The organism is Klebsiella sp. A-Nf5 (assembly GCF_002810545.1).
Lineage (GTDB): Bacteria > Pseudomonadota > Gammaproteobacteria > Enterobacterales > Enterobacteriaceae > Klebsiella > Klebsiella variicola.
This window is the reverse complement of the sequence record NZ_PIOG01000138.1, coordinates 1-227047: the sequence shown is the minus strand read 5'-3', so window position 1 is coordinate 227047 and position 227047 is coordinate 1. Positions and strand designations below refer to the sequence as shown.

Genomic DNA, 227047 nt, shown 5'->3' with positions numbered 1-227047 from the left:
AGTTTGCCCACAACATCGAGAACATTTGGGGGTATAACGAAGTCCTGCTCGCCGGGCCGAAGGACTACGTCAAATACACCGATCAATATCAAACCCGTAGCCACATCAACTTTGATGCCGGGACGATCACCGTCGAGACCATCGCGGGCACCGATCCGCGTGGGCGACTGCGTCAGGCGATCATCAAAACGCTGCTGATGGGCGATGACCCCAACTCCATTGACCTCTACTCCGACGTCGATGATATTCAGATCTCCAAAGAGCCGTTCCTCTATGGTCAGGTAGTCGATAACACCGGTGAATCCATCCGCTGGGAGTGGCGCGCCGCGCGCTATGCCGATTATCTACTGCAAACCCGTCTGAAGAGCCGCAGCAACGGCCTGCGCGTGATCTACAGCATCACCATCAATCTGGTACCGAACCACCTCGACAAACGTGCGCATAAGTATCTCGGCATGGTACGTCAGGCCTCGCGTAAATACGGTGTTGATGAGTCGCTGATCCTCGCAATTATGCAAACAGAATCATCGTTTAACCCGTATGCGGTGAGCCACGCCGATGCCATGGGGCTGATGCAGGTTGTCCAGCACAGCGCCGGGAAAGACGTTTTCCGTTCGCAGGGTAAATCGGGTCTGCCGAGCCGCAGCTATCTGTTCGACCCGGCAAATAACATTGATACCGGTACCGCCTATCTGGCGATGCTGAACAACGTTTATCTCGCTGGCATCGATAACCCCACCTCGCGTCGCTACGCGGTGATCACCGCCTATAACGGCGGCGCCGGCAGCGTGCTCCGCGTCTTCTCCAGCGATAAAGTGCAGGCGGCTAACATTATTAACAGTATGGCGCCGGGGGATGTCTATCAGACGCTGACCACCCGTCACCCGTCGGGCGAATCACGCCGCTATCTGTATAAAGTTAACACTGCGCAGAAAAGCTATCGCCGCAAATAACGCCCCTCTCTTACAGGCCCGGACATCGCACTGGGCCTCTCTTTTTTATAGGACATACTTCGTCATATCTTTTCGATTTTCTGCGGCAGTTAACAGAAGCTTCTCACCCCTGAATGATAGAATCGCATCAAAATAACGGTGGTTATGTTATTTAATAAACATAACAAGCCCACATTCGTGAGGATAAATACATGAATCTTAAGCTGCAGCTAAAAATACTGTCGTTCCTGCAGTTCTGCCTTTGGGGGAGCTGGCTGACCACGCTTGGCTCATACATGTTTGTCACGCTGAAGTTTGACGGCGCGGCAATCGGCGCAGTGTATAGCTCGCTCGGTATCGCCGCGGTGCTGATGCCGACGCTGCTCGGCATCGTCGCCGATAAGTGGATCAGCGCTAAATGGGTTTACGCCGTTTGCCACCTGGTGGGCGCGCTGACGCTGTACCTCGCGGCGCAGGTCACCACGCCGGGTGAGATGTTCCTCGTGATCCTCCTCAACTCGCTGGCCTATATGCCGACGCTGGGGCTGATTAACACTATCTCCTACTACCGCCTGCAGTCGGCAGGACTGGATATCGTCACCGATTTCCCGCCGATTCGTATCTGGGGCACCATCGGCTTTATCTTCGCCATGTGGGGCGTGAGCTTCTCGGGCTTTGAGCTGAGCCATATGCAGCTCTATATCGGCGCGATCCTGTCGGTGGTCCTGGCGCTGTTCACCCTGACGCTGCCGCATATTCCGGTCGCTAACGCCCAACGCAATCAGAGCTGGACCGAGATGCTCGGCCTGAACGCCTTTGCGCTGTTTAAAAACAAGCGTATGGCAATCTTCTTTATCTTCTCGATGATGCTGGGCGCCGAACTGCAAATCACCAATATGTTCGGCAACACCTTCCTGCATAGCTTCGATAAAGATCCGCTGTTTGCCGGCAGCTTTATCGTCGAGCACGCATCAGTGCTGATGTCGATTTCGCAGATCTCCGAAACGCTGTTTATCCTGACCATCCCGTTCTTCCTCAGCCGCTACGGCATTAAGAACGTGATGCTGATTAGTATTGTGGCGTGGATGCTACGCTTCGGCCTGTTCGCCTTTGGCGACCCGACACCGTTCGGCACTGTACTACTGGTGCTGTCGATGATCGTCTACGGCTGCGCCTTCGACTTCTTCAACATCTCCGGTTCGGTGTTCGTTGAGAAAGAGGTTCGTCCGGAAATCCGCGCCAGCGCCCAGGGGATGTTCCTGATGATGACCAACGGCTTCGGCTGTATTCTTGGCGGGATGGTGAGCGGCAAAGTGGTTGAGCACTTTACCGTCGAGGGGATCACTGACTGGCAAAGCGTGTGGCTGATTTTCGCCGGTTATTCGCTGGTGCTGGCCTTTGCCTTCGTGGCGCTGTTCAAGTATCAACACGTCAGACAGCCTGCCGCCGCGCGCCAGAGCGCCTGATCGTCATTGCCCGGTGGCGGCTGGCGCCTTACCGGGCCTACAGAATTTGTAGGCCGGATAAGGCGCCAGCCGCCATCCGGCAAAAATACGCGCACAATACCTGGTCGCGGTTTACGCTTTCAACACATACCCGTACAACCGCTTAATGCCATCTGGATCCGTTTCGCTATAGACCCCCTGCAGCTCCGGCGAGAATCCCGGCAGCATATTGACGCCCTCCTCCAGCGCGAGGAAATAGCGTAGTACCGCCCCGCCCCAGATCTCACCGGGCACCACGCATAATACCCCTGGCGGATAGGGCAGCGCCCCCTCTGCCGCAACGCGGCCTTCCGCCTCGCTCAGACGCACCAGCTCCACGTTGCCGCGGATAAATTCGCGGTTAGCATCCTGCGGATTCATCACCACGCGCGGGAAGCTCCGTTTACGGAACATCTCCTTTTGCAGGCTCTTCACATCAAAGCTGACGTACAGATCGTGCATCTCCTGGCACAGCTCGCGGAGGGTGTAATCGCGATAGCGCACCGGATATTTGTTGTAGATGGTCGGCAGCACGTCGGCCAGCGGCGTATCCGATTCAATATGCTGTTCGAACTGTCCCAGCATCGCCACCAGCTGCGCCATTTTTTCGGCGCTCTCCGCTGGCGTCAGCAGGAATAAAATCGAGTTGAGATCGCACTTCTCCGGCACGATGCCGTTTTCACGCAGATAATGCGCCAGAATGGTCGCCGGGATGCCGAACTCACTGTACTCCCCACTCTCAGCGTCAATGCCCGGGGTGGTCAGCAACAGCTTGCACGGGTCGACAAAATACTGGTCGTCCGCATAGCCCTCAAAACCATGCCAGCGCGCGTCCGGTTCAAAGCTGAAGAAGCGGCGCTCCCGGGCGATCGCCTCGGTCGGGTGATCCTGCCATGGCCGCCCCGCCACCACCGGCGGAATAAAGGGCTGGATCATCTTGCAGTTAGCGATGATCGCTTTCCGCGCCTCGATGCCCAGCGCCACGCACTCGGCCCACAAGCGGCGGCCGCTCTCGCCTTCATGAATTTTGGCGTTGACGTCCAGCGCGGCAAACAGCGGATAGAACGGGCTGGTGGAGGCATGCAGCATAAAGGCGTTATTCAGCCGCTTGTGCGGACAGAAGCGCGCCTGGCCGCGCAGATGGTTATCCTTTTTATGGATCTGCGACGTCTGCGAGAAGCCGGCCTGCTGCTTGTGCACGGACTGGGTGACAAAAATACCCGGATCGTCCGGGGTCAGCTCCAGCAGCAGCGGCGAGCAGTCGGCCATCATCGGGATAAACTGCTCATAGCCCACCCAGGCCGAGTCGAACAGGATGTAATCGCAGAGGTGGCCGATTTTATCCACTACCTGGCGGGCGTTATAGACCGTGCCGTCGTAGGTCCCGAGCTGGATCACCGCCAGACGAAATGGGCGGGAGGCATTGGCTTTCTCTGGCGCCGCTTCTCGGATGAGATCCCGCAGGTAACGCTCATCAAAGCAGCGCTCGTCAATGCCGCCAATAAAGCCGAACGGATTGCGCGCGGCTTCAAGATAGACGGGCGTCGCTCCCGCCTGAATCAGCGCCCCGTGATGGTTTGACTTGTGGTTGTTACGATCGAACAGCACCAGATCGCCGCGGGTCAACAGCGCGTTGGTCACGACTTTGTTGGCCGCCGAGGTGCCGTTGAGGACGAAGTAGGTTTTATCCGCATTGAACACCTTCGCAGCGAACTTTTGCGCGTGCTTGGCCGAGCCTTCGTGGATCAGCAGATCGCCTAATTTCACGTCGGCGTTGCACATATCGGCGCGAAAGACATTTTCGCCAAAAAAGTCATAGAACTGACGGCCCGCAGGGTGCTTTTTGAAAAACGCCCCGTGCTGATGCCCCGGACAGGCAAAGGTGCTGTTATCCATCTCGACGTACTGGGTCAGAGTATTGAAAAACGGCGGCAGCAGACGCGCTTCATAATCACAGGCCGCCGCCTCCAGCTCCAGCCACTCCTGATCTTTACCGGCGATCACCGCCTGTACACCCTCTGGCTTCTCGACCGCCGTCTCACTCAGCAGGTAGACCGGCAGATTAAATCCGCTGCGTCTGAGGAGGGCAAGGATGCCGCTGCGACTGTCAGCCGCAGTGATGACGACGGCCGCCACATCGGTAAAATCGGTACTGTCCAGCGCCACAACGCGACGATGGGTGGACAAGCGGGTGACCAGCTCGCAGCTGGCGGCAATGTGCATGGATTTCATAAGCGCAAATGCCCGTATCGGGAGTGTAAAAATCTCAGACAAGGAAACCTTGCCCAACGATGTGTCCGGGTCTGACGGATTTCAGCTCCGACCGCCGGACATCAGTAAAAGCAGACGCGTCCGATCTTACTGTTGCCCTACAGTGAGCATACGTGTCCTTCACCTCATGGTGAACAGAGGGGTAAGCGTAGCAAGATGAGGCAGCCCGCGCATCTGTGCGCGACGTCGCTGGCGAGATAATGGCAGTGTCGTCATCGGCGGCCTCATATCAGGGAGGAGAAAATTCGCGCAATCATGGCACCTTTCCCGAACAGGCGCAAGATGAAAACCGTATGCACTTATATCACGGATACACAAGCTTTCACGGCGGGTTAACGTCATAATAATGCGGTTATCAGGGATATTTAACAGGAGTCAGCGTGGTTACAGGACCTTTTATTAACGCCAGCGCGGTGCTGGTCGGCGGCGTGCTGGGCGCCTTGCTCAGTCAACGGTTGCCGGAGCGGATCCGCACATCAATGACCTCAATTTTTGGCCTGGCGTCATTAGGCATCGGCATTTTACTGGTCATTAAGTGCGACAATCTGCCAGTGATGGTGCTGTCGACCCTGGTGGGGACGCTGCTCGGCGAAATATGCAATATGGAAAAAGGCATCAATACGCTGGTCAGTAAGCTCCAGCAGTTGATGTCAGCGAAAGGCAAGAAAAAGGCCTCGGCTCATGACTCTTATATTCAGAGCTATGTGGCGATTATCGTCCTGTTCTGCGCCAGCGGCACCGGCGTCTTCGGCGCCATGCGCGAAGGGATGACTGGCGACGCCAGCATTCTGATTGCCAAAGCGTTTCTCGACTTTTTCACCGCCACCATTTTCGCCTGCACCCTGGGCATTGCCGTCGCCGCCATCAGCGTGCCGATGCTGCTCATCCAGCTGACTCTTGCAGCCTGCGCGGCGATTATTATGCCGCTCACCACGCCGATGATGCTGGCGGATTTCAGCGCCGTCGGCGGTATGCTGCTGGTGGCCACCGGGCTGCGCATCTGCGGGATAAAAATGTTTGCCGTGGTGAATATGCTGCCTGCGCTGGTGCTGGCGATGCCAATTTCAGCGGCCTGGACGCTGTTTTTTGCCTGAAGACGCGTGCTTTTAGCGCAATGTGGTGATAGATTGTTCAGTCTGCTGCAAAACAGATAAATTTCGTTGACGAGGCGCGGCGATTACGGTTTAATGCGCCCCGTTGCCCGGATAGCTCAGTCGGTAGAGCAGGGGATTGAAAATCCCCGTGTCCTTGGTTCGATTCCGAGTCCGGGCACCACTTATTCAGAGAACCCAGCCTATGGCTGGGTTTTTGCTTTTCTGCGACCGGACTCTCCATCGAACTCCGTTCGATTATTCGCCGCACAGCGGCTCACCCCTTCGGGGCCAACGCGACAAGCGCGCTGTTCAACGCCTGCGGCGTTAGTCCGAGTCCGGGCACCACTATTTAAAGAACCCGCCCAAAAGGCGGGTTTTTGCTTTTCTGCGCCCTCTATCCGTGGGTTTCTACCACGCCGTATCCTCTGTGCCATTAAGGCCTGTTCCCCATAGAATCTTTTCGAAAATACATTTTCAGATATCAGATAACACGCTGATTCAAATCGCCATTTTATCGCTAAAAGCGGCTAAAAACGCCCTTTTCTGGAAATCGATCCGCCCAGGTGGCTACCCTGCTTTCCCTCCAGATGGCCAAATAGCATCTTATATTCCATTTGACGCTAAAAGACAGAGAAATGTTCTTTAAATTACCGTTTTCACAGCTCTACCATGCAAAAATATCTTAAACGAGTGGGTAAATGGTTATGTCACTGTTTCATTCCGTGAGCGACCTGATCGGTCATACTCCCCTGCTCCAGTTGCACAAACTGGATACCGGCCCCTGCAGTCTGTTTTTAAAACTGGAAAATCAGAACCCGGGTGGATCAATTAAAGACCGGGTTGCGCTGTCGATGATTAATGAAGCCGAGCGCCAGGGAAAACTGGCGCCCGGAGGAACGATAATCGAAGCCACCGCCGGCAACACCGGCCTCGGGCTGGCGCTGATCGCGGCGCAGAAAAATTACCGGCTGATCCTGGTGGTGCCGGACAAAATGAGCCGCGAGAAAATCTTTCACCTGCGGGCGCTGGGCGCGACGGTGCTGCTCACCCGTTCCGACGTCAATAAAGGCCACCCGGCCTATTATCAGGATTATGCCCGCCGCCTTGCCGATGAAACGCCGGGCGCCTTTTATATCGACCAGTTTAATAACGACGCCAATCCGCTGGCCCATGCCACCTCCACTGCGCCGGAGCTTTATCAGCAGCTGGAGGGCGACATTGACGTCGTCGTTGTCGGCGTCGGCTCCGGCGGCACGCTGGGCGGGCTTCAGGCCTGGTTTGCTAAACACTCGCCAAAAACGGAATTTATTCTCGCCGATCCGGCGGGTTCGATCCTTGCCGATCAGGTTGATACCGGTCGCTATGGCGAAACGGGATCCTGGCTGGTCGAAGGGATCGGCGAAGATTTTATCCCGCCGCTGGCCAGGCTGGAGGGGGTGCATACCGCGTATCGCGTCAGCGACCGCGAAGCGTTCCAGACTGCGCGTCAGCTGCTGCAGGTCGAGGGCGTGCTGGCCGGCTCCTCCACCGGCACCTTGCTCAGTGCCGCGCTGCGCTACTGCCGGGCACAAAGCCGTCCGAAACGGGTGGTGACCTTCGCCTGCGATAGCGGCAATAAATACCTGTCAAAAATGTTCAACGACGACTGGATGCGCCAGCAAGGACTGATCGCCCGGCCCGAACAGGGCGATCTCAGTGATTTTATCGCCCTGCGTCATGATGAAGGCGCCACCGTCACCGCCGCGCCGGACGACACCCTGGCCGCGGTCTTTGCCCGCATGCGGTTGTATGACATCTCCCAACTGCCGGTGCTGCAGGATGGTCGCGTCGTTGGCATCGTCGATGAGTGGGATTTGATCCGCCACGTACAGGGCGATCGCCAACGCTTCTCCCTGCCGGTCAGCGAAGCGATGAGCCGCCATGTTGAAACCCTCGATAAGCAGGCGCCCGAGAGCGCGCTGCAGGCCATTTTCGATCGCGGCCTGGTAGCGGTGATCACAGATAACGCACGTTTTCTTGGTCTGGTCACCCGTAGCGATGTACTGACCGCCTGGCGTAACCGACTTGCACAATAAGGAATTTTTTATGTCATCTATCCACACCCTGAGCGTACATAGCGGAACCTTCACCGACAGCCACGGCGCAGTGATGCCGCCGATTTATGCTACCTCCACTTTTGCTCAGCCGGCGCCGGGGCAGCATACCGGCTATGAATATTCCCGCAGTGGGAACCCTACCCGCCACGCGCTGGAGACGGCGATCGCCGACCTGGAAAACGGCACGCGCGGCTACGCGTTCGCCTCCGGGCTGGCCGCCATCTCCACCGTGCTGGAGCTGCTGGATAAGGACAGTCACCTGGTGGCGGTCGATGATGTGTATGGCGGCACTTACCGCCTGCTGGAAAACGTTCGCCGCCGTAGCGCTGGTCTGCAGGTGAGCTGGGTGAAACCCGACGACCTGAAGGGGATTGAGGCGGCGATCCGCCCCGATACGCGCATGATCTGGGTGGAAACGCCCACCAACCCGCTGCTGAAGCTGGCGGATCTCAGCGCCATCGCCGCCATCGCGCGACGCCATAACCTGATCAGCGTCGCCGATAACACCTTCGCCTCGCCGGCGATCCATCGCCCGCTGGAGCATGGATTTGATATTGTGGTGCACTCCGCGACCAAGTACCTCAACGGCCATTCCGATGTCGTCGCCGGCCTGGCGGTGGTTGGCGATAACTCCGAGCTCGCGGAAAAGCTTGGCTATCTGCAGAATGCGGTAGGCGGTGTACTCGACCCGTTCAGCAGCTTCCTGACGCTACGTGGTATCCGTACCCTGGCGCTGCGGATGGAGCGCCACAGCGCGAACGCGCTGCAGCTCGCCGAATGGCTGGAACAGCAGCCGGAAGTGGAGCGAGTCTGGTTCCCCTGGCTGACCTCGCACCCGCATCATCAGTTGGCGCGCCAGCAAATGGCGCTGCCCGGCGGCATGATTTCGGTGGTGGTGAAGGGCGATGATGGTTACGCCGAGCGCATCATCAGCAAGCTGCGCTGGTTTACGCTTGCGGAGAGCCTGGGCGGCGTGGAGAGTCTGGTGAGCCAGCCCTTCAGCATGACCCATGCCTCGATCCCGCTGGAGAAACGTCTGGCGAACGGCATCACGCCGCAGTTGATCCGCCTGTCGGTGGGGATCGAAGATCCCAACGATCTGATTGCCGACTGGCAGCAGGCGCTGCGGGAAGAGTGATTATTCCGACGCGCGGCTCGGGGTCAGCGCGTCGGCCATTCCCTGCTGAAGGTGGGCGATAAACTGCGTCAGCTTCGGCAGGGGCCGACGATCCTGGCGCCAGAGCAGATGCACGGGTCTCGGCTGCGGGGTCCAGGCCTCCAGCACCCGCACCAGGCTGCCGCTGGCCAGCGCATCGGCCAGCAGCACCTCCGGCTGCATCAGCAGCCCGGCCCCGGCGATTGCCGCCTGGCGCAGCGCGTAACCATCATTGCAGCGTAAAATCGCATCGCGTTTCCAGCGCACTTCCCCCTCCATGCCCGGCAGCCGCCACTCGTTGCGGGCGGTCCAGACCGTATGGGACAGGCAGAGATGATCGGCGAGATCCTCTGGCGTCCCGGGGGTCCCGTAACGCGCCAGATAAGCCGGCGCGGCGCAGATCACCATCCGATACGGCGCCAGATAGCGGGCCACCAGATCCTCCTGATGGATCTCGCCAATGCGGATCGCCAGATCGACCCCCTCATCCACCAGATCGACCATCCGGTTAGTCAGATCCAGTTCCACCCGGACCGCAGGCCAGGCCTGCAGGAAGGTGGCGGTCAGGGGCGCGATCACGCTGGCGCCAAACGAGGTGGGGGCGCTCACCCGCAGAGTGCCGGCGGGCGCCAGCCGCAGCCGCTCGACCGCGCTTTCGGCGATGGAGACCTGCTCCATCACCCGTTTCGCTTCGTCAAAATAGACCCGCCCGGCGTCGGTGAGGCTCTGGCGTCGGGTGTTACGCTCCAGCAGACGCGTCGCCAGCTGGCTTTCCAGCTGGGCGATATATTTCCCGACCATCACCGCCGACAGCCCCAGGCGCGACGCTGCCCCGGTAAAGCTGCCGCACTCCACCACGGCAATAAACGTCTCCATCCCTCGCAGCTTATCCATATTGCTAACCTCTGGTTAGTAATGTTCTAACTTTTAGCCAGTTTATCCGATATTCGTTTTATTAAAGAATAGCCTCTCACCTCATCAGGAGACAGCCATGAAAATTATCGTTATCGGTGCCAGCGGCACCATCGGTCGCGCGGTCAGCGAAGAGTTGAGCCAGAGACATGACGTTATCCGCGTCGGCCGCACCCGGGGAGATTATCAGGTGGATATCACCTCGCAGGAGAGCGTCGAGGCGCTATTTGCCCAAACGGGTGAAGTAGATGCGATTGTCTCCACCACCGGCAATCTGCACTTTGGGCCGTTAAGCACCATGACCGACAGCCAGTTCAACCTCGGGCTGCAGGACAAACTGTTGGGGCAAATTCGCCTGGCGCTGATCGGGCAGCATTTCCTGCGTGACGGCGGGTCGATTACCCTGGTCAGCGGTATTGTCGCCCAGGAGCCCATTGCTCAGGGGGTCAATGCCACGACGGTCAACGCCGGTCTGGAAGGCTTTGTGCGCGCCGCCGCCTGCGAACTGCCGCGCGGGATCCGCATCAATCTCATTAGCCCCACCGTGCTCAGCGAGTCGCTGGCGGCCTACGGCGACTTTTTCCCGGGCTTTGCCAGCGTCCCCGCCGCCGCCGTGGCGCATGTCTATCGTCGCAGCATTGAAGGCGTTCAGACCGGCCGCATCTACCCGGTCGGCTACTAGCCTGTGCCGGCCCGCCGGGGCCGGCGCTTACATCAGGCCGTCATTGCAGGTACACTGACGGCTGATTGTCTCCGGCCGAAAAACTGATGTTGAAAAAATTACCTTTTATTATCCCGCTTTTGGCGCTTATCGCGCTGCTGGTCTGGTGGTTCACCCCGCATTACACCGCAGATGAAGAAGCCTACTACCGGGCAGTCTTTTGCATGATCGATCATGACGACAGCCGCCAGTTCCTCCACGATATGCAAAATATCGTCGAAGGGGGAAATTCTGACTATGCGTTGCATAAAACCCATTACCTGCCGGCGCTGGGGCAGCGGATGCTGGACACCTGGCACCAGCTCAGCGCGCAGGAGCAGCAAATATTGGGCGAAGATCGGCAGCGCTGTGGCGAGATATTGCGCGAAAAACAGCAGGGAAAATCATCCTGACGGGGGGCGAAATCGCAGTATATCTTCAGCGTCAAATGAGATTGTGCTGTTGATGACCAGATGACTGCCACAAAACACCCCGCCCTTGCGGGGCCGCGATATGACGTTTTTTTCTGCAGCGACATACTATAAAAAGTAGTTGATCTGGTACGAACTAACTCTTATTTTGCTTCTCAGTTTTCAAAATGAGATAAAACTGATGCCAGTCATTATTGCCAGTAGTATTAAAGAAGCCAAAGCGTTGATTAACGGTGGGAAATACAGAGAAATTATTCTCAACTTCGATATTGATGCCGATGACTTTTTCTCTCTCGCCAGCCATTCTGCTGGGACAAAAATCTCCATCTCCGACCGAAACGATCGCTCTCCGGTAAACTCAGAAAAATAATTAACCCGCGAGGGACGTTTATGTGGTTGTTTATTGGCACCTTTGCGGTTGCTTTTCTCGCATCGCTGATGCTGGTCTGGCTGGATGACCGGATCGCCGAAACAGATTGACCCTGGCGCTGGACGCTAACGTCAGTTCCTCCCGCTCTCGCCGCGAAGGGCTGTGCGCCGTCGTTAAGCGGCGCACAGCAGAGTCATTACAGGGAGGCCGCCAGCCGCTCAACGGCCGTCAGCAACCCGGCCTCAGACACCGTGGAGTAGGAGAGACGCAGAGTACGGGTATCCGGCTTATCGTGATAGAACGCTTCGCCAGGAACGTAGACTACGCCGTTTTCCAGCGTTTTCTTCATCCATTCCATGGTATCGAACGGATAGCGGAAACGCGCCCACAGGAACATGCCACCCTGCGGGCGGCTGAATTCCAGGTGCTCGCCAAGGCGGCTTTCCAGCGCGTCGGCCAGCGCCACACACTTCTTGCGGTAGTCTTCGCGAATCAACGCGATCTGGTTCTCCAGCCGGTTCATGCCGAGGTACTCCGCGGTAATCACCTGCGACAGCATATTGGTATGCAGATCCGCCGCCTGCTTGACGATCACCGTCTGCTGCGCCAGCCAGTCCGGCATCACGACCCAGCCGATGCGCATCCCCGGCGCGAGGATCTTCGAAAAGGTCGAGGTGTAGACCACCTGATCTTCACAGCCCAGCTCAACCGCGTGCTGATAGAGCGGGCGTCGAACGGCGTCAGTGAAGCTAATTTCGCCATAGGGATCGTCTTCCAGAATGACGAAGTCATATTTTTTCGCCAGCTCAACCAGGCGACGACGACGCGTCTCGCTCAGCGTTTTGCCGCCGGGGTTGCCGAACGTCGGCACCAGATAAACGGCTTTGACGCGGGTGGTCTCCAGCAGGTCGGCCAGTTGCTCCACCAGCATCCCGTCATCATCGGTGTCGACACTGAGAATATTGGCCTGCGCCAGCTGAAACACCTGCAGCGCCGCCAGATAGGTGGGACGTTCAACGACGATAGTGTCACCTGGATCGAGCAGCGTACGAGCAACGATATCCAGCGATTGCTGCGAGCCGGAGGTGATATAGACCTGAGCGGGAGAACAGGTCACGCCACGGGAGTGACAGATTTCACTCACCACCTGACGTAGCGGCGGGTAGCCCTCCGTCAGACCATACTGGAATGCGTCATGAAAACGTTCGCTCATCACCTTCTGCACCGCCAGCTCCAGGCCTTCGGTATCAAACAGTTCCGGGGCCGGAATGCCGCCGCCAAGCGAGATCACGCCGGGCAGTTTACTGTGCTTGAGAAGTTCGCGGACGGCGGAGGGCTTGAGTTCACCCGCGCGGGCGGCGAGACGCCGATCGTGCATACTATTTTCCTTTTCTGTCTTGTTGTTGTGTTAATTATCTTCGCTTCGTTGCAGGTGTTCCCCGGCGGCGCGTACCATGCCGGGGCTATCCTTTTCTGTACGTTGTCACCCGGACAGGGGTAAGCCGCTATCCGGGTTGCGTACATCACGCTTTGTCTTTCAATACGACGAGCGGCTCGATATCGCTCTCTTTTTTCACCACCAGCGACGTATCGCCGCGCAGGCAGGTACCGCCGTAGTTACCGCCGACAGTAAATGTGCACACCTGAATGTACTTACCGTCGACTTTCGGCAAGCACCACAGCTGCTGGTAGATATTCTTGCGATCGACAAACTGGCCGCTGGTCTTATCCAGAACCTCATCCTGAGGACCGATCAAATCGATATTGTTCCCGCAACGTCCGGAAATGGGCTTAACCGCGTAGCCGGTTTTCGCCAGTTCATCATTCACCACAAAATCGGTATCCAGCAGATAGCGATGATGCGGGAACAGCGACCACAGCACCGGCAGAATCGCTTTGTTGCCCGGGATCACCGTCCACAGGGGTTCGAATACCAATACTTCAGGACGCAGCAGGACGTCAATCAGCCGCACCTCATTCTGCGGATGTCCGGTACGAATCGGCACCGCCGCGTACTCATCGGCGCTGACTTCGCGCACCTGCTCAATGGCGGTTTCCCATGCCCAGGTTTTCCAGACGCAGTTGACCAGCCGTCCGTCAGCGTCAATCAGCTGGCCGGCAGCATCCCAGCGCAGCTCATCAAGGCCAAAGAGAATTTTGCTCTCAAAACCGGCCTGGGTCAGCGAACGCTGGATAAATTTCGCGTGGTAATTCTCTTCCAGATCCTTGTCCTGCATGATGTGCACGAAAGGCCGCGCCCGGCTGTGTTTCCACGCCCCCGCCAGCTCATCGAGCAGACCTTCCGCCGGATTGTGGCCGGTGCCGTAGTAGCCCTGCTTCAGCCATTGCTCAAGGATCAGCCCGCCTTCGGTATGGCAGGAGGCGGAGTCGGCATTGTACTCGTACACCTTCAGCCCGCGCTCGTCCATGCAGAAATCCATGCGCCCGGTGATCATATGATGACGACGGCGCTGCCAGGAGAGACGCAGACGCGGCCAGAGGATTTTCGGGATATCAAACAGCGCCAGCAGGTTATCATCCTTCATCACCTTATCGGTGGCGTGCAGATACATCAGGTGCAGCTCGTTAGTCGCTTTGATCAGCTCCTGTTCGGCGCTTTCGCTGATGGTGAAATACTGGTAGGGATCCTGGTTGATGAAATGGCCGTTGGCCGCCACGTAGGCTTTTTGCAGCGGATCTTTCTCGTTCAGCCATTTGCCGCGGAACTGGCCGTTGTTCGGCAGCCGCGCGCCTTTGATCGCCATCGCCTCGCCAGGCAGCACCGGCTGCGGCAGGCTGTGTTCGGTATCGGCGGTCTGGATCATCCAGCCTAAAATTTCGGTATCGGTAAAGGTATCTTTGATGGTGTACCGGCCAGCGTTGACCTCGAGGGTCAGCTCGCGGGTCCACTGCTGGCCCTGCGGCAGCGGCGAGTGAATGACGTTCTGTTCGGCGATACGCACTTTATTGCCGACAAGCTGGGTGATCACCGCGACGTGGCCGGTGTGCTTAAACTCGCCTCCCTTCTGCCAGATCAGTAACGAACCGGCGATGGGTGGACGGCGGGAACCGTTGGCGAAGGCCTGCAGCGGCAGAATGTTGTCATTGACCACTTCACGCAGGAAACGCAGGGAGAAGATTTCATACGCCATCCCCACATCGGTAAAGACAAACCCGTAGGTCAGGAACAGAAAGCGGCGTGCAAACTCGACGCACTGCCATTTATGTCCCATATACTCATTATCGATGTAGCTGCGAAACGTTGCGTCATCCGGATAGTCTTGCGGATTTAAGCTACTGTAATTCGATGAATAAATCGCCACGCCGCCGGGCGCGTAGCCTAACAATGTCCCAAACGGGGCGTCACTGCTTGTCGATCCTTTGCTCATTTAGCCTGACCTCAAATTAATGCAGCCCGGGCAGTTGGCGAAACAAAACTCCCTCTTCTTATCCTGCCGCAGGCACTTACCAGACAGAGGTGTAACGATGATACCACTCATTCGTTTCGCTAATCGTGCCGTTAAGGAAAATAACCCTGCAGCCGGAAGCAAAAGTGATATCGTTATCGGTGATATAACAAAAAAACAACGCAACATCAGGAGTCGACAATGAGCACACCCTCGCATCTGAATGCCCAACCGCTGGTCTGGGGACACGGCCCGCGGACGTTTGAGGTGTTCCTTGAGCCCACCTGCCCCTACTCTGTCCGCGCGTTTAATAAACTCGACGACCTGCTTGATGAGGTCGGCGCCGATAACGTCACCATCAAGATACGCCTGCAGTCGCAGCCGTGGCATCTGTTCTCCGGGGTTATCGTCCGCTGTATCCTCGCCGCGTCCACCCTGCCGCACGGTAGAGAGCAGGCGCATAAGGTGATGCAGGCCGTGGCCGACCATCGGGAAGAGTTTGAGTTTACCGATCACTGCAGCGGGCCGAACATGAACGCCACGCCGCAGCAAATCATTGAACGCATTGAACGTTACAGTCACGTGCTGCTGGGGGCCGCCTTTGCCCGCCCGGAGCTGCAGGACGTGATCAAGTGGCACAGTAAATACGCCCGTCAGAACGGCATCCACGTCTCGCCGACCTTTATGGTCAATGGCCTGGTGCAGCCGGATCTGGGCAGCGGCGATGATGTCAGCGTGTGGGCTGCGCGCATTATGGCCTGAGGTCACCTGCTACACTTTTTGTACATCCACGAAAAAGGCAAACCAGCATGTCAGAGCAAAACTACCAGCCACCAAAAGTGTGGGAATGGAAGCAAAACAGCGGCGGCGCGTTCGCCAATATCAACCGCCCCGTTTCCGGCGCGACCCATGAACGCGTCCTGCCGGTCGGTACCCATCCGCTCCAGCTATACTCACTCGGTACACCCAACGGCCAGAAGGTGACCATCATGCTGGAAGAGCTGCTGGCGCTGGGCGTCAGCGGCGCGGAATACGACGCCTGGCTGATACGCATCGGCGAAGGCGATCAGTTTTCCAGCGGCTTTGTCGACATCAACCCGAACTCGAAAATCCCAGCCCTCAGCGACCACTCCACCACGCCGCCGACCCGGGTATTTGAGTCCGGCAACATTCTTCTCTATCTGGCGGAAAAATTTGGCTTCTTCCTGCCGAAAGATCCTGCCGGTCGCACCGAAACCCTCAACTGGCTGTTCTGGCTGCAGGGCGCGGCGCCGTTCCTCGGCGGCGGCTTCGGCCACTTCTATAACTATGCGCCGGTGAAGATCGAGTACGCGATCGACCGCTTTACGATGGAAGCCAAACGCCAGCTCGACGTGCTGGACAAACAGCTCGCCCGTGGTCGCTATGTGGCTGGAGAGGAGTACACCATCGCCGATATGGCTATCTGGCCGTGGTATGGCAACGTGGTGCTGGGCAATGTCTATAACGCGGCGGAGTTCCTCGACGCCGGGAGCTATAAAAACGTGCTGCGCTGGGCGCAGGATGTCGGCAACCGTCCGGCCGTCAAGCGCGGACGCATCGTCAACCGCACCAACGGCCCGCTCAATGAGCAGTTGCATGAGCGCCACGACGCCCGCGACTTTGACACCCAAACGGAAGATAAGCGCCAGGCGTAAGGTCTTTACCCTTTCCCGCTGACGGGAAAGGGCACACACCACAGGACGGCTCCGCCTGCGAAGCCGTCCTGTTTAGCTTTCCAGCCGATATCCCGCCAGAAAATAGCGCATCGCCATACCCGAATCCCCTTCTTTGAAGAAATCCATCACCATATCTCTGTCAAGGCCATAGCGACGGGTCAGGATCCCCGCCTCCCACGCGCTGAGCTGGCGGTCGCCGGTTTTTTCAAACATGCGGTGCGAATAGCCGAGCACAAACCCGCGTTTATAGTCGGCGCAAAAATTCGCCGCATGCGCGGCGGTGTCAGCATAGGATGCCTGTAGCCCCGCCATTAAGCCTTTTCCAAAATGATTTTCCATCGCGCCCCCTAATCGTTATATAATAAATTATATAGCGTTTTTTTGAGCGAGCGGTAGCGCTATTTATGTCGTTTGCGCTAGTGTAAATACTTCTCAAACCATGCCAGCGTGCGTTGCCAGGCCAGATCAGCCGCAGCCCGATCGTAGCGCGGCGTGGAATCATTATGAAAGCCGTGATTCACGCCCTGATAGAGATAGGCCTCGTAGATTTTATGGTGTTCCTTCAACGCCTGTTCATAGGCGGGCCAGCCTTCATTAATGCCGCTATCGAGGCCGGCATAGTGCAGCAGCAGCGGCGCTTTAATTTTATCGACCTCCTTCAGCGGCGGCTGGCGGCCGTAAAACGGCACCGCGCAGGCTAGCTCCGGGATCGCCACCGCCGCCGCGTTGCTGACGCCGCCGCCGTAACAAAAACCGGTGATACCGACCTTCCCCGTCGCCTGTGGATGCTTCGCCATAAACGAGACCGCCGCAAAAAAATCATTCATCAGCTTCACGGGATCGACTTTCTGCTGTAGCAAGCGGCCTTCATCATCATTCCCCGGATAGCCGCCGACGGAGCTCAGGCCATCAGGCGCCAGCGCGATATATCCCGCTTTCGCTACCCGCCGGGCTACGTCTTCAATGTAGGGATTCAGGCCTCGGTTCTCATGTACCACCACAACGGCGGGCGCTTTGTCGGCTATTTTCGTCGGCGTCACCAGGTAAGCCCGCACTTCGCCGTGGCCGTCAGGAGAGGGATAATGAATATACTCCGGACGGATATCCGGATCGGTGAACAGTACCTGCTCTGCCAGGGCATAGTCGGGCTTCAGCAGATTAAACAGCGCCAGCGCGGTCATCCCGCCGACAGTATATTTCCCCGCCAGCTGGAGAAACTCGCGTTTGCTGATTTTGCCGTGGGCATAGTAGTCATAATACTCGAGCAGCTGCTGCGGGAAATCTTTGGCCGTTAATCGCGTCATCACCCTGCCTCCGTTGTTAAGCGCCCTTTAAGCAAAGCAGAAGCCCGGACATACGCCAGCGCAGAGAAGCAGAAACGGGTGAGAAAAAAGCCCAGCGGCTAACACCGCCGGGAGAGAAGAGATCAGTGTTTCACTTTGTTCAGACGATCGAGATAGCCCATCACAAAGGCCGAAAGGACGAAGGTCAGGTGGATAATCACGTACCACATCAGCTTGTTGTCCGGCACGTTTTTCGCATCCATAAACACCCGCAGCAGGTGGATAGATGAGATCGCCACAATTGACGCCGCGACTTTATTCTTCAGGGAGGTGGCATCCATTTTACCGAGCCAGCTCAGCTTCTCTTTCCCTTCATTGATATCCAGCTGCGACACGAAATTTTCATAGCCCGAGAACATCACCATCACCAGCAGGCCACCCACCAGGGTCATGTCCACCAGCGACAGCAGCGTCAGGATCAATTCCGACTCGCTGACGCTGAAGATATGCGGCAGAACGTGGACGATCTCCTGAAAAAATTTGATGGTCAGCGCAACCAGCCCCAGCGAAAGGCCAAAATAAACCGGCGCCAGCAGCCAGCGCGAAGTGTACATAGCGTTTTCCAGAAAGCGTTCCATATAATCCTGTTAGTTAACAAAAAGAAGCGACATTATATCTCAGACAGATAACGTGATGGCAACGCCAGGCCAACACGTCGCCGACAAACGGCCATAAAAAAGGCCGGCGCGTGGCCAGCCTTTTCAGGAAAAGAATCGGGTTATTTGGCTTTGACGGTCTCTTCGCCCACCAGCCCGATCTTGAGATAGCCCGCCTGATGCAGGGTATCCATCACTTTCATCATCGTCTCGTAATCGACGGTTTTATCCGCGCGGAAGAAGACGGTGGTATCTTTTTTGCCGGCGGTCAGACTATCCAGAGCGTTAATCATATTCGCTTCGGTCACCGGGTCGTTGCCGAGGAACATGCTCTTATCCGCCTTCACCGACAGGTAGATAGGTTTTTCCGGTCGCGGTTGCGGCTGGCTGGAAGAGGCCGGCAGATTCACCTTTACGTCAACCGTCGCCAGCGGCGCAGCCACCATAAAGATAATCAGCAGAACCAGCATGACGTCGATAAACGGCGTCACGTTGATCTCATGCATTTCGCCGTTATCGTCCAGATTTTCATTAAGACGCATCGCCATAGCCGATCAACCTACCCGTAATTTCTGCGCGCTGCGCACCGGCTTCACGCCGCTGGCGCTGAGGTCCAGGTCGCGACTTTGCAGCAGCAGCACCTGAGCGGCGATGTCGCCGAGCGAGGCCTTATAGCTGCCGATCATGCGGGCGAAGATGTTATAGATGACTACCGCCGGGATGGCGGCGAACAGGCCGATGGCCGTCGCCAGCAGCGCTTCCGCGATGCCCGGGGCTACCACCGCAAGGTTGGTGGTCTGCGTCTGGGCGATACCGATAAAGCTGTTCATGATGCCCCAGACGGTACCAAACAGCCCCACGAACGGCGAAATGGCGCCGATGGTGGCCAGATAACCGTTGCCGCGCCCCATATGGCGACCGACGGCCGCGACGCGACGCTCAAGGCGGAAACCGGTTCGTTCCTTGATGCCTTCGTTGTCTTCTGCACCGGCGGAGAGTTCAAGTTCGTTCTGCGCTTCATTGATAAGCTGGGTGGTCAGGCTTTTCGCTTCAAAGGCGCTGGCGATATCGCTGGCCTGATCGAGAGAGCGGGCTTCTGCCAGCTGCTGCTGTTCACGTTTGAGGCGGCGCTTGCTGGCGAGGATTTCCGCCCCCTTGCCGAAAAAGATGGCCCAGGTGACGACCGACGCCAGAATCAGGCCAATCATCACCACCTTAACGACAATATCGGCATGATGATACATACCCCAAACGGAGAGATCCGCCTGCATCAAATTATTACCCACGCTCTATCTCCACGACGATAATCACAAAATCTGCCCACAATAATATCAAAACGACATCGAATTGATAGTGGTTCTCATTAGTATTTACACTGTGCAGCAAATCACGTTTATTTTCCTTGCGCTCACGCAGTAAAAAAGCGGCTTACCGCGGGCCTGGTAAAATTTTCGCCTGTATCGGCGCCGCGCTGGTACAGAAAAGAAGATTCATGCTAGTTTAGACGTCCAGACGTATAAAAACAGGTTCATCAACATGGCTGATAAACATCTTGATACCGCGCTGGTCAACGCCGGGCGGAGCAAAAAATATACTCAGGGCTCAGTGAACAGCGTGATCCAGCGCGCTTCATCGCTGGTTTTCGACACCGTAGAAGCCAAAAAACACGCCACCCGCAACCGGGCCAACGGCGAGCTGTTCTACGGACGCCGCGGCACCCTGACTCACTTCTCGCTGCAGGAAGCGATGTGCGAGCTGGAAGGCGGTGCCGGCTGCGCCCTCTTCCCCTGCGGCGCGGCCGCGGTGGCCAACACCATCCTGGCGTTTGTCGAGCAGGGCGACCATGTGCTGATGACCAATACCGCCTATGAGCCAAGCCAGGATTTTTGTACCAAAATTCTCGCTAAACTCGGTGTCACCACCAGCTGGTTCGATCCCCTCATCGGCGCCGATATTGCCCATCTTATTCGGCCGGAGACCCGCGTGGTGTTCCTTGAATCGCCCGGCTCCATCACCATGGAAGTGCATGATGTGCCTGCGATTGTCGCCGCCGTGCGTAAAGTCGCCCCGGAAGCGATTATCATGATCGATAACACCTGGGCGGCGGGGATCCTGTTTAAAGCGCTGGATTTTGGCATCGACATTTCCATTCAGGCGGCCACCAAATACCTGATCGGCCACTCAGACGGCATGGTCGGCACCGCGGTGGCGAATGCGCGCTGCTGGGCGCAGCTGCGTGAGAATGCCTACCTGATGGGGCAAATGCTGGACGCCGATACCGCCTATATGACCAGCCGCGGTCTGCGCACCCTGGGCGTGCGCCTGCGTCAGCACCATGAAAGCAGCCTGCGCATCGCCGAGTGGCTGGCGCAACATCCGCAGGTGGCGCGGGTAAACCACCCCGCCCTGCCCGGCAGTAAAGGCCATGAATTCTGGAAGCGCGACTTCACCGGCAGCAGCGGTCTGTTCTCGTTTGTGCTCAACAAACGTCTTAGCGACGCCGAGCTGGCAGAATACCTCGACAATTTCAGCCTGTTCAGCATGGCCTACTCGTGGGGCGGCTTTGAATCGCTCATTCTGGCCAATCAGCCGGAGCAAATCGCCCATATTCGGCCGGAGGCTGAAGTGGATTTCAGCGGCACGCTGATCCGCCTGCACATTGGTCTCGAAAATGTTGACGATCTGCAGGCGGATTTAGCAGCGGGCTTCGCGCGTATCGTGTAAAGTGACAGTCAGTGGCAACAATGGCGGACGTTTTTTATCGAAGCGGCCGCTTTTGTTGCGCCCGGGATCAAGGTGCTCGGGTCTCTTCAGGAGTACACTAGTCAACAATACGGTACCACTTAGGAAAGTCCATGGTTGTCATTCAAGAGATTGTCGCCGCGCTGTGGCAACATGATTTTGCCGCATTGGCGAACCCTCACGTTGTGGGCGTTGTATATCTGGTTATGTTCGCCACCCTGTTTCTGGAAAACGGGCTGCTGCCCGCGTCCTTTTTACCGGGAGACAGCCTGCTGCTGCTCGCCGGCGCGCTGATTGCTAAAGGCGTCATGGACTTTGTGCCTACTATCGCCATTCTGACCGCCGCCGCCAGCCTCGGCTGCTGGCTGAGCTATGTGCAGGGGCGCTGGCTGGGCAATACGCAAACGGTGAAAGGCTGGCTGGCGCATCTGCCGCATAAGTACCATCAGCGCGCCACCTGTATGTTTGATCGCCACGGTCTGCTGGCGCTGCTCGCTGGCCGCTTTCTGGCGTTTGTCCGCACTCTGCTGCCAACCATGGCGGGGATTTCCGGCCTGCCGAACCGCCGCTTTCAGTTCTTCAACTGGCTGAGCGCCCTGCTGTGGGTTGGCGTGGTCACCGGTCTTGGCTATGCGCTGAGCATGATCCCGTTTGTGAAGCGCCATGAAGATCAGGTGATGACCTGCCTGATGATCCTGCCGATTGTCCTGCTGCTCGCGGGCCTGCTCGGCACGCTGTTCGTGGTTATCAAAAAGAAATACTGCAGCGCCTGACGGCCATCTGCCGGGGGGCCTGCGCCCGCCCGGCCTGCCCTCCCGATATTACACGCCCTGCATCGTGCGAATACGTGCAGCATCTTCTCCGGGCGTCATACCGAAGTAGCGCTTAAACTCACGGCTGAACTGCGAAGGGCTTTCATACCCCACCCGCATCGCCGCCGCACTGGCCTTCATGCCGTCATGGATCATCAGCATGCGCGCCTTGTGCAAACGGTAGGTTTTCAGATACTGCAGCGGTGAGGTACTGGTCACTGATTTAAAATTATGGTGAAACGCTGACACGCTCATATTCGCTTCCGCCGCCAGCTGATCGACGCTCAGGTTTTCAGTGTACTGGCTCTCAATATGTTTCAGCACGCGGCTTATCAAACTGAAGTGGGTCTGCCGGCTGACCAGCGCCAGCAGTGCGCCGCCGCAGGGGCCCGTCAGCACATAGTAGAGGATTTCACGGATAATCTGCTTGCCAAGAATGCGCGCGTCCAGCGGACGATCCATGACGTCGAGCAGCCGTTCGGCAGCGCATAAAATATCTTCGGAAAGCACTGCCGAATTTATTCCGCTGGAGGCGACGGCGGGCTGAAACAGCGGATCCTCGCCAATATCCATCAGCAGCTCCTGCAGCTGCAGGATATCGACGTTCAGACGCATCCCGGCGAGGGGCACCTCAGGGGTCGCAAAGGTTTCGCACTCGAAGGGCAGCGGCACGGTCAGCAGCAAATATTCATTTGTGTCGTAGCGAAATGTCCGTTCATTGATATAACCAATTTTATGGCCGGAAAAGAGAAAAACGATCCCCGGCAGGTACATCACCGGCGTCCGGGTACCCGGCTGCGTCCCATACAGCAGGCGGACGTCAGGCAGCAGCGAACTTAACAGTTCGTGCTTATCTTTCAGATGGTTAACCTTCTCCGTCAATATCTGGCATATCTCTGCATGTTGCATTGCCACCGTCTCTCCCGATGTTTCTTCACCCGTACATTGTGCGCAGGCTGGCGAGAATTCTCCAGCTACATGGAGAAATAGGCAAGACATCGGCAGAAATGTGCATTGAGGGTCAACGGCGCCAGGACCACAATAACCGTCATCTGGCAGCGGTATCGTCCCTGTCGGCGGTTTTACTCTTTTGAGGACACTAGCAATGAATAATTTTGACCTGCATACCCCAACCCGCATTCTGTTTGGCAAAGGCGCGATTGAAAAGCTGCGTGAACAGATCCCGGCGGAGGCTCGCGTACTGATCACCTACGGCGGCGGCAGCGTGAAAAAAACGGGCGTCCTGGATCAGGTACTCACCGCCCTGAATGGCCTGGATGTCCTTGAATTTGGCGGCATCGAGCCGAACCCGTCTTACGAAACCCTGATGAACGCCGTGAAGCTCGCCCGTGAAGAGAAGGTCACTTTCCTGCTGGCGGTCGGCGGCGGTTCAGTCCTGGATGGCACCAAGTTCATCGCCGCGGCGGCCCATTACGACGTCGCTATCGATCCGTGGGAAATTCTGGAAACTTATGGCAGTAAGATCGCCAGCGCCATTCCAATGGGTTCGGTTCTGACTCTTCCGGCGACCGGTTCTGAATCAAACAAAGGGGCGGTCATTTCGCGGAAAACCACCGGCGACAAACGCGCGTTTATGTCTTCGCACGTTCAGCCGCAGTTCGCAATCCTCGATCCGGTTTACACTTATACTCTGCCGCCGCGCCAGGTCGCCAACGGCGTGGTTGACGCCTTCGTCCATACCGTTGAACAGTACGTCACCTACCCGGTTGACGGCAAAATTCAGGACCGTTTCGCCGAAGGCATTCTGCTGACGCTGGTGGAAGATGGCCCGAAAGCGCTGCAGGAGCCAGAGAACTACGATGTGCGCGCCAATATTATGTGGGCGGCGACGCAGGCGCTGAACGGTCTTATCGGCGCAGGCGTGCCGCAGGACTGGGCGACGCATATGCTCGGCCACGAACTGACGGCGATGCACGGCCTGGATCACGCCCAGACGCTGGCTATCGTTCTGCCGGCGCTGTGGAATGAGAAGCGCGACAGCAAACGTGCGAAACTGCTGCAGTATGCCGAGCGCGTGTGGAATATCACAGAGGGTTCCGACGACCAACGTATTGATGCCGCCATCGCCGCGACGCGCCAGTTCTTCGAGCAGATGGGTGTGCCGACCCGTCTCTCCGATTACGGTCTCGACGGTAGCTCCATCCCGGCGCTGCTGGCGAAACTGGAAGAGCACGGCATGACCAAACTGGGCGAACATCAGGATATCACGCTGGACGTCAGCCGCCGTATTTACGAGGCAGCCCGCTAATTTATCCCCGCCTGATTCACCTCTCCTTACGTTAAACAAACGTCGGGGAGAGGTGTTTTTACTACCGTTTTTAGCTATTTCGTCCAGACTTAATGCTACCCCTCGGCGGATTCTGCCTCGCCGAGTTCATTAACAGGAGGAAGGCATGACACATCCAACCGTTATAAAACTACACGACGGCAACCTGATGCCGCAGCTGGGTCTCGGCGTGTGGAAAGCTGGCAACGAGGAAGTCGTCTCTGCCATTCATAAGGCGCTGGAAGTCGGTTATCGCTCTTTTGACACCGCCGCCGCGTACCAAAATGAGGCTGGCGTCGGCAACGCGCTGCACAGCGCAGGCGTCAATCGCGATGAGCTCTTTATCACCACCAAACTGTGGAACGACGATCAAAAACGGCCGCACGAGGCGCTGAAAGAGAGTCTCAGCAAGCTGAAGCTGGACTATGTGGATCTCTATTTAATCCACTGGCCTGTGCCGGCGATCGGCCATTACGTCGAGGCCTGGCAGGCGCTGATCGAACTGCAACAGCAGGGGCTGGCAAAAAGTATCGGCGTGTGTAATTTCCAGGTCCCGCATCTGCAGAAGCTGATTGATGAAACTGGCGTCGCCCCGGCGATCAACCAGATTGAGCTCCATCCGCTGCTGCAGCAGCGTCAGCTGCACGCCTGGAACGCCACCCACAAGATCCAGACCGAATCCTGGAGCCCGCTGGCCCAGGGCGGTAAAGGGGTTTTCGATCAGAAAGTCATCCACCAGCTCGCCGATAAATACGGCAAAACGCCGGCGCAGATCGTCATCCGCTGGCATCTTGATAGCGGTCTGGTGGTGATCCCGAAATCAGTGACGCCGTCGCGTATCGCCGAGAACTTTAACGTCTGGGATTTCCGTCTCGACAAAGACGAACTCAGCGAAATCGCCAAGCTGGACCAGGGCAAGCGTTTAGGGCCCGATCCGGATCAGTTTGGCGGCTAACCTATAAAAAAGCCGGATAGCGCTGACGCCTGTCCGGCTCTCCAACCGGCCCGGTCAGCAAAACGCTACCGGGCACAACGTCAGGCTTAACGCCCGGCGACTTTACCGCGTTTGACGGGCTTTTTCGCCGTCGCTTCACCGTTAGAACGCTGATGCACAATCGGCGTGTGCTTGGTCAGTGCCGGGCGGGTATGGCGGTTCTGGCGACGCGCTTCGCGCATCTCATCCAGCGTCGGGGCTGGCACCAGGCAGTCGCGACGTGAGCCAATCAGGTGCTTCTTGCCCATCGACTCCAGCGCCTGACGGATCAGCGGCCAGTTTGCCGGATCGTGATAGCGCAGCAGCGCTTTATGCAGACGGCGCTGTTTCTCGCCCTTCGGCACCACCACCTCTTCGCTCTTATAGCCAATCTTGCCCAGCGGGTTCTTGCCGGTGTAATACATGGTGGTCGAGTTCGCCAGCGGCGACGGATAGAAGTTCTGCACCTGGTCGAGACGGAAGCGATGTTTCTTCAGCCACAGCGCCAGGTTCACCATATCTTCATCGCGGGTTCCCGGATGGGCGGAGATAAAGTACGGGATCAGATACTGTTCTTTACCCGCCTGCTTCGAATAGGTATCAAACAATTCTTTAAAGCGGTCGTAGCTGCCCATCCCCGGCTTCATCATCTTCGACAGCGGCCCCTCTTCGGTATGCTCCGGGGCGATCTTCAGATAGCCGCCGACGTGGTGGGTCGCCAGCTCTTTGATATAGCGCGGATCTTCTACCGCGATGTCATAGCGTACGCCAGAGGCGATAAGGATCTTCTTGATGCCCTTCAGCTCACGGGCGCGACGGTAAAGATTGATCGTCGGCTCGTGGTTGGTATCCATGTGCGGGCAGATATCCGGGTAGACGCAGGAGAGACGGCGGCAGGTCTGCTCAGCGCGTGGCGATTTACAGCGCAGCATATACATGTTGGCCGTTGGGCCGCCGAGATCGGAGATCACCCCGGTAAAGCCGGGCACCGTGTCGCGAATGGCTTCGATTTCATTAATGATCGAGTCTTCTGAACGGCTCTGGATAATGCGCCCTTCGTGCTCGGTGATTGAGCAGAACGAACAGCCGCCGAAGCAGCCGCGCATGATGTTGATCGAGAAACGGATCATCTCGTACGCCGGGATACGCGCGTCGCCGTAAGCAGGATGCGGCACACGCTTGTAAGGCAGCGCGAAGACGCTGTCCATCTCTTCAGTCGAGAGCGGGATTGCCGGCGGGTTGATCCAGATATAGCGTTCGCCATGCTTTTGCATCAGCGCCCGGGCGCAGCCGGGGTTAGTTTCGTGGTGCAGAATACGCGAAGCGTGAGCGTACAGGACTTTATCGCCTTTCACCTTCTCGAAGGAAGGCAGCAGCACGTAGGTCTTTTCCCACGGTTTGGGCCGCGGCGGCTGCACGGTGATGCTTTTGGCTTCCTGCTTTTTCGGCGCAACCGGCTTGTTATCGGCGCACGGCAGATCCTCACCATACGGATGCGGGATCGGGTCGATTTTCCCCGGAGTATCCAGGCGGGTGGAATCGACGCCGCTCCAGCCCGGCAGCGCCTCTTTCACCATGATGGCGGTATTGCGCACATCGCGGATCTGGTCGATGGATTCACCCATCGCCAGGCGATGCGCGACTTCCACCAGCGGGCGCTCGCCGTTACCGAACATCAGCATATCGGCCTTGGAGTCCACCAGCACCGAGCGGCGCACGGTATCGGACCAGTAATCATAATGCGCGGTACGGCGCAGGCTGGCCTCGATGCCGCCGAGGATCACCGGCACGTCTTTCCACGCCTCTTTACAGCGCTGGGTGTAGACCAGGGTGGCGCGATCCGGACGCTTGCCCGCCACGTTGCCAGCGGTGTAAGCATCATCATGGCGCAGCTTACGGTCGGCGGTGTAGCGGTTGATCATCGAGTCCATATTGCCCGCCGTCACGCCGAAGAACAGATTCGGCTTACCCAGGCGCATAAAGTCTTCTTTGCTGTTCCAGTCCGGCTGGGAAATGATCCCTACCCGGAAACCCTGCGCTTCCAGCATACGGCCGCAGATGGCCATCCCGAAGCTCGGGTGGTCGACGTAGGCGTCGCCGGTCACCAGAATAATGTCGCAGCTATCCCAGCCAAGTTGGTCCATCTCTTCACGCGACATCGGTAAAAATGGCGCAGGGCCAAAACAGGCAGCCCAGTATTGCGGCCAGGAAAAAAGGTCACGATCCGGTTGGATCAGGGATATTGCGCTCATATTGCTTCCGGGGGAAATGATAAAAAAATAACCAAAAGGGCGTGGATTATAAGCCGGAATGATAGTGGAAATGAAGGAGGATTTTCTCAAACCCTGACCGTGTTCCGGCCAGGGTTGCGAAGATTACGGCGCCGGATTCACCAGCATCTGGCCAATCGAGCCGCGGTCGGCAAGCTCCAGCGTCTGGCTCAGATACTGGAACGGGAAGTGCGACCACGACGGCTGGGCGTAGTAGACCAGCAGTTCAACCTGCCCGTCGACCCACACGGTGTCCTTCCAGCCACGGTCTTCCGGGAAGGGCGTCGAGCCATTGACGTTACGGATCTGGAACATCACCCCTTCAATATGGAACGACTGCGGGCGGTCGGCACGCACCGTCCAGCGCTCCCAGGTCCCCTGTTGCGCCGTGATATCGATACGCTGCGGATCCCACAGCTGGCCGTTGATACCCGGATCGTCGCCGAGGGTGATATCCCGGCTGCGGATCGGCGTGCCGGAGAGCAGTTCGGTCGGCAGCAGGCGCACCGGCAGGCTGTCGGTGACCAGCGGCAGCAGCCCGGTCGGCCGCAAGGTCAGCACCAGCGTGGAGACCAGGATACTTGACGGTTCAAAAAAGCCGCGGATGCGGTCGACAATGCTGGCCGCTTCACCGCAGGTAATGGACACTTCATCGCCGTTGGTCATATCGATCAGAATTTCACGCCGTTCCCCTGGCCCCAGCGACAGCTGTTTGAGCGAGACTGGCGCCGGCAGGAACCCCTGGTCGCCGGAAATCACATGCAGCAGTCGGCCATCGCTCATCTGCAGCTGATAGCGCCGGGAGTTGGAGGCGTTCAGCAGGCGCAGGCGCACCCAGCCGCGCGACACTTCGACATACGGGCTCTGCACGCCGTTAACCAGCAGCGTATCGCCAACGAAGCCGCCGCTCCCCGGTTCGCTATATTCCGGCGTGCCGAAGTTATCCAGCCGCTTGTCCTGAATAATCACCGGGAAGTCATCAACGCCGTAGTGGTTAGGGATTGGCAGGTTCTTGCTGACCTCATCTTCCACCAGCCACATGCCGGCCAGGCCGTTGTACACCTGCTTCGCCATCCGGTTCGGCGTGTTGGCCTGATACCACAAGGTAGCAGCGCTCTGGCGGATAGGCAGCACCGGCGCCCAGTCGGCGTTCGGCGACATCATGCGCGCCGCACCGCCGATCAGCGGGCCAGGCACCTGCAGGCCGCGGATGGTCATCGCGACATTCTCTGTCAGACGGTTGCTGTAGATAAGCTTGACGTCGTCCCCGCTCCAGACGCGGATCGTCGGCCCCATGTAGCGGCCATTGATCCCCCAGACGGGGGCGCGAGTGCCTGGCGTAAACGACCAGTGCGAACGCTGCAGCGTCAGAAACAGCGGCTGACCGCGACGCGATTCCAGCAGCGGCGGAACCGGCAGCGCGAGCTGCTGGCCGGCGGCATGGGCTTTCAGCGGCGCGGCGCCAGCGCACAGCGCTACGCCGGAAGCCTTAATAAACTGACGCCGACTGAGTGACATATTAACTCCATGACATACTGACAAATGAAAAAGGGAATTCGTTTCCCGCCAGCAATACGCGCGCGTTGGCGGCGTTTCCTGTCTTATGACTTTTTAGCCGCTTCGCGCTCGGCCACTTCGTTGTCCAGCTCAGCAATTTTGGCGGCCATCAGCTCGCGGCAATGCGTCGCCAGCGCGCGCACGTTGTCTTTACCGAACTGACTGGTATCCACCGGCGGCAGCATCTCAACAATCACCAGACCGTTGTTCCAGCGATTGAGCTTAATTTTGTTCGATGTGTTGGACACGCACACCGGAATAATCGGCACTCCGGCGGCAATCGCTGCGTGGAAGGCACCGGTTTTAAAAGGCAGCAGGCCGCGGCCGCGGCTACGGGTTCCTTCCGGGAACATCCAGAACGAAATTTTACGCTTTTTAAACGCATTCACCACTTCAGCAATGGTGCCATGCGCTTTAGTTCGGTTATTACGGTCAATCAGCAGGTTGCCCGTCAGCCAGTAGAGCAGGCCAAAGAACGGGATCCACAGCAGGCTTTTTTTACCCACGGTGACCGTCGGCGGCTGCACGATGTTCGACGCCGTCACCATATCATAGTTGTTCTGGTGGTTAGCGATGTAGATCGCGTTGCCATAGCTTTCCGCATCGGCAGGTTTACGCAGTTCTACCTTCAGGCCAAATACCGGAGATAAGCGGCCAAACAGATGGCCGAAAGTGGCGACATGTTTTGGATTACGCGGGCTGAACAAGCAGTACAAACAGCCAAGTATGCACACTACGATGCAATAAATGACCACAAAAATTACTCGAAAAATTAATAGCATAGCTACCTCTAAAACCCAAATCGCTTAGAATTATTCGCTGCTGACAGAAGGCAGGCTCATCAGTTCTGCGCAGGCCGGGACCGTTCTTCCTGGGTCCCTGGTGATGGACATTGTTAATCGCAACGTCTGAATAAACAACGATTTTGCGGCATTTTTTCGCCTCCTCCCGTCAACGACGGGAGGAGAGGCGTTTACTCTTCGCTATCGCCTGCCGCGGCGCGGCGCGGCGAGTCGATTTCGACACGGTCAATCTTCTGCAGTCCGCGCATCAGCGAACCGCGGCGGCCACGCTCGCCGGTGACTTTTTGCAGCTCTTCCGGACGCAGTTTGATCTTCCGTTTGCCAACATGGATGGTGAGCGTGCTCTGCGGAGCCAGGATAAACAGATGCGCCAGGCCATCCTGCCCGGCTGCGGCTTCCGCCGCCGGAATACTGATAATTTTGTTGCCCTTGCCTTTCGACAGCTGCGGTAGATCGCTCACCGGGAACATCAGCATCCGCCCGGCGGCGGTGATGGCCAGCAGCATATCGGACTCGTCCTCAATCACCAGCGGCGGCATCACGTGCGCATTGTCAGGCAGGGTGATCAGCGCTTTACCGGCACGGTTGCGCGCCACCAGATCGTTGAAGGTGCAGACAAAACCGTAGCCAGCGTCGGAAGCCATCAGCAGCTTGCGATCGTCGCTTTCCATCAGCATATGTTCCACGGTCGCGCCCGGCGGCAGAGTCAACTTACCGGTAAGCGGCTCACCCTGGCCACGCGCGGAAGGCAGGGTAATCGGATCGATGGCATAGCTGCGTCCGGTGGTATCGATAAACACCACCGGCTGGTTGCTCTTGCCTTTCGCCGAGGCCTTCCAGCTGTCGCCCGCTTTATAGCTCAAGCCCTGGGCGTCAATGTCGTGCCCTTTGGCGCTCCGCACCCAGCCCATCTGCGACAGGACGATAGTCACTGGCTCAGACGGCTGCATATCATGCTCGCTCATCGCTTTCGCTTCTTCACGTTCGTGAAGCGGCGAGCGGCGATCGTCGCCGAAAGCATCGGCATCAGCCTGCAGCTCTTTTTTCAGCAGGTTGTTCATCTTACGTTCAGAAGCCAGAATCGCCTGCAGCTGGTCGCGCTCTTTTTCCAGCTCGTCCTGCTCGCCGCGGATCTTCATCTCTTCCAGTTTGGCGAGGTGGCGCAGTTTTAATTCCAGAATCGCTTCCGCCTGGGTTTCGCTGATGCCAAAGCGCGACATCAGGGCTGGCTTCGGTTCATCTTCGGTGCGGATGATCTCGATCACTTCATCGATATTGAGAAACGCCACCAGCAAACCTTCGAGGATATGCAGGCGCTTAAGCACTTTCTCTAACCGATGGTTCAGACGGCGACGCACGGTATCGCGACGGAACACCAGCCATTCGCTGAGGATCTCCAGCAGGTTTTTCACCGCCGGGCGTCCGTCGAGGCCGATCATATTGAGGTTGATGCGGTAGCTTTTTTCCAGATCGGTAGTGGCAAACAGGTGGTTCATCACCTGTTCCATATCCACCCGGTTGGAGCGCGGGACAATCACCAGACGAGTCGGATTTTCGTGGTCCGATTCGTCGCGCAGGTCGTCGACCATCGGCAGCTTTTTATTGCGCATCTGCGCCGCAATCTGCTCCAGCACTTTGGCGCCGGAGACCTGGTGCGGCAGCGCGCTAATCACCACCGCGCCGTCCTCTTTGCTCCACACTGCGCGCATGCGCACTGAGCCGCGTCCGTTCTGGTAGATTTTGCGAATTTCCGCCCGCGGGGTGATGATCTCCGCCTCGGTCGGGAAATCCGGCCCCTGCACGATATCCAGCAGTTCGTCGAGGGTCGTTTTCGGCTGCTCAATCAGCGTAATGGCCGCTTTGGCGACTTCACGCAGGTTGTGCGGCGGAATATCAGTGGCCATGCCCACCGCGATGCCGGTGGTGCCATTAAGCAGGATGTTCGGCAGACGCGCAGGCAGCATTTTCGGCTCCTGCATCGTACCGTCAAAGTTCGGTACCCAATCAACGGTGCCCTGCCCCAGTTCGCTGAGCAGCAATTCGGCGTATTTCGACAGGCGGGACTCGGTGTAACGCATCGCCGCGAAGGATTTCGGATCGTCCGGCGCCCCCCAGTTCCCCTGCCCGTCTACCAGCGGGTAGCGGTAAGAGAACGGCTGCGCCATCAGCACCATCGCTTCATAGCAGGCGCTGTCGCCGTGCGGGTGATATTTACCCAACACGTCGCCGACGGTGCGGGCGGACTTTTTGAATTTCGCGCTGGCGTTCAGCCCCAGCTCGGACATCGCATAGACGATGCGACGCTGGACCGGTTTTAAGCCATCGCCAATAAACGGTAATGCCCTGTCCATAATCACGTACATGGAGTAGTTCAGGTAAGCATTTTCCGTAAATTCATGCAGCGCAAGGCGCTCTGCCATATCGCTCATTAATCGTGGATCCTCAATCTGGGTACCGACCGTTCGGACGGCAAAACTACCCGCGATAATACCCGATCTCACGCCCTGAGTCACAGGGCGTGAGATCGGCTGAGGATTCCGTCACGCTTAATCAGGCCAGCGGCAGATAAATATCGGTTTGCAGTTCATGCTCAGCCACCTCATGGACAAAATTGAGGTAACGGAAGTACACCGGATAATCCCGTAACGTCTCGCCTGACGCGGGTAACCAGTCGCGATAGAGAAACCAAACGCTGTTCGCCAGCGTGTCCAGCGAGCCGTGATGGCACACGACGGCGCAGCGTCCGCCGGGGATTTCGCCGTTAATCACGCCAAAGGCGTTTTCACCGACCGGCCGTTCGACCGTGCCGCAGATATCAAACCGAAATGCCTCCTGCGGGGTGGTCTGCGGATCGTCCCAGGCGATCCCCCAGGTATCGCTGGTGGCGACGGGCGATAATCCGCTCGTCTTACGCCAGGCGATAAAACGCGCGGCGGTCGCGTTGACAAGGTCCGGGCTACCGCGATGTTGCAGTACGGCTACCCGGGTGGTGGGGAACGAAATAATATTGACGTCCATCGACGTTTGCTCCTGTAGCGTATGTTTCGGTACGCGTCGATGCCACTCGGCCCAGTCCGGTTGCTGACGGAATTGGGTCGGGCTTTGGTCAAACGCGGTACGGAAGGCACGACTGAACGACTCCGCATTCTGAAATCCGGCATCAAGGGCAATATCGATGACTTTATCGCGTGGGTTGAACGCCAGGCGCCAACAGGCGCGTCGCAGACGCAACCACTGAATATACCGGTACAATGGAATGCCGGTATAAGCGCTAAATTGCCGGTGAAAATGGTAAGGCGAACTGTGCGCTATCGCGCTCAGCGCCTCCAGCGACAGCGGCTCATCAAGATGGCGCGCAATGTACCTACAGACACGCTGGAAGCGCCCGGCATACGCCGGGCTGGCCTTAATATCGTTCATCGTCTCCTCCTCGCGACATACTCTGACAGAGCGAGGATAGCGATTCCTGACCGATCTTGCGCTTATCTGACGAAGACTTATGGCGCGATTTTACGGATCTGTTTAACGTCGATTTCTACCGAGTTCCAGTCCTTATCGACTTCCCCCTGAATTTCTACCGTGTCCTGCGGGCCGACGGTCACGCCGTTCCAGCGCTTGTGATCGATATCGACATTGATCACCCCGGAAGCATCCTGAAACTTATACAGATCGTCAGAAATGCGCTCGGTTATCTTGCCGCGCAGGGTCACCCAGGTATCGTCCCGCAGCGATTTGGCATTGGCGACAGTGGTCACCGCGCCGCTCGGGCCGGTGAATCCGCCAGCCTGCGCGGTCGAACTGACCTGCGTGGTCGAAGAAGGACCGGTAAACCCGCCCTGTTCGGCAGCCAGCACCGGCATGGAAACCAGGGCAACGATCGCGGTCATCGCAGCAATTTTCTTCATGATGTGTTCTCCCTTCGTGTTGATATGGCTCCTATTACGCCTGACAAAACTTAACGACTTCTTAAGCGGAAAAAAGAAATTTTAATGCTGTACATCGCCGGCTTCAACGCGGTTTACTGCGCTAAGAAACAGGATCGTCGGAGGGAAACATGCGCATATTATTGGTGGAAGATGACAAGCTGATCGGTGACGGCATCAAAGCCGGCCTAAGCAAAATGGGCTTCAGCATCGACTGGTTTACCGCCGGACTGGAGGGCAAGAATGCCTTATACAGCGCCCCCTACGACGCCGCAATCCTGGATCTCACCCTCCCCGGCATCGATGGCCTCGATATTCTGCGCGAATGGCGGGACAAGGGCCGCCATGAGCCGGTGCTGATCCTCACCGCCCGCGATGCGCTCAGCCAGCGAGTGGAGGGGCTACGGCTCGGCGCCGATGACTACCTGTGCAAACCTTTCGCCCTGATTGAAGTGGCGGCACGTCTTGAAGCGTTGATCCGTCGCGCGCACGGCCAGAGCAGCAGCGAGCTGCGCCACGGCAAGGTGAGCCTCGACCCGAACCGCTTAACCGCCAGCCTCGACGGCGAGAGCCTGGTACTAAAGCCGAAAGAGTTCGCCCTGCTGGAACTGCTGCTGCGTAACGCCGGTCGCGTGTTGCCGCGCAAGCTTATCGAAGAAAAGCTCTACACCTGGGACGACGAGGTCTCCAGCAACGCCGTGGAAGTTCACGTCCATCATCTACGCCGCAAACTCGGCAGCGGGTTTATCCGCACCGTCCACGGCATCGGCTATACCCTGGGTGACGCATGAAACGACTTGCCCGCCTGAGCCTGCGCGTCCGTCTGACGCTGCTGTTTGCTGTGCTGACCGCGGCCGCCTGGGGCATCGCCAGCGTGATCGCCTGGCAGCAAACCAGCAAAAAGCTGGATAAGCTGTTCGATACCCAGCAGTTGCTGTTCGCCCGCCGCCTGAGCGCCATGCATTTCGATGAACTCCACGCCCCGCCCGCATCGCTCGGTGAAAAGAAAAAGGTGCGGCATGGACACATCGACGACGACGCGCTGGCGTTCGCCATCTTCACCCGCGACGGCACCATGGTGCTCAACGACGGTGAGAACGGGGAGGATATCCAGTGGAACTCGCAGCGCGAGGGGTTCAGTGATGGCTACCTGCGCGGCGATGATGACGAATGGCGCTTCCTGTGGCTAACCACCGCCGACGGTCGCCATCGCATCGCCGTCGGCCAGGAGTGGGATTATCGGCGTGAAATGGCGATGGATATCGTGACCTCGCAGCTCACCCCGTGGATGATCGCCCTGCCGCTGATGTTCGTGCTGCTTATCGTGCTGTTAAGCCGCGAACTGGCGCCGTTGAAAAAGCTGGCGCGCACGCTGCGCCTGCGCGCGCCGGATTCAGCGGAATCGCTCAGCGTGGAGAAGATCCCCTCCGAAGTCCGCCCGCTGGTCGAGGCCCTGAATCAGCTGTTCCAGCGCACCCACGACGCCATGCTGCGCGAACGTCGGTTTACCTCTGATGCCGCCCATGAGCTGCGCAGCCCGCTGGCGGCACTGAAGGTGCAGACCGAAGTCGCCCAGCTCTCTATGGACGATGCAGAAGGACGTGAGAAAGCGCTGGCCCAGCTCCACCAGGGGATCGATCGCGCCACCCGGCTGGTCGATCAGCTGCTGACGCTGTCGCGGCTGGACTCACTCGCCCAACTGGATGACGTGCAACCGGTCGCCATCGACGACCTGCTACAGTCGGCGGTGATGGAGATGTATCACCACGCGCAGCAGTCCGGGATTGAGCTGCGCCTGCATCTTAATGCCGCCGGCATCGCCCGCACCGGCCAGCCGCTGCTGCTCAGCCTGCTGGTACGCAACCTGCTGGATAACGCTGTGCGCTACAGCCCGCGCGGCAGCCAGGTTGATATCACGCTCAACGCCCGCGAGTTTCGGGTGCGTGATAACGGCCCAGGCATTAGCCCGCAGGCACTGGCGCGCATCGGCGAGCGTTTTTATCGCCCGCCGGGGCAGGACGCGCCGGGCAGCGGCCTGGGCCTGTCGATCGTCCGGCGCATCGCCTCGCTGCATGGCATGCAGGTTGATTTCGCCAACGCGCGCGACGGCGGCTTCGAAGCCCGCGTGTACTGGTAGCGAGATTATTGCTCATTTGGCAAAAGACTTTGCACATTTTGCTCATTTTACTGCCCCGCTTCGCGGGGTAAGATCGTCGGCAAATTTTCAAGATTGAGGACAAATGATGAGCAACATCCTGATTATCAATGGCGCAAAAAAGTTCGCACACTCGAATGGCCAGCTGAACGACACCCTGACCGAGGTCGCGGAGAGTTATCTGCGCGACGCCGGGCACGATGTTAAAAGCGTTCGCGCCGAAAGCGAGTACGACGTAAAAGCAGAAGTGCAGAATTTCCTGTGGGCCGATGTGGTGATCTGGCAGATGCCTGGCTGGTGGATGGGCGCGCCGTGGACGGTGAAGAAATATATGGATGATGTCTTTACCGAAGGCCACGGCTCGCTGTACGCCAGCGACGGTCGTACCCGCTCCGACGCCAGCAAAAAATATGGCTCCGGCGGCCTGGTGCAGGGGAAAAAATATATGCTCTCCCTGACCTGGAACGCGCCGATGGAAGCCTTCACCGACGAAGACCAGTTCTTCCACGGCGTTGGCGTTGACGGCGTTTACCTGCCGTTCCATAAAGCCAACCAGTTCCTGGGATTGGAGGCGCTGCCGACCTTTATCGCCAACGACGTGATTAAAATGCCTGATGTCCCACGGTATATCGCAGAATATCGCAAGCATCTGGCGGAAATTTTTGGTTAACTACAGGTCTACGCTCTACATATTTCGAGTTATTCGAACCTGGAGTATGACGAGATACACACAGAAGGAGTTGAGTTAACCATGTTAACAGTGATTGCAGAAATCCGTACCCGCCCGGGCCAGCACCACCGTCAGGCGGTTCTCGATCAGTTCGCGAAAATCATTCCGACCGTTTTGCAGGAGGCCGGCTGCCACGGCTACGCGCCGATGGTAGATCATGCCGCTGGCGTCAGCTTCCAGACCACGGCCCCCGACTCTATCGTCATGGTGGAGCAGTGGGAAAGCGTCGCGCATCTTGAAGCGCACCTGCAGACGCCGCACATGAAAGCCTGGTCGGAAGCGGTCAAAGGCGATGTGCTGGAAACCACCATCCGTATCCTGCAGCCTGGCGTCTAAGCCCGCCGACGCAGTCGTGAAATGAAAAAGGGAGCCTGAGGCTCCCTTTTACGTCTGGTGAAACGTGCAGACTCAGGCTTCCAGGTCCGCCATATCGCCCTTCTCCTGCAGCCAGTTGCGACGGTCTTCGGAACGCTTCTTGGCCAACAGCATATCCATCATCGCCGTGGTCTGCTGTTCATCCTCATCGCTGATCACCAGTTGCACCAGGCGGCGGGTGTTCGGATCAAGCGTGGTTTCCCGCAACTGCATTGGGTTCATCTCACCCAGACCTTTAAAACGCTGGACGTTTGGTTTGCCCTTCTTGCGCTTCAGTTGCTCCAGCACGCCGGTTTTTTCTTCTTCCGTCAGCGCGTAGTAGACCTCTTTACCAAGGTCGATACGGTACAGCGGCGGCAGCGCGACGTAGACGTGCCCCTCTTTCACCAGAGTACGAAAATGTCTCACAAACAGCGCGCACAGCAGGGTAGCGATGTGCAGACCATCGGAGTCCGCATCCGCCAGAATACAAACTTTGCCGTAGCGCAGCTGGCTTAAATCATCGCTATCCGGGTCAATACCAATCGCCACCGAAATGTCGTGAACTTCTTGCGAAGCTAACACTTCATCGGAAGAGACTTCCCAGGTATTCAGGATCTTGCCTTTCAGCGGCATGATCGCCTGATATTCGCGATCGCGCGCCTGCTTGGCTGAACCGCCCGCCGAGTCCCCTTCGACGAGGAACAGCTCGGTGCGGTTCAGGTCCTGCGCGGTACAGTCCGCCAGCTTACCCGGCAACGCCGGACCGCTGGTCAGCTTTTTACGCACCACTTTCTTGGCAGCGCGCAGACGACGCTGGGCGCTGGAGATAGCCATCTCCGCCAGCAGTTCAGCAGCCTGCACGTTCTGGTTCAGCCACAGGCTGAAGGCATCTTTCACCACGCCAGAGACGAACGCCGCGCACTGGCGCGACGACAGACGCTCTTTGGTTTGCCCGGCGAACTGCGGATCCTGCATTTTCACCGACAGCACGTAGGCGCAGCGATCCCAGATATCTTCCGCTGACAGCTTCACGCCGCGCGGCAGGATATTACGGTATTCGCAGAACTCCCGCATCGCATCCAGCAGCCCCTGACGCAGACCGTTAACGTGCGTCCCACCCTGCATGGTCGGGATCAGGTTGACGTAGCTTTCGGTCAGCAGTTCGCCGCCTTCCGGCAGCCACAGCAGCGCCCAGTCCACGGCTTCCGTCTCGCCGGAGAAGGTGCCGACGAACGGTTTTTCCGGCAACAGCGGCAAGCCGTTTACGGCTTCGCACAGGTAGTCGTTAAGGCCATCGGCATAGCACCAGCGCTGCTCGCTGTCGTTGACCTGATCGCGAAAGACGATTTCCACGCCGGGGCACAGCACCGCTTTCGCTTTTAGCAGGTGGGTCAAACGCGAAACGGAGAAACGCGGGCTGTCGAAGAAGCTTTCGTCCGGCCAGAAATGGACACTGGTCCCGGTATTGCGTTTGCCACAGGTACCGGTGACATGCAGATCTTCTACTTTTTCACCGTTTTCAAAGGCGATGCTGTAGACCTGACCGTCGCGACGAACATTCACCTCTACGCGTTTTGACAGGGCGTTGACCACCGAGATCCCGACCCCGTGCAGGCCGCCGGAAAACTGGTAGTTTTTGTTGGAAAACTTCCCGCCCGCGTGCAGTCGGCAGAGGATCAGCTCGACCGCCGGCACCCCTTCTTCCGGGTGGATGTCGACCGGCATGCCGCGCCCGTCGTCAATGACTTCCAGGGACTGGTCGGCATGAAGGATAACTTCCACGCGTTTGGCGTGGCCTGCCAGCGCTTCATCCACACTGTTATCAATAACTTCCTGACCAAGATGGTTAGGACGGGTGGTGTCGGTATACATGCCCGGACGGCGGCGCACCGGCTCTAGCCCGGTGAGTACCTCAATGGCATCAGCGTTATATGAAGATTGCGTCATGGTGTGTATTCGTAGGTCGTTCAGGGCCGTTTAGCACAGGCCGAGAAATTCGATAATCTGAGTGAAATGATCGTCAAAGCCGACAAATGCGTGATTACCGCCCTCCTCCACCGTTTGCCGGCAGGAGGCGTAGTAATGAACGGCCTGGCGGTAATCAAGCACTTCATCCCCGGTCTGCTGCAGCAACCAGAGTAAATCCGGCGCTTCAAGCGGGTCGATTTGCATGACTTTGAGATCGTAAATATGGCGAGACTCTAGCACATATTGCTGCCCGGTGTATGGATTCTCATTGTGGCCGAGAAAATTGTTCAGCAGTTCAAACGGGCGCACCGCCGGGTTGACGACCACTGCCGGCACCATAAAGCACTGCGACAGCCAGGTCGCGTAGTAGCCGCCCAGCGACGACCCCACAACCCCGAGTGGCTCGCCGCCATGCTCCAGCACAATGGATTCCAGCAGCTCTGCCGTTTCAGCCGGATAAGGCGGCAGCTCCGGCACCACCATGGTGATGTCGGGGTGCTGCTGCGACAGCCAGGTGTTTAACGCCATCGCCTTCGCCGAGCGCGGGGAACTGTTAAAGCCGTGCAGATAAAGAAGCGTCGCCATCAGTAGCCTTCTGAAGCTATATCCGGGTGAAACTCGGCGCCTTCCAGGCGGCACACTTCGGTGGTCAACGTCCCATCAGGATGCAGCTCCAGCCAGCGCCAGCCGGGTGAGACGGTATCCAGAGTGAAATTGGCGCAGTGCGGTTTGAACTGAACGCAGGTCGACGGCGTCGCCATCATGCGCCGGCCATTCCAGTCCAGATCCAGCTCCTGATGAATATGGCCGCACAGCAGATGCCTCACCCGCGGCCAGGCGCTCAGCGCGCGGTCCAGCGCGCCAGCGTTGCGCAGGCTGTGCTGATCCAGCCAGCTGCAACCAGCAGGCAGCGGATGGTGGTGCAGCAGGAGTAAGGTATAACGCTCCGGCGCTTCCGCCAGCTTGTGTTCGAGCCACTCCAGCTGGAAGTCGCTCAGCTCGCCATGGGGAACGCCAAACACCTGGCTGTCCAGCAGCAGGATCTGCCAGTGGTCGCCGAGAAACACACGTTTGGCGGGTGAAATGCCTGACTCCTGCAGCGTACTGTACATCGCCGGCTGGAAATCATGGTTACCCGGTAGCCAGACGCAGGGTGCAGCAAAACTCGCGATACCCTCAGCAAAATGCTGATAGGCCGCGGAGGAGTGGTCCTGCGCCAGATCGCCTGTTGCGACAATCAGATCACATGGACGCTGTGAGGCATGAATAGCCGACAGTACGGCCTGATAACTTTCCCAGGTATTAATGCCTAACAACGTTTCATGTTTTTCAGCAAACAGGTGAGTATCAGTAATTTGTAAGATCCTGACTCTGGCCTCACCAGCCAGAGGTAGGTTTAACAGGCTTTCCAAATGGTGTCCTTAGGTTTAACGACGCTAACAAACCGGAATCGCCATCGCTCCATGTGCTAAACAGTAACGCAGCCAGTCGGCCAGAAACTGGTTAATTTGATGCTTTTCGTCGCGTTGATGCAACTTTTTATTAGGATAATCATACCGCGCTTTGAAGCGAAAGATCTGCTGACTCGAACACACTTCGGCCACCATGGCATCATGGTAGAGGCGAACGGTCATGGATGGCAGGCTCCAGTAGCTCACCGCAGGCAGAGTCTGTTCTATCGCCACCAGAGTAGTGTAGCGGGTCGATTCAACTATCGTTAACCGATACTGCGCGCTTCCCACCTGATAGCTTACCTTCTCACCCGCTGCATCCGTTCGCGGCAACAGGCGGCGCAACTGCGCGAAGTTGGTCTCGCACAGGCGCATCATCTCAGGGAAGTCAGGTGTATAACGCTTCATTTTGTCCACTCGTTTCGTAAATTGTGATAATGCAATTGCAGCCATTGCAAGGCGATGACAGAGGCTGCGTTATCGATTTTCCCCTCTTCTACCCACTGGTAAGCCTGTTCCCGGCTCACCACATGCACCCGAATATCCTCGTTTTCCTCGGCCAGGCCGTGAATGCCTTTTGCCGTGGATGCATCAACTTCTCCCACCAGGATCGATAACCGTTCGCTGGTGCCGCCAGGGCTGGCCAGATAGCTTAATATTGGTTTCGTCCGCCCGACTTCAAGTCCGGCCTCCTCCAGCGCTTCACGACGGGCAACGTCTTCCACCGTTTCCCCCTCTTCGATCATGCCGGCGACCATTTCGAGCAGCCACGGGCTCTCGCTGGTATCATAGGCGGCGATACGGATTTGTTCGACGAGCACCACTTCGTCCCGCACCGGGTCAAAGGGTAGCAAGACGGCGGCATGCCCGCGCTCAAAAATTTCACGGGTGACTTCGCCGCTCATGCCGCCGTTAAACAGGCGGTGGCGAAAACGGTATAAATCGAGCGAAAAAAAACCACGATACAGCGTTTCGCGTGCAATAATTTCTACATCATTTTTGAAGAAGGTAATTCCCTGCTGAATGGGTTTGCTCATTGTCATGTCCTGCGAATCCGAAATTAGGGATTTCCAGACCGTTTGGCTACCGTTTTACGGTCCGTATGTTAGATTGGTGCAAATTACCGCCGGATGGCACGTAACGCCAACTTTTTACGGCGGCAGAATCGATACAATCAGCGGAATTTTTCTTAGAATTAGACCAGCGCTAAATGCTTCACAACAAGGAATGCAAATGAAGAAATTGCTCCCCATTCTTATCGGCCTGAGCCTGACCGGGTTCAGCGCCATGAGCCAGGCGGAAAACCTGCTTCAGGTTTACCAGCAGGCGCGCATCAGCAACCCCGATCTGCGTAAATCGGCAGCCGATCGTGACGCCGCGTTCGAAAAGATCAATGAAGCGCGCAGTCCATTACTGCCTCAGCTTGGGCTGGGAGCGGATTATACCTATAACAATGGCTATCGCGACAACAACGGCGTCAACTCTAACGTCACCAGCGGCTCGCTGCAGTTAACGCAGGTTCTGTTTGATATGTCGAAATGGCGCGCCCTGACGCTGCAGGAAAAAACGGCAGGGATTCAGGATGTCACGTATCAGACCGATCAGCAAACGCTGATTCTGAATACCGCGACGGCCTATTTTAAAGTGCTGGCCGCCATCGACACGCTCTCCTATACCGAAGCGCAGAAACAGGCTATTTACCGCCAGTTGGATCAAACCACGCAGCGCTTTAACGTAGGCCTGGTGGCGATCACCGACGTGCAGAACGCCCGTTCACAATACGACGCCGTGCTGGCGAACGAAGTCACCGCGCGTAACGATCTCGACAACGCCGTCGAAGAACTGCGCCAGGTCACCGGCAACTACTACCCGGAGCTGGCCTCGCTGAACGTGAATGGCTTCAAAACCAACAAGCCGCAGGCGGTCAACGCCCTGCTGAAGGAAGCGGAGAACCGCAACCTGTCGCTGCTGCAGGCGCGTCTGAGCCAGGACCTGGCTCGCGAGCAGATTCGCCAGGCGCAGGACGGTCATTTGCCGACCCTGAACCTTTCCGCCTCTACCGGCGTCTCGAATACGCGTTACAACGGTTCAAAAACCAATACCCCACTCGCCTACAACGACAGTGACGTTGGGCAGAACCAAATCGGCCTGAACTTCTCTCTGCCACTGTATCAGGGCGGCGCGGTGACCTCGCAGGTCAAACAGGCGCAATACAACTTCGTTGGCGCCAGCGAGCAGCTGGAAAGCGCCCACCGCAGCGTCGTGCAGACTGTGCGTTCGTCGTTTAACAACGTGAACGCCTCCATCAGCAGCATCAACGCCTACAAACAGGCGGTGGTCTCTGCGCAAAGCTCCCTGGATGCGATGGAAGCAGGCTACTCGGTGGGTACGCGTACCATCGTTGACGTCCTCGACGCCACCACCACGCTGTATAACGCCAAGCAGCAGCTCTCTAATGCGCGCTATAACTACCTGATCAACGAGCTGAATATCAAGTCGGCGTTAGGTACCCTGAACGAGCAGGATCTGGTGGCGCTGAACAACACGCTGGGCAAACCGATCCCCACCTCCGCGGACAGCGTCGCGCCGGAAAATCCACAGCAGGATGCCACCGCCGATGGCTATGGCAACACCACCGCAGCGGTGAAACCGGCGTCCACGCGGACGACGCAGACCAGCAGCAGCAATCCGTTCCGTCAGTAATTCGCATTACTGTGACGCGCATCGCCTGTCCGTCGGACAGGCGATGCGTTAAACGTAAGGCAACGTAAAGATCCCCCGCTTATCGCCCCTCTTCGCTTCATTTTCCACCACTCATCCTCTATCCTGAGCGTTAACACACGCCATACCACTGGGTCCTGGAAGACAAATATGAAACGGACAAAAAAAATTAATCACTCGTCATTCCGCAAAAGCTGGAGCGCACGTCATCTGACGCCGGTCGCGCTGGCCGTCACCGCGGTTTTTATGCTTGCCGGTTGTGAAAAAAGCGACGAAACGGTATCGCTGTACCAGAACGCTGATGACTGCTCCGCCGCTAATCCGGGCAAAGCAGCTGAGTGCACCACGGCCTACACCAACGCGGTAAAAGAAGCCGAACGCACCGCACCGAAATATGCCACCCGTGAAGACTGCGTCGCCGAGTTTGGCGAAGGCCAGTGCCAGCAGACGCCAGCCCAGGCGGGCGTCGCCCCGGAAAATCAGGCGCAGGCGCAAAGCAGCGGCAGCTTCTGGATGCCGCTGATGGCCGGCTATATGATGGGCCGCCTGATGGGCGGCGGCATGGCGCAACAGCAACCGCTGTTCAGCTCGAAAAATCCGGCCAGCCCGGCTTATGGTCAGTACACCGACGCCAGCGGCAAGAACTATGGCGCCGCCCAGCCAGGGCGCACCATGAACGTGCCGAAAACCGCGATGGCGCCGAAGCCGGCCACCACCACCACCGTGACCCGCGGAGGTTTCGGCGAGTCGGTGGCGAAGCAGTCGACCATGCAGCGTAGCGCCGCAGGCTCAACGTCCTCTTCTCGCTCGATGGGCGGCTAACTCACATGGAAAGAGTCAGTATTACTGAGCGCCCGGACTGGCGCGAGAAAGCGACCGAGTACGGCTTCAACTTTCACACCATGTACGGCGAGCCCTACTGGAGCGAAGAGGCTTATTACAAGCTGACCCTCGCGCAGGTGGAAAAGCTGGAGGAAGTCACCGCCGAGCTGCATCAAATGTGCCTCCAGGTGGTGGAGAAAGTGATCGCCAGCGATGAGCTGATGGCCAAATTCCGCATCCCTAAACACACCTGGGGCTTTGTGCGCCAGTCGTGGAAAACCCACCAGCCGTCGCTCTACTCGCGTCTCGACCTGGCCTGGGATGGTGTTGGCGAACCGAAGTTGCTGGAGAACAATGCCGACACCCCGACCTCGCTGTATGAAGCGGCCTTCTTCCAGTGGATCTGGCTGGAAGACCAGCTCAACGCTGGCAAGCTACCAGCGGGCAGTGACCAGTTCAACAGCTTGCAGGAAAAGCTCATCGAGCGCTTCGGCGAGCTGCGCGAGCAGTTTGGCTTCCAGCTGCTGCATATGGCCTGCTGCCGCGATACCGTTGAAGATCGCGGCACCGTGCAATACCTGCAGGACTGCGCCGCCGAAGCTGGCCTGGCGACGGAATTCCTCTACATCGAAGATATTGGCCTTGGCGAAAAAGGCCAGTTTACCGATCTGCAGGATCAGGTGATTGGTAACCTGTTCAAGCTCTATCCGTGGGAGTTTATGCTGCGGGAGATGTTCTCCACCAAGCTGGAAGACGCCGGCGTCCGCTGGCTGGAGCCGGCGTGGAAGAGCATTATCTCCAACAAAGCGTTGCTGCCGATGCTATGGGAAATGTTCCCCAATCACCCGAATCTGCTGGCGGCCTACTTCAGCGAAGATGCCCACCCGGAGATGGAGAAGTACGTCATTAAGCCGATCTTCTCCCGTGAAGGGGCCAACGTCTCCATTGTTGAGCAGGGCAAGGTCGTGGAGTCGGTGGAAGGTCCGTACGGGGAAGAAGGGACCATCGTGCAGGAGTTTTACCCCCTGCCGAAGTTTGGTGATAGCTACACGCTGATTGGCAGCTGGCTCATCAACGATCAGCCCGCCGGGATCGGCATTCGCGAAGATCGGGCGCTGATCACCCAGGATCTGTCGCGCTTCTATCCGCACATTTTCGTCGAATAACATCGTGCTCCGGCGACGATATCGCCGCCGGAGCACAATCTCTTATCAGGCGCCAACCACTACCGACAGCATGCTCAGCGAGCCCATCTCGATGCCATCGACCGGGATCGTCATCGCTTCAACACCATCCCACGCTCCCAGGACATACAGCAGCGGCAGAAAATGCTCCGCCGTTGGGTTGGAGAGCGAGCCCCCCTCATGCGCCAGGTAGTTAACCAGCGGGTGCTGCTCGTCCGGCCCCTGCCATTGCAGATTCGCCTTCACGTAGTTATTGAAGGACTCTGCCCATGGGTACGGCGTGTTCTCGCCATGCCAGCGGGCGGTGCGCAGGTTATGCACCACGTTGCCGCTGGCCACCAGCATAATGCCTTCATCACGCAGCGAGGCCAGTTTCCGCCCCATTTCGAGATGCCAGGCCGGCGGTTTGGTGCTGTCGATGCTCAACTGAACCATCGGGATATCCGCCTGCGGATACATTTTAATCAACACGCCCCACGAGCCATGGTCAAATCCCCAGGCTTCTTTATCGAGGGTGACCGGCACAGGCGAGAGCAGCTCCACCAGTCGTTGCGCCAGCGCCGGAGAGCCCGGTGCCGGATAATGGGTGTCATACAACGCCTGCGGGAAACCGCCGAAGTCGTGAATGGTCTTCGGGGCCTCCATCGCCGTCACGCCCGTACCGCGCGTAAACCAGTGCGCAGAGACCACCACAATCGCCTTCGGACGCGGCAGGGTTTCGCCCAGATGAGCCCAGGCGCGAGTATAAATGTTGTCTTCCAGCACGTTCATTGGGCTGCCATGGCCGAGAAACAACGCGGGCATTCGGGTACGGGACATGATGATATCCTTAGGGTGTCAATGTGATGTGCTCACATTACGCGCTTTTGCGCCAGGATAAACTCAGATAACCATGATGATGATCGTCAGAAAATTTGAATGTAATTCGCGGTAAAGGGACGTGTCCCGTACGCGCATCCTCAGGCAATATACTCATATGCACTTATTTTCACAGGGAGAGTAGCGATGTCATCACCCTTAATATTGACGCTGTTAGCCGGTAGCGCAACCTTTATTGGCGCCATATTTGGCGTGATTAGTCAGAAACCCTCTAACCGTCTGCTTGGCTTCTCCCTCGGCTTTGCCGCCGGGATCATGCTATTGATTTCGTTGATGGAAATGCTGCCTGCCGCGCTGGCCGCCGAAGGTATGTCGCCGCTGCTCGGTTACGGGATGTTTGTCATCGGCCTGCTGGGCTATTTCGGCCTTGACCGCCTGCTGCCGCACGCCCACCCGCAGGATCTGATGACCCCCGCCGCGCCGCGCCCGCGTAATTTACGTCGCACCGCTATTCTGCTGACGCTGGGTATCAGCCTGCATAACTTCCCGGAAGGGATCGCCACCTATGTCACGGCCAGCAACAACCTGGAACTCGGCATGGGCGTGGCCCTCGCCGTTGCCCTGCACAATATTCCTGAAGGACTGGCCGTTGCCGGGCCAGTGTATGCCGCCACCGGATCGCGCAGCAAGGCGGTGCTCTGGGCCGGGCTTTCCGGCATGGCGGAAATTTTGGGCGGCGTGCTGGCGTGGTTGATTCTGGGCAGCCTGGTCTCACCGCTGGTGATGGGAGCGATCATGGCTGCCGTCGCCGGGATTATGGTGGCACTGTCAGTCGATGAACTGATGCCGCTGGCGAAAGAGATCGATCCGCAGAGCAACCCAAGCTATGGCGTCCTGTGCGGGATGTCGGTGATGGGGCTGAGCCTGGTGGTACTCCAGACGATGGGCATCGGTTAAGGCGCAGAAACAACACAGCCCACTAAAAAGTGGGCTGTGCTCAGGCGTAGCGAACCACTATTTAGCTGGCTTTACGCTCATGTTCGCGACGATAGGCCACCAGATCTTCAATCGTGACCACCGCCATATTATGCTGCTGAGCGAACTTGATGCACTCCGGCGCGCGCGCCATGGTGCCATCGTCATTGGTCAGCTCGCACAGCACGCCTGCCGGTTTAAAGCCAGCCAGGGTCACGAGATCGATAGTGGCTTCGGTGTGGCCGCCGCGGGTCAGTACGCCACCCGGCTGCGCACGCAGCGGGAAGACGTGGCCAGGACGGTTGAGATCGGAAGGTTTCGCGCCGTCGGCGATGGCCGCGCGGACGGTGGTCACGCGGTCGGCAGCGGAGACGCCGGTGGTCACACCTTCGGCCGCTTCGATGGTCACGGTAAAGCCGGTGCCGTAGGCGCTGGTGTTGTTCTCCACCATCATCGGCAGATCCAGCTGTTTGCGGCGATCGTCGGTCAGGCACAGGCACACAATGCCGCTGCCGTGACGAATGGTCAGCGCCATCTGCTCAACGGTCATGGTTTCGGCGGCGAAGATCATATCGCCTTCGTTTTCACGGTCTTCATCATCAAGTACCATCACGCCGCGACCTTCGCGCAGGGCGTCCAAAGCGTGTTCCACACGTTCAAAAGCGGTACCAAAAGAAGAAAGGAGCGTCTGATTCATGGTAAAAAAACCTCATTAAAATTATGGTTACCAGAATCAGGGCAGTCTTAGGAGCGCCGGTTTAGCGGCAAAAGTCAACGCGAGCGGGCCTGGGCCCGACTGTGCCGTTACTCTCTCCCATCCGGACTTTAACCGTCGGCCCCGGAATTACACCGGATCTGCTGACCTTCCCGTAGTCACGGGAAGCGCTCGCGGGCTTTCAACGCAATGGTTGATTTACCGCCGGTGGGGAATTTCGCCCCGCCCTGAGAATAAGCGAGATAACTATAACGCTATTGACTATCCTCGGCAATGCATAAGCTTCAAACATTTCTGGTTTATAGGCGGCCTGGTTCGCACTACAATGATCAATCATCCGACCCGAGCAGGAAACCACCATGATTGACCCGAAAAAAATTGAACAAATCGCCCGCCAGGTCCATGAGTCGATGCCAAAAGGACTTCGCGATCTGGGTGAGGATGTTGAGAAGAAAATCCGCCAGGCGCTGCAGTCGCAGCTGACCCGCCTGGATCTGGTCAGCCGCGAAGAGTTTGACGTACAGACTCAGGTTTTGCTGCGGACCCGCGAAAAACTGGCGCTGCTGGAGCAGCGTCTGAATGACCTCGAAAACCGCCCGGCAGCGACGCCTGGCAGCGAAGAGCAGCCGTAAAAAACGGGCCCCTTGGGGCCCGTTTTGCGTTTGGCTTAGTGTGCGGCTTCCGCCGGGCTGTTCACCTGACGACAGTAAAGTTCATAACGCTGGCAAAACCATTCACGATGCTCTTCATCCATATTGCCGACAATGGCCTGAAGATCAACTGGCTGGCCTTGCGCGTGCATTCTGGCGAAACTCCGCGCCAAAAAATCAAAATTCTTCATTGAATACATATCGTTATGGTTCATGCGCATACTCCTTCAGCGGTGGATGTTCTGATCAGTCATATGCCTTTTACTTACTTCAGTATTTACGCTTACCTTAACGCGATTTGTACGAAAAATGCGCTTAACATGATTATTTATTGCGCTAAATCATTTTCCACATGATTAAATAAAAACGGCCCGCGATATCTCCATCGTGGGCCGTGATGCTTCACCGTACAAGCCGGTGAATAGCGGAAAGCTTATTTGTCGCTATCTTTTTGTATTTTCTTAATAATATTGGTGGTCGAGCAGCCATCTTCAAAGTTGAGCACCAGCACTTCACCGCCGTTAGCCCAGACCTCTTCACTGCCGGCGATCTGTTCCGGCTTATAATCGCCGCCTTTGACCAGCAGGTCCGGCAGGATGCCGGCAATCAGTCGCTGCGGGGTGTCTTCTTCGAAGGAGACCACCCAGTCGACGGCCTCCAGCGCCCCCAGCACGATCATCCGCTGCTCCAGCGGGTTCACCGGGCGGGTTTCGCCTTTCAGACGTTTGGTTGAGGCATCGCTGTTAACCGCCACGATCAGACGGTCGCCCAGCTTGCGCGCATTCGCCAGATAGGAGACATGGCCGGCATGCAGAATGTCGAAGACCCCGTTGGTCATCACCACTTTCTCGCCGCGCTTGCGCGCCGCCGCAACCGCCTGTTTGAGTTCCTCTTCGCTCATCACGCCAAAGCCGGTCTCAGCCCGGCCGCGGACCGCGTTTTCCAGCTCGACAGGGGAAACGGTGGAGGTCCCCAGCTTGCCGACCACCACGCCCGCCGCGGCGTTAGCGAAATAGCAGGCCTCTTCCAGGGTGTTGCCGGACGCCAGGGTCGCCGCCAGCACGCCAATCACCGTGTCGCCAGCGCCGGTCACGTCGTACACTTCCTGTGCCTGGGTCGGCATATGCAGCGGCGGACGCCCCGGCTGCAGCAGCGTCATCCCCTGCTCAGAACGCGTCACCAGCAGCGCCGACAGTTCAAATTCAGCGATGAGCTTCATGCCGCGTTCAACGATCTCCGCTTCATCCTGACACTTGCCCACCACCGCTTCAAACTCAGAGAGGTTCGGGGTGAGCAGCGTCGCGCCGCGGTAGCGTTCGAAATCAGTGCCTTTCGGATCGATCAGCACCGGCACACCCGCTTCACGTGCGAGCGCGATCATGGTCTGGACGCTGGTCAGCGCCCCTTTGGCGTAGTCCGAGAGGACCAGCGCGCCAATGGATCCCAGCGCCTGCTGAATGCGCTCGTGCATCGGCTGCGGATCCACGCCGGAGAAGCCCTCTTCAAAGTCGAGGCGGATCAGTTGCTGATTGCGCGACAGCACCCTCAGCTTGGTGATGGTCGGGTGAGTCGGAACGGAGACGAAGTCGCACTTCACATTCACATTGGCCAGCGCCTGGCTCAGCGCGCGGGCAGCATCGTCAATCCCGGTCAATCCCACCAGGCGCGACGTTGCCCCCAGGGAGGCGATGTTCATCGCTACGTTTGCCGCGCCGCCAGGACGTTCTTCGATATTTTCCACCTTCACCACCGGCACCGGGGCTTCCGGGGAAATACGACTGGTGGGGCCGTACCAGTAGCGGTCCAGCATCACATCACCCACCACCAACACTCCTGCACGTTCAAACTCCGGCAGCGTTACTTTCATGACTCTCTCCTGCGAGACGCAAACTTTGCGCGCGATAATAGCACACCCGATTTTATAGTTAAGCCATCAGCCACTTCTGCCAGCTGGCGCTGACCTGCTCACGCTCCCGGCTGAAGGCCTCTGGCGCCACGTGTCCCGGCAGCTCCTGCAGGGCCAGATGATGGAGCGCATCACGCAAGGTGGTGTACGCATGCGTTAAGGCGCGCGCCTCCTCCTCGTCCATGATGTCGTTCTGCGCCAGCAGCTCGAGAATACGCACGTTATCAGACCAGCGGGTCAGCTTCGGCTTGTCGCTGGCATAGCGTAGGACCAGATACTGGGTAATAAATTCAATATCCGTGATCCCACCGGCATCGGCTTTGATATCAAAACGATCGGGATGCTTGTTGCCAAGGTGGGCACGCATCTTCTCGCGCATCTCGCGAACCTCGGTCTGCAGGGTGGCGCCCTCCCGCGGGGTGGTCAGAATATCGCGACGAATGGCGTCAAAGCGCGCCTGCAGCGCCGGGTCGCCATAGACCACGCGGGCGCGCACCAGCGCCTGATGTTCCCACGTCCAGGCTTCGTTCTGCTGATAGTCAGCAAACGCGTCGGCGGTGGTGACCAGCATCCCGGCCGCGCCAGAAGGGCGCAGCCTGGCATCCACTTCGTAGAGAATACCGGACGAGGTACGGGTGCTAAACAGATGCATGATCCGCTGGGCCAGCCGCAGGTAGAACTGACGGCCGTCAATCTCCCGCTCGCCGTCGGTCATCACCTCCGCCGGGCAGTCATGGAGGAACACCAGATCGAGATCGGAGCTGTAGCCCAGCTCCCAACCGCCGAGCTTACCGTAGCCGACGACGGCAAAGCCGCGCCCCTGGCGATCGTGCAGGTGGGTCGGCTGGCCATAGCGAGCCACCATCTGCCCCCATGCCTGCTGCACCACCGCATCGAGGATCGCTTCGGCAAGCCAGGTTAAGTGATCGCTGACCTTCATCACCGGCAGGGTGCCAGCGATATCCGCCGCCGCGATATGCAGCTGCTGCGCCTGCTTAAACTGGCGCAACGCCTCCAGCTGCTGCTCTTCATCCTCTTCCGGCACACGCAGCAGGTACTGGCGCAGCTCGTCGCGATAGGCATCGGTCGCCGTCGGCTGATAGAGGGTGTTGGGATCCAGCAGCTCATCCAGCAGCAGCGGGTGGCGCGCCAACTGGCTGGCGACCATCGGCGACGCCGCGCAGAGCGTGATCAGGTGTTTCAGCGCGCCGGGGTATTCGCTCAGCAGTTCAAGATAAGTGGTGCGGGTGACGATGCCGGTCAACAGCGGCGTGATCCGCGCCAGAGGCAGCGGCGCATCGGCACGCGAGCAGATTTCGCTCAGCAGATGCGGCATCAGTTGATCCAGCACCTGGCGGCCGCGCGGGCCGATGGTGCGCCGATCCAGCTCTTTGCGGAAATCGGCAATCAGCGCCAGCACGCTGCGGCGGTCGGTATCGTTTAAATGCGCCAGCGCCGGGCTGGCGTCATCTTCTTCCAGCGCATCCTGCCACAGCTCGCGCCAGTACTCGGCCAGCTGCTCATCCGGGGACTGATCCTCATCATCGCCGATCAGTTCATTAAACACTCGCCGCACGTTGGCCATCTGGCTCGCCAGCTGCGCGCTCAGCGTCTCCCAGTCTTCGGTATGCATCCCCCACGCCAGCCTGGCGCGGTTAAGGTCATCCTGCGGCAGAGTCTGGGTCTGCTCATCGTTGATGCTTTGCAACAGGTTTTCCAGCCGGCGCAGGAACAGATAGGCCTCACGCAGCAGCGCCGCGTCGCCTTCCGGCAGCAGATGTAGCTCATCAATCGCCGCCAGCGTCGGCAGCAGGGCGCGCTGTTGCAGCGCAGGTTCGCGACCACCGCGGATCAGCTGAAAGACCTGAACGATAAACTCAATTTCGCGGATCCCGCCGGCGCCGAGCTTGATGTTATCTTTCAGCCCGCGGCGCCGCACTTCGCGGGCGATCATGCCTTTCATGTTACGCAGCGACTGGATCACGCTGAAGTCGATATAGCGGCGGAAGACGAAGGGACGGAGCATCGCGCGCAGCTCGCTGGCGTACACGCCGTCGTTATCTCCCATGATCCGCGCTTTCACCATCGCATAGCGTTCCCAGTCCCGACCCTGCTCCTGGTAATAATCTTCCAGCGCCGCAAAGCTGAGCACCAGCGGTCCACTGTCGCCAAACGGCCGCAGGCGCATGTCAACCCGATAGACAAAGCCGTCCTGCGTTGGCTGGTCAAGGGCCTTGATCAGCCGCTGCCCCAGACGGGTAAAGAACTGGGCGTTATCCAGCTCGCGGCGGCCGCCGCGGGTGGCGCCATGCTCAGGCCAGGCAAAGATCAGATCGATATCGGAAGAGAAGTTCAGCTCGCCGCCGCCCAGCTTTCCCATCCCGAGGATCAGCAGCGGCTGCGGCTGGCCCTCGGCATTGCATGGCGTTCCCCACTCCTTACAGCAGGCGGCGTACAGCCAGTCGCGGGCGGCGACAATCAGCGTCTCCGCCAGCGCGCTCAGCTGCTGCAGAGTCTCTTCTTCGCTCACCAGCGACAACGCCTGCGCCCAGGCGATGCGGACCATCATCTGACGGCGGAAGAGACGCAGCCCTCGCATCAACCCCGCTTCGTCAGTGACGGCCTGCAGGCGATCCTGCAGCCAGGCCTCGTAATGCCGCCACTCTTCCGCCTCCGGCGAGGAGTCCGCAAGCTCATTCAGCCAGCCCGGCTGGGCGATCACACTCTGTTCGACAAAATCGCTGAACGCCATTACCGACCTGGCCTGTGGGCTCAGTTCGGCAACGGGAAAATCCGCTGGCAGACGGTCAGCGACCGTCTGCCAGTGCTGCTGTAATTGCGGAGAAAGCGGCATCATAAGGGCTCCCTGGCCTGAAATTATCGTTTTCCACTATGCAGCCAGAACGGCTCGGCAGCCAGCGCCTGGCGACGGAAATATTCAAAGACGCTGCGATCGTCATGTTCTATTGCACGGTGAAGCTCCTGCCAGTTCTCCAGCCACGGCGCGACGGCGTCGCCATAGGCGCCCGCCAGCAGCTGGACGTTGTCGATGTCACGGGACAGTTTCGGCAACTGGTCGGCGGCATCTTCGACCGCCAGATGTTGCACGGCGCTGCGCAGCTCGGCCGCCACCCGCGAGAGGTTAATATCGGCAAAGCGTTTGAAAGATCCGGCTATTTTTTTCTCTCCCGCCTCGTTGAGGAACGGACGCCAGCCGCGCTGGACCAGCCATTCGGTCAGAGCCAGTTTGGCGCCGACGACCTCGGTGCGGAATAACGCCTCGTCGGCGGTGTCCGCGGCCAGCAGAACGGCTTCGGCATCGTTCAGCAAGGCGCGAAGCTGGGTGGTCGCCTTACGCGGCACGATGCCGCCGAACAGCACGAGGGCATGGCGCACGCGGGCTAACGCCAGCAGGATTTCCGCTTTGGCTTTCGCATTGCCGCGCAGCCATACTTCGTCGTGATACAGCCAGTGCGCCAGGGCGCTCTCCAGCGCCGCCTCCAGCCCCTGCTCCACGCTGGCCTTCGCCGGCACCGTTAGCAACGTCAGCGAGGTGACGGGACGCTCGCCATTGCCTTGCGCCAGATGATACCCGCGTGCAGCCTTGCTCAGGCTCCCCTGGCGCAGTACGCCGCTCTCCAGCAGACGGTGCGCAAGGCGCAGCAGATCGGCGGTCTCCCCGGCAAGCAGCTCCAGCTCCAGCTCGCAGATCGGCTCCTGATGTTCGCCAGCCTTCACTTCGCCGCGATCGAGGGCGATCTCAATCTCACTATTCCCTTCCTGTATCACCCAGCGTTCACGGGCAAAATCAGTGCTGAACAGCGGCTGGACATGCTCCGCCAGCGCGGCCGGAAGCTCGCCTTGCGGCCAGACCTCCGCCGGCAGACGCTCAAGCGCCAGCTCCGGTTTATCCAGTGGAATGTTGTATTCCGGACGCTGGTGCAGTCCCCCCACCACCCGACCGGCGATTTTCAGCGTCATTTCATAACGCCCCTGGTCGCCGCGGATGCGCAGCCCCATATCGTGACGACGCAGCCAGTTATCGGCGGTTTCGTAATAAATGTTCAGTAACTGGCCCGCAGGCGTATGTTTCGCCTCGAGCGCATTGAGCTGCTCGCGCAGCGTCTCTACCCCATTCTGAGCGACGATAAACTTGAGTTCGATTTCTTGAGCCATGACTGAATTCTTCCGCTTCTGTGCTGCGCCGACAAATTGCGGCGAACTTACGACGATATTTTTTGTCAGTAGATAGTATTTTGCGGCGAATCGCCATGCAACGCGCTTTTTGCCGGGCCACCTCCTGGATGATTCCGATTGTGGTGGAAAACTTTGCGTCGCTCTGGCGATGCCTCTACTATCGTTCCACTTTTTATGACCAAACGATGACCTGATGCCAAAATTACGCCTGATTACTTTTACTTTGCTCGCGCTTAGCGCCGCTACGGCGGTTCACGCAGAAGAAAAGCGCTACGTTTCCGATGAGCTGAACACCTGGGTTCGCAGCGGCCCGGGCGATAATTATCGTCTGGTCGGCACCATCAACGCCGGGGAAGAAGTGTCTGTGCTGCAGACAAACGACAGCACCAGTTACGCGCAGGTCCGCGACAGCAATGGCCGTACCGCCTGGATCCCGTTGAAAGAACTGAGCAATGAGCCCAGCCTGCGCACCCGCGTCCCGGATCTGGAAAACCAGGTCAAAACGCTGACTGATAAACTGAACAACATCGACGCCACCTGGAACCAGCGCACGGCGGATATGCAGAAGAAAGTCGCCGGCAGCGACAGCGCGATTAACGCGCTGAAGGACGAGAACCAGAAGTTGAAAAACGAGCTGGTGGTCGCGCAGAAGAAGGTGAATGCGGCGAATCTGCAGCTTGATGACAAACAGCGCACCATTATCATGCAGTGGTTCATGTACGGCGGCGGCGTGCTCGGCGTCGGTCTGCTGCTGGGTCTGGTGCTGCCGCATCTGGTGCCAAGCCGCAAACGTAAAGACCGGTGGATGAACTAATTCGTCTTCTCTGCCAGACTTACGTATCATCTTGCGAAAAACAGATACGGGAGAATCGGGCGTGAAGAGCTATCTGGTCGGCGGTGCAGTGCGCGATGCGCTATTAGGACTGCCGGTCAAAGACCGAGACTGGGTGGTGGTGGGCGCCACCCCGCAACAGATGCTTGACGCGGGCTACCAACAGGTAGGCCGCGACTTTCCCGTGTTCCTCCATCCGCAAAGCCGGGAGGAGTATGCCCTGGCCCGCACCGAACGCAAATCCGGCGCGGGCTATACCGGTTTTACCTGCTATGCCGCCCCGGACGTCACCCTTGAAGCCGATCTGCTGCGCCGCGACCTGACGGTCAACGCCCTCGCCCAGGATGCCGATGGCACGATCATCGACCCCTACGGCGGGCAAAACGATCTCCGCCTGCGCCTGCTGCGCCATGTCTCTCCCGCCTTTAGCGAAGATCCGCTGCGCGTGCTGCGTGTGGCGCGCTTTGCTGCCCGCTATGCGCATCTGGGCTTTCGCATTGCCGAAGAAACCCAGGCCCTGATGCATGCAATGGTTGAGGCCGGTGAGCTGGCGCATTTAACGCCGGAGCGGGTGTGGAAAGAGACGGAAAGCGCGTTAACCACCCGCAATCCGCAGGTCTTTTTCCAGACGCTGCGCGACTGCCAGGCTCTTAAGGTGCTGTTTCCGGAAATTGACGCGCTGTACGGCGTGCCGGCCCCGGCGAAGTGGCACCCGGAAATCGACACCGGCCTGCACACCCTGATGACCGTCACGATGGCCGCGATGCTGTCGCCGGATGTCGACGTGCGTTTCGCCACCCTGTGTCATGACCTCGGTAAAGGGCTGACGCCGAAAGCGCTCTGGCCGCGTCACCACGGCCATGGCCCGGCGGGCGTCAAGCTGGTAGAACAGCTCTGCGCGCGTCTGCGGGTGCCAAACGATATCCGCGATCTCGCGAAACTGGTGGCGGAGTACCATGACTTGATCCACACCCTGCCGATCCTGCAGCCGAAAACCCTCGTCAAACTCTTCGACAGCATTGACGCCTGGCGCAAACCGCAGCGCGTACAGCAGATAGCCCTGACCAGCGAAGCCGACGTCCGCGGACGCACCGGTTTCGAGGCCAGCGATTACCCGCAGGGGCGTCTGCTGCTGGAGGCATGGGAAGTGGCACTGTCGGTCTCCACCAAAGAGGTGGTGGCGGCGGGATTTAAAGGGGTGGAAATTCGCGAAGAGCTGACGCGGCGGAGAATTGCGGCGGTGGCGCAGTGGAAGGAACAACGTTGCCCCCAGCCGCAAGGCTGAGGGCACCAGGCCTTAGAAGAAGACCACGTAAACGGCTGCCGCCACGATAAAGCGGTAGATAGCGAACGGGATAAACGAGATCCGTTTGATCAGCTGCAGGAAAGTTTTAATCGCAATCAGCGCCACGATAAACGCCATCACGAAGCCGACGGCAAACATCGGGATATCGCCCGCGTTCAGGAAGCCGATGCTCTTGTAAACGTCCAGCACGGTGGCGCCCATCATCATCGGTACCGCCAGCAGGAAAGAGAACTCCGACGCCGCATAACGACTGACGCCCATCAGCATGCCACCGGAAATAGTTGCCCCGGAGCGCGAGAAACCCGGCCACAGCGCCAGGCACTGAAAGCAGCCGATGACAAACGCCTGACGATAGGTCATATCGTCAATGCCGACCGCGCGCGGCTGTTTCGGCTTGAGTACTTCCGCCGCAATCAGCAATACGCCGCCGACAATCAGGGCGTACATCACGTTTACCGGGTTAAATAAGGATTTAATGGTGTCGTGGAAAATCAGCCCCAGCACCACCGCGGGGATCATACCGAGGAGGATATGGATAAGCGACAAGCGACCGCTGCCTTTGCCTTCATGCTCCGGCGGCCTGCCGAAATGGATGCCGATCAAACCGAACAGACGACGCCAGAACATCACCACCACGGCGAGTATCGAGCCTAGCTGAATAACCACTTCAAAGGTATTTGCCGTATCACCTTCAAACCCCAGCAGGTGACCAACAATAATCATATGACCGGTACTGGAAACAGGTAAAAACTCTGTCAACCCCTCAACCACACCCAATATTGCCGCCACCAGCAGCGAGTGTATATCGCTCATTCAATTAAACCCTTTAAAAAGTAAAATGAAAAAAACCAGGAACACGCTATCGTTCAACAGACACAACCCGGCAGCCAGACCGCACAAGCCCCCCTCAGCGTACACGGAGTACACGAGGATTCGCTCACCGTCCTGAAAGAACATCGCCAGTTAAATTGCCTGATGACCGGATGCTATGACCGGTATAAACGCAATTTGTTTAACAAGTATGACTTGAAAAGTTTTGTTTCAGATTAAGGCCACGTTCAATAATCACACCGACATTTGCCGCGCGGGCCACGGCGCCAGGTTTGCTGACTTTAATACGCACCCATGGCGACTGGAATGTTTCCAGCAGCAGGTCGGCCACTTCTTCCGCCACCCGCTCCACTAACGCGAATTTCCCCCCCTCCACATGCGCGATCACTCGCTCGCTAATATCAGCATAGCTGAGGCAGTCGCTGACATCATCGCTGGCAGCAGCCTTGCGGTTATCCCATGCAATTTCGATATCGAACACCAGCTTCTGCTCAATGGTTTGTTCCCAGTCATAAACACCAATGGTGGTGATTACCGAAAGTTGCTCTATAAATACAATATCCATCACGCCCTGCCTGCTTTTTAGCTAAACCGGATACCACTTCCGGCGAATTATGCGTATTATCCACAGATGCAGAGAATACAACGACATTTTCAAAACGGAACAGCGTTATGAGTGCAATCGCGCCTGGACTGGTACTCCTCGCCTACCTCTGCGGCTCCATTTCCAGCGCCATTCTGGTATGTCGCCTTGCTGGCCTGCCCGACCCACGCGACAGCGGCTCAGGCAACCCCGGGGCCACTAACGTACTACGAATTGGCGGAAAAGGGGCGGCCGTAGCGGTACTTATTTTTGATGTGCTGAAGGGCATGCTCCCGGTGTGGGGCGCCTGGGCGCTGGGCCTTACGCCGTTCTGGCTGGGGTTAGTGGCGATTGCCGCCTGCGTAGGCCATATCTGGCCCATCTTCTTTCATTTTCGCGGTGGCAAAGGCGTCGCCACGGCCTTCGGTGCTATCGCGCCCATCGGTCTCGATCTGACCGGGGTGATGGCCGGGACCTGGCTGCTGACCATCCTGCTCAGCGGCTACTCGTCCCTTGGCGCTATCGTCAGCGCGCTTATCGCCCCTTTCTACGTCTGGTGGTTTAAACCGCAGTACACCTTTCCGGTGTCGATGCTCTCCTGCCTGATCCTCCTGCGCCATCATGACAACATTCAGCGTCTGTGGCGTCGCCAGGAGAGCAAAATCTGGCCCCGGGTGAAGAAGAAAAAAACGCCAGAGCAGAAGTAATCTCCCCTCCCGGCCCCCCATGCCGGGGGGATCCTCGGTCCGGTTTACCCATCTCACCCGCACTTTTGCTCCACGTCGTCATGATACGCGGTAATCGCCGCATCCCCCTTTTGTAACAACGCGTTAGCCGTGACTAAAAGCAAAAGTTCCGCCGCCTGCTGGCATCGCGGACGGGTCCGTCCTCCCGCCTTATCCGCCGCGGCCAGTCGGCAGATAAGGATATTGACGGCAAAGATTATCCGGGTGAATAATTCAGAGCGGTTATGCCGCTTTCCCCTCGCGCCCGTCGCGACGCGCCGGGTAACGGATGACATAAGCGTTTCATATGACCGGGATAATCACCCACCGATCAATACTCATTGCTGCTGTTTTATCTTGATTTTGCAGGGGCGCAACATTGCACGGCACCGTGTTACCACCACTCAAAAAAGGCTGGCAGGCTACGCTGGATCTCCGCTTTCAGCAGGCCGGAGGCAAGACCGTTCTCGCCCGCGCCCAACACGTCGGCCCGCTGACCGTCCAGCGCCCGTTTTACCCGGAAGAAGAGACCTGTCACCTCTATCTGCTTCACCCGCCCGGCGGCATCGTCGGCGGTGATGAGCTGACAATTAGCGTCCACGTTGACCCCGGCTGCCATACGCTGATAACCATGCCTGGCGCCAGCAAGTTTTACCGCAGCAGCGGCGCGCAAGCGCTATTGCGCCAGCAGTTGACGCTCGCCCCGCAGGCGACCCTGGAGTGGCTCCCGCAGGATGCCATCTTCTTTCCCGGGGCGAATGCCCGGCTGTCCACCACCTTTCATCTTTGCGCCTCCAGCACGCTGCTGGCCTGGGATCTGCTCTGCCTTGGCCGCCCGGTGATTGGCGAAACCTTCAGCCACGGCACCCTCAGCAACCGGCTGGAAGTGTGGGTGGATGACATACCGCTGCTGGTTGAGCGCCTGCACCTGCAGGAGGGAGAGCTGTCCAGCGTCGCCGAACGTCCCTGGGTTGGCACTTTGCTGTGCTATCCGGCTACCGATGCCCTGCTCGACGGGGTGCGCGATGCGCTGGCACCGCTCGGTCTCTACGCTGGCGCCAGCCTGACCGACCGCCTGCTGACGGTGCGTTTCCTCAGTGACGATAATCTGATTTGCCAGCAGGTGATGCGCGACGTCTGGCAGTTTCTGCGCCCTCATCTCACCGGCAAGTCTCCCGTACTTCCCCGAATCTGGCTGACTTAAGAGAACGTTATGGAACTGACCCCCCGAGAAAAAGACAAGCTGTTGCTGTTTACCGCCGCGCTGGTGGCGGAACGCCGCCTGGCCCGCGGCCTGAAGCTCAACTATCCGGAGTCCGTGGCCCTGATCAGCGCTTTTATTATGGAAGGCGCCCGCGACGGCAAAAGCGTGGCCTCACTGATGGAGGAAGGCCGTCACGTCCTGACCCGCGAGCAGGTGATGGAGGGCGTCCCGGAAATGATCCCGGATATCCAGGTCGAAGCCACCTTTCCGGACGGCTCGAAGCTGGTCACCGTTCACAACCCGATTATCTGAGGTAGCGCCATGATCCCCGGTGAATATCACGTTAAGCCCGGTCAGATAGCCCTGAATACCGGCCGGGCGACCTGTCGCGTGGTCGTTGAAAACCACGGCGATCGACCGATTCAGGTCGGTTCGCACTACCATTTCGCCGAGGTCAACCCGGCGCTGAAGTTCGACCGTCAGCAGGCCACTGGCTATCGCCTGAATATCCCGGCCGGCACGGCGGTACGTTTTGAACCCGGCCAGAAACGCGAGGTCGAGCTGGTGGCCTTCGCCGGTCACCGCGCCGTCTTCGGCTTCCGCGGCGAGGTCATGGGCCCTCTGGAGGCAACTGATGAGTAATATTTCACGCCAGGCCTATGCCGATATGTTCGGCCCCACCGTCGGCGACAAGGTGCGCCTGGCGGATACCGAGTTGTGGATCGAGGTGGAAGATGATTTGACCACCTACGGAGAAGAGGTCAAATTCGGCGGCGGCAAAGTGATCCGCGACGGGATGGGCCAGGGACAAATGCTGGCCGCCGACTGTGTCGACCTGGTGCTCACCAACGCGCTGATCGTCGATCACTGGGGGATCGTCAAGGCCGATATCGGCGTGAAGGACGGGCGAATCTTCGCCATTGGCAAAGCCGGCAATCCCGATATCCAGCCCAACGTCACCATCCCCATCGGCGCCGCGACGGAAGTGATTGCGGCCGAAGGCAAGATCGTCACCGCCGGCGGGATCGATACCCATATTCACTGGATCTGTCCGCAACAGGCGGAAGAGGCGCTGGTCTCCGGCGTGACCACCATGGTCGGCGGCGGCACCGGCCCGGCCGCGGGCACCCACGCCACCACCTGTACCCCGGGCCCGTGGTATATCTCACGCATGCTGCAGGCGGCCGACAGCCTGCCGGTCAATATCGGCCTGCTGGGCAAGGGCAACGTTTCTCAGCCGGATGCCCTGCGCGAGCAGGTGGCGGCGGGCATCATTGGCCTGAAAATCCACGAGGACTGGGGCGCCACGCCGGCGGCGATCGACTGTGCGTTAACCGTCGCCGATGAAATGGATATTCAGGTCGCCCTGCACAGCGACACCCTCAATGAGTCCGGTTTTGTGGAAGACACCCTCGCCGCCATCGGCGGGCGCACCATACACACCTTCCATACCGAAGGGGCCGGCGGCGGCCATGCGCCGGACATCATCACCGCCTGCGCCCATCCGAACATTTTGCCGTCGTCCACCAACCCAACGCTGCCCTACACCCTCAACACCATCGATGAACATCTCGATATGCTGATGGTCTGCCACCATCTGGACCCGGACATTGCCGAGGACGTGGCCTTTGCCGAGTCGCGCATTCGCCGGGAAACCATCGCCGCGGAAGACGTGCTGCACGACCTCGGCGCCTTCTCGCTCACCTCCTCCGATTCGCAGGCCATGGGTCGCGTCGGGGAAGTGGTCCTCCGCACCTGGCAGGTGGCGCACCGCATGAAGGTACAGCGCGGAGCGCTGGCGGAAGAGACTGGGGATAACGACAACTTCCGCGTGAAGCGCTATATCGCCAAATACACGATCAACCCGGCGCTGACCCACGGCATCGCGCACGAAGTCGGATCCATTGAGGTGGGTAAGCTGGCGGACCTCGTGGTCTGGTCACCAGCCTTCTTTGGTGTGAAACCCGCTACCGTGATCAAAGGCGGCATGATCGCCATCGCGCCGATGGGCGATATCAATGCCTCGATTCCGACCCCGCAGCCGGTGCATTACCGTCCGATGTTTGGCGCCCTGGGCAGCGCTCGTCATCACTGCCGCCTTACCTTCCTGTCGCAGGCGGCGGCGGACAACGGCGTTGCCGAGCGGCTGAACCTGCACAGTGCGATCGCCGTAGTGAAAGGCTGCCGTACGGTGCAGAAAGCCGACATGGTGCACAACAGCCTGCAACCTAACATTACCGTCGACGCGCAAACCTATGAGGTGCGGGTGGATGGGGAACTCATCACCAGCGAGCCGGCAGACGTTCTGCCGATGGCGCAACGGTATTTTCTGTTTTAAGGAGAGCGGATGCTTTATTTAACTCAACGTCTGGAGATCCCCAGCGCCGCGACCGCCAGCGTTACGCTGCCGATTGATGTTCGCGTCAAAAGCCGGGTTAAGGTCACCCTCAACGATGGCCGGGAAGCCGGCCTGCTGCTGCCCCGCGGCCTGCTGCTGCGCGGCGGCGATGTGCTCAGCAACGAAGAAGGCACCGAGTTTGTGCAGGTGATTGCCGCTGATGAAGGGGTGTCGGTGGTGCGCTGCGACGATCCGTTTATGCTGGCGAAGGCCTGCTACCACCTCGGCAACCGTCACGTGCCGCTGCAGATCATGCCGGGCGAGCTGCGCTACCATCACGATCACGTGCTGGACGATATGCTGCGCCAGTTCGGCCTGACGGTGACCTTTGGCCAGCTGCCGTTCGAGCCGGAAGCCGGCGCTTACGCCAGCGAAAGCCACGGTCATCATCATGCTCATCATGCCCACCACGCTCACAGCCACTAGCATGTCGACAGCGGAACAACGCCTGCGGCTGATGCAGCTGGCCAGCAGCAACCTGCCGGTAGGTGGTTACAGCTGGTCCCAGGGGCTGGAGTGGGCTGTGGAAGCCGGCTGGGTACCGGATGTCGCGGCTTTCGAGCGCTGGCAGCGGCGGCAGATGACGGCGGGCTTTTTTACCGTTGACCTGCCGCTGTTCGCCCGCCTGTACCGCGCCTGCGAACAAGGCGATATCGCTGCGGCCCAGCGCTGGACCGCCTATCTGCTGGCCTGCCGGGAAACCCGTGAGCTGCGGGACGAAGAGCGCAACCGCGGCGCGGCGTTTGCCCGTCTGCTGAGCGACTGGCAGCCGGACTGTCCGCCGCCGTGGCGCACGCTGTGCCAGCAAAGCCAGCTCGCCGGGATGGCCTGGCTCGGCGTTCGCTGGCGCATCGCGCTGCCCGAGATGGCCCTCAGCCTGGGCTACAGCTGGATTGAGAGCGCCGTGATGGCTGGCGTCAAGCTGGTGCCCTTCGGCCAGCAGGCCGCCCAGCAGCTGATTTTACGTCTTTGCGACCACTACGCGGCCGAGATGCCCCGCGCGCTGGCCACGCCGGACGGCGATATCGGATCGGCCACCCCGCTCGCCGCCATCGCCTCTGCCCGGCATGAAACCCAATACTCCCGATTATTCCGTTCCTAGGAGAAGCCATGAATTCTTATAAACACCCACTGCGCGTCGGCGTCGGCGGCCCGGTCGGCTCCGGTAAAACCGCTCTGCTGGAAGCGCTGTGCAAAGCGATGCGCGATACCTGGCAGCTGGCGGTGGTCACTAACGACATCTATACCAAAGAAGATCAGCGTATCCTTACCGAAGCGGGCGCGCTGGCGCCTGAACGCATTGTCGGTGTGGAAACCGGCGGCTGCCCGCATACGGCGATCCGCGAAGATGCCTCGATGAACCTCGCTGCCGTGGAAGCACTGAGCGAAAAATTCGGTAACCTCGACCTTATCTTCGTGGAAAGCGGCGGCGACAACCTGAGCGCCACCTTCAGCCCGGAGCTGGCGGATCTGACCATCTACGTCATCGATGTGGCTGAAGGGGAGAAGATCCCGCGCAAAGGCGGGCCGGGGATCACCAAATCCGATTTCCTGGTGATCAATAAAACCGACCTTGCCCCCTATGTGGGCGCGTCGCTGGAAGTGATGGCGAGCGATACCCAGCGTATGCGCGGCGATCGCCCATGGACCTTCACCAACCTGAAGCAGGGCGACGGCCTGAGCACCATTATCGCCTTCCTTGAAGACAAAGGCATGCTCGGCAAATAGACCTTTTGCACCAGCCGGGCGCAGGCGCGTCCGGATGGTGCAGCCCCTGCTCTCTCTTCTATCACCCTGCACCACCCTCCCCGCCACGCCTGCCCTGCAATATGGCATAAGGTTTGCTAATTCAAGTCATGCCTAACCATTAAGGAATGACTATGTCATCACTGGATCTCAACCCTGAATTACCTGCGACAACGCGGACTTCCGGCTCCCGGGAAACCTTAGAAGATTACACCTTGCGTTATGCCCCGCTGAGCTTCCGCCGCTGGGGACCTGGCGTCGTCGCGGTCACGGCGCTGGGCGGCATCGCCTACCTGGCCGACTTTTCCATCGGCGCCAGCATCGGTATGGCCTGGGGTACCAGCAACGCCATCTATTCGATCCTGGTGGCGGCGCTGGTGATCTTCCTCACCGGCATTCCGCTGGCGATCACCGCCGCGCGCTACAACATTGACCTTGACCTGATCACCCGCAGCGCCGGCTTCGGCTATTTCGGCTCGGTGATCACCAGCATTATTTTTGCCGGCTTCACCTTTATCTTCTTCGCCCTTGAAGGCTCGATCATGGCCCAGGGGCTGCTGGTGGGCCTCGGGATCCCCCTGTGGATGGGGTATCTGATCGCCACCCTGATGGTGCTCCCGCTGGTGGTCTATGGCATGAAAGCCCTGACCCGCCTGCAGGTGTGGACCACTCCGCTATGGCTGGTGCTGATGGTGGTGCCGGTGGTGTGGCTGATTGTCAAAGATCCGCAGCTGGTGGACGGCTTCCTGCATTTCGCCGGTAAAAACAGCGCGTCGACGGTGGATATCACCGCCATCATGCTCGGCGCCGGGGTATGCCTGTCGCTGATCATGCAGATTGGCGAGCAAATTGATTACCTGCGCTTTATGCCGCCTAAGACCGCGGAGAACCGTAAAAGCTGGTGGCTGGCGGTCTTTTCCGCCGGCCCGGGCTGGGTGGTGTTAGGCGCGATCAAACAGATCATCGGCGCCTTCCTCGGCTTCTATCTATTGACCCGTTTCCCGGCGGTGCACAATACCGAACCAGTGCAGCAGTTCGTCAGCGTCTTCGATAACCTGGTGCCCGGCTGGCTGGCCCTGACGCTGGCGGTGGTGCTGGTGGTGATCTCGCAGATCAAAATTAACGTCACCAATGCCTACTCCGGCTCGCTGGCGTGGACCAGCGCCTGGACCCGCACCACCAAACGCTATCCGGGACGGATTATTTTTGTGGTGGTCAACCTGGCGATTGCCCTGGCGCTGATGGAAGGCGATATGTTCAGCGCCCTGTCGTGGATCCTCGGCTTTTACTCCAACTTCGCCATCGCCTGGGTCGTGGTGGTGGCAACCGACATCACCTTTAATAAAGGCCTGCTCAAGCTGGCGCCGGCGCAGCCGGAGTATCGTCGCGGCATGATCTACAACGTTAACCCGGTGGGCGTGGTCTCCTTTGGCCTGGCCGCCGGGCTATCGATCTGCGCCTTCTTCGGCCTGCTGGGCGCGACGCTGGCACCGTTCTCGCCGCTGATTGCGCTGGTCGTCGCCTTTGTCATGACCCCGCTGATGGGGATCCTTACCCGCGGGCGCTACTATATTAAGCAGGTGGATGACGGTATCGCCGAACCGCGCTATGACGTGGCGGGGAACGCCTCCACCACCGTGTATCAATGCGTTAGCTGTGAGGAAGAGTATGAGCGCCCGGACGTGATGCACTCGCACAAGCATCAGGGAGCGATCTGTTCGCTGTGTAAAAGTATGGAGTAGTCAGGAAGGCAGGCCGACGTGACGTCGGCCTGTTTCAGGAGGCGTTAGGCGGCAGGCAGCTCGGCCAGCGGCCAGCGCGGGCGAACCGTCACGCCGAGCTCGGCTTTGGCGCCGGTTTGCAGACGCACCATGCCAGCGTAGGCAATCATCGCGCCGTTGTCAGTACAGAACTCAGGGCGGGCGTAGAACACCTCGCCGCCGCGTTTTTGCATCATCTCCGCCAGCTTCGCCCGCAGGGTACGGTTGGCGCTCACGCCTCCCGCCATCACCAGACGCTTAAAGCCGGTTTGCTCCAGCGCGCGGCGACATTTAATCATCAGCGTATCGACGACCGCATCCTCAAACGCGCGGGCGATGTCGGCGCGGGTTTGCTCATCGTCGCCATTATTACGAATGGTGTTGGCGGCGAAGGTTTTCAGGCCCGAGAAGCTGAAATCGAGCCCCGGACGGTCGGTCATCGGCCGCGGGAAGACGAAGCGGCCTTCGGTGCCCTGAGCGGCCATTTTCGACAGCATCGGTCCGCCGGGATAATCCAGCCCCAGCAGTTTCGCCGTCTTATCAAAGGCTTCGCCCGCCGCATCGTCAATCGACTCGCCCAGCAGTTCATACTGACCAATACCGGTGACGCTAATCAACTGGGTGTGGCCGCCGGAAACCAGCAGCGCCACGAACGGGAACGCCGGCGGGTTATCTTCCAGCATCGGCGCCAGCAGATGCCCTTCCATATGGTGTACCGGGATCGCCGGCACGTTCCAGGCGAAGGCCAGCGACCGGCCAACGGTCGCCCCGACCAGCAGCGCCCCAACCAGGCCAGGGCCCGCCGTATAGGCCACGGCGTCAATATCTTTCGCCGTCAGACCGGCTTCTTTCAGCGCCGCCTGGATCAGCGGCACCGTTTTGCGCACATGGTCGCGCGATGCCAGCTCCGGCACCACGCCGCCGTAATCCGCATGCAGTTTCACCTGACTATACAATTGGTTGGCTAACAGACCTTGCTGGTCGTCATAAATCGCGATGCCGGTTTCATCGCAGGATGTTTCAATGCCCAGTACACGCATGAGTTGTTTTACCTCGCTTCAATACCGCGCAGTGTAGGTCCAATGACCGGCGATGTAAAACTTTGCTCACCCCTGGTGCTCTGTTCGTGTATACTCCTCACCCTTATAAAAGTCCCTTTCAAAAAAGGCGCCGGTGCTTTACAAAGCAGCAGTAGTTGCAGTAAAATTCCGCACCATTTTGAAATAAGCTGGCATTGCGGCCAGCGGCAAACCGAATTAATCAAAGGTGAGAGGCACATGCCGGTAATTAAAGTACGTGAAAACGAGCCGTTCGACGTAGCTCTGCGTCGCTTCAAGCGTTCCTGCGAAAAAGCAGGTGTTCTGGCGGAAGTTCGTCGTCGTGAGTTCTATGAAAAACCGACTACCGAACGTAAGCGCGCTAAAGCTTCTGCAGTGAAACGTCACGCGAAGAAACTGGCTCGCGAAAACGCACGCCGTACTCGTCTGTACTAATCTGTTGAGAGCGACGCTCTCAATTCAGACCGAGTTGTAGTTGTAAGGCCGTGCTTCCGAAAGGAATGCGCGGCTTATTTTCGTTTATAGTCATCAGAAATAACGGGGCTTATGGCTGGACGAATTCCACGTGTATTTATTAGCGATCTGCTTGCCAGAACCGACATCGTCGATTTGATCGATGCGCGGGTAAAGCTGAAAAAGCAGGGCAAAAATTTTCACGCGTGCTGTCCGTTCCATAACGAAAAAACCCCCTCTTTCACCGTCAATGGTGAAAAACAGTTTTACCACTGCTTCGGCTGCGGGGCGCACGGCAATGCTATCGACTTCCTGATGAACTACGACAAGCTCGAGTTCGTGGAAACGGTCGAAGAGCTGGCCGCCATGCACAACCTCGAAGTGCCTTATGAAGCAGGCAACGGACCCAGCCAGATAGAGCGCCATCAACGGCAAAATCTCTACCAGTTACTGGATGGTCTGAATGCGTTTTACCAACAGTCTCTGATGCAGCCCGCCGCCGACCCTGCGCGCCAGTACCTGGCAAAACGGGGGTTAAGCAGCGAGGTGATTACGCGCTTTGCCATCGGCTATGCTCCCCCCGGGTGGGATAACGTTTTAAAACGTTTTGGCGGCAATCAAGAAAACCGCCAGTCGCTTATTGATGCCGGCATGCTGGTCACCAACGATCAGGGACGCAGTTATGACCGCTTCCGCGAACGGGTGATGTTCCCCATCCGCGATAAGCGAGGCCGTGTGATTGGGTTTGGCGGACGAGTGCTGGGCGATGCCCTGCCGAAGTATCTGAACTCCCCGGAAACCGACATATTCCATAAAGGCCGCCAGCTGTATGGCCTGTATGAAGCACAGCAGGACAACCCCGAACCACCGCGTTTGCTGGTTGTCGAAGGGTATATGGACGTCGTAGCGCTGGCGCAATACGACATCAACTATGCCGTGGCCTCGCTGGGTACCTCGACCACGGCCGACCATATCCAGTTGCTGTTTCGGGTGACCAATAACGTCATCTGCTGCTACGACGGCGATCGGGCTGGCCGCGATGCCGCCTGGCGCGCGCTGGAGACGGCGCTACCGTACATGACCGATGGTCGCCAGCTGCGTTTTATGTTTCTGCCTGACGGCGAAGACCCGGATACGCTGGTGCGTAAAGAGGGCAAAGCGGCGTTTGAGGCGCGGATGGAGCAGGCTCAGCCGCTCTCCACGTTCTTGTTTAACAGCCTGCTGCCGCAGGTCGATCTGAGTACCCCGGACGGGCGCGCGCAGCTGAGCACGCTGGCGCTGCCGCTGATCACTCAGGTACCCGGCGAAACGCTGCGCATCTATTTGCGTCAGGAACTGGGCAACAAGCTGGGCATTTTAGATGACGCACAGCTTGAACGTTTAATGCCAAAACAGTCTGAAAATGGCGCGCCGCGTCCCGTACCACAGCTAAAACGCACGACCATGCGTATACTGATAGGACTGCTGGTGCAAAACCCGGATCTGGCGCCGTTAGTCCCACCGCTGGAGGGACTGGACTCGCGCAAAATGCCAGGGCTTAGCCTGTTCAGCGAACTGGTGAAAAGCTGTCTGGCGCAGCCTGGTCTGACAACCGGGCAACTTTTAGAGCAATATCGCGGCACAAAAGAGGCCGCAACCCTTGAAAAACTGTCGATGTGGGACGATATAGCAGATAAAGATATCGCTGAACAGACCTTCACCGACTCGCTCAATCATATGTTTGATTCACTGCTGGAACTGCGACAAGAAGAGTTGATAGCTCGCGATCGCACACACGGTTTAAGCAGTGAAGAACGCCGGGAACTCTGGACTATCAGCCAGGAGCTGGCGAAAAAATAAATGACAGACAATATCATTCACGTTGTATCAAGGCAGCAAGAAAACGCAGAACAACGTGAAGGATCAGAATTTAACGGCTTAAGTGCCGAGTATCGATCGGGAAGCCCCCGACAGCCGCGCAGAGGCGCAGCGGCAATAATATAAGTACGCCCTCGCTTTAAATGTCGACAGCCCGCTGCCGACACCAATCAAACGAATTAAGTGTGGATACCGTCTTATGGAGCAAAACCCGCAGTCACAGCTGAAGCTTCTTGTCCAACGTGGTAAGGAGCAAGGCTATCTGACCTATGCCGAGGTCAATGACCATCTGCCGGAAGATATCGTCGATTCCGATCAGATCGAAGACATCATCCAAATGATCAACGACATGGGCATTCAGGTGATGGAAGAAGCACCGGATGCCGATGATCTGATGCTTGCCGAAAACACCGCGGATGAAGATGCTGCCGAAGCTGCCGCGCAGGTGCTCTCCAGCGTAGAATCCGAAATCGGGCGGACAACCGACCCGGTGCGCATGTACATGCGTGAAATGGGTACCGTAGAGCTGCTGACCCGTGAAGGCGAAATCGACATCGCCAAACGTATTGAAGATGGGATCAACCAGGTTCAGTGCTCCGTTGCCGAATACCCGGAAGCGATCACCTACCTGCTTGAGCAGTACGACCGCGTCGAAGCGGAAGAAGCCCGTCTGTCCGATCTGATCACCGGTTTCGTCGATCCGAACGCCGAAGAAGATATGGCGCCGACCGCCACCCACGTTGGTTCCGAACTGTCTCAGGAAGAGATGGATGACGACGAAGACGAAGACGAAGAAGACGCCGACGACGACAGCAGCGATGACGACAACAGCATCGATCCTGAGCTGGCCCGCGAGAAGTTCGCCGAGCTGCGTACCCAGTACGAGCTGACGCGCGACACCATCAAAGCCAAAGGTCGTAGCCATGCCGCCGCGCAGGAAGAGATCCTGAAGCTGTCTGAAGTCTTCAAGCAGTTCCGCCTGGTGCCGAAGCAGTTCGATTACCTGGTCAACAGCATGCGCAGCATGATGGATCGCGTTCGTACTCAGGAACGTATCATCATGAAGCTGTGCGTTGAGCAGTGCAAAATGCCGAAGAAAAACTTCATCACCCTGTTCACCGGCAACGAAACCAGCGAAACCTGGTTCAACGCTGCGGTAGCGATGAACAAGCCGTGGTCCGAGAAGCTGCTGGAAGTGAAAGAAGACGTGCAGCGCGGTCTGCAGAAGCTGCACCAGATCGAAGAAGAGACCGGCCTGACCATCGAGCAGGTGAAGGACATCAACCGTCGTATGTCCATCGGTGAAGCGAAAGCCCGCCGTGCGAAGAAAGAGATGGTGGAAGCGAACTTGCGTCTGGTTATCTCTATCGCCAAGAAATACACCAACCGTGGCCTGCAGTTCCTCGATCTGATTCAGGAAGGCAACATCGGTCTGATGAAAGCGGTCGATAAGTTCGAATACCGTCGTGGTTACAAGTTCTCTACCTACGCGACCTGGTGGATCCGTCAGGCAATCACCCGCTCCATCGCGGATCAGGCGCGCACCATCCGTATTCCGGTGCATATGATTGAGACTATCAACAAGCTCAACCGTATCTCCCGTCAGATGCTGCAGGAAATGGGACGTGAACCGACGCCGGAAGAGCTGGCTGAGCGCATGCTGATGCCAGAAGACAAAATCCGTAAGGTGCTGAAGATCGCCAAAGAGCCTATCTCCATGGAAACGCCGATCGGCGACGATGAAGATTCGCATCTGGGGGATTTCATCGAGGATACCACCCTCGAGCTGCCGCTGGATTCTGCGACCACCGAGAGCCTGCGTGCGGCAACGCACGACGTGCTGGCCGGCCTCACCGCGCGTGAAGCGAAAGTCCTGCGTATGCGTTTCGGTATCGATATGAACACCGACCACACGCTGGAAGAAGTGGGTAAACAGTTCGACGTTACCCGCGAACGTATCCGTCAGATCGAAGCGAAGGCGCTGCGTAAACTGCGTCACCCAAGCCGTTCTGAAGTGCTGCGTAGCTTCCTCGACGATTAATCGTCTCGGGGCATCGTCCACAGCCTGTTAAAAAGCTCCCTGCGGGGAGCTTTTTTTATGGCGTTCTGGTGGCCATCCGAGGAAAGTGGCATATCTCCGCTACTGGCCGCGCGTCGCCAGGGCATCATCCAGTTCGCGATAGGCCGCCACCAGCTTATCAAGCGTCGCCCGGTTTAAGCCGCTGGGATTGGGCAGCACCCACACCTGAGTCATGCCGATAGTCATGGCCTGTTTGCCCCACTTCGCGCCGCGCTGGTTAAAGGCCTGCTCGAAGGCCTGCTTGCCGAGAACCGCCAGCGCCCGCGGCTGATACTCCTCTATTTTCCGAACCAGCTCACGACTGCCGCTGCGCAGCTCCTGCAGGGCGACCTCGCTGGCCTGCACCGTCGGACGCTCAACCAGCATGGTGATGCCGCAGCGCGTATCCAGCAGCTGCAGCTCCTCTTCCGGCCTCAGCAGCCGATCGGTAAACCCGGCCTGATGGATGACCTTCCAGAAGCGATTGCCAGGATGGGCAAAATGAAAGCCGGTATGGGCGGAAGACTTCCCCGGGTTGATACCACAAAAGACCACGCGCAGGCCCGGCGCAAGGATATCGCTAATCATGTTTTCTCCGGCTGTATGGCTAAAACATGATTATAAAGGATTGAAAATGCATTGTTTATAAAAACAGCAGCTGCGCGCTTTACGCTGGATTGCAACCGTCAGTTACTTTATAATCCCTCGCCACGGCCCCTTAGCTCAGTGGTTAGAGCAGGCGACTCATAATCGCTTGGTCGTTGGTTCAAACCCAACAGGGGCCACCAAAAATCAAGGGTCTGCGAGCAATCGCAGGCCCTTTGTCTTTTCCAGGATAACAACACGATATCGCGCAGAAGTATGATCAGATAAACCACTGCAGCCTCTGCATGGCCATAGTCAAAACAACAACCACTCGCATAGTCTTTATTTCAGAAATAATTTTATCGCTCAGCCTCCCCGGATCCTTAATACTCTTATCTCTCTTCACGGCCAGGTCTGCCAGCTCTTTTGCGCTTTTCGGGGACCAGCCCTAATTGAACTGAGCAATACGATATGCATCAGGCAGAACCGCTTTCATTTCGAATGATGGGTGCAGGTATTCCTTTTTCTGTATAGGTCAGTCTGTTATGGGTGTGACGCTTTTGCGATAGCGAATCCAGATTCTGATTGTCATTTCTGACTGTTCAGCCAGGGCGGCAACAAGCCCCTGCCTGCTAACGCTGTCTATCTCTCCTCAAACGGTGACAACATTGCGCCACTCACCGTGACGTCAGTGACAGAAACTGAATCAACCGGACAACATGGTAGCCAGGATACTTTACCTCCGGCAGTTGATACTATAACGGTCGGTCATACTGCGGGTCGAAAACAGACAGTAGCAGGCCAATCAGATAACCCTTATGAAGTAACCAAAAATAGAGGAGCTAATCTGGTAACTGCCTTTTCAAAATAATACATGTTAATAAATAAGAATTTTCCCCTTTAAGGGGTCGGCAACATTCTCATTTATCAAAATGTCGTTTTGGAAAATAAATGAGTTTTAACATTTTTAATACATATAATTCACCACAAGCACCACAACCAACCAATAACACCATAAAAAAATGCCCGGACAATTAAAAACACAAGACTAATAAATTAAAACAAAATAAAAAACCAGAATAATGCAAACCTCAAGTGATTAATAAACACACCAGCATATCTCCCTCCCTGATAAAACACCCTGCGTCACAAATCATAACAACATAATTTTAAATAATATTTTTTAACACCCTCTCAATGTGTTACTAAATTGTGTTTACTAAGATTTGAGAACGAGCCCACGTCAATAGGAAATGAAAATCAATACATCAATTTTGATTGCTTTAAACTATTGTAAATGGGCATCTATATACGTTAAAAATTAAACATGCAGCTGAACCCTGGCTGTATAAAAATAAAAAACAGCCAATAGATAGGTGCCAAAATCTCATGTTTACCATGGAGGCATAATTTACAAACATGTAATTTTATCTATTTGGCCCCCATCAACCACCAGAAAATTTAAAACGGAGCGATAACACACAGAGTCATACCAATCTAAAATGTGCCACCAGGGATTTCATACAAATACTGAAATAATTGCAAGAGCATCGTTGTCATTCATTAACAAGCACTTCCAATTGCTAATGAAAAATGATGCTATCGACGTTCTATGCTAATAAAACATGAGTTATTTATTAAAAATAACCTCGATAGCATTGTTATGTTTCTGATTATACCAATACAAATAAAGGAATTAAAATTATGCGTAACTCTAAACACACTCTTTCAGCGCTGATGCTGATCCTCTCTTCTGCAGCAGCAACTTCAGCAATTGCAGCTGACGGCACCATCACTATTAACGGCAAGATTACCGACACAACGTGTACTATTTCCGTTAATGGCGGAACGAATAGTGCAACCATAACCTTACCAACGGTTTCAGCTTCTACGCTGGCCGCTGCGGGCGCAACTGCCGGTGCAACGCCGTTCAATATCTCTTTGGGCGGCTGCTCCGGTACCGCTCTTGCTACGGCCAGCACCTATTTTGAACCAGGCGCCTATGTTGATAGCCAGAGCGGCCGTCTGAATATTGATTCTGGTGTAGCGGATGCGGCAAGCAATGTACAGGTTCAGCTGCTGAACTCTGCGCGTAACCCGATCGTCGCCGGCGCTTCCGTGGCCAATGGTCAAAACGATGTTCCGGTTGATATTTCTGGCGGTAGCGGCACCTTAAACTACTTCGCTCAGTACTACGCAACCGGCGCAGCAAATGCCGGTACCGTGACGACCCAGGTCGATTACACCATGGTTTACGAGTAACAAATCAGGGAGCAGGATTGCCTGCTCCCAATAATAATGAGGTTTTTTGATGTTTAAATATTTACTCTCCGGTTGCATCCTCATAGCCTCGAGTATTATTCCCTCAAGCGCTGTAGCGGACGTAGCAATTAACGGAACACGCATCATCTTTAATTCAAAAGATAAAGAAGCTGTTGTCCAGTTAAAAAACAATGGTAAGAATCCGTATTTGTTACAACTGTGGATTGATGATGGGAATCCTAAAGCTAAACCCGGTGAAGTAAAGGTTCCTTTTATTATTAATCCTCCAGTGGTACGCATCGACCCCACAAAAGGTCAGGCGGTGAGGATCATGTTCACTAATGCCGCCCTGCCCCAGGACCGGGAGACGCTGTACTGGTTCAATATGCTCGAGGTTCCGCCAAAACCCACTAGTTTAGTGGAGAGTGGCACTAACCTTTTACAGCTTGCCTTTCGAACGCGAATTAAATTGTTCTACCGTCCAACCAACCTTCAGCAAACTCCTCTGGAGGCTTATAAGAACCTTAAATTTACGTTGCACGGCAATACGTTAAATGTAAAAAATAAATCCCCCTATTTTGTTACATTCAGCAGCATCGAGATCCGTAAATCAAAACATGCTGCGGTTGTCGCCACCGTTGATAATTTTCCGCGACGCATGCTGGCACCTCAGGGTGAAATGAGTCTCCCGCTGACAGCAAAAAGAGCTGAAAGCCTGAAAGGCCTCACACTTTTCTACAGTGTAATTAATGATTACGGAGGGGAAACCAAAAATGAGCAGGAATTGCCAAAATAATAACAAGAAAACTTCTTCAGTTCGTTTATCACGTATTGCACAACTGGTTATATTATCCATTGCCTTATCTCAAGCGGCATCAGCAAAAGAAAATGAAGAAGTTGTTTTTAATAGTGCATTTATGCGTTCAGCTATTGACGTTGGCGCATATTCCCAAGGTAATCCCATAGCCAGCGGGACTCATACGGTTGATATTTATGTTAATGATAAATGGAAAGGCCGTACGGACGTTAATTTTACCTATGACGAAGAGAACCCAATCGTTGCTAAGCCGTGTTTTAATATTAATTTGGTTTCCATGCTGGGTATGAACATTGATAAGTTAACCAGCGAAATATTACAAAAGCTACAATCGGCTAACGCTTGCCTCCGCGCTAAAGATATCGTCCCCGATCTGAGCGCCGAATATGATATTGGTACTCAGCGAATTAACATTCAGGCGCCACAGATTTATCTACTTCGCCATGCCCGGGGCTACGTCAGCCCTGAGCTATGGGATCACGGTATTCCCGCCGCGACGCTGCAGTATGATTATAACGCCTACCATTCCAGCATGTCCGGCGGCGACTCGCTGGAAACACAGTACCTGGGGCTACGCGGCGGCATCAACTGGGACGCCTGGCGTCTGCGCTACCGTGGCTCGTTTAACTGGAACAAAGGCCAGGGCTGGCAGTACGACAATACCAATACTTACCTTGAGCGTGCGATTATTCCACTGCGTAGCAGGCTGGTGATCGGCGAATCCTCCACCGACGGGAATGTGTTTGATAGCGTGGGCTTTCGCGGCGTGATGCTGTCGTCAGACGATCGGATGTATATGGATTCTCAGCGCGGATTTGCGCCGGTGGTCAACGGTATTGCCAACACCAATGCGCTGATCCAGGTGAGCCAGCGGGGCACACGTATCTATGAAACAACCGTGCCGCCGGGGCCATTTACGCTGGACGACCTGTATCCGACAGGGGTCGGGGGGGACCTGCTGGTAACGATTAAAGAAGCGGACGGCAGCGAGCGTCGCTTTACCGTTACCTACGCCTCTATTGCAGAACTTTTGCGCCCAGGCACCACCCGCTATACCTTAATGGGTGGACGCTACCATAATGCCTCCGTGGATGAAAAACCGGACATCATGCAGGGCACGCTGCGCCACGGCTTCAGCAACCTGATTACCGGCTACACCGGCATCCTGGGCGGCGAGAACTATCAATCGGTCGCAGGTGGCGTTGCCCTGAATACCTCTGCTGGCGCAATTTCGACGGATATCACCCACGCCCGCAGCACGTTGCGCGACGATATCAAGCGTGAAGGGCAAAGCTTACGCTTCTCTTTTGCCAAAATACTGCCGGTGGTGAATACCAACGTAACTCTCGCCAGCTACCGCTATTCTAGTTCGGGCTATTACGGTATTGACGACGCCATGAGGCTGCGCGCCGGGCAGTTACGCGACAGCAGCTGGTTCAACGATACCGCTAACCGCAAAAACCGCGTTCAGTTGAGTGCCACGCAAGATATCGACGATTCGTGGGGCAGCTTTAATATCAGCATCAGTAGCCAGGACTACTGGAACCGCAGTGGCCGCGATACGGAATACCAGTTCGGCTACACCAATGTATTCAAGCGTTTTAACCTCAACATTAACGGTAGCCGTACCTGGGACCTGATGAAGGACAAGTGGGATAATAAGATTGCGATCGGCATTTCGCTGCCGCTCGGCGACAGCGGCCGTTCGGCCTATCTCAACTCCACCTACATTCAGGAACGCGATCATCGGGGCATACAGAACTCGCTTGCAGGAACCGCTGGCGACAACCGCCAGTACAGCTATAGCGCCTTTGGTAGCGTAGACCGTTACAAGGATGTTGGGACCCGAACAACCGGCGGTCTGAGCGGCAACTGGACCTCGCCGTGGAGCAACATTGGCGGCAGCATGTCCGCAGGAAAGGGCTATCAGCAGTACGGGGTGAGTCTATCCGGCGGCGGTGTGGCATGGCAGAGCGGCGTGGCGCTGACGCCGGTGATGGGCGACACCATGGCCGTAATTGAAGCAGATCACGCTGCAGGAGCCAAAATTACCAATAACAACAGCCTGCGGCTAAACAGCTCGGGTAAGGCGGCTGTGCCGTATTTAACGCCGTACCGACAAAATACCATTGGGCTCGATCCGAAAGGCTTATCAAACGATATTTCACTGGAAGTTACCAGCCTGAATAGCGTCCCCACGGCGGGAGCGGTGGTCTTAATGAAGTATAAAACCGATGTCGGCCACTCTGCGCTTCTGACACTCAGACACCCGTCTACTGAACTGCCGTTTGGTGCATCCGTTCTTGATGAAGCTAACAATACCGTCGGATATGTCACCCAGGGAGGGCAGGCGTTTGTACGGGTGAAAAATGAGAACGGACAGCTTCACGTACGTTGGGGGAGTGGAGGAAACCAACGCTGCTCATTTAGCTACCGCCTGCCGAGCGGAAAATCAACGCCTGCCGGTGAGCTGCCGCAGCTTAACGCAGTTTGCCAGTAACAGGAGATGTGAATAATGAAAAGCATTTTGCGTATTATAGCCCCGTACCTGCTCGCTTTCAGCGGCTTATGTGGTTTCGCCCGGGCAGACGGAAGCTGGGTCGATTGCACCAGAACCAACGGCTATTATCAGTACTTTGACTCCGCTACTGTTCAGGTGGGCAAAGATGCGGAGGTGGGCGATTTACTCGGCAGTTGGTTCACCTCGTCGAATCCCACGGCGTGGACCTGCAACCATCGCACCGCCTATCAAGACTCGGATATCCCTGTTGCGGTACAGGCATATCCGCCCTATACCATCTGGAGTACTGCCCAGATCGATGGCCAGACCTACACGATTTACAACACTGCGGTAAAGGCCGGCCTGGGTTACGTCGCACGATGGCGTTATACGGTAAAGGGCCAGGTCAGCGACTGGTACCCGTTGACCGCCAAAAACGGCATTTACCAGACGCCCGCGCAGCTATTCAATGCCAGCGACAGCGGCAGTTCATGGAATGTTGGCGTCGATGTTCAGGTACGTTTTGTCAAGACCTCAACGTCGTTAACGGCGGGAAGTCTCAACATTTTTGACCCAGTTTATATGCGTCATTACCAAAGCTATCAGGGCAATACCTCCTTCGGTAGCGGCACCTATATGATCGCCCAGTTCCGCTCCGGCGGGCTGGTAATTTCAACCACCGGTGGAACCTGCACTACCCCCAATGTTACCGTCGATCTCCCCCCTGCGAGCCGGGCTGGCTTTACCGGCATCGGCTATACCACTTCGCGGACCGACTTTAACCTGGACTTTAAAAAGTGTCCTGCCGGCTTAGCCAGCATCAGCTATTTGTTTACCCCAAATTCGTCGATTATTGATAATACGCAGGGGGTCTTTGCCCTGAGCAGCGCCTCTACCGCCAGCGGGGTGGGCATTCAGTTGCTGAACGACCAGGATATACCCCTGTCGTTCAATACTGAGTATCTCCTGGACGATTATGATACCACCAAAAGTAATGCCAACTACTCGGTACCGCTGCGCGCGGGCCTTTACCAGACGGAAAATAACGTTACATCAGGCAGTATCAACGGGGCGGTAGTCTTTACCGTTCGCTACAGATAAATATCGCCACCGGGAGCGTACGTCATGGCCTTCATTACAAAATTGGCTTCACTTTTTCTGGTAATTTTTTTAACCGCCCCGGTAACGGCTGAAACCTATATTAACTTCACCCGCCTGGTGGTCAGCGAGCAGGATCGCGAGGTAACGTTTAGCATTATGAATGAGGGGAACAGTGCGGTCCTTATGCAGTTGTGGACCGACCGGGACAACTATCTGGATCGTCCGGAAATCATCAGAATGCCATTTCTTATCCAGCCGCCGGTTTTCCGCCTCAACGGACATGATTCCCGCATCGTGCGCCTACAGCTGGCTGGCGATCGCAGCACGTTGCCGACCGATCGCGAATCGTTATTCTGGCTTAACGCGCTGGAAATCCCGCCTGAGGCCGCTGGGGCCGGAAAAGGGGAAAAAATTCTGCTGCAGATGGCTTTCCGCACGCGCATCAAACTTTTTTACCGCCCCGCGGCACTGGCAAACATAACCCCCGAAAAGAACGTTAAGAAGATCGTCTCAACAACAACACGCTGCGATGGAAAAATATGCCTTAAGATGAGTAACCTCTCACCACTGCACTATACCCTGCTAAAAATTGTCCTCGATAACGGGGATGAGATCGGCAACCTGCCGGCCGACGGACTGCTCCAGCCATTTTCGTCGCTGAGTATTATGCTCCCGCAGTCGGCAACCCTCAGGACACAGCTGAAATCATTTACCTGGATTGACGATTATGGCATGGAGCGCAATCACTTAGGGCAGTAAAAGAAATCAGAAGCCACGAGATAAACACCATGCTGAGGGCTGTCCTTTGGAACTTGACTCATGTGCGACTCAGGAGGGCGGTATAGGTGAAGTCTTTTTGGCACTCCCTTTGATAGAAAACGGACAAAAACCAATAATCAGGAGGAAGGAATGGAACGAATGGAAGGATTCAGGATAGATGTGTCAGAAAATATTGCCCTGGAGGACCTGATATCAATTGAAAACGGTTTGAAAAATTTCACCGATCAAATTACCAATATTAGTGACAGAAAGCCTCTATCTGTGGTTATCCGCGAGACAAATAGTGGGAAGGTTCTTGGGGGAATACTCGGACGTTCTTCCCTGGGCTTACTGTTCATAGATTTTGTTTATCTACCACCAGAACTCAGATCAATGGGGATTGGGAAAGGGTTATTACAACGATTCGAAGATGAAGGCCGAAAACGAGGGTGTGTTGCCGGATTTCTGTACACCATGAATATCCACGCTCCAGGTTTCTACAAGAAAAGCGGCTGGGAGGAATTTGGAAAAATTGACTGTTTACCTGATGGCGCTTGCCGTATATTTATGAAAAAAAAGCTCCAGGCATGCTGGGATGAAGATTTTTTCATGGTGCCATACCATACCGATAATTAGCGTTTGATGCTGCTGCCATTACAATAAAAAAAAGGTGCATTGACAAAGCTCATAATAAAGTCACTTTTGTTCTCTCGTTTAATCCGAAAGGTTAAAGAGTTACCATTTTCGACAAAGAATGAGGGATAATGCTTCATGAGCAAGAAATCTGGAACATTGTCCAGCGGATTTTTGTGGATGATATCATTTATCAAAAAATAATCAGTGGCGCTTTTTTTATTATAAGTAAAACGGACCTCTCGGCTGATGATATATGCAGCCTTGTCATTATTAACCTTTCCATTTATTAATATCACCCCAGTTCCTTTAGATAGGATAAACCGGTAGAATGCCTTAATCACAAGATCATCGTGATACAAACTATGATTAACTTCACAAGTGACATCATCATTAGCATAGACACCCGATGGAAGAAACATCAGGAGCATGCATATAGCAGAAAAAACAGATCTAGTCATTTTTATCCACAATGTAGGTTACAGAATCACATTTGAGGGTAGCTTGAGGACCACAGATAAAAATAGTCAACCGTGGTGAAGTCGAAAAATAGGAAACAAAATATTTTTTCCCGGCACTGCAATTGTATCCGTGACGTTGTAAAAAACCAACAACAAAATCATTATTATCGTTTCGGTCGTTAAAATAAACACAGGATGGCTCCTTGGCAAAATTACGATAGCCATCGATGGTAAACTCGTTCTCTTTATTGATAATCGTCCATATAAAGAAAGCAATAGATAGCAGGCCACCAAGTAACAGTAGCAGATAGACTATACGTTGAGAAAATATTTTTTTTACCACAACCGGTTCGCTAGCGGTCTCCGGTTGCGCCTCTCGAGCGGGCAGAAATGCAGCCTCTGAGGTCAGAAAAGCCGGGGAAAGTTCTGCACGGCGTAAATTATGCTTAACCGGTTGTTCTGGTTTGGAAATATCCTGTTGACGAAGTGGCGAAATGGTAGCCCCATCCTCAACAACTTTTTTTATTCTAACATACTTATTGACACGAATTCCCTTCCCTCTGACCGTGGTGAGTATTTCCTTCTGATAACCTAATTCCCTGAAAACCTTACGCAAATTAACAAAACATTGATAGTAAGCTGCATTGGATACGGTACGCATAGCATTCGTCCCCCAACCCGCCACCATGAGTTCAGGCTGGGTTACCACCTCGCCATGTTTCTCAAGTAAAAGTGTCAAACAACTGGAGCTGGCGCTATGCATAGTAAATGTTGATGAATTCTTTAAAGATAACAGCTGTTTCTCCTGAGGGGAGAAAACAATCTCATTATCAATAATATATTTATCCATACGCCCCTCAACAAAATGAAAGTACTTTTAATACAAAACATATCAATACATTAGCATAACTCCGGATGTTTTAAACGAGCTGCGTTAACGTAATTAACGCTTTATTTTAAAAAAATACTTCCCAATAGTTCGCAGTCTGACTAACACACAACTTTCTGAGTATAAGCAAAACCTTAGTTTTACTTATCATCATAACCAGTTGTTAAATAACAAGTTTTACTTATGTTTTAACAAAAAAAATTCACCATTTAGGAAAATGACCTTACTCTGCATCTCATAAGCCAGTGTGATGAGACATCAAACCCTCCCAGCATGGCGCTATGTCATTACCAGATTTTATTTTCGTGCACCGAAAGAAATTTTAATCATCAGCTAATTGAGCGATTGTGAATCCAGATGCATAAAGGCATACAAATTAAACCTCTATTTGATGCTTACATTATTAATAAAGCATTTAATTTGAATGTAAAACAAACGCGAACAGCTTCCAACAAATAAACAAAGGGGTTTTAATGATCTATCATATCATTTCAGATGACATTTTTTTCTTATTAGGAGCTAGCGCAGCGTTGAAAGCAGTAATCAAAGAAGGGTTTATCATAAGTAATAACATTAATGTAAATAGCTGGAAACACACTCGAGATGAAATATTAAAGACCCCGCTACAAAAAATAATAATATATATACACTGTTTCCGAAAACGCCGTAGAGTATTAAGACTGGCAGCTTCACACGATCTTAGCGTGATAATATTGACACCATTAAAGCTCAACGAAAATGATACAAATAACAATTCAATGCTTATTTCACCACAATGCTCAACTCTTGATTTTTTGTTTTCATCACTTAACTCAACCTCAAACTACAGCTATAAAAACGGTTGGAAAAAATCGTACAAAATAATAAAAATGCTATCTTCAGGAGTCAGTACGCATGAGCTTTCAACGAAATTAGGCATAAGTAAAAAGATGGTCTACACTATCAAAAATGATACTATCCGCAAACTAGGTCTTACTACGGCTAAAATAGATGGATTGCTTCTCTGTCGAGATATACTTGAAATGAATCTTATCAACCTACGCTGTAATAATATTAGGAAAAGTCGATAAGATAACAGAAAAATACCCGACACAGTATAACCATCACGGATAATCCCGACATTTTCGGACCAGTGATGATATTGGTTTTCATATTCTGCTGGTGATATCTGAGCGCGCGAACCATGCCGGTGCTTACTCTTATAAAACATTTTGAAGTCATCAAAAACATCACTGAGAGCGACTTACCGCGTTTCTGTAGCGGGAAAAAACTGTCTGTAACTGCTTTATCGTGACAGTTACCACGACGACTCATACTGCCTTCCTGGCAGTTTGATGATAGCGGATAAAATCCAGACGATCTTTCTACCTTGCGAGCTGATTACAAACCTTTAAATTTTAACTACATGATTTTTTTATAAATTTCATCTTTCACACCAAGGCTGAATCAGTTCAACCAAATGCTGTCAATGATTCAGTAATAACAAATAGAAATAAGATATATCAATATTAGCAATGCTACTGGATACGACGTTTCTCAAGTCAGGTCAGCGATGTGGGCAATTGCGCATTTCCATCCCTGCGGCCCTCAGGATCGTTGATGTCGGACGGGCCGACTTGACGGTCGCGTTCATTCGGTCGACCACGAGGGCGTGGCGCAATGCCGGTATACTCATAGACTGGTTAAGTTGTCAGGGATGAAAGACAGCGATTGCCCTGCCACCGTCTTCATTGACATGATAATTGCGGCGCCTGTATTAATAGCTAACTCAAGCAAGAAGCGGGCTTTGCGAATTTTTTAGCGATGCGCATTCTTTTTCCTGCAGGTGGCTAGTCAGCATTAACCTGCAAGCCAAATGTTGGTGAATTGCTTATCCGCAATGAATGTGGCATAACACCGGTCCATAATAGAAAGAGTTTCCTTTTCATATTGTTGGCGCAACATCGAGGATTTGCTGATGCAATTAACGGTTCTGGTTGATAATAATACATTAATTGACAGGTATCTTGTCGGTGAGCCTGGTGTATCCTATCTGATTGAGCATGATGGTCAAAAAATCCTTTTCGATACCGGATATTCGGATGTTTTTTTGCAGAATGCGCAAACGTTGAAAATTGATTTAACCACTATCGATAGTATCGTTTTATCTCATGGGCATAACGATCATACCTGGGGCCTCAATCATTTAACCCAACATTATGATCGCCTAAATTTCACGCCTGAGAAAAAGATAAACTTGGTTTGCCATCCAGATGCATTAAACCCAAAGTATTTTGATGCAAAATCTATAGGGTTCAACTATAGATTCGATCAAAATGATCTCTTCTTCGACAAAATTTGCAGCAAAAAACCTTATCCACTCACTGAAAACATCATCTTCCTTGGTCAAATACCAAGGAACAATAAATTCGAGATGCTGACACCGGTAGGCCAAACGGTAGATGATAAAGGCGAAATCACTGATGATTACGTTATGGATGATTCTGCGTTGGCAATAAAGACAGAAGATGGACTGGTGGTAGTCACAGGCTGTTCTCACGCGGGAATAGCTAACATTATCGAATATGCAAAACAGGTTACCGGAGAAAATCACATTGTTTCGGTCATTGGTGGGTTCCATCTGCAAAATGCCGATGAAGATCGCCTCACGAAGACAGGGGATTACCTTAAAGCATTGTCCCCAGATTCCCTCTATCCATGCCATTGTACCGATCTTGCGGCTAAGGTTAGCCTGGCGCGTTTTATCAAAATTAATGAGGTCGGCGTTGGGCTAAAACTACATTTTTCTGCCGCCGGAAATGAATGCAAAAGAGGGTAGCCGGCACGCAGGAGAGCAAACGGCAGCGGCCGCAGCGACCAGGTTCGTTAAATTTCAGGTCAATATCTGAAAAATAACCATAGCCTGCGCCAGCTGATCAAAATCAATACTCCCCTCTCGCCCCTCTTATATATAACCCGTTGACTCACAAAAAGGATGAAATGATGAAAATACGGGATATATCAGTCAGTACTTGTCTGGCACTGTTATTAATGGGTTGCGTAGCTAAACCGCCAATGGCGACGGAAAGTGAAATGAAAGAGGCGGCCGCCTTTGCTTTTAATGTCGATGCTTCGCAGGTGACAATTTCCGATGCGAAGCAGCAGGATGTGAAAACCAACTTTGTGGCCACTATCGGCAAAACCAGCCATCGTTGCTATGTGACGAAAGCCGCCGAGCCGAAACTTTACGGGCTGATCCCACTGGGCGGCGGCAGCACTGTCTCGGATGCTATCTGCGCCGGCAGCAACCCGACGCCAGCGAGCAAAACCTGCGACGCCCTGTCGAAAAAAGCGGGCCGCTGCTGAGTCTTTGCGCAGGAGAAGGCCGCTGACTGCACACTTAGTCACTTTTTCTGCCGCTTTACCGCGGTCGCTTAATTCAGCGACCGCACCTGCTGGTAAGAGTTGAGCCGTTCACGCAGCGAAGTCAGCCACGCATCTGGTTCCTGGCGGCAGATTTCGGTGAGGATCGGCGTCAACACCAGTTCAGCTTCATGAAAGTCGGTCCACTCCGGCGGCTGCAGTGAAAAAGGATCGTTCATCAACCAGATCACCATCGGCGTCCAGGTGCGCGGGTCCTGCTGCAGATAATCCTGACAGCGCATCATATCGCGGGTCTGCACCACATCGGGCGCTACCTCCTTTCCCACCGCCGCGCTACTCATTGCCAATACGATGATTCCTGCCATCAGTCGTTTCCAAACCCATTTTCGCCAGAGTGTGTGCTTTTCTTTTGCCATTGTTATTATTTTACCTGCCAGCTGTCACCGGAGAGAATTCCCGGCAACTCACCTTAAAAAGAGCAGATTAATCGTTTGCATTTTTTTTAACAGCAGACAGCGCTGAAGTCAGTGAACGCCTGTTCCTACAACTGTCATCCAGATATGCAAATATATTCAACAAGCACTCATTCACAATATTTTCCCGGCCGAAAACGATTTGTGTTACAATTGCGCCTTATTCCGGCACCTATAAAAAATAATCCCCGCCGCACCTGCACCAGGCATCGCTATTCTTTTTTATATCAGGATTTACGCCCCCATGAATGCGATAATCATTGACGATCATCCATTGGCACGTATTGCCATTCGCAACCTTCTCGACACCAACGGCATTACCGTCGCGGCAGAACTCGACAGCGGCGCCCATGCGGTGCAGACCGCAGAAAGCATGCAGCCTGACCTGCTGATCGTCGACGTCGATATTCCCGAGCTCAGTGGCATCGACGTTCTGGAGCAGCTGCGCAAACGCCGCTACCAGGGAAAAATCATCGTCATTTCCGCAAAGAATGAACGATTCTACGGCAAACGCAGCGCCGACTGCGGGGCCAATGGTTTTGTGAGTAAAAAAGAGGGAATGAATAATATCCTCGCCGCGATCGACGCGGCCAATAATGGCTACAGCTATTTCCCTTTTTCACTGGAGCGCTTCTGCACACACGGCATCACCGATCAGGACCGGCTGGATACGCTGTCAACGCAGGAGATGAAGGTCTTCCGCTATATCCTCTGTGGCGTCGACTACACCACCATCGGCAGCAAAATGAATATCAGCAATAAAACGGTAAGTACCTATAAGGTCCGTCTGATGGATAAATTAGGCTGCAGCTCCCTGCTTGAGCTTTATGACTTTGCGCAACGCAATAAAATAGGGTGATGGCATGGTGGTTCGTCTTATTTTATCCGTCGTTGTCGGGCTGACGCTGAGCCTCTCTCCTGCCGCGTATGCCATGAAACAGCTGGAGCTGAAGAGCCATTCTCATATCGCGGCGATCGATATCCCGCTTAGCGTTAAGGAGAAAGCCTGGCTTGCCGGACAACCGACGTTAACCATCGGCACCTGGCTTCCCGAGATGACGCCCATCGTCTATGACGGCGATGAGGAAAGCTATCAGGGGATTAACGCCGACTATCTGGCGCTGATGAAGCGCAGCCTCGGACTGAAGGTGATTATCCGCCAGTATGACACCGAGCAGCAGGCGCTGGCCGCCCTGGACGATCGGCAGGTCGATACCTTGCTCACTCAGGTGGCGCACCGGGATGCGCTCACCGCGGGCCTGGAGCGAACCGCGCCGCTGATTAAAACCTGGCCGGCGCTGGTTACCTCGCTGAAATCCCCCCTGCCGCCGCTGACCACTGACCGCCGCGTTACGCTGGCCTGCACCCGCGAATGCGCCTTTTTCGATATTATTCAGCAGGCGTTTCCCAACGCCAAAATCACCCTTTACGATAGCGACTACCAGGCGCTTGCCTCGGTGGTCAGCGGTGAAAATCAGTATTTCATTGGCAACAACATCACTACTGGCCACTGTATCTCGAAGTATTTCTCGCAATCGTTGGTCATTGCGCACTATTTTCGTCAGCAGGAACAACACAACCGCTTCGTCACCCGCGACGATCGGCCGGAGTTACACCAGATCCTCGATCGTTTCATTCATGCCATCGACAGCGATACCGCGATGCGGATCATGCAAAACTGGCTCAACCGCGGCGATCTGTCGTTTCTCAATACCCCCCTCCCCTTTAGCGCCGAGGAGCAGCGCTGGCTGCAGAAGCATCGTCGCGTCCGCCTGCTGGTCAACCCCTACTTTCCGCCCTTTACCCTGGTGGATGACGAAGATGAGCTACGCGGCATCATGGCCGATATGCTGAATATTTTCTCACTGCAGACCGGACTACAGTTTGAACCCATCCTGGTGCGCAATCGCCACGATCTGGCAAAGCGCATGGAAAAAGAGGACTGGGCGATCATGCCCGCCGCCACCCTCAATTCGCAGCCGCAGGACTATGTCACCCTCAGCGATCCGCTCATTAACGTGGCTTTTGTGCTGGTCGCTCGCGGCAGCGCGCCTGACCAGCATCTGCTGACGCGAGCGGCGCGGATCGCCCTGCCAGTGGGGCCGCTTGCCGCCCACGACCTGAAAGCGCGCTTTCCACAGGTCAACTGGGTGGAGACAGATAACATTGGTATCGCCATGAAGATGGTGGAAGAGGGCGAAGTGGATGCCGCAGTGGCCTCGGAACTCTCCGCCCGCTATATGATCGATCATTACTATCCACAGGGTCTGCACTACACCCGCATCGACGGACTCCCGGTCGCCGCCATTCGGTTGGCCATCCCGCGCGATGAACCGGTGCTGGCCGCCATTCTTGGCAAAGCGCTGCAGGCGATTCCGCCACGGGATATTCTGCAGATGACCGAGAAGTGGTCGAAAATATCCAGCCAGCAAATTGAGAACTGGAGCCAGTACAGCCGACAGTTTTACCAGTTGATCGCCTTTGCGCTGGTGCTGATCGCCATCAGCCTCGGCTGGGGACTCTCCCTGTGCCGGGAAGTGCGCAAACGCAAAGACTCCCAACAGCGGCTGGAAGAAGAACTGGCGCAGAAGGAGGCGCTCTCCCGGGCGCTGGAGCACGAGAAAGATAAAGCGATTCAGGCGACAAAAGCGAAGAGCCGCTTTCTGGCCAGCATGAGCCACGAGCTGCGCACGCCGGTGAGCGCCATTGTCGGCTTTCTGGAACTGCTGGCGAACCCGGAGCTGAACATCGGCCAGCGTAAAGAAGCGATCGAGCTGGCGGGGTCAACGGCGCAAACCCTGCTGGGGCTTATCGGCAATATTCTTGATATCGACAAGATTGAATCGGGAAAATACCAGGTCACCCCGCAGTGGAGCGATGTCGCACAGTTAGTGTCGCAGCAGTGCCACACCTTCGGCGCGCTGGCGCAGCAAAAGGGCATCGTTCTGCACCACCATAACGCGCTGCAGGAAGGGACCATGCTGTGGCTCGACCCGCAGGCGCTACGGCAAATCCTCAATAATCTCATCGGCAATGCGCTGAAGTTCACCGCCGAGGGCGCGATTCAGGTCAGCTGCCGGCTGGTGCAAGCGGATGAGACGCAGGGGGAGCTGACCCTCACCGTCAGCGACAGCGGCTGCGGGATCAGTGAAGCAGAGCAGGCTACCCTCTTCCACCGCTATGCTCAGGCACGCCAGGGGCGCCAGCAGACCGGCTCCGGACTGGGGTTGGTCATTTGCAAAGAGCTGGTTGCGCTGATGCAGGGTCGGCTGGAGATGGTCAGTCACCCGGGTGTAGGAACAACTTTCACCCTCACTCTGCCGGTCAAGGCGAGTCGCTGCGCGATTCATGCGCCGCAGGCATTGCCCGCCAGGCCGCAGGCCCTGCCCGGGCTGGCGATTTTGATAGCGGACGACCATCCCACCAACCGGTTGCTGCTTAAACGCCAGCTCAGCACCATCGGCTATAGCGTCGATGAAGCCTGCGACGGTGAAGAGGCGGAGAATAAGCTCGCCAGCAAACATTACGATCTGCTGATAACGGACCTCAATATGCCGAAGAAAGATGGTCTGGCGCTGGCGGCCTCGTTACGCCGTCGCTATCCGGGCCTGGTCATTTGGGGCGTGACCGCCAGCGCACTCCCGCAGTCGCGTGAGGCATGTCTGACCAGCGGGATGAATATGTGTCTGTTTAAGCCGGTGTCGGTTCAGACGCTGAGCCATGAGCTCAGCCGTTTAGCGGAGGGCCGCGCATCTCCTAACGTCACCCGGCACCTGAAGCTCAGCGTGCTGACCGAAAATACCGGGGGAGACCAGGCGCTGATGACTGAAATGCTGGAGACGTTCCGCGATGCGTCGGCCACAGATTTGCAGGCCGCCGGACAGGCTATCGTCCGGCATGAACCGCAGATCTTTCTGCGGGCGCTGCACCGTCTGCACGGTTCAGCACAAATTCTGGGGATTACTGCGCTACAACAACTGTGCGCCCCTTTTGAGGCTAAGCGACCTGATTCGCTGACGCCGGCAAGCTGTCTGGAGGTGGTACAGCACATCACCGGCGTCATGCGCGAGATCGACGGCGAAATCAACGCCCTGATCGGCCGCTAGCCGTTCCGCTCGGGCAGTCCGCTGCCCGAGCGTTAAGGGGACATCCTTGTCAGTTTCTTCCTCTGCGCTCTCTCAGGGTGGAACGAGGATCAGTTACCTGCCACCAGCATCTCGCTATCCACCACAATGCCCTCTTCAGCGCCTTTCAGCACCAGATTCGCTTCGTAATACTTCCCGGCTTTCAGCAGTTTTTGCGCCTGCGCCACCGCTTTGCGGGTCTGGTTGAGCGGCATCAGATACTGGTTCTCGATCACGCCAATGCCGGCCAGGCGCAGGGTATCGATAGCCCCTTTCTGGTCACCTTTCGCCAGCTTTTCGTTGGCAGATTTAATGGCACTCTCTTTTTCCGGCGTGGCCACGTAGTCTTCAGACAGGGCGACGGTCGCGTTGATCACCACATAGCGATCGGCGATCATTTTTGCTGTGGCGTCAGTTTTCACGAACTTTGCCCAGCTGGCGTCATCGGCGGCCAGCAGCGCGGCGGCGTCGTCTGTCAGTTTTTTGGCGCTATCCGGCTGGCCGTGGAACAGCGCCAGACGGGCAAACTGGACGTCGCGCATTGCGTTCGCGCCCTGCACCGCCACCTGCAGCACATCGGCAGCTTCTTTCTGAACCTGTGCCGTGGCCGCCGTGGCTGGCGCTGCCGTCGCGCTGTCTGCCGCCCACACCGGAGAGGTACTCATCATGGTTGCCAGCAGGCTCGCCAGAATAACTTTTTTCATTGTTGACTCCTGATTAAAATCGGTAAGCATCACCAAACGCAGCCAGCTTAAAAAATATCGTGGTTATTGAGAATCAGAGCCCGGAAGCGATATTGCGGGCCTTGTCTGACAGCTGTCAGACAAGGCGTATAAAGTGACCTCGGCGCTCTTATTTACGCCAGGCGATAGCGCGGCCTACTATTTTCATTAGACATTTATTTTGGCCCGCTGAATAAACCATACATTTATTTCAGCGCCAGGCCGCCAACTGGGATCTGCGGAGCAATTATGTTTATGTTTAGCCATTACACCTTAAATGCGTTTAGCCCACGCGTCTTCTTACGATATAAACGGCATGCCGGCATGATGGCCGCCCTGCTGTTTATCTGCGGGGCTTGTTGCCTGGCCTGGCCGTTGGTCGCTGGTTGGTATCTCGCCGTCGTCACCGGCATGTTGTTGATGATCTGTGGTTTCTATTCGCTGTACAGCTTAATTGTCTTCCGTCAGCAGCACTGGAAATCGCGCCTGGTGGCGCTGATCTTCGCCATTGCCTGGATCGTGCTCGGCCTGAGCTTTGTCGTCAATCCCCTCAATGGCATGAGCAGTCTGGCCTTCTTATTCGGCTTTTTATTTGTTCTCGGCGGTATTTCCCGCATCGTCAGCGGATGTAAAACCCGAAAACAAAGCGGCGCTGGCTGGAATATTTTTATCGGTTTGCTGGATTTAATTATCGCCTGCCTGTGGCTGGCAATGAACCCGCAGCAAAGCTGGTTATTTATCACCGCTTTTATCGGCGTTGAAATGATATTTAGCGCCATCGGCTTTCTGGTCCTGCGCAATAAGATGAAGCATGCTCAGGCTTAAGCCGTATTTTATCACTGGAGAAGAAAATGAATTTACCTAAAGCACTCGTGTTGACCGCGGCGGCCACCACATTCTGTCTGATGACCAGCCCGGCGTTTGCGGTTCAGGAAACCACACCGCAGAATATGACCTGTCAGGAATTTATGGATATGAACCCGAAAAGCATGACCCCCGTGGCCTTCTGGGTCGTGAATCGCAACACCGACTTCAGCGGCGGCGACTATGTCGACTGGCATGAAGTCGAGACCGTCTCGGTGCCAAAAATGTTGCAGCAGTGCCACAAGAACCCCGCCGCTAAACTCGGCGACCTCAGCGCGGCCATCAAAAAATAATCCTGCTCCCCGGCGTCCCGCCGGGGAAAGTTAACCTCGTTACCCGCCGTGACGCGGCAGGCCCCGTCTCACTTATCGATACCGCATTCGCACGGCAGATGGTGGCCGATAAGCTTGCGGTATAAAAACGCCCCCATAATCGCCCCCACCACCGGCGCCAGCAGCGGCACCAGAAAGTAGGGGATCGCCAGCCCGCCGGTAAAGGCGATCGAGCCCCACCCGGCCAGACCGGTAAACAGTTTAGGGCCGAAATCGCGCGCCGGATTCAGCGCAAAGCCGGTTAGCGGTCCCATCGACGCGCCGATCACAGCGATCAGTAAGCCAATCAGCAACGGCGCCAGCGGCCCGCGCGGAATTCCGTTGCCGTCGTCGGTCAGGGCCATGATCATCGCCATCAGGATAGCCGTAATGGTGGTCTCCACGACAAACGCCTGTGTAAAGGTGATATGCGCATGCGGGTACGTGGAAAAGACCCCGGCCAGGTTAAGGCTGGCGGCAGTGCCGCGAACGATATGCTGACTCTGTTCAAGATCGAGAAACAGCTGACGATAGAGCCCATACACCAGCGCGGCGGCGCAGAAAGCCCCGGCCGTCTGCGCGACAATAAACGGCAGTACCTTGCGGCGTTCAAAACAGGCGAACAGCCACAGGGCAATGGTCACCGCCGGATTAAGGTGCGCGCCAGAGACGCCGGCCGTCAGGTAGATGGCCATGGCGACGCCAAGGCCCCAGATAATACTGATCTCCCACTGACCAAAGCTGGCCCCGGCGACCCGCAGCGCAGCGACACAGCCCGCGCCGAAGAAGATGAGCAGTCCGGTGCCAAGAAACTCGGCCACGCACTGCCCGGTTAAGGTAGAAGTCTGGTTCATTATCGGCATCCTGAAATAGCACGTTAAAGAGAGAGGCTGGCGCGAGCGCCCGTTTAATTCGCCTGACCGGCCAGTACCAGCCCGGTGGCGACCGCATTGCGCGGCCCTTCTGTTCCCCGAATATTGCCCTGCCCGGCGACCACGCCATAATGCGACAGGGCTTCCGTGATAAGCTGCGGGATCTCAAAGTCCAGCGATGAGCCGCCCACCAGCACCACAAAGGCGATATCGCGGATGGAACCGCCGGGTGAAACCTGGCGCAGCGCGCGCAGGCAGTTGGTGACAAAGACTTTCTCTTTCGCCTGGCGGCGCACGAGACGAATTTTTTCCAGCGGACTGGCGTTATCGATCGGCACCAGTTCGCCCTCCTTGATGTACACCACTTTGGCGAACACCGCCGGGCTAAGGGCTTGCCGAAAGAACTCCACCGCGCCATTCTCGTGGCGGATACTGAACAGACTTTCCACTTTGGCCAGCGGGTATTTTTTTATCGCTTCCGCCAGCGAAAGATCCTCGAGGCCCAGCTCGGTTTTAATCAGCAGGCTGACCATATTCCCCGCCCCGGCGAGATGCACCGCCGTTATCTGCCCCTCCGCGTTGACGATCGCCGCATCCGTCGAACCGGCGCCAAGGTCGAGGATCGCCAGCGGCGCCGCACAGCCAGGAGTGGTTAACGCCCCGGCGATGGCCATGTTGGCCTCCACGCCACCCACGACCACCTCCGTCTGCAGTCGGGCGCTCAGTTCGCGGGCGATAACCTGCATCTGCAGACGATCCGATTTCACCATCGCCGCCATCCCGACGGCATTCTCCATGGCGAACTCGCCAGCCATCCCGCCCTGCACCTTGCGCGGAATAAACGTATCCACCGCCAGCAGATCCTGGATATATATCGCGCTCATCTCATGGCCGGTCAGGGACGCCATCACTTTGCGCACCCGCTCGAGCATACCGCCGGCATGGGTACCCGGTTCGCCGCGGATGTCGCGTACCGGAGCGCAGGCGCTCATCGCCTGCATGATCGCTTCCGCGCCCTCGGCGACATCGGCCTCTCCGCGGCGCTTTTCGCCGCTAATGTAGAGGTTGCCCGCCGGGATCACCCGCGACTGCACATCGCCCTGCGGGGTCTTGAGCACCACCGCTGAACGGTTGCCAATCAGGGCGCGGGCGATGGGGACGATGGCCTGGGTCTCTTCCGGACTTAGCCCGAAGAAGGTGGCGATCCCGTAGGGATTCGACAGGATCCGCACCACCTGGCCCGGCGCAGCCACTTCCACCGCCGCCATCACCCCCTCGGGGACCTGCTCCAGCAGCGTCACTTCATCCACCACTGGCAGGGTTTTACGCAGGCGGTTGTTCACCAGCACGCCGTCGTCCTTTTTGAGGATCGCCGCCACGACGTTGATCCCCCGGTCGAGTGCCTCATTGAGCAACCACACGGCGTCTAGAAAATCGACGGCGTCGTCAATCAGTACGATCCACCCCTCGGCATACTGCGCCGCCGACAGCGTCGCCAGCCGCCCGAGGGCGATGGTCGTCCCCACGCCAACGCCCACCCCGCCCGGGGTTTGCGGGTTATGACCGATCATGGTCGACTCGGTGATAATGGTCTCGGTGATGGTCTCCATGGCCACATCGCCAATCACCGGCGCGGCTTCATTAAGGTAAATGCGAGCCACATCGGCCATTGACCACCGCGTCTTCGCCAGGGCCTGCTCCAGCGCGGCGAGGGTCCCGGCGATATTGTCCCGCGTCCCTTTCATGCCCGTCGTCGCGACGATGCCGCTGGCAACAAACGTCCTCGCCTGCGGGTCGTCGGACGCCAGCGCCACTTCGGTGGTGGCGTTGCCGATATCAATCCCGGCTATTAACGGCATGCTGACCTCCGCTTAGCTTCCTTTACGCAGCTTATGTCGCTGCTGATACACTTCCGCCGCCTCCCGGACAAAGGCGGCATTCACCGTCGCATGCCAGGTGTGCTCCAGCTCGTCGGCGATCGCCAGCAGCTCCGCCTGCGAGGAGCGGAACGGGCGCAGCGCGTTATAGATAGCCAGAATGCGCTCGTCAGGAATGGCAATAAGCTCCGCCGCGCGGCGGAAATTGCGCGCCACCGCATGGCGCTGCATCTGCTCGGCAATCTGCGCCTGGTACTCAAGGGTCTGGCGGGAGATCCGCACATCCTGCGGGCCCACCTCGCCAGAGAGCACTTTCTCGAGGGTGATGTCGGTCAATGGTTTGCCGGTAGGCGTCAGGATATGCTCCGGGCAGCGGGTCGCTAACGGATAATCCTGCACGCGCATGGTTTTCTCGCTCATGGTCACTCCCTTACTAAGTCGACGTGCAGGGTGACGGGCTCGGCGTCCTGCACCACATGTTTGGTCTCTTTGATATGAAACAGGGCGGCTTTGGCCATAAATTTCGGCCGCACCATCTGGTCGTTCACCACCGGCACCGGCGAAGGTGACTCTTTGCGCGCATAGCGCGCGGCGTTTTTGCCAATCTGCCGGTAGGTCTCCAGCGTCAGCAGCGGCGCCTGGGAGAACAGCTCCAGGTTGCTGAGCGGCAGCAGATCGCGCTGATGGATGACCGTGGTCCCCTTCGACTGGATACCAATGCCGATCCCCGAGCCGCTCAGGTTCGCCGCATCCCAGGCCATAAAGGAGACGTCGGACGTGCGCAGAATGCGCACCACCCGGGCGTGAAGCCCCTCTTCTTCCACACCGGCAATCAGCTCTTTGAGGATCGCGCCATGGGGCATATCGATCAGGGTGTGATGCTGGTGTTTATCGAAGGCAGGGCCGACACCAATCACCACTTCATCGGCGCGCTCATCGGCAGAAGCCGCCTCGCCCTCGCGGGTCTTCAGGGTAAAAGAGGGCTGATTTTGGGTTGTCTGTTGCACAGGAATACCGCCTTATTCAATGGTGTCGGGCTGAATCACGCCCGGAATATTTTTGATCTCCGCCCAGCGTTCGGCGGAGATACGATAGCCGGTGCCCGGCCCCTGATAGTCATTGATGTCGTTGACCGCGCTCACCACCTCGAACTGCCGATCGAGAATGGCCGAGGTCTGCAGGTAATCGCCGGTGACCCGCTGGCGCAGCATATTGAGAATATTGCTGGCGATATCCTCAAAACCGCTGCGGCTCAACGCGCCGACAATATCGAGGCCGGTGATGTTGCGCTTCATCATCTCTTCCACCGCGCTCAGATCCTCCACCACGTTACGCGGCGGCATCTCGTTGCTGCCGTGCGCGTAGGTGGCGGCCTCCACCTCCTCGTCGGCGATCGGCGGCAGCCCCAGCTCGCGGAAAACCGCCTGGATCGCCCGCGCCGCTTTCTGACGAATGGCGATGGTTTCCGCCTCGGTCACCGGACGCAGACCGCCATCGACCATCAGGTCACGCTGCAGGATGTTGTAATCATCAAAATCTTCCGCATCGAAGTTCGAGCCGGCGAACATGTTGTCGTAGTTCGGCACCGCGCTGTAGCCGGAGAAAATAAAGTCGGTGCCCGGCAGCATCTGCATCAGGGTGCGCGCGGTGCGGCGGATATCCGAGTGGGAGAAGGTCTGGTCGTTGGCCGATGCCACCTCGAGATCGAGCATGGAGGCGATCAGGTTTTCCGCCAGCACCGCCCGAATGCCCGACGGCACGGCGCCGGTCATGCCGATGCAGCTCACCGCCCCGTTCTGCAGCCCCTGCACCCCAGCGCCTTTGGTAATGAAGATGCAGCGCGATTCGAGGTAGAGCATCGACTTGCTCTCCGAATAGCCCATCAGCGCTTCGGAGCCGGTGCCGGAGGTGTAGCGCATTTTCAACCCGCGGGAGGCGTAGGCCGAGGCGAGGAACGCCTTTGACCACGGCGTATCATCGCCGTCGGTAAATACCGCCTCGGTACCGTAGACCGATACCGTCTCGGCATAGCTGGTTAAGCCACGCATGCCCAGCTCCAGCTCGGTGGCCTCTTCCACCGAGCATTGCGTCAACACACCGGGGCGGCCGCACTGCGAACCGACCAACAGCGCCAGGGCGTTAAACGGCGCGTAGCGCGCGATACCGACCGTGGTCTCCTGCTCGGAGAAGCCGCGGATCCCGGCCTCGGCGGCGTCGGCGGCAATCTGCACCGGATTATCCTTCAGATTGGTGACGTGGCATTGGTTGGAGGGGGTCCGACGGGCGCGCATCTTCTGCAGCGCCATCATCATCTCCACCACGTTCATCTGCGCCATCACTTCAACCGCTTTGGCCGGCGTGATGGCGGTGGTGATGGCAATGATCTCCTCCCGGCTGACGTGAATATCCACCAGCATGCGGGCTATCTCCAGCGCCTCCAGGCGCATCGCCTGCTCCGTGCGCTCAACGTTGATCGCGTAATCGGCGATAAACCGGTCGATCATGTCAAACTGGTCCCGGCGCTTGCCGTCCAGCTCGACGATCAGACCGTTTTCCACTTTTACCGACGAGACCGGGTCAAAGGGGCTTTCCATCGCGATCAGCCCCTCTTCAGGCCACTCGCCAATCAATCCGTCCTGATTAACAGGGCGCTGGGCCAGTACTGCAAATCGTTTTGATCTTTTCATTGTTCATGGGCTCAAAAGGTGAAATCCGCAGGCGGTAGCGAACACGCCGGGCCAGCGTCACCGCCCACCCGGCCATTACCGGCAATAGCGGAACTTTAAATGAGCCAGTGCTGAAAAAAATAAAATTAATTTCGTTTCAATTTGGCACGTTAAATCGGCAAACAGTTTCACTGTGAAACTCCATCCCCACGGCAAAAATAAAAAATGTGATCATCAGCAATGATATAAATCAATTAATGAAAAAAGCCTCCCCTCGCGTTTTCCCGAAGCCGTTTTAGACCTATTGACTAAATCATGGCGGGCGACAAAATAACGCTAACAAAAATAAAGCAAGCCAACCGTCTGGTGATAGTTTTTTACTATCGCCCCCTACTGACTATACGCGACAGCATTATCCTGGCGCGGGAGAGAATGATGGAAAAGAGCCAACAAGTTCAGACAATCACCCTGGCCGCCGCCCAGAAAATGGCGGCAGCGGTGCAACAAAAAGCCACTGAGATCAACGTACCTGTGGTATTTTCCGTGGTCGACCGCGGAGGTAATACGCTGCTTATCCAGCGGATGGACGAGGCCTTCGTCTCCAGCTGCGATATTTCCCTGAATAAAGCCTGGAGCGCCTGCAGCCTCAAACAAGGTACCCATGAAATTACGCCAGCGGTCCAGCCCGGACAATCTCTGTATGGTCTTCAGCTAACCAACCAACAGCGAATTATTATTTTTGGCGGTGGCCTGCCCGTTATTTTTAATGAGCAGGTGATTGGCGCCGTCGGCGTTAGCGGCGGTACGGTTGAGCAGGATCAATTATTAGCCCAGTGCGCCCTGGATTGTTTTTCCGCATTATAACCTGAAGCGAGAAGGTATATTATGAGCTATCGTATGTTTGATTATCTGGTGCCAAACGTTAATTTTTTCGGCCCCAACGCTATTTCCGTGGTCGGCGAACGCTGCCAGCTGCTGGGGGGGAAAAAAGCCCTGCTGGTCACCGACAAAGGCCTGCGGGCAATTAAAGATGGCGCGGTGGATAAAACCCTGCATTATCTGCGGGAGGCCGGTATAGAGGTGGCGATCTTTGACGGCGTCGAGCCCAACCCAAAAGACACCAACGTGCGTGACGGCCTCGCCGTATTTCGCCGCGAACAGTGCGACATCATCGTTACTGTGGGCGGCGGCAGCCCGCACGACTGCGGCAAAGGCATCGGCATCGCCGCCACCCATGAGGGCGATCTGTACCAGTATGCCGGAATCGAGACCCTGACCAACCCGCTGCCGCCCATCGTCGCGGTCAACACCACCGCCGGCACCGCCAGCGAGGTCACCCGCCACTGCGTCCTGACCAACACCCAAACCAAAGTGAAGTTTGTGATCGTCAGCTGGCGCAACCTGCCGTCGGTCTCCATCAACGATCCGCTGCTAATGATCGGCAAACCGGCCGCCCTGACCGCGGCGACCGGGATGGATGCCCTGACCCACGCCGTAGAGGCCTATATCTCCAAAGACGCCAACCCGGTCACTGACGCCGCCGCCATGCAGGCGATCCGCCTCATCGCCCGCAATCTGCGCCAGGCCGTGGCCCTCGGCAGCAACCTTCAGGCACGGGAAAATATGGCCTACGCCTCTCTGCTGGCCGGGATGGCCTTCAATAACGCCAACCTCGGCTACGTGCACGCCATGGCGCACCAGCTGGGCGGGCTGTACGACATGCCGCACGGCGTGGCCAACGCCGTCCTGCTGCCGCACGTGGCGCGCTATAACCTGATCGCCAACCCGGAAAAATTCGCTGATATCGCTGAACTGATGGGCGAAAACATAGCCGGACTGTCCACCCTCGACGCGGCGGAAAAAGCGATCGCCGCTATCACGCGTCTGTCGATGGATATCGGTATTCCGCAGCATCTGCGCGATCTGGGGGTAAAAGAGGCCGACTTCCCGTACATGGCGGAGATGGCCCTGAAAGACGGCAACGCGTTCTCGAACCCGCGTAAAGGCAACGAGCAGGAGATTGCCGCGATTTTCCGCCAGGCCTTCTAAGGGTTAACGAGGGGACCGTCATGACGCTTTCACCGCCAGGTGTACGCCTGTTTTACGATCCGCGCGGGCACCATGCCGGCGCCATCAATGAGCTGTGCTGGGGGCTGGAGGAGCAGGGGGTCCCCTGCCAGACCATAACCTATGACGGAGGCGGTGACGCCGGTACGCTGAGCGCGCTGGCGGCCAGAAGCTCGCCCCTGCGGGTAGGCATCGGGCTCAGCGCGTCCGGCGAGATAGCCCTAACCCATGCCCAATTGCCCGCGGACGCGCCGCTGGCCACCGGGCACATCACCGATAGCGGCGATCATCTGCGTACGCTCGGCGCCAACGCCGGGCAGCTGGTAAAAGTTCTACCGTTAAGTGAGAGAAACTGAATGTACCGTATCTATACCCGCACCGGGGATAAAGGCACCACCGCCCTGTACGGCGGCAGCCGCATCGAGAAAAACCATATTCGCGTCGAAGCTTACGGTACCGTCGATGAACTGATATCCCAGCTGGGCGTCTGCTACGCCACGACCCGCGACGCCGGGCTGCGGGAAAGCCTGCATCAGATTCAGGAGACGCTGTTCGTGCTGGGGGCTGAACTGGCCAGCGATGAGCGGGGCCTGGCCCGCCTGAGCCAGACGATCGGCGAAGAGGAGATCACCGCCCTGGAGCGGCTTATCGACCGCAATATGGCCGAGAGCGGCCCGTTAAAACAGTTTGTGATCCCGGGGAAGAATCTCGCCTCCGCCCAGCTGCACGTGGCGCGCACGGTGGCCCGTCGGCTCGAACGCTTGCTGATGGCCATGGACCGCTCGCATCCGCTGCGCGACGCGCTCAAACGCTACAGCAATCGTCTGTCGGATGCCCTGTTCTCTATGGCGCGTATCGAGGAGACTAGGCCTGATGCTTGCGCTTGAACTGGCTGGCGTCAATATCGTACTGCTTCATTTTGCGCCACAGGGTAGTGCGGCCGATATTGAGCAGCTGCGACATCTCCTGCACCCGCCCGCTGGTCACCCGGGCGGCGTGAATGATGGCTTCCTTTTCGATGGCGCTAAAGGTCAGGCTGGCCGGCAGCAGCGATGACGCGCTATCCCCGCCCGGCCGCTCGGAAAAGAGATATTCCGGCAGATTACTCAGGCGAATGTGGCCGTTATCGCTGCTGATGGCGATGTTTTCAATGACGCTGTTGAGTTCAAAATCATTCCCCGGCCACGAGTAGGCCACCAGCTGCGCCAGCGCGTCATCGTCTACTTTCAGCCGCGAAGAGAAACGCTTCTCCAGGCTTTTCAGCCGGTTATGCACCAGCGACGGGATACTGTTGCGCCGGGCGCGCAGCGGCGGGATGACTATCTCGAACGAGTGCAGCGCATAGTACAGCTGGCGGCTAAAGCGGTTCTGTTCCACCAGGTTGGCCAGATCGACGGTGGTGGTGGCAATCACCTTCACATCCACCGGGATCAGGCGCCGGGCGTCGAGGCGAGTGAGCACCCCCTGCTTAATCACCTGCAGCAGGGCCGACTGCAGCTCCGGCGCCAGATACTCAATCTTTTCCAGAAACAGGGTGCCGCCGTTGGCCAGCTCAAGCCGGCTCAGGCGGCCATTCTCATCGTCAGTGGGGGCGCTGCCCATAAAGTCCTGGCCCAGCACGCTGTCGGCATACAGCTGGCAGTTGACGGCGATATAAGGGCCGCCCGCCCGTTCGCTTTCATTGTGGATGGCCTGGCTCAGCAGCTCTTTCCCAACCCCCTCTTCGCCGCATAGCAGCACCGGGAAGCCGCCGCGCGCCGCCTGACGGCCAAAGTGGATCAGGCGCCGGGTTTCCGGATCGTCGGCTGACATCTGCTCAAAGGTGTGGCTGACTTTACCCAGCTGGCTGGTCATCAGCTGTCGCATCTGCTCCACCGGGTGCAGGAGCAGGATAAAGCTGTTGCCTTGTGCTTCGACAATCGGTTTTAAGGTGATCACCGCGTCGACAAACTGATGCTGGCTTTCGAAAGTGACTTCAACGTGATTCAGGCCGCGGGCGTGCTTGATGGCGCGGCGCAACAGCGCCGGGAGGGTCACCAGATCGGCGATATTTTTTCCCTGGCTGGCCTGGGTATCAAGATGCAGCAGTCTTGCCGCCTGAACATTGAGAAACTGCAGGACGCCCTGCTCGTTCCACGCCATCACGCCATCGTCCATGCTCTCCAGCAGGCCATACATCTGATTGAGGTGGCGGTTGGACTCCGCCAGCAGGCTGTCGGTGAGCAGGGAATTCCCCACTTCGCGGGCGATGGCCAGCGTCAGGGAGAGGTCGGCGCTGGACTGCTGCTCCACCAGGCAGCCGAGGGAGATGGAGCCGAACAACCGCCCGTGGTTATCAAACACCGGCGTCGAACAGAAACTCCACGGCTGCAGCGCCTGCTTAAAATGCTGATCGCCGGCGGTGTTAATCGGCTGCCCCTGCATCGCGGCCAGTGACAGCGCGCAGCTGCCGATAATGCTCTCCGCGCAGTAGCTGCCGTCGCGAAATCCCAGTTCAGCCAGCTGCGCCAGGGTTTGCGGTTCACCGCAGCGACTCAGGATGCAGGCGGACTCATCAAGAATAAACAGCGCGCAGGGACGGCCGTCCATAAACTCCCAGGCGTCCTCCAGCGCCGCCTGACCAATGGTCAGCAGCGCAGTTTTACGCCGACAGATCGAGTCGAAGGTCAGGCCCTGGGCCTGGTGCGGCGTTTGCCAGGTTTCGCGCTGCATAAACTTGCTGCAGCGATGCCATGACTGGGCGATGACGGAAGAGACCGCCTTCCCGGTATCCTGAGTCTGAACAGTCATATCCTTTTCCGCGTTTTACCATAGAGAACCCCTCCGGCAGCAACTGCCAGAGGGGAGAAAGAAAAACCGCTGACCTGCGCCAGCGGTTTAGTCACAGCGAATTAACGCGCCAGCCACTGCTGGCCTAACAGATCGGCGGTGAGGATAGCGGCGTGAACGCTCTCCGGGGTCACTGCAAACGGCATATTGTGAATGGTTTCCCCTTCCGCGCAGGTGGCTTTCGCCACCGCGGCGATTTTCGCGTCGATCCCCTCTTTGACACCCATCTGCGCGAGCGTCACCGGCAGACCAACGCGCTGACAGAAGCCCAGCACGGTTTCAATCTCGTCCAGCGGGCTGTTCTGCAGCACCAGCTGCGCCAGGGTACCGAAGGCCACTTTCTCACCGTGATACAGGTGATGGCACTCTTCGAGGATAGTGAAGCCATTGTGGATCGCATGGGCGGCGGCGAGGCCGCTGCTTTCAAAACCAATGCCGCTGAGGTAGGTGTTCGCCTCGATGATGCGCTCCAGCGCTTCGGTCACCACCCCGGCCTGTGCCGCCAGACGCGCCTTTTCGCCCTCTGCCAGCAGCGTATCATAGCACAGGAGGGCGAGGCTCAGCGCCGCCTCGGTGGACTGCCCCCCGGCCATGCTGGTGGCGCGCGCATCGTAGCAGGCCTTGGCCTCAAACCAGGTGGAGAGCGCATCGCCCATGCCGGAGACCAGCAGACGCACCGGCGCTTTGGCAATAATCGCCGTGTCCATCACCACCATATCCGGGTTTTTCGGATAGATCAGATATTCTTCAAACTCGCCCGCTTCGGTGTAGATCACTGACAGCGCGCTGGTCGGCGCATCGGTTGAGGCGATGGTCGGGATCACCACCACCGGCAGCTTCTGGTAATAACCGATCGCCTTCGCGGTATCGAGGGTTTTACCGCCGCCGATGCCGACCACGCCGCGGCAGCCCTGTTTTTGCAAAATCGCCATCAGCCGGTTAATTTCCGCATGGCTGCATTCGCCGTTAAACCGTTCCGCATGGCAGCGAATATCGTGACTCTGCAGGCCATTCACCACTTTCTCCCCCGCCAGCTTCATCACGAAGTCGTCGGCGATGACGAAGAAGCTCTCCGCCAGGTTTTTGGCATATTGACCGAACAGGACAGCAGCATCAGGACCCTGAAGATATTTGGCTGGAGATTGAATAACTTTTAGCATTCCTTTCACCCTCAAATAAGTGCGCATGTAGACATGATGAGCCCTGGCGTTATCCGCGCCGGCCGGTAAAACGCGGCCTGAATGGAACGGTACCGGAGCAGTGCGATCACTGTAGGGCCGGCAGGGAACAAAAAAATCTTTCACCTTTTTGTTCTGATATGAAACACAGCTTAAATTTTTACGTTTCATATTGGAACAAAAAACCCTACTCTCCGTCAGGATTGCGATCGCGATCCGCTCCTCTGCCGCATAATGCCCTTACCATCCCCCTTTTTCGGCCGTCTTTTCTCCCACTGTCGGATGAAAATCAGCAAAAAATTTTTTCCCACCCACTTCGTCAGCCCCCCTGACCGGCGCCTATGGCAGGAGAAAAAAAGCGCGCCAGCTCGCATTTTCATCGTTTCCTCAGCAAAAACGTTCCATAAAGAAACAAAACCAGGAAGCAATGTTTCGTAATGGAACCTAATCGCAGGGGCATTCTTTTTTTCGCCCGCTCAGCCAGAATCATCATATCGCCAGGCACGCTGCACCGTCAGACGATACCCCTACACGATGACCGCCTCCGTCAGCAGAGAGGCTGCATCGAACCTTCTCCAACGGAGCACTGAATAATGAAAAAGCTGATTAACCGTGTTGAAGATGTACTGAATGAACAATTACAGGGGCTGGCTAAAGCCCATCTGCAATTGACCCTGCATCAGGACCCGCTGTATGTCACCCGCGCCGACGCGCCGGTGGCCGGCAAGGTTGCCCTGCTCTCCGGCGGCGGCAGCGGCCATGAGCCGATGCACTGCGGCTACATCGGCCAGGGGATGCTCTCTGGCGCCTGCCCGGGGGAAATCTTCACCTCGCCGACGCCGGACAAAATGTTCGAATGCGCGATGCAAATTGACGGCGGCGAAGGCGTTCTGCTGATTATCAAAAACTACACCGGCGACATCCTGAACTTCGAAACCGCCACCGAGCTGCTGCATGAGAGCGGCATTAAAGTCACCACCGTAGTGGTCGACGACGACGTGGCGGTGAAAGATAGCCTCTATACCGCCGGTCGCCGCGGCGTCGCCAATACCGTGTTGATCGAAAAACTGGTCGGCGCCGCCGCCGAGCGCGGCGACTCGCTGGAAGCCTGTGCTGAACTGGGCCGCCGCCTGAACAATCTTGGCCACTCGATTGGTATCGCCCTCGGCGCCTGCACTGTACCCGCCGCCGGGCAGCCCTCCTTTACGCTGGAAGATGACGAGATGGAGTTTGGCGTCGGCATTCACGGCGAGCCGGGCATCGACCGCCGCCGCTTCAGCTCGCTGGACCAAACCGTCGATGAGATGTTCGATACCCTACTGGAAAACGGCGCCTACAGCCGCACGCTGCGCCAGTGGGATACCGTTAAGGGCGCGTGGCAGGAAGTGAAGCAGAGCAAAACCGCGCTGCAAAACGGCGACCGGGTTATCGCGCTGGTCAATAACCTCGGCGCCACCCCGCTTTCTGAACTGTATGGCGTGTATAACCACCTCGCCCAGCGCTGCGAAGCGTCCGGCATCATCATCGAACGCAACCTCATCGGCAGCTACTGTACCTCGCTGGATATGTCGGGCTTCTCCATCACTCTGCTGAAAGTGGATGATGAGACGCTGGCGCTATGGGACGCCCCGGTTCATACCCCGGCGCTGAACTGGGGAAACTAAGGAGCACACCATGTCACTGAACAGAACGCAAATCGTCGACTGGCTGTACCGCTGCGGCGATATCTTCACCAAACAGAGCGATTTTCTCACCGGCCTCGATAAAGAGATCGGCGATGCCGACCACGGCCTCAATATGCACCGCGGCTTCAGCAAGGTGGTGGAAAAGCTGCCGTCGATCGCCGATAAAGACATCGGCTTTATTCTCAAAAATACCGGTATGACGCTGCTCTCCAACGTTGGCGGCGCCAGCGGCCCGCTGTTCGGCACCTTCTTTATTCGCGCCGCGCAGGTCACCCAGGCCCACCAAAGCCTGACCCTCGACGAACTGTACCTGATGATCCGCGAAGGCGCGGACGGGGTGGTCAACCGCGGCAAAGCGGAGCCAGGGGATAAAACCATGTGCGACGTCTGGCTACCGGTGGCGGACTCCCTGCGCCAGTCCAGCGAGCAGCACCTGTCGATCGCCGCCGCGCTGGATGCCGCCTGCGAAGTGGCCGAGCGCGCCGCCCACGCCACCATCACTATGCAGGCACGTAAAGGCCGCGCCAGCTATCTCGGCGAGCGCAGCATCGGACATCAGGATCCCGGCGCAACCTCGGTGCTGTTTATGGTTCAGATGCTGGCCGCCGCCGCCAAAGAGTAAGGAAATCGCGATGGTAAACCTGGTTATTGTTTCTCATAGCGCCCGGCTGGGCGAAGGTGTCGGAGAACTGGCCCGGCAGATGTTAATGAACGATGGCTGCAAGCTGGCGATCGCCGCCGGGATCGACGACCCCGACAGCCCGATCGGCACCGATCCAATAAAAGTCATGGAAGCGATTGAATCCGTCGCCGATACCGATCACGTGCTGGTGATGATGGATATCGGCAGCGCGTTGCTCAGCGCCGAAACCGCCCTCGATCTGCTCGATCCGGCGATTGCCGCGAAGGTGCGGCTGTGCGCCGCGCCGCTGGTGGAAGGGACGCTGGCGGCCACCGTCAGCGCCGCCTCCGGCGCCGGGATCGACAAGGTGATCGCCGATGCCATGAGCGCTCTGGAAGCCAAGCGGATCCAACTGGGTTTACCTTCGCCAACCCCTGACGCCGCGCCAACGCCGACGCTTGCCGACGACGGCGACCGCAAATCGCTTGCGGTGATCATTCAGAACCACAACGGCCTGCACGTGCGACCGGCGTCGAAGCTGGTCGCCGCGCTGGCGGGTTTTAATGCCGATCTGCTGCTGGAGAAAAACGGGAAGTGCGTCAAACCGGACAGCCTCAACCAAATCGCGCTATTGCAGGTACGCCGCAACGATAAACTGCGGCTGCTGGCCCGCGGTCCGGATGCCGACGCGGCGCTGGCGGCGTTTCAGGCGCTGGCCGCCGATAACTTCGGTGAATCACCTGCGGGGCAACCGGCAGCGGCTCCGGCAACGCCCGAGCGCGTCGAAGGCGTTGCGCTGCGCTATCCGCTGGCCCTGATCCAGCCAGTCAGCCCGGCTGCCGCCGATGTCGCCCGCGAACAGCAGCGCCTGCGCCGGGCCATTGACCAGACGCTGGCGGATCTCACCGCCCTGACCGAGCTGGCAGAAAATAAATTGAACGCCGACATCGCGGCGATCTTCGCCGGGCACCACACTCTGCTCGATGATGACGATCTGTTTGATGCCGCCAACGATCGTCTGCTCACCGAACAATGCTCGGCGGAATGGGCGTGGCATCAGGTGCTGATGGAGATCAGCCACCAGTACCGCCAGCTGGAAGACCCCTATCTGCAGGCGCGCTACATCGATATCGAAGATATTCTGCAGCGCACCCTGCGCCATCTGCAGGGTATTCAGGAGACGCTGCCGACGCCCGGCGAGCCGACGATTATTATTGCCGACAACATTTATCCATCGACCGTCTTACAGCTGGATGCCAGCCTCGTCAAAGGCCTGTGCCTGCGCGACGGCAGCGAACAGGCCCACGGCGCGATTATCGCCCGCGCCGCGGGGATCGCCTGGCTGTGCCTGCAGGGCGAGGCGCTGAATGATATTCAGCCTGGCGAAGCCATCGCGCTCGATATGCGTAACCAACGCCTTATCCGTGACTAAAATTCACGTTGACCGTTACCGCTCCGGAGGCCTGCCTCCGGAGGGTGAGTTTTCGCTTATTCTTCAGGAACCACTATGTCTCAATTCTTTTTTAACCAGCGCGCCAGCCTCGTCAACGATGTGATTGAGGGAACCATTATCGCCAGCCCGTGGAATAACCTCGCCCGGCTGGAGAGCGACCCGGCGATCCGGGTAGTGGTCCGTCGCGACCTGAATAAAAACAACGTAGCGGTGATCTCCGGCGGCGGCGCCGGCCATGAACCGGCGCACGTCGGCTTTATCGGTAAAGGCATGCTGACCGCTGCAGTCTGCGGCGATCTGTTCGCCTCACCGAGCGTCGACGCGGTGCTTACCGCCATTCAGGCGGTGACCGGTGAGGCAGGTTGCCTGCTGATCGTCAAAAACTACACCGGCGACCGGCTTAACTTCGGTCTGGCGGCGGAGAAAGCGCGCCGACTCGGCTATAACGTTGAAATGCTGATCGTTGGCGACGACATTTCGCTGCCGGATAACAAACAGCCGCGCGGCATCGCCGGGACCATTCTGGTACATAAAGTGGCGGGCTATTTCGCCGAGCGCGGCTTCAACCTCGCCACCGTTCTGCGTGAAGCGCAATATGCCGCCAACCATACCGCCAGTATCGGGGTGGCGCTGGCCAGCTGTCATCTGCCGCAGGAAGCGGAAAGCGCGCCGCGCCATCAGGCCGGTCACGCCGAGCTGGGAATGGGCATCCACGGTGAGCCCGGGGCCTCAACCATCGCCACGCATAACAGCGCGGAAATCGTCAACCTGATGGTGGAAAAACTGACTGACGCCCTGCCGGAAACCGGCCGCCTGGCGGTGATGCTTAATAACCTCGGCGGCGTGTCGGTGGCTGAGATGGCGATCCTCACCCGCGAGCTGGCCAACACCCCGCTGCAGGCGCGCGTTGACTGGCTGATAGGCCCGGCCTCGCTGGTGACAGCGCTGGATATGAAAGGCTTCTCGCTGACCACCATCGTGCTGGAAGAGAGTATTGAGAAAGCCCTGCTGTCGGATGTGGAAACCGCCAGCTGGCAGAAGCCGGTGCAGCCGCGGGCAGTTAACATCATGCCGTCCACTCTCGCCAGCGCGCGCGTCGACTTTACGCCCTCAACCAACCCGCAGGTGGGCGATTACGTCGCGCAGGTGACCAGCACCCTCTCCGGCCTTGAAGCCCATCTCAACGCGCTGGACGCCAAAGTGGGCGACGGCGATACCGGCTCCACCTTCGCCGCCGGGGCGCGTGAGATTGCCGACCTGCTGCAGCGCCAGCAGTTGCCGCTAAACGATCTGCCAACGCTGTTCGCGCTGATCGGCGAACGCCTGACGGTGGTGATGGGCGGCTCCAGCGGGGTATTGATGTCGATCTTCTTCACCGCTGCCGGGCAGAAGCTGGGGCAAGGCGCCAGCGTGGCCGAGGCGCTGAACGCCGGCCTGGAGCAGATGAAGTTTTACGGCGGAGCCGATGAGGGAGACCGGACGATGATCGACGCTCTGCAGCCGGCGCTGGCGGCGCTGCTCGCCGAACCGGATAATCTGCAGGCCGCTTTTGCCGCGGCGCAGGCCGGCGCGGATCGCACCTGCCAGTCGGGCAAAGCTGGCGCCGGACGAGCGTCCTATCTCAATAGCGATAGCCTGCTCGGCAATATGGACCCCGGCGCCCACGCGGTGGCGATGGTGTTTAAGGCGCTCGCGGAACGATAAGTCTCCCCCGGTGGCGCTGCGCTTACCGGGGCGACGTCACACCGCCGCATGATAGGTCGGGAAAGGCGTTAGCCGCCACCCGACAAAAAAACGGCACCGCCGGTAGCCCGGATAAGGCGCAAGCCGCTATCCGGGTTTTACCACGATGGCTGTTTACTTGCTGTGCCAGTACGCCTGGGAACGCACCAGTTGCTGATCGATACTCTCGTCTTCAAAGCGTGCCAGCAGCGATTTCACCACCGCGCCTTCGCCGGTCAGCCAGATGAAATAATCCTCCGCCGGCACCTTAACCTGCGCCAGACGCTCGGCAACGAACGCCGGATTGTGGCCCACCACCCACTCGATGTTAAAGCCGTCGAGATCCGCCAGATAATCTTTATATGACGCATCGGCGATTGTGACGATGGCTGTCACCTGCGGCGTCACCGGCAGCTGGCGTAATCCCAGCAGACGACGACGCAGCGCCGGCATGCCGGACTCATCGCAGACATACAGTTGCCAGGCATAATCTTCCGGCACCACCAGCGAGCCGCGCGGCCCGCCGATCACCAGCTTATCGCCCACTTTTGCTTCCAGCGCCCAGCGGCTGGCAATACCGCCATCGTGGATATAGAAATCGTAAGCCAGCTCGTGACGTTCGGCATCGTACAGCGGCGTATAGTCGCGGGTGGCTGGCCGCACGCCCTCGCCCCAGTCAATCCCCTCCTCGGTCACCTGCGGCGGGGCAAATGCCGCGCCCGGCTCCGGGAAGAAAAGCTTGGTATGATCGTCAAAGCCGCGGGAAGCGAAGCCTTCCAGCGCCTCGCCTCCCAGCACGATGCGCTGGAACGCCACGCCAACGCGCTCTACGCGCAGCACCGTCAGCTCACGGAAACGCAGCTCATTGCGGACACGCTGCGGGTACTTGTCTGCTTTTGTTTTTGTCATCATCGTTCGCCTTCGTGACAGGAAATAGATATATCTAAATTTGATGCAAATGATAATGATTGCCAACTAAAAACAATGCAAGTCTTTTTTTGATATAGTCAAAACAAACCGCATCAAAATCCACAACTCAAAAATAAAAACATAAATATCAATACATTAAAAAATAAATGACAACCAGCATTGCTAACATTCATTTTTTAGATATAAATTAGATATATCAAAACACAACAGGAGGTAACCATGCGACATCATCATGAAGAGGGGCGTGGGCCACGCGGGCGCCACGGTGACCCCAGCGAACACGGCGACCATGGCCGCCGCGGCGGCGGACGTCGCCAGCGTTTCTTTGGCCACGGCGAGCTACGGTTGATCATTCTGGACATCCTCAGCCGCAGCGCCAGCCACGGCTATGAGCTGATCAAAGAGATCGAAACGCTTACCCAGGGGAACTACAGCCCCAGCCCGGGGGTGATCTACCCGACGCTGGATCTGCTCCAGGACCAGGGCCTTATCAGCGTGGAAGACGACAACGGACGCAAAAAAATCGTCATCAGCGAGGAGGGAAAACAGCTGCACGCGGAGAACCAGGAGCATCTGGCCCATATCCAGGAGCGCCTGCAGGCCCGGATGGTCGGCTGTGAGTTGCGAAGAGATCCGCAGATGAAGCGCGCGCTGGAAAACTTCAAAGCGGTCCTCGACCTGAAAGTGAACCAGCAGGCCAGCAGTGCCGCCCAGCTCAAGCAGATCATCGGCATTATCGACCGGGCGGCGATGGAGATCTCTCAGCTCGACTAAGCCTCTTTTTTCACCACCGGCTGCCCCGTGCCAGGGCAGCCCGCACCACGGCGGATCGCCCCGCTCACCGCAGCAAGGCAGAAAATCTCGTCGGCTCAGGAATAAAACGTGCCAATAGTGGCGCAATGAGATTAAATTTTACACATTTCGTCTTTTACCTTGCATTTATCCCGATTTTTACCGCTTCTGCCGAACTGGCGTAATCCCTGCAATACTTAATCCAGTATCGTGTGATACGTCCGCCCCAGGAGCACATTTTGAACAGGTTACCTTCCAGCGCATCGGCTCTGGCCTGCAGCGCACACGCACTGAATCTCATTGAAAAGCGCACGCTTGATCATGAGGAAATGAAAGCACTTAACCAGGAGGTCAGGGAATACTTTAAAGAGCATGTGAATCCGGGGTTTTTAGAGTATCGAAAATCGGTCACAGCCGGCGGGGATTACGGAGCCGTAGAGTGGCAAGCGGGAGGGTTAAATACGCTTGTCGACACCCAGGGACAGGAATTTATCGACTGCCTTGGTGGGTTTGGCATCTTCAATGTAGGGCACCGTAATCCAGTTGTGGTATCCGCCGTCGAGAATCAACTCGCGAAACAACCGCTTCACAGTCAGGAACTGCTGGATCCGCTACGCGCGATGCTGGCGAAAACCCTGGCGGCCTTAACGCCCGGCAAACTAAAGTACAGTTTCTTCTGCAACAGCGGTACCGAATCGGTAGAGGCGGCCATCAAGCTGGCGAAAGCCTATCAGTCGCCGCGCGGTAAATTTACCTTCATCGCCACCAGCGGCGCCTTCCACGGTAAATCGCTGGGCGCGCTGTCTGCCACCGCGAAATCGACCTTCCGCAAACCGTTTATGCCGTTGCTGCCGGGTTTCCGCCACGTGCCGTTCGGTGATATCAACGCCATGCGCTCCATTCTTAGCGAGTGCAAGAAAACCGGTGATGATGTCGCGGCGGTGATCCTCGAGCCGATTCAGGGCGAAGGGGGCGTGATCCTCCCACCGCAGGGGTATTTGCCGGCGGTGCGTAAGCTGTGCGACGAGTTTGGCGCCCTGCTGATCCTCGACGAAGTGCAGACCGGCATGGGCCGCACCGGCAAGATGTTCGCCTGCGAGCATGAGAACGTCCAGCCCGACATTCTGTGTCTGGCGAAAGCGCTCGGCGGCGGCGTGATGCCGATCGGCGCAACGGTGGCGACGGAAGAGGTCTTCTCGGTGCTGTTCGACAACCCGTTCCTGCACACCACCACCTTCGGCGGTAACCCGCTGGCCTGTGCGGCGGCGCTGGCGACCATCAACGTGCTGTTGACGCAAAACCTGCCGGCGCAGGCGGCGCAGAAAGGCGATATGCTGCTGGACGGGTTCCGCCTGCTGGCGCAGGAGTATCCGGACCTGGTGAATGAAGTGCGCGGGAAAGGCATGTTGATGGCCATCGAGTTTGTCGATAACGAGATTGGCTACGACTTTGCCAGCGAGATGTTCAGACAGCGGGTGCTGGTCGCCGGGACGTTAAACAACGCCAAGACGATCCGCGTTGAACCGCCGCTGACCCTCACCCTGGAGCAGTGTGAGCAGGTGCTGAAAGCGGCGCGTAAGGCGCTGGCGGCCCTGCGCGTCTCGGTTGAAGAAGCGTAATAAGTGCCCCTCCCCCTCTCTCTCAGAGAGAGGGGGAGGGTGAATGAATACCCTCACACCTGCGGTAACAGGCCGATAAAGCTGCGCTTCTGCCGCGGCTGCGACATCATCTCCTCCAGCTTTTCGACGCAGGCTAAATAGTGCGGCGTCTTCTTATGCGCCAGCACCGCCTCATCGTCTTTATAGGCTTCGTAGATAAAAAAGCGGGTTTTCACCTCGGGATCCTGCAGGACATCAAAGCGCAGGTTACCCGGCTCCTGCAGCGCGCCTTCGTGGTTGGCGCGAAACACCTCGAGAAACTCATCCACCCGCTCGGGTTTAATATTGATCTCCACCAGCGTGACGTTCATTTCAGCTCTCCCTGTTTTTCTTCCTGCCAGAACTGATACGCTTCGCGCGCGCTCAGATTCTCATGCACCACCTTCTTCACCGCCTTCAGCATCGCGCGCGGCGCGCTGGACTGGAAGATATTGCGCCCCATATCCACGCCGGAAGCGCCCTGATCGATCGCCCGCCAGCACATCTCCAGCGCCTCGTGCTCCGGCAGCTTTTTACCGCCAGCGATAACGATCGGCACCGGGCAGCTGGCGGTCACTTTTTCAAAACCGTCTTCAACGAAATAGGTCTTCACGAACTGCGCGCCCATTTCGGCGGCAATCCGGCTGGCCAGCGAGAAGTAGCGCGCGTCGCGGGTCATCTCTTTGCCAACCCCGGTGACCGCCAGTACCGGCATACCGTAGCGGTTGCCGGCATCCACCAGCTTGATGATGTTATTGATCGACTGATGTTCGTATTCGCTGCCGATATAGACCTGCGCCGCCACCGCGCAGACGTTGAGACGCAGCGCGTCTTCCATCGCTACCGCCACGCATTCGTTAGAGAGTTCGCTCAGGATAGAGTTGCCGCCGGAGGCGCGCAGCACCACCGGTTTATTGGTCGCCGCCGGCACCTGGCTGCGCAGTACGCCGCGGGTACACATCAGCACGTCGGTATCGGCAAACAGCGGCGCAATCGACAGGTCGATACGCTCAAGCCCGGTCGTCGGCCCCTGGAAGTAGCCGTGATCGAAGGCCAGCATCACCGTGCGGTTGCTGTGTGGATTGAAGATGCGCGCCAGCCGCGACTGCATGCCCCAGTCCAGTGAACCACAGCCTTTCAGGGTATACAGCGTGTTCTGCTGCGGGCGGTCGATACCGAAGTCCTTACCCTCTTTGATGTCGTCTAAATCAGCCATCTCATCCTCCGTCAGAAGTCGTAGTTGTTGATGTTCTCTTTGCTGAACACCACGCGCTCCGGCAGCAGCACAATACCGTTGCCCTTCGCCTCATACTGGTAGCCCTGCACGCTATTCGGTTCGACCTTCAGCGAGCCGATATCTTTCACCTCAACGCTGTCGCCGACGTTTAGATCGCCCTTTTTCAGCAATCGATCGGCGACGTTAACCGCAATTTTGCCCTGCTGAACCACATCCCACAGGCCGAACGCTTTCACCGTGCCGCGCTCAACGTACGGGCGCATCACGTTCGGTGTACTAAAGCCGACGATCGCCACGCCCTGACGCTTGAGGTTCTCCGCCGCCTGCGCCGCCGCCGGCAGCGCATTGGCATCCGGCGCGATAATGGCGTCGAGATCCGGATACGCTTTTAAGATCCCCTCGGCGGTTTGCAGCGATTTGGTGGCATCGTTATAGCCAAACTGGGTGGTGACGATTTGCCACTGCGGATGCTCTTTTTCGATTTTGGCTTTGGCTTCCTTCACCCACTGGTTCTGGTCGGTTACCGTCGGGCTGGAGTAGAAAAACGCGACCTTGGCGGCAGGTTTGGTCACCTGTTTTTCCGCCATCTCGACCAGCAGGCCGCCGAGCTGCTGCGGCGTGCCCTGGTTGATATAGATGCTGCGGCACTCCGGCTTGGTATCGGAATCCCAGGTCAGGACTTTCACCCCGCGCTGCATCGCCCGCTTCAGCGCCGGGCACAGGCCGTCCGGCGAGACGGCGGAGACGATAATCGCGTTGTAGCCCTGGTTGACGAAGTTGTTGATAAGCTGCACCTGGCCGGAGACGCTGGGCTCGGTGGGGCCGTCATAGGTGACATCCACGCCCAGCGCTTTCCCCGCCTCTTTCGCGCCGTTGCCGCCGCTGGTAAAGAAGCCGACGCCGACCAGCTTAGGAATAAAGGCGATGCGGTCCGCCGCCTGTGCGGTAACCACGCTCATCGCCAGCGCCAGCACGATCAGTTTTAATTTCATTGTTATGCTCCGATTGTTTTATGCGAGAAAAGACGCCGCCAGGTCGCGCGCACCCATTCACGGTGCAGGCTCAGCGAGCGCCCCATCACCACCACAACCAACAGCGCCCCTGACAGCGCGCTCGACACCTGGTTGGGGATGCCGACCATCTGTAAACCCTGTTGCAGATACCCCACCAGCAATGCCGCCAGCGCGGTACCCAGTATCGATCCCGAGCCGCCGTAAATATTGGCCCCGCCGAGTACCGCCGCGGTCAGCGCCGGCATCAGCAGGTCGCGGCCTAAATCCGAACGCGCCGAGCCGAAATAGGAGACCATCACCAACGCCGCGACCGCCGAGGCGATACCGACCAGGCCATACAGCACATACGGGATGCCGTTCACCGACAGCGCGGCATAGCGCGCGGCGCGCGGGTTTTGCCCGAGTAAAAAGAGATGGCGGCCAAAGCGCCCGCGATGGGTCAGCAGCCAGAAGAAAAAGGTGATAATCGCGAACAGCACCAGCGGTAGCGGCAGTCCGGCGAGGGTTAAATTGGCGAAGGCGGTGAAGCTATCGGGGAAGCCGCCAATCCCCTCGTAACCGGTCGCGCCGGCCATGCCGGAAAGCAGCAGCGCGCCGCCGCCGTACAGATACAGCGTACCGAGCGTGATCACCAGCGGGCTGATGCCGGTGTAGTGGATCAGCGCGGCGTTGCATAACCCGCACAGCAGTCCCAAGAGCAACGTCAGCGATACCACCAGCCACAGCGGCCAGCCCGCCTGGGTCATCACCCCGAGGGCGATGGCGCACAGGCCGATGGTCGAGCCCAGCGAAATATCGATCCCGCCGCTGATGATGACCAGCGTCAGCGGCAGCGCGACGATGCCGATGCAGATAAAGTCGCTGGTGCTAAAGAGCAGCATATTGAGATCCAGCATGCGCGGATTCAGCGCACCGAACAGCAGGATCTCCACGATCAGCAACGCCAGCAGCGCGCTTTCCCAGTTAAGCTTCAGCTTCATTTAAGCCACCTCTTTGCTTTTGCGTTCGGGAAAGCGGGCAATCTGTTTGCCCCCTTTGTTACCGGGCTGGAAACGGCTGTACTTAAGCGCCCGCTGATGGCGGGCCAGCGCCTGGCGCAGACGACCATCGAGCACCAGCACGCCGAGCAGCACCAGGCCGGCGATAAAGTCATTCCACCAGGCGGGAAGGCGGAACAGCACCAGTACGGTGTCGATTTGGGTGAGGAAAAAGGCGCCGAGAAACGCGCCGAGCAGCGTGCCGGTGCCGCCGAGCAGCGAGATCCCGCCCAGTACGCAGGCGGCGATGGCTTTCATCTCCAGCCCGCTGCCGGTCTGATTAGGCACAAAGCCAATCTGCGCGGCGAAGACGATCCCGGCGCAGGCCGCCAGCATACCGTTGAGGGTAAAAGCCAGCATCCGCGTGCGGTTGACCGCCACGCCCAGCTGACGCGCGGCGGCGAGGTTATCGCCAACGGCGTAAAAACCACGACCAAAGGCGGTACGCGACAGCAGCCAGCCGCCTGCCAGCAGCAGCGCCAGCACCAGCCAGCCCAGCGGTGAGACGCCGATAAACGCCGGCTCCGAGAGCGATTTCAGGCTGTCGGGCAAGCCCTCGATCCATTTCCCGCCGGTCCACAGCAACATCACCCCGCGATACAACCCCAGCGTGCCGAGCGTCGCGACGATCGCCGGGATGCGCAGCCCCACGACCAGCAGGCCGTTAAACGCCCCGGCCAGCGCGCCAATCGCCAGCGCGAAGGCGATAGCCGTCGCCAGCCCGTAACCGTTGTTCAGCGCCACGCCGACGGCGATGGCGCACAGCCCAACGGTGGAGCCTACCGACACGTCAATATTGCGGGTCAGCATCACCAGCGTCGCGCCCAATGCCAGCAGGCAGAGGATCTGCGAGCTGGCGAAAATCATCGCCAGAGTCTGCAGGCTGAAATAGGCTGGATTGAGCGCCACCAGCACAATAAATAGCGCCACGATGGCAAAGAAGGCGCTCAGTTCGCGATTCTTCAGTAACGTTTTCATGCCTGCCCTCCAAAGGCCAGGATCATCATGCGATCGACGGTCACCGCCTGTCGCGCCAGCTCACCGCTGTAGCGGCCCTGATGCATCACCAGCACCCGGTCGGCCAGGCCAACGAACTCATCCAGATCGGAAGAGATCATCAGCACCGCCACGTTTTGCGCGGCCACGCTTTTTAGCAGTTGATAGATATCGGCGCGGGCGGAGACATCCACGCCGCGCGTCGGCTCATCGACAATCAGCAGCAACGGATTAGCTTCCAGACAGCGCGCCAGCAGCACCTTCTGCTGGTTGCCGCCAGAGAGGGTGCGCACCGGCTGATCGCCATCGGCCAGCTTGATCCCCAGCGCCCGGTGATAGCGCTCAACCACCGCCGCCTCCCGTTTCCCCTGCTGCCACCACGACGGCTGATTGAACATCACCGTGTTCCAGCGCACCGGCGCATCAAGAAACAGCCCCGAAACCTGACGATCTTCCGGGAGATAGACCAGCCCGCTGGCCAGCCTGGCGCGGGTGCTGTCGCGGCTGATCTCGCGGTTCTCCAGCCAGATCCGCCCGGCGCGCGAAGGACGCAGGCCGTATAGGGTTTCGGCAAATTCGGTGCGCCCGGATCCTACCAGCCCGGCCAGACCGACGATCTCTCCGGCGCGGATCTCCAGATTGAGATCGATAAAGCCTTCGCCGGTGAGATCTTCCACCCGTAGCACGGGAAAGTCCTGCGGTTGCGTACGGCGGTTGCCCGGTAGCGCCAGCCACAGCTTTTGCGTGTCGCTCAGCGCATGGTCGCGGCTGGCCGGCGTCATCGCGTTAATCAGTTGCTCATCGCGATACGCCGCGGTCTCGCCGCTCAGCACCACCGCGCCATCGCGCATCACCGAAATATGGCTGGCAAGCTGGCGGATTTCGGGCAGTTTGTGCGAGATAAACACGAGCCCAACGTCCAGCGCCTGTAACGCGCGGATCTGGCTAAAGAGCCTCTCGGTTTCACCCGGTGTTAAAGAGGCGGTGGGCTCATCCAGGATCAGGATCCTGGCCTCGCGCATCAGCCCGCGCAGGATCTCGACCATCTGTTGATCGGCTACCTCGAGCGTGCTGGCGCTGGCGTCGAGATTGATCTGGCAGTTCAACTGCTGCAGTTTGTCCTGCAACCGCGCGGCGGTATCCGCCCGCTTCGACAGGCGGAAGAGAATGTTCTCGCGCACGCTGAGGTTGGGAAACAGCATCGGCTCCTGCGGCACCAGATAGATGCCCAGCTGGTGCGCCAGCACCGGATTGAGGCGCGCAAACGCGCGGTCGCCGATCGTCAGTTCACCGCTATCCGGCGTTTCAACGCCAGCGATGATCTTCATCAGCGTTGATTTACCCGCGCCGTTGCCGCCCATCAGGGCATGTACCTGGCCCGCATGCAGCGTGAAGTCGATGCCCTTCAGCACCGCAACACCGGAGAACTGTTTGCAAATCTGGCGAGCTTCAAGCAGTGGCTTCATCGTCGCGCCTCGTTTGAACAAATGATTTTTAAATTTAATAATGTTCAAAAGCGTAGACGGTGAACTATATTTACAACCGTGCGAAGATCACAGTTTGGTGCTTTAGATTGTCAGGAAAAAAGGCGCCAGCGATGAAAGATCCGTTTTGCCAGTCGGCTCACACTTTCCGACCGCGCAATAGCGAACATATGATCTAAATTTTTATAAGAGTTCAATTTATGAGCGAAAAACGCATTACGGAAGAGAACCGCTACGCCGGGCTGGCGTTAGCCGAGGAAGAGCTGGTGGCGCGGGTGGCGTGGTGCTACTACCACGACGGCCTGACGCAAAATGACATCGGCGAGCGTTTGGGGCTGCCGCGGCTGAAGATTTCTCGCCTGCTGGAGAAAGGCCGTCAGTCCGGGGTGATCCGCGTGCAGATCAACTCGCGCTATGAGGGCTGCCTGGCGCTGGAAAGCGAACTCCAGCAGCGTTTTGGCCTTAAGATTGCCCGCGTGCTGCCGGCGCTCAACACTCCGCCGATGAATACCCGGCTGGGGATCGGCGCGGCGCAATCGCTGATGGGCATTCTGCAACCGGGGCAATTGTTGGCAGTCGGCTTCGGCGAAGCCACCATGAGCTGCCTGCAGCATCTCAGCGGCTTTATCGGCTCGCAGCAGGTGCGGCTGGTGACGCTCTCCGGCGGCGTCGGCCCGTATATGACCGGCATCGGCCAGCTGGATGCCGCCTGCAGCGTCAGCATTATTCCGGCGCCGCTGCGGGTCTCTTCGGCGGATGTCGCCGAGATCCTGCGCCGTGAGTCGAGCGTGCGCGACGTGATCCTCGCGGCGACGGCGGCGGACGCGGCGGTGGTTGGCATTGGCGCCATCGATCAGCGGCGCGACGCCACCATTTTACGCTCCGGCTATATCAGCGAGGGCGAACAGCTGATGTACGCGCGCAAAGGCGCGGTCGGCGACATTTTAGGTTATTTCCTGCAGGCCGACGGCCGGCCGGTAGAAGGACTGGAGATCCATCGGGAACTCCTCGGCGTAACCCTTGATGAGCTGGCGCAGCTGCCCACCATCGTCGGCGTCGCCGGGGGAGAACAAAAAGCGCAGGCGATTCATGCCGCTCTGATTGGCAAGCGCATTAATGGCCTGGTAACGGAAGAGACAACAGCACGCGCGGTGCTCGCACTGGCCTCCTGACGGCCTGGCGCCGCGCGACAACAGCGAGGCGCATGTCATGAGTTACCTGTTAGCGTTAGATGCCGGGACCGGCAGCATTCGGGCGGTCATTTTCGATCTTAATGGCCGCCAGCTGGCGGTAGGCCAGGCCGAATGGAAACACCTGAGCGTCGATAACGTCCCCGGCTCGATGGAGTTCGACCTTACTACCAACTGGCAGCTGGCCTGCCAGTGCATTCGCCAGGCGCTCGACGCCGCCCGGCTCTCTGCCGCCGATATTCAGTCCGTCGCCTGCTGTTCGATGCGCGAAGGGATCGTCCTCTATGACCGCAACGGCGAGGCCATCTGGGCCTGCGCCAACGTTGATGCCCGCGCCAGCCGCGAAGTGGCGGAGCTTAAGGAGATCCACGACTATCGTTTTGAATCCGAGGTATACGAGGTCTCCGGGCAAACCCTGGCGCTTAGCGCCATGCCGCGCCTGCTGTGGCTGGCGCACCACCGCCCCGATATCTACCGCAAAGCGGCCACCATCACCATGATCAGCGACTGGCTGGCGGCGAAGCTATCCGGCGAGCTGGCGGTCGACCCGTCAAACGCCGGCACCACCGGCATGCTCGACCTGTTCAGCCGCGACTGGCGCCCGGCGCTGCTGGATATGGCCGGGCTGCGCGCCGATATGCTGTCGCCGGTCAAAGAGACCGGTACCCTGCTGGGCGCCGTCACCGAAACGGCGGCACAGCAGAGCGGCCTGCGCGCCGGGACGCCGGTGGTGATGGGCGGCGGCGACGTCCAGCTCGGCTGCCTGGGCCTTGGGGTGGTGCGCGCCGGGCAAACCGCGGTACTCGGCGGCACTTTCTGGCAGCAGGTGGTCAACCTGCCGCAGGTGCGCACCGATCCGCAGATGAATATTCGTGTTAATCCTCATGTCATTCCCGGCATGGCGCAGGCGGAATCCATCAGCTTCTTTACCGGCCTGACCATGCGCTGGTTTCGCGACGCCTTCTGCGCGGAAGAAAAACTGATTGCCGAGCGGCTCGGCGTTGATGCCTATTCGCTGCTGGAGGAGATGGCCAGCCGCGTGCCCGCCGGTTCCCACGGCGTGATGCCTATTTTTTCCGACGCCATGCACTTTAAGCAGTGGTACCACGCCGCGCCGTCGTTTATTAACCTCTCTATCGATCCGGAGAAGTGCAACAAAGCGACCCTGTTTCGCGCGCTGGAGGAGAACGCGGCGATTGTCTCCGCCTGCAACCTGGCGCAGATTTCGCAGTTCTCCGGCGTGACATTCGACAGCCTGGTGTTTGCCGGCGGTGGTTCGAAGGGAGCGCTGTGGAGCCAGATCCTCAGCGACGTCACCGGCCTGCCGGTGCGGGTGCCGGTGGTCCGCGAGGCCACCGCGCTGGGCTGCGCCATCGCCGCCGGAACCGGCGCCGGACTGTATGGCGATATGGCCAGTACCGGAGAACGGTTAGTGAGCTGGCACCGCGAGTTCACCCCAAATCCGCAGCATCGCGAGCTGTATCAGGAGATGATGAGCAAGTGGCAGACGGTGTACGCCGATCAGCTGGGGCTGGTGGACAGCGGGCTGACAACGTCGATGTGGCAGGCACCGGGTCTGGAGCGCCGCCAGCGCGTAGCCCCCTCACCCTAACCACCGGTACCGATCCGCCTTTCCCCCTCTCCCTTTGGGAGAGGGCCGGGGTGAGGGACAACGTGTTCTGTTCTTTGAATCCCATCACAATCACCGCACTCCCCTTTTCCCTTTTTCTCCGCGACGGCTAAATTAGTAACTCATCCGACCACATAACAATAATTTTACATTGGAAGCCATTATGAGCCGCTATCCGTCGCTTTTCGCCCCGCTTGAGCTGGGCTTCACAACGCTCAAAAACCGCGTGTTGATGGGCTCCATGCATACCGGGCTGGAAGAACTGCCGGACGGCGCGCAGCGGCTGGCAGCCTTCTACGCCGAGCGCGCCCGCCACGGCGTGGCGCTGATCGTCACCGGCGGCATCGCTCCGGCCCCCTCTGGCGTTACCATGGCCGGCGGCGCGGTACTCAACGATGCCAGCCATCTGGCGCACCATCGCCATATTACCGACGCGGTACACCAGGAAGGCGGCAAAATCGCCCTGCAGATCCTGCATACCGGGCGCTACAGCTATCAGCCCGCGCTGGTGGCCCCCTCGGCGCTACAGGCGCCGATTAACCGTTTTACGCCCCATGAACTGAGCCACGATGAGATCCTGACGCTGATCGATGATTTTGCCCACTGCGCCCAACTGGCGCGCGAAGCGGGCTATGACGGCGTTGAAGTGATGGGCTCTGAAGGCTATCTGATTAACGAATTCCTCGCCGCGCGTACCAACCAGCGCGACGATCAATGGGGCGGCGATTACACCCGCCGCATGCGTTTCGCCATTGAAGTGGTTAAGGCGGTGCGCCAGCGCGCCGGCCACGATTTCATTATCATCTACCGCCTGTCGATGCTCGATCTGGTCAACGACGGCAGCACGCTGGCGGAAGTCACCGAACTGGCCAAAGCGATTGAAGCGGCGGGAGCGACCATCATCAACACCGGGATTGGCTGGCACGAAGCGCGCATTCCGACCATCGCCACGCCGGTACCGCGCGGAGCGTTCAGCTGGGTCACCCGCAAGCTGAAAGGCGCGGTGTCGATCCCGCTGATCACCACCAACCGCATCAACGATCCGCAGGTCGCGGAGGATATTCTCGCCCGCGGCGATGCCGATATGGTATCGATGGCCCGCCCGTTCCTCGCCGACGCCGAATTTATGTCGAAAGCGCAGCGCGATCGCGCCAGGGAGATCAATACCTGCATCGGTTGCAACCAGGCGTGTCTCGATCGGATCTTCGCCGGCAAAGTCACCTCTTGTCTGGTCAACCCGCGCGCCTGTCATGAAACCCTGATGCCGGTCCTGCCTGCCAACGCGCCTAAACGGCTGGCGGTCGTCGGCGCCGGGCCGGCCGGTCTAGCCTTCTCCGTTAACGCCGCCGCCCGCGGTCATCATGTCACGTTGTTCGATGCGCTCCCGGAGATCGGCGGCCAGTTTAATATCGCCAAACAGATCCCCGGCAAAGAAGAGTTTCACGAGACGTTGCGTTACTACCGCACCATGCTCGATCTTCATGATGTCGATCTACGCCTGAACACCCGCGTCACGACAGACGATCTGCTGGCGTTCGATGAGACGATCCTCGCCACCGGCATCGCCCCGCGCCTGCCGGCGATCGACGGGATCGATCATCCCAACGTGCTGAGCTACCTTGATGTCTTGCGCGATAAAGCGCCGGTTGGCGCGAAGGTGGCGATTATCGGCTGCGGCGGCATCGGCTTCGACACCGCGATGTATTTAAGCCAGTCGGGCGCGGCCACCAGCCAGAATATCGGCGAGTTCTGCCGTGAATGGGGTATCGATACCAGCCTGCAAACGGCGGGGGGGCTGAGTGCTGAAGGTCCGCAACTGAGTAAAAGCCCACGACAGATTGTGATGCTGCAGCGCAAAGCCAGTAAACCGGGCGAAGGGCTCGGCAAAACCACCGGTTGGATCCACCGCGCGACGCTGCTGGCGCGCGGCGTGAAAATGATCCCGGCGGTTAGCTATGAAAAGATCGATGATGAAGGATTACACGTCACTATCGGCGGCGAGCGCCAACTGTTGGCGGTCGATCAGGTAATTATCTGCGCCGGTCAGGAGCCGCGCCGCGAGCTGGCGGAACCGCTGCGCGCGGCGGGGAAAACGGTGCATCTAATCGGTGGTTGTGACGTGGCGGCAGAGCTGGATGCGCGCCGGGCGATTGCCCAGGGCACTAAACTGGCGCTGGCGATTTAGCGCTGTCCCGGGGGCGGCGCGATGCGCCTTCCCCGGGCTACCACGATAATCCCGGACGGTAGCCCGGCTAAGGCGACAGTCGGTAGCCCGGCTAAGGCGACAGCCGCGAGCCGGGGAAACAGCGACAAGAATCAGCGCTGCTTACGCACCTTGGTTGCTTTCAAAATGACAAACTTATTGTTCGTCGCAATCGTCGTGCAATTACCAAACGCGCGCTTCAGTCGGTAGCCCGGCTAAGGCGACAGCCGCAAGCCGGGGGAAACAGCGACACGAATCAGCGCTGTTTACGCACCTTGGTTGCTTTCAAAACCACGAACTTATTGTTGGTCGCAATGGTAGTGCAGTTGCCGAAAGCGCGCTTCAGTCGGTAGCCCGGCTAAGGCGACAGCCGCAAGCCGGGGAAACAGCGACAAGAATCAGCGCTGTTTACGCACCTTGGTTGCTTTCAAAACCACGAACTTATTGTTGGTCGCAATGGTAGTGCAGTTGCCGAAAGCGCGCTTCAGTTTACGGAAGTAATCAAGATGGCGGTTGCCGACGACGTACAGCTCGCCGCCGTATTTCAGGCTGCGACGGGCGTCGTTAAACATCTGCCAGGCAATATGATCGGTAATCGCGTGCTGCTGATGGAACGGCGGATTGCACAGAATCGCCGTAAAGCGATCCGGCTCAATGCCGGAGAGCGAGTTGTTCACCATAAATTCGCAGCGCTCGATATCATCCGGCAGGTTGTGCTCGACGTTCAAACGGCTGGAAGCCACCGCCATATGCGACTCATCGGTAAACATCACACTGGCGTTCGGGTTCTGCGCCAGCGCCTGCAGGCCAATCACTCCGTTGCCGCAGCCGAGATCGGCGATCTCGCCTTCCAGATCGGACGGCAAATGTTCGAGGAAGAAGCGCGCGCCGATATCCAGGCCGCTGCGGGCAAAAACGTTGGCATGGTTATGGATGGTCCACGGCGTGCCGTCCAGCTTCCAGCTGTAGGTTTGCGGCGCATCGGCAAGCTTAGGCGCGGTGAAAACGCAGTGGATCAGACGCGCTTTTTTCCACGCCAGCGAGGTGGTGGTGGTGCCAAGGATTTTCTCAAATAGCGCCAGCGTCGAGTTGTGCACATCACGGGCTTTCGCCGCGGCGATAATGCGGGTTTCCGGCGTCACCACTTCGCGCAGGGCGCGCAGCTGCTGTTCGAGCAACGCCAGCTGTTTTGGCACCTTAATCAGCACCAGCGCCGGCGCGGCCGGCAGCGGGCTCAGGCTATCCTGAAAGCGAACGCTCTCTTCATCGATACCGTTCATCCGCAGGTTGTGGCGGGTCGCCAGCTCGGAAATAAAGGAGTCGTTGATGCTGACCGGGTTGCGCGCCGCCAGCGCGCAGGCGAGCGCGCCGAAGCCGTCGTTGAAGATGAGCGTCAGGCCGTCGACGTCATTCACCTGTTGCAGCAGATATTCATCCGCCGCTTCCCATGCCTGTAGCGCTTCTTCTTCAGCGTTAGGTGGGAACCGCTCTAATGTGAATAACTCACCGTTTAACTCTGCCTGGCTCATCGCCTCTCCGCCTCCGGAATACTAAAACCCGCGAGTTTATACGCAAATCCTGTCCAGTTGAAGAGAGATCGCTGATCATCGCCGCTCAGCGTAGATCGCCCTCGTCATCAGCTCGCAGCAGCGTTATCGACGCGCGGGCGCCGGGCATCAGCTGCTGCAGATAGCCTACCAGCTGCTCTCCCGCCTCATGCAGGACCGACAACGGCATCGCCGGCAGGCTTTCGAGAATAAACCACATCGTCTTCGCGCCGCTGTCCAGCCGGGTGCGTACGCCCTGTCGCCAGTTCCAGCGTCGGCAGGTTACGCCTATATCATCCCGCCAGATGACTTCGCCCGGCTCCGGATATTCCACCACCGGCTCTGCCGATTTTAGCGTATCGAATGGCTCATCGCCGTGGGCAATGGTCAGCCGCGGTTCGCCACGGTAGGCGGCCAGATTTTCCCCACCGACCGGGACGGCATAGCGAATGCTGATCGCGTTGTAGATATCCACCACCGGATCGATGGCCGGCAGGCTCCCCTCTTTCAGCACTCGCTTGCGCAGCGCCTGCGCCGAACAGGGGGTACGTTTCGCCTTCGCGCCGAAGGCGCTGAACGCTTCATCCCATGCCGCCAGGTGCGCTTGCGCCCAGGGCACATCATCCTGCTGCACCGCCAGGCAGGCCTCGGCCAGTGCCTGCTCCGCGACGCCGGGATCGGCCACCGGCGCGCTTTCCACCACAATACTTAATGCCCGAAAGCCCGGCACCAGGCGGCTGACCGCAGATTCGATTGACGGCGTTACGCTACGCATTCGATAATCCTGTAATGACCAATTTGTTTCATCATAGTGACCAATGAACGTAAAAGTCAATATAACGACCGATTCAGGATCTAATGTCGACCATGTAAGTCGGGCCGTCGCCACGCGGCTGAAGGCCTACCGTAAAGCGAAAAAAATGTCGCTGGACGAGCTGTCGCGCCGGGCCAGCATCAGCAAAGGTATGCTGGTCGAGATGGAAAAAGAGGCTGCCAACCCCAGCATTGCGATCCTCTGCAAACTCGCCGCCGCGCTGGGCGTATCGGTGGCGGATATTGTCAATGTGGCAAGCGAACCCGCGTTGCATCTTATTCCCGCCGAGCAGATCCCCACCCTCTGGCAAGGCCCGCTGGGGGGCAGCGCCAAGCTCCTCGCCGGCACCGCCGGGCCGAATATGATTGAGCTCTGGCGCTGGGAGATGCAGCCCGGCGAAGCCTTTACCTCGCCCGGCCACCCGGCGACGACCTTCGAGCTGCTGCACGTGGAAGCCGGCGCGCTGACGCTGACGCTTGGCGAGACCTGCCGCACGGTGGCGGCCGGGGAATCCGCGGTGGCCCGCACCGAAACGGAGCACGGGTACCGGAATGCGGGGCCCGCGCCGCTGGTCTTTACCATGACCGTGGCTGAACTGCCCTCCTGACAGACATAATGATAAGACGATGACAAAACTCATTTATTTACAGGGCTATCCTGAATCACTGCTGTCGCAGGTGACGGCTTTAATCGAGCAAGACCGCCTCGGCGAGGTGCTGCAAAAGCGTTATCCGCAGGGGCATGATGTTAACAGCGATAAAGCGCTGTATCAGTACACCCAGGATCTGAAGGCCCGCTTTCTGCGCGGGGCGGCGCCGATCAACAAAGTGATGTACGACAGTAAAATCCACGTGCTGAACAATGCGCTCGGCCTGCATACCGCGATTTCCCGCGTTCAGGGCGGTAAGCTGAAAGCCAAAGCGGAAATTCGCGTGGCGACGGTGTTTCGCGACGCGCCGGAGGCCTTTCTGCGGATGATCGTGGTCCATGAACTGGCGCATTTGAAAGAGAAAGATCACAACAAAGCCTTTTATCAACTGTGCTGCCATATGGAGCCACAGTACCATCAACTGGAATTCGATACCCGCCTGTGGCTGACGCACCTTTCGTTAAATCGTTCTGCGTAGTGACGCACTGGTTTTGTCATGATGGCATGATAGAGTGACGACAGGTTCCCTTTAATGGAGTTCGTCAACGTTTATGATACGTTTCGCAGTTGTTGGCACAAACTGGATCACCAAGCAGTTTGTCGATGCCGCCCATGAAACCGGCAAATATAAACTTACCGCCATCTACTCCCGCAGCCTCGAACAGGCGCAAGCCTTCGCCAATGACTATCCGGTCGAGCATCTCTTTACCTCGCTCGATGAACTGGCACAGAGCCCTGACGTTGACGCGGTCTATATTGCCAGCCCGAACTCGCTGCACTTCCCGCAGACCCGGCTGTTCCTGAGTCACAAGAAGCACGTCATTTGCGAAAAGCCGCTGGCATCGAACCTGCAGGAAGTCGAGGCGGCGATAGCGCTGGCGAAAGAAAATAACGTTGTGCTGTTTGAAGCCTTTAAAACCGCCAGTCTACCTAACTTTCTGCTACTGAAAGAGACGCTCGCTAAAGTGGGCAAACTGCGCAAAGCCTTCATCAACTACTGTCAGTACTCCTCGCGCTATCAGCGCTACCTTGACGGCGAAAACCCCAACACCTTCAACCCGGCGTTCTCTAACGGTTCGATTATGGATATCGGCTTCTATTGCCTCGCGTCTGCCGTGGCGCTGTGGGGCGAACCGCGGTCCGTTCTTGCCACCGCCAGCCTGCTGGACAGCGGCGTAGACGCCCAGGGCACCGTGGTGCTGAGCTATGGCGACTTCGACGTGACGCTGCATCACTCCAAAGTTAGCGATTCCGTGATCCCCAGTGAAATTCAGGGCGAAGACGGCGCGTTAGTGATCGAAAAAATCTCCGAATGTCAGAAGCTGGCGTTTGTGCCGCGCGGCGGCAAAGCCCAGGACCTGACGCAGCCCCAGCACATTAATACTATGCTGTATGAGGCGGAGACCTTTGCGCGCCTGGTGGAGACACAGGATATTGATCACCCGGGCCTGGCAGTAAGCCGGATCACGGCCAAACTGTCGAGCGAAATTCGTCGCCAGACCGGAGTGATCTTCCCGGCCGATACGCAGCCGCTGGCGTAAAAGAGTGTAAAGGCCGGACCGGCCGCCATTGACGAAAACCGCCTTGTGACATATTTTGTTACGTGCAAAGGGGAGTAACTTCCTTGCCGGTTGATCGTCATTACGATGCGTGCAATACCGCATCCGGTCGCCGGGCAATAACCAAAGCCCATCGCGATGTACTTTGGTTGTTGTAAGTGAGACCTTGCCGGAAGGCGAGGTCTATGCATAAAAGCGCAGCGGCTGCCGTCTTCCGACGTCAGCCGTTTTGTTTTTATGTAAGGAATATCAAATGAATACTGTCGGCACGCCGTTGCTATGGGGTGGGTTCGCTGTCGTCGTCGCGATCATGTTGGCGATCGACTTGCTGCTTCAGGGACGACGCGGTTCGCATAGCATGACCATGAAGCAGGCCGCGGGCTGGTCAATCCTCTGGGTCACACTTTCTCTGCTGTTCAACGCCGCGTTCTGGTGGTATCTGGTACAAACCCAGGGCCGGGCCGTCGCCGATCCGCAGGCCTTAGCCTTCCTCACCGGTTATTTGATTGAAAAAGCGCTGGCGGTCGATAACGTCTTCGTCTGGTTGATGCTGTTCAGCTATTTCGCCGTACCGCCTGCTCTGCAGCGCCGGGTGCTGGTGTATGGCGTGCTGGGCGCGATTGTTCTGCGTACCATCATGATCTTCGCCGGCAGCTGGCTGATTTCGCAGTTCGACTGGTTGCTGTATGTCTTCGGCGCCTTCCTGCTGTTTACCGGCGTGAAAATGGCGCTGGCGAAAGAAGATGACTCCGGCATCGGCGATAAACCACTGGTGCGCTGGATCCGCAGCCATCTGCGAATGACGGATAAAATCGAGAGCGAGCGCTTCTTCACCCGTAAAAACGGGGTGCTGTTCGCCACGCCGCTGCTGCTGGTGCTGATTCTGGTGGAACTGAGCGACGTGATTTTCGCCGTCGACAGTATCCCGGCGATCTTCGCGGTGACCACCGATCCGTTCATCGTCCTGACCTCTAACCTGTTCGCGATCCTCGGCCTGCGCGCCATGTACTTCCTGCTGGCGGGGGTCGCCGAGCGCTTCTCGATGCTCAAATACGGTCTGTCGGTGATCCTGGTGTTTATTGGCGTGAAGATGCTCATCGTCGACTTCTACCATATCCCGGTCGCCATCTCGCTGGGCGTGGTGGGGGGCATCCTGGCCGTCACGCTGCTGATTAACGCCTGGGTCAACAAGCAACACGACAAGCAGCGCAAACTGCCTGAGTAATCTGCACAACGCGCCGTCGGCCATCGCCGACGGCAATCTCTGCTCATGTCACAGTTATGTTACTACATAGTTAAAAAACAAGATCAAGATTAAAATCACAGCATTTTACGCTTCCCGCCCGCCGTTCTTTCCGTATACTCGACTATGCAAACATCTACTTACATCCTGACATAAACGTAACAAATAATACGTGGCTGGGATGGCTTGCTACATCACTGGAAGGAATGAATTATGACCACACGCACTCCCCCATCGGGGTGGATCTCACGCCTGGCGCAAGGCAGCCTGGTGAAACAAATTTTAATCGGTCTGGTGCTTGGCGTGCTGCTGGCGCTGGTCTCTAAGCCAACGGCCATTGCCGTCGGTCTGCTGGGGACCCTGTTCGTCGGCGCGTTAAAGGCGGTGGCGCCGGTGCTGGTATTGATGCTGGTGATGGCCTCCATCGCTAACCATCAGCACGGACAAAAAACCAGTATTCGCCCCATTCTGTTTCTCTATCTGCTGGGCACCTTCAGCGCGGCGCTGACCGCGGTGTTGTTTAGTTTTGTCTTTCCGTCATCACTGCATTTAACCACCGCCGCCGACAGCATCACGCCGCCATCGGGGATTGTCGAAGTGCTGCGCGGCCTGCTGATGAGCATGGTATCTAACCCGATCGACGCCCTGCTGAACGCCAACTATATCGGCATTCTGGTGTGGGCGGTGGGGCTGGGCTTCGCCCTGCGTCACGGTAACGACACCACCAAAAACCTGATCAACGATGTCTCCCACGCGGTGACCTTCATCGTCAAAGTGGTGATCCGCTTTGCGCCGCTGGGGATCTTCGGTCTGGTCTCTTCCACCCTGGCGACCACCGGTTTCGAGACCCTGTGGGGCTACGCCCAGCTACTGCTGGTGCTGGTCGGCTGTATGCTGCTGGTAGCGCTGGTGATTAACCCGCTGCTGGTGTTCTGGAAAATCCGCCGTAACCCCTATCCGCTGGTGCTGACCTGCCTGCGCGAAAGCGGCGTCTACGCGTTCTTCACCCGCAGCTCCGCCGCCAACATTCCGGTGAATATGGCGCTGTGTGAAAAGCTGAATCTGGATCGCGATACCTATTCGGTCTCCATTCCACTGGGGGCGACCATTAATATGGCGGGCGCGGCGATCACGATCACCGTGCTGACGCTGGCGGCGGTGCATACGCTGAATATTCCGGTGGATCTGCCGACGGCGCTGCTGCTGAGCGTGGTCGCTTCGCTGTGCGCCTGCGGCGCCTCCGGCGTGGCGGGCGGTTCGCTGCTGCTGATCCCGCTGGCCTGTAATATGTTTGGGATCCCGAACGATGTCGCGATGCAGGTGGTTGCCGTCGGCTTTATTATCGGCGTGCTGCAGGATTCCTGCGAAACCGCGCTGAACTCCTCCACCGACGCCCTGTTTACCGCCGCGGCCTGCATAGCGGAAGACGACCAGCTGGCGAAAAACGCCCTGCGCAGCTAATGCCTTTCCCCTCCGCTATCGGGCGGAGGGGCTCTTTTCCTGGACTGCGTTTTCAACCTTAAACGGATCGATGCCGCGCTTTTGCATCCGGCGGAAGCGAATGATATTCAGCCCGTTGACGATCAGAAAACTGCCTTCAATCAGCGTCCCGCCAATCGAACCCAGCCACAGATTATGCGTGACCCAGCAGGCGGTGGAGCACCACATCACGCAGCGCACGGTCAGCCCTTTGCAGCGAAACAGCGCCCAGGTGCTGGCAACGGTGCCAATGATCGGCAGCAGCTCCATGGCATGCTGCAGCTTGCCAAGGCCGAGGATCAGCGTCAGGAGAATGAATACCGTCATCACCCACAGGCTGCGGGTGCGCAGGGAAATGACCGTACGTAGCGCATTGAGCCCGGCGCTCATCCCGGCCGGCGCGGCGCCCATCAGGAAAAAATGGACGCCGATAATGGCGCTATAGCCCGCCAGCTGAAGCCTGAAGCGACGTTCGTCGCGGTTGATAAAGGTGGTAATACCGATAAGAAAGGCGATGACGCCGACACCCTGGGCCAGCCAATACGCGGTCATGAAAGCTCCCTGACTGAAAAAAACAAACGGCGCTTCACTGGCTGAAACGCCGCTGTTACGAGCCCGATGGCGCTACGCTATCAGGCCGATACACGATCCACGCCCCTGGGCGCCAATGTGAATCCCCCTTTACAGGGTAACACCGCTTTTAAAGATGGCCAGCTCGCGGAAGTCATTCTGTTCATTACAGGTCGGTTTACCGTTGGCGAAAGCCACAATGGCATCCACAAACTCCTCCAGCAGCTGCGGCATCGCTTTGCCGTGGATCAGCTGCCCGGCATCAAAGTCGATCCAGTGCTTTTTCTTTGCCGCCAGTTCGCTGTTGGTGGCGATCTTCACCGTCGGCACAAAGCCACCGTACGGCGTGCCGCGTCCGGTGCTAAACAACACCATATGACAGCCGGCACCGGCCAGCGCGCTGGTGGCGACCGCGTCGTTGCCCGGCGCGCTCAGCAAATTCAGACCATGAACCTTCAGGCGCTCGCCGTAGCGCAGGACATCCACCACCTGGCTGGAACCCGCTTTCTGAGTACAGCCCAGCGACTTATCTTCCAGGGTGGTGATCCCCCCGGCTTTGTTACCCGGGGAAGGGTTTTCGTAAATAGGCTGGTCGTGGGCGATAAAGTACTGCTTAAAGTCATTGACCATGGTCACCAGCTTGTCGAAGGTCGCTTCGTCGCGGCAGTGGCTCATCAGCAGCTGTTCAGCACCGAACATCTCCGGCACTTCGGTCAGCACGGTGGTGCCGCCGTTGGCGATCACATAGTCTGAGAAGCGGCCCAGCATCGGGTTAGCGGTAATGCCCGACAGGCCGTCCGATCCCCCGCACTCAAGGCCAAACTTCAGCTCGCTCAGTTTGCCCGGCTGGCGTTTATCCTGACGCATCACTTCATACAGCTGATGCAGATGCGCAACCCCCGCTTCCACTTCATCGTCCTGGTGCTGGCAAACCATAAAGTGCACACGCTGCGGGTCAAACTCGCCCAGCGTCTCGCGAAAGGCATCAACCTGGTTGTTTTCACAGCCAAGGCCAACCACCAGCACCGCCCCGGCGTTCGGGTGACGAACCATATTTTGCAGCATGGTGCGGGTGTTGATGTGGTCGTCCCCAAGCTGCGAGCAGCCATAGGTGTGGCTGAAGAGATGCACCCCATCAATATCCTCAGCGCCATACGTCTCTTTCAGGAAACGGTTCTGCATTTGTCTGGCCATGGCGTTGACGCAGCCGACGGTCGGCAGGATCCACAGCTCATTGCGCACGCCGACGTCACCGTTGGCGCGACGATAAATCTGCACTTCGCGATCCGCAGGCTGTGGCGGTTGGGCAACCCGGTCCGGTTGATAGCGATACGCGTCAAGGTCGCTGAGATTGGTGCGCGTATTGTGCGCATGAACATGCTCGCCCGGCGCGATATCCGCCAGCGCATGGCCAATCGGCAACCCGTACTTAACGACGTTTTCCCCTTTCGCGATAGCGCGCAGTGCAAACTTGTGGCCGCGAACGATATCCTGGCCGAGGGTGACCGAGTCCTTATCAATCGTCACCACGCTACCGGCAGCGATATCCGCCAGCGCGACCGCGACGTTATCCTGCGAATGGATTTTAATGTATTGCATATCAACCGACCTCTGGCCTTAGTTCAGTTCAATGGCGAAATAGTCACGCGCATTGTTAAAGCAAATGTTTTTCACCATCTCGCCCAGCAGCGCGATATCCGCAGGCGCTTCGCCGGCTGCCACCCAACGGCCGATCATCTGGCACAGAATGCGGCGGAAGTATTCGTGGCGCGTGTAGGAGAGGAAGCTGCGGCTGTCGGTCAGCATCCCGACAAAGCGGCTCAGCAGGCCGAGCTGCGCCAGTTGGGTCATCTGCCGCTCCATGCCGTCTTTCTGATCGTTGAACCACCAGCCGGAGCCGAACTGCATCTTGCCCGGCATGCCTTCCCCCTGGAAGTTACCGATCATGGTGCCCAGCACTTCGTTATCGCGCGGGTTCAGGCAGTAGAGAATGGTTTTCGGCAGCAGGTTCTCTTCGTTCTGCTTGCTCAGCAGCTTAGACAGCTCTTCCGCCATCGGGCGATCGTTGATCGAGTCGAAGCCAACGTCTGGGCCTAACAGTTTGAACTGACGCAGGTTGTTGTTACGCAGCGCACCGATATGGTACTGCTGCACCCAACCGCGACGGGCATATTCTGCGCCGAGGAACACCAGCACCGCGGTTTTGAACTGCGCCACTTCGTGTTCGCTGAGGGTCTCGCCAGCCAGACGGCGCGCCAGAATGGCGTCCAGCTCGGCGTCGGTCGCTTCCGCAAACAGCACCACGTCCAGCGCGTGGTCGGAGACCTTGCAGCCGTGTGCGGCAAAGTGGTCCAGACGTTTGGTCAGAGCGCTTTGCAGGTCCGCGAAACGGCGAATATCGGTATCGGACACCTCACCCAGCTTAGCCATGTAGTCGTTAAAGGTCGCCTGCTCGATGTTGAACGCTTTATCCGGGCGCCAGCTCGGCAGCACTTTGATATCAAAGGAGGTATCTTTGGCGACAACCGCATGGTGCTCCAGCGAATCGATCGGATCGTCGGTGGTACCGACCATTTTCACATTCATCTGCTTCATGATCCCGCGGGCGGAGAAGGCGTCCTGAGCCAGTAAATCATTGCACTGGTCCCAGATCTCATCGGCGGTGGAAGGCGACAGCAGCTTACCTGTAATACCAAATGGACGACGCAGTTCTAAATGGGTCCAGTGGTATAACGGGTTGCCGATAGTATGGGGTACGGTGGCTGCCCAGGCGTCAAATTTCTCGCGATCGGACGCATCACCGGTACACAGGCGCTCCGGTACGCCGTTAGTGCGCATAGCGCGCCATTTGTAGTGATCGCCTTTCAGCCAGATGTCATACAGATTTTTGAAGCGATAGTTTTCGGCAACCTGCTGCGGCGGAAGGTGGCAATGGTAGTCGAAAATGGGCTGATCTTTGGCGTAATCGTGGTACAGACGGCGGGCAAACTCGGTATCGAGGAGAAAATCTTCAGTCATAAACGGTGTCATTCGCGTGTCCTCTTCGCTCCGTAGCGGGAGCCTTTCAGATGATTGACTACAATGCTGACAAAGTTATCACACCAATTTCTACAGACCGAGCTGTTTTTCGTGAGTTAGATCAATAAACGTCGATAAAAAAACGACCGCCTCATCGGAAATCACCCCGGCAGAGCGCGCCATTTCTGGCTTTCCCGGTAAGGGCTAAAGACCACACTAACTTTCCCACTTTTGTGACAGCACTCAACTTTTAAAGTTGTATGACAAGTTATCTTTCTGCCGTCGCAACATATAAACCGACGGAATGCATTACCGGTGTTTATGGCATCGGCTTATACGGAATGGATACCGACTTTCAACATAACAACTGATGGTAAGGTTCGGGCCAGAGGGGATCGCCCTCCTGAACCCCCCGTTTCGCTTTCCCGATCGCTTATCGCGCTCGGTAAAGGCCGCACCTGGTGCGGAAAGATAACAGACGATGAGGTTTACATGCGTAAAATTAAAGGGTTACGTTGGTACATGATTGCGCTGGTGACGCTGGGCACCGTGCTGGGCTACCTGACTCGTAACACCGTGGCGGCGGCCGCACCGACGTTGATGGAAGAGTTACACATCTCGACTCAACAATACTCCTATATCATTGCAGCCTATTCCGCTGCCTACACCGTCATGCAGCCTGTCGCGGGTTATGTCCTCGATATTCTCGGGACTAAAATCGGCTATGCCTTCTTCGCTATCGCCTGGGCGATATTCTGCGGCTCAACCGCACTGGCAGGCAGCTGGGGCGGCCTGGCGCTGGCTCGCGGCGCGGTCGGCGCAGCGGAAGCCGCGATGATCCCCGCCGGGCTGAAAGCCAGTTCCGAATGGTTCCCGGCAAAAGAGCGCTCTATTGCGGTGGGCTACTTCAACGTCGGTTCCTCTATTGGCGCCATGATCGCGCCGCCGCTGGTGGTGTGGGCGATTGTCATGCACAGCTGGCAGATGGCGTTCATTATCTCCGGGGTATTGAGCTTCGCCTGGGCCATCGCCTGGCTTATCTTCTACAAACACCCGCGCGACCAGAAAAAATTATCTGACGAAGAACGCGACTACATCATTGGCGGCCAGGAATCTCAGCATCAGACCAATAACGCGAAGAAAATGTCGCCTTGGCAGATCCTGCGCAACCGTCAGTTCTGGGGTATCGCCCTGCCGCGCTTCCTCGCCGAGCCGGCCTGGGGGACCTTTAACGCCTGGATCCCGCTGTTCATGTTCAAAGTTTACGGCTTTAACCTGAAAGAGATCGCGATGTTCGCCTGGATGCCGATGCTGTTCGCCGACCTCGGCTGCATCGTTGGCGGTTACCTGCCGCCGCTGTTCCAGCGCTGGTTTGGCGTCAACCTGATCGTGTCGCGTAAAATGGTGGTCACCATGGGTGCCCTGCTGATGATTGGCCCAGGCATGATCGGCCTGTTCACCAGCCCATATATCGCCATCGCGCTGCTGTGCGTCGGCGGGTTTGCTCACCAGGCGCTGTCCGGGGCGCTGATCACCCTCTCTTCCGACGTCTTTGGCCGTAACGAAGTCGCCACCGCCAACGGCCTGACCGGGATGGCCGCCTGGCTGGCCAGCACCATGTTCGCCCTGGTCGTCGGCGCGCTGGCCGATACCATCGGCTTTAGCCCGCTGTTTGCGGTACTGGCCGTCTTTGACCTGCTGGGCGCGCTGGTTATCTGGACGGTGCTGAAAAATAAACCGGCTGACGATGACTCAACACCGCTTAGCAGCCGCAAACCGGCCACGCAGAGTTAGATCTTGTGGTGATTTCACCGCGTATTGAGCCGCCTTCTCAGGCGGCTTTTTCATGCCTGCCAGTGGTGGAAAGCGTGTAAAAGTGGTATAACAAATCGAATATTGTCGCCATCTTGCGGGAGCGAATATGGAAATCATTGAACCACGCCGTCTGTATCAGCAGCTTGCCGCTGAGCTGAAGACGCGCATCGAACAAGGTGTCTACCTTGTAGGGGATAAGCTGCCCGCCGAGCGCTTTATCGCCGATGAAAAAAACGTCAGCCGCACCGTGGTTCGTGAAGCCATTATCATGCTGGAAGTGGAAGGGTATGTCGAAGTCCGCAAAGGGTCGGGTATTCATGTCATCTCCAACCATCCCAAGTACCAGCAGGTGGCCGATGAAAGCCTTGAATTCGCCAACTATGGCCCTTTTGAACTGCTGCAGGCGCGGCAGCTAATTGAAAGCAATATTGCTGAATTCGCGGCGACTCAGGTGACCAAACAGGACATCATGAAGCTGATGGAGATTCAGGAGAAAGCGCGCAACGAGAAATGTTTCCGCGACTCCGAGTGGGATCTCCAGTTTCACGTCCAGGTGGCGCTGGCCACGCAGAACAGCGCGCTGGCGGCAATCGTTGAAAAAATGTGGACCCAGCGCGTGCATAACCCATACTGGAAAAAACTGCATGAGCATATCGACCTGCGCACGGTCGATAACTGGTGTGACGATCACGATCAGATCCTGAAAGCCCTGCTGCGTAAAGATCCGAACGCCGCCAAGCTGGCGATGTGGCAGCATCTGGAAAATACCAAGCAAATGCTGTTTAACGAAACCAGCGATGACTTTGAATTTAATGCCGATCGCTACTTATTTGCCGACAATCCGGTGGTTCATCTCGATACGGCGGCCAACAGCGCAAAATAATCACTTTTCCTGAGGGCGCGCGGTCCCTGCGCGCCTGCCCGCCAGGCCGGCTGGAGTAAGCAAAACATATATAGTGTCAGCCTGTGTAAATCCTCTCGCCTCCCATCGCCGCAATCAGCAAAATCAACGAGCAACACCTTGCAATTTCTCTGACGTAAAGTCAGCTGATTTGTTACAATTAGATGCATTTTGCCGTTCTGGGGGTAGGTGTTTACTTACTTCAGTCTTATACAGGGAAGCGTTCAGAGCGCCTAAGCAGCGACCAAAATCTCATAAAAATCTTGTCGCCCAACATGCCACGCGCTCAGACGTGCCGTTAACCGATGTACCAGGAATCGTGAATGGAACTTTTAACCCAGTTATTGAATGCCTTGTGGGCTCAGGATTACGAAACGCTCGCGAATCCCTCCATGATTGGCATGCTGTATTTTGTCTTGTTTATGATTTTGTTCCTTGAGAACGGGTTGCTGCCTGCCGCGTTTTTACCGGGGGATAGTCTGCTTGTGCTCGTGGGCGTGCTGATCGCCAAAGGGGCGATGGGCTTTCCGGAAACCTTGCTGCTGCTCACCGCCGCCGCCAGCCTCGGCTGCTGGCTGAGCTATATTCAGGGGCGCTGGCTGGGCAATACGCGGATCGTGCAAAACTGGCTGTCGCATCTGCCCTCTCACTACCATCAGCGCGCGCATCACCTGTTTCATAAGCATGGACTCTCCGCGCTGTTGATCGGCCGCTTTATCGCCTTCGTGCGTACGCTGTTGCCGACGATTGCCGGCCTTTCAGGCCTCAATAACGCTCGCTTTCAGTTCTTTAACTGGATGAGCGGACTGCTATGGGTACTCATCCTGACCTCGCTGGGCTATCTGCTGGGCAAAACCCCGGTATTCCTCAAGTATGAAGATCAGCTGATGTCCTGCCTGATGCTCCTTCCGGTTGCGCTGCTGGTCTTCGGACTGATCGGCTCGCTGGTGGTGCTGTGGAAGAAAAAATACAGAAGCCGGGGCTGAAGATGGTCATAAAACGCCCCTCCCTGCGCCAGCTGAGCTGGCTGCTGGGTGGCTCTCTTGTGCTCTGCGCGCTGTTCTGGCTCTGGCTGGCGGTGCAGCAGCAGGAGGCCACACTGGCGATCCGTCCGGTTGGCCAGGGCGTCAGCATGCCGGACGGCTTCTCCGTCTGGCATCACCTCGACGCCAACGGTATCCGCTTCAAGAGCATTACGCCGCAAAAAGATGGTCTGCTGATTAAGTTCGACTCCACCGCCCAGGGTGCGGCGGCGAAAGAGGTTCTCGGTCGCGCTCTGCCACATGGTTATATTATTGCCCTGCTGGAGGACGATAACTCGGCCACCGCCTGGTTATCCCGTCTGCGCGACGCGCCTCACCGGCTCGGGTAAACTACCGCCGTACTGCGTTTTTTACGCAGTCTGGTGGTTTCCTGCATTTGTTACTATGCTTAAACCTGCGGGAATCAACACATTCCCGTTCACCATCGGGAACGGGTATATCCTCCGGGTATACCCTCAGACAATGGAAGGTACTATCCATGAAACACCGCATCGCTCTGCTTCTGGCCCTGACTTCACTTAGCGCCAGCGCCATAGCAGCCTCTCCCTGCCAGGAAAAAGAGCAGGATATTCAACGAGAGATCAGCTATGCCGAAAAGCATCATAATCAAAGTCGCATTGATGGGCTAAATACCGCGCTACGTCAGGTACGGGAGAACTGCAGCGACAGTAAACTCAAAGCCGATCATCAGCAAAAAATTGCCAAACAACGGGAAGAGATCGCCGAACGTCAGCGCGATCTGCAGGAAGCCCGGAAGAAAGGCGATGCGGACAAAATCAATAAACGCCAGCATAAACTCAATGAAGCGCAACAGGAGTTAAAAACGCTGGAGTCTCGGGACTACTAATAACAGTTAACTTTCGCAACACGGACCACGCTACAGGAGAACGACATGGCTAAAGAGAATGTGACTGAAGACCTTCGTGCAGAACTGAAAACGCTGGCGGATACCCTGGAGGAAGTTCTGAATTCCTCGGCGGACAAGTCGAAAGAAGAGATTGGTAAACTGCGTAGTAAAGCAGAGAGCGCGCTAAAAGAGAGTCGTGCCCGCCTGGGTGAAACCAGCGATGCGATTTTGCGTCAAACGCGTGAGACCGCCGCGCGGGCGGATGATTATGTTCGCGAAAACCCGTGGACAGGAGTCGGGATTGGTGCCGCCGTCGGGCTGGTACTGGGTGTCCTGCTGTCGCGTCGCTGATTATGGCGAACACTCAACACTCGCAGGGGCCGGGTCAGCGCGTGTTCTCCATTGGCCAGCGCATTGTCACGCTGCTGGTCGAAATGGTGGAAACACGGCTGCGCCTGGTCGTCGTGGAGCTGGAGGAGGAGAAAGCCAACCTCTTCCAGTTGCTGATCATGACCGGACTGACGCTGCTGTTTGCCGCGTTTGGCCTCATGAGTCTGCTGGTGCTGGTTATCTGGGCCGTTGACGCCCAGTATCGCCTGCACGTCATGATCGCCACCACCGTCGTTCTGCTCCTCGCCGCCGCGATCGTGGGTATCCTTACCCTACGTAAGGCGCGCCGCTCCACGCTGCTGCGCCTGACGCGTAAAGAGCTGGAGAACGACCGTGCCCTTCTGGAGGACGATAAACCGTGAATGGCCGACAGGAGCGTGAACGGCAAAAGGCGCTGCTACTGCGCCAGATCCAGCAGCAACGACTGGAGCTTAGTGCCTGTCGTCGCCACTGGCTGGAGGCGACAGCGCCCCTCGATCGCGGCTGGAATACGCTGCTGAGTTTACGTTCGTGGCTGATGGTTGGCAGCGGTCTGATGGCCGTCTGGTCCATACGCCACCCGCACTTTTTAATGCGCTGGACCAAACGCGGTCTCGGACTGTGGAGCACCTGGCGGATGGTCCGCGGGATCCTGCGCCAGTCGTCAATACGCTAGCAGCCCGGAGCGCGGGCGCTTATCCCGGCGCCCCGCTCTGCCATTTCCCCACCCGATACAATACGCCGTTCGCGGCAACCTGTGCCCTCGCCGCCAATCACGGTTAGCCCGCCCTCTTATCTCAGTCCATTCCGCTCACCCCACCCGATACCGGGACAGGTGGTAACCCCTCGCGGCCCGAAAAATTTCACCTCACCGCACTTATTGCTCAGAAACTTTGAAGAAGAACTACAGTTTTCCTTGCTAACAATTCTTTCTCCGCCTCGTTACTATCCTCTCCATCGACAGCAATACTGCGTAACCACGCGGGATTGCGCTAAAAAACAAAACTGCCGCCCTTTGGGTTTTCTGGAGTAAGAAATGAAAAAATTAGAAGATGTTGGTGTACTGGTAGCGCGTATTCTGATGCCGATTCTGTTTATCACTGCAGGATGGGGCAAAATCACCGGTTACGCCGGAACCCAGCAGTATATGGAAGCCATGGGCGTGCCGGGAGCACTGCTGCCGCTGACCATCCTTCTTGAGTTCGGCGGCGGTCTGGCGATTCTGTTCGGTTTCCTGACCCGTACCACCGCGCTGTTCACCGCAGGCTTTACGCTGCTGACCGCGTTCCTGTTCCACAGCAACTTTGCGGAAGGTGTGAACTCGCTGATGTTCATGAAAAACCTGACCATCGCTGGCGGTTACCTGCTGCTGGCCGTGACCGGTCCGGGCGCATTCAGCATCGACCGCGTGCTGAATAAAAAGTGGTAAGCGCACTATACTGAACTGAGTAAAAATCTAAAAAAGCGAGGGGATATCTCCTCGCTTTTGCTATCTGCAGGAGGAAGTAATGGGACAATTAGTCGACGGCGTCTGGCAAGATACCTGGTATGACACCAAATCCACCGGAGGACGATTCAAGCGTTCCGTTTCGGCCTTCCGTAACTGGCTCACGGCCGATGGCACGCCGGGACCTGCGGGTGAAGGCGGCTTTGCCGCAGAAAAAGACCGTTATCATCTGTATGTTTCTCTGGCCTGCCCGTGGGCGCACCGCACTTTGATTCTGCGCAAGCTGAAAGGACTGGAACCCTTTATATCCGTCTCCGTGGTCAATCCGCTGATGCTGGAAAACGGCTGGACCTTCGCCGATGATTTCCCTGATGCTACCGGCGACCAGCTCTATCATCATCAGTTCCTTTATCAGCTCTATCTGCAGGCTGACCCGCACTATACCGGTCGCGTCACCGTCCCGGTGCTGTGGGACAAAAAACAGCAGACCATCGTCAGCAATGAGTCGGCAGAAATCATCCGCATGTTTAATACCGCCTTCGATGGTTTGGGTGCCAGAGCCGGGGATTATTATCCGCCGGCGCTACGGGAAAAAATCGATGAGCTGAACGGCTGGATCTACGACAACGTCAACAACGGCGTGTATAAGGCCGGCTTTGCCACCAGCCAGCAGGCTTACGACGAAGCGGTCGATGCGGTCTTTACCTCACTGGAGCGGCTCGAGCAGATCCTCGGTCAGCATCGTTACCTGACGGGAAATCAGCTGACGGAAGCCGATATTCGCCTGTGGACGACGCTGGTACGGTTCGACCCGGTGTATGTAACGCATTTTAAATGCGATAAACGACGCATCAGCGATTATCTCAACCTGTACGGTTTTCTGCGCGACATCTACCAGATACCCGGCATCGCAGAGACGGTGAGTATTCCGCATATCCGCCACCACTATTATCGCAGCCATAAAACCATTAATCCAACCGGCATTATCTCCATTGGACCGCAGCAGGATCTCAACGAACCCCACGGTCGCGATCAGCGCTTCCGTTGATCTGTCGGGCGCCAGTGATGGCGCCCAATAATTCAGAAAACAGATATTTACCCACCATTCATTCACGTCTATTCTTATTACGATCGCTTAAAAAACAAGTGATTGACGGTTAATTGAGGCGTAGAAATGGACTGGTATCTCAAGGCATTAAAAAACTATATAGGATTTGGCGGCCGTGCGCGGCGCAAAGAGTACTGGATGTTTATTCTGGTCAACCTCATCCTGACCGGCGTATTGAGCATCATCGATAAAATGCTGGGCTGGCAGCGGGCGGGCGGCGAAGGCATTCTGACGACCATCTATGGCGTACTGGTCTTTTTACCGTGGTGGGCGGTGCAGTTTCGACGTCTTCACGACACCGACCGTTCAGCCTGGTGGCTGCTGCTGCTGTTGATCCCGGTCATCGGCTGGCTGGTGATCTTGATCTTTAACTGCCAACGCGGCACCGAAGGCAACAATCGCTTCGGACCCGATCCGAAACCCTTCTCCTATTAATCTTCCCGCTCCTCCCGCTAGCGGGAGGAGCGTCTTCTCGACTAGCGTCCCGCAAACAGCTTAGGGATTTCGCGCAGACACCAGGACTTCGCCTCGCCCATGCTGTCCCGTCGCCAGGCCATGATTATGTCAATTTCATTGGTGTATTCCGGGCTGACGACCCGCAGACGCCCTTCGGCAATATCTTTCTCCACCAGCGGATAGGGCATGGTTGCCACGCCTAATCCGGCCAGCAGCGCCTGACGCTTATCTTCAATGGTGCTCACCGTTAAGCGCGGCTGTTTATCCAGCAACTGAACGGTAAGGACGGGACGCTCGCGTGCGGTATCCGCTACTGCGACGCCGCGGTATTTCACGCGGGTCACTTCCGAGAGCGGTTCCGGCTCCTGGTGGATCGGGTGATCCGGCGCCGCGACGTACACGCTGAGCACCGAATAGAGTTTGCGCGAGTTTATCTCCGAGGAGGAACGAAAATGCATATCCGGCGCGACAACAATATCCGCCCGCCCCTGCTCCAGTCGCTCCCAGGCGCCGGCCAGCACTTCGGTGATAATCGACAACTGCGTGTTGGATTTGGTCGCCAGTTTTTCAATCAGCGGAAACAGATCCGCGGTCGGAACCAGCGCTTCGGTGACGATTGTCAGATGAGTTTCCCAGCCACGCGACAGCGCTTCCGCATCGGTGGTGAGTTTATCCGCCGCTTCGAGCAGCACGCGCCCACGCTCAAGCAGCATCCGTCCCACGTTGGTGAACTTCGTGCGATGACCTGAGCGGTCAAACAGCACCACGTCCAGCTCCTCTTCCAGTTTTTGCATGGTATAGCTCAGGGCGGAAGGCACGCGTCCCAGCTCATCAGCCGCGGCAGCAAAGCTCCCACGGCGGTCGATCGCATCCATCACGCGCAACGCTTCCAGCGTTAATGCTCTCTCTTTGGCCATCGCTTTCTCATTCAGGAAATTTGAACATACCGGGCAGAATATCTGGCTAACAATACAGCGTCCATACCTTTACCATTGATTTAGTGTAAAGAGAGGTCAAGAACATGATTACTACCCGAACAGCCAAACAATGCGGACAAGCAGACTTCGGCTGGCTGCAGGCCCGCTACACCTTCTCCTTTGGCCACTACTTCGACCCGAAATTACTGGGCTTCGCGTCCTTACGCGTGCTCAATCAGGAAGTGCTGGCACCCGGCGCCTCGTTCCAGGCCAGGACGTACCCAAAAGTCGATATCCTGAACCTGATTCTGGAAGGCGAAGCAGAGTATCGCGACAGCGACGGCAACCATATGCAGGCCAAAGCCGGTGAAGCGCTGCTTATCGCCACCCAGCCTGGCGTGAGCTATAGCGAGCATAATCTGAGCAAAGAGCAGTCGTTAACGCGGATGCAACTGTGGCTCGACGCTTGCCCGCAGCGGGAAAACCCGCTGCAGCAGAAAATAGAAGTGGCGAGCGCACCGCTGCAGCTGCTGGCCTCGCCGGAGGGAGGGAATGGCAGTCTCCAGCTTCGCCAGCAGGCCTGGGTCTACCATATCGCACTGGAGGAAGGGGAGCAGATTAGCGTGCAGCTCCATGGCCCACGCGCTTACCTGCAGTCGATCCACGGCACCGTTCATGCCGTTGCGCAGGAGCAACAAAAACAGGCTCTCACCTGTGGTGATGGGGCATTTATTCGTGACGAAGCTAACATTACCCTCGTCGCCGATACGCCGCTGCGCGCTTTGCTGATAGATTTACCGGTGTAACAACGGAAGTGATGGAGTCTGTCAGTGAGTAAAAAGAAAAACAGAAAAAAGGCGTCCCCGACGCCATCAGCCCCGACGCAGCCGGAAACCGCTGGGGTCGTCAGCTTTGGTTATGATGAGATGCTGAGCGAACTGGAAGCCATTGTTGTCGAAGCGGAAATTCGTCTGCGGGATGAAGAAAGTCTCGCCTGAAAAGGCAACATCAATGATTCGATTTTCGTTTATGGCCTGAAGATAATATCGGCCCCGAAAGGGGCCGATGGCATTATTCACTCAGCGCGTCGGCAAGATCTTTTTTCACCTGGGTACGCTGCTCTGGCGTCAGCACCTGATTCACATCGAAATAGTACTTCACGCGGTAATAACGCACCTGCTGATCGATCTTACTGAAGGCTGCCAGCTGATCCTTGACCGCTTTCTCATCCCATTTTCCGGAATCAATCACGTTAATCAATGCGCCATCTTTAATATCTTGCTGTGAAATCTGCTGAACATTATTTTCCAGTTGCTGATGCAGGCTTTTAATTTTCGCGACCTGATCGCTGGAGAGTTTTAAGTGCTGGACAATGGGATCCTGCGCTGGCGCCGGCGCCGCCTTAACGTCCGCGGCCTGTGCCGTCAGAGAGAAACCGGTAGTCAGAAGGGCTGCAAACGCAATACGGGTCATTAATTTCATTGTTTTATCCTGAAGTGAAAGTGCCTGAAATAGCGGTTTATTATTTTACAGTTGGTAGTGAATAAATGTAAAAAATAATACCTAAAGATTATTCATAGCGTGCAACTGATCACAAACCGCTCAATACATAAGAAATCAAAATATTTTCCTTCAATAAATTCACACGAAGAATACATGTTTATATAAAATAACTTTAACGCTCATGAAGGGAAATTGATTGACAGAAGTGACGGTTACTTCATTTAATTAGTGAGAAAGATGCCATACATAAAAAGCAGGGATATCATGTTTTAAAATATATAAGGAGATAGTTATGTTATTACGCACTCACGTATTACCGCTGGTTTTTGTCGTCTCGCTGTTAAGCGGCTGTGGCCTGGCCTCGAAAGCCTTTTATTCCGCAGGCGATAAATTATTTCAACCGGGAGATGACGCCGTCGCGTCGATGCAGACGTATTCAGTTGCGCAGTTCCTGCAACCGTTTACCCTCAACCCGGCAAAAGCCAGCAGCGATTATCTAGGCAAATGGGTCAAGGTGCGCGGCGTGATTGTCGACATTCGTCGGATGAGCGGTATCGCCGGCAGCTACTATTTTACCGTGACCATGAGAGACGAGCAGAATAAAACGGATAAACGTCTGACCTTTAATTTTGGCTCACATAACAGCGCAGATGTTGAGGCCTTAAGCAATGGCAGCGTCGCCACAATCATCGGCCAGGTTCATCAGGTGCAAGATTCCACGATCCCGACGCTACAGAATCCTAAGGTGGTTAAATAACGGTAACTGACCGATAAGCCGCGTTCTTTTGGTATAGCATCGGGGACAGTCATTCATCCGCTTCACGGATTCAGATAGCAAAAACCCCGCCGGAGCGGGGTTTTTGCATAAAGAGGTGAAACTGACCGATAAGCCGGGTTCTGTCGTGGACAGTCATTCATCTAGGCCAGCAATCGCTCACTGGCTCAAGCAGCCTACCCGGGTTCAGTACGGGCCGTACCTTATGAACCCCTATTTGGCCTTGCTCCGGGTGGAGTTTACCGTGCCGCGGACTGTTACCAGCCGCGCGGTGCGCTCTTACCGCACCCTTTCACCCTTACCTGATCCCGCTTGCGCGGGCCATCGGCGGTTTGCTCTCTGTTGCACTGGTCGTGGGCTGTGACACCCCCCAGGCGTTACCTGGCACCTTGCCCTATGGAGCCCGGACTTTCCTCCCCTCCGCCCGTCTCCCCCCGAAGGAGGACGACGACGAAGCGGCGACTGTCTGGTCAGCTTCGGCGCGAAGTATAGAGGGTTTACCGCCCGTTGTCATCCCTCTGTCGTCATCCCAACCTGCAGGGTGGCGGCGATATTGCGCGACGCGCGGTAAATGTTATCAAACGCCCCGCGAAATGCCTCTTCCAGCGTCGAAACTGTGGTTAACACGCTGAAAACAGCATCGATGCCGTGATGGTGAACCACGCCGACGTCGTGGGTCAGGCTGCCGGCTATACCGATCACCGGCTTGCGATATTTTTTCGCCACCCGGGCTACCCCCACCGGCACCTTACCGTGAATGGACTGGCTATCGATCCGCCCTTCTCCGGTGACCACCAATGAGCAGTCGAGGATTTGCTCCTCCAGATTCAACGCCTCGGTGACGATATCAATGCCGCTACGCAATTCCGCATTAAGCAAGGCCATCAGCGCGGCACCCATGCCGCCTGCCGCCCCCGCGCCGGGGATCGCCTTAACGTCCACTTGCAGCAAGGCCTTAATGACATCGGCGTAATGCCCCAGATTACGATCCAGCTCAACGATCATCGTCTCGGTCGCCCCTTTCTGCGGGCCAAAGATCCGCGACGCGCCGCGCTCGCCCACCAGCGGGTTAGTGACGTCGCAGGCCACGCGGATCATCCCGTCGCGTAAGCGTGGATCGATGGCGGAAAGATCGATCCGGCTCAGACGGCTCAAACTGCCGCCGCCATGGCCGATCTCCTGCCCCTCGGCGTCGCAAAGGCGGGCGCCTAACGCCTGCATCATGCCCGCCCCACCGTCGTTGGTCGCGCTGCCGCCGATGCCGATAATGATCCGCTTCGCGCCATGCGCCAGCGCCTGTAATATCAGCTCACCGGTACCGCGTGAAGTGGTGATGAGAGGGTTGCGTTTTTCGGGCGGAACGAGTCCCAGACCGCTGGCTGCCGCCATCTCAATAAACGCGGTGACGCCATCGCCGGACATGCCCCAGCAGGCCTCTACTTTCTCGCCCAGCGGGCCCGTCACCCATGCGGAATGTTCCGTTCCCTGCGTCGCGGCAATCATCGCCTCCACCGTTCCCTCGCCGCCGTCGGCGACGGGCATGGAAACATACTGCGCGTCGGGGAAAATTTCACGGAATCCTTTTTCTATCGCCTGCGCTACCTCGGCGGCAGACAGGCTTTCTTTATAAGAGTCTGGGGCAATGACGATTTTCATAAGTTTGTAGCCTGACAGTGCCGCGCAAGGCAAGAATAACAGGGCGCGTTGGGCGCCCTTCTTGTTAGCGAGTGACTTCCACTTTCGCCAGTTTTTCGTAATAGCACGCCAGCGCGCTATGGTCCGCGGTGCCCAGTCCGTCCGCACGCAGCGCCTGCATCATCTCCATTACCGCCGCCGTCAGCGGCAGCTGGGCGCCCACGCCGTGTGAGGTATCCAACGCATTGGCCAGATCTTTAATATGCAGGTCGATACGGAAGCCCGGCTTGAAGTTACGATCCATCACCATCGGCGCTTTGGCATCCAGCACGGTACTGCCCGCCAGGCCGCCACGGATCGCCTGATATACCAGATCCGGATTGACGCCAGCTTTGGTCGCGAGAGTCAGCGCTTCAGACATCGCTGCGATGTTCAGGGCGACAATCACCTGGTTTGCCAGTTTAGTGACGTTGCCCGCGCCGATGTCGCCGGTATGCACCACGGAGCCCGCCATCGCTTTCATCAGATCGTAGTATTTATCAAAGATCGCCTTATCGCCGCCGACCATCACCGACAGGGTGCCGTCGATGGCTTTCGGTTCGCCACCGCTCACCGGCGCATCCAGCATATCAATACCTTTGGCCTTCAGCGCTTCGCTGATTTCCCGGCTCGCCAGCGGCGCGATAGAGCTCATATCAATCACCACAGTGCCCGGCTTTGCGCCTTCGATAATGCCGTTTTCACCCAGTGCCACCTCTTTAACATGCGGAGAGTTTGGCAGCATGGTAATGATCACGTCACATTGCTCGGCAATCGCCTTCGCCGTCGTCGCGGTCTCAGCACCCGCGGCAATCACATCGGCAATCGCTTCCGGGTTACGGTCCGACACCACCAGCGAATAACCGGCTTTCAGCAAATTTTTGCTCATCGGTTTGCCCATAATGCCAAGACCGATAAAACCCACTTTGATTGTCATAATGTTCTCTCTCTTCATCCTGGTGATTATTTTTTAAACGCATCAGCAAGTTTCTGGGTTGCTGAGCGGAAGACGCCCAGATCGCTGCCGACGGCGACGAAAGTCGCGCCCCATTCCAGATAGCGGCGCGCATCGGCTTCCACTGGCGCCAGAATACCGCTTGGCTTACCGTGCTTCTTCGCGCTGGCGAAGATATGCTGAATGGCGCGCTGTACCTCAGGATGGGCGGCATTGCCCAGATGACCTAAGGCCGCGGCCAGGTCGCTCGGGCCGACGAACAGGCCGTCGACGCCGTCGGTCGCGGCAATCGCCTCGACGTTGTCCACCCCGGTCTGACTCTCAATCTGCACCAGAATGGAAATGTTCTTATTGGACTGGGCGAAGTAGTCCGCCACGGTACCGAACATATTGCCGCGATGGGAAACGGAAACCCCGCGGATCCCTTCCGGCGGATAGCGGGTCGACGCCACCGCCTGTGCCGCCTGCTCAGCTGTCTCGACGAACGGCACCAGGAAGTTGTAGAAGCCGATGTCCAGCATGCGCTTGATAATGATCGGCTCATTGGTCGGCACGCGTACCACCTGGGCGCTGGGGCTGCCCTTCAGCGCCATCAGCTGTGGGATAAGCGTGGTCACGTCGTTCGGCGCGTGTTCCGCGTCCAGCACCAACCAGTCGAAACCGGCCAGACCCAGCACCTCGGTACTGATCGGGTTAGCCAGCGCGCACCAGCAGCCAATCTGCACCTGATGAGCCGCCAGCGCGGCCTTAAATTTGTTCGGGAAAATTGCGTTATCCATGATGTTTACCTTGCGTTAATCGTTGCTTACTTCTGCAATTCCAGGCGTTTAATCTCGCGAACCATAAATATAATCAGCAGAATAAAATAGCGAGTTGGTATTCCTTGTTTCTCATCCCATCCAGGATCATGAAGATATTCATCAAACACAGAACACCTTTTATTATTTTTTAATCGGGTTCTTTATTTGTTAAATAGACGATATCAACGCTCTCTTATTGCCTATCGGCTACCTCAAAAACATGACACAGTATAATCAGCCTGCCATCGCCAGACACCATGCATAATCACAATATAAACATCTTATCTGACGCTTTAGTTAGGCAAATGCCACAAGTCATGGGCGCTAATCCACAGTTCTCATGATTGCCTGTCAGTGCGTGAGCGTCGTCGCAGAGAGGGGTGACACAGATCACATTTTAAAGCCATTACTCCTGACATTCTTTATTTCATTATTCTTTTCTACAGCACCAGAATGACCATTTCATTCTTTTTTTAGCACCTGTTTGGAGATGACTGGACAATGGCTGACATTGCAATTCGACAACAATCGCCAACCGCGTTTTATATTAAAGTTGACCCGACAGATAACGTGGCGATTATTGTTAACGATCGGGGATTGACCGCCGGAACACGTTTCCCGGACGGCCTGACGCTCGTCGAACACATCCCACAGGGTCATAAAGTAGCCCTGGTGGATATCCCTGCCCGCGGTGAAATCATCCGCTACGGGGAAGTGATTGGCTTCGCCGTGCGCGACATCCCACAGGGAAGCTGGATTGACGAATCGCTGGTGGAACTGCCTACCGCCCCGCCGTTGAACACCCTGCCGCTGGCGACCAAAGTGCCTGAACCGCTACCGCCGCTGGAAGGCTATACCTTTGAAGGCTACCGCAATGCCGATGGCAGCGTGGGCACCAAGAACCTGCTGGGCATCACTACCAGCGTGCACTGTGTCGCCGGCGTGGTCGATTATGTGGTGAAAATCATTGAGCGCGACCTGCTGCCGAACTATCCCAACGTCGATGGCGTGGTGGGCCTGAATCATCTCTACGGCTGCGGCGTGGCGATCAACGCCCCAGCGGCGGTAGTGCCGATTCGCACCATCCACAATATCGCTCTCAACCCGAACTTCGGCGGCGAGGTGATGGTTATTGGCCTCGGCTGTGAAAAGCTGCAACCGGAACGCCTGCTGCAGGGCACGGAAGACGTCCAAAGTATCCCGGTGGACAGCGCCAGCATCGTCAGCCTGCAGGATGAAAAGCATGTTGGTTTTAAATCGATGGTCGATGATATTCTGCAGATCGCCGAGCGCCACCTGGCGAAACTGAACCAGCGCCAGCGGGAAACCTGCCCGGCCTCTGAGCTGGTGGTCGGGATGCAGTGCGGCGGCAGCGACGCCTTCTCCGGCGTGACCGCCAACCCGGCGGTGGGTTATGCATCCGACCTGCTGGTGCGCTGCGGTGCGACGGTGATGTTCTCGGAAGTAACCGAAGTCCGCGACGCCATCCATCTGTTAACCCCGCGGGCGATTAACGAAGAGGTCGGCAAACGCCTGCTGGAAGAGATGGCCTGGTACGATAACTATCTCGACATGGGCAAAACCGACCGCAGCGCCAACCCCTCCCCCGGCAACAAAAAAGGCGGCCTGGCCAACGTGGTGGAAAAAGCGCTGGGTTCTATTGCTAAATCAGGTAAAAGCGCCATCGTCGAGGTGCTCTCTCCAGGCCAGCGCCCGACCAAACGCGGCCTGATTTATGCCGCTACCCCCGCCAGCGATTTTGTCTGCGGCACCCAGCAGGTCGCCTCTGGCATCACCGTGCAGGTGTTCACCACCGGCCGCGGCACGCCGTATGGCCTGATGGCGGTACCCGTAATAAAAATGGCGACCCGGACCGAGCTGGCCAACCGCTGGTATGACTTAATGGATATTAACGCCGGGACCATCGCCACTGGCGAAGAGACGATTGAGGATGTCGGGCGGAAGCTGTTCGAATTTATTCTCGATGTCGCCAGCGGACGCAAGAAAACCTTCTCCGATCAATGGGGCTTGCACAACCAGCTGGCGGTGTTTAACCCGGCGCCGGTGACCTGATCGAGAGCGTAAGAATTTAACCACTTTTAGCCCGGATTTATCCGGGCTTGTTGGTTAGGGATGCTGTGCGGCAAGAAAAGCGCTGATCTGCGCCTGCGTCGAGGTGCCTTCCATCGGTCCACGCTGGCTAATCGCCAGCGAGCCGCTGGCATTTGCCCATCTCAGCGCCTCCTGTGGCGTAGCGCCATTGAGGAACAGGCTGACAAAGGTGGCGCCAAAGCAGTCCCCGGCGCCTGTCGGATCCACCACTGGCACGTTGAAGCCGGCGACATGGTGTGTCTCGTTGGCGCTAAAATAGCTGGCGCCACGCGGCCCGCGTTTAATCACCACATGCTTCACGCCGCGTTTCAGTAGCTTATCAACCAGGACCTGCTCATTGCGCTCCGGATTGAGGCCAAAGTAATCCAGCTCGCCGTCGCTCGGCAGGAAGATATCGGTGTAGTCGAGGATATATTCAAACGCCTGCGACATCTCCGGGATGTTAAGCATCTCTTTGCGAATATTGGGGTCGAACGACACCGTCCCGTTGCGGCCTTTTATATTTTCAATCGCTTTACGCATCGCATCGATAATACGGAACGAGAACAACGACGATCCCATAATGTGAAAATGCTGACACCGGTTGAGCAGCGCCTCATCAATGTGGTCGGCGGTCAGTAAACCGCAGGCGCTATTGGGCATGTTAAAAATAAAATCGCGCTGCGCCTGACTACGATAGCTGACGAAGGCGCTACCGGTGGTCGCTTTCTGCAGCATGGCGATACCGTTGACGTTAACGCCATCTTTCTCCAGACGCGCAATATTCATCTCGCCAAATGCGTCGTTGCCCACGCAGCTAAACAACACGGAGCCAAAACCCAGCTTTGCCACCTGATCGGCAAAGATTGCCGGCGCCCCGCTGGGATAGGGCCCCCAAAATTCACCGGGGCGGGAAAAACCCTGATTCTCTTCCTTGGCGAGAAACTCCACCAACAGTTCGCCGATGGTGCAAATGGTTACGTTCATCACCGCTCCTGGTTTGTCTTATGCAAAGCCGTGTTGAGCCATGTCAGGCATTCATTGTTGGTATAGCTGTTGGTCAAACCCGCAGCGAGGAAGCAGGCATGGTACTCTGCCGCGACGACCTGCGGGGTCACCACGCTGCTGATCTGTTGCAATTCACCGACAGCATAACGTTTCTCACCGTAGACCGGTCTGGACGCAACAATCGCGATAACTCTTTCGCTCTGCGCCACAGCCTCATTCAGTAGATGTGCTGTGGCCTCGTTACGCACGCTCAGCGTACCGTCTTCGGCAATATGATCCACCGCAATCAGCGCATGTGATGGCCGGTAATGACCTAACGCTTTCAGCGCCAGATCGCCCTCCACAATCCGCCCCTGCCCGGACAGCACCCCACCAAGCAGAACGGTTTCCCCATTTAAAAACTCCTGCGCCAGCGCGACATGGCCCAGATCGTTTAACAGCAGGCAAAGGTCTTCTCTGTTGGCCAGAAAGGGGATCACTTTACGCAAAATGGAACCTTGGCCTAAAAACAGCGTTTCGCCATCTTCTATCTGCGCCGCCACCTGGCGAGCCATTTCCGTCTCCAGCGCTTTATCCCTGACGGCTGGCGCTTCCCGGGTCACCGCAACCGGCGCGCCAGCCTGGGCGGTATAAATCGCCCCGCCGAAGGAGCGTTTCAAGTAGCCTTGCTGCTCGAGGTAGTTGAGATCGTTACGGATTGTCACTCCGGAAACAGCCAGCATTTCGGCCAGATCGTCGACTTTGATCTCGCCGTTCTTACGAACGATCTCTGCGATGTCCAAGCGCCTTTTCAGCAGGCTGGTTGACGGTTTTGCCACGGTTTATGCCTTATTATTTTCTCCTGGAATAACTTTCATTTTTAAATTTCCCTGTTGCAATGTCAAACCGAGGCTGTATACCCACTCCACCATAAATAAAATAATCAATAATAATCATATAGTTACAAAAACACACCTCCCCGACGAAAACTTTAAAAAAGAAACATTAAAAATATTATTAACTTTCATTTTAAAAATCAATTCATCATTGTGTGCGGTGGATCACACCTAAAAGTCGAGACGATCGTTACATTACTTTCAAATTGAAGGTTATTTCATACCAATAACTTACAACTTGAAAATAGAGGGCTAAAATGTACATCATTTCCAGTAAAAACATGCTGTTAAAAGCTCAACGACAAGGTTATGCCGTGCCGGCTTTCAATATCCATAACCTCGAAACCATGCAGGTCGTCGTTGAAACGGCGGCTGAGCTAAGCTCCCCCCTGATCCTTGCCGGCACGCCCGGTACCTACAGCTATGCCGGCACCGGCAACGTGGTGGCGATCGCCCGCGATCTGGCGAAAAAGTGGGATCTCCCGCTCGCCCTGCACCTCGATCATCACGAGGATCTGGCTGATATCACGCGCAAAGTCCAGGCAGGGATCCGCTCGGTCATGATCGATGGCTCTCACTCACCGTTCGAGGAAAATGTGGCACTGGTAAAAAGCGTGGTGGAGTTGAGCCACCGCTATGATGCCAGCGTAGAAGCCGAGCTGGGCCGTCTGGGCGGAGTCGAAGACGATCTGGTGGTCGATGCTAAAGATGCGCTCTATACCAACCCCGAACAGGCCCGTGAATTTGTCGCTCGTACCGGTATTGATTCGCTGGCCGTCGCCATCGGTACCGCTCACGGTCTTTACACCGCCGAACCGAAGCTTGATTTTGAGCGCCTGGCGGCTATTCGCGACTGCGTTGATGTTCCACTGGTTCTGCACGGCGCTTCCGGCCTGCCGGATAGTGATATTCGCCACGCCATTTCTCTGGGCGTATGCAAAGTCAACGTCGCCACCGAACTTAAAATCGCCTTCTCGGATGCACTGAAAGCCTACTTCCTGGAAAATCCGGGCGCCAACGATCCTCGTCACTATATGAAACCGGCGAAAGCGGCAATGAAAGAGGTCGTTCGCAAAGTCATTCACGTCTGTGGCTGCGAAGGACAACTGTAATCAGCGGATCGAAGGAGCCTTGTCGTGATCCACACCCTGACACTGAACACCGCGATTGATATGAATATCTTTTGCGATCCGCTCCAGCCGGCGGCAGTCAACCGCACCCGGCAGACGGAATATTGCCCGAATGGTAAAGGGGTTAACGTCTCGCTGGTATTACATCATTACCAGCAGCCAACCCATGTTATGGGCATATTCGGCGGTTTTACCGGCCGCTATATCGTTGAGGAACTACGCAAACAACATATTAACGTCACGCCGGCATGGGTCGCTGAACCCACCCGTATTAATATCTTTATTAACGACGGCAGAGATGAATATAAACTGGTAAATCCCGGCGCGCGGATTAACGATGAAGGGAAAGAACAAATTCTTCATCATTTACAGTGCGTCACGCCTGGTGATTATTTAGTTATCAGCGGCAGTCTGCCACCGGGAATAGAGAGCCGGTTCTATAGCGAGATTCTGGTGCTGTGTCAGCAAAAAGGGTGTGAAGTCATCTTAGATATCAGCCACCCGGTGCTGCGCCAGCTGTTGGAGTGGCATCCGCTATTGATTAAACCCAATGACGACGAGCTGAAAGAGATCTTTGGTCTGGATGTCAGCAGCCCCCAGCGGGTACGCGAAGCAATGCAAACGCTCCACCAGCTTGGGGCTCGCAATGTTCTGCTGACCCTTGGCGCACAAGGGCTCTATTTTTCGAACGGCGAGCAACTGTGGTTCTGCTCGGCACCGAAAATCGAACTGGTCAGCTCGGCCTGCGCCGGCGATGCCGCGCTGGGCGCGTTCCTCAGCCGATGGCTTAACGCAGGCGATATTCCTCAGGCGCTGGCGCTGGCCAGCGCCACCGGCGCCGATGTTGCCGCCTCCGCCGGGCTTGGCAAATTAAACCGTACGCAAGAATTATTACAACAACTTCAGATCGTCCAATTATAAAGGTCCGATTATGAAAAAAATTATTGCCGTTACCGGCTGCCCTACAGGTATTGCTCATACATTTATGGCTGAAGAGGCCTTAAAAACCGCAGCGAGAAAATTAAACGTTGAAATAAAAGTCGAAACCAATGGCGCTTCCGGCGTAGAAAATGCCATTACGCCGGAAGACCTGACGGATATTTATGGCGTGATTATCGCTGCCGATAAAGATGTTAATGCCGAACGTTTTAATGGATTACCGGTTATTGAGGTGCCGGTTAAAGAAGCCATTCACCATCCGGCGGAATTAATTAATAAAGTTGTTAACGGTCAGGCGCAGCGTCGCCAGGGACTCTCCGCGACGACGGATCCCGCTGAGAAATATGAGCGAGAATCGTTCGGCCGACAGATTTACAAACATCTGATGAGCGGCGTTTCCAACATGCTGCCGTTCGTTGTCGCCGGCGGGATCTTAATCGCCGTTTCTTTCCTGTGGGGCATCTACTCCGCCGATCCGAATTCACCGCAGTATAACGTGATTGCCGCCACCCTGATGAAAGTCGGTCAGCAGGCGTTCTCGATCATGGTACCGGTGTTTACCGCCTACATTGCCTGGTCGATATCTGGCCGCCCGGGTATGGTTGCCGGTTTTGTCGGCGGCCTGCTGGCGAACGCCACCGGCGCCGGGTTCCTCGGTGGGATCATCGCCGGTTTTGCCGCCGGGTATTTTATGCTGCTGATCCGTCATCTGCTGGACGGTCTGCCGCGCCAGTACGAAGGGCTGAAGTCGATCTTCATTATGCCGCTGATCGGCGTCCTGGTGATTGGCGTGATGATGGTCCTGCTCGGCCAGCCAGTGGCAGCGATCAACAATGGCATGATGAACTGGCTCAGCTCTCTGCAGGAAGCCAACCCCATCCTGCTGGGGATCGTGGTCGGCGCAATGTGTTCCTTCGACTTCGGCGGGCCAGTCAACAAAGCGGCCTATGTCACCGGTACGCTGCTGCTGGGGCAAGGTAACTATTTCTTTATGGCCGGTGTGTCTGCCGCCTGCATCACGCCGCCGCTGGTCATCGCCCTGGCGACCACGTTCTTTCCGAAAGGCTTTAGCGATGAAGAGCGCGCCGCCGGGATGGTCAACTATATCCTCGGCTGCACGCACATTACCGAAGGTGCAATTCCCTTCGCCGCCAAGGATCCACTGCGGGTGATCCCGATGATGATGATCGCCTCCTCAATTTCTGCGGTACTCAGCTACAGCCTGCATATTCAGGTTCCGGCACCGCACGGCGGCTTCTTAATTCTGCCGCTGGTCAGCAAACCGTTGATGTGGGTGCTGTGCATTCTCGCCGGTTCCGCCTGCGGCGCACTTATGCTGGGATGCTGGCGGCTGTGGCAAAAACGCACTGACAAAGCGACAGCTCTTGCTGGCGCCATGAAATAAGGAGCACGCTATGCAACTGACTTCTGCCGATATTTGTTTCGATCGTCAGGTCAAAACGAAGGACGAGGCGCTACAGCGTGTCGTTGCAGCCCTGACTCAGGCCGGACATACGCAAGCAGCCTATCTGCAAGGCATGCGCGAGCGCGAGGAGCAAATCAGCACCTATCTGGGCAACGGCATCGCCATTCCCCACGGCACGCCGCACAGTCGCGACGCAGTGCTCAAAACGGGCGTTAAGGTGCTGGCTTGTCCGCAGGGGATTGACTGGGGTGAGGAGCAAACCGCCTATCTGATTGTCGGTATTGCGGCTCAGGACAACGAGCATCTCGATATTTTGCGCCAACTCACCCATGCTCTGGGCGACGATCGGGTGCCTGAGGCGCTGACGCGCGCCGATAACCCTCTGGCGGTGCTGGAAATTCTCGCTGGCGATATCCCTATGCTGGCAGGCGAAGAACCACAACCCGCGCCGCATTTTGACGAAGAGGCCACCTTTACCCTGCGCAATCCGCACGGTCTTCATGCCCGCCCCAGCGCGGTGCTGGTGAAAGCCGTCAAGCAGTGGCGATCGCAAATCCAGGTCGAAAACCTGGATACGCGGTCCGCGATTGTTGATGCCAAAAATCTGATGCGCGTCGTATCGCTGGGTGCCAAACAGGGTCATCGTCTGCACTTTATGGCCAGCGGCAACGATGCGCAGCAGGCGTTAAAAGCCATTGGCGACGCTTTTAACGCCGGTCTCGGCGAAATTGCCGCCCAGCCGCAGCAGGTCTCTCAGGAAGCCGTCAAAACGAAACGCAGCTGGCTCTCCCGACTATTTAGTTAATTTTCAATCAATTAAAAACGCCCTGCCTTCCTGGTCAGGGCGTTTTTGTCTCGAAAGACGACACCTTTCACTGCGTTACATCACTATTTATCGATACAGATCACAATTCAAAACAAAGCCATTTGCGACCAAAACAAAACATAACGAATATATTCGAAAGAAAACGGAGGTTGTAAATGAAAGACATTATCTCTCGCCACAAGTCCGGCGAACATATCGGCATCTGTTCAGTGTGTTCAGCGCATCCGCTGGTTATCGAAGCGGCGTTACGTTTCGATCTACCAACCAACAATAAAGTGCTGATCGAAGCGACATCCAACCAGGTGAATCAGTTTGGCGGCTACACCGGCATGCAGCCGGCCGATTTCCGCGACTTCGTCTACAACATAGCCCGTACCGTCGGTTTCCCGGCTGAACGTATTATTCTTGGCGGCGATCATCTGGGCCCGAACTGTTGGCAAGACGAACCGGCCGCCGTGGCGATGGAAAAATCTGTCGACCTCATCAAGGCCTACGTCGCGGCCGGCTTTAGCAAAATCCATCTCGATGCGTCAATGTCCTGTGCTGACGATCCGGTGCCGTTGGATCCTGGTGTGGTTGCTGAGCGCGCCGCGCGCCTGTGTCAGGCTGCTGAAGAGACTGCCAGCGCTGAGCAAAAGCGCCACCTGACCTACGTCATCGGGACCGAAGTCCCGGTGCCCGGCGGCGAGGCCTGCACCATCGGCAGCGTACATGTCACCCGAGCGCAGGATGCCGCGGCGACACTCGAAACCCATGAGGCTGCTTTCCGTAAGCTGGGACTCGACGCTGCGCTGGAGCGAGTTATCGCTATCGTCGTGCAGCCTGGGGTGGAGTTCGACCATACGCAAATCATTCATTACCAGCCGCAGGAAGCGAAAGCGCTTTCCGCCTGGATCGAAAGCACCCCGATGGTCTACGAAGCGCACTCCACCGACTACCAAACCCGCCAGGCTTATCGTGCGCTGGTCCGCGACCACTTCGCCATTCTGAAAGTTGGCCCGGCGCTCACCTTTGCCCTGCGTGAAGCCATCTTTGCCCTCGCCCAAATGGAAAATGAGCTGATCGCCCCGGAGTCTCGCAGTCGCGTGATGGAGGTGATCGACGAAGTGATGCTTAACGAACCCGGCTACTGGAAAAAATACTATCGCCCCACCTGGAGCCAGGCGATGGTCGATATCCACTTCAGCCTTTCCGACCGTATCCGTTATTACTGGCCGCATCCGCGTATTCGCCAGAGCGTTGAGAAACTTATCGCTAATCTGACCGACGCTAAGCTGCCGCTGGGGCTTATCAGCCAGTATATGCCGGTGCAGTTTGAACGACTGTCGCTGAATGCACTGAACGCCGAGCCGCACGCGCTGATCCTCGACAAAATCCAGGATGTTCTGCGTGCCTACCGCTACGGCTGTTCTTCTGAAATCGCCTGAAGTTAAGAGGATATATGAGTCAACTGTTTGTTCGTACCGGCATTCATTTCAGTTCCAGCCAGCAGGCGCTGGAACACATTGGCGCAGAGATGCTGGCGCGAGGCGTCGTACACGACAGCTATCCCGCCGCCCTGCTCGAACGCGAAGCGACTTTTCCCACCGGCATCGCCCTGGAGCAGCATGCTGTCGCTATCCCGCACTGTGAAGCCGTCCACGCCAAATCGCCGGCCATTTACCTGATTCGTCCGGATGCGCCGGTTCCTTTTCAGCGCGCTGATGACGACGGCGAAATCGACGTTTCGCTCATCATCGCGCTGATTGTTGAAAACCCGGCGGCACAGCTGAAGCTACTGCGCCGGTTATTTAGTGAGCTACAAAATCCGCACACGCTGGAGGCACTGCTCGCCGCTTCCGACGATCAGCTGCCGGTGCGGTTCCAGCAATTTATCCTTGAGCCTGAGCTTAACGCCGTGGCTTCATAAGATACTGATAATAAAAGGGGTACCCTATGAAACGTAAAGTTATCGTCGCCTGCGGCGGTGCCGTCGCCACCTCCACGATGGCGGCTGAAGAGATTAAAGAGCTGTGTGCAGACCACAATATTGAACTGGATTTGGTGCAGTGCCGGGTCAATGAAATCGAAACCTACATGGACGGGGCGGACCTGATCTGCACCACCGCGCGCGTGGAGCGGACCTTTGGCGACATTCCGGTGGTGCACGGCATGCCATTCGTTTCGGGCGTCGGCATTGAAGCCTTACAACAGAAAATCCTCGGCATCCTCGCGGAGTAAACGCCATGTTTAGCGAAATCATGCGTTATATCCTCGATCTCGGTCCGACGGTGATGCTGCCGATCGTGATCATTATTTTCTCCAAGTTACTGGGGATGAAGCTCGGGGATTGTTTCAAATCTGGTCTGCATATCGGGATCGGTTTCGTCGGTATCGGGCTGGTCATTGGCCTGATGCTCGACTCCATCGGCCCGGCGGCAAAGGCGATGGCGGAGCATTTCCAGATTAATCTTCACGTGATCGATATCGGTTGGCCGGGTTCATCACCGATGACCTGGGCGTCGCAAATCGCCCTGGTGGCGATCCCGGTGGCCATCGTGGTTAATATCGTGATGCTGGTTACCCGTATGACCCGCGTAGTGAATGTCGATATCTGGAACATCTGGCATATGACCTTTACCGGCGCGATGCTGCATATCGCTACCGGATCGTACTGGATAGGTATTCTCGGCGTGGTAGTGCATGCCGCCTTTGTGTATAAGCTGGGCGACTGGTTTGCCAAAGATACCCGCGATTTCTTTGGCCTCGAGGGTATTGCGATCCCGCACGGCAGTTCGGCGTATTTAGGGCCGGTTGCCGTGCTTGTCGATACCATCATCGACAAGATCCCCGGTCTTAACCGTATTCACTTTAGCGCCGATGATATCCAGAAACGCTTCGGTCCCTTCGGTGAACCGGTTACCGTTGGCTTCGTCATGGGCCTTGTGATTGGCGCGCTGGCGGGTTACGACCTGAAGAGCATTCTCCAGCTGGCGGTGAAAACCGCAGCGGTGATGCTGCTGATGCCACGGGTGATCAAACCGATTATGGATGGCCTCACGCCGATAGCCAAACAGGCGCGTAAACGTCTGCAGGCCAAATTCGGCGGCCAGGAGTTCCTGATTGGTCTCGACCCGGCGCTGCTACTCGGTCATACCTCGGTGGTCTCCGCCAGCCTGATCTTCATCCCGCTGACCATTCTTATCGCCGTCGTGGTTCCTGGCAACCAGGTCCTGCCATTTGGCGACCTGGCCACCATCGGCTTCTTCGTGGCGATGGCAGTCGCGGTACATCAAGGGAACCTATTCCGCACGTTGATTTCCGGGGTCATCATTATGGGTATCACCCTATGGATCGCCACCCAGACCATAGGCCTGCACACCCAGCTGGCGGCAAACGCCGGGGCCCTGAAAGCCGGCGGTATGGTGGCCTCAATGGACCAGGGCGGTTCACCGATTACCTGGCTGCTGATCCAGCTTTTTACCTGGCAGAATGTGGTGGGCTTCGCGGTCATCGGCATTATCTATCTGACTGGCGTTCTGCTGACCTGGCGTCGTGCCCGTCGCTTCATCGCGGTGGAAAAAGCAGAAAAAAGCGCTGCCCCACAACAAAGTACAGGCATGTCTTGATCTAAAGGGGAGCGGTCGCTCCCCTCAATCTTATAGCTGGAGAATGTTATGAAATCAGTGGTAATCCATGCTGAGGGGAACGTCTGCGTTGAAGAACGCCCTATCCCTACGCTGCAAACGGAAAACGATGTCCTGGTCAAAGTGGTCAGTTCCGGATTATGCGGCTCCGACATCCCGCGCATTTTCGCCAAAGGCGCGCATTACTACCCTATTACGCTGGGGCACGAATTCAGCGGCTATGTGGAATCCTACGGCGCGGCGGTAACCGATCTGCAGCCCGGCGATGCCGTCGCCTGCGTGCCACTGCTGCCCTGCTTTCAGTGCCCACAGTGCCAGCGCGAGTATTTCTCTTTATGTAAACAGTATCAGTTTGTCGGCTCACGCAGCGAAGGCGGCAACGCCGAATATGTGGTGGTGAAGCGCGCCAATCTGTTCCGCCTGCCGGATCAGATGCCGATTGATGACGGCGCGTTTATCGAGCCGATAACCGTTGGCCTCCACGCCTTCCACCTGGCGCAGGGTTGCGAAGGTAAAAACGTGATTATTATCGGTGCGGGCACCATTGGCCTGCTGGCATTACAGTGCGCCCGCGAACTGGGCGCCAACAGCGTCACGGCGATCGATATCAATCCGCAGAAACTGGAACTGGCCAAAACCCTTGGCGCAACCCGTGTGTTCAACAGCCGCGAGATGAGCGGCCAGGCGATTCAGCAGGCGCTGGAAGCCATTCAGTTCGACCAGTTAGTCCTCGAGACCGCCGGTACGCCGCAGACCGTCGCATTAGCGATTGAAGCCGCCGGGCCGCGGGCGCAGCTGGCGCTGGTCGGCACGCTCCATCACGATTTAACCCTCCCGGCCGCCACCTTCGGGCAGATCCTGCGTAAAGAGTTGAATATTGTCGGTAGCTGGATGAATTACTCTGGTCCATGGCCGGGAGAAGAGTGGCAAACGGCCACCCGCCTGCTGACAGAAAAACGCCTGCAGCTGGCACCGCTAATAGCCCACCGCGGTGACGTGGAGAGCTTTGCGCGTGAAGTCCAGGCGCTAAACGGCGCACCGATGCAGGGTAAAATCCTGCTCAAACTCTCCTGACTGCATGAGCCAGCCCTGAGGGCTGGCTCATGCAACCTTTCGAAAATTATCGTTCAACTTTCGTTACCCTTCGATTACACTGAGATGAGTTAATTATCAGGCAAATCAAGATGAACTCATTTGAACGAAGGAACAAAATCGTCGATATGGTGAATACGCAGGGCAGCGTATTGGTTCTAGACCTTTCGAATCTCTTTGGCATCTCTGAGGTAACGATTCGCGCCGATCTCCGCTTACTGGAAGAGAAAGGGCTGTTAACCCGTTTTCACGGCGGCGCCGCCCGTGCGGGCAGCGACCTGACCGACGCCGAAAATCAGGAAGTGGTACTGGAAGATCGTTATCAGCTTGCCAGCGATCCCAAAAAGCGCATCGCCCAGGCCGCCGCGGCAATGATCCGTGAAGGTATGACGGTGATCCTCGATAGCGGCAGCACAACCCTGCTGATTGCCGAGGCGCTGGTGCGGATGACCAATATCACCGTCATCACCAACAGCCTGCCCGCCGCGTTTACCCTGGCGGAAAATAAAGACATCACCCTGGTGGTATGCGGCGGGACCGTGCGGCACAAAACGCATTCGATGCACGGCACAATTGCCGAACGTTCGCTGCAGGGAATTTGCGCCGATTTGATGTTTGTCGGCGCCGACGGTATCGACGCCACCAACGGCATCACCACCTTTAATGAAGGCTACTCCATCAGCAGCGTGATGGCCGCCGCCGCACATCAGGTTATCGCCGTGCTCGACGCCAGTAAATTTAATCGCCGGGGCTTTAACCAGGTACTGCCGATGGAAAAGATAGACTGCGTAATCACCGATGACGGCATTAGCGAAAATGACCGTGCAGCGTTAAGCAGCAAAAAGGTGGAACTGAAGATAGTGTGATTGCACGCTGAGTGGAACATCATGGCGGCTGGTTCTACTTAACCAGCCAGCTTCCACCTTTTTTAGCGCCTATGCGAATCAATCTCCCTTTCGCCTGTAGCCCTTGCAGATGGCGCTCAACCGTACGTGCTGATATCCCCAAGATCTCCGCCAGCGCTCTCGCTGTCAATTCCGGGTTTCCGGTTAGCAAACGCAAAATTGCGTTTTCCGGTGGGGCTACTTTAACGTCGATTTCTTCCGACATTTCTTCCGACATTTCTTCCGACACGACGCATGAAGTCTCCAGACCTTCTTTCAGCGTCGCCAGGATATTTTGCAACATCCAGGTCACGAATAGCGTGCAATCACTGGTTTTGTCACAAACACCTAAAATGTCGTAATAGCGTTCTTGCTGATGGTGGATCAGCGTTTCAACGGGCAGCCAGGCCAATTCCTGACGCCACTGGCTTAGAATCAACGTCTGCCACAAACGCCCCATCCGACCATTGCCATCAGCGAAAGGGTGAATGAACTCAAACTCATAGTGGAAAACTGAACTGGCAATCAAAGGATGAAGCTCGGTGTGTTCCAGCCAGCTGAGTAAATCAGCGATCAATCTTGGGACCTGGGCAGCAGGCGGAGCCATGTGTACCACCTGCGTACCGCGATAAATGCCGACGTTTCCGCCACGTAAAGCGCCGGGACGATCAACCAGCCCTGTCATCAGCGTTTTATGCGCCGTCAGAAGATCGCTAATATTTGCCGCATGCCATCCGGGCATTAATTCATAAGCACGAATGGCATTTCTCACTTCCTGAATATCCTTAGCCGGCGCGAGAACCCGTTTGCCTTCCAGCAGCGCCGTTACCTGTTCCATGCTCAGGCTATTATGTTCAATCGCGAGTGACGCCTGAATAGTACGAATGCGGTTTTCTTTACGCAGCAACGGCGATGTTTGTCCACGTTTCGCCGACCAATGCCCAAGCAATTCCCCAATCTCAACGACAAGGTTGAGAACCGTGGGTGTGATGCTAAACGGCGGTTGGTAACGGCTCATCGCTTACTCCCCCTGCTGCTCCAGGGCGTACTTATACAACGCATTTTTCTTCACGCCGTGGATCTCCGCGGCCAGCGCAGCGGCTTTCTTCAGCGGCAGCTCTGCTTGCAGCAGCGCCAGGGTACGCAGCGCGGCCGCCGGCAGCGCCTCTTCCTGGGCCTTGAAGCCTTCGACGATCAGTACCATCTCGCCTTTACGACGGTTTTCGTCTTCCTTCACCCAGGCCACCAGCTCGCCGATCGGCGCGCCGTGGATCGATTCCCAGGTTTTGGTCAGCTCGCGGGCCAGCACCACGTAGCGGGATTCCCCCAGTACTGCGCAGATATCTTCCAGACTCTCCACCAGGCGGTGCGTCGACTCATAGAAGATAATAGTGCGCGGCTCTTCTTCCAGCGCCTTCAGGGTATCGCGGCGGCCTTTCGATTTCGCCGGCAGGAAGCCTTCATAGCAGAAACGGTCGGAAGGCAGACCGGCGGCGCTCAGGGCGGCGATGGCCGCGCAGGGGCCCGGCAGCGGTACGACGCGAATATTCGCTTCGCGGCAGGTGCGCACCAGATGGTAGCCAGGGTCATTAATCAGCGGCGTGCCGGCATCGGAGACCAGCGCAATGTTTTGGCCTGCCTTCAGTTTAGCAAGAAGGGTTTCCGCCTTTTGCTGCTCGTTATGGTCATGAAGCGCAAATAAGCGGGCGTTAATCGCAAAATGTTGCAGCAGCAAACCGGTGTGGCGGGTATCTTCCGCAGCAATTAAATCAACAGCTTGCAACACTTCCAGTGCGCGCTGCGTGATATCAGACAGATTCCCTATCGGAGTGGGCACAATATAGAGCTGCCCCTGAGAATTATCCGCTGATTCGTGTTGTTTCATTGTCTCGTCCGTATTGCCGATTTAATATTGAGCATTGAGCCAAAAAAATATCACTGGACACTTATGGTACCGTCAACATTTCTTCGTTCTAAGCCCGCGCGCTGTCTGCCCGTATTGCTGGCGACGCTTCTTTTTGCTGGCTGCGGCACCCACACGCAGGATCAAAGCACGGCGTTTATGCAGGGTACATCGCAGGCCAACTCCAGTTTCTACCTACAGCAGATGCAGCAAAGCACGAATGATAGCAAGACCAACTGGCAATTACTCGCCATTCGTGCACTGCTGCAGGAAGGGAAGAAACAACAGGCCATCGACCTGTACAACCAGTTGCCGTCGAACCTGAACAGCACCCAGGCCCGCGAACAGTCGCTGCTGGCAGTGGAAGTGAAGCTGGCGCAAAACGACTATCAGGGCGCTCGTACTCTGCTGGCAAAACTCGACCCGGCAAGCCTGGATCAACCCCAGCAGGCGCGCTACTGGCAGGCACAAATTGATGCCAGCCAGGGTAAGCCATCAGTTACGTTACTGCGTGCGTTAATCGCCCAGCAGCCGCTGCTGAGTGATGCCAAACAACGCCAGCAAAACATTGACGCGACCTGGCAAGCGCTCACCTCGATGACCCAGGATCAGGCCAATGCGCTGGTGATCAATGCCGATGAAAATACCCTCCAGGGCTGGCTGGATCTGCAGCGGATGTGGTTTGACAATCGCAACGATCCGACGCTGCTGAAGGCGGGCGTTAAAGACTGGCAGACGCGCTATCCGCAAAACCCGGGCGCAAAAATGCTGCCGACGGCGCTGGTGAACATGCAAAACTATAAGCCCGCGTCCACCAACAAGATTGCGCTTTTTCTGCCGCTGAACGGCCAGGCGTCGATCTTCGGCCGCACTATCCAGCAGGGCTTTGAAGCCGCCAAAAATGGTGCGCCGTCGGTGACGGGTAGCGCCGTTCCCGCGCAGGTTGCCCAGGCGGCGAATGTCTCCGGGAATGATGACGTGGTGAGTCCGTCGCAGGCAGAAATCAGCGATCTTACCGCCACCGGAAGCCGCGCTGAACCGGTGCAGGCGCCGGCACAAGACCAGGCGGCGCCTGCCGCGGAACCTGCAGCCCAGGCGCCGGCAGCGGCCGCCACGCCGCAGACCACCGCTTCCCCGGCCACCCAGCCGGTCACCGCCCCGACCGCGCAGCCTCAACCCGTGGTCGCCACCGCCGCCAACCCCTCTGCGGAACTAAAAATTTACGACACCACCAGCCAGCCCATCAGTCAGTTGCTTGCCCAGGCTCAGCAGGACGGCGCCACTTTAGTCGTCGGACCGCTGCTGAAAGAGAACGTGGATGATGTGATTAAGAGCAACACGCCGCTCAACGTGCTGGCCCTCAACCAGCCGGAAAAAGTCGAAAGCCGCGCTAACATCTGCTATTTCGCCCTTTCTCCGGAAGACGAAGCGCGTGACGCCGCCCGACATATCCACCAACAGGGCAAACAGACGCCGCTGCTGCTGGTTCCGCGCGGTGCGCTGGGCGATCGCGTGGTTAGCGCTTTTGCCGACGAATGGCTGAAGCTGGGCGGCGCCAGCGTCCTGCAGCAGCGCTTTGGCTCCACGGCTGAGCTGCGCGCCGGCGTCAACGGCGGAGGGGGCATTGCGCTGAGCGGCACGCCGGTCTCCACCCTGCCTTCGGCCCAGAACAGTTCCCTCGGCGGTGCGGATGAGATGCCGGTGAGCAGCGGCGGCAGCGTAGACGCCGCCTATATCCTCGCCACCCCGGAACAGATTGCCTATATCAAACCCATGATCGCTATGCGCAACGGTAGTCAAAACAATGTCACCCTGTACGCCAGCTCACGCAGCGCTCAGGGCACCGCAGGGCCGGATTTCCGTCTGGAGATGGAAGGCCTGCAGTATAGTGAAATCCCGATGCTGGCCGGCAGCAACCCGGCGCTGATGCAGCAGGCGCTGTCCGCTGTACGTAATGACTACTCGCTGGCGCGCCTGTATGCCATGGGCGCTGACGCCTGGTCACTGGCGAACCACTTCACGCAAATGCGCCAAACGCCGGGCTTCGAGCTGAACGGGAATACCGGCGATCTGACGGCCACCCAGGATTGTGTGATTAACAGGAAACTGTCATGGCTCAAATACCAGCAGGGAAAAATCGTTCCGGCCAGCTAAGCAAACAGACTGGCGATGCCTGGGAAAACCAGGCTCGCCGCTGGCTGGAAGGCCAGGGCCTGCGTTTTATCGCCGCCAATGCCCGCGAGCGTGGCGGCGAAATTGACCTCATCATGCGCGACGGCACCGTCACCGTTTTTGTCGAGGTGCGCTACCGCCGGAGCGCCCAGTACGGTGACGCGGCAGCCAGCGTCACCCCGCAAAAACAACAACGACTGCTTAAAGCCGCCCGTTTGTGGCTCTGCCGACAGAATGGGAGCTTTGAGACTGTGGATTGCCGTTTCGATGTGGTAGCCTTCACCGGAAACGACATCCAATGGCTAAAAAACGCCTTTGGCGAATAGCGTAATACCAGAAGTAAGGGATCCCGTGCTCGACAGAATCAAAGCCTGCTTTACCGAAAGCATTCAAACCCAAATTGCCGCAGCAGAAGCACTCCCGGACGCGATTTCCCGGGCGGCGATGACGCTCGTGCAGTCCCTGCTCAACGGCAACAAAATCCTCTGTTGTGGTAATGGCACCTCCGCCGCCAACGCACAGCATTTTGCTGCCAGCATGATTAATCGTTTTGAAACGGAACGCCCTGGTTTACCCGCCATTGCACTAAATACCGATAATGTGGTCTTAACCGCGATCGCCAACGATCGCCTGCATGACGAGATCTACGCCAAGCAGGTGCGCGCCCTGGGACACGCCGGCGATGTGCTGCTGGCGATCTCTACGCGCGGTAACAGCCGGGATATCGTCAAGGCGGTGGAAGCCGCCGTGACCCGCGACATGACTATCGTCGCGTTAACCGGCTATGACGGCGGTGAGCTGGCTGGCCTCTTAGGTCAGCAGGATGTCGAAATCCGCATCCCCTCGCATCGCAGCGCGCGTATTCAGGAGATGCATATGCTGACCGTCAACTGTCTGTGCGATTTGATAGATAACACCCTTTTTCCACACCAGGACGATTAAGGAGAACACATGAAGGCTCTCTCGCCCCTCGCCATCCTGCTTTCTGCACTACTGCTGCAGGGCTGTGTTGCCGCCGCGGTAGTCGGAACGGCAGCTGTCGGCACCAAAGCCGCAACGGACCCGCGTACGGTGGGAACCCAGGTCGATGACAGCACCCTGGAACTGCGCGTCAATAGCGCCTTGTCGAAAGATGAACAGATTAAAAAACAGGCCCGCATCAACGTCACGGCTTATCAGGGCAAAGTCCTGCTGACCGGCCAGTCGCCAACGCCGGATCTCTCTGCCCGCGCCAAGCAAATCGCCATGGGCGTGGAAGGGACCACGGAAGTGTTTAATGAAGTGCGCCAGGGCCAGCCGATTGGTTTAGGGACCGCCTCGTCTGATACCTGGATTACCACCAAGGTGCGTTCGCAGCTGCTGAGCACCGATCAGGTCAAATCCTCGAACGTGAAGGTGACCACGGAAAACAGTGAAGTCTTCCTGATGGGGCTGGTGACCGATCGTGAAGGCCGGGCGGCCGCGGATATTGCCAGCCGGGTGAGCGGCGTGTCCCGCGTGACCACCGCCTTTACCTACATCAAATAAAGCTGCAGTCTCCCGGCTGGCGCTGCGCTTAGCCGGGCTACCGTCCCCTATGCGTTGGGTGCCGGGTAAGGCGTAGCCGCCGCCCGACACCCAATCCGGCTATCCTTACGTTTACGGCAAACTACACCAGTGCCAGCGCACCGACAATCGCCCCGCACAGCGCCACCAGTCCGCCAGTCAGCCACAGCGCTTTGGCCGGGAAGGCTTTGCGCAGCATAATCAGCGACGGTACGCTCACCGCCGGCAGAGTGATGAGCAGCACCAGCGCTGGCGCCGTCCCCATGCCAGCCAGCATCATCGTCTGCACAATCGGAATTTCCGCCGCGGTAGGGATCACAAACAGGCAGCCGGCTATCGCCATCGCGATGACCCAGAATAACGTGTTATCCACCGCGCCATCGGCGTGCGGGAACAGCCAGACGCGCGCCGCTCCCAGCACCAGTACCGCAAGGATATAAACCGGGATCGTATTCCAGAACAGCGTCCACAGCGCCCGCAGCCAGCGGCTAAAGAAGCTGTCTCTGGCCGCTTCAGACGGTGCAGCAGGCACTGCTACCGGCTGCGTCGCCGCCTCTTTCACCCATTTCTGCACCAGGGTCGCGACAATCAGCACCGTCGCCAGGCCAGCGACCAGGCGAACCAGCGCAAACTGCCAGCCCAGGACAAAGCCCATAAACACCAGCGTCGCCGGGTTGAGCAGCGGGTTACCCATCCAGAACGCCAGCGCCCCGCCCATCGACACCTGCTGTTTGCGCATGCCGGCCGCGACCGGCGCGGCGCAGCAGGTGCACATCATGCCGGGCAACGAGAAAATCGCCCCCAGAAGCGTGCCCTGAAAACGCGATTGTCCCAGGGTGCGCAGCAGCCAGTCGCGCGGGATCAGCACCTGAATCAGCGACCCGAGCAGCACGCCGAGCACTGCCGCTTTCCAGACGGCAAGGAAGTAAACTATTGCGTAGTCCCACGCGGCTTTCAACGGGTTAGCGTCGGCCTGGGCCAGAATGGATTTACCGATACTGTGGGTTTCCGCGGCGGTGAAGGCTTTCCCGTAATAGGGCTGCCATTTGACAAACCACAGGCCGACAATCACGACGAGAAAGAAAAGCGCGGGTTTCCACCATTGAAACGGTGACGCCGCCTGAGATGAAGACTGACCAGTCATAGCATTCCCCAGCAAGAAATGTGGATATGAATTGAAGCCGTGAATAGTACGCCGGATGTTTGCGTTTGCAAAACGCTATTCAGCCTGCTGCGCGGCGCGCTCCCGCAGTTGGGATGACGTCAGAATTTGCACGCCTTCCTGGGTGGGCGACAGCGCCTCCGCCAGCAGGGCAATCGCCACGTCACGGGCCGGAATCGCCTTCCAGTTTCCCGGCAGCAGCCGGAACAGCGGTTCGAGGAAAGTCTCATTGGCCCGCTTCTTTTCCCGCTCGCCTGACAGCATCGACGGCCTGGCGATGGTCAGCCGCGGCCAGTCTTGCTCGATCAGCGCCGCCTCCATTTCCCCCTTCACCCGATTGTAGAAAAACGGCGAGTGGGCGCTGGCGCCCATCGCGCTAACCACCAGCATATGTTGCGCACCCAGTCGTTTGCCGGTCAGCGCGGTATCAACCACCAGCGTGTAGTCAGCATGGACGAAGGCCTCTTTGCTTCCCGCTTCCCGACGCGTCGTCCCCAGGCAACAGAAGACGATATCGACCGGATCGACCACCTGCGCCAGAGCATCGGTCAACTGGGGATCGTGGGGATTGAACACCCCTTCCGCCGGCGCCAGCGGGCGACGCGTCGGCGCGGCGATGGCGCTGATGCTCGGCTCATTCTGCAGCATCCGGAGTAAGTGACCGCCAACTAACCCGGTCGCGCCGGTTAATAATACCTGACTCATTGATTCTCCTTTACAGAATTCTCCGCCTTGCACTTTCGGGCTCATGTTCCAGGCTTAATACCTTACAAGGTAAGTATCCACCATCATCATGGAATTACCTCATTGACCATCCAGATAGCGGAGGAAGCATGAGTAAAAAGATAGCCGTGCTCATTACCGACGACTTTGAAGATTCTGAATTTACCTCTCCCGCCGATGCGTTCAAGCTCGCCGGGCATCAGGTCGTCACGATCGAAAAGCAGGCTGGCAAGACGGTGAAGGGGAAACAGGGAGAAGCGGAGATCGCCATCGACAGAGCCATCGATGACGTCACACCGGGCGAATTTGATGCCTTGCTGCTGCCCGGGGGCTATTCCCCTGATCAGCTGCGCGGGGATGAACGCTTCGTCACCTTTACCCGCGATTTCGTCAACGGCGGGAAGCCGGTCTTCGCCATCTGCCACGGCCCACAGCTGCTGATCAGCGCCGATGTGGTCCGCGGGCGTAAGCTCACGGCAGTGAAGCCTATCGTGGTGGATGTGAAAAACGCCGGGGGCGAGTTTTACGACCAGGAGGTGGTGGTCGATAACGAACAGCTGGTCACCAGCAGAACGCCGGACGATCTGCCGGCCTTCAATCGCGAAGCGCTACGCCTGCTCGGCGCCGGCATCACGCCGCCAGTGTAACTTTTTCCCGAAGCCCAGCGTGTTATCGGTAAACTTGATTTCGTCCGGACGAATCTCCCATACCGGCGCCGACAACATGCGGGCCACCGGAAAGCGCTTGACGTAGCGCTGGCGCATCCGCGCCTCTTCGTCACCGCTCAGACGACGGATCTCGCCTTTGAACTGCACGCCGCGGATCAGGGCCACGGTTTTTGGCTGGCCATTGACCGTACCGGCCACTTTCGCCCGTTCACCGGTCATCTGACCGTGGCGGGTGTGCTCATCGCTGAGCAGATAAAAGGCCACGGTATCCGGGTCATAGACGTAAAAGGCATTCGCACACCACAGCTCGTCGTCGCGGGAGACGCACCAGGTGACGACGTGCTGTTTACTCAGCCAGCGACCAATGGCAGCAAGGGTTTCCATCTTTCTTCTCCATTATGCTATGGTGCACACACCTTACCATAGCGACTTTGTGACCGTGTGCTGGTTTCTGTATCTCATTCGAACCGCGGATAATCGCCTTTATACCGGCATCACCACCGATGTGCCGCGCCGCTTTCGCCAGCATCAGGCGGGAAAAGGCGCGAAGGCGTTGCGCGGTAAAGGCGACCTGCTGCTGGCCTTTAGCCACGAGGTTGGTGAACACTCACTTGCGTTGCGACTGGAATACCGCGTTAAGCAGCTAACGAAGCGCGAAAAAGAGCGCCTCGTTGCCGGAGAGGATGCCTTCGAAACCCTGCTGGCGAGGCTCAAAGACGATTAAAATGGTCGCTGTATTCTACCTGGCCATGGACGCCTTCGAGAGCGTCATCCGCCAGACGGTGAACCTGGAACGCCTCCGCGCTGTCCGGCCAGCGGCAGCGGAGATCGAAGCGCGCGGCCGGCTCAAAACCGAAGCGACGGTATAAATTCGGGTCGCCCAGCGTCACCACCGCGGCATAGCCAAACTCATTGAGCGAATCCAGCCCTTCATAGACCAGTTGCCGGCCGATGCCCTGTCCGCGATAGTGTTCATCCACCGCCAGCGGCGCCAGACCGACCCACTGCAGCTCTTCACCTTCCACCGCAACCGGGCTGAAGGCAACGTAGCCGATCACCTGGCCTTCATCATCCGTTGCCACTACCCCCAGCGTGATCAGTCCATCTTCACGCAGATCGTGCACCAGCTGCGCTTCGGCATCGCGGCCGAAGGTACGACGCAGCAGCGCGTCGATTCCCGGTGCATCAATCCCAATCTCCACTCGAATCAGCATGCCTCACCTACCGATGTCTGTTCAGGTTTCTGCGGGCTCTTCAGTCCAGCTTCGACAAAATCCGCCAGTTGCAGCAACATCACGCGCAGCGCTTTTGGCATCTGCTCGAGCTCAATGGCGTCCATCAAATTTTTTACGTACAACCCCAGCTCCGTATCGCCTTCAATCACCAGACGACGCTGGAAGAATAGCGTATCCGGATCCTGCTTGCGCGCGGCAATCATTAACAGATCGCTGGCATCGGCGCTGAAGCTGACGTCGGCGTCGGCCTGTTGGCTGACCACCAGGCGACCATCGACTACCGAGGTATACCACAGCAGACCGATGTCACGCACATGAATACTTAACCAGCGCCCCTCGAGAAACTCCAGTTCTCCCTCTGCCAGCGCCTGATGGAACTGCCAGCTTAGCACCTGCTCCAGCACCTGGCGCTTGAGGGCAAAAGGCGCCAGCTTAACCGGCACGCTCAGTAAAGACGGGCCAAAGTGGACCAGCCGGGAACGCAGTTTATCCAACACAAGCTTTACTCCATGAATGCAATTGTTCCGCTATTGTGCCATATCACATAAACAACATAGCGGCGTAAATCAACAAAAACGCGATGACGGCCGCCAGTTATTGGCGCCACCAATACACTTTTAACTGCCTCAAATCAAAAATTGTCACCAGAAGGTTAACTAAAATCCCTGCTCGTTAACCATTCAGCGTCCCTGACGGGCCGCATTTTTCAGGAAAAATTATGGAGCTGCTCTGCCCAGCCGGTAACCTTCCGGCGCTTAAGGCGGCCATCGAAAACGGCGCCGATGCCGTCTATATCGGGCTGAAAGATGACACCAACGCCCGCCACTTTGCCGGCCTTAATTTCACCGAAAAAAAACTGCAGGAAGCCGTCAGCTTTGTGCATCAGCACCGTCGTAAGCTGCATATTGCGATCAACACCTTCGCCCATCCCGACGGCTACGCCCGCTGGCAGCGCGCAGTGGACATGGCCGCACAACTGGGCGCCGATGCGCTCATCCTGGCCGATATTGCCATGCTGGAGTACGCCGCGGAGCGTTATCCACACATTGAGCGCCACGTTTCGGTGCAGGCTTCCGCCACCAATGAAGAGGCCATTCGCTTCTATCATCGCAACTTTGACGTGGCGCGTGTCGTACTGCCACGAGTGTTATCTATTCACCAGGTAAAACAATTGGCCCGCGCCACGCCGGTGCCGCTGGAAGTCTTCGCCTTCGGCAGCCTGTGCATCATGGCGGAAGGCCGCTGCTATCTCTCTTCTTACCTGACCGGCGAATCGCCGAATACCGTCGGCGCCTGTTCGCCTGCCCGCTTCGTGCGTTGGCAACAAACGCCGCAGGGGCTGGAATCGCGCCTTAATGAGGTGCTGATCGACCGCTATCAGGATGGCGAAAACGCCGGTTATCCGACGCTGTGCAAAGGCCGCTACCTGGTCGATGGCGAGCGCTACCATGCGCTGGAGGAACCCACCAGCCTCAACACCCTGGAGCTGTTGCCGGAATTGATGGCCGCCAATATCGCCTCGGTGAAAATCGAAGGCCGTCAGCGCAGCCCGGCGTACGTCACCCAGGTGGCGAAAGTCTGGCGCCAGGCGATCGACCGCTGCAAAGCCGATCCGCAGAATTTTGTGCCGCAATCCGCCTGGATGGAAACCCTTGGTTCGATGTCTGAAGGGACACAAACCACCCTTGGCGCCTATCACCGTAAATGGCAGTGAGAAACATGAAATATTCATTAGGGCCGGTGCTGTACTACTGGCCAAAAGAAACGCTGGAAGATTTTTACCAGCAGGCGGCAAACAGTTGCGCCGACACCATTTATCTCGGCGAAGCCGTGTGCAGCAAACGCCGCGCCACCAAAGTTGGCGACTGGATCGAGATGGCAAAAGCGCTGGCCGGCAGCGGCAAACAGGTGGTGCTGTCTACCCTCGCGCTGGTGCAGGCCTCCTCCGAACTGGGCGAACTGAAGCGCTATGTCGATAACAGCGAGTTCCTGATTGAGGCCAGCGACCTTGGCGTGGTGAACCTCTGTGCCGAACGCAAGCTGCCGTTCGTCGCCGGTCATGCGCTGAACTGCTACAACGCCGTCACTCTGCGCCTGCTGCTCAAACAGGGCATGACGCGCTGGTGCATGCCGGTGGAGCTTTCCCGCGACTGGCTGGCTAATTTACTGACCCAGTGCGAAGAGCTGGGTATTCGCAACCAGTTTGAAGTGGAAGTGCTGAGCTACGGCCATCTGCCGCTGGCCTATTCCGCGCGCTGCTTTACCGCTCGCTCGGAAGACCGGCCAAAGGACGAATGCGAAACCTGCTGCATCAAGTACCCGACCGGGCGCAGCATGCTGTCGCAGGAGAACCAGCAGGTGTTCGTGCTCAACGGTATCCAGACCATGAGCGGCTACGTCTATAACCTGGGCAATGAGCTGACGTCCATGCACGGCCTGGTGGATATGGTGCGCCTGTCGCCGATGGGCAACGAGACCTTCGCCATGCTCGAGGCCTTCCGCGCTAACGAAAACGGCGCTGCACCACTGGATCTTACCAGCAATAGTGATTGTAACGGCTACTGGAAACGGCTGCCCGGGCTGGTGCTTGAGGCCTGATAAACCGCTCACTTTGTTAACAACAGTGCTCAGATTTTAATGCATTATTAAAGATGCAGCTTTTCTGGCTGGCGCGTCAAGGATGCGCCAGGCTGGAAGAAGACCTTCAATCTGATGACGATGCTGTAGCAAAGTGAGCCTTTATGACTGACAAATCTGTTCCGTTCTCGGTGCTCGACCTGGCGCCGATCCCGCAAGGATCTTCTGCCAAAGAAGCCTTTACCCACTCTCTGGATCTCGCCAGGCTGGCCGAATCGCGCGGCTATCACCGCTACTGGCTGGCGGAGCACCATAATATGGTCGGCATTGCCAGCGCGGCGACCTCGGTGCTGATAGGCTATCTCGCCGCCAATACCACCACTCTGCATCTCGGTTCCGGCGGGGTGATGCTGCCCAACCACTCACCGCTGGTGATCGCCGAACAGTTCGGCACCCTGAATACCCTTTATCCCGGGCGTATCGATCTCGGGCTTGGCCGCGCGCCAGGTAGCGATCAGCCGACCATGCGCGCCCTGCGCCGCCATATGAGCGGCGATGTCGATAACTTCCCCCGAGACGTGGCGGAACTGGTGGACTGGTTTGACGCCCGCGATCCGAACCCGCACGTGCGTCCGGTTCCCGGCTATGGCGAACGAATTCCGGTGTGGCTGCTGGGCTCAAGCCTGTACAGCGCCCAGCTGGCGGCGCAGCTCGGCCTGCCGTTTGCTTTCGCCTCACACTTCGCGCCGGACATGCTGTTCCAGGCGCTGCATCTGTATCGCAGCAATTTCAAACCTTCGGCGCGGCTGGAAAAACCGTACGCGATGGTGTGTATCAATATCATCGCCGCCGACAGCAACCGCGATGCGGAGTTTCTCTTCACTTCCATGCAGCAGGCGTTTGTGAAGCTGCGTCGCGGAGAAACCGGACAACTGCCGCCGCCGGTGGAAAATATGCATCAGCTGTGGTCAGCGTCTGAGCAGTATGGCGTGCAGCAGGCGTTAAGCATGTCGCTGGTCGGCGATAAGGCTAAGGTTCGTCATGGTTTAGAGTCGATTCTGCGCGAAACCGAGGCGGACGAAATCATGGTCAATGGCCAGATCTTCGACCATCAGGCGCGCCTGCATTCGTTTGATTTAGCGATGCAGGTGAAAGAGGAGCTGTTGGGGTAACACTAACGTCAGCCCGGTGGATGTCATGCCACCGGGCATTAACCTTACTGATAAACCGGCAGCAAGTTAAAGCTCGACAGGAAGTGCACCACCGCGTTGCCGAGACCAAAGAGCAGGATCAGCACAATCATCGCTTTTCCGCCCCATACGCGGAACTGTGGGCTGCCGAAGCGTTTACGCGAAGCGCGGGCCAGCAGCGCCGGCACAATGGCCGCCCATACCGTCGCCGCCAGGCCAGCATAGCCGATGGCATACAGGAAGCCGTCAGGCTTCACCAGCCCGCCAATCATCGGCGGGATAAAGGTCAGCAGCGCGGTTTTAAAGCGCCCCATCGCGCTATCGTCGAAGCCAAACAGATCCGCCAGATAGTCAAACAGACCCAACGTGACGCCGAGGAACGAACTGGCGACGGCAAAGTTGGAGAACACCACCAGCAGCAGATCCAGACCGCGGTTATTCAGCACACCACTCAGGGCCTGCACCAGCACATCAATGTTACCGCCCTTCTGCGCGATATCGATAAACTGCGGACGGGGAATATTGCCCATCGTCACCAGCAGCCAGACCACGTACAGAACCAGCGCCAGCAGCGTACCGTAAACCAGGCAGCGGGTAATGGTGCGCGGATCCTTACCATAATATTTCATCAGGCTCGGCACGTTACCGTGATAGCCAAACGAGGCCAGGCAGAACGGCAGCGTCATCAGCAGGTAGGGCGCATAGGAGGCATTCTTCTCCGCGACGTTAAACAGCGTCGTCGGTTCGACGTGTCCCAGCAGGCTGCCGAAGGTCAGGAAGAAGGTGATGACCTTGGCGCCGAGCACGATAGCCGTCATGCGGCTCACCGCTTTGGTGCTCATCCAGACAATAAACGCCACCAGCAGCGCAAAGCCGAAGCCTGCCGCGCGCGCCGGTACGTTCAGCGACATTTCACTGAAGGTGTGGTGCAGGATCGAACCGCTCGCCGAAATATAGGCGTAGGTCAGGATATACAGCACAAAGGCGATCGACACGCCGTTCACCAGGTTCCAGCCTTTGCCGAGCAGGTCTTTGGTGATGGTGTCGAAGCTGGAGCCAATCCGGTAGTTGAGGTTGGCTTCCAGGATCATCAGACCGGAGTGCAACATGCAGAACCAGGTGAAAACCAGTGCCGCCAGCGACCAGAAGAACCACGCGCCGGACATCACCACCGGCAGCGAGAACATGCCCGCGCCGATAATTGTGCCGCCGATAATCACCACGCCGCCAAATAAAGACGGTCGGGTGGTCGTAGTGGTTAGTGTCGCCATTTACCGAATTCTCCAGTCAAAAAAACTTTCCCACGATGGGTGCGACGCACTGTACCAGTACACGAGTACAAAAGGAATAAAAAAAGCCCCAATCATGACGATCGGGGCTGTATTATTTACTTTACGCTAGCGTGTTGTGCTAATTACGCATCGCCACCGAAACGACGACGACCGGCGGAGTCATCACGACGCGGAGCAGCACCAGCATCATCGCGGCGCGGTGCGCGGTTACCACCGTCACGACGCTCGCCGCTGAAACGACGACCATCACCACGACCGCCTTCACGACGCTCGCCACCGAAGCTACGGCCGCCTTCACGACGCTCACCGCCGAAACTACGACCGCCTTCACGACGCTCACCACCGCCACGGCGTTCACCGCCACGGTCTGGACGCGGCTGAGCATCACCCAGCAGCTGCATGTTCATCGGTTTGTTCAGGATGCGGGTGCGAGTAAAGTGCTGCAGTACTTCGCCCGGCATACCTTTCGGCAGTTCGATGGTGGAGTGAGAACCGAACAGCTTGATGTTACCAATGTAACGGCTGCTGATGTCGCCTTCGTTAGCGATCGCGCCAACGATATGACGAACTTCAACGCCGTCATCACGGCCCACTTCAATGCGGTACAGCTCCATATCACCAACTTCACGACGCTCACGCTTCGGACGATCTTCACGATCGCCACGCGGACCACGGTCATTGCGGTCGCCGCGACGTTCGAAACGATCGTCACGATCGCGGAACTCGCGCTTAGGACGCATCGGCGCGTCCGGCGGAACGATCAGAGAACGTTCGCCCTGGGCCATTTTCAGCAGCGCAGCAGCCAGCGTTTCCACGTCCAGCTCTTCGCCTTCCGCCGTCGGCTGGATTTGCGACAGCAGCGCACGGTACTGGTCCAGATCGCTGCTTTCCAGCTGCTGCTGAACTTTAGCCGCGAATTTTTCCAGGCGACGTTTACCCAGCAGTTCTGCGTTCGGCAGTTCTACTTCAGGAATAGTCAGCTTCATCGTACGTTCGATGTTACGCAGCAGGCGACGCTCGCGGTTCTCAACGAACAGAAGGGCGCGGCCAGCACGACCCGCACGACCGGTACGGCCGATACGGTGAACGTAAGACTCGGAATCCATCGGGATGTCATAGTTAACAACCAGGCTGATACGCTCAACGTCCAGACCACGGGCCGCAACGTCGGTCGCGATCAGAATGTCCAGACGACCGTCTTTCAGACGCTCCAGCGTCTGCTCACGCAGCGCCTGGTTCATATCGCCGTTCAGCGCGGCGCTGTTATAGCCGCTACGCTCCAGCGCTTCAGCCACTTCCAGGGTCGCGTTTTTGGTACGCACGAAGATAATCGCCGCATCAAAATCTTCCGCTTCCAGGAAGCGCACCAGCGCTTCGTTTTTACGCATGCCGTAGGCCGTCCAGTAGCTCTGGCTGATATCCGGGCGCGTGGTGACGCTGGACTGAATGCGCACTTCCTGCGGCTCTTTCATAAAGCGGCGGGTAATGCGACGAATCGCTTCCGGCATGGTGGCAGAGAACAGCGCGGTCTGATGACCTTCCGGGATCTGCGCCATAATCGTTTCTACGTCTTCGATAAAGCCCATGCGCAGCATTTCATCGGCTTCGTCCAGTACCAGACCGCTCAGTTTAGAGAGATCCAGCGTGCCGCGCTTCAGGTGGTCCAGCAGACGACCCGGGGTACCGACAACGATCTGCGGACCCTGACGCAGGGCGCGCAGCTGCACGTCATAACGCTGGCCGCCGTACAGGGCAACCACGTTTACGCCGCGCATATGTTTAGAGAATTCCGTCATTGCTTCGGCAACCTGTACCGCCAGTTCGCGGGTCGGCGCCAGCACCAGAATCTGTGGTGCTCTCAGCTCAGGATCAATGTTGTTCAGCAGCGGTAAAGAGAACGCTGCGGTTTTACCGCTACCGGTCTGGGCCATACCCAGAACGTCGCGGCCGTCCAGCAGATGCGGAATGCACTCAGCCTGGATCGGAGATGGTTTTTCGTAACCCAGATCGTTAAGCGCTTCAAGGATGGGAGCCTTCAGGCCCAGATCTGCAAAAGTGGTTTCGAATTCAGCCATGTAGTACGTGTGCCTCAAAATTAATGGCGGCCAGTCTACATAACTCATCGTGAAAATTTTCGGTAATTTTCATTGAAAAGTGTGAACCGGCTCAAAGTAGGTGTATTAACGAACAACAACGCCCTCACCCGCAAAGGTGATGGCAAGCAAAAAACTATGGGCTGATGTGTTCGTCAGCTATTGCTGGTCCGATTCTGCCAGGTCATCTTGCTCCTGGCCCAAGAGCGATAATTCCAACAATGCGTATCGGTGCTCAACGTAGTTATGTACGTTGTTGGCGACCGCCAGTTTGAACAGTGCCGTAGCGCTGTCCTTGTCCCCCAGACTTAGGTAGTACTTACCTAAATAGAAGTTGGTTTCACTGAGATGCTCAGCGAGCGAGGTGTTATCCGTTGCGTCTGCCTTCAGACGAGTCATCAGCTCTTTTTCGCTAATGTCGCCAAGGTAGAACTCGACAATGTTCCATCCCCATTGCTCTTTGTCCGACTTGTTTAAGCGCTCTCTGAGTGCTTCAAGCGCCCGCTTCTCGTCGAGTTTACGCTCGGCGATGTAAAGCCACAGGCTACGGAAAGGATCATTGGGATCGTCTTGATAAAACGCCAGCAGATCATCTTGCGCTAACTTAGCCCGGCCGCCGTAATACAGGGCGATACCGCGGTTCAAGTGCGCGTAGTTGTAAGTTGGATCAAGCTCAAGTACAGAATCAAACGCTTCATAGGCAGCATCAAAATTGCCTGCCTGCGTTAAGTAAATGCCTAAGTAATTGAATACTTCAGGCATATCGGGTCGGATTGCCAGCGCTTGTGAAAAATCATTTCGCGCTAATGCCCTCAGACCGAGACTATCATACAACACTCCGCGCTCATATAAAAGCTGTGCGCGTTCGTCATCGGATAAAGCCCGACTGGCAAGAATTTGTTCCATGCGTGCCAGAATCACTTCTTGCTGTAAAGTCGGTTGCAATGGTACTGCGAGGACGGCGTCCTTACGCCAGGCGGTGCTACTGCATCCTGCCAGCGTGAGAGCTGTCGCCACGAAACACCAGCGCAAAAAAGGCTTCATTTCCCACTCCCGAAGACAACGATTGGATGAACGTCCTGTTCCCCGGCTGCAAACGAGGCGTCCTGCCCGTAAAACGCCCTCCGCAAAAGCGGAGGGCTAACGGCAACCTTACTCGCCCTGCTCGGCGACCGGAGCTTCCGGCGCTGCAGCAGACGGAGTCTGTTCAGTTGCTTCTTTGATGCTCAGACGGACACGGCCCTGACGGTCAACTTCCAGAACCTTAACCGGTACTTCCTGACCCATCTGCAGATAGTCAGTCACTTTCTCAACACGCTTGTCAGCGATCTGCGAGATGTGAACCAGACCTTCTTTACCGCCGCCGATGGCAACGAACGCGCCAAAATCAACGATACGGGTCACTTTACCATTGTAGATACGGCCAACTTCGATCTCAGCAGTGATCTCTTCGATACGACGGATAGCGTGCTGCGCTTTGTCGCCGTCGGTCGCTGCGATCTTCACGGTACCGTCATCTTCGATTTCGATGGTGGTGCCGGTTTCTTCGGTCAGGGCACGGATAACAGAACCGCCTTTACCGATAACGTCTTTGATCTTGTCCGGGTTGATCTTGATGGTGTGGATACGCGGTGCGAATTCAGAGATGTCGCCGCGCGGCGCGTTAATCGCCTGTTCCATCACGCCCAGGATGTGCAGACGCGCACCTTTAGCCTGGTTCAGAGCAACCTGCATGATTTCTTTGGTGATACCTTCAATTTTGATATCCATCTGCAGCGCAGAGATACCGTCGCGGGAACCCGCTACTTTGAAGTCCATATCGCCAAGGTGGTCTTCGTCACCCAGGATGTCAGACAGAACAACGAAGTTGTCGCCTTCTTTCACCAGGCCCATTGCGATACCCGCAACGGCGGCTTTCACCGGTACACCCGCGTCCATCAGCGCCAGAGAGGCGCCACAGACGGAAGCCATGGAAGAAGAACCGTTGGATTCGGTGATTTCAGACACCACGCGAACAGTGTACGGGAATTCGTCGATAGTCGGCATCACGGCCAGTACGCCGCGCTTAGCCAGACGACCGTGACCGATTTCACGACGCTTCGGAGAACCCACCATGCCAGTTTCGCCTACGGAGTACGGAGGGAAGTTGTAGTGGAACAGGAAAGAGTCCGTGCGCTCGCCCATCAGTTCGTCGATGTTCTGCGCATCGCGTGCGGTACCCAGGGTAGCAGTAACCAGCGCCTGCGTTTCGCCACGGGTAAACAGTGCGGAACCGTGAGTACGCGGCAGTACGCCGGTACGAACGTCCAGACCACGGATCATGTCTTTTTCGCGGCCATCGATACGCGGCTCGCCTGCCAGTACGCGGCTACGAACAACGTTCTTCTCGATAGCGTGCAGGATTTCACCCAGTTCGTTAGCGTCCAGGGTTTCATCTTCTGCAACCAGCGTGGCGATGGTTTCAGACTTGATCACGTCAACCTGAGCGTAACGCTCTTGTTTGTCGGTGATACGGTAAGCATCGCTCAGGCGGGATTCAGCCAGTGCAGCCACGCGCGCGTTCAGCGCGGCATCAACGACTTCCGGCTGCCAGTCCCAACGCGGTTTACCGGCTTCTTTCACCAGATCGTTGATGGTCTGGATAACAATCTGCTGCTGTTCGTGACCAAAGACCACTGCGCCCAGCATCTGGTCTTCGCTCAGCAGTTCAGCTTCGGATTCAACCATCAGCACGGCCGCTTCAGTACCGGCAACCACCAGGTCCAGTTTGCTGGACTTCAGTTCTTCCTGGGTTGGGTTCAGTACGTACTGGTCGTTGATGTAACCCACGCGCGCGGCGCCGATTGGGCCATTGAACGGAATACCAGACAGGGACAGCGCAGCGGAAGCGCCGATCATCGCGACGATATCCGGGTTAACCTGCGGGTTAACGGAAACGACAGTGGCGATAACCTGAACTTCGTTAACGAAGCCTTCCGGGAACAGCGGGCGAACCGGGCGGTCAATCAGACGCGCGATCAGGGTTTCACCTTCGCTTGGACGGCCTTCACGACGGAAGAAACCACCCGGGATTTTACCGGCAGCGTAGGTACGCTCCTGGTAGTTAACAGTCAGCGGGAAAAAGTCCTGGCCTGGCTTCGCTTTTTTCTGACCCACAACGGTAACGAATACCGCAGTGTCATCCATGCTAACCATCACAGCGGCCGTTGCCTGGCGCGCCATCATGCCGGTTTCCAGGGTCACGGTATGCTGGCCGTACTGGAATTTACGAACGATCGGATTAAGCAAAATTCTATCCTTTTTATCTATAAATGACGCCATATCCACGACATAGCGTCTATTGACCCGATCCTCTGCATCCTCGCGACTAATGACAACCTTTACCCGCCCCTGCGGATGAAGCCTCTCATTAGCCGCGCGAACCTCTGCATGAAGATCATTACTAGCAACAATACATGAGTTTTGAATGAATTGCTGCCGCCCGGTCGAAAAAAGGGGCCGTCAGGCCCCTTTTTCTGAAACTCGCAGAATTAGCGACGCAGACCCAGACGCTCGATCAGCGAAGAGTAACGTGCAACATCTTTACGTTTCAGGTAGTCGAGCAGTTTACGACGCTGAGAAACCATGCGCAGCAGACCACGACGGCTGTGGTGATCTTTTTTGTGCTCTGCAAAGTGGCCCTGCAGGTGGTTGATCTGTGCGGTCAGCAGTGCAACCTGAACTTCGGTAGAACCGCTGTCGTTTTCGCCACGACCAAACTCAGAAACGATTTTTGCTTTAGCTTCAACGCTTAGAGACATTTTATAACTCCAAAAATTAAAAGAAAGAAAGGGTGCCGATCTCTAATTCAGCGACCCCTGATGCAACGCCCGAAAATGTTAAAACACTTTAGCGGACGTTAAGCGGCGATATTCTACTCGTAGCAGGCTTTTATCGCAAGAAAAGCGCTTACGCCGGGTATTCCACCACCAGACGACGCGGCGCCACGCGGCCTTCATCGTCAATTTCGCCCATGCCGAGAAACTTGCCAGACTCGTTTTCCATCACCCGCACCAGCCCGCTAAGCGGCGCGCCAGACTGACGTACCGGGTTGCCGTTCTTAAAGTAGACCGCGGAAGTCTCCGGAATCGTCACCAGCGGATAGTCCGAAGCCGGGCTGTCCATCGGCATCAGCAGCGGGTCAAGCAGTTGCGCGGCAGGGATATCCTGCGCCGCCGCCTGATCGACCAGTGCCTGCAGCTGCTCGAGGGTCACCATCCGCTCAACCGGGTATTTGCTCACCGCCAGGCGACGCAGGAAAATCACGTGCGCGCCGCAGCCGAGTTTCTCACCTAAATCATCGATAATCGTTCGGATGTAGGTGCCTTTCGAGCAGTGGATCTCCAGCTCCAGTTCATCGCCTTCGTGGCGAATAAACAGCAGCTCATAGACCGTAATCGGCCGGGCCTCCCGCGGGACGTCAATACCCTGGCGAGCATATTCGTACAGCTTCTTGCCCTGATATTTGAGCGCAGAGTACATCGACGGCACCTGCTGCGTCTCGCCGCGGAAACTCTCCAGCGCCGCCGCCAGCTGTTCGTCGCTAAAGGTTAGCGGACGCTCTTCCACCACCTGACCGTCGGCATCAGAGGTATCCGTGCGCTGGCCCAGTTTGGCAATCACGCGATAACGCTTATCGGAGTCCAGCAGATACTGGGAAAACTTGGTCGCTTCGCCAAGGCACACTGGCAGCATACCGGTCGCCAGCGGATCCAGCGCGCCGGTGTGCCCGGCGCGGTTGGCGTTATAAATACGTTTTACTTTCTGCAGCACATCGTTGCTGGAAGCGCCCTGAGGCTTATCCAGCAGCAATACGCCGTGCACGTCGCGGCCGCGACGACGAGGACGACTCATCAGTCCTCCTTGCTGTCGTCCGGGTTCACACGACGCTCATCGTCGTGTTTCACCACGCTGGTGACCAGATTGGACATGCGCATCCCTTCCACCAGTGAGTTGTCATAGAAGAAAGTCAGTTCCGGCACGATGCGCAGACGCATCGCTTTACCCAGCAGAGAGCGGATAAAGCCAGAGGCTTCCTGCAGCGCTTTGATGCCCGCTTTTACCGCGGCTTCATCTTTGTCGTTCAGAAAGGTGACATACACCTTGGCATAGGCCAGGTCGCGGGACATTTCCACACCGGAAACGGTGGTCATCATGCCCAGACGCGGATCTTTGATTTCACGCTGCAGGATGATGGCAATCTCTTTTTGCATCTCCTGGGCCACACGCTGCGGGCGACCAAATTCTTTCGCCATAATAAGTTCTCCAGAATAAAGACAAAAAAGGGGCCAAAAGCCCCTTTTTAAAATGATTGCCGGGTGGCGCTTCGCTTCCCCGGCTGCTTAGCCATCAGATGATTAATCGATGCTACGCTGGATTTCGATGATTTCGAACACTTCGATCATATCGCCAACGCGAACGTCGTTGTAGTTCTTCACACCGATACCACATTCCATGCCGTTACGGACTTCGTTGACGTCATCTTTGAAGCGGCGCAGGGATTCCAGCTCGCCTTCATAGATAACCACGTTGTCGCGCAGTACGCGGATTGGGTTGTGACGTTTGATCGTCCCTTCGGTAACCATACAGCCTGCGATGGCGCCGAATTTCGGCGATTTGAACACATCACGTACTTCAGCCAGACCAATGATCTGCTGTTTCAGTTCCGGAGACAGCATGCCGCTCATCGCTGCTTTCACTTCGTCGATCAGGTTATAGATGACGGAGTAGTAACGCAGATCCAGGCTTTCCGCTTCGATAACTTTACGTGCAGAGGCATCGGCACGAACGTTGAAGCCAACCAGAATCGCGTTGGAAGCTGCTGCCAGGGTCGCGTCGGTTTCGGTGATACCACCTACGCCGGAACCGATGATCTTCACTTTCACTTCGTCGGTAGACAGTTTCAGTAAGGAATCGGAAATCGCTTCGACAGAACCCTGCACGTCCGCTTTCAGCACGATGTTCACTTCGTGAACTTCGCCTTCAGTCATGTTAGCGAACATGTTTTCCAGTTTAGATTTCTGCTGACGCGCCAGCTTAACTTCACGGAATTTGCCCTGACGATACAGTGCAACTTCACGCGCTTTTTTCTCGTCACGAACGACGGTCACTTCATCACCCGCAGCAGGAACACCGGACAGGCCGAGGATTTCCACCGGAATGGACGGACCCGCTTCCAGAACTTCGCGACCCAGTTCGTCACGCATCGCACGCACGCGGCCATATTCAAAGCCACACAGTACGATATCGCCCTTATGCAGGGTACCTTCGCGAACCAGAACGGTAGCCACCGGACCACGACCTTTATCGAGGAAGGATTCGATGACCGCGCCGCTCGCCATACCGTTACGTACGGCTTTCAGTTCGAGAACTTCAGCCTGCAGCAGGATAGCGTTCAGCAGGTCGTCGATACCAGTACCGACTTTCGCGGATACCGGGATGAACTGCGCTTCGCCGCCCCACTCTTCCGGCATTACGCCGTACTGGGAGAGTTCGTTCTTCACGCGATCCATATCCGCTTCCGGCTTATCGATCTTGTTCACCGCAACCACTACCGGCACCTGAGCCGCTTTGGCGTGCTGGATAGCTTCCACAGTCTGCGGCATCACGCCGTCGTCTGCTGCCACCACCAGAACCACGATATCCGTTGCCTGCGCACCACGAGCACGCATGGAGGTAAACGCGGCGTGGCCCGGGGTATCCAGGAAGGTGATCATGCCGTTGTCGGTTTCTACGTGGTAGGCGCCGATGTGCTGGGTAATACCACCCGCTTCGCCGGAGGCAACCTTAGTAGAACGAATGTAGTCCAGCAGCGAGGTTTTACCGTGGTCAACGTGACCCATGATGGTCACTACCGGTGCGCGCGGTTCAGCCGCAGCGCCGGTGTCACGGTCGCTCATTACTGCTTCTTCCAGCTCGTTTTCACGACGCAGGATAACTTTATGGCCCATCTCTTCGGCAACCAGCTGTGCGGTTTCCTGGTCGATGACCTGGTTGATGGTCGCCATGGCACCCAGCTTCATCATCGCTTTGATGACCTGAGAACCTTTCACCGCCATCTTGTTAGCCAGTTCGCCAACGGTGATGGTTTCACCGATGATAACGTCACGGTTAACAGCCTGAGCCGGCTTCTGGAAGCCCTGCTGCAGAGCGGAACCTTTACGGTGCTTGCCGCCTTTGCCACCACGAACGGCCGCACGGGCTTCTTCACGGTCAGCTTTAGATTCAGCGTGTTTGTTGCCTTTTTTGGCCGGACGAGCCACTTTGCTGCTACGACTACGACCACGGCCGCCTTCGACTTCACGGTCGTTATCATCTTCAGCCTGACGCGCATGCTGAGAGGTGGTTACGTGGTAGTCGGTCGTTTCTTCAGGGGTTTCTGGAGTTTCAGTCCAGTTTTTTTCATTTTCTTCAGCCATACGGCGTGCTTCTTCCGCTACACGGCGCGCTTCTTCTTCAAGTTTGCGGCGTGCTTCTTCTTCCGATTTGCGCTTCAGCTCCGCTGCTTCGTTCTCACGGCGGGTCTTTTCAGCCTGGGCGGTCTTGGTCATTTCGTCGGTATGTTGATTGCTCACTTTGTCTTTTTCCGCGGCTTCACGTTTCGCTTTATCAGCGACTTCACGTTTAGCTTGTTCTGCGGCCTCACGTTCAGCTTTTAATTGCGCCTCGCGTTTCGCTGCTTCTTCAGCTTCACGACGGGCCTGCTCTTCCGCTTCACGCTGCGCCTGCTCTTCCGCGGCCAGGCGTTCAGCCTCTTGCGGATCGCGTTTCACAAAGGTGCGTTTCTTGCGGACTTCGATTTGTACCGATTTACTCTTTCCACCGGTACCTGGAATATTCAACGTGCTGCGCGTTTTACGCTGCAACGTCAGCTTGTCAGGCGCCGAACCGTGTTCACGATTCAGGTGCGTTAACAAGGTTTGCTTCTCTTGCGCGGTCACAGAATCATCAGCCGATTTGCGAATACCTGCATCAGCAAATTGCTGTATCAGGCGATCCACAGAGGTCTGAATTTCTGAGGCCAGCGCTTTAATAGTCACATCTGTCATGCTGTTCCTTCCTGCTACAGTTTATTACGCTTCGTCGCCGAACCAACAAATGTTGCGAGCAGCCATGATGAGCTCGCCAGCTTTCTCGTCGGTCATCCCTTCGATATCAGCCAGGTCATCAACGCCCTGCTCGGCGAGTTCTTCCAGCGTACAAACACCACGGGCGGCCAGTTTGAATGCCAGAGCACGATCCAGACCTTCCAGATTCAACAGATCATCGGCAGGTTTGTTGTCTCCCAGGCTTTCTTCCTGAGCCAGCGCCAGCGTAGTCAGTGCGTTTTTCGCACGCTCACGAAGTGCTTCAACGGTGGCTTCATCCAGACCGTCGATTTCCAGCAGTTCTTTCATTGGCACATAGGCCAGTTCTTCCAGCGAGGAGAAGCCTTCTTCAACCAGCACTGTCGCGAAATCTTCATCAATATCGAGATACTTGGTGAAGATATCGATAGCGGCATGCGCTTCCGCCTGGTGCTTAGCCTGCAGATCGTCAACGGTCATCACGTTGAGTTCCCAGCCGCTGAGCTGCGAAGCCAGACGAACGTTCTGACCGTTACGGCCAATCGCCTGCGCCAGGTTGCCCGCTTCCACCGCGATATCCATGGTGTGTTTATCTTCATCCACCACGATAGACGCGACGTCTGCCGGCGCCATGGCGTTAATCACGAACTGCGCCGGGTTATCATCCCACAGGACGATATCGATGCGTTCGCCGCCCAGCTCAGTAGAGACGGCCTGCACACGCGCACCGCGCATACCAACGCAAGCGCCAACCGGGTCGATACGCTTGTCGTTGGTTTTTACCGCGATTTTCGCACGAGAGCCCGGATCGCGAGCTGCCGCTTTGATCTCCAGCACTTCTTCCCCGATTTCCGGCACTTCGATGCGGAACAGTTCGATCAGCATCTCAGGTTTGGAACGGGTCACGAACAGCTGGGCGCCACGCGCTTCCGGACGGACAGCGTACAGTACACCGCGGATGCGGTCGCCCGGACGGAAGTTTTCACGCGGCAGCATATCTTCACGCAGGATCACGGCTTCAGCGTTGTTGCCCAGATCCAGGGTGATATTGTCGCGGTTCACTTTTTTCACCACGCCGGTGATGATCTCACCTTCGTGCTCGCGGAACTGATCGACCACCATCGCGCGCTCGGCTTCGCGGACTTTCTGCACGATAACCTGCTTAGCGGTCTGCGTGGTGATACGGTCGAAGGTGACAGACTCAATCTGATCTTCGACATAATCGCCGACGTTCATGCTTTCATCTTCGTAACGCGCCGCTTCCAGCGTGATCTCGCGCGTCGGCTGAGTCACCTCTTCAACAACCAGCCAGCGACGGAAGGTGTCAAAATCACCGCTCTTACGGTCGATTTCTACGCGAACGTCGATCTCTTGTTCGTATTTTTTCTTGGTGGCCGTTGCCAGCGCGCTTTCCAGCGCTTCGAAAATTTTCTCGCGCGGCAGCGCTTTTTCGTTGGAAACGGCTTCAACAACAGCCAAAATTTCTTTGTTCATCGGGGCCTTTCACCTCAATCCAGACTGTTAAAAGTGGGGAACCAGGTTCGCCTTCTGGATGTTACTCAGCGCGAACACTTCATCTTTGCCTTCGACGGTTACCGTGATCATTTCACCGTCTACCGCTTTGATAATGCCCTGCCATTTGCGACGGTTCTGAACCGCCATGCGCAGCACCAGCGCAACTTCTTCGCCAGTGAAACGTTGATAGTGTTCGGCGGTGAACATCGGACGGTCGAGACCAGGCGAAGAGACTTCCAGGTTGTAAGCGACAGTGATCGGGTCTTCAACATCCATGACGGCGCTTACCTGGTGGCTCACATCAGCACAATCATCAACGTTGATGCCATCTTCACTATCAATATAGATGCGCAGTGTGGATGTGCGACCGCGAATAAATTCGATGCCGACCAGCTCAAAGCCAAGCGCTTCAACCGGCGCAGTGAGCATCTCTGTTAATTTTTGCTCTAATGTGGACAAACCCACCCCCAAGACATAAAAAAAGGGCGTATAGCCCAGTTATTCTGAAGTCAGATAACAAAAAACCCCGATAAATCGGGGCTTTAGATAACTGAACCCTGAGATCGCCATGGCGATCTGGAACACCTTCCGCAAGAATTCTTTCAAATTCGGCTACGAAGGACACTTAGTCCTCACAGTATATTTGAAAAAGTACTTAATGGGAAAGTGGTTGCGGGGGCCGGATTTGAACCGACGACCTTCGGGTTATGAGCCCGACGAGCTACCAGGCTGCTCCACCCCGCGCCTGAAACGTGGCATATTTTACTCTTATTGAGTAAAAGACGCAAATACTGCTGGGATTTGGTACCGAAGACGGGACATAAAATCGGGGTGAATTGTATCGGCAATTAGTATATTTTGTCAACATGCATTTTATCGCCCCCGATTGCCGTTTGTGCTGGTATTTCAGGCTTTTTTAGCAAAAAGATGATGAAGCCCTTCCTGTCGCCAGTAAAAGATGGTTAAATGAATACTCACAATTAATGCATAAAAATGCAGTTAAGGTTGTTGAGTCGAACTCACCACAGTCTATCGAGCAGGGTTTTATTTTATGACGACGATTCTCAAGCATCTCCCGGTTGGTCAACGTATTGGTATCGCTTTCTCTGGTGGACTGGATACCAGCGCCGCGCTGTTATGGATGCGCAAAAAAGGCGCCGTGCCTTATGCATATACCGCTAACCTGGGTCAACCGGACGAAGACGACTACGATGCTATTCCGCGCCGCGCGAAAGAGTATGGCGCCGAAGGTGCCCGTCTGATCGACTGCCGCAAACAGCTGGTCGCAGAAGGGATCGCGGCGATTCAGTGTGGCGCATTCCATAACACCACCGGTGGGTTGACCTACTTCAACACCACGCCGCTGGGCCGCGCGGTCACCGGCACCATGCTGGTGGCGGCAATGAAAGAAGATGGCGTCAACATCTGGGGCGATGGCAGCACCTATAAAGGCAACGATATCGAACGTTTCTATCGTTACGGCCTGCTGACCAATGCTGAACTGCAGATTTACAAGCCGTGGCTGGACAGCGACTTTATTGATGAACTCGGCGGCCGTCACGAAATGTCCGAATTTATGATCGCCTGCGGCTTTGACTACAAGATGTCAGTCGAAAAAGCCTATTCCACCGACTCCAACATGCTCGGCGCGACCCACGAAGCGAAAGACCTCGAATTCCTGAACTCCAGCGTCAAGATCGTCAACCCGATTATGGGCGTGAAGTTCTGGGACGAAACCGTGAAGATCCCTGCGGAAGAGGTGACGGTACGCTTTGAGCAAGGCCATCCGGTGGCGCTGAATGGCAAAACCTTCGCCGATGACGTCGAGATGATGCTGGAAGCCAACCGTATCGGTGGTCGCCACGGTCTGGGCATGAGCGATCAGATTGAAAACCGCATTATCGAAGCGAAAAGCCGCGGCATTTATGAAGCCCCGGGGATGGCGCTGCTGCATATCGCCTATGAGCGTCTGCTGACCGGTATCCATAACGAAGATACTATCGAGCAATACCACGCCCACGGTCGTCAACTGGGCCGCCTGCTGTATCAGGGACGCTGGTTCGATTCCCAGGCGCTGATGCTGCGTGATTCACTGCAACGCTGGGTTGCCAGCCAGATCACCGGTGAAGTCACCCTCGAACTGCGTCGCGGTAACGACTACTCGATCCTCAATACCGTTTCAGACAACCTGACCTATAAAGCAGAGCGTCTGACCATGGAAAAAGGCGATTCTATGTTTACCGCCGAAGACCGTATCGGTCAGCTGACCATGCGTAATCTGGATATCACCGATACCCGCGAGAAGCTGTTTGGCTATGCCCAGTCTGGCCTGCTGAGCGCCTCCTCAGCAACCGGTTTACCGCAGGTTGAGAATCTGGAAAACAAAGGCAAATAATCGCCTGACGATGTTTGCTCTCCGCCGGCGGCTTTCCGCCGGCTTTTTATTTTTTGTTACCCACCAACATCAAAAAAAATCGCCAGGACGCATTTTTTCCTTATCGCCCGACCAGCAAAATTGTTGACTATAATAACCTCAATTGATTAATTCATATCTGGTGATAAACATCATGAATATTAAACCACCGATCAGGCCGCAAAAGGCCATTGACCGACTGATCGATGTGCTTGAGCCGCACGCCACGCCCGTTAACGCGATCGCCAGAAAAAGACTGACATGGGAATATAAAGGCAAAACTCAGCTCTTTATTTTTAAAAAAGGCGAACTGTCGATTATCCGTAATTCCGACAAGCTATTGATGGTAACCGTCTATGAGCCGCACCTTTTCGGCGTGGCGGAAATGCTACAGCCCAGCCGTAGCCATAGCCTGCGGGCGGAGGTCTCATCCGAGCTGCTACGGATCGACTCTGACCTGGCCTCCGCACTCTTTCGCCAGCATAACCTGTGGGAGGAGGTGACCAGCCTGCTGGCCTATCATACTTCGTACCTGGTATATCGTGACGATCTGGTCCTGCAACAGCGAACCTATTCGGTTATCCGTAACCATCTACTGGAAATGATGCTATTAACCGAAGAGACCCGGCAGCGCGTGTCTATTCTTGAATATATTCAGGACAGGACCCATCTGTCGCGCAGCAGTATTCTCAATGTCTTGTCAGCATTAAAGAAAGGCGGTTATATTGCCTTTGCCCGCGGCGGTTATTTGCAAAGCATCGCCTCACTTCCTGAAAAATTTTGACCGCACCAGTCACCTTTATTTGTTGTTATTCACCTCACTGTTGAAAATGTTTAAATTTAAATCAATAAACGCTAACGGTAAAAAAAGAAAAATTTTATGCTGAGCATCTGAATTTACCGGCGGACAACATGTCCCTGGGCTCGACCAGCAGGCAGCCACTCACGGCGTTAACCGCCGGGCCTGCACCGGCTCAGGATATGCCACCGGAAATCGGCCAGGCGTTAGCAGCGGTAGCGGGAGTTGACCCCCTCGCCTGTCGTCTGCAGCGACCATAACGATGAGATCCAAGAACCCGTTAATTTTGCCCGAACGCCCGTATCGGGCTTTTTTTTATCTGAAGGAATTCCACAATGAAGTCTATTACTCCAAAATTGGTTGCCGTGATGATCGCCCTGGGGGCCAGCAGCGCCGTCTGCGCATCCGTTAACCTGCATGGTGAAGCCGGTGCCGAGTTCACCAATCTCTCCGCCAGCTTTGGCGCCGGGGAACCGGGTATGACGTTCAATACCCAGTGGGTCCACAGCGACAACGACGGGGATAGCGTAGGACTGGGAATGGGCTACAACTTTAACCTTGGGCCTTTTCTGATGACGCTGGGCGGTAAAGGTGTCTATCTGAACCCCAACGATGGGGATGAAGGTTACGCCATTGCTGCAGGTGGCGGAGCAGAACTCCCCCTCGGCCAGTACTTCACGCTCTTCGGTGAGGGCTATTACTCACCCGACTCAATGTCCAGCGGCGTCGATGATTATGTGGAGGCCAATGCCGGATTACGTATTAACGTGCTCCCGTCTCTGAATATCGAAGCAGGCTATCGTTATATCGATATCGCCGGGAAAGATGGCCATCGTGACAACACCCTGGCCGACGGGGCCTATGCCGGGGTTAACTTCCGCTTTTAATCCTTACACAGGGATTGCCGTCCGGCAGTCCCTGCCTTCTCTCAGCTGGCCAACGGCACGCTTTTCAGCACGCGGTTGATCTCCTGCAGACCAGCAACATTATTCTCTTTCCGGTAAACGTCATTCATGGACGCCATCTGCTCCAGACGGGTCAGGGCGCCATACACCTGGTACGCCTCACTATGTCTGTCAAACACATCGCGGCGCTCCACATCCTGCAAATAATGATTTTTCAACGAATGGTTAAGGCGACCAATCAGTGCCGTATTGTCCTGGAAATAGCGCGTCACCGCCTGGGCATTATTCGCTGTAGCCCCAGGCTCACTGTGCGATACCGGTACCGTTAGCGCATTAATCGTCTCCACCGTTTGGGAGGGCGATGTTGAACTGCACCCTGCTAAACCGAGCACGCCGGCGACGATAAGCAACCCGATCTTGTTCATTATGTCACTTCACCTCTGTTAATTTGACGAGGCGACTTTAACGACAGTAAAAGGAGGGAACCAGCAAAGAGATGTTTATAAATAAATGGCCGGTGGGGACAAAAACAAAAAAAGACGCTTTTCAGCGTCTTTTTTCTGGAATATTGGTACCGAGGATGGGACTCGAACCCACAAGCCCGTTAGGGCACTACCACCTCAAGGTAGCGTGTCTACCAATTCCACCACCTCGGTACAGAATACTTAGTGCGGGATGTCGCTGCTCGGCTGAGCCGGTGCAGTTGGCTGAGTTTGCTCCGTTTTCGGCGCGCTCAGGTTATCCCACTCACTTCCTTTACTGGTCTTGTTGCTGTTGATATTACCCAGCGCCAGACTGATGATGAAGAACAGCGCAGCCAGGATGCCGGTCATACGGGTCATGAAGTTACCAGAACCGCTGGACCCAAACAGTGTGCCGGAAGCGCCTGCACCGAAGGAGGCTCCCATATCAGCGCCTTTACCTTGCTGCAGCATAACCAGACCAACAAGGCCAATCGCTACAATAAGGAAAACTACCAAAAGAGCTTCGTACATAATCAACCTGTTCCTTGCGGATTTGCCGCATACCAAGTGCTTCGACCAATAAAGCGGGACGTTTTAACGTTTCCCACTGAAGCGGGTGTGAATACTAACCAAAGCGAATGACCTTCGCAAGGGCAATTTCGACACATTGTATCAACTGCAGAAAAAAACAGCAAAAAGTCGGTTTTCTATCATAAAAAAGGCGGCAAGCGCCGCCTTTTTAACCACTTAGCCGGAAAGCTTAGACGCTTTTTACCGCTTCGGCGATGCGATGCGCGAACTCGTGCACCTGATCTTCATGCTCGCCTTCCACCATGACGCGGATCAGCGGCTCCGTTCCGGATTTACGCAGCAGGACACGGCCGCGTTTCCCTAACGCCGCTTCCACTTCTGCGGTCACCGCTTTGACATGCTCGTTCTCCAGTGGGTTACCGCTGCCTTCGGTAAACCGCACATTCACCAGCAGTTGAGGGAACATCTTCATACCGCTGCAGAGGTCATGCAGGCTCATATGGTTGCGTACCATCGCCGCGACCACCTGCAGACTGGCGACGATGCCATCGCCGGTGGTGGTTTTATCCAGCAGGATCACGTGGCCGGAGTTTTCCGCACCAATGCGCCAGCCTTTTTCCTGCAGCATCTCGAGCACATAGCGGTCACCGACCTTCGCGCGGGCAAATGGAATACCTAACTGCTTGAGCGCCAGCTCCAGTCCCATATTGCTCATCAGCGTGCCGACGGCGCCGCCGCGCAGCTGCCCCTGACGCAGTCCTTCCCGGGCGATGATGTAGAGGATCTGGTCGCCATCGACTTTATTACCTTCATGGTCAACCATGATCACCCGATCGCCATCGCCATCGTAGGCAATGCCCAGATCGGCTTTCTCCGCCAGCACGCGCGCCTGCAGCGCACGCACGTCGGTGGCGCCGACCTCTTCGTTGATGTTGAGGCCGTCTGGCTCGCAGCCCATCGCGATAACCTGGGCTCCCAGCTCGCGGAAGACATTGGGGGCAATGTGATAGGTCGCGCCGTGCGCGCAATCCACCACCACTTTCAGCGTGGAGAGGCTCAGTTCGTTGGGAAAGGTGCCTTTACAAAATTCAATGTAGCGCCCGGCGGCATCGACGATACGGCTGGCTTTGCCCAGTTCTGCCGAATCCACGCAGGTAAGCTCCTTCTCCATTTCGGCTTCAATCGCCTCTTCCACATCGTCTGGCAGCTTGGTGCCCTCAATGGAGAAGAATTTAATACCGTTGTCGTAGAAAGGGTTATGCGAAGCCGAGATAACGATCCCCGCCTCGGCGCGGAATGCGCGCGTCAGGTAGGCGATAGCCGGTGTCGGCATGGGTCCGGTGAACGACGCAGAGAGCCCCGCTGCCGCCAGCCCAGCTTCCAGCGCCGACTCCAACATGTAGCCCGAAATACGGGTATCCTTGCCGATGATAATTTTACGCGAGCCGTGGCGCGCTAACACTTTCCCTGCCGCCCAGCCCAGCTTAAGCACAAACTCCGGAGTGATCGGCGCATCGCCGACGCGGCCACGAATACCATCGGTGCCAAAATACTTGCGGTTACTCATAACGTTTTTTTCCCTTAGCGGCGAGGGTGGCTTCCACCACGCGCAGCGCTTCTACCGTTTCTTTGACATCATGGACGCGGATTATCTGCGCGCCCTGCATTGCTGCAATGACGGCACACGCCAGGCTGCCGTTCAGCCGTTCTGACGGCCCGACGTTCAGCAACTGACCTACCATCGACTTACGCGACATACCGACCAGCAGAGGCAGCCCAAAGTGGTGAAACTCCCCCAGTCTGGCCAGCAGTTGATAATTATGGGAGAGATTTTTACCGAAACCGAATCCTGGGTCGAGCAGCAATTTTTCTTTTGCGATCCCCGCCTGCTCGCAGCGCACAATATGTTCTGTAAAAAAGCGCTCGACATCGGCGAAGACATCCTCATATTTCGGCGCCTCCTGCATGGTTTTCGGCTGACCCTGCATATGCATCAGACACACCGGCAGCCCGGTTTCCGCGGCTGCCTGCAGCGCGCCAGGCTCGGTCAGAGAGCGAATATCGTTAATGATATGCGCCCCTGCCCGGGCCGATTCGAGGATAACCTCCGGTTTGGAGGTATCCACCGAGATCCACACTTCAAAGCGCTGAGCGATCGCTTCGACGACCGGGATCACCCGTGCGAGTTCCTCTTCTACGCTCACTTCAGCCGCCCCTGGCCGCGTCGATTCACCGCCGATATCAATGATGGTCGCCCCGGCGTTAATCATCAGGTTGGCATGCTTCACCGCCTCAACCAGCGAGTTGTGGGCACCGCCATCGGAGAAAGAGTCGGGCGTCACATTAAGAATGCCCATCACATGGGGATGAGAGAGATCGAGGGTTGAGCCCTGGGCTACAAGTTTCATCACAAAATCCCTGAGACTGAAGAGGTTAAAAAAGAAAAACCCCGGAGCGGGCGCCCCGGGGTTTTAAGGTTAAAACAAGACATCAACAGCGGTAGCTTACTTGTCGCCCAGCTGCTCTGACATGGTGTTGCCCGGGTTCGGCGTACGCGGTTCATCAACCGGGCGCGGCGCACGAGGCGTACCATTGTTGTCAGAGTTGTTCGAAGAACCAGATTCTTCCCAACCCGCTGGCGGACGAACATCGCGACGAGCCATCAGGTCGTCAATCTGCGGCGCATCGATGGTCTCATATTTCATGAGCGCATCTTTCATCGCGTGCAGGATGTCCATGTTGTCGTTCAGCAGTTGACGAGCACGACCGTAGTTACGCTCAATCAGCGATTTCACTTCCTGGTCGATGATACGCGCGGTTTCATCAGACATATGCTTCGCTTTCGCTACGCTACGGCCGAGGAAGACTTCGCCCTCTTCTTCCGCATACAGCAGCGGACCGAGTTTGTCGGAGAAGCCCCACTGAGTCACCATGTTACGCGCCAGGTTTGTCGCCACTTTAATATCGTTGGACGCACCGGTAGAAACATGTTCCGGACCGTAGATAATCTCTTCCGCAAGACGACCGCCGTACAGCGTGGAGATCTGGCTTTCCAGTTTCTGACGGCTGGCGCTGATCGCATCGCCTTCCGGCAGGAAGAAGGTCACACCCAGCGCACGACCGCGCGGGATAATCGTCACTTTATGGACCGGATCGTGTTCCGGTACCAGACGGCCGATAATGGCGTGGCCCGCTTCGTGGTAAGCGGTCGATTCTTTCTGCGCTTCCGTCATCACCATGGAGCGACGTTCCGCACCCATCATGATTTTGTCTTTCGCTTTTTCGAACTCAACCATCGACACAACGCGTTTGTTGCCGCGAGCAGCAAACAGCGCCGCTTCGTTGACCAGGTTCGCCAGGTCCGCACCGGAGAAGCCCGGGGTACCGCGCGCAATGATCGCCGCGTCGATATCCGGCGCCAGCGGTACGCGACGCATATGCACTTTCAGGATCTGTTCACGACCGCGAACATCCGGCAGACCAACAACAACCTGGCGGTCGAAACGGCCTGGACGCAGCAGCGCCGGGTCAAGAACGTCCGGACGGTTAGTCGCCGCGATAACAATGATACCTTCGTTACCTTCGAAGCCGTCCATTTCAACCAGCATCTGGTTCAGGGTCTGCTCACGTTCATCGTGACCACCACCAAGGCCCGCGCCACGCTGGCGGCCGACGGCGTCGATTTCATCGATGAAGATGATGCAAGGCGCTGCTTTCTTGGCCTGTTCGAACATGTCACGCACACGAGATGCACCGACACCGACGAACATTTCGACGAAATCAGAACCGGAAATTGTGAAGAACGGCACCTTCGCTTCGCCAGCGATCGCTTTCGCCAGCAGCGTTTTACCGGTACCCGGAGGGCCGACCATCAGGACGCCTTTCGGGATCTTACCGCCCAGTTTCTGGAAGCGGCTCGGCTCACGCAGGTATTCCACCAGCTCACCGACTTCCTCTTTCGCTTCGTCACACCCGGCAACGTCGGCAAAAGTCGTTTTGATCTGGTCTTCCGTCAGCATACGGGCTTTGCTTTTGCCGAAGGACATCGCGCCCTTTCCGCCGCCGCCCTGCATTTGCCGCATAAAGAAGATCCAGACGCCGATCAACAGCAGCATTGGGAACCAGGAGATGAAGATGGAAGCCAGCAGGCTTGGCTCTTCTGGTGGTTCGCCAATAACTTTGACGTTTTTAGTCAACAGGTTATCGAGCAGCTTCGGATCGTTAACCGGAATGTAAGTCGTGTAACGGTTACTATCTTTCTTGGTAACGTTGATCTCACGTCCGTTGATACGCGCTTCGCGAACCTGGTCCTGATTGACCTCTTGCAGGAAGGTAGAATAATCCACCTTGCGGCCATTCGACTCGCTGGGCCCAAAGCTCTGGAATACTGACATCAGCACAACGGCAATGACCAGCCAGAGTATTAGGTTTTTCGCCATGTCACTCAAGGGATTAACCTCTTATTACAACTGTGTTAAAAACAGCGTCAGGATACTCTATATCCAGTTTCATTCAAACTTTCGTTTGAAATCTGCCGGTTATGGTTTACGCCCGGTCGCTACAATATACACTTCACGCGAACGAGCGCGGGAAGAGTCCGGCTTACGAACTTTGACCTTCGTAAACAGGGAGCGAATTTCTCGAAGATACTCATCGAAGCCTTCGCCCTGGAACACCTTCACTACAAAACTACCACCTGGCGCTAATACATCACGAGACATTTCAAGCGCCAGTTCTACCAGATACATAGCCCGGGGAATATCCACCGCCGGTGTTCCGCACATATTCGGCGCCATATCGGACATGACAACTTGGACTTTACTGTCGCCCACTCGCTCAAGTAACGCTTTCAGGACTAATTCATCACGAAAATCGCCCTGAAGGAAGTCCACACCAACGATTGGATCCATTGGTAAAAGATCGCAAGCAATGATGCGGCCGCTGTTGCCGATCTGCGTGACCGCATACTGCGACCAGCCACCGGGAGCAGCACCGAGGTCAACTATCGTCATCCCCGGCTTAAAAATTTTGTCACTTTGCTGTATTTCATCAAGTTTAAACCAGGCACGGGAACGTAACCCCTTTTTCTGTGCCTGTTGAACATATTTATCGCTAAAGTGTTCCTGAAGCCAGCGGCTTGAGCTGGCAGAACGCTTTTTACCTGTCATTTAACATTCCCGTTCGGGTTCATCGTACTTTACTGCGTAAAAATCGACGCGGTAGTTTGGCGATATATGGGAGATGGCGGTAGAATGACCCGTTTTCAATCCCAACGTAAGCAAAAAAATACGATGAATCTGAGTACTAAACAAAAACAGCACCTGAAAGGTCTGGCACATCCGCTCAAGCCAGTAGTTATGCTTGGCAATAATGGTTTGACCGAAGGGGTACTGGCCGAGATCGAACAAGCGTTAGGGCACCATGAGCTCATCAAGGTGAAGATCGCCTCAGAAGATCGCGAAACTAAAGCCTTGATCGTGGAAGCCATCGTGCGTGAAACCGGCGCCTGTAATGTACAGGTCATCGGTAAAACGCTGGTTCTGTACCGCCCAACGCCAGAGCGTAAGATCTCGCTGCCACGCTAAGAATATCCTGAATCTCGACACAACTTTGTGTAAAACGAGGGATTTCTGCGGCCAGGCGAGCAAAATGCCATGCTCCTGACGTTGATAAAAGGCCGCTATGCGGCCTTTTTCCTTTCTTTACAATCTATAAAGATCGTAGCGGGAAATACGCCTTACAGGTATTCAACCTTAGTAATTTCGTATTCCACTTCACCACCCGGGGTACGGATAGTCACGACATCATCCTGCTCTTTGCCGATCAGACCACGCGCGATCGGTGAGTTCACGGAGATCAGATTCTGCTTAAAATCCGCTTCATCATCGCCCACGATGCGGTAGGTCTGTTCCTCGTCGGTATCGAGGTTCAGCACGCTGACGGTTGAACCAAAAATCACCCGGCCATTATTCGGCATTTTGGTGATATCAATCACCTGGGCATTGGACAGCTTCGCTTCGATATCTTTGATTCGCCCTTCGCAGAAGCCCTGCTGCTCACGCGCGGCATGATACTCAGCATTCTCTTTCAGATCGCCGTGCTCACGAGCGTCAGCAATAGCGGCAATGATTTCAGGACGACGCACAGACTTCAGATAATCCAGTTCTTCGCGCAGTTTCTCAGCGCCACGTAAGGTCATCGGAATCGCTTGCATTAGTTATACCTCTTTATCATTCCTTCAGGGAACGGATAGTCCCGCCCCGCCACCTGCCCTGCCCACAGGCAGGACACGAGCAAAAAGAAACCGACCCGGGAAACACTCCCCAGGTCAGCAGCAATTTTTCATTTGATAGGTATTTTACCCCGAAGTTCATTATGGGTCATCGTTTACTTTACTGGGCGTTGCACCGTAGTATGACGGCCTGGCTTCAGGTTGTTAGCGCGAGATTATGCGATTTCCCAGATTTATCATCGGATTGACTGCCGGTATAGCGCTTAGCGCTCAGGCGGCGAATATTGACGAGTACATCAACCAGCTTCCCGCCGGTGCGAACCTTGCCTTTATGGCGCAAAAGGTCGGCGCATCGACGCCGGAAATCGACTATCACAGCCAGCAAATGGCGCTCCCGGCCAGTACGCAAAAGGTTATCACCGCGCTGGCGGCTCTGCTGCAGCTGGGGCCCGATTTCCGCTTTACCACCACGCTGGAAACCAAAGGCTCACTTGACGGCGGCGTGCTGAAAGGCGATCTGATTGCGCGCTTCGGCGGCGATCCGACGCTCAAACGGCAGGATATTCGCAATATGGTGGCGACGCTGAAAAAAGCTGGCGTGCAGCGTATCGAAGGCAATGTGCTCATCGATACCTCGGTCTTCGCCAGCCATGACAAAGCGCCGGGCTGGCCGTGGAACGACCTGACGCAGTGCTTCAGCGCCCCGCCGGCGGCCGCAATTGTCGACCGTAACTGCTTCTCTGTCTCGCTGTATAGCGCGCAGAAACCGGGCGATCTCGCCTTCATTCGCGTTGCGTCCTATTATCCGGTAACCATGTTCAGCCAGGTGCGAACGCTGGCGCGCGGCTCAGCAGAAGCACAGTACTGCGAGCTCGACGTAGTGCCAGGCGATCTCAATCGCTATACCCTCACTGGCTGCCTGCCGCAGCGTAGCGAGCCGCTGCCGCTGGCCTTCGCCATTCAGGACGGCGCCAGCTACGCCGGGGCGATCCTCAAAGCGGAGCTGACCCAGGCGGGGATCACCTATAGCGGCACGCTGTTGCGCCAGACGCTGGCCAATGACCCCGGAACGGTATTAGCCACCACCCAGTCGGCTCCACTGCACGATCTGCTGCGGATCATGCTGAAGAAGTCAGATAACATGATTGCCGACACCGTCTTTCGTACCATCGGCCACGCCCGCTTCGGCGTACCAGGCACCTGGCGGGCAGGATCCGATGCCGTACGCCAGATCCTGCGTCAACAGGCTGGGGTCGATCTCGGCAACACGATCATCGCCGACGGCTCTGGCTTGTCGCGCCACAACCTGATCGCCCCGGCGACCATGATGCAGGTGCTGCAGTATATCGCCCAGCACGATACCGAGCTCAACTTCATCTCCATGCTGCCGCTGGCGGGCCACGACGGGTCGCTGCAATACCGCGCCGGTCTCCACCAGGCGGGCGTGGATGGCAAAGTCTCGGCGAAAACAGGTTCGTTGCAGGGGGTTTATAACCTTGCAGGCTTTATCACTACCGCCAGCGGACAAAAGGTGGCCTTCGTGCAATATCTCTCCGGCTACGCCGTGGAACCCGCCGACCAGCGTAATCGCCGCATCCCGCTGGTCCGCTTTGAAAGCCGCTTGTATAAAGATTTGTACCAGAACAACTAAAACAAAAGGGCCGCATCAGATGCGGCCCTTTTTGATCCAGCGAAGTCAGGATTAGCGTTTGTAGATGAATTCGACGCCTTCTTCGTCGTCTTCGTCCCAGTCGTCATCCCAGTCTTCGTCATCTTCCACTTCGACTTCGGCTTCTTCAAGCTGCTGACGGTGATAGTCGTCCCACATGAACTCGACTTTCTCCGGCTTCTGCTCTTCTTCCACATGCACGATCGGGTTTTCGATGATAAAGGTCATCACGTCCCAGCACAGCTCTTTCACGCCCTGCTGGCTGGCCGCTGAGATCAGGTAGAATTTATCTTCCCAACCCAGCGCTTCGGCAATCGCCTTCGCTTTGGCTTCGGCTTCCGCTTTGTCCATCAGGTCAATCTTGTTAAAGACTAACCAGCGTGGCTTAGAGGCCAGCTTCTCGCTGTATTTCTCCAGCTCGCCAATGATAATGCGGGCATTCTCAACCGGATCGGAACCATCGATAGGCTCGATGTCGATGAGATGCAGCAGCACACGGCAGCGCTCAAGGTGCTTGAGGAAGCGGATACCAAGGCCTGCACCTTCCGCTGCGCCTTCAATCAGCCCCGGGATATCGGCGACCACGAAGCTCTTCTCGTTGTCCATACGCACCACGCCCAGGCTCGGCACCAGGGTGGTAAACGGATAGTCAGCCACTTTCGGCTTGGCGGCGGAGACCGCGCGGATGAAGGTGGATTTGCCGGCGTTCGGCATCCCCAGCATCCCGACATCGGCCAGCAGCATCAGCTCCAGCTGCAGGTCGCGTTTATCACCCGGGGTACCCATGGTCTTCTGACGCGGGGTGCGGTTAACGGATGATTTGAAACGGGTGTTGCCCAGACCGTGCCAGCCACCTTTCGCCACCATCAGACGCTGACCGTGTTTGGTCATGTCGCCCATGGTCTCGCCGGTTCCCTGGTCGATAACCCGGGTCCCGACCGGCACTTTCACCGTCACGTCTTTACCACGCTTACCGGTACAGTCGCGGCTCTGGCCATTCTGCCCGCGTTCGGCGCGGAACGATTTTTCAAAACGGTAGTCGATCAGGGTGTTCAGGTTCTCGTCCGCTTCCAGCCAGACATCGCCGCCGTCACCGCCATCGCCGCCGTCCGGGCCGCCACGTGGAATATATTTTTCGCGGCGGAAGCTTACGCAACCATTGCCGCCGTCACCTGCTACGACCAGGATCGTTGCTTCATCTACAAACTTCATTTTACTCTCCGTAAATCATTCGCCTGAGCGGGGCAGCGGTACAACCGCCTCTCGCTTACGCCAACGCCCCCAAAGACGATGGCCGATGGCGGAATACATCGCGCCCGCAACCACGACAAACGCACCGAGATAACCAATCAGGTTTAACATCGGTCTGGCGAAAAAATCGGGCCAGGCCATTGATAATAAATCAGAAAACAGTAGCGTAAACAGTGGCGTCAAGGTGATTAACGCGCTGACCTGCGCCGCCTGCCAGCGCGCCATGGCTTCCGCCAGCGCCCCGTAGCCGACCAGAGTATTCAGCCCGCAAAAAATCAGGCATGCCAATTGCCAGTCGCTTAACTGGGATATCACCCCGGGCTTAGCGAGCGGCAGTAATGCAATCGTACATAAAGTGTACAGCAAAAATAGTATCTGCTGTGATGCCAGACGGCGCAATAACACCTTTTGCGCGACGCCATAGCTTACCCACACCGTTGCAGCAGCAACGCCGAAAATTACCCCCCATGTGTAATCCGTCAGGCGGGTAAAGATTTCAATCAGGCTGGTGTTGAAAAACATCACCAGCCCGCTGAGCAACATCAACGCGCCCACCACCTGGGTACCGCGCATGCGCTCTTTCAGAATCACGACGCTTGCCACCATCATGCCCACCGGCGATAGCTGGCCGATGACCTGAGAAGCAGTGGGGCTGAGATATTGCAGGGAAGAACTGAACAGAATGAAGTTACCGAACAGGCCACCGGTGGCAATGGCTAACAAAACCAGCCAGCGCGGCTTGCGAAAAATTCGCAGCGGCGGCAGTTTGCCTTTGATCGCGAGGATCGCGCCAAGCCCAATACTTGCCATCAGAAAGCGATAAAACACCACCGTAGGCGGCGCCATCACCTCGAGAACCTGCTTCATTGCAATCGGCAGCGCTCCCCAGCACATCGCGGTGGTGAGCGCCAGAATAATGCCAATCCCAGCCTGCTGCTTCATGCCTGTTTCCCTGCAAAATTTTCCAGTAGACGAATGTAAAAAGCCCCGCAACGTGTTGCGGGGCTTTCATCCGTTACCGGGACGCGAAAAACTTATTCAGCAACGATGCTGATGAATTTACGGTTTTTCGGGCCTTTAACTTCGAACTTGACTTTACCGTCAGTCAAAGCGAACAGAGTGTGGTCACGGCCGCAACCAACGTTGGTGCCAGCGTGGAATTTGGTACCACGTTGACGAACGATGATGCTACCTGCCAGAACTGCTTCACCGCCGAAACGTTTTACGCCCAGACGTTTAGCTTCTGAATCGCGACCGTTACGAGTCGAGCCGCCAGCCTTTTTATGTGCCATTTAAATCTACTCCTCAGGTCTTAGGCGCTGATGCCAGTGATTTTCACATCAGTGAACCACTGACGATGGCCCTGCTGCTTACGATAGTGTTTACGACGACGAAACTTAACGATTTTAACTTTCTCGCCACGACCGTGAGCAACAACTTCAGCTTTGATTACGCCGCCCTCAACGAAAGGAACGCCGATCTTGATTTCTTCACCGTTTGCGATCATCAGCACTTCAGCGAATTCAACAGCTTCGCCAGTTGCGATGTCCAGCTTTTCCAGGCGAACGGTCTGACCTTCGCTTACTCGGTGTTGTTTACCACCACTTTGGAAAACCGCGTACATATAAAACTCCGCTTCCGCGCACCTCTTTATGTGATTCAGAGTGCGCTATAAATATTCACAATAGGGCGCGAATATTACGCAAAACGCGAGCCTTTGACAAGAGCGATCAGCGATCAATGCAGAAAAAAAACACAACTTTCACGACAACGTTTATCTACGGCAATTTTTCAGTACAATCATATCTTCTTTTAATTCTGTCTTAATCCTTCTGTGATCCCACCTGGATTCATGGTAACAGGACATTTGGCCCGGCTTTTGCGATGAATTTAGAAAAAATCAATGAGTTAACCGCGCAAGATATGGCGGGTGTCAATGCGACGATTCTTGAGCAACTCAACTCCGATGTTCAGCTTATCAATCAGTTAGGCTATTACATCGTCAGCGGCGGCGGCAAACGCATTCGCCCGATGATTGCTGTGCTTGCCGCGCGCGCGGTGGGCTATCAAGGGAGCGCGCATGTCACTATTGCTGCGCTGATTGAATTTATTCATACCGCCACGCTGCTGCATGACGACGTCGTCGATGAGTCTGATATGCGTCGCGGCAAAGCCACGGCCAATGCGGCGTTCGGCAATGCCGCCAGCGTGCTGGTTGGCGATTTCATCTATACCCGCGCTTTCCAGATGATGACCCAGCTAGGCTCACTGAAGATCCTCGAGGTCATGTCGGAGGCGGTGAACGTCATTGCCGAAGGCGAAGTGCTGCAGTTGATGAACGTCAACGATCCGGATATCACTGAAGAGAACTACATGCGCGTCATCTACAGCAAGACGGCGCGCCTGTTTGAGGCCGCCTCGCAGTGTGCGGGAATGCTGGCCGACTGCTCTGCGGAAGAAGAGCGCGCGTTGCAGGATTATGGTCGCTATCTCGGCACCGCTTTCCAGTTGATCGACGATTTACTCGACTACAGTTCCGACGGAGAGCGGCTCGGTAAAAACGTCGGCGATGACCTGAACGAAGGCAAACCGACGCTACCGTTGTTGCATGCTATGCATCACGGTACCCCCGATCAGGCGGCGATGATCCGCGGGGCGATCGAGCAAGGCAATGGTCGCCATCTGCTGGATGCTGTTCTGGAAACGATGGCCACCTGTGGCTCGCTGGAATGGACGCAGAAACGTGCTGAAGAAGAAGCCGACAAAGCGATTGCTGCCCTGCAGATCCTCCCGGACACCCCGTGGCGCGAAGCCTTGATTGGGCTGGCACATATCGCGGTCCAGCGCGATCATTAATCCCCTCTCCTTTCCCGCGCGATGCGCGGGAAAGTTCCAGTAAAAGTCCATTTTCCACCCTAACTTCCAGCTATCTTGATACATTCTGAATATTCCGGCGCTTTAACAGAACTTGTTAGAACCTTACATAGTACGCGGGTATAGTGTCCTTATCGCCCATGTGGGACGATCTGGATCTTTATCACCAGGAGAATTTATGGATAAGTTCATCGACTGGCATCCCGCAGATATTGTTGCCGGATTACGTAAACGTGGAACATCGCTGGCGGCAGAGTCGCGACGGCATGGCCTGAGTTCTTCAACGCTGGCGAACGCCCTGACTCGCCCCTGGCCGAAAGGCGAGTTGATTATCGCCTCGGCGCTGGAAACGCAGCCGTGGGTCATCTGGCCGTCACGCTACCACGACCCGGTGACTCATGAGTTTATCGACAGAACGCAGATGATGCGTCAAAAGAAGACAGACAAGTGATGTGATTGACTGGCAGTGACCCCCATGGGGTCACTGCCATGATGCTATTACTCGCCTTTCACGCGCTGAATATTGGCACCCAGCGCCTGCAGTTTATCCTCGATACGCTCATAGCCACGATCGATGTGGTAGATGCGATCGACGATGGTGGTCCCTTCAGCGATGCAGCCTGCCAGTACGAGGCTCGCCGACGCACGCAAATCGGTCGCCATCACTTGTGCGCCTGAAAGCTGCTTCACGCCGTGACAGATAGCGGTATTGCTCTCGATTTCCGCATGCGCACCCATACGGATCAGCTCAGGAATGTGCATGAAGCGGTTTTCAAAGATCGTTTCGGTGATCACACCGGTCCCTTCCGCCACCAGGTTGAGCAGCGTGAACTGGGCCTGCATATCGGTCGGGAAGCCCGGGTGCGGCGCGGTACGCACGTTAACCGCTTTCGGACGGTTGCCGTGCATATCGAGGCTAATCCAGTCTTCGCCCGTTTCGATGTCAGCCCCGGCGTCACGCAGTTTCGCCAGAACGGCATCGAGGGTATCTGGCTGCGCGTTACGGCAGAGGATCTTGCCGCCGGAAATCGCCGCGGCCACCAGGAAGGTACCCGTTTCGATACGGTCCGGCAGTACACGATATACGCCGCCACCCAGGCGCTGCACGCCTTCGATGGTAATGCGATCGGTGCCCTGACCTTTGATTTTCGCGCCCAGCGCGTTAAGGAAGTTGGCGGTATCGACAATTTCCGGCTCGCGCGCGGCGTTTTCAATAACGGTGGTACCTTCAGCCAGCGTCGCCGCGCTCATGATAGTCACGGTCGCGCCTACGCTGACCTTATCCATCACAATGTGCGCGCCTTTCAGTCGCCCGTTGACTGACGCCTTCACATAACCTTCTTCCAGTTTGATTTCGGCGCCCAGCTGTTCCAGACCGGTAATGTGCAGGTCGACCGGACGTGCGCCGATAGCACAGCCGCCTGGCAGAGAAACTTGTCCCTGACCAAAACGCGCGACCAGCGGGCCCAGTGCCCAGATGGAGGCACGCATGGTTTTCACCAGGTCGTATGGAGCACAGAATACATCAACCGGGCCGGCGTCAATCCATACCGAACCATTGCGCTCAACCTTCGCGCCCAGCTGGCTCAGCAGCTTCATGGTGGTATCGATATCTTTCAGCTTGGGTACGTTCTGGATCTCTACCGGCTCTTCGGCAAGCAGCGCGGAAAAGAGGATTGGCAGGGCGGCGTTTTTTGCACCAGAAATGGTGACTTCGCCCTGAAGGCGAGTCGGCCCCTGAACACGGAATTTATCCATTGATTCTGTTCTCTATTAAAAATTCACATACGCTGCAGGGGACCCCCCACAGCTTAGAAGCCATTTAGTTTGCGGTCTCGCGCCCACTCCTGCGGAGTGAAGGCCTTGATCGACAGCGCATGGATACGGTTGTCAGCAATATATTCCATCAGCGGCGCGTAGACGCTCTGCTGCTTTTTAACCCGGCTCATGCCATCGAACATCTCACCCACAGCAATAACCTGAAAGTGGCTGCCATCGCCAGAGACGTGGACTTCCTGGAGGGGGAGTGCGTTCATCAGCACGGTCTGAATTTCATGATTTTCCATGGGCTCAAATTTATCTGATAGTGAAAACAGCCCAACATCTTAGAGGAAAGTGGCGCGGTCTTAAACAAGCAAAAAGCCCCGACGAAAAGATTGCCGGGGCTTTCGGAATAGCTTCAACGCTAAGACACTGAAAAGATTATGGGATCATATCGACAGGCAGGTTGTAAAGACCGATCAGCGTTTGCAGATTTTCGCTCTTCGCGATCAGTTGCGCTTCCCGCCCCTGACGGCGAATCAGTGCCACAAAATGCACTAACAGCGCCAGGCCCGCCGTGTCCACGCGCGTAGTCTGGCTGAGATCGATGATCGTCGCTCCCTCCGTCGCCCTGGCGCGTGCTTCCCAGAGCGGAACCAGCAGATCCTGGTCCAGCTCCCCGTGCAGCGCCAGCGTCTCGCCCTCGCGAGTCCAGCTCAGCTGCCCGGTCATTATTTTTTCTGATCCAGCGTGATCGGCTGAGCGGAGATCGCTTTCAACTGCGCAGTCAGCCCGTCGACGCCTTTGGTACGCAGCAGATCGCTCCACTCATTCTGTTTGGTGGTGATCATGCTGACCCCTTCGGCGATCATATCGTAAGCCTGCCAGTAGCCGGTCTGCGTATTTTTACGCCACTGGAAGTCCAGACGCACTGGCGGACGGCCATTCGGGTCGACGATGGTCACGCGGATAGGCACGATGGTGGCATCACCCAGCGGCTGCTCTGGAGCAATCTGGTAAGTCTGACCATGGTACATCGCCAGCGCCTGGCCGTAGGCCTGCTTCAGATATTCGCGGAAGGCGGCAAAGTAGGCTTCACGCTGCGCCGGGGTCGCTTCTTTGTAGTAGCGGCCCAGCACCAGCGCGCCGGCATATTTCACCTGCACATACGGCAGCAGCTCCTGGTCGACGATGTCGCGCAGATAGTTAGGGTTAGCTTTAATCTTCGGCTGTTCATTCTTCAGGCGATCGAAGGTTTTCTGCGCCGCTTCATTCATCAGCTTATACGGGTTGGACTGGTCTGCCGCCTGGGCGGCGGTCAGCGGGGCAATCACCAGCATGGCGACCATGAGTAAGCGTTTAAACATATCGTGTTTCTCCTGAAATTAATGCGTCGTGCCGGCTGCCGGCGTCGCGTCAGTATGACCTTCTGCCGCGGCCTTATCATTACCAGAATTCTGATTGTCGCTGCCCTTGCTGTTATAAAGGAACTGACCAATCAGATCTTCCAGCACCATGGCGGACTTGGTGTCCTGGATCGTGCCGCCGTCTTTAAGGATAGCCGTCCCGAGGTCCGGGTCTTCAAAACCGACGTTCAGCGCCAGATACTGCTCGCCCAGCAGACCCGAGGTGCGGATCGCCAGCGAACTGGTATCCGGGATATGGTTGTAGCGCTCATCAATATCGAGCTCCACGCGTGGCAGATAGGTTTTCGGGTCGAGAGTGATGTCCGCTACCCGCCCCACAACCACACCGCCGATGCGTACCGGCGAACGCGCCTTCAGGCCGCCGATGTTATCGAAGGTCGCGTACAGGCGGTAAGTCGGCTCGGTACGTAGCGAGGTAACGTTCGCCGCCTTCAGGCAGACAAACAGCGCCGCCAGCAGCGCCACCAGTAAGAACACCCCTACCCAGATTTCATTTTTTTTCGTTTGCATGAACTCAATTCCCAAACATCAGCGCAGTCAGCACAAAATCCAGCCCCAGAACCGCCAGCGACGCATGCACCACGGTGCGCGTTGTCGCCCGGCTAATCCCGGCGGAAGTGGGGATAGCGTCATAACCGTTAAATAACGCAATCCAGGTTACCGTAATAGCGAATACCAGGCTCTTAATCAGGCAGTTCACCAGATCCATTCGCCAGTCGACGGCATTTTGCATCGCGGTCCAGAAAAAGCCACCATCAATACCCTTCCAGCTCACGCCTACCAGCGCACCGCCCCAGATCCCCACCGCCACGAAGATAATCGTCAGCAGCGGCAGCGAAATGACGCCAGCCCAGAAGCGGGGGGAAATCACGCGGCGCAGCGGGTCCACCGCCATCATCTCCATACTGGAGAGCTGTTCCGTGGCCCGCATCAGGCCAATCTCGGCGGTCAGCGCCGATCCGGCGCGGCCGGCAAACAATAGCGCAGCAACCACCGGTCCCAGCTCGCGCAGCAGCGACAGCGCCACCAGCATGCCAAGACTGGTCTCTGCGCTGTAGGTGGTTAAGACCAGATACCCCTGCAGGCCGAGCACCATACCGATAAACAAGCCCGATACAATGATAATCAGCATCGACAGAACGCCAACGTTATAGAGCTGACGAACCAGCAGCGGCGCGTGCTTGCGAAACTCTGGTTTGCCCACAACGGCGTTGAAAAGCATTAATCCGGCGCGTCCAAACGTCGCGGTGGTTTTAATCCCGCGATGCCCTAGCGCGGCCAGCGCATTAAACAGCATGAGTCGCTCAACTCCCTATGCCTAATAAATCATGGTGATAGTCGCCAGCCGGATAACGGAACGGCACCGGGCCGTCGGCAATACCATCAATGAACTGACGAACCCGAGCGTCGGCATTTTCCCGCAGCGACTGGGCGCTACCGTGGGCGATAATCTTTTTATCCGCCACGATATACGCGTAGTCTGCGATGCTAAGCACCTCAGGCACATCGTGCGAAACCACGATGCAAGTGACACCCAACGTGTTGTTGAGTTCAGAAATCAACTTCACCAGCACGCCCATGGTGATGGGATCCTGCCCGACAAACGGTTCGTCGAACATAATCAGGTCCGGCTCCAGCGCAATGGCTCTCGCCAGGGCGGCGCGGCGCGCCATCCCGCCGGAAAGCTCGGAGGGCATTAACTTCGCCGCACCTCGCAACCCCACCGCCTCCAGCTTCATCATCACCGTCGTATGCAGCAGCGCAGGCGGCAGCTGCGTATGCTCGCGCAGCGGATAGGCAACGTTATCAAAGACATTGAGATCGGTGAACAGCGCGCCGGACTGGAACAGCATGCTCATCCGCTTACGCACCGTATAAAGACGCGATCGCGTCATCTGTGGTACGTTCTCGCCATCAAACATGATCTCTCCCCTGTCCGGCGGGATCTGGCCGCCGATCAGGCGTAACAGGGTAGTCTTGCCGATCCCCGAAGGTCCCATGATCGCAGTAATTTTACCGCGCGGCACCGACAGCGAGATGTCGTCGAAGATCACACGATCGCCGCGTGAAAAGCGGATACCGCGCACTTCAACTAAATTCGCCTGAGTTTGGCTCATAAAATCATCCTTACTAAACACCTGACGGGCAAGCATGGCCCTTTCTTGCGCCACAATCACAACATTTTTACAGAATCTTACCTGCACAGGTTAGCGAAAGCTGGCATTTGTTTTACTTTTGGCACACATAAAGTCAAAATTAAGAATTCGTTACGCTGCGTAGGGATAACCCAGCGAGGCGACGATTATACCTGAAGAAAGGACTTTAGATGCTCTTAGCGACGGCTCTGTTAATTATTGGTTTACTGCTGGTTGTCTACAGCGCCGATCGTCTGGTCTATGCCGCTTCCATCCTGTGTCGTATGTTGGGGATCCCGCCGCTGATCATCGGTATGACGGTGGTGAGTATCGGCACCAGCCTGCCCGAGATCATGGTTTCCACCACGGCCTCGCTGCATGGGCAGATCGATCTGGCGGTCGGCACCGCGCTCGGCTCCAACATTACCAATATTCTTCTGATCCTCGGTCTCGCCGCCTTACTCAGGCCATTTACCGTGCATTCTGATATTCTGCGCCGCGAATTACCGCTAATGTTGCTGGTCAGTGTGCTGGCCGGGCTGGTGCTCTACGATGGACAGTTGTCCCGTCTCGACGGGCTGTTTTTACTGGCGCTGGCGTTTCTGTGGCTGCTGTTTACCATCAAAATTGCCCGTCTGGCGGAGCGCCAGGGCAGCGATAGTCTGACCCGCGAACAGTTGGCGGAGCTGCCGCGAGAAGGATCGCTGCCGGTCGCTCTGCTCTGGTTAGGGGTGGCGATGATTGTCATGCCGATGGCTACCCGTATGGTGGTGGATAACACCACGGTATTGGCAAACTTTTTTGCCATTAGCGAGCTGACCGTCGGTCTGACGGTGGTAGCGATAGGCACCAGCCTGCCAGAGCTGGCCACCGCTATCGCCGGGGCGCGGAAAGGGGAAGATGACATTGCTATCGGCAATATCATCGGCGCCAATATCCTCAATATTGCGCTGGTGCTGGGTTTACCGGCGCTGATCGCGCCGGGGAGCTTTGCGAGCGAAGCCTTTACTCGCGATTATGGCGTGATGCTGCTGGTCAGCCTGATCTTCGCGGTGCTGTGCTGGCGCCGCCAGCAGCAGCCGGGACGACTGGTTGGCGCACTGCTGGTCGGCGGCTTTGTGGTTTGGTTGGCGATGCTGTTCTGGACAGCGCCGCTCTTCGTTGAATGACTCGGGATAACATCATGTCGCAAATAGATTTGCCCACGGATTTTGACTTTCAACAGGCAGGCCGTCAGGTGCTGGAAATTGAACGTGAAGGTCTGGCCCAGCTCGATCAATATATAAATGAAGACTTTACCCATGCTTGCGAAACGATTTTCCGCTGCGGCGGGAAAGTCGTGGTGATGGGGATGGGCAAGTCGGGCCACATCGGCCGCAAAATAGCAGCGACCTTCGCCAGTACCGGCACCTCGGCTTTTTTTGTCCACCCCGGCGAAGCGGCGCACGGCGATTTAGGAATGGTCACTCCACAGGATGTGGTGATTGCGCTATCGAACTCCGGCGAATCGAATGAAATCCTGGCGCTGATCCCGGTCCTGAAACGCCAGCAGGTGAAGCTTATTTGCATGACCAGCCGGCCAGACAGCAGCATGGCGCGCGCGGCGGATATCCATCTGTGCGTGAAAGTGCCCAAAGAGGCCTGCCCGTTAGGACTGGCGCCCACCTCCAGCACCACCGCGGCGCTGGTGATGGGTGATGCCCTCGCCGTCGCCCTGCTGGAAGCCCGCGGCTTTACTGCTGAAGATTTCGCCCTGTCCCATCCGGGCGGCGCACTTGGTCGTAAGCTGTTGCTGCGCGTCAATGATATTATGCATACCGGTGATGAAATCCCGCACGTCGGCCTGCAGGCCACCCTGCGCGATGCGCTGCTGGAAATTACGCGTAAAAATTTAGGCATGACTGCCATCTGTGATGACCAGATGAATATTATCGGGATCTTCACCGATGGTGACCTGCGCCGGGTCTTTGATACCGGCGTCGATATGCGCAATGCCAGTATTGCCGACGTCATGACCCGGGGAGGGATCCGTATCCGTCCCGGCACCCTGGCGGTAGATGCCCTAAACCTGATGCAATCCCGTCATATCACCTGCGTGCTGGTTGCCGATGGCGACCATCTGCTGGGTGTGGTACATATGCACGATCTCCTGCGCGCGGGCGTAGTGTAAGTAAGGAAAAAATAATGAATAATGCTGATGCTCAGTTAGCGACATGCTACGGGCCGGTAAGCCAGGCGTTTCTCGATCGCGCGGCTAAGATCCGTCTACTGATCCTCGATGTCGACGGTGTATTATCCGACGGACTTATCTATATGGGTAATCACGGCGAGGAGCTGAAAGCGTTCAACGTCCGCGATGGCTATGGTATCCGCTGCGCGCTGACCTCCGGCATCGAAGTGGCGATTATTACCGGGCGAAAAGCTAAACTGGTAGAAGACCGCTGCCAGACGCTGGGCATTACGCATCTGTATCAAGGTCAGTCGGACAAGCTGTTGGCGTTTCGTGATTTATTAAGCAAACTGGCGGTTCGCCCGGATGAAGTGGCCTATATCGGTGATGATCTGATCGACTGGCCGGTGATGGCGGAAGTGGGTTTAAGCGTCGCCGTCGCCGATGCGCATCCGCTGCTGCTGCCGCGGGCGAATTATGTCACGCGAATTAACGGCGGACGCGGCGCAGTACGCGAAGTCTGCGATTTGTTACTATTGGCGCAGGGCAAGCTTGATGAGGCCAAAGGGCAATCAATATGAGTAAAACCAGACGTTGGGTTATCATTTTACTGTCGCTGCTCGCGCTGATCCTCATCGGCCTGAATCTGGCGAATACGGACGACACGGCCCAGCCGGAGGTCAATCCCAACGACCCGACGTATAAAAGCGAACATACCGACACCGTCGTGTACAGCCCGGAAGGCGCCCTGAGCTATCGGCTGATTGCCGAGCACGTGGAATACTTTTCCGATCAGGAGGTTTCCTGGTTTACCAAGCCGGTGATGACCACCTTTGATACCAATAAGGTGCCAACCTGGTCAATCAGGGCAGATAAAGCGAAGCTGACGAATGACCGTATGCTCTATCTTTACGGGCACGTTGAGGTGAATGCACTCGCGCCTGACTCTCAACTGCGCAAAATTACGACGGATAACGCCCAGATAAATCTGGTTACACAGGACGTTACCTCCGATGACATGGTGACGTTATACGGCACCACATTTAATTCCAGCGGCCTGAAAATGCGTGGAAACCTTCGCAGCAAAAATGCCGAGCTGATTGAAAAGGTGAGAACCTCTTATGAAATTCAGAACAAACAAACTCAGCCTTAAGATTGCGCTCGCCGGCGCTTTACTGGCCGCCAGCCTGCCGGCATTGGCCAAGACGGGCGATACCGATCAGCCGATCCATATCGAGTCCGATCAGCAGTCGCTGGATATGCAGGGCAACGTCGTCACCTTCACCGGTAACGTGGTCGTCACCCAGGGGACGATCAAAATTAACGCTGATAAAGTGGTGGTCACCCGTCCGGGCAATGAGAAAGGCAAAGAGGTGATCGAAGGCTTCGGTAACCCGGCCACCTTCTTCCAGATGCAGGATAACGGCAAACCGGTAAAAGGCCGGGCGTCGAAAATGCGCTACGAGCTGCAGAATGATTACGTCGTGCTGACCGGCAACGCTTACCTTGAGCAGCTCGACAGCAATATCAAGGGCGATAAGATCACCTATCTGGTGAAAGAGCAAAAAATGCAGGCCTTCAGCGACAAAGGTCGACGCGTCACCACCGTACTGGTGCCGTCCGAGCTGCAGGATAAAAGCGGCAACCAGCAAAAGAAGAGTAACTAATTCGTTATGGCAACCTTAACTGCGAAGAATCTCGCCAAAGCTTATAAAGGCCGCCGCGTGGTGGAAGATGTCAGTCTCACCGTTAACTCCGGAGAGATTGTCGGCTTGCTCGGCCCTAACGGCGCCGGTAAAACCACCACCTTCTACATGGTGGTCGGCATTGTGCCGCGCGATGCGGGCAATATTATTATCGATGACGAAGACATCAGCCTGCTGCCGCTGCACGCGCGCGCGCGCCGGGGCATCGGCTATCTGCCGCAGGAAGCCTCTATTTTTCGTCGTCTGAGCGTCTATGACAACCTGATGGCGGTCCTGCAGATCCGTGACGATTTAACCAGCGAACAGCGTGAAGATCGCGCCAAAGAGCTGATGGAAGAGTTTCATATTGAGCACCTGCGCGACAGCCTCGGTCAGGCGCTCTCCGGTGGTGAACGCCGCCGTGTCGAAATCGCTCGCGCGCTGGCGGCGAACCCAAAATTTATCCTTCTGGATGAACCGTTTGCCGGTGTTGACCCGATCTCCGTTATCGATATCAAACGCATTATTGAGCACCTGCGCGACAGCGGCCTCGGCGTACTGATCACCGACCATAACGTCAGAGAGACCCTCGCCGTCTGCGAACGCGCGTATATTGTCAGTCAGGGACACCTTATTGCTCATGGCACACCGCAGCAGATCCTCGAAGATGAGCAGGTTAAGCGCGTGTATCTTGGGGAAGACTTCAGACTCTGATAGGGTAGAGGTTACAGACGTTTTAGCCGGAGATATTTACCCTGAACATGAAGCAAGGTTTGCAATTAAGGCTTAGCCAACAGCTTGCCATGACGCCGCAGCTGCAGCAGGCGATTCGTTTGCTGCAGTTGTCCACGTTAGAACTCCAGCAAGAGCTCCAGCAAGCGCTGGAAAGTAACCCATTGCTTGAGCAAACCGATCTTCACGAAGAGGTAGAAGCGAAAGAAGTGGAGGACCGCGAGTCCCTCGATACCGTCGATGCGCTTGAGCAAAAAGAGATGCCGGACGAGCTCCCTCTCGATGCCAGCTGGGATGAAATCTATACCGCCGGTACGCCTTCAGGCAACGGCGTGGACTATCAGGACGACGAGCTGCCCGTCTATCAAGGTGAGACCACCCAGACGCTTCAGGATTACCTGATGTGGCAGGTCGAGCTGACGCCCTTCACCGATACCGACCGCGCCATTGCCACCTCTATCGTCGACGCCGTCGACGATACGGGCTATCTCACCATTCAGATTGAAGACATCGTTGAGAGCATCGGCGATGACGAGATCGGCCTGGAAGAGGTGGAAGCCGTCCTGAAGCGCATCCAGCGCTTTGATCCGGTTGGCGTCGCGGCGAAAGATCTGCGCGACTGTCTGCTGATCCAGCTGTCGCAATTCGCCAAAGAGACGCCGTGGCTGGAAGAGGCCCGGTTGATTATCAGCGATCATCTCGATCTGCTGGCTAATCATGATTTCCGTACCCTGATGCGAGTCACGCGCCTGAAAGAAGAGGTGCTGAAAGAGGCGGTGAATCTGATCCAGTCACTGGATCCCCGCCCAGGGCAGTCCATTCATACCAGTGAACCAGAATATGTCATTCCGGACGTACTGGTCCGCAAGGTCAGCGGCCGCTGGACCGTGGAGCTCAACGCCGATAGCATTCCCCGGCTGAAAATTAATCAGCAATATGCGGCGATGGGCAACAGCACCCGTAATGACGCCGACGGCCAGTTCATTCGCAGCAATCTGCAGGAAGCCCGCTGGCTGATTAAAAGTCTGGAAAGTCGCAACGATACGCTACTGCGCGTCAGCCGCTGCATCGTTGAACAGCAGCAGGCTTTTTTCGAACAGGGTGAAGAGTATATGAAGCCGATGGTGCTGGCCGATATCGCCCAGGCTGTCGAGATGCATGAATCCACCATTTCCCGAGTTACCACGCAAAAATATCTGCACAGTCCGCGCGGTATTTTTGAACTGAAGTATTTCTTCTCCAGCCATGTGAATACCGAAGGCGGCGGCGAAGCCTCGTCGACGGCCATTCGCGCGCTGGTGAAGAAGTTAATCGCCGCGGAAAACCCCGCGAAGCCGTTGAGCGACAGTAAGCTCACCTCCATGCTGTCCGAGCAGGGTATCATGGTCGCGCGCCGCACTGTCGCGAAGTACAGAGAGTCTTTATCCATTCCGCCGTCAAACCAGCGTAAACAACTGGTCTGACACAACCGATAAGGAAGACACTATGCAGCTCAACATTACAGGACACAACGTCGAGATCACCCCCGCGATGCGCGACTTCGTCACGGCGAAGTTCAGCAAACTGGAGCAATTTTTCGACCGGATCAATCAGGTCTATATTGTGTTAAAAGTAGAGAAAGTGACGCAAATTGCGGACGCGAATCTGCATGTCAACGGTGGCGAAATCCATGCCAGTGCGGAAGGGCAGGATATGTATGCAGCTGTCGATGGTCTTATCGACAAGCTGGCAAGGCAGTTAACGAAGCACAAAGATAAACTAAAACAACACTAATTGTCCGGGCCCCTCTGCGTCCGTCGTGGTTTAACATCGGCGGCGGGCGTGGGGGCGCTCAGGTGAAATTATGATGAACAACGATTCGGCTCTACAACTGAGCAACGTCCTGAACCAGGAATGTACCCGTAGCCAGGTTCACTGCCAGAGCAAGAAGCGTGCTCTGGAAATCATTAGCGAACTGGCCGCCAAACAGTTAAGTTTGCCGCCGCAGGTGGTGTTCGAAGCGATCCTCACCCGCGAAAAAATGGGCAGTACCGGGATTGGCAATGGTATCGCCATTCCTCACGGTAAACTGGAAGAGGATACGCTGCGTGCTGTCGGCGTTTTTGTCCAGCTGGAAACCCCCATCGCCTTCGACGCGATCGACAATCAGCCTGTCGACCTGCTATTCGCGCTGCTGGTGCCAGCCGACCAGACAAAGACTCACCTGCATACGCTCTCCCTGGTGGCCAAACGGCTGGCGGACAAAGCGATTTGCCGTCGCCTGCGCGCGGCGCAGAGCGATGAAGAGTTGTATGAGATCATCACCGAAGCAGGAAGCAGCGATGACGCATAATGGCAGTCGCACCTTATCCTTTATCGTACTGAGGAGAAACGGTACATGGTACTGATGATCGTCAGCGGCCGCTCGGGCTCGGGGAAATCCGTCGCTCTGCGAGCGCTGGAAGATATGGGCTTTTACTGCGTGGATAACCTGCCGGTCGTGCTGCTGCCCGATCTGGCGCGGTCGCTGGCTGACCGCAATATCTCCGCGGCCGTCAGCATCGACGTGCGTAACATGCCAGAATCACCGGAAATCTTTGAACAGGCGATGCAGAACCTGCCGGAATGCTTTTCTCCGCAACTGCTGTTCCTTGATGCCGACCGTAATACCCTGATCCGCCGTTACAGCGATACGCGTCGCTTACACCCGCTCTCCAGCAAGAATCTGTCGCTCGAAAGCGCTATCGACGAAGAGAGCGATCTACTGGAGCCGCTGCGCTCCCGTGCGGATCTGATCGTCGATACGTCCGAAATGTCGGTGCATGAACTGGCCGAGATGCTGCGTACTCGCCTGTTAGGTAAACGCGAGCGCGAACTGACGATGGTCTTCGAATCCTTCGGCTTCAAACACGGTATTCCGATCGATGCCGATTACGTCTTTGACGTGCGCTTTCTGCCAAACCCGCACTGGGATCCGAAGCTGCGTCCAATGACCGGTCTGGATAAACCGGTGGCCGCCTTCCTTGACCGGCACACCGAAGTGCACAACTTTATTTACCAGACCCGGAGCTATCTTGAGCTATGGTTACCGATGCTGGAGACCAACAATCGCAGCTATCTGACGGTGGCCATTGGCTGCACCGGCGGTAAACATCGTTCGGTTTATATTGCTGAACAACTGGCTGACTACTTCCGCTCCCGCGGCAAGAACGTACAGTCTCGTCATCGGACGCTGGAAAAACGTAAATCATGACCGTAAAGCAGACCGTTGAAATCACCAATAAGCTGGGCATGCACGCCCGCCCGGCGATGAAACTGTTTGAGCTGATGCAGAATTTCGATGCCGAAGTACTGCTGCGCAACGATGAAGGCACGGAGGCGGAAGCAAACAGCGTGATTGCCCTGCTGATGCTGGACTCCGCGAAAGGGCGGCAGATAGAGGTGGAAGCCAGCGGTCCGCAGGAAGTTGAGGCGCTCGCCGCGGTGATTGCTCTTTTTAATGCCGGATTTGATGAAGACTAAGCGTCACGCTTCCCGGCGACGGCCGACTGGCGACAGTGCCAGCCCCGGCGCCGGATTCACGCGCTAATAGAGCTTATGCTCGCGCATAAACCCTTCCCCGCCCAGCTGTCGCATCTGGCGTAAGATCCAGGCCTGGCGGCTGCGCACATAGCCCGAAGGCGCGTCGGCGCGATAGCGGATCGGATTTGGCAGCACCGCGGCCAGCAGAGCCGCTTCCCCCGGCGTCAGCTGGCTGGCAGGCTTATGAAAATAGCGCTGCGCGGCCGCTTCCACACCAAATATCCCATCGCCAAACTCGGCAATATTCAGGTAGACGGTCAGGATCCGCTTTTTACTCCAGACGGTTTCTATACCGACCGTCAGCCCGGCTTCCAGCCCCTTACGCAACCAGCTGCGGCCATCCCATAAAAACAGGTTTTTCGCCGTCTGCTGCGACAGCGTTGACGCGCCGCGGATGCGGGTATCATGACGCTCATTGTGCGCCAGCGCTTTTTCTATCGCCGATACGTCGAACCCCCAATGTTCCGGGAACTTTTGATCTTCGGCGGCAATCACCGCCAGCCCCATCCACGGAGAGATCTCATCCATGCCGACCCAATCAGAGTGCGCCAGATAGTGGACATCTCCGGAGAGCCAGGCGCTCACCTGCCGCTCAAGCATCACCGCCGAAAACGGCACCGGCAGCACGCTAAACAGCGCGATCCCCCCGCCCCAGAAGACGGCGGCGATCAGCAGCAGACGCAGCGCCAGTCGTTTTAGCAGCGCAAAGGGCGCAACGCGGAGCCTCATGCGCTCAGCGCCAGCACGCGGGCGACCAGTTTTTCGATCCCGGTGGCGGCTTGAGCAATATTCTCTGCCAGCATATACGCCGGGGTGGTGACCACTTTGTTCTCTTCATCCACCACGATGTCGTCGACCGGGCAAGGCACGTGCTCCGCCCCCATCTCTTCGACCACATCGGCAGTATCGAGATCGGTCCCGATGGTTATGCGCAGCGGAAACGCAAAAATCTTCGGCAGCAGCGCCGGGGCAATGCACATGAAACCCAGCGGTTTGCCGGCCTGATGCATCGCCAGCGCCAGGGCCTGCAGATCGCAGTCCACCTGACATTCGCTGCCCTCGGCGGCGAAGCTGCTTAAATTTTTCGCCGCGCCGAAGCCGCCGGGGACGATCAGCGCGTCCAGCGTCTCCGCACGCGCCTGCGTCAGCGGTAAGATGTCGCCGCGGGCAATTCGCGCCGCTTCCACCAGCACATTGCGTTGCTCCGTCAGCGATTCCCCCGTCAGATGGTTGATGACGTCGCGCTGCGGTTTATCGGGTGCAAAGCACACCGCCTGCGCGCCGTTGCGCGCGATCGCCAGCAGGGTAATCACCGCTTCATGAATTTCACTGCCGTCGTACACGCCGCAGCCGCTCAGTACCACACCAATATTTTTCATCGCTTTCGCTCCTCCATGCAACTCGCTGAAACCAGTCAAAAATGTCGATTTACTCGCTATGCTTCACATATTTTACTGATTCATGTAACAAATTAGTTAAGCTTTGCTATCTTAATGAGCGAGCAATCCACTTCTCAGGTTGCGCCACGTAACAACATCACTCAAATAACACTGGCTCAACCACCAGTTCCCTGGTGTTGGCGCAGTATTCGCGCACCCCGGTCTGTCCGGGGTCATTTTTTCCCGGCCTTCGCCACCCACGCCTTCAGTACCGCCACGTCGTTTTGCCACTCAGATTTCATCTCTTCAACCCATTCAGCGACATTATCAGACCAGGCTGGCAGATCCGGCGTCTGGATCTGCTGCCCCAGCTGCTGGATGTGGCGCAGACCAATAGAACCCGCCGCCCCTTTGATCTTATGCCCCTCTTCGACAATCCCTTTTTGATCGCGGGCGGTGAGATTGGACTCGAGGACAGACATATAGCCCGGCATCATCTTCTCAAACACCGCGAGGCCATCGTTGATAAGCTTCGGTCCCACCAGCTCGATATATTGCTCCAGCATATCGGTATCGAGCACCGCGTCGGCTTTATGCAGATCGGCCGCCGGCGCTTCCTGCGCTTCCTCTTCCGGCGCATCCCAAAATTTCTTGATCATGGCCGTGAGCGCTGGCACCGACAACGGCTTGCTCAGCACATCGTCCATCCCGGCGTCGAGATACTCTTTCTTATTCTTCAGTACGTTGGCGGTCAGGGCCACCAGCGGCGGCAGCTCATCCGCGGCAAAGTTCTGTTTTAGCTGGCGAGAGATATCCAGCCCCGTCATATCCGGCAATTGAATATCCAGCAACACCAGGTCGTACTCGCCTGGCTCAAACATCTCCAGCGCGGCTTTCCCGGTCATGGCGACATCCACGCTGTTGCCCAGCTTTTCCAGCACCGAACGGGCCACAATGACGTTGAGCTCAATGTCTTCCACCAGCAGCACGTTAAGCGCGGGTAATGGCATGTCGTCTTCCGCCAACGTATCTTCCACTTCTTCCGCAATGGCAGGCGCATGGACGGTGAGCGTAAAGGTCGCCCCTTTACCCGGCTGGCTGGTTACGCTGATATCGCCGCCCATATTGCGCGCCAGGCGACGCGAGACGGCGAGACCAATGCCGGTTCCGGTGGCTGGTTTGCCGCCGTGGCTGTCTTTGACCTGGTAATACATGGCGAAAATTTTGTCCTGTTCCGCTTCAGGAATACCAATTCCGGAGTCTTCCACTTCGAAGTGCAGGATATCGCCTTCGTCATAGCGCACGCGGACATTCACCCCGCCGCCCTGGGGGGTAAACTTCACGGCGTTGCTGATAAGGTTCCACAGGATCTGGCGCAAACGCGTACCGTCGGTGATCACTTTATGCGGTAGCGGCAGGCTCGGCTCCAGCACAAAGCGCAGGCCCTTCTGCTGGGCCTGCAGACCGGAGAGGTTTTCAAGGTCGGCAAGGAAGCTGGTGAAGTCCACCGGCTGGTTATCGAGCTGTACCTTACGGCGCTCCATTTTATCCATGTCGATAATATCATTGAAGATATTCCCCAGCGTCACCGCCGAGACATGGATGGTTTTCAGGTATTTCTCCTGCTCGCTGGTCAGTTCGGTATCCAGCAAAATACGGCTCAGCCCGACGATCCCGTTTAGCGGGGTACGCAGCTCATGGCTGATGGTCGAGATAAAGGTAGTTTTATCCCGGCTGGCGCGCTCGAGGGCGTCCTGATAGCGTTTTCGTTCGGTGATATCGCGCCCGAAGCCCATCAGGCCGCGACGCTTACCGACGCGATCGTAGTACGGGACCTTGCGGATTTCGAAGCACGCTTTGCGACCATCGGGATAGTCCAGCCACTGCTCATAGGTCAGCGATACATTGTGGCGGAACACCTTCTCGTCGGTTTCCAGCACCTTTTCCGCGGCCTCTTCGCTATAGACGTCCTGCGGTTTGAGATGGATCAGCTGTTTCTCACTTTTGCCGGTCAACAGCTCCATCGCCCGGTTACAACCTGAAAACTCCTTATCTTCATTGCGATAGAAGACCAGGTCCGGGGAAGCATCAAGGAAAGAGCGCAGAAAGGAGGATTGCTGTTCGAGTTGGATCTGCGTCTCTTCACGCTCTTTCATCTCGATCTTCAACTGCTCGAGAGTGGTCTCGCGCTCGGCTTCTGCTTTTTCTCGTTCGCCTATCTCCTGATTCAACTGCGCGATGTTATCTTTCAGCTGCACGTTCAGCTTCAGATCGCGCTCGCGCATCTCCTCCAGCTTGTCCACCAGCCGCGAAAGACGCTGGCGAGATTCTTCGAGTTGCTCCACCACCACCGAGAGAAAGTAGACCGCCCAGGGGGTAATCAACAGACCAAAGAAGATAGAGCGGATAACGTCGATACTTTCTACCTGGCCATGCAGCACCATGGTGACCGCCATCTGTACCACAATGGCCAGCACCACCAGCGCAAGAGCCAACAGCATCGAAAAGCGGACCAGACCCAGCTTCATCATCAGGTCGACATAATACTGCGCCAGCATACGAATTTGCTTCATAGAGGATTCCTTCACGACAACTCCGCACAATAATACTCAATTCTGAGCAATGCGCTGTAAGTTGTGCAAAAAATGCGGGAAGGAGCTGATATGACGGCTGGTCGCCAAGGCGAACCAGCCGCTAAAAAGAGGCAAGGTCAGGAGAACGATTAGCGCTTGCTTAACGCCTCCCAGAGCCCCTTCAGGTAGGTCACGCCGAGAGCGCGGTCGTACAAGCCATAGCCTGGCCGTCCGGTCTCTCCCCAGATAAAGCGGCCATGATCCGGGCGAATATAGCCGTCGAACCCGTTGTCATACAGCGCTTGCATCACCTTGTACATATCCAGGGAACCGTACTCTGACGGATGGGCGCACTCGTAAAAATCTTTATCCCGTATCAGCTTAATATTGCGGACGTGGGCAAAGTGGATCCGTTTGCGCCGGGTAAACTCTGCCAGGATGGCGTACACATCGTTATCCGGATCTTCGGCAATCGAGCCGGTGCAGAGCGTGATGCCGTTGGCGGGCGAATCGACGGCCCGGCAGATCCAGTCCAGATCGTCGCGGTTTTTGACCACCCGCGGCAGGCCAAAAATGGAGTACGGCGGATCGTCCGGATGGATCGCCATTTTCACCCCGACCTCTTCACAGACCGGGATCACCGCCCGCAGAAAATAGACCAGGTTCTCCCGCAGCTTGTGGTCATCCACCGCGCTATATTTGGCAAACAGGGTCTGCACCTCCGCCAGCCTTTCTGGCTCCCAGCCCGGCAAGGCGAAGCCGTTTGAGTTCTCCAGTACCTCTTTCACTACGTCTTCCAGCCGTTTATCGATATCTTTCTTCTCAAAAGCCATCGTCAGCGAGCCATCCGGCAGGACGTAGTTCATATCCGTCTTCATCCAGTCGAAAACCGGCATGAAGTTATAACAGATAACTTTGACGCCGAAGCGGGCAAGGTGGCGAATGGTCTGCTGATAGTTGGCAATATAGCGGTCACGGGAAGGAAGGCCGATTTTAATGTCATCATGAATGTTGACGCTCTCTATCACCTCCATTTTCAGGCCCGCGGCATGGGCCTGGCTGACCAGACGCTCAATTTTATCGACTGGCCATACCTCACCCACCGCGACGTCATAGAGCGCGCCGACGACCCCCTCCACGCCGGGCACCTGTCGTATATGCTCTAATGAAACCTTGTCTTCCTCTGGCCCAAACCAGCGCATTGTCATCTGCATCGTTATCACCTGCTTCATAATTTGAATTTTTACCCTACTACCATACCAGTAATCATAATCGAATTGTCCTTCACTGTCGTGATAACGATCACATTCCTGCACCGGGCAAGCCCATCCCGGCGTATTCATATTTTTTTTCAATTTATTTCAATAGATTAATAATAGTCTGGCTTTTTCTGACGACCTCTTCCAAATGTGATCCAGAGCTATTTATGATCAAATGCATACTTGTATGGTAATAAAACAGGCGAAATTCGTTCGCAAAACAGACAATGGAAGGAACAGAAATGAGAAGCGTCGTCGTCAAAGAGCCAGGCCAGCTGAACATTGAATCACGTCCGGTTCCCGTTCCGGGCAGCCATGAAGTACGGGTGAAAATCGCCTTTGCCGGGATCTGCGGTTCCGATGTGCACATCTATCAGGGCCACAACCCCTTCGCGAAATATCCCCGCGTTATTGGTCATGAATTCTTCGGCACTATCGATGCCGTCGGCGAGCAGGTCTCTCCGTCGCGTATCGGCGAACGCGTCGCGGTCGACCCCGTAGTCAGCTGCGGCCATTGTTATCCCTGCTCGGTAGGTCGGCCGAATGTTTGCGCGCAGCTCCAGGTCATCGGGGTGCACCGCGATGGGGGATTCAGCGACTATGCCTGCGTGCCGGCCAAAAATGCCTGGCGCATTCCGGAGTCCATCAGCGATCGTCAGGCGACAATGGTTGAGCCTTTTACTATTGCGGCAAACATTACCGCCCAGCTGCAGCCCACGCCGCAGGATATCGCCCTGGTCTACGGCGCTGGCCCGATGGGCCTGACGGTGATCCAGGCGCTGAAGGGGGTGTATGGCGTTAAGCAGGTGATCGTCGTGGACCGCATTGCCGAGCGTCTACAGATGGCACGGGACAACGGCGCCGATCTGACGCTCGATAACACCCATCAGCCGCTGGCGGATCAGCTGGCGCAGCGGCAGATAGCCCCCACGCTGGTCATTGATGCCGCCTGCCACCCAGCCATTCTGCAGGAGGCAATCCTCCTCGCCTCCCCTGCCGCCCGCATCGGCATACTCGGTTTCTCCGGCGAGGCGTCCACGCTGACCCAGCAAAGCATCACCAGTAAAGAGATCTCCATTTTCTCCTCCCGGCTGAACAGCGGGCGCTTTCCGCTGGTCATCGACTGGATGGAAAAAGGCCTTATCCATCCTGAGGCGTTAATCACCCACTGTATGCCGCTGGAGCAGGTGAAAGAAGCCATGGAGATTTTCGCCAACGATCGGAAGACCTGCTGCAAAGTGCTGCTGCAATTAGGCTAAGCCGACATCATTTTTAAATAACGGCCGACGGATATCTGTAGATCCGCCGCGCCTGATATAAATCATATAATGAGCATGGTGTTATCATGGGAAAAAATATTCGCTGGATTATCGTCCTGTTATTATTTTTAGTGTATATGATAAATTATCTGGACCGGGTGGCGTTATCCATTACGGTGCCGATGATTGAAAAGGACCTTGCACTTAACGCTGAACAATTTGGTATGATTTTCGGCAGCTTTTTCTTCGGCTACGCGGTCTTTAATTTTATTGGCGGCCTCGCCGTCGATAAATTTGGCGCCACATTGGTGATGGGCCTGGCGGTTGGGTTATGGTCGCTGTTTTGCGGCTTAACCGCGGTTGCCACCGGCTTTTATTCCATGCTGGTGCTGCGGGTGCTCTTCGGGATGGCAGAGGGCCCGATTTGCGCCTCAGCAAACAAGATGATTAACGGCTGGTTTCCTAAAAAGCAAGCGGCAACCGCAGTGGGGTTCCTCAGCGCCGGCTCTCCGCTGGGCGGCGCGGTCGCCGGTCCCATCGTCGGTTATCTGGCCTTGGCTTTCGGCTGGCGTCCCGCGTTTATGATTATTTTCGCCATCGGTATTGTGTGGATGGTCGTGTGGTTTTTTATTGCGGCTAACTCACCTGACAAACATAAGCATGTCAGTCAGGAAGAGCTCATGCTCATTAATAAAATGAAGCAAGAGGAGGACGCCCTCGAAACCGTAGAAAATCAAACGGCTCACTCATTGGGTTATTATCTCAAGCAGCCTATTATTCTGGTGACGGCATTTGCGTTCTTCTGCTACAACTATATTCTGTTTTTCTTTCTCAGCTGGTTCCCATCCTATCTGGTCCAGCAGCACCATCTGGATATTAAACAGATGAGTCTCACCACCATGATCCCGTGGATCGTCGGTTTTGTCGGTCTGGCGCTGGGGGGTTATATATCCGATAAAATATTTAACCTTACCGGAAGGCTGCTGCTGTCGCGCAAAATCGTGCTGGTGGTATGCCTGCTAATGGCCGCGCTCTGCGTGGGGCTCGCCGGTACCGTTAGCAGTGTCGTTCCTGCCGTTCTGCTGATGTCGGTCTCCATCTTTTTCCTCTATGTGACCGGGGCGATCTACTGGGCGATTATTCAGGACGTGGTGCATAAATCCCGCGTCGGTGGCGCCAGCGGCTTTATCCATCTTATCGGCAGCGTCTCCGGCATCGTGGGGCCGATTGTCACGGGCTATATCGTGCAGTCTACCGGCAAATTCGACAGTGCCTTTATTCTCGCCGGTACCATCGCCGCGCTTGGCGCCCTTCTGGTACTGTTCGTGATTAAAACCCCACGTCTGACGATGAAAACCAGCCAGGCATAAATGGCTGAAGAGCGATGTCCGGCCTTGGCCCGGACATCGTCTGCTTCTACTTCTCCGCCAGGGGCACAGCCCAGCTGCGGCCTAGCGCCGAGCCCTGAGCGCCCTGCTCATTCAGATAGCGATCCAGTTCAACCATTCCGGTCCAGCGATTTTCGCACCACAGCGGCGCCAATAGCGTGGGTCGACGGGCGCTGGCCGATATCCGGTGATAGATCACCTCCGGCGGCGTATGGCGAATCATCTCCCCGGCGGTCACGGTATACGCCTCCAGCTCAATGCCATTGAGACGCCCGGCCTGCCACGCTTTGGCCATAATACTGCCTTTGACAATGTGCAGCGGGTGCAGCTTGATGCCGTCCACGCCGGTCGCCACCACCCGCTCCAGCGTCTCCAGGCAATGCCCCTGGGTCTCCCCGGGCAGGCCGACGATCAGATGCGCGCAGACCTTCAGCCCTCGCGCTCGCGCCAGACGCGCAGTACGCTGGTAGCAAGCGAAATCATGCCCACGGTTAATCCGATGCAGGGTTTTATCGTGCGCGGTTTGCAGTCCCAGCTCCAGCCATACCTCATATCCTTGCTCATGATATTCACTCAGCAGATCGAGGACTGCCTCCGGCACGCAGTCCGGGCGGGTGCCGACGCAGAGGCCGACAATATTCGCCTGGCTGATGGCCTGACGATACATCGAGCGGAGCACCTGCACTTCAGCGAAGGTGCTGGTATAGGCCTG

General features: G+C 56.8%; 228 protein-coding genes, 4 tRNA genes, 1 other RNA gene, 4 pseudogenes and 1 riboswitch (1 of these 238 cut by a window edge). Of the genes and pseudogenes, 127 read left to right on the top strand and 110 right to left on the bottom strand.

The window, feature by feature from the left end:
* Together mltC and CWM53_RS15105 are read left to right on the top strand one after the other, a co-directional pair.
* A protein-coding gene (mltC, locus tag CWM53_RS15110) for a membrane-bound lytic murein transglycosylase MltC (protein ID WP_061153324.1) crosses the window boundary here: on the top strand, positions 1 to 953 show its 3' portion. Its footprint begins 130 nt before the window's first position; 953 of the gene's 1083 nt are visible here — the last part of the coding sequence; its start codon lies beyond the left edge, outside the window; its stop codon occupies positions 951 to 953.
* A 191-nt stretch (positions 954 to 1144) separates the two neighbouring features.
* The gene (locus CWM53_RS15105) at positions 1145 to 2398 is read left to right on the top strand and encodes a nucleoside permease (protein WP_100729998.1); all 1254 of its coding nucleotides are present in this window, start codon (positions 1145 to 1147) and stop codon (positions 2396 to 2398) included.
* A gap of 111 nt (positions 2399 to 2509) precedes the next feature.
* Here the strand turns inward: CWM53_RS15105 and CWM53_RS15100 are convergent, their stop codons facing one another.
* A complete protein-coding gene (locus CWM53_RS15100; protein WP_061153322.1) occupies positions 2510 to 4648 on the bottom strand; it encodes an ornithine decarboxylase in 2139 nt (712 codons plus the stop codon).
* Between the two features lie 419 nt (positions 4649 to 5067).
* Between CWM53_RS15100 and CWM53_RS15090 the strand changes: the two genes are divergently transcribed.
* From CWM53_RS15090 to CWM53_RS15070, 4 genes are all read left to right on the top strand, one after another.
* The gene (locus CWM53_RS15090; RefSeq protein WP_100697085.1) at positions 5068 to 5781 is read left to right on the top strand and encodes a DUF554 domain-containing protein; all 714 of its coding nucleotides are present in this window, start codon (positions 5068 to 5070) and stop codon (positions 5779 to 5781) included.
* A 105-nt stretch (positions 5782 to 5886) separates the two neighbouring features.
* A tRNA-Phe gene (locus tag CWM53_RS15085) sits at positions 5887 to 5962 on the top strand.
* A gap of 517 nt (positions 5963 to 6479) precedes the next feature.
* Positions 6480 to 7856, top strand: coding sequence for a pyridoxal-phosphate dependent enzyme (locus CWM53_RS15075; protein ID WP_165785082.1), 1377 nt, complete (start codon positions 6480 to 6482; stop codon positions 7854 to 7856).
* 10 nt (positions 7857 to 7866) lie between these two features.
* Positions 7867 to 9015, top strand: coding sequence for a trans-sulfuration enzyme family protein (locus tag CWM53_RS15070; RefSeq protein WP_100729999.1), 1149 nt, complete (start codon positions 7867 to 7869; stop codon positions 9013 to 9015).
* Here the strand turns inward: CWM53_RS15070 and CWM53_RS15065 are convergent, their stop codons facing one another.
* A complete protein-coding gene (locus CWM53_RS15065; RefSeq protein ID WP_061153316.1) occupies positions 9016 to 9927 on the bottom strand; it encodes a LysR family transcriptional regulator in 912 nt (303 codons plus the stop codon).
* A gap of 97 nt (positions 9928 to 10024) precedes the next feature.
* On the opposite strand from CWM53_RS15065, the gene CWM53_RS15060 reads away from it, so the two are divergent.
* The 3 genes from CWM53_RS15060 to CWM53_RS15050 all read left to right on the top strand — a co-directional run bounded on the left by CWM53_RS15060 (position 10025) and on the right by CWM53_RS15050 (position 11446).
* Positions 10025 to 10627: a short chain dehydrogenase gene (locus CWM53_RS15060; protein WP_100730000.1), complete on the top strand. Its 603-nt coding sequence runs from the start codon at positions 10025 to 10027 to the stop codon at positions 10625 to 10627.
* 86 nt (positions 10628 to 10713) lie between these two features.
* Positions 10714 to 11058, top strand: a complete 345-nt coding sequence (locus CWM53_RS15055; protein WP_074387704.1) for a hypothetical protein — start codon at positions 10714 to 10716, stop codon at positions 11056 to 11058.
* Between the two features lie 199 nt (positions 11059 to 11257).
* Positions 11258 to 11446 (top strand): hypothetical protein, encoded by a 189-nt coding sequence (locus CWM53_RS15050; RefSeq protein ID WP_032733814.1) that lies wholly within the window; start codon positions 11258 to 11260, stop codon positions 11444 to 11446.
* A 196-nt stretch (positions 11447 to 11642) separates the two neighbouring features.
* Here CWM53_RS15050 and CWM53_RS15045 read toward each other — a convergent pair whose 3' ends face one another.
* From CWM53_RS15045 to CWM53_RS31070, 3 genes are all read right to left on the bottom strand, one after another.
* Positions 11643 to 12824, bottom strand: a complete 1182-nt coding sequence (locus CWM53_RS15045; protein WP_100730001.1) for a PLP-dependent aminotransferase family protein — start codon at positions 12822 to 12824, stop codon at positions 11643 to 11645.
* A 145-nt stretch (positions 12825 to 12969) separates the two neighbouring features.
* Positions 12970 to 14835: a bifunctional glutathionylspermidine amidase/synthase gene (gss, locus tag CWM53_RS15040; protein WP_100697079.1), complete on the bottom strand. Its 1866-nt coding sequence runs from the start codon at positions 14833 to 14835 to the stop codon at positions 12970 to 12972.
* A 76-nt stretch (positions 14836 to 14911) separates the two neighbouring features.
* Positions 14912 to 15034 carry a hypothetical protein gene (locus tag CWM53_RS31070; RefSeq protein ID WP_046881918.1) on the bottom strand — a complete coding sequence of 41 codons (123 nt, stop codon included), beginning with the start codon at positions 15032 to 15034 and terminating at the stop codon, positions 14912 to 14914.
* A gap of 20 nt (positions 15035 to 15054) precedes the next feature.
* On the opposite strand from CWM53_RS31070, the gene CWM53_RS15035 reads away from it, so the two are divergent.
* Positions 15055 to 15615, top strand: a complete 561-nt coding sequence (locus CWM53_RS15035; protein ID WP_004150918.1) for a DsbA family protein — start codon at positions 15055 to 15057, stop codon at positions 15613 to 15615.
* A gap of 47 nt (positions 15616 to 15662) precedes the next feature.
* Positions 15663 to 16529 carry a glutathione-dependent disulfide-bond oxidoreductase gene (gene yghU, locus CWM53_RS15030; protein ID WP_061153312.1) on the top strand — a complete coding sequence of 289 codons (867 nt, stop codon included), beginning with the start codon at positions 15663 to 15665 and terminating at the stop codon, positions 16527 to 16529.
* 72 nt (positions 16530 to 16601) lie between these two features.
* Here the strand turns inward: yghU and CWM53_RS15025 are convergent, their stop codons facing one another.
* From CWM53_RS15025 to exbB, 5 genes are all read right to left on the bottom strand, one after another.
* Positions 16602 to 16889: a DUF2623 family protein gene (locus tag CWM53_RS15025; protein ID WP_074387583.1), complete on the bottom strand. Its 288-nt coding sequence runs from the start codon at positions 16887 to 16889 to the stop codon at positions 16602 to 16604.
* 77 nt (positions 16890 to 16966) lie between these two features.
* Complete coding sequence (gene yghX / locus CWM53_RS15020) at positions 16967 to 17854, bottom strand: YghX family hydrolase (RefSeq protein ID WP_100730002.1); 888 nt, start codon at positions 17852 to 17854, stop codon at positions 16967 to 16969.
* 122 nt (positions 17855 to 17976) lie between these two features.
* Positions 17977 to 18471 (bottom strand): TIGR00645 family protein, encoded by a 495-nt coding sequence (locus CWM53_RS15015; protein ID WP_008806498.1) that lies wholly within the window; start codon positions 18469 to 18471, stop codon positions 17977 to 17979.
* A 140-nt stretch (positions 18472 to 18611) separates the two neighbouring features.
* Entirely contained in the window at positions 18612 to 19037 is a 426-nt protein-coding gene (exbD, locus tag CWM53_RS15010) for a TonB system transport protein ExbD (protein ID WP_002916785.1), read from the bottom strand.
* Positions 19038 to 19043: 6 nt separating this feature from the next.
* Complete coding sequence (gene exbB, locus CWM53_RS15005) at positions 19044 to 19775, bottom strand: tol-pal system-associated acyl-CoA thioesterase (protein WP_061153308.1); 732 nt, start codon at positions 19773 to 19775, stop codon at positions 19044 to 19046.
* Between the two features lie 250 nt (positions 19776 to 20025).
* Between exbB and metC the strand changes: the two genes are divergently transcribed.
* The gene (gene metC / locus CWM53_RS14995; RefSeq protein ID WP_074387580.1) at positions 20026 to 21213 is read left to right on the top strand and encodes a cystathionine beta-lyase; all 1188 of its coding nucleotides are present in this window, start codon (positions 20026 to 20028) and stop codon (positions 21211 to 21213) included.
* Positions 21214 to 21344: 131 nt separating this feature from the next.
* The gene (gene yghB, locus CWM53_RS14990; protein WP_061153306.1) at positions 21345 to 22004 is read left to right on the top strand and encodes a DedA family general envelope maintenance protein YghB; all 660 of its coding nucleotides are present in this window, start codon (positions 21345 to 21347) and stop codon (positions 22002 to 22004) included.
* 48 nt (positions 22005 to 22052) lie between these two features.
* Here yghB and CWM53_RS14985 read toward each other — a convergent pair whose 3' ends face one another.
* Positions 22053 to 22952, bottom strand: a complete 900-nt coding sequence (locus CWM53_RS14985) for an AraC family transcriptional regulator (protein ID WP_100730003.1) — start codon at positions 22950 to 22952, stop codon at positions 22053 to 22055.
* A gap of 196 nt (positions 22953 to 23148) precedes the next feature.
* Between CWM53_RS14985 and yqhD the strand changes: the two genes are divergently transcribed.
* Together yqhD and dkgA are read left to right on the top strand one after the other, a co-directional pair.
* A complete protein-coding gene (gene yqhD / locus CWM53_RS14980) occupies positions 23149 to 24312 on the top strand; it encodes an alcohol dehydrogenase (protein WP_074387578.1) in 1164 nt (387 codons plus the stop codon).
* A 145-nt stretch (positions 24313 to 24457) separates the two neighbouring features.
* On the top strand, positions 24458 to 25285 hold the full coding sequence (gene dkgA, locus CWM53_RS14975; RefSeq protein WP_061153303.1) for a 2,5-didehydrogluconate reductase DkgA: 828 nt from the start codon (positions 24458 to 24460) through the stop codon (positions 25283 to 25285).
* Positions 25286 to 25371: 86 nt separating this feature from the next.
* Here dkgA and CWM53_RS14970 read toward each other — a convergent pair whose 3' ends face one another.
* The 6 genes from CWM53_RS14970 to CWM53_RS14945 all read right to left on the bottom strand — a co-directional run bounded on the left by CWM53_RS14970 (position 25372) and on the right by CWM53_RS14945 (position 33838).
* A complete protein-coding gene (locus tag CWM53_RS14970) occupies positions 25372 to 27645 on the bottom strand; it encodes a YgiQ family radical SAM protein (protein ID WP_162676924.1) in 2274 nt (757 codons plus the stop codon).
* 33 nt (positions 27646 to 27678) lie between these two features.
* Positions 27679 to 29091, bottom strand: coding sequence for a cell division protein FtsP (gene ftsP / locus CWM53_RS14965; protein ID WP_061153301.1), 1413 nt, complete (start codon positions 29089 to 29091; stop codon positions 27679 to 27681).
* Between the two features lie 83 nt (positions 29092 to 29174).
* Entirely contained in the window at positions 29175 to 29912 is a 738-nt protein-coding gene (plsC, locus tag CWM53_RS14960) for a 1-acylglycerol-3-phosphate O-acyltransferase (protein ID WP_061153300.1), read from the bottom strand.
* Positions 29913 to 30103: 191 nt separating this feature from the next.
* Positions 30104 to 32362 carry a DNA topoisomerase IV subunit A gene (gene parC, locus CWM53_RS14955; protein ID WP_100730004.1) on the bottom strand — a complete coding sequence of 753 codons (2259 nt, stop codon included), beginning with the start codon at positions 32360 to 32362 and terminating at the stop codon, positions 30104 to 30106.
* Between the two features lie 121 nt (positions 32363 to 32483).
* Positions 32484 to 33353 carry an AraC family transcriptional regulator gene (locus tag CWM53_RS14950; RefSeq protein ID WP_100730005.1) on the bottom strand — a complete coding sequence of 290 codons (870 nt, stop codon included), beginning with the start codon at positions 33351 to 33353 and terminating at the stop codon, positions 32484 to 32486.
* 77 nt (positions 33354 to 33430) lie between these two features.
* Entirely contained in the window at positions 33431 to 33838 is a 408-nt protein-coding gene (locus tag CWM53_RS14945) for a YgiW/YdeI family stress tolerance OB fold protein (RefSeq protein WP_008806508.1), read from the bottom strand.
* 149 nt (positions 33839 to 33987) lie between these two features.
* Here CWM53_RS14945 and qseB point away from each other — a divergent pair, with 149 nt between their 5' ends.
* From qseB to CWM53_RS14925, 4 genes are all read left to right on the top strand, one after another.
* Entirely contained in the window at positions 33988 to 34647 is a 660-nt protein-coding gene (gene qseB / locus CWM53_RS14940) for a quorum sensing response regulator transcription factor QseB (RefSeq protein ID WP_008806509.1), read from the top strand.
* Complete coding sequence (gene qseC, locus CWM53_RS14935) at positions 34644 to 35993, top strand: quorum sensing histidine kinase QseC (RefSeq protein ID WP_100676279.1); 1350 nt, start codon at positions 34644 to 34646, stop codon at positions 35991 to 35993. Before qseB ends, qseC begins: the two co-directional genes overlap by 4 nt.
* Positions 35994 to 36099: 106 nt before the next feature.
* Positions 36100 to 36681 (top strand): NAD(P)H-dependent oxidoreductase, encoded by a 582-nt coding sequence (locus CWM53_RS14930; protein WP_100676278.1) that lies wholly within the window; start codon positions 36100 to 36102, stop codon positions 36679 to 36681.
* 81 nt (positions 36682 to 36762) lie between these two features.
* Positions 36763 to 37077, top strand: coding sequence for a putative quinol monooxygenase (locus tag CWM53_RS14925; protein WP_008806512.1), 315 nt, complete (start codon positions 36763 to 36765; stop codon positions 37075 to 37077).
* Positions 37078 to 37149: 72 nt separating this feature from the next.
* Here the strand turns inward: CWM53_RS14925 and parE are convergent, their stop codons facing one another.
* From parE to nudF, 5 genes are read right to left on the bottom strand one after another with little or no spacing between them, the layout of a single operon-like run.
* On the bottom strand, positions 37150 to 39045 hold the full coding sequence (parE, locus tag CWM53_RS14920) for a DNA topoisomerase IV subunit B (protein WP_061153293.1): 1896 nt from the start codon (positions 39043 to 39045) through the stop codon (positions 37150 to 37152).
* 30 nt (positions 39046 to 39075) lie between these two features.
* A complete protein-coding gene (yqiA, locus tag CWM53_RS14915) occupies positions 39076 to 39651 on the bottom strand; it encodes an esterase YqiA (protein WP_061153292.1) in 576 nt (191 codons plus the stop codon).
* Complete coding sequence (gene cpdA, locus CWM53_RS14910) at positions 39651 to 40478, bottom strand: 3',5'-cyclic-AMP phosphodiesterase (protein ID WP_061153291.1); 828 nt, start codon at positions 40476 to 40478, stop codon at positions 39651 to 39653. The genes yqiA and cpdA overlap by 1 nt, the downstream gene beginning before the upstream one ends.
* A gap of 24 nt (positions 40479 to 40502) precedes the next feature.
* Positions 40503 to 40925 (bottom strand): DUF1249 family protein, encoded by a 423-nt coding sequence (locus CWM53_RS14905; RefSeq protein ID WP_002916847.1) that lies wholly within the window; start codon positions 40923 to 40925, stop codon positions 40503 to 40505.
* Positions 40922 to 41554, bottom strand: coding sequence for an ADP-ribose diphosphatase (nudF, locus tag CWM53_RS14900; protein ID WP_074387575.1), 633 nt, complete (start codon positions 41552 to 41554; stop codon positions 40922 to 40924). The genes CWM53_RS14905 and nudF overlap by 4 nt, the downstream gene beginning before the upstream one ends.
* Before the next feature lie 196 nt (positions 41555 to 41750).
* Here nudF and tolC point away from each other — a divergent pair, with 196 nt between their 5' ends.
* The 3 genes from tolC (at position 41751) to CWM53_RS14885 (ending at position 45226) form a co-directional block, all read left to right on the top strand.
* Positions 41751 to 43220, top strand: a complete 1470-nt coding sequence (gene tolC / locus CWM53_RS14895; protein ID WP_100631768.1) for an outer membrane channel protein TolC — start codon at positions 41751 to 41753, stop codon at positions 43218 to 43220.
* A gap of 168 nt (positions 43221 to 43388) precedes the next feature.
* Complete coding sequence (locus CWM53_RS14890; protein ID WP_061153288.1) at positions 43389 to 44060, top strand: DUF1190 family protein; 672 nt, start codon at positions 43389 to 43391, stop codon at positions 44058 to 44060.
* A 5-nt stretch (positions 44061 to 44065) separates the two neighbouring features.
* Positions 44066 to 45226 carry a glutathionylspermidine synthase family protein gene (locus CWM53_RS14885; RefSeq protein WP_100631767.1) on the top strand — a complete coding sequence of 387 codons (1161 nt, stop codon included), beginning with the start codon at positions 44066 to 44068 and terminating at the stop codon, positions 45224 to 45226.
* 45 nt (positions 45227 to 45271) lie between these two features.
* Here the strand turns inward: CWM53_RS14885 and ygiD are convergent, their stop codons facing one another.
* Positions 45272 to 46063: a 4,5-DOPA dioxygenase extradiol gene (gene ygiD, locus CWM53_RS14880; protein WP_074387574.1), complete on the bottom strand. Its 792-nt coding sequence runs from the start codon at positions 46061 to 46063 to the stop codon at positions 45272 to 45274.
* A 186-nt stretch (positions 46064 to 46249) separates the two neighbouring features.
* On the opposite strand from ygiD, the gene zupT reads away from it, so the two are divergent.
* Positions 46250 to 47020, top strand: a complete 771-nt coding sequence (zupT, locus tag CWM53_RS14875) for a zinc transporter ZupT (protein WP_100631766.1) — start codon at positions 46250 to 46252, stop codon at positions 47018 to 47020.
* Positions 47021 to 47081: 61 nt separating this feature from the next.
* Here the strand turns inward: zupT and ribB are convergent, their stop codons facing one another.
* Entirely contained in the window at positions 47082 to 47735 is a 654-nt protein-coding gene (ribB, locus tag CWM53_RS14870) for a 3,4-dihydroxy-2-butanone-4-phosphate synthase (protein WP_061153284.1), read from the bottom strand.
* Between the two features lie 105 nt (positions 47736 to 47840).
* Positions 47841 to 47992: riboswitch (FMN riboswitch) on the bottom strand.
* 120 nt (positions 47993 to 48112) lie between these two features.
* On the opposite strand from ribB, the gene ubiK reads away from it, so the two are divergent.
* The gene (ubiK, locus tag CWM53_RS14865) at positions 48113 to 48385 is read left to right on the top strand and encodes a ubiquinone biosynthesis accessory factor UbiK (RefSeq protein ID WP_064166321.1); all 273 of its coding nucleotides are present in this window, start codon (positions 48113 to 48115) and stop codon (positions 48383 to 48385) included.
* A 35-nt stretch (positions 48386 to 48420) separates the two neighbouring features.
* Here the strand turns inward: ubiK and glgS are convergent, their stop codons facing one another.
* Positions 48421 to 48618, bottom strand: a complete 198-nt coding sequence (glgS, locus tag CWM53_RS14860; protein ID WP_004205248.1) for a cell surface composition regulator GlgS — start codon at positions 48616 to 48618, stop codon at positions 48421 to 48423.
* Here glgS and CWM53_RS31065 point away from each other — a divergent pair.
* On the top strand, positions 48610 to 48759 hold the full coding sequence (locus CWM53_RS31065) for a hypothetical protein (protein ID WP_032431268.1): 150 nt from the start codon (positions 48610 to 48612) through the stop codon (positions 48757 to 48759). The two genes, glgS and CWM53_RS31065, sit on opposite strands and share 9 nt — an antisense overlap.
* Positions 48760 to 48836: 77 nt before the next feature.
* On the opposite strand, the gene hldE is transcribed toward CWM53_RS31065, so the two are convergent.
* From hldE to CWM53_RS14845, 3 genes are read right to left on the bottom strand one after another with little or no spacing between them, the layout of a single operon-like run.
* Positions 48837 to 50270 (bottom strand): bifunctional D-glycero-beta-D-manno-heptose-7-phosphate kinase/D-glycero-beta-D-manno-heptose 1-phosphate adenylyltransferase HldE, encoded by a 1434-nt coding sequence (gene hldE / locus CWM53_RS14855; RefSeq protein ID WP_008806524.1) that lies wholly within the window; start codon positions 50268 to 50270, stop codon positions 48837 to 48839.
* A 58-nt stretch (positions 50271 to 50328) separates the two neighbouring features.
* Positions 50329 to 53166 carry a bifunctional [glutamate--ammonia ligase]-adenylyl-L-tyrosine phosphorylase/[glutamate--ammonia-ligase] adenylyltransferase gene (gene glnE / locus CWM53_RS14850; protein ID WP_165785081.1) on the bottom strand — a complete coding sequence of 946 codons (2838 nt, stop codon included), beginning with the start codon at positions 53164 to 53166 and terminating at the stop codon, positions 50329 to 50331.
* Between the two features lie 20 nt (positions 53167 to 53186).
* Positions 53187 to 54485: an inorganic triphosphatase gene (locus tag CWM53_RS14845; RefSeq protein WP_100730006.1), complete on the bottom strand. Its 1299-nt coding sequence runs from the start codon at positions 54483 to 54485 to the stop codon at positions 53187 to 53189.
* Positions 54486 to 54699: 214 nt separating this feature from the next.
* On the opposite strand from CWM53_RS14845, the gene CWM53_RS14840 reads away from it, so the two are divergent.
* Positions 54700 to 55320, top strand: coding sequence for a TIGR04211 family SH3 domain-containing protein (locus CWM53_RS14840; RefSeq protein WP_008806527.1), 621 nt, complete (start codon positions 54700 to 54702; stop codon positions 55318 to 55320).
* A gap of 61 nt (positions 55321 to 55381) precedes the next feature.
* A complete protein-coding gene (locus CWM53_RS14835) occupies positions 55382 to 56623 on the top strand; it encodes a multifunctional CCA addition/repair protein (RefSeq protein ID WP_100631764.1) in 1242 nt (413 codons plus the stop codon).
* A 12-nt stretch (positions 56624 to 56635) separates the two neighbouring features.
* On the opposite strand, the gene bacA is transcribed toward CWM53_RS14835, so the two are convergent.
* Positions 56636 to 57457 carry an undecaprenyl-diphosphate phosphatase gene (bacA, locus tag CWM53_RS14830; RefSeq protein WP_061153280.1) on the bottom strand — a complete coding sequence of 274 codons (822 nt, stop codon included), beginning with the start codon at positions 57455 to 57457 and terminating at the stop codon, positions 56636 to 56638.
* A 199-nt stretch (positions 57458 to 57656) separates the two neighbouring features.
* Positions 57657 to 58040 carry a bifunctional dihydroneopterin aldolase/7,8-dihydroneopterin epimerase gene (folB, locus tag CWM53_RS14825; protein ID WP_032733826.1) on the bottom strand — a complete coding sequence of 128 codons (384 nt, stop codon included), beginning with the start codon at positions 58038 to 58040 and terminating at the stop codon, positions 57657 to 57659.
* 107 nt (positions 58041 to 58147) lie between these two features.
* Here folB and plsY point away from each other — a divergent pair, with 107 nt between their 5' ends.
* A complete protein-coding gene (gene plsY / locus CWM53_RS14820) occupies positions 58148 to 58765 on the top strand; it encodes a glycerol-3-phosphate 1-O-acyltransferase PlsY (RefSeq protein ID WP_061153279.1) in 618 nt (205 codons plus the stop codon).
* 155 nt (positions 58766 to 58920) lie between these two features.
* Positions 58921 to 59016 carry a hypothetical protein gene (locus CWM53_RS32225; protein WP_319823390.1) on the top strand — a complete coding sequence of 32 codons (96 nt, stop codon included), beginning with the start codon at positions 58921 to 58923 and terminating at the stop codon, positions 59014 to 59016.
* Positions 59017 to 59089: 73 nt separating this feature from the next.
* Here the strand turns inward: CWM53_RS32225 and CWM53_RS31965 are convergent.
* Positions 59090 to 59173: pseudogene (locus CWM53_RS31965) on the bottom strand (short-chain dehydrogenase); the annotation flags it as partial.
* On the opposite strand from CWM53_RS31965, the gene CWM53_RS14810 reads away from it, so the two are divergent.
* The 8 genes from CWM53_RS14810 to CWM53_RS14775 all read left to right on the top strand — a co-directional run bounded on the left by CWM53_RS14810 (position 59163) and on the right by CWM53_RS14775 (position 65873).
* Positions 59163 to 59987, top strand: coding sequence for an urease accessory protein UreD (locus CWM53_RS14810; RefSeq protein WP_100730007.1), 825 nt, complete (start codon positions 59163 to 59165; stop codon positions 59985 to 59987). The pseudogene CWM53_RS31965 and the gene CWM53_RS14810 overlap by 11 nt on opposite strands.
* Before the next feature lie 9 nt (positions 59988 to 59996).
* Complete coding sequence (locus CWM53_RS14805) at positions 59997 to 60299, top strand: urease subunit gamma (RefSeq protein ID WP_002916871.1); 303 nt, start codon at positions 59997 to 59999, stop codon at positions 60297 to 60299.
* Between the two features lie 9 nt (positions 60300 to 60308).
* Positions 60309 to 60629, top strand: coding sequence for an urease subunit beta (locus CWM53_RS14800; protein ID WP_061153276.1), 321 nt, complete (start codon positions 60309 to 60311; stop codon positions 60627 to 60629).
* Positions 60622 to 62325: an urease subunit alpha gene (gene ureC, locus CWM53_RS14795; RefSeq protein WP_100730008.1), complete on the top strand. Its 1704-nt coding sequence runs from the start codon at positions 60622 to 60624 to the stop codon at positions 62323 to 62325. Before CWM53_RS14800 ends, ureC begins: the two co-directional genes overlap by 8 nt.
* 9 nt (positions 62326 to 62334) lie before the next feature.
* On the top strand, positions 62335 to 62811 hold the full coding sequence (gene ureE, locus CWM53_RS14790; protein WP_100676275.1) for an urease accessory protein UreE: 477 nt from the start codon (positions 62335 to 62337) through the stop codon (positions 62809 to 62811).
* A 1-nt stretch (position 62812) separates the two neighbouring features.
* Entirely contained in the window at positions 62813 to 63487 is a 675-nt protein-coding gene (locus CWM53_RS14785) for an urease accessory protein UreF (RefSeq protein ID WP_100676274.1), read from the top strand.
* An 8-nt stretch (positions 63488 to 63495) separates the two neighbouring features.
* Positions 63496 to 64113 carry an urease accessory protein UreG gene (ureG, locus tag CWM53_RS14780; protein ID WP_002916877.1) on the top strand — a complete coding sequence of 206 codons (618 nt, stop codon included), beginning with the start codon at positions 63496 to 63498 and terminating at the stop codon, positions 64111 to 64113.
* Positions 64114 to 64265: 152 nt separating this feature from the next.
* On the top strand, positions 64266 to 65873 hold the full coding sequence (locus CWM53_RS14775; protein ID WP_100631760.1) for a purine-cytosine permease family protein: 1608 nt from the start codon (positions 64266 to 64268) through the stop codon (positions 65871 to 65873).
* A 44-nt stretch (positions 65874 to 65917) separates the two neighbouring features.
* Here the strand turns inward: CWM53_RS14775 and tsaD are convergent, their stop codons facing one another.
* Positions 65918 to 66931 carry a tRNA (adenosine(37)-N6)-threonylcarbamoyltransferase complex transferase subunit TsaD gene (gene tsaD / locus CWM53_RS14770; RefSeq protein WP_008806537.1) on the bottom strand — a complete coding sequence of 338 codons (1014 nt, stop codon included), beginning with the start codon at positions 66929 to 66931 and terminating at the stop codon, positions 65918 to 65920.
* Positions 66932 to 67168: 237 nt separating this feature from the next.
* On the opposite strand from tsaD, the gene rpsU reads away from it, so the two are divergent.
* The 3 genes from rpsU (at position 67169) to rpoD (ending at position 71300) form a co-directional block, all read left to right on the top strand.
* A complete protein-coding gene (gene rpsU / locus CWM53_RS14760; RefSeq protein WP_001144069.1) occupies positions 67169 to 67384 on the top strand; it encodes a 30S ribosomal protein S21 in 216 nt (71 codons plus the stop codon).
* A 111-nt stretch (positions 67385 to 67495) separates the two neighbouring features.
* Positions 67496 to 69241: a DNA primase gene (dnaG, locus tag CWM53_RS14755; protein ID WP_061153271.1), complete on the top strand. Its 1746-nt coding sequence runs from the start codon at positions 67496 to 67498 to the stop codon at positions 69239 to 69241.
* Positions 69242 to 69458: 217 nt separating this feature from the next.
* Entirely contained in the window at positions 69459 to 71300 is a 1842-nt protein-coding gene (gene rpoD, locus CWM53_RS14750) for an RNA polymerase sigma factor RpoD (protein ID WP_074387563.1), read from the top strand.
* A gap of 99 nt (positions 71301 to 71399) precedes the next feature.
* On the opposite strand, the gene mug is transcribed toward rpoD, so the two are convergent.
* A complete protein-coding gene (gene mug, locus CWM53_RS14745; RefSeq protein ID WP_061153269.1) occupies positions 71400 to 71906 on the bottom strand; it encodes a G/U mismatch-specific DNA glycosylase in 507 nt (168 codons plus the stop codon).
* A gap of 124 nt (positions 71907 to 72030) precedes the next feature.
* Here mug and CWM53_RS14740 point away from each other — a divergent pair.
* Positions 72031 to 72106: transfer RNA gene (locus tag CWM53_RS14740), tRNA-Ile, on the top strand.
* Between the two features lie 332 nt (positions 72107 to 72438).
* Here CWM53_RS14740 and CWM53_RS32375 read toward each other — a convergent pair.
* Positions 72439 to 72549, bottom strand: a complete 111-nt coding sequence (locus CWM53_RS32375) for a phage head closure protein (protein WP_100631969.1) — start codon at positions 72547 to 72549, stop codon at positions 72439 to 72441.
* Between the two features lie 1058 nt (positions 72550 to 73607).
* Between CWM53_RS32375 and CWM53_RS14730 the strand changes: the two genes are divergently transcribed.
* The 6 genes from CWM53_RS14730 (at position 73608) to CWM53_RS14705 (ending at position 79978) form a co-directional block, all read left to right on the top strand.
* Entirely contained in the window at positions 73608 to 74165 is a 558-nt protein-coding gene (locus tag CWM53_RS14730; RefSeq protein ID WP_100631932.1) for a fimbrial protein, read from the top strand.
* Positions 74166 to 74214: 49 nt separating this feature from the next.
* Complete coding sequence (locus CWM53_RS14725) at positions 74215 to 74961, top strand: molecular chaperone (RefSeq protein ID WP_100730009.1); 747 nt, start codon at positions 74215 to 74217, stop codon at positions 74959 to 74961.
* Positions 74915 to 77482: a fimbria/pilus outer membrane usher protein gene (locus tag CWM53_RS14720; RefSeq protein ID WP_319826682.1), complete on the top strand. Its 2568-nt coding sequence runs from the start codon at positions 74915 to 74917 to the stop codon at positions 77480 to 77482. Before CWM53_RS14725 ends, CWM53_RS14720 begins: the two co-directional genes overlap by 47 nt.
* Positions 77483 to 77497: 15 nt before the next feature.
* Entirely contained in the window at positions 77498 to 78583 is a 1086-nt protein-coding gene (locus tag CWM53_RS14715; RefSeq protein WP_100631935.1) for a fimbrial protein, read from the top strand.
* A gap of 24 nt (positions 78584 to 78607) precedes the next feature.
* Positions 78608 to 79342: a molecular chaperone gene (locus tag CWM53_RS14710; RefSeq protein WP_100631936.1), complete on the top strand. Its 735-nt coding sequence runs from the start codon at positions 78608 to 78610 to the stop codon at positions 79340 to 79342.
* 159 nt (positions 79343 to 79501) lie between these two features.
* Positions 79502 to 79978 (top strand): GNAT family N-acetyltransferase, encoded by a 477-nt coding sequence (locus CWM53_RS14705; RefSeq protein ID WP_100631970.1) that lies wholly within the window; start codon positions 79502 to 79504, stop codon positions 79976 to 79978.
* Here the strand turns inward: CWM53_RS14705 and CWM53_RS14700 are convergent.
* Together CWM53_RS14700 and CWM53_RS14695 are read right to left on the bottom strand one after the other, a co-directional pair.
* A complete protein-coding gene (locus CWM53_RS14700; RefSeq protein WP_100631937.1) occupies positions 79975 to 80436 on the bottom strand; it encodes a FidL-like protein in 462 nt (153 codons plus the stop codon). The genes CWM53_RS14705 and CWM53_RS14700 overlap by 4 nt on opposite strands.
* The gene (locus CWM53_RS14695) at positions 80429 to 81286 is read right to left on the bottom strand and encodes a winged helix-turn-helix domain-containing protein (protein ID WP_100631938.1); all 858 of its coding nucleotides are present in this window, start codon (positions 81284 to 81286) and stop codon (positions 80429 to 80431) included. The genes CWM53_RS14700 and CWM53_RS14695 overlap by 8 nt, the downstream gene beginning before the upstream one ends.
* Before the next feature lie 512 nt (positions 81287 to 81798).
* Here CWM53_RS14695 and CWM53_RS30530 point away from each other — a divergent pair.
* The gene (locus tag CWM53_RS30530; protein WP_133122281.1) at positions 81799 to 82395 is read left to right on the top strand and encodes a hypothetical protein; all 597 of its coding nucleotides are present in this window, start codon (positions 81799 to 81801) and stop codon (positions 82393 to 82395) included.
* 47 nt (positions 82396 to 82442) lie between these two features.
* Here the strand turns inward: CWM53_RS30530 and CWM53_RS14690 are convergent.
* Positions 82443 to 82666 (bottom strand): annotated as a pseudogene (locus CWM53_RS14690) (IS3 family transposase); the annotation flags it as partial.
* A 616-nt stretch (positions 82667 to 83282) separates the two neighbouring features.
* Between CWM53_RS14690 and CWM53_RS14685 the strand changes: the two are divergent.
* The gene (locus CWM53_RS14685) at positions 83283 to 84143 is read left to right on the top strand and encodes an MBL fold metallo-hydrolase (RefSeq protein WP_100631940.1); all 861 of its coding nucleotides are present in this window, start codon (positions 83283 to 83285) and stop codon (positions 84141 to 84143) included.
* 254 nt (positions 84144 to 84397) lie between these two features.
* Complete coding sequence (locus CWM53_RS14680) at positions 84398 to 84670, top strand: hypothetical protein (RefSeq protein ID WP_032691249.1); 273 nt, start codon at positions 84398 to 84400, stop codon at positions 84668 to 84670.
* Between the two features lie 68 nt (positions 84671 to 84738).
* Here CWM53_RS14680 and CWM53_RS14675 read toward each other — a convergent pair whose 3' ends face one another.
* Positions 84739 to 85104 carry an HdeA/HdeB family chaperone gene (locus CWM53_RS14675; RefSeq protein WP_165785080.1) on the bottom strand — a complete coding sequence of 122 codons (366 nt, stop codon included), beginning with the start codon at positions 85102 to 85104 and terminating at the stop codon, positions 84739 to 84741.
* A 301-nt stretch (positions 85105 to 85405) separates the two neighbouring features.
* Here CWM53_RS14675 and evgA point away from each other — a divergent pair, with 301 nt between their 5' ends.
* Together evgA and CWM53_RS14665 are read left to right on the top strand one after the other, a co-directional pair.
* Positions 85406 to 86020 (top strand): acid-sensing system DNA-binding response regulator EvgA, encoded by a 615-nt coding sequence (gene evgA / locus CWM53_RS14670; RefSeq protein ID WP_074387553.1) that lies wholly within the window; start codon positions 85406 to 85408, stop codon positions 86018 to 86020.
* A gap of 4 nt (positions 86021 to 86024) precedes the next feature.
* The gene (locus tag CWM53_RS14665) at positions 86025 to 89267 is read left to right on the top strand and encodes an ATP-binding protein (RefSeq protein WP_100631941.1); all 3243 of its coding nucleotides are present in this window, start codon (positions 86025 to 86027) and stop codon (positions 89265 to 89267) included.
* Between the two features lie 89 nt (positions 89268 to 89356).
* Here CWM53_RS14665 and CWM53_RS14660 read toward each other — a convergent pair whose 3' ends face one another.
* Entirely contained in the window at positions 89357 to 90019 is a 663-nt protein-coding gene (locus tag CWM53_RS14660) for a YfdX family protein (RefSeq protein WP_165784224.1), read from the bottom strand.
* A 237-nt stretch (positions 90020 to 90256) separates the two neighbouring features.
* Here CWM53_RS14660 and CWM53_RS14655 point away from each other — a divergent pair, with 237 nt between their 5' ends.
* Both CWM53_RS14655 and hdeB read left to right on the top strand, forming a co-directional pair.
* The gene (locus CWM53_RS14655) at positions 90257 to 90832 is read left to right on the top strand and encodes an HdeD family acid-resistance protein (RefSeq protein WP_061153259.1); all 576 of its coding nucleotides are present in this window, start codon (positions 90257 to 90259) and stop codon (positions 90830 to 90832) included.
* 26 nt (positions 90833 to 90858) lie between these two features.
* A complete protein-coding gene (gene hdeB / locus CWM53_RS14650) occupies positions 90859 to 91164 on the top strand; it encodes an acid-activated periplasmic chaperone HdeB (protein ID WP_100631943.1) in 306 nt (101 codons plus the stop codon).
* 68 nt (positions 91165 to 91232) lie between these two features.
* Here hdeB and CWM53_RS14645 read toward each other — a convergent pair whose 3' ends face one another.
* The 5 genes from CWM53_RS14645 to CWM53_RS14625 are packed head-to-tail and all read right to left on the bottom strand — an operon-like array spanning position 91233 to position 96618.
* Positions 91233 to 92036 carry an MIP/aquaporin family protein gene (locus CWM53_RS14645; protein WP_100631944.1) on the bottom strand — a complete coding sequence of 268 codons (804 nt, stop codon included), beginning with the start codon at positions 92034 to 92036 and terminating at the stop codon, positions 91233 to 91235.
* Between the two features lie 53 nt (positions 92037 to 92089).
* Positions 92090 to 93913 carry a diol dehydratase reactivase subunit alpha gene (locus CWM53_RS14640; RefSeq protein WP_100730010.1) on the bottom strand — a complete coding sequence of 608 codons (1824 nt, stop codon included), beginning with the start codon at positions 93911 to 93913 and terminating at the stop codon, positions 92090 to 92092.
* A 12-nt stretch (positions 93914 to 93925) separates the two neighbouring features.
* A complete protein-coding gene (locus CWM53_RS14635) occupies positions 93926 to 94351 on the bottom strand; it encodes a glycerol dehydratase small subunit DhaB3 (RefSeq protein ID WP_023291057.1) in 426 nt (141 codons plus the stop codon).
* A gap of 2 nt (positions 94352 to 94353) precedes the next feature.
* Positions 94354 to 94938, bottom strand: coding sequence for a propanediol/glycerol family dehydratase medium subunit (locus tag CWM53_RS14630; RefSeq protein WP_074387547.1), 585 nt, complete (start codon positions 94936 to 94938; stop codon positions 94354 to 94356).
* A 12-nt stretch (positions 94939 to 94950) separates the two neighbouring features.
* Positions 94951 to 96618 (bottom strand): propanediol/glycerol family dehydratase large subunit, encoded by a 1668-nt coding sequence (locus CWM53_RS14625; RefSeq protein WP_061153254.1) that lies wholly within the window; start codon positions 96616 to 96618, stop codon positions 94951 to 94953.
* 414 nt (positions 96619 to 97032) lie between these two features.
* Here CWM53_RS14625 and CWM53_RS14620 point away from each other — a divergent pair, with 414 nt between their 5' ends.
* From CWM53_RS14620 to CWM53_RS14605, 4 genes are read left to right on the top strand one after another with little or no spacing between them, the layout of a single operon-like run.
* A complete protein-coding gene (locus tag CWM53_RS14620) occupies positions 97033 to 97461 on the top strand; it encodes a GlcG/HbpS family heme-binding protein (protein WP_074387546.1) in 429 nt (142 codons plus the stop codon).
* A 21-nt stretch (positions 97462 to 97482) separates the two neighbouring features.
* A complete protein-coding gene (gene dhaT, locus CWM53_RS14615) occupies positions 97483 to 98646 on the top strand; it encodes a 1,3-propanediol dehydrogenase (protein ID WP_061153253.1) in 1164 nt (387 codons plus the stop codon).
* Between the two features lie 20 nt (positions 98647 to 98666).
* Positions 98667 to 99020, top strand: coding sequence for a glycerol dehydratase reactivase beta/small subunit family protein (locus CWM53_RS14610; protein ID WP_061153252.1), 354 nt, complete (start codon positions 98667 to 98669; stop codon positions 99018 to 99020).
* Complete coding sequence (locus CWM53_RS14605) at positions 99021 to 99551, top strand: cob(I)yrinic acid a,c-diamide adenosyltransferase (protein ID WP_074387545.1); 531 nt, start codon at positions 99021 to 99023, stop codon at positions 99549 to 99551.
* On the opposite strand, the gene dhaR is transcribed toward CWM53_RS14605, so the two are convergent.
* Both dhaR and CWM53_RS14595 read right to left on the bottom strand, forming a co-directional pair.
* Positions 99529 to 101454, bottom strand: coding sequence for a dihydroxyacetone kinase operon transcriptional regulator DhaR (gene dhaR, locus CWM53_RS14600; RefSeq protein ID WP_100631950.1), 1926 nt, complete (start codon positions 101452 to 101454; stop codon positions 99529 to 99531). The genes CWM53_RS14605 and dhaR overlap by 23 nt on opposite strands.
* A 101-nt stretch (positions 101455 to 101555) precedes the next feature.
* Positions 101556 to 102653, bottom strand: a complete 1098-nt coding sequence (locus CWM53_RS14595) for a glycerol dehydrogenase (RefSeq protein WP_100730011.1) — start codon at positions 102651 to 102653, stop codon at positions 101556 to 101558.
* 252 nt (positions 102654 to 102905) lie between these two features.
* Between CWM53_RS14595 and CWM53_RS14590 the strand changes: the two genes are divergently transcribed.
* From CWM53_RS14590 to CWM53_RS14565, 5 genes are all read left to right on the top strand, one after another.
* Positions 102906 to 103109: a hypothetical protein gene (locus tag CWM53_RS14590; RefSeq protein WP_100730012.1), complete on the top strand. Its 204-nt coding sequence runs from the start codon at positions 102906 to 102908 to the stop codon at positions 103107 to 103109.
* A gap of 155 nt (positions 103110 to 103264) precedes the next feature.
* Positions 103265 to 104335 carry a dihydroxyacetone kinase subunit DhaK gene (gene dhaK / locus CWM53_RS14580; RefSeq protein WP_100730013.1) on the top strand — a complete coding sequence of 357 codons (1071 nt, stop codon included), beginning with the start codon at positions 103265 to 103267 and terminating at the stop codon, positions 104333 to 104335.
* Between the two features lie 10 nt (positions 104336 to 104345).
* On the top strand, positions 104346 to 104978 hold the full coding sequence (gene dhaL / locus CWM53_RS14575) for a dihydroxyacetone kinase subunit DhaL (protein WP_032736444.1): 633 nt from the start codon (positions 104346 to 104348) through the stop codon (positions 104976 to 104978).
* 10 nt (positions 104979 to 104988) lie between these two features.
* On the top strand, positions 104989 to 106410 hold the full coding sequence (gene dhaM, locus CWM53_RS14570; protein ID WP_100730014.1) for a dihydroxyacetone kinase phosphoryl donor subunit DhaM: 1422 nt from the start codon (positions 104989 to 104991) through the stop codon (positions 106408 to 106410).
* 75 nt (positions 106411 to 106485) lie between these two features.
* Positions 106486 to 108135: a glycerone kinase gene (locus tag CWM53_RS14565; protein ID WP_100676267.1), complete on the top strand. Its 1650-nt coding sequence runs from the start codon at positions 106486 to 106488 to the stop codon at positions 108133 to 108135.
* Between the two features lie 153 nt (positions 108136 to 108288).
* On the opposite strand, the gene CWM53_RS14560 is transcribed toward CWM53_RS14565, so the two are convergent.
* Entirely contained in the window at positions 108289 to 109065 is a 777-nt protein-coding gene (locus tag CWM53_RS14560; RefSeq protein ID WP_165785079.1) for a siderophore-interacting protein, read from the bottom strand.
* Positions 109066 to 109302: 237 nt separating this feature from the next.
* Here CWM53_RS14560 and CWM53_RS14555 point away from each other — a divergent pair, with 237 nt between their 5' ends.
* Together CWM53_RS14555 and ygjG are read left to right on the top strand one after the other, a co-directional pair.
* On the top strand, positions 109303 to 109857 hold the full coding sequence (locus tag CWM53_RS14555; protein WP_004181384.1) for a PadR family transcriptional regulator: 555 nt from the start codon (positions 109303 to 109305) through the stop codon (positions 109855 to 109857).
* A 257-nt stretch (positions 109858 to 110114) separates the two neighbouring features.
* Positions 110115 to 111494 (top strand): putrescine aminotransferase, encoded by a 1380-nt coding sequence (ygjG, locus tag CWM53_RS14545; RefSeq protein ID WP_074387538.1) that lies wholly within the window; start codon positions 110115 to 110117, stop codon positions 111492 to 111494.
* Between the two features lie 53 nt (positions 111495 to 111547).
* Here the strand turns inward: ygjG and lsrG are convergent, their stop codons facing one another.
* The 6 genes from lsrG to lsrA are packed head-to-tail and all read right to left on the bottom strand — an operon-like array spanning position 111548 to position 117261.
* Positions 111548 to 111844, bottom strand: a complete 297-nt coding sequence (lsrG, locus tag CWM53_RS14540) for a (4S)-4-hydroxy-5-phosphonooxypentane-2,3-dione isomerase (protein ID WP_002917723.1) — start codon at positions 111842 to 111844, stop codon at positions 111548 to 111550.
* Positions 111841 to 112728 carry a 3-hydroxy-5-phosphonooxypentane-2,4-dione thiolase gene (gene lsrF, locus CWM53_RS14535; protein ID WP_100730016.1) on the bottom strand — a complete coding sequence of 296 codons (888 nt, stop codon included), beginning with the start codon at positions 112726 to 112728 and terminating at the stop codon, positions 111841 to 111843. The genes lsrG and lsrF overlap by 4 nt, the downstream gene beginning before the upstream one ends.
* Before the next feature lie 11 nt (positions 112729 to 112739).
* Positions 112740 to 113741 carry an autoinducer 2 ABC transporter substrate-binding protein LsrB gene (gene lsrB / locus CWM53_RS14530; protein WP_074387537.1) on the bottom strand — a complete coding sequence of 334 codons (1002 nt, stop codon included), beginning with the start codon at positions 113739 to 113741 and terminating at the stop codon, positions 112740 to 112742.
* A 2-nt stretch (positions 113742 to 113743) separates the two neighbouring features.
* On the bottom strand, positions 113744 to 114742 hold the full coding sequence (lsrD, locus tag CWM53_RS14525; RefSeq protein WP_100730017.1) for an autoinducer 2 ABC transporter permease LsrD: 999 nt from the start codon (positions 114740 to 114742) through the stop codon (positions 113744 to 113746).
* Entirely contained in the window at positions 114743 to 115777 is a 1035-nt protein-coding gene (gene lsrC / locus CWM53_RS14520; RefSeq protein WP_100730018.1) for an autoinducer 2 ABC transporter permease LsrC, read from the bottom strand.
* Positions 115774 to 117261, bottom strand: coding sequence for an autoinducer 2 ABC transporter ATP-binding protein LsrA (gene lsrA / locus CWM53_RS14515; protein WP_100730019.1), 1488 nt, complete (start codon positions 117259 to 117261; stop codon positions 115774 to 115776). The genes lsrC and lsrA overlap by 4 nt, the downstream gene beginning before the upstream one ends.
* A gap of 218 nt (positions 117262 to 117479) precedes the next feature.
* Here lsrA and lsrR point away from each other — a divergent pair, with 218 nt between their 5' ends.
* From lsrR to CWM53_RS14500, 3 genes are all read left to right on the top strand, one after another.
* On the top strand, positions 117480 to 118451 hold the full coding sequence (lsrR, locus tag CWM53_RS14510; protein WP_100730020.1) for a transcriptional regulator LsrR: 972 nt from the start codon (positions 117480 to 117482) through the stop codon (positions 118449 to 118451).
* Positions 118452 to 118488: 37 nt separating this feature from the next.
* On the top strand, positions 118489 to 120081 hold the full coding sequence (lsrK, locus tag CWM53_RS14505) for an autoinducer-2 kinase (RefSeq protein WP_100730021.1): 1593 nt from the start codon (positions 118489 to 118491) through the stop codon (positions 120079 to 120081).
* A 181-nt stretch (positions 120082 to 120262) separates the two neighbouring features.
* The gene (locus CWM53_RS14500; protein ID WP_100730022.1) at positions 120263 to 122284 is read left to right on the top strand and encodes an NADPH-dependent 2,4-dienoyl-CoA reductase; all 2022 of its coding nucleotides are present in this window, start codon (positions 120263 to 120265) and stop codon (positions 122282 to 122284) included.
* Between the two features lie 274 nt (positions 122285 to 122558).
* Here the strand turns inward: CWM53_RS14500 and CWM53_RS32370 are convergent.
* From CWM53_RS32370 to CWM53_RS14490, 3 genes and pseudogenes are all read right to left on the bottom strand, one after another.
* Positions 122559 to 122648: pseudogene (locus CWM53_RS32370) on the bottom strand (hypothetical protein); the annotation flags it as partial.
* A 52-nt stretch (positions 122649 to 122700) separates the two neighbouring features.
* On the bottom strand, positions 122701 to 123831 hold the full coding sequence (gene rlmG, locus CWM53_RS14495; RefSeq protein ID WP_074387531.1) for a 23S rRNA (guanine(1835)-N(2))-methyltransferase RlmG: 1131 nt from the start codon (positions 123829 to 123831) through the stop codon (positions 122701 to 122703).
* A gap of 85 nt (positions 123832 to 123916) precedes the next feature.
* Positions 123917 to 124624 carry a B3/4 domain-containing protein gene (locus tag CWM53_RS14490; RefSeq protein WP_074387530.1) on the bottom strand — a complete coding sequence of 236 codons (708 nt, stop codon included), beginning with the start codon at positions 124622 to 124624 and terminating at the stop codon, positions 123917 to 123919.
* A 43-nt stretch (positions 124625 to 124667) separates the two neighbouring features.
* On the opposite strand from CWM53_RS14490, the gene CWM53_RS14485 reads away from it, so the two are divergent.
* The 5 genes from CWM53_RS14485 (at position 124668) to sstT (ending at position 129575) form a co-directional block, all read left to right on the top strand.
* Complete coding sequence (locus CWM53_RS14485; protein WP_074387529.1) at positions 124668 to 125270, top strand: helix-turn-helix domain-containing protein; 603 nt, start codon at positions 124668 to 124670, stop codon at positions 125268 to 125270.
* Between the two features lie 19 nt (positions 125271 to 125289).
* Positions 125290 to 125790, top strand: coding sequence for a M48 family metallopeptidase (locus CWM53_RS14480; RefSeq protein ID WP_074387528.1), 501 nt, complete (start codon positions 125290 to 125292; stop codon positions 125788 to 125790).
* Positions 125791 to 125863: 73 nt separating this feature from the next.
* Positions 125864 to 126853, top strand: coding sequence for a Gfo/Idh/MocA family protein (locus CWM53_RS14475; protein ID WP_074387527.1), 990 nt, complete (start codon positions 125864 to 125866; stop codon positions 126851 to 126853).
* A 271-nt stretch (positions 126854 to 127124) separates the two neighbouring features.
* A complete protein-coding gene (locus tag CWM53_RS14470; protein ID WP_008806577.1) occupies positions 127125 to 128096 on the top strand; it encodes a TerC family protein in 972 nt (323 codons plus the stop codon).
* Positions 128097 to 128327: 231 nt separating this feature from the next.
* Positions 128328 to 129575, top strand: a complete 1248-nt coding sequence (sstT, locus tag CWM53_RS14465; protein ID WP_074387526.1) for a serine/threonine transporter SstT — start codon at positions 128328 to 128330, stop codon at positions 129573 to 129575.
* A 15-nt stretch (positions 129576 to 129590) separates the two neighbouring features.
* Here sstT and CWM53_RS14460 read toward each other — a convergent pair whose 3' ends face one another.
* From CWM53_RS14460 to uxaC, 3 genes are all read right to left on the bottom strand, one after another.
* Complete coding sequence (locus tag CWM53_RS14460; RefSeq protein WP_074387525.1) at positions 129591 to 130145, bottom strand: YgjV family protein; 555 nt, start codon at positions 130143 to 130145, stop codon at positions 129591 to 129593.
* A gap of 129 nt (positions 130146 to 130274) precedes the next feature.
* On the bottom strand, positions 130275 to 131762 hold the full coding sequence (locus CWM53_RS14455; protein WP_008806580.1) for a UxaA family hydrolase: 1488 nt from the start codon (positions 131760 to 131762) through the stop codon (positions 130275 to 130277).
* A gap of 18 nt (positions 131763 to 131780) precedes the next feature.
* On the bottom strand, positions 131781 to 133193 hold the full coding sequence (gene uxaC, locus CWM53_RS14450; RefSeq protein WP_012967190.1) for a glucuronate isomerase: 1413 nt from the start codon (positions 133191 to 133193) through the stop codon (positions 131781 to 131783).
* Between the two features lie 480 nt (positions 133194 to 133673).
* On the opposite strand from uxaC, the gene CWM53_RS14445 reads away from it, so the two are divergent.
* The 11 genes from CWM53_RS14445 to CWM53_RS14395 all read left to right on the top strand — a co-directional run bounded on the left by CWM53_RS14445 (position 133674) and on the right by CWM53_RS14395 (position 141146).
* Complete coding sequence (locus CWM53_RS14445; protein WP_074387524.1) at positions 133674 to 134975, top strand: MFS transporter; 1302 nt, start codon at positions 133674 to 133676, stop codon at positions 134973 to 134975.
* Positions 134976 to 135102: 127 nt separating this feature from the next.
* Positions 135103 to 135879, top strand: a complete 777-nt coding sequence (gene exuR / locus CWM53_RS14440; protein ID WP_012967188.1) for a transcriptional regulator ExuR — start codon at positions 135103 to 135105, stop codon at positions 135877 to 135879.
* Positions 135880 to 136220: 341 nt separating this feature from the next.
* Entirely contained in the window at positions 136221 to 136883 is a 663-nt protein-coding gene (gene yqjA, locus CWM53_RS14435; protein ID WP_004206121.1) for a DedA family general envelope maintenance protein YqjA, read from the top strand.
* A gap of 8 nt (positions 136884 to 136891) precedes the next feature.
* Positions 136892 to 137269, top strand: a complete 378-nt coding sequence (gene mzrA, locus CWM53_RS14430; protein ID WP_162493301.1) for an EnvZ/OmpR regulon moderator MzrA — start codon at positions 136892 to 136894, stop codon at positions 137267 to 137269.
* Between the two features lie 149 nt (positions 137270 to 137418).
* Positions 137419 to 137787: a DUF1090 domain-containing protein gene (locus CWM53_RS14425; protein WP_008806585.1), complete on the top strand. Its 369-nt coding sequence runs from the start codon at positions 137419 to 137421 to the stop codon at positions 137785 to 137787.
* 45 nt (positions 137788 to 137832) lie between these two features.
* Positions 137833 to 138138, top strand: a complete 306-nt coding sequence (locus tag CWM53_RS14420; protein ID WP_061153229.1) for a DUF883 family protein — start codon at positions 137833 to 137835, stop codon at positions 138136 to 138138.
* A 2-nt stretch (positions 138139 to 138140) separates the two neighbouring features.
* Entirely contained in the window at positions 138141 to 138539 is a 399-nt protein-coding gene (locus CWM53_RS14415) for a phage holin family protein (protein WP_061153228.1), read from the top strand.
* Positions 138536 to 138832: a YqjK-like family protein gene (locus tag CWM53_RS14410; protein WP_074387523.1), complete on the top strand. Its 297-nt coding sequence runs from the start codon at positions 138536 to 138538 to the stop codon at positions 138830 to 138832. Before CWM53_RS14415 ends, CWM53_RS14410 begins: the two co-directional genes overlap by 4 nt.
* Positions 138833 to 139192: 360 nt before the next feature.
* Positions 139193 to 139585: a DoxX family protein gene (locus tag CWM53_RS14405; RefSeq protein ID WP_015703571.1), complete on the top strand. Its 393-nt coding sequence runs from the start codon at positions 139193 to 139195 to the stop codon at positions 139583 to 139585.
* 79 nt (positions 139586 to 139664) lie between these two features.
* Entirely contained in the window at positions 139665 to 140651 is a 987-nt protein-coding gene (locus CWM53_RS14400; protein WP_074387521.1) for a glutathione S-transferase family protein, read from the top strand.
* A gap of 126 nt (positions 140652 to 140777) precedes the next feature.
* Positions 140778 to 141146 carry a DUF805 domain-containing protein gene (locus CWM53_RS14395; protein WP_008806590.1) on the top strand — a complete coding sequence of 123 codons (369 nt, stop codon included), beginning with the start codon at positions 140778 to 140780 and terminating at the stop codon, positions 141144 to 141146.
* 41 nt (positions 141147 to 141187) lie between these two features.
* Here CWM53_RS14395 and CWM53_RS14390 read toward each other — a convergent pair whose 3' ends face one another.
* Positions 141188 to 142084, bottom strand: a complete 897-nt coding sequence (locus tag CWM53_RS14390) for a LysR family transcriptional regulator (RefSeq protein ID WP_061153225.1) — start codon at positions 142082 to 142084, stop codon at positions 141188 to 141190.
* A 104-nt stretch (positions 142085 to 142188) separates the two neighbouring features.
* Between CWM53_RS14390 and CWM53_RS14385 the strand changes: the two genes are divergently transcribed.
* Both CWM53_RS14385 and CWM53_RS31055 read left to right on the top strand, forming a co-directional pair.
* The gene (locus tag CWM53_RS14385; protein ID WP_100631962.1) at positions 142189 to 142890 is read left to right on the top strand and encodes a pirin family protein; all 702 of its coding nucleotides are present in this window, start codon (positions 142189 to 142191) and stop codon (positions 142888 to 142890) included.
* A 24-nt stretch (positions 142891 to 142914) separates the two neighbouring features.
* Positions 142915 to 143082 carry a hypothetical protein gene (locus CWM53_RS31055; RefSeq protein ID WP_008806592.1) on the top strand — a complete coding sequence of 56 codons (168 nt, stop codon included), beginning with the start codon at positions 142915 to 142917 and terminating at the stop codon, positions 143080 to 143082.
* Positions 143083 to 143155: 73 nt separating this feature from the next.
* On the opposite strand, the gene CWM53_RS14380 is transcribed toward CWM53_RS31055, so the two are convergent.
* Positions 143156 to 143566: a Spy/CpxP family protein refolding chaperone gene (locus CWM53_RS14380; RefSeq protein ID WP_074387519.1), complete on the bottom strand. Its 411-nt coding sequence runs from the start codon at positions 143564 to 143566 to the stop codon at positions 143156 to 143158.
* 313 nt (positions 143567 to 143879) lie between these two features.
* Here CWM53_RS14380 and CWM53_RS14375 point away from each other — a divergent pair, with 313 nt between their 5' ends.
* Positions 143880 to 144344, top strand: coding sequence for an OB-fold putative lipoprotein (locus CWM53_RS14375; RefSeq protein ID WP_074387518.1), 465 nt, complete (start codon positions 143880 to 143882; stop codon positions 144342 to 144344).
* Between the two features lie 113 nt (positions 144345 to 144457).
* On the opposite strand, the gene rnpB is transcribed toward CWM53_RS14375, so the two are convergent.
* The 4 genes and pseudogenes from rnpB to garL form a co-directional block, all read right to left on the bottom strand.
* Positions 144458 to 144840, bottom strand: an RNA gene (gene rnpB / locus CWM53_RS14370) — RNase P RNA component class A.
* A gap of 32 nt (positions 144841 to 144872) precedes the next feature.
* Entirely contained in the window at positions 144873 to 146018 is a 1146-nt protein-coding gene (gene garK, locus CWM53_RS14365) for a glycerate 2-kinase (RefSeq protein WP_074387517.1), read from the bottom strand.
* Between the two features lie 64 nt (positions 146019 to 146082).
* Positions 146083 to 146973, bottom strand: a complete 891-nt coding sequence (gene garR / locus CWM53_RS14360; protein WP_061153220.1) for a 2-hydroxy-3-oxopropionate reductase — start codon at positions 146971 to 146973, stop codon at positions 146083 to 146085.
* A pseudogene (gene garL, locus CWM53_RS14355) lies at positions 146873 to 147770 on the bottom strand (2-dehydro-3-deoxyglucarate aldolase). The gene garR and the pseudogene garL overlap by 101 nt, the downstream one beginning before the upstream one ends.
* Before the next feature lie 522 nt (positions 147771 to 148292).
* Here garL and garD point away from each other — a divergent pair.
* Entirely contained in the window at positions 148293 to 149864 is a 1572-nt protein-coding gene (garD, locus tag CWM53_RS14350) for a galactarate dehydratase (RefSeq protein ID WP_074387515.1), read from the top strand.
* Positions 149865 to 149918: 54 nt separating this feature from the next.
* On the opposite strand, the gene CWM53_RS14345 is transcribed toward garD, so the two are convergent.
* Positions 149919 to 150869 carry a sugar kinase gene (locus tag CWM53_RS14345; RefSeq protein ID WP_074387514.1) on the bottom strand — a complete coding sequence of 317 codons (951 nt, stop codon included), beginning with the start codon at positions 150867 to 150869 and terminating at the stop codon, positions 149919 to 149921.
* Positions 150869 to 151672 carry a DeoR/GlpR family DNA-binding transcription regulator gene (locus CWM53_RS14340; protein WP_165785083.1) on the bottom strand — a complete coding sequence of 268 codons (804 nt, stop codon included), beginning with the start codon at positions 151670 to 151672 and terminating at the stop codon, positions 150869 to 150871. The genes CWM53_RS14345 and CWM53_RS14340 overlap by 1 nt, the downstream gene beginning before the upstream one ends.
* A gap of 350 nt (positions 151673 to 152022) precedes the next feature.
* Here CWM53_RS14340 and CWM53_RS14330 point away from each other — a divergent pair, with 350 nt between their 5' ends.
* The 10 genes from CWM53_RS14330 (at position 152023) to CWM53_RS14285 (ending at position 161670) form a co-directional block, all read left to right on the top strand.
* A complete protein-coding gene (locus tag CWM53_RS14330) occupies positions 152023 to 152877 on the top strand; it encodes a tagatose bisphosphate family class II aldolase (protein WP_100730024.1) in 855 nt (284 codons plus the stop codon).
* 24 nt (positions 152878 to 152901) lie between these two features.
* Positions 152902 to 153816: a 1-phosphofructokinase gene (gene pfkB, locus CWM53_RS14325; protein WP_049157120.1), complete on the top strand. Its 915-nt coding sequence runs from the start codon at positions 152902 to 152904 to the stop codon at positions 153814 to 153816.
* A 10-nt stretch (positions 153817 to 153826) separates the two neighbouring features.
* Complete coding sequence (locus tag CWM53_RS14320) at positions 153827 to 155239, top strand: PTS fructose transporter subunit IIC (protein WP_074387510.1); 1413 nt, start codon at positions 153827 to 153829, stop codon at positions 155237 to 155239.
* Between the two features lie 10 nt (positions 155240 to 155249).
* Positions 155250 to 156065, top strand: a complete 816-nt coding sequence (locus CWM53_RS14315) for an HPr family phosphocarrier protein (RefSeq protein WP_074387509.1) — start codon at positions 155250 to 155252, stop codon at positions 156063 to 156065.
* Between the two features lie 176 nt (positions 156066 to 156241).
* Positions 156242 to 157513 (top strand): tagatose-bisphosphate aldolase subunit GatZ, encoded by a 1272-nt coding sequence (gene gatZ, locus CWM53_RS14310; protein ID WP_100730025.1) that lies wholly within the window; start codon positions 156242 to 156244, stop codon positions 157511 to 157513.
* Between the two features lie 14 nt (positions 157514 to 157527).
* Positions 157528 to 157995 (top strand): PTS galactitol transporter subunit IIA, encoded by a 468-nt coding sequence (gene gatA / locus CWM53_RS14305; RefSeq protein WP_008806608.1) that lies wholly within the window; start codon positions 157528 to 157530, stop codon positions 157993 to 157995.
* Positions 157996 to 158021: 26 nt separating this feature from the next.
* The gene (gatB, locus tag CWM53_RS14300; RefSeq protein WP_002918119.1) at positions 158022 to 158306 is read left to right on the top strand and encodes a PTS galactitol transporter subunit IIB; all 285 of its coding nucleotides are present in this window, start codon (positions 158022 to 158024) and stop codon (positions 158304 to 158306) included.
* Positions 158307 to 158311: 5 nt separating this feature from the next.
* The gene (locus CWM53_RS14295) at positions 158312 to 159694 is read left to right on the top strand and encodes a galactitol-specific PTS transporter subunit IIC (RefSeq protein ID WP_008806609.1); all 1383 of its coding nucleotides are present in this window, start codon (positions 158312 to 158314) and stop codon (positions 159692 to 159694) included.
* A 48-nt stretch (positions 159695 to 159742) separates the two neighbouring features.
* Positions 159743 to 160786, top strand: a complete 1044-nt coding sequence (gene gatD / locus CWM53_RS14290) for a galactitol-1-phosphate 5-dehydrogenase (RefSeq protein ID WP_074387508.1) — start codon at positions 159743 to 159745, stop codon at positions 160784 to 160786.
* Positions 160787 to 160896: 110 nt separating this feature from the next.
* Entirely contained in the window at positions 160897 to 161670 is a 774-nt protein-coding gene (locus CWM53_RS14285; RefSeq protein ID WP_004206153.1) for a DeoR/GlpR family DNA-binding transcription regulator, read from the top strand.
* A 34-nt stretch (positions 161671 to 161704) separates the two neighbouring features.
* Here CWM53_RS14285 and CWM53_RS14280 read toward each other — a convergent pair whose 3' ends face one another.
* A complete protein-coding gene (locus CWM53_RS14280; RefSeq protein ID WP_165784223.1) occupies positions 161705 to 162595 on the bottom strand; it encodes a Fic family protein in 891 nt (296 codons plus the stop codon).
* Between the two features lie 114 nt (positions 162596 to 162709).
* Positions 162710 to 163573: a 16S rRNA (cytidine(1402)-2'-O)-methyltransferase gene (rsmI, locus tag CWM53_RS14275; protein WP_074387506.1), complete on the bottom strand. Its 864-nt coding sequence runs from the start codon at positions 163571 to 163573 to the stop codon at positions 162710 to 162712.
* 63 nt (positions 163574 to 163636) lie between these two features.
* Between rsmI and CWM53_RS14270 the strand changes: the two genes are divergently transcribed.
* From CWM53_RS14270 to dolP, 4 genes are read left to right on the top strand one after another with little or no spacing between them, the layout of a single operon-like run.
* The gene (locus CWM53_RS14270) at positions 163637 to 165745 is read left to right on the top strand and encodes a penicillin-binding protein activator (RefSeq protein WP_100631964.1); all 2109 of its coding nucleotides are present in this window, start codon (positions 163637 to 163639) and stop codon (positions 165743 to 165745) included.
* A complete protein-coding gene (locus CWM53_RS14265) occupies positions 165703 to 166089 on the top strand; it encodes a YraN family protein (protein WP_074387504.1) in 387 nt (128 codons plus the stop codon). Before CWM53_RS14270 ends, CWM53_RS14265 begins: the two co-directional genes overlap by 43 nt.
* A 25-nt stretch (positions 166090 to 166114) precedes the next feature.
* Positions 166115 to 166705: a DnaA initiator-associating protein DiaA gene (gene diaA, locus CWM53_RS14260; protein WP_002918211.1), complete on the top strand. Its 591-nt coding sequence runs from the start codon at positions 166115 to 166117 to the stop codon at positions 166703 to 166705.
* A 9-nt stretch (positions 166706 to 166714) separates the two neighbouring features.
* Positions 166715 to 167290, top strand: coding sequence for a division/outer membrane stress-associated lipid-binding lipoprotein (gene dolP / locus CWM53_RS14255; RefSeq protein ID WP_002918214.1), 576 nt, complete (start codon positions 166715 to 166717; stop codon positions 167288 to 167290).
* 121 nt (positions 167291 to 167411) lie between these two features.
* On the opposite strand, the gene CWM53_RS14250 is transcribed toward dolP, so the two are convergent.
* Together CWM53_RS14250 and CWM53_RS14245 are read right to left on the bottom strand one after the other, a co-directional pair.
* Positions 167412 to 168452 (bottom strand): permease, encoded by a 1041-nt coding sequence (locus CWM53_RS14250; protein ID WP_074387503.1) that lies wholly within the window; start codon positions 168450 to 168452, stop codon positions 167412 to 167414.
* Between the two features lie 75 nt (positions 168453 to 168527).
* Positions 168528 to 169175: an NAD(P)H-binding protein gene (locus tag CWM53_RS14245; RefSeq protein ID WP_100730026.1), complete on the bottom strand. Its 648-nt coding sequence runs from the start codon at positions 169173 to 169175 to the stop codon at positions 168528 to 168530.
* 128 nt (positions 169176 to 169303) lie between these two features.
* On the opposite strand from CWM53_RS14245, the gene CWM53_RS14240 reads away from it, so the two are divergent.
* The gene (locus CWM53_RS14240) at positions 169304 to 169840 is read left to right on the top strand and encodes a type 1 glutamine amidotransferase domain-containing protein (protein WP_074387501.1); all 537 of its coding nucleotides are present in this window, start codon (positions 169304 to 169306) and stop codon (positions 169838 to 169840) included.
* Here the strand turns inward: CWM53_RS14240 and CWM53_RS14235 are convergent.
* Positions 169802 to 170245, bottom strand: a complete 444-nt coding sequence (locus CWM53_RS14235; RefSeq protein WP_008806619.1) for a YhbP family protein — start codon at positions 170243 to 170245, stop codon at positions 169802 to 169804. The genes CWM53_RS14240 and CWM53_RS14235 overlap by 39 nt on opposite strands.
* A gap of 49 nt (positions 170246 to 170294) precedes the next feature.
* Between CWM53_RS14235 and CWM53_RS14230 the strand changes: the two genes are divergently transcribed.
* A complete protein-coding gene (locus CWM53_RS14230; protein ID WP_165784222.1) occupies positions 170295 to 170585 on the top strand; it encodes a GIY-YIG nuclease family protein in 291 nt (96 codons plus the stop codon).
* Here the strand turns inward: CWM53_RS14230 and CWM53_RS14225 are convergent.
* Entirely contained in the window at positions 170572 to 171075 is a 504-nt protein-coding gene (locus CWM53_RS14225; protein ID WP_061153211.1) for a GNAT family N-acetyltransferase, read from the bottom strand. The genes CWM53_RS14230 and CWM53_RS14225 overlap by 14 nt on opposite strands.
* Entirely contained in the window at positions 171069 to 171593 is a 525-nt protein-coding gene (gene ubiT / locus CWM53_RS14220) for a ubiquinone anaerobic biosynthesis accessory factor UbiT (RefSeq protein ID WP_074387500.1), read from the bottom strand. The genes CWM53_RS14225 and ubiT overlap by 7 nt, the downstream gene beginning before the upstream one ends.
* A 221-nt stretch (positions 171594 to 171814) precedes the next feature.
* On the opposite strand from ubiT, the gene ubiU reads away from it, so the two are divergent.
* From ubiU to CWM53_RS14205, 3 genes are all read left to right on the top strand, one after another.
* Complete coding sequence (gene ubiU / locus CWM53_RS14215) at positions 171815 to 172810, top strand: ubiquinone anaerobic biosynthesis protein UbiU (RefSeq protein WP_004206164.1); 996 nt, start codon at positions 171815 to 171817, stop codon at positions 172808 to 172810.
* A gap of 5 nt (positions 172811 to 172815) precedes the next feature.
* Positions 172816 to 173694: a U32 family peptidase gene (locus CWM53_RS14210; protein ID WP_100730027.1), complete on the top strand. Its 879-nt coding sequence runs from the start codon at positions 172816 to 172818 to the stop codon at positions 173692 to 173694.
* Positions 173695 to 173837: 143 nt separating this feature from the next.
* A complete protein-coding gene (locus tag CWM53_RS14205) occupies positions 173838 to 174845 on the top strand; it encodes a luciferase-like monooxygenase (protein WP_048268246.1) in 1008 nt (335 codons plus the stop codon).
* Between the two features lie 44 nt (positions 174846 to 174889).
* Here CWM53_RS14205 and mtr read toward each other — a convergent pair whose 3' ends face one another.
* From mtr to CWM53_RS14140, 12 genes are all read right to left on the bottom strand, one after another.
* Positions 174890 to 176134, bottom strand: coding sequence for a tryptophan permease (mtr, locus tag CWM53_RS14200; RefSeq protein ID WP_074387498.1), 1245 nt, complete (start codon positions 176132 to 176134; stop codon positions 174890 to 174892).
* A gap of 143 nt (positions 176135 to 176277) precedes the next feature.
* The gene (locus tag CWM53_RS14195) at positions 176278 to 178230 is read right to left on the bottom strand and encodes a DEAD/DEAH family ATP-dependent RNA helicase (RefSeq protein ID WP_074387497.1); all 1953 of its coding nucleotides are present in this window, start codon (positions 178228 to 178230) and stop codon (positions 176278 to 176280) included.
* Complete coding sequence (gene yrbN / locus CWM53_RS14190) at positions 178223 to 178303, bottom strand: protein YrbN (protein ID WP_085954934.1); 81 nt, start codon at positions 178301 to 178303, stop codon at positions 178223 to 178225. The genes CWM53_RS14195 and yrbN overlap by 8 nt, the downstream gene beginning before the upstream one ends.
* A gap of 104 nt (positions 178304 to 178407) precedes the next feature.
* Entirely contained in the window at positions 178408 to 179292 is an 885-nt protein-coding gene (nlpI, locus tag CWM53_RS14185; protein ID WP_002918241.1) for a lipoprotein NlpI, read from the bottom strand.
* 108 nt (positions 179293 to 179400) lie between these two features.
* Positions 179401 to 181536: a polyribonucleotide nucleotidyltransferase gene (gene pnp / locus CWM53_RS14180; protein ID WP_061153206.1), complete on the bottom strand. Its 2136-nt coding sequence runs from the start codon at positions 181534 to 181536 to the stop codon at positions 179401 to 179403.
* A 242-nt stretch (positions 181537 to 181778) separates the two neighbouring features.
* Entirely contained in the window at positions 181779 to 182048 is a 270-nt protein-coding gene (rpsO, locus tag CWM53_RS14170; protein ID WP_004106090.1) for a 30S ribosomal protein S15, read from the bottom strand.
* A gap of 148 nt (positions 182049 to 182196) precedes the next feature.
* Positions 182197 to 183141, bottom strand: a complete 945-nt coding sequence (gene truB / locus CWM53_RS14165) for a tRNA pseudouridine(55) synthase TruB (RefSeq protein ID WP_061153205.1) — start codon at positions 183139 to 183141, stop codon at positions 182197 to 182199.
* A complete protein-coding gene (gene rbfA / locus CWM53_RS14160) occupies positions 183141 to 183542 on the bottom strand; it encodes a 30S ribosome-binding factor RbfA (protein WP_002918248.1) in 402 nt (133 codons plus the stop codon). The genes truB and rbfA overlap by 1 nt, the downstream gene beginning before the upstream one ends.
* A 102-nt stretch (positions 183543 to 183644) precedes the next feature.
* Complete coding sequence (gene infB / locus CWM53_RS14155; protein ID WP_061153204.1) at positions 183645 to 186335, bottom strand: translation initiation factor IF-2; 2691 nt, start codon at positions 186333 to 186335, stop codon at positions 183645 to 183647.
* Between the two features lie 24 nt (positions 186336 to 186359).
* On the bottom strand, positions 186360 to 187847 hold the full coding sequence (nusA, locus tag CWM53_RS14150; RefSeq protein ID WP_100730028.1) for a transcription termination factor NusA: 1488 nt from the start codon (positions 187845 to 187847) through the stop codon (positions 186360 to 186362).
* 27 nt (positions 187848 to 187874) lie between these two features.
* Positions 187875 to 188327: a ribosome maturation factor RimP gene (rimP, locus tag CWM53_RS14145; RefSeq protein ID WP_002918364.1), complete on the bottom strand. Its 453-nt coding sequence runs from the start codon at positions 188325 to 188327 to the stop codon at positions 187875 to 187877.
* 208 nt (positions 188328 to 188535) lie between these two features.
* Positions 188536 to 188612, bottom strand: a tRNA-Met gene (locus tag CWM53_RS14140).
* Positions 188613 to 188919: 307 nt separating this feature from the next.
* On the opposite strand from CWM53_RS14140, the gene argG reads away from it, so the two are divergent.
* From argG to CWM53_RS14125, 3 genes are all read left to right on the top strand, one after another.
* Entirely contained in the window at positions 188920 to 190263 is a 1344-nt protein-coding gene (gene argG, locus CWM53_RS14135; RefSeq protein ID WP_061153203.1) for an argininosuccinate synthase, read from the top strand.
* A gap of 172 nt (positions 190264 to 190435) precedes the next feature.
* Positions 190436 to 191065, top strand: a complete 630-nt coding sequence (locus CWM53_RS14130) for a winged helix-turn-helix transcriptional regulator (protein WP_074387699.1) — start codon at positions 190436 to 190438, stop codon at positions 191063 to 191065.
* 350 nt (positions 191066 to 191415) lie between these two features.
* Positions 191416 to 191967 (top strand): YfaZ family outer membrane protein, encoded by a 552-nt coding sequence (locus CWM53_RS14125; RefSeq protein ID WP_061153202.1) that lies wholly within the window; start codon positions 191416 to 191418, stop codon positions 191965 to 191967.
* A gap of 41 nt (positions 191968 to 192008) precedes the next feature.
* Here CWM53_RS14125 and CWM53_RS31040 read toward each other — a convergent pair whose 3' ends face one another.
* From CWM53_RS31040 to rlmE, 7 genes are all read right to left on the bottom strand, one after another.
* Positions 192009 to 192257: a hypothetical protein gene (locus CWM53_RS31040; RefSeq protein ID WP_162493299.1), complete on the bottom strand. Its 249-nt coding sequence runs from the start codon at positions 192255 to 192257 to the stop codon at positions 192009 to 192011.
* Positions 192258 to 192554: 297 nt separating this feature from the next.
* Positions 192555 to 192641, bottom strand: a tRNA-Leu gene (locus tag CWM53_RS14115).
* A 9-nt stretch (positions 192642 to 192650) separates the two neighbouring features.
* Positions 192651 to 192980 (bottom strand): preprotein translocase subunit SecG, encoded by a 330-nt coding sequence (gene secG, locus CWM53_RS14110; RefSeq protein WP_061153201.1) that lies wholly within the window; start codon positions 192978 to 192980, stop codon positions 192651 to 192653.
* Positions 192981 to 193209: 229 nt separating this feature from the next.
* Positions 193210 to 194547: a phosphoglucosamine mutase gene (glmM, locus tag CWM53_RS14105; RefSeq protein ID WP_004206179.1), complete on the bottom strand. Its 1338-nt coding sequence runs from the start codon at positions 194545 to 194547 to the stop codon at positions 193210 to 193212.
* Complete coding sequence (gene folP / locus CWM53_RS14100) at positions 194540 to 195388, bottom strand: dihydropteroate synthase (RefSeq protein WP_100632184.1); 849 nt, start codon at positions 195386 to 195388, stop codon at positions 194540 to 194542. The genes glmM and folP overlap by 8 nt, the downstream gene beginning before the upstream one ends.
* A 96-nt stretch (positions 195389 to 195484) precedes the next feature.
* Positions 195485 to 197419, bottom strand: a complete 1935-nt coding sequence (ftsH, locus tag CWM53_RS14095; protein WP_061153198.1) for an ATP-dependent zinc metalloprotease FtsH — start codon at positions 197417 to 197419, stop codon at positions 195485 to 195487.
* A gap of 99 nt (positions 197420 to 197518) precedes the next feature.
* A complete protein-coding gene (gene rlmE / locus CWM53_RS14090) occupies positions 197519 to 198148 on the bottom strand; it encodes a 23S rRNA (uridine(2552)-2'-O)-methyltransferase RlmE (protein ID WP_008806638.1) in 630 nt (209 codons plus the stop codon).
* 123 nt (positions 198149 to 198271) lie between these two features.
* Here rlmE and yhbY point away from each other — a divergent pair, with 123 nt between their 5' ends.
* Positions 198272 to 198565, top strand: coding sequence for a ribosome assembly RNA-binding protein YhbY (gene yhbY / locus CWM53_RS14085; RefSeq protein WP_002918374.1), 294 nt, complete (start codon positions 198272 to 198274; stop codon positions 198563 to 198565).
* Between the two features lie 152 nt (positions 198566 to 198717).
* Here yhbY and greA read toward each other — a convergent pair whose 3' ends face one another.
* Positions 198718 to 199194: a transcription elongation factor GreA gene (gene greA / locus CWM53_RS14080; protein WP_008806639.1), complete on the bottom strand. Its 477-nt coding sequence runs from the start codon at positions 199192 to 199194 to the stop codon at positions 198718 to 198720.
* A 235-nt stretch (positions 199195 to 199429) separates the two neighbouring features.
* On the opposite strand from greA, the gene dacB reads away from it, so the two are divergent.
* Positions 199430 to 200863: a serine-type D-Ala-D-Ala carboxypeptidase gene (gene dacB, locus CWM53_RS14075; protein ID WP_008806640.1), complete on the top strand. Its 1434-nt coding sequence runs from the start codon at positions 199430 to 199432 to the stop codon at positions 200861 to 200863.
* 51 nt (positions 200864 to 200914) lie between these two features.
* On the opposite strand, the gene cgtA is transcribed toward dacB, so the two are convergent.
* From cgtA to rplU, 4 genes are all read right to left on the bottom strand, one after another.
* Positions 200915 to 202093 carry an Obg family GTPase CgtA gene (gene cgtA / locus CWM53_RS14070; protein ID WP_100730517.1) on the bottom strand — a complete coding sequence of 393 codons (1179 nt, stop codon included), beginning with the start codon at positions 202091 to 202093 and terminating at the stop codon, positions 200915 to 200917.
* Positions 202094 to 202108: 15 nt separating this feature from the next.
* Positions 202109 to 203074: a DMT family transporter gene (locus CWM53_RS14065; protein ID WP_061153195.1), complete on the bottom strand. Its 966-nt coding sequence runs from the start codon at positions 203072 to 203074 to the stop codon at positions 202109 to 202111.
* Between the two features lie 92 nt (positions 203075 to 203166).
* Positions 203167 to 203424 (bottom strand): 50S ribosomal protein L27, encoded by a 258-nt coding sequence (gene rpmA, locus CWM53_RS14060; protein WP_002434222.1) that lies wholly within the window; start codon positions 203422 to 203424, stop codon positions 203167 to 203169.
* A 20-nt stretch (positions 203425 to 203444) separates the two neighbouring features.
* Entirely contained in the window at positions 203445 to 203756 is a 312-nt protein-coding gene (gene rplU, locus CWM53_RS14055) for a 50S ribosomal protein L21 (RefSeq protein WP_002918379.1), read from the bottom strand.
* 260 nt (positions 203757 to 204016) lie between these two features.
* On the opposite strand from rplU, the gene ispB reads away from it, so the two are divergent.
* Together ispB and sfsB are read left to right on the top strand one after the other, a co-directional pair.
* Positions 204017 to 204988: an octaprenyl diphosphate synthase gene (gene ispB / locus CWM53_RS14050; RefSeq protein ID WP_008806643.1), complete on the top strand. Its 972-nt coding sequence runs from the start codon at positions 204017 to 204019 to the stop codon at positions 204986 to 204988.
* A gap of 196 nt (positions 204989 to 205184) precedes the next feature.
* Positions 205185 to 205457 carry a DNA-binding transcriptional regulator SfsB gene (gene sfsB / locus CWM53_RS14045; RefSeq protein ID WP_074387491.1) on the top strand — a complete coding sequence of 91 codons (273 nt, stop codon included), beginning with the start codon at positions 205185 to 205187 and terminating at the stop codon, positions 205455 to 205457.
* 47 nt (positions 205458 to 205504) lie between these two features.
* Here sfsB and murA read toward each other — a convergent pair whose 3' ends face one another.
* The 7 genes from murA to mlaF form a co-directional block, all read right to left on the bottom strand.
* Positions 205505 to 206764: a UDP-N-acetylglucosamine 1-carboxyvinyltransferase gene (gene murA, locus CWM53_RS14040; RefSeq protein WP_061153193.1), complete on the bottom strand. Its 1260-nt coding sequence runs from the start codon at positions 206762 to 206764 to the stop codon at positions 205505 to 205507.
* A gap of 53 nt (positions 206765 to 206817) precedes the next feature.
* Positions 206818 to 207072, bottom strand: coding sequence for a BolA family iron metabolism protein IbaG (gene ibaG / locus CWM53_RS14035; protein ID WP_004144910.1), 255 nt, complete (start codon positions 207070 to 207072; stop codon positions 206818 to 206820).
* Positions 207073 to 207208: 136 nt separating this feature from the next.
* Positions 207209 to 207499, bottom strand: coding sequence for a lipid asymmetry maintenance protein MlaB (mlaB, locus tag CWM53_RS14030; protein ID WP_008806646.1), 291 nt, complete (start codon positions 207497 to 207499; stop codon positions 207209 to 207211).
* Positions 207499 to 208134 (bottom strand): phospholipid-binding protein MlaC, encoded by a 636-nt coding sequence (gene mlaC, locus CWM53_RS14025; RefSeq protein WP_100730516.1) that lies wholly within the window; start codon positions 208132 to 208134, stop codon positions 207499 to 207501. Before mlaC ends, mlaB begins: the two co-directional genes overlap by 1 nt.
* An 18-nt stretch (positions 208135 to 208152) precedes the next feature.
* Positions 208153 to 208704 (bottom strand): outer membrane lipid asymmetry maintenance protein MlaD, encoded by a 552-nt coding sequence (gene mlaD / locus CWM53_RS14020; RefSeq protein WP_061153191.1) that lies wholly within the window; start codon positions 208702 to 208704, stop codon positions 208153 to 208155.
* Between the two features lie 4 nt (positions 208705 to 208708).
* The gene (mlaE, locus tag CWM53_RS14015) at positions 208709 to 209491 is read right to left on the bottom strand and encodes a lipid asymmetry maintenance ABC transporter permease subunit MlaE (RefSeq protein WP_004150949.1); all 783 of its coding nucleotides are present in this window, start codon (positions 209489 to 209491) and stop codon (positions 208709 to 208711) included.
* A 7-nt stretch (positions 209492 to 209498) separates the two neighbouring features.
* Positions 209499 to 210311 (bottom strand): phospholipid ABC transporter ATP-binding protein MlaF, encoded by an 813-nt coding sequence (gene mlaF, locus CWM53_RS14010; RefSeq protein WP_100676247.1) that lies wholly within the window; start codon positions 210309 to 210311, stop codon positions 209499 to 209501.
* A 209-nt stretch (positions 210312 to 210520) separates the two neighbouring features.
* Here mlaF and CWM53_RS14000 point away from each other — a divergent pair, with 209 nt between their 5' ends.
* From CWM53_RS14000 to npr, 11 genes are all read left to right on the top strand, one after another.
* The gene (locus tag CWM53_RS14000) at positions 210521 to 211498 is read left to right on the top strand and encodes a calcium/sodium antiporter (RefSeq protein WP_074387490.1); all 978 of its coding nucleotides are present in this window, start codon (positions 210521 to 210523) and stop codon (positions 211496 to 211498) included.
* Positions 211495 to 212499, top strand: coding sequence for an arabinose-5-phosphate isomerase KdsD (gene kdsD / locus CWM53_RS13995; RefSeq protein ID WP_165784215.1), 1005 nt, complete (start codon positions 211495 to 211497; stop codon positions 212497 to 212499). The genes CWM53_RS14000 and kdsD overlap by 4 nt, the downstream gene beginning before the upstream one ends.
* A gap of 14 nt (positions 212500 to 212513) precedes the next feature.
* Positions 212514 to 213080 (top strand): 3-deoxy-manno-octulosonate-8-phosphatase KdsC, encoded by a 567-nt coding sequence (gene kdsC, locus CWM53_RS13990; RefSeq protein ID WP_061153189.1) that lies wholly within the window; start codon positions 212514 to 212516, stop codon positions 213078 to 213080.
* Positions 213077 to 213652 carry an LPS export ABC transporter periplasmic protein LptC gene (lptC, locus tag CWM53_RS13985; RefSeq protein WP_008806651.1) on the top strand — a complete coding sequence of 192 codons (576 nt, stop codon included), beginning with the start codon at positions 213077 to 213079 and terminating at the stop codon, positions 213650 to 213652. The genes kdsC and lptC overlap by 4 nt, the downstream gene beginning before the upstream one ends.
* Entirely contained in the window at positions 213621 to 214166 is a 546-nt protein-coding gene (lptA, locus tag CWM53_RS13980) for a lipopolysaccharide ABC transporter substrate-binding protein LptA (protein WP_061153188.1), read from the top strand. Before lptC ends, lptA begins: the two co-directional genes overlap by 32 nt.
* Before the next feature lie 6 nt (positions 214167 to 214172).
* Entirely contained in the window at positions 214173 to 214898 is a 726-nt protein-coding gene (lptB, locus tag CWM53_RS13975) for an LPS export ABC transporter ATP-binding protein (RefSeq protein WP_002918417.1), read from the top strand.
* Positions 214899 to 214945: 47 nt separating this feature from the next.
* The gene (rpoN, locus tag CWM53_RS13970) at positions 214946 to 216379 is read left to right on the top strand and encodes an RNA polymerase factor sigma-54 (protein WP_061153187.1); all 1434 of its coding nucleotides are present in this window, start codon (positions 214946 to 214948) and stop codon (positions 216377 to 216379) included.
* Between the two features lie 22 nt (positions 216380 to 216401).
* The gene (gene hpf / locus CWM53_RS13965; RefSeq protein WP_004206206.1) at positions 216402 to 216689 is read left to right on the top strand and encodes a ribosome hibernation promoting factor; all 288 of its coding nucleotides are present in this window, start codon (positions 216402 to 216404) and stop codon (positions 216687 to 216689) included.
* Positions 216690 to 216759: 70 nt separating this feature from the next.
* Positions 216760 to 217248, top strand: coding sequence for a PTS IIA-like nitrogen regulatory protein PtsN (ptsN, locus tag CWM53_RS13960; protein WP_004144926.1), 489 nt, complete (start codon positions 216760 to 216762; stop codon positions 217246 to 217248).
* A 45-nt stretch (positions 217249 to 217293) separates the two neighbouring features.
* Positions 217294 to 218148: an RNase adapter RapZ gene (gene rapZ, locus CWM53_RS13955; protein WP_002918428.1), complete on the top strand. Its 855-nt coding sequence runs from the start codon at positions 217294 to 217296 to the stop codon at positions 218146 to 218148.
* Entirely contained in the window at positions 218145 to 218417 is a 273-nt protein-coding gene (gene npr / locus CWM53_RS13950; protein ID WP_002918431.1) for a PTS phosphocarrier protein NPr, read from the top strand. Before rapZ ends, npr begins: the two co-directional genes overlap by 4 nt.
* Positions 218418 to 218480: 63 nt before the next feature.
* Here the strand turns inward: npr and mtgA are convergent, their stop codons facing one another.
* The 4 genes from mtgA to uxuA form a co-directional block, all read right to left on the bottom strand.
* Positions 218481 to 219206 (bottom strand): monofunctional biosynthetic peptidoglycan transglycosylase, encoded by a 726-nt coding sequence (mtgA, locus tag CWM53_RS13945; RefSeq protein ID WP_008806653.1) that lies wholly within the window; start codon positions 219204 to 219206, stop codon positions 218481 to 218483.
* The gene (gene elbB / locus CWM53_RS13940; RefSeq protein ID WP_100730515.1) at positions 219203 to 219856 is read right to left on the bottom strand and encodes an isoprenoid biosynthesis glyoxalase ElbB; all 654 of its coding nucleotides are present in this window, start codon (positions 219854 to 219856) and stop codon (positions 219203 to 219205) included. Before elbB ends, mtgA begins: the two co-directional genes overlap by 4 nt.
* Positions 219857 to 220089: 233 nt before the next feature.
* Positions 220090 to 222429, bottom strand: coding sequence for an aerobic respiration two-component sensor histidine kinase ArcB (arcB, locus tag CWM53_RS13935; RefSeq protein WP_012540466.1), 2340 nt, complete (start codon positions 222427 to 222429; stop codon positions 220090 to 220092).
* A gap of 149 nt (positions 222430 to 222578) precedes the next feature.
* Entirely contained in the window at positions 222579 to 223643 is a 1065-nt protein-coding gene (gene uxuA, locus CWM53_RS13930; RefSeq protein ID WP_008806656.1) for a mannonate dehydratase, read from the bottom strand.
* Between the two features lie 287 nt (positions 223644 to 223930).
* Between uxuA and CWM53_RS13925 the strand changes: the two genes are divergently transcribed.
* Both CWM53_RS13925 and CWM53_RS13920 read left to right on the top strand, forming a co-directional pair.
* Positions 223931 to 224947 carry a Zn-dependent oxidoreductase gene (locus tag CWM53_RS13925; RefSeq protein ID WP_100730514.1) on the top strand — a complete coding sequence of 339 codons (1017 nt, stop codon included), beginning with the start codon at positions 223931 to 223933 and terminating at the stop codon, positions 224945 to 224947.
* 86 nt (positions 224948 to 225033) lie between these two features.
* Positions 225034 to 226317, top strand: coding sequence for an MFS transporter (locus tag CWM53_RS13920; protein ID WP_061153182.1), 1284 nt, complete (start codon positions 225034 to 225036; stop codon positions 226315 to 226317).
* A gap of 46 nt (positions 226318 to 226363) precedes the next feature.
* Here the strand turns inward: CWM53_RS13920 and CWM53_RS13915 are convergent.
* Positions 226364 to 227047 (bottom strand): TIGR01212 family radical SAM protein (locus CWM53_RS13915; RefSeq protein ID WP_100750803.1); only part of this gene is annotated, 684 nt, incomplete at its 5' end.

Bases quoted from the DNA above. Each gene is read 5' to 3' on its own strand.
- CWM53_RS15105 (WP_100729998.1), top strand. From the start codon at position 1,145: ATGAATCTTAAGCTGCAGCTAAAAATACTGTCGTTCCTGCAGTTCTGC.
- CWM53_RS15100 (WP_061153322.1), bottom strand. From the start codon at position 4,648: ATGAAATCCATGCACATTGCCGCCAGCTGCGAGCTGGTCACCCGCTTG.
- CWM53_RS15075 (WP_165785082.1), top strand. From the start codon at position 6,480: ATGGTTATGTCACTGTTTCATTCCGTGAGCGACCTGATCGGTCATACT.
- CWM53_RS15070 (WP_100729999.1), top strand. From the start codon at position 7,867: ATGTCATCTATCCACACCCTGAGCGTACATAGCGGAACCTTCACCGAC.
- CWM53_RS15065 (WP_061153316.1), bottom strand. From the start codon at position 9,927: ATGGATAAGCTGCGAGGGATGGAGACGTTTATTGCCGTGGTGGAGTGC.
- CWM53_RS15060 (WP_100730000.1), top strand. From the start codon at position 10,025: ATGAAAATTATCGTTATCGGTGCCAGCGGCACCATCGGTCGCGCGGTC.
- CWM53_RS15055 (WP_074387704.1), top strand. From the start codon at position 10,714: ATGTTGAAAAAATTACCTTTTATTATCCCGCTTTTGGCGCTTATCGCG.
- CWM53_RS15050 (WP_032733814.1), top strand. From the start codon at position 11,258: ATGCCAGTCATTATTGCCAGTAGTATTAAAGAAGCCAAAGCGTTGATT.
- CWM53_RS15045 (WP_100730001.1), bottom strand. From the start codon at position 12,824: ATGCACGATCGGCGTCTCGCCGCCCGCGCGGGTGAACTCAAGCCCTCC.
- gss (WP_100697079.1), bottom strand. From the start codon at position 14,835: ATGAGCAAAGGATCGACAAGCAGTGACGCCCCGTTTGGGACATTGTTA.
- CWM53_RS15035 (WP_004150918.1), top strand. From the start codon at position 15,055: ATGAGCACACCCTCGCATCTGAATGCCCAACCGCTGGTCTGGGGACAC.
- yghU (WP_061153312.1), top strand. From the start codon at position 15,663: ATGTCAGAGCAAAACTACCAGCCACCAAAAGTGTGGGAATGGAAGCAA.
- CWM53_RS15025 (WP_074387583.1), bottom strand. From the start codon at position 16,889: ATGGAAAATCATTTTGGAAAAGGCTTAATGGCGGGGCTACAGGCATCC.
- yghX (WP_100730002.1), bottom strand. From the start codon at position 17,854: ATGACGCGATTAACGGCCAAAGATTTCCCGCAGCAGCTGCTCGAGTAT.
- CWM53_RS15015 (WP_008806498.1), bottom strand. From the start codon at position 18,471: ATGGAACGCTTTCTGGAAAACGCTATGTACACTTCGCGCTGGCTGCTG.
- exbD (WP_002916785.1), bottom strand. From the start codon at position 19,037: ATGGCGATGCGTCTTAATGAAAATCTGGACGATAACGGCGAAATGCAT.
- metC (WP_074387580.1), top strand. From the start codon at position 20,026: ATGGCTGATAAACATCTTGATACCGCGCTGGTCAACGCCGGGCGGAGC.
- yghB (WP_061153306.1), top strand. From the start codon at position 21,345: ATGGTTGTCATTCAAGAGATTGTCGCCGCGCTGTGGCAACATGATTTT.
- CWM53_RS14985 (WP_100730003.1), bottom strand. From the start codon at position 22,952: ATGCAACATGCAGAGATATGCCAGATATTGACGGAGAAGGTTAACCAT.
- yqhD (WP_074387578.1), top strand. From the start codon at position 23,149: ATGAATAATTTTGACCTGCATACCCCAACCCGCATTCTGTTTGGCAAA.
- dkgA (WP_061153303.1), top strand. From the start codon at position 24,458: ATGACACATCCAACCGTTATAAAACTACACGACGGCAACCTGATGCCG.
- ftsP (WP_061153301.1), bottom strand. From the start codon at position 29,091: ATGTCACTCAGTCGGCGTCAGTTTATTAAGGCTTCCGGCGTAGCGCTG.
- plsC (WP_061153300.1), bottom strand. From the start codon at position 29,912: ATGCTATTAATTTTTCGAGTAATTTTTGTGGTCATTTATTGCATCGTA.
- parC (WP_100730004.1), bottom strand. From the start codon at position 32,362: ATGAGCGATATGGCAGAGCGCCTTGCGCTGCATGAATTTACGGAAAAT.
- CWM53_RS14950 (WP_100730005.1), bottom strand. From the start codon at position 33,353: ATGAACGATATTAAGGCCAGCCCGGCGTATGCCGGGCGCTTCCAGCGT.
- CWM53_RS14945 (WP_008806508.1), bottom strand. From the start codon at position 33,838: ATGAAGAAAATTGCTGCGATGACCGCGATCGTTGCCCTGGTTTCCATG.
- qseB (WP_008806509.1), top strand. From the start codon at position 33,988: ATGCGCATATTATTGGTGGAAGATGACAAGCTGATCGGTGACGGCATC.
- qseC (WP_100676279.1), top strand. From the start codon at position 34,644: ATGAAACGACTTGCCCGCCTGAGCCTGCGCGTCCGTCTGACGCTGCTG.
- CWM53_RS14930 (WP_100676278.1), top strand. From the start codon at position 36,100: ATGAGCAACATCCTGATTATCAATGGCGCAAAAAAGTTCGCACACTCG.
- CWM53_RS14925 (WP_008806512.1), top strand. From the start codon at position 36,763: ATGTTAACAGTGATTGCAGAAATCCGTACCCGCCCGGGCCAGCACCAC.
- parE (WP_061153293.1), bottom strand. From the start codon at position 39,045: ATGACGCAATCTTCATATAACGCTGATGCCATTGAGGTACTCACCGGG.
- yqiA (WP_061153292.1), bottom strand. From the start codon at position 39,651: ATGGCGACGCTTCTTTATCTGCACGGCTTTAACAGTTCCCCGCGCTCG.
- CWM53_RS14905 (WP_002916847.1), bottom strand. From the start codon at position 40,925: ATGAAGCGTTATACACCTGACTTCCCTGAGATGATGCGCCTGTGCGAG.
- nudF (WP_074387575.1), bottom strand. From the start codon at position 41,554: ATGAGCAAACCCATTCAGCAGGGAATTACCTTCTTCAAAAATGATGTA.
- tolC (WP_100631768.1), top strand. From the start codon at position 41,751: ATGAAGAAATTGCTCCCCATTCTTATCGGCCTGAGCCTGACCGGGTTC.
- CWM53_RS14890 (WP_061153288.1), top strand. From the start codon at position 43,389: ATGAAACGGACAAAAAAAATTAATCACTCGTCATTCCGCAAAAGCTGG.
- CWM53_RS14885 (WP_100631767.1), top strand. From the start codon at position 44,066: ATGGAAAGAGTCAGTATTACTGAGCGCCCGGACTGGCGCGAGAAAGCG.
- ygiD (WP_074387574.1), bottom strand. From the start codon at position 46,063: ATGTCCCGTACCCGAATGCCCGCGTTGTTTCTCGGCCATGGCAGCCCA.
- zupT (WP_100631766.1), top strand. From the start codon at position 46,250: ATGTCATCACCCTTAATATTGACGCTGTTAGCCGGTAGCGCAACCTTT.
- ribB (WP_061153284.1), bottom strand. From the start codon at position 47,735: ATGAATCAGACGCTCCTTTCTTCTTTTGGTACCGCTTTTGAACGTGTG.
- ubiK (WP_064166321.1), top strand. From the start codon at position 48,113: ATGATTGACCCGAAAAAAATTGAACAAATCGCCCGCCAGGTCCATGAG.
- CWM53_RS31065 (WP_032431268.1), top strand. From the start codon at position 48,610: ATGGTTCATGCGCATACTCCTTCAGCGGTGGATGTTCTGATCAGTCAT.
- glgS (WP_004205248.1), bottom strand. From the start codon at position 48,618: ATGAACCATAACGATATGTATTCAATGAAGAATTTTGATTTTTTGGCG.
- hldE (WP_008806524.1), bottom strand. From the start codon at position 50,270: ATGAAAGTAACGCTGCCGGAGTTTGAACGTGCAGGAGTGTTGGTGGTG.
- glnE (WP_165785081.1), bottom strand. From the start codon at position 53,166: ATGATGCCGCTTTCTCCGCAATTACAGCAGCACTGGCAGACGGTCGCT.
- CWM53_RS14845 (WP_100730006.1), bottom strand. From the start codon at position 54,485: ATGGCTCAAGAAATCGAACTCAAGTTTATCGTCGCTCAGAATGGGGTA.
- CWM53_RS14840 (WP_008806527.1), top strand. From the start codon at position 54,700: ATGCCAAAATTACGCCTGATTACTTTTACTTTGCTCGCGCTTAGCGCC.
- bacA (WP_061153280.1), bottom strand. From the start codon at position 57,457: ATGAGCGATATACACTCGCTGCTGGTGGCGGCAATATTGGGTGTGGTT.
- folB (WP_032733826.1), bottom strand. From the start codon at position 58,040: ATGGATATTGTATTTATAGAGCAACTTTCGGTAATCACCACCATTGGT.
- plsY (WP_061153279.1), top strand. From the start codon at position 58,148: ATGAGTGCAATCGCGCCTGGACTGGTACTCCTCGCCTACCTCTGCGGC.
- CWM53_RS14805 (WP_002916871.1), top strand. From the start codon at position 59,997: ATGGAACTGACCCCCCGAGAAAAAGACAAGCTGTTGCTGTTTACCGCC.
- CWM53_RS14800 (WP_061153276.1), top strand. From the start codon at position 60,309: ATGATCCCCGGTGAATATCACGTTAAGCCCGGTCAGATAGCCCTGAAT.
- ureC (WP_100730008.1), top strand. From the start codon at position 60,622: ATGAGTAATATTTCACGCCAGGCCTATGCCGATATGTTCGGCCCCACC.
- ureE (WP_100676275.1), top strand. From the start codon at position 62,335: ATGCTTTATTTAACTCAACGTCTGGAGATCCCCAGCGCCGCGACCGCC.
- CWM53_RS14785 (WP_100676274.1), top strand. From the start codon at position 62,813: ATGTCGACAGCGGAACAACGCCTGCGGCTGATGCAGCTGGCCAGCAGC.
- ureG (WP_002916877.1), top strand. From the start codon at position 63,496: ATGAATTCTTATAAACACCCACTGCGCGTCGGCGTCGGCGGCCCGGTC.
- CWM53_RS14775 (WP_100631760.1), top strand. From the start codon at position 64,266: ATGTCATCACTGGATCTCAACCCTGAATTACCTGCGACAACGCGGACT.
- tsaD (WP_008806537.1), bottom strand. From the start codon at position 66,931: ATGCGTGTACTGGGCATTGAAACATCCTGCGATGAAACCGGCATCGCG.
- rpsU (WP_001144069.1), top strand. From the start codon at position 67,169: ATGCCGGTAATTAAAGTACGTGAAAACGAGCCGTTCGACGTAGCTCTG.
- dnaG (WP_061153271.1), top strand. From the start codon at position 67,496: ATGGCTGGACGAATTCCACGTGTATTTATTAGCGATCTGCTTGCCAGA.
- rpoD (WP_074387563.1), top strand. From the start codon at position 69,459: ATGGAGCAAAACCCGCAGTCACAGCTGAAGCTTCTTGTCCAACGTGGT.
- mug (WP_061153269.1), bottom strand. From the start codon at position 71,906: ATGATTAGCGATATCCTTGCGCCGGGCCTGCGCGTGGTCTTTTGTGGT.
- CWM53_RS14730 (WP_100631932.1), top strand. From the start codon at position 73,608: ATGCGTAACTCTAAACACACTCTTTCAGCGCTGATGCTGATCCTCTCT.
- CWM53_RS14725 (WP_100730009.1), top strand. From the start codon at position 74,215: ATGTTTAAATATTTACTCTCCGGTTGCATCCTCATAGCCTCGAGTATT.
- CWM53_RS14720 (WP_319826682.1), top strand. From the start codon at position 74,915: ATGATTACGGAGGGGAAACCAAAAATGAGCAGGAATTGCCAAAATAAT.
- CWM53_RS14715 (WP_100631935.1), top strand. From the start codon at position 77,498: ATGAAAAGCATTTTGCGTATTATAGCCCCGTACCTGCTCGCTTTCAGC.
- CWM53_RS14710 (WP_100631936.1), top strand. From the start codon at position 78,608: ATGGCCTTCATTACAAAATTGGCTTCACTTTTTCTGGTAATTTTTTTA.
- CWM53_RS14705 (WP_100631970.1), top strand. From the start codon at position 79,502: ATGGAAGGATTCAGGATAGATGTGTCAGAAAATATTGCCCTGGAGGAC.
- CWM53_RS14700 (WP_100631937.1), bottom strand. From the start codon at position 80,436: ATGACTAGATCTGTTTTTTCTGCTATATGCATGCTCCTGATGTTTCTT.
- CWM53_RS14695 (WP_100631938.1), bottom strand. From the start codon at position 81,286: ATGGATAAATATATTATTGATAATGAGATTGTTTTCTCCCCTCAGGAG.
- CWM53_RS30530 (WP_133122281.1), top strand. From the start codon at position 81,799: ATGATCTATCATATCATTTCAGATGACATTTTTTTCTTATTAGGAGCT.
- CWM53_RS14685 (WP_100631940.1), top strand. From the start codon at position 83,283: ATGCAATTAACGGTTCTGGTTGATAATAATACATTAATTGACAGGTAT.
- CWM53_RS14680 (WP_032691249.1), top strand. From the start codon at position 84,398: ATGAAAGAGGCGGCCGCCTTTGCTTTTAATGTCGATGCTTCGCAGGTG.
- CWM53_RS14675 (WP_165785080.1), bottom strand. From the start codon at position 85,104: ATGGCAAAAGAAAAGCACACACTCTGGCGAAAATGGGTTTGGAAACGA.
- evgA (WP_074387553.1), top strand. From the start codon at position 85,406: ATGAATGCGATAATCATTGACGATCATCCATTGGCACGTATTGCCATT.
- CWM53_RS14665 (WP_100631941.1), top strand. From the start codon at position 86,025: ATGGTGGTTCGTCTTATTTTATCCGTCGTTGTCGGGCTGACGCTGAGC.
- CWM53_RS14660 (WP_165784224.1), bottom strand. From the start codon at position 90,019: ATGCTTACCGATTTTAATCAGGAGTCAACAATGAAAAAAGTTATTCTG.
- CWM53_RS14655 (WP_061153259.1), top strand. From the start codon at position 90,257: ATGTTTATGTTTAGCCATTACACCTTAAATGCGTTTAGCCCACGCGTC.
- hdeB (WP_100631943.1), top strand. From the start codon at position 90,859: ATGAATTTACCTAAAGCACTCGTGTTGACCGCGGCGGCCACCACATTC.
- CWM53_RS14645 (WP_100631944.1), bottom strand. From the start codon at position 92,036: ATGAACCAGACTTCTACCTTAACCGGGCAGTGCGTGGCCGAGTTTCTT.
- CWM53_RS14640 (WP_100730010.1), bottom strand. From the start codon at position 93,913: ATGCCGTTAATAGCCGGGATTGATATCGGCAACGCCACCACCGAAGTG.
- CWM53_RS14635 (WP_023291057.1), bottom strand. From the start codon at position 94,351: ATGAGCGAGAAAACCATGCGCGTGCAGGATTATCCGTTAGCGACCCGC.
- CWM53_RS14625 (WP_061153254.1), bottom strand. From the start codon at position 96,618: ATGAAAAGATCAAAACGATTTGCAGTACTGGCCCAGCGCCCTGTTAAT.
- CWM53_RS14620 (WP_074387546.1), top strand. From the start codon at position 97,033: ATGGAAAAGAGCCAACAAGTTCAGACAATCACCCTGGCCGCCGCCCAG.
- dhaT (WP_061153253.1), top strand. From the start codon at position 97,483: ATGAGCTATCGTATGTTTGATTATCTGGTGCCAAACGTTAATTTTTTC.
- CWM53_RS14610 (WP_061153252.1), top strand. From the start codon at position 98,667: ATGACGCTTTCACCGCCAGGTGTACGCCTGTTTTACGATCCGCGCGGG.
- CWM53_RS14605 (WP_074387545.1), top strand. From the start codon at position 99,021: ATGTACCGTATCTATACCCGCACCGGGGATAAAGGCACCACCGCCCTG.
- dhaR (WP_100631950.1), bottom strand. From the start codon at position 101,454: ATGACTGTTCAGACTCAGGATACCGGGAAGGCGGTCTCTTCCGTCATC.
- CWM53_RS14595 (WP_100730011.1), bottom strand. From the start codon at position 102,653: ATGCTAAAAGTTATTCAATCTCCAGCCAAATATCTTCAGGGTCCTGAT.
- CWM53_RS14590 (WP_100730012.1), top strand. From the start codon at position 102,906: ATGCCCTTACCATCCCCCTTTTTCGGCCGTCTTTTCTCCCACTGTCGG.
- dhaK (WP_100730013.1), top strand. From the start codon at position 103,265: ATGAAAAAGCTGATTAACCGTGTTGAAGATGTACTGAATGAACAATTA.
- dhaL (WP_032736444.1), top strand. From the start codon at position 104,346: ATGTCACTGAACAGAACGCAAATCGTCGACTGGCTGTACCGCTGCGGC.
- dhaM (WP_100730014.1), top strand. From the start codon at position 104,989: ATGGTAAACCTGGTTATTGTTTCTCATAGCGCCCGGCTGGGCGAAGGT.
- CWM53_RS14565 (WP_100676267.1), top strand. From the start codon at position 106,486: ATGTCTCAATTCTTTTTTAACCAGCGCGCCAGCCTCGTCAACGATGTG.
- CWM53_RS14560 (WP_165785079.1), bottom strand. From the start codon at position 109,065: ATGATGACAAAAACAAAAGCAGACAAGTACCCGCAGCGTGTCCGCAAT.
- CWM53_RS14555 (WP_004181384.1), top strand. From the start codon at position 109,303: ATGCGACATCATCATGAAGAGGGGCGTGGGCCACGCGGGCGCCACGGT.
- lsrG (WP_002917723.1), bottom strand. From the start codon at position 111,844: ATGAACGTCACGCTGGTGGAGATCAATATTAAACCCGAGCGGGTGGAT.
- lsrF (WP_100730016.1), bottom strand. From the start codon at position 112,728: ATGGCTGATTTAGACGACATCAAAGAGGGTAAGGACTTCGGTATCGAC.
- lsrB (WP_074387537.1), bottom strand. From the start codon at position 113,741: ATGAAATTAAAACTGATCGTGCTGGCGCTGGCGATGAGCGTGGTTACC.
- lsrD (WP_100730017.1), bottom strand. From the start codon at position 114,742: ATGAAGCTGAAGCTTAACTGGGAAAGCGCGCTGCTGGCGTTGCTGATC.
- lsrC (WP_100730018.1), bottom strand. From the start codon at position 115,777: ATGAAAACGTTACTGAAGAATCGCGAACTGAGCGCCTTCTTTGCCATC.
- lsrA (WP_100730019.1), bottom strand. From the start codon at position 117,261: ATGAAGCCACTGCTTGAAGCTCGCCAGATTTGCAAACAGTTCTCCGGT.
- lsrR (WP_100730020.1), top strand. From the start codon at position 117,480: ATGAGCGAAAAACGCATTACGGAAGAGAACCGCTACGCCGGGCTGGCG.
- lsrK (WP_100730021.1), top strand. From the start codon at position 118,489: ATGAGTTACCTGTTAGCGTTAGATGCCGGGACCGGCAGCATTCGGGCG.
- CWM53_RS14500 (WP_100730022.1), top strand. From the start codon at position 120,263: ATGAGCCGCTATCCGTCGCTTTTCGCCCCGCTTGAGCTGGGCTTCACA.
- rlmG (WP_074387531.1), bottom strand. From the start codon at position 123,831: ATGAGCCAGGCAGAGTTAAACGGTGAGTTATTCACATTAGAGCGGTTC.
- CWM53_RS14490 (WP_074387530.1), bottom strand. From the start codon at position 124,624: ATGCGTAGCGTAACGCCGTCAATCGAATCTGCGGTCAGCCGCCTGGTG.
- CWM53_RS14485 (WP_074387529.1), top strand. From the start codon at position 124,668: ATGAACGTAAAAGTCAATATAACGACCGATTCAGGATCTAATGTCGAC.
- CWM53_RS14480 (WP_074387528.1), top strand. From the start codon at position 125,290: ATGACAAAACTCATTTATTTACAGGGCTATCCTGAATCACTGCTGTCG.
- CWM53_RS14475 (WP_074387527.1), top strand. From the start codon at position 125,864: ATGATACGTTTCGCAGTTGTTGGCACAAACTGGATCACCAAGCAGTTT.
- CWM53_RS14470 (WP_008806577.1), top strand. From the start codon at position 127,125: ATGAATACTGTCGGCACGCCGTTGCTATGGGGTGGGTTCGCTGTCGTC.
- sstT (WP_074387526.1), top strand. From the start codon at position 128,328: ATGACCACACGCACTCCCCCATCGGGGTGGATCTCACGCCTGGCGCAA.
- CWM53_RS14460 (WP_074387525.1), bottom strand. From the start codon at position 130,145: ATGACCGCGTATTGGCTGGCCCAGGGTGTCGGCGTCATCGCCTTTCTT.
- CWM53_RS14455 (WP_008806580.1), bottom strand. From the start codon at position 131,762: ATGCAATACATTAAAATCCATTCGCAGGATAACGTCGCGGTCGCGCTG.
- uxaC (WP_012967190.1), bottom strand. From the start codon at position 133,193: ATGACACCGTTTATGACTGAAGATTTTCTCCTCGATACCGAGTTTGCC.
- CWM53_RS14445 (WP_074387524.1), top strand. From the start codon at position 133,674: ATGCGTAAAATTAAAGGGTTACGTTGGTACATGATTGCGCTGGTGACG.
- exuR (WP_012967188.1), top strand. From the start codon at position 135,103: ATGGAAATCATTGAACCACGCCGTCTGTATCAGCAGCTTGCCGCTGAG.
- yqjA (WP_004206121.1), top strand. From the start codon at position 136,221: ATGGAACTTTTAACCCAGTTATTGAATGCCTTGTGGGCTCAGGATTAC.
- CWM53_RS14425 (WP_008806585.1), top strand. From the start codon at position 137,419: ATGAAACACCGCATCGCTCTGCTTCTGGCCCTGACTTCACTTAGCGCC.
- CWM53_RS14420 (WP_061153229.1), top strand. From the start codon at position 137,833: ATGGCTAAAGAGAATGTGACTGAAGACCTTCGTGCAGAACTGAAAACG.
- CWM53_RS14415 (WP_061153228.1), top strand. From the start codon at position 138,141: ATGGCGAACACTCAACACTCGCAGGGGCCGGGTCAGCGCGTGTTCTCC.
- CWM53_RS14405 (WP_015703571.1), top strand. From the start codon at position 139,193: ATGAAAAAATTAGAAGATGTTGGTGTACTGGTAGCGCGTATTCTGATG.
- CWM53_RS14400 (WP_074387521.1), top strand. From the start codon at position 139,665: ATGGGACAATTAGTCGACGGCGTCTGGCAAGATACCTGGTATGACACC.
- CWM53_RS14395 (WP_008806590.1), top strand. From the start codon at position 140,778: ATGGACTGGTATCTCAAGGCATTAAAAAACTATATAGGATTTGGCGGC.
- CWM53_RS14390 (WP_061153225.1), bottom strand. From the start codon at position 142,084: ATGGCCAAAGAGAGAGCATTAACGCTGGAAGCGTTGCGCGTGATGGAT.
- CWM53_RS14385 (WP_100631962.1), top strand. From the start codon at position 142,189: ATGATTACTACCCGAACAGCCAAACAATGCGGACAAGCAGACTTCGGC.
- CWM53_RS14380 (WP_074387519.1), bottom strand. From the start codon at position 143,566: ATGAAATTAATGACCCGTATTGCGTTTGCAGCCCTTCTGACTACCGGT.
- CWM53_RS14375 (WP_074387518.1), top strand. From the start codon at position 143,880: ATGTTATTACGCACTCACGTATTACCGCTGGTTTTTGTCGTCTCGCTG.
- garK (WP_074387517.1), bottom strand. From the start codon at position 146,018: ATGAAAATCGTCATTGCCCCAGACTCTTATAAAGAAAGCCTGTCTGCC.
- garR (WP_061153220.1), bottom strand. From the start codon at position 146,973: ATGACAATCAAAGTGGGTTTTATCGGTCTTGGCATTATGGGCAAACCG.
- garD (WP_074387515.1), top strand. From the start codon at position 148,293: ATGGCTGACATTGCAATTCGACAACAATCGCCAACCGCGTTTTATATT.
- CWM53_RS14345 (WP_074387514.1), bottom strand. From the start codon at position 150,869: ATGAACGTAACCATTTGCACCATCGGCGAACTGTTGGTGGAGTTTCTC.
- CWM53_RS14330 (WP_100730024.1), top strand. From the start codon at position 152,023: ATGTACATCATTTCCAGTAAAAACATGCTGTTAAAAGCTCAACGACAA.
- CWM53_RS14320 (WP_074387510.1), top strand. From the start codon at position 153,827: ATGAAAAAAATTATTGCCGTTACCGGCTGCCCTACAGGTATTGCTCAT.
- CWM53_RS14315 (WP_074387509.1), top strand. From the start codon at position 155,250: ATGCAACTGACTTCTGCCGATATTTGTTTCGATCGTCAGGTCAAAACG.
- gatZ (WP_100730025.1), top strand. From the start codon at position 156,242: ATGAAAGACATTATCTCTCGCCACAAGTCCGGCGAACATATCGGCATC.
- gatA (WP_008806608.1), top strand. From the start codon at position 157,528: ATGAGTCAACTGTTTGTTCGTACCGGCATTCATTTCAGTTCCAGCCAG.
- gatB (WP_002918119.1), top strand. From the start codon at position 158,022: ATGAAACGTAAAGTTATCGTCGCCTGCGGCGGTGCCGTCGCCACCTCC.
- CWM53_RS14295 (WP_008806609.1), top strand. From the start codon at position 158,312: ATGTTTAGCGAAATCATGCGTTATATCCTCGATCTCGGTCCGACGGTG.
- gatD (WP_074387508.1), top strand. From the start codon at position 159,743: ATGAAATCAGTGGTAATCCATGCTGAGGGGAACGTCTGCGTTGAAGAA.
- CWM53_RS14285 (WP_004206153.1), top strand. From the start codon at position 160,897: ATGAACTCATTTGAACGAAGGAACAAAATCGTCGATATGGTGAATACG.
- rsmI (WP_074387506.1), bottom strand. From the start codon at position 163,573: ATGAAACAACACGAATCAGCGGATAATTCTCAGGGGCAGCTCTATATT.
- CWM53_RS14270 (WP_100631964.1), top strand. From the start codon at position 163,637: ATGGTACCGTCAACATTTCTTCGTTCTAAGCCCGCGCGCTGTCTGCCC.
- CWM53_RS14265 (WP_074387504.1), top strand. From the start codon at position 165,703: ATGGCTCAAATACCAGCAGGGAAAAATCGTTCCGGCCAGCTAAGCAAA.
- dolP (WP_002918214.1), top strand. From the start codon at position 166,715: ATGAAGGCTCTCTCGCCCCTCGCCATCCTGCTTTCTGCACTACTGCTG.
- CWM53_RS14250 (WP_074387503.1), bottom strand. From the start codon at position 168,452: ATGACTGGTCAGTCTTCATCTCAGGCGGCGTCACCGTTTCAATGGTGG.
- CWM53_RS14245 (WP_100730026.1), bottom strand. From the start codon at position 169,175: ATGAGTCAGGTATTATTAACCGGCGCGACCGGGTTAGTTGGCGGTCAC.
- CWM53_RS14240 (WP_074387501.1), top strand. From the start codon at position 169,304: ATGAGTAAAAAGATAGCCGTGCTCATTACCGACGACTTTGAAGATTCT.
- CWM53_RS14235 (WP_008806619.1), bottom strand. From the start codon at position 170,245: ATGGAAACCCTTGCTGCCATTGGTCGCTGGCTGAGTAAACAGCACGTC.
- CWM53_RS14225 (WP_061153211.1), bottom strand. From the start codon at position 171,075: ATGCTGATTCGAGTGGAGATTGGGATTGATGCACCGGGAATCGACGCG.
- ubiU (WP_004206164.1), top strand. From the start codon at position 171,815: ATGGAGCTGCTCTGCCCAGCCGGTAACCTTCCGGCGCTTAAGGCGGCC.
- CWM53_RS14210 (WP_100730027.1), top strand. From the start codon at position 172,816: ATGAAATATTCATTAGGGCCGGTGCTGTACTACTGGCCAAAAGAAACG.
- CWM53_RS14205 (WP_048268246.1), top strand. From the start codon at position 173,838: ATGACTGACAAATCTGTTCCGTTCTCGGTGCTCGACCTGGCGCCGATC.
- mtr (WP_074387498.1), bottom strand. From the start codon at position 176,134: ATGGCGACACTAACCACTACGACCACCCGACCGTCTTTATTTGGCGGC.
- CWM53_RS14195 (WP_074387497.1), bottom strand. From the start codon at position 178,230: ATGGCTGAATTCGAAACCACTTTTGCAGATCTGGGCCTGAAGGCTCCC.
- yrbN (WP_085954934.1), bottom strand. From the start codon at position 178,303: ATGAAAATTACCGAAAATTTTCACGATGAGTTATGTAGACTGGCCGCC.
- nlpI (WP_002918241.1), bottom strand. From the start codon at position 179,292: ATGAAGCCTTTTTTGCGCTGGTGTTTCGTGGCGACAGCTCTCACGCTG.
- rpsO (WP_004106090.1), bottom strand. From the start codon at position 182,048: ATGTCTCTAAGCGTTGAAGCTAAAGCAAAAATCGTTTCTGAGTTTGGT.
- truB (WP_061153205.1), bottom strand. From the start codon at position 183,141: ATGAGTCGTCCTCGTCGTCGCGGCCGCGACGTGCACGGCGTATTGCTG.
- rbfA (WP_002918248.1), bottom strand. From the start codon at position 183,542: ATGGCGAAAGAATTTGGTCGCCCGCAGCGTGTGGCCCAGGAGATGCAA.
- infB (WP_061153204.1), bottom strand. From the start codon at position 186,335: ATGACAGATGTGACTATTAAAGCGCTGGCCTCAGAAATTCAGACCTCT.
- nusA (WP_100730028.1), bottom strand. From the start codon at position 187,847: ATGAACAAAGAAATTTTGGCTGTTGTTGAAGCCGTTTCCAACGAAAAA.
- argG (WP_061153203.1), top strand. From the start codon at position 188,920: ATGACGACGATTCTCAAGCATCTCCCGGTTGGTCAACGTATTGGTATC.
- CWM53_RS14130 (WP_074387699.1), top strand. From the start codon at position 190,436: ATGAATATTAAACCACCGATCAGGCCGCAAAAGGCCATTGACCGACTG.
- CWM53_RS14125 (WP_061153202.1), top strand. From the start codon at position 191,416: ATGAAGTCTATTACTCCAAAATTGGTTGCCGTGATGATCGCCCTGGGG.
- secG (WP_061153201.1), bottom strand. From the start codon at position 192,980: ATGTACGAAGCTCTTTTGGTAGTTTTCCTTATTGTAGCGATTGGCCTT.
- glmM (WP_004206179.1), bottom strand. From the start codon at position 194,547: ATGAGTAACCGCAAGTATTTTGGCACCGATGGTATTCGTGGCCGCGTC.
- folP (WP_100632184.1), bottom strand. From the start codon at position 195,388: ATGAAACTTGTAGCCCAGGGCTCAACCCTCGATCTCTCTCATCCCCAT.
- ftsH (WP_061153198.1), bottom strand. From the start codon at position 197,419: ATGGCGAAAAACCTAATACTCTGGCTGGTCATTGCCGTTGTGCTGATG.
- rlmE (WP_008806638.1), bottom strand. From the start codon at position 198,148: ATGACAGGTAAAAAGCGTTCTGCCAGCTCAAGCCGCTGGCTTCAGGAA.
- yhbY (WP_002918374.1), top strand. From the start codon at position 198,272: ATGAATCTGAGTACTAAACAAAAACAGCACCTGAAAGGTCTGGCACAT.
- greA (WP_008806639.1), bottom strand. From the start codon at position 199,194: ATGCAAGCGATTCCGATGACCTTACGTGGCGCTGAGAAACTGCGCGAA.
- dacB (WP_008806640.1), top strand. From the start codon at position 199,430: ATGCGATTTCCCAGATTTATCATCGGATTGACTGCCGGTATAGCGCTT.
- cgtA (WP_100730517.1), bottom strand. From the start codon at position 202,093: ATGAAGTTTGTAGATGAAGCAACGATCCTGGTCGTAGCAGGTGACGGC.
- CWM53_RS14065 (WP_061153195.1), bottom strand. From the start codon at position 203,074: ATGAAGCAGCAGGCTGGGATTGGCATTATTCTGGCGCTCACCACCGCG.
- rpmA (WP_002434222.1), bottom strand. From the start codon at position 203,424: ATGGCACATAAAAAGGCTGGCGGCTCGACTCGTAACGGTCGCGATTCA.
- rplU (WP_002918379.1), bottom strand. From the start codon at position 203,756: ATGTACGCGGTTTTCCAAAGTGGTGGTAAACAACACCGAGTAAGCGAA.
- ispB (WP_008806643.1), top strand. From the start codon at position 204,017: ATGAATTTAGAAAAAATCAATGAGTTAACCGCGCAAGATATGGCGGGT.
- sfsB (WP_074387491.1), top strand. From the start codon at position 205,185: ATGGATAAGTTCATCGACTGGCATCCCGCAGATATTGTTGCCGGATTA.
- murA (WP_061153193.1), bottom strand. From the start codon at position 206,764: ATGGATAAATTCCGTGTTCAGGGGCCGACTCGCCTTCAGGGCGAAGTC.
- ibaG (WP_004144910.1), bottom strand. From the start codon at position 207,072: ATGGAAAATCATGAAATTCAGACCGTGCTGATGAACGCACTCCCCCTC.
- mlaB (WP_008806646.1), bottom strand. From the start codon at position 207,499: ATGACCGGGCAGCTGAGCTGGACTCGCGAGGGCGAGACGCTGGCGCTG.
- mlaC (WP_100730516.1), bottom strand. From the start codon at position 208,134: ATGTTTAAACGCTTACTCATGGTCGCCATGCTGGTGATTGCCCCGCTG.
- mlaD (WP_061153191.1), bottom strand. From the start codon at position 208,704: ATGCAAACGAAAAAAAATGAAATCTGGGTAGGGGTGTTCTTACTGGTG.
- mlaE (WP_004150949.1), bottom strand. From the start codon at position 209,491: ATGCTGTTTAATGCGCTGGCCGCGCTAGGGCATCGCGGGATTAAAACC.
- mlaF (WP_100676247.1), bottom strand. From the start codon at position 210,311: ATGAGCCAAACTCAGGCGAATTTAGTTGAAGTGCGCGGTATCCGCTTT.
- CWM53_RS14000 (WP_074387490.1), top strand. From the start codon at position 210,521: ATGCTCTTAGCGACGGCTCTGTTAATTATTGGTTTACTGCTGGTTGTC.
- kdsD (WP_165784215.1), top strand. From the start codon at position 211,495: ATGACTCGGGATAACATCATGTCGCAAATAGATTTGCCCACGGATTTT.
- kdsC (WP_061153189.1), top strand. From the start codon at position 212,514: ATGAATAATGCTGATGCTCAGTTAGCGACATGCTACGGGCCGGTAAGC.
- lptC (WP_008806651.1), top strand. From the start codon at position 213,077: ATGAGTAAAACCAGACGTTGGGTTATCATTTTACTGTCGCTGCTCGCG.
- lptA (WP_061153188.1), top strand. From the start codon at position 213,621: ATGAAATTCAGAACAAACAAACTCAGCCTTAAGATTGCGCTCGCCGGC.
- lptB (WP_002918417.1), top strand. From the start codon at position 214,173: ATGGCAACCTTAACTGCGAAGAATCTCGCCAAAGCTTATAAAGGCCGC.
- rpoN (WP_061153187.1), top strand. From the start codon at position 214,946: ATGAAGCAAGGTTTGCAATTAAGGCTTAGCCAACAGCTTGCCATGACG.
- hpf (WP_004206206.1), top strand. From the start codon at position 216,402: ATGCAGCTCAACATTACAGGACACAACGTCGAGATCACCCCCGCGATG.
- ptsN (WP_004144926.1), top strand. From the start codon at position 216,760: ATGATGAACAACGATTCGGCTCTACAACTGAGCAACGTCCTGAACCAG.
- rapZ (WP_002918428.1), top strand. From the start codon at position 217,294: ATGGTACTGATGATCGTCAGCGGCCGCTCGGGCTCGGGGAAATCCGTC.
- npr (WP_002918431.1), top strand. From the start codon at position 218,145: ATGACCGTAAAGCAGACCGTTGAAATCACCAATAAGCTGGGCATGCAC.
- mtgA (WP_008806653.1), bottom strand. From the start codon at position 219,206: ATGAGGCTCCGCGTTGCGCCCTTTGCGCTGCTAAAACGACTGGCGCTG.
- elbB (WP_100730515.1), bottom strand. From the start codon at position 219,856: ATGAAAAATATTGGTGTGGTACTGAGCGGCTGCGGCGTGTACGACGGC.
- arcB (WP_012540466.1), bottom strand. From the start codon at position 222,429: ATGAAGCAAATTCGTATGCTGGCGCAGTATTATGTCGACCTGATGATG.
- uxuA (WP_008806656.1), bottom strand. From the start codon at position 223,643: ATGCAGATGACAATGCGCTGGTTTGGGCCAGAGGAAGACAAGGTTTCA.
- CWM53_RS13925 (WP_100730514.1), top strand. From the start codon at position 223,931: ATGAGAAGCGTCGTCGTCAAAGAGCCAGGCCAGCTGAACATTGAATCA.
- CWM53_RS13920 (WP_061153182.1), top strand. From the start codon at position 225,034: ATGGGAAAAAATATTCGCTGGATTATCGTCCTGTTATTATTTTTAGTG.